Raw genomic sequence first — 230,686 nt, forward strand, 5'->3', positions numbered from 1 at the left:
GATGGACAGGCCGTAGGCGGCGCTTTCGAGATTCTGGTACGAGTCCTTGATGTCCTCGTCCATGTAGAACGCACCCAGCACGTACTCCAGTTTCGAGTTGAAGCCGTCGCCCACCAGGCGAAGCTCCTCGGTCAGGTTCTGGTAGTCGTCACCGGAATAGACATGGCCCTGGAGTATGGGAGTGGCGTCGGAATCCTGGAAGCTGTCGACCTGGAATTCGCGATATCCGGTAACGGACACCAGCGAGAGGTTATCGTTGAGTTCCCAGTTTACGGTAAAGGCATGGCCGGAGATATCGGCCTTGGTGAACGTATCAAATCCGTCGAAATAGCGATCCTTGGTGCCGTCCTGCACATAGGGCGCCAACTGTGGCGCCAATGGCCCGTAGTTGACCGTCGCACTCGGGTAGAAGCCTTCGTCGATGTCCGTCTTGTCATAGGCATAGAGAAAGTTGAGACTGTCGGTGGGCTCCCACATCAACTGCAGGAGGGCGGACTGGCGGTCCCTGTCACCGAGTGTCTTGTTGTTCTGCAGGCGGTTCTCCCAGAAGCCATCGCGTTTCATGGAACCCGCACTGGCCTTGAAAGCCAGTGTATCGCCAATCGGGATGTTGACTGAGCCCTTGAAGTCCTGCAGGTCGTAGTCGCCCAGGCTGGCGCTGACCTTGCCGGAGAACTCCTCGGTGTTCGGCTTCTTGGTAATGAAGTTAACCGCGCCGCCCACCGTGTTGCGGCCGTATAGCGTGCCTTGGGGGCCGCGCAGTATTTCCACCCGCTCCAGGTCCAGCACATCGAACACCGAACCGGCGCCCTTCGCGATCAGCACGCCATCCAGGTAGAGGGCTACCTTGGGCTCGAATGTGGAAAACGTCTCGGCGTTCTTGAATCCGCGGATAGAGATGGCGCCACCGGCCTTGCCCGGCATCTCGTGCATCATGACGTTGGGTGCCATCGCCGAAAGGTCGAGGTAGGTCTGGATACCCTGCTCCTCGATACTCCGGGTTGAAAATACCGACATGGAAATTTCAGTGTCCTGAAGGGACGCTTCGCGCCGCTCTGCCGTGACAATGACTTCCTCCAGCTGTGCTTTCGCCGCTGGCACGACAGTAACCGCTTGCGCCATGGCTATGGCAATAGCGCTATACATGCGAGTGTGGTTCATCGGGTACTACCTCTCTTATGGTTATGTACGGTGTTTTTTGCCCAAGAGAATTCAGGCTAAGTACAGACTACTGGACCACGTCCTCAACACGTGGCTTACTGCATAAAAAGGCTTGGACAAATTCATATTTTGAATATGACATTCCGTTGCCGGCGAAACTGCTCCGGCGAGGATTCAAGCTGGTTATATTATGTATGCTACATTGTGTAGCATAGATACAGGGATACATTCATGTCAAGCAGGGAAGACCCGCGTACCATTAGAAGCAGGATGGCGTTGCACAGCGCATTTCTCGACCTGCTGAAAAGTCATGCCTTGGAGGAAATCACCATTCGCCAGATTTGCAGTGTGGCGAAAGTGCACTACACGACATTCTTCCGGCACCATCCCTCAAAGGAGTCACTGCTCGAGGAGATTGCCGCAGAGCAGTCCGAGAAATTGGTGACGCTGTCCCTGCCAGTAGTCGAAACCGACGACCGGCACGCAGTACACCTCACACTGTGTAACTTCATCAACGAGAACAGAGCGCTCTGGTCCGCACTGCTGAACGGTGGTGCCGCCGGTACGGTCAAGGCAGAGTTATTGCGCCTTTGCATGCAGCCCGCTATCAAGCGAGTGCCGAAGAAGACCAAAATCCCGGTCGAGTTGATCGTGATAAGTACGGTCAGCGTCCAACTCGAGGCCTTGTCCTGGTGGTTGGCGCAACCAGCCGGGCAATTCAGCGTCAAGCAGTTGGCCGATATGCTGGACGAGCTGGTCTATACCTCGCTCAAGTGATCCGCGGGTGCGCTGTCCAACAGTTAAATTGATTCCAAGCCACAGCCATAGCCACTGAGGCCAGTGTGGTGGCCAGTTTCAGGCCAGGTCATTCACCATCTCTGGCCAGTACCCGCACCGGACCGATCAGGCCAGCGGGTCTCAGCGGGGCATCTGCCTCGTAGGTTGGAGTCACGGTAAACGCGATTTTCTCGGCTTCCGGCTGGGCGTCTCCGATCAGGCGGTTAACCCAGCGGTTCGCCACGCGAACTTTTAACTGGTTTTCGCCTATTTTCACAGTTGAACTGATGTCGATCCGGAAAGGCTTGTGCCACAAAGTTCCCACCTTTTGTCCATTGATCCAGACTTCAGCCAGGTCGCCAACATCTCCCAGATCAAGCAAGGTCGCAGAACCGGATGTGTACGTCGCCGGTAACTCAATTGCCGTCGTGTACGAAGCGACTCCGGAAAAATAACGGATGCCCGGCACCTCGTTTTCGTTGAGCGGGGACAGCGTATCCATTTCGGTGGAGGAAGGAGCGCCGCGACCCGGCTGGAACTGTATCGACCACGGTCCAGACACCGATAGCACAGGCTTGTAATCCGGCTCCGGGATTGTACGTGAGGCGTTCCTGGTGTCCTCAAGGAAGGTTACGAAGTAGGATTCCTCGGCGTCGAACTTGAGTGGAACGATCGTCTCCCCATCCCCGATTCGATATGAAGCGGGAGTAATCTCACCGCTGTCCGCACGCCAGATCTGTGCTGCCTTGCCCGTCACGCGAAAGTGTGCTTCAACGGATTCCGGGCGATTCTTGCGGTTGCTGACAAAATAGATGTCACCGTGCCCCAGTTTGCGATGAAGGAAAGGCAACTCGGTGTCGGCATCTCCACCGCTGAACTCTACATCGGGCCTAACACCGATGCTGGACAGGACGTCCTCGACATTTCCTTGTACAAAAACCCGTCCCTTGCCAACACGGGTGACCGCATCTCCGGGCCACAGGCGCGCAGCGAGTTTCTGGTACTCCGCCCGGTCGTCGGTCAGGTCGGGTGAAGCGACTGGCGCGTTGCCGACGATGGTCGCCCCCTCCTCCACCAGCTGGGACAAGCGGCGTAACACGGGCAGGGTCATGTGCTGGCTTGTACCACCGAGGTACAAGGCGGCGTAACTTGCCCCGGTGTCGGTCACCAGCCTGCCATCCCTGACCTCAAGCAGATTCAATAGCGCTGGGGGATTGATGAAGTCATAGCCATAGTGCTCCGGAACATCCTTGAGATAGCCATTCCAGACCAGTTCGCCCAGCGGTGCTTCCTCGCCGTAAAAGTAAGCCACATCCGCGACAAACCTCCCCTGCTGTAGCAGGAAGCTGCTGCGCGCGATGTAATCCATCCAGGGCCGGGCCATCTCGGCCCAGGCGATATGCCGGTTGAAGAACTGGCCGATATGTCTCAGTGACAGCCCGGGCTGTTTGTCGTCCAGCGGCTGGTGCACCGAGGAGTGAATAACCACCCGATTGATTCCCTGCAGGAACTCGAGGTCGACGACCCTGCGCAAGTCGGCGGGCACATGATCCCAGGGATGCCGCGTAGACGTCATGGACTCGGCGGCCGCGAGGTTCTGCCCATACAGGTGGGCAACGGATGCCGCACCCCGCATATCCGCAATGTACAAGGGCTTGGCGCCATCCTCGCGGTTATAGGACCATACTGCGGACATGGGGTAGTCCGTATACCGGCGCATGTCCATATCATCACCCAGCGACGGCCGCCACCCCTCCAGCGCTTCGCCATAAACCTTGAGTTCGTTCTCGTGGGCGACCTTGGCGATGGTGCCATAGTGCTCGGAGGCGTGCAGGTCGGCAATGGTGCGCCGGAAATCGTAGAGGAACCTGTCGCTCTGCTCGCGGGAGCCGATAACTTCGCCGGTCAGGGTAGGCAGCCAGGGCAGCGCGCTGTAGCCGCGCAGGCGCTGGAATTGATCGAGCATGGCCGGCGTCCAGTTGAACGCTCCAACCTCGGTGCTGTCAGTGAGGATAGCGCTGATTCCCCGCTTTCCTACCAGGTCGTCACCTACCGCATCGCGATAATTCTGCAGGTAAGTCTCCAGGTACCTGCGCACGGCGCCGGCGTCTAGCTTGTCGACTTCCAGCCCGGTGGCCTCGGGCACCGCGGGATGATTGGTCTTACCCAGCAGCGAGTACCCGAGGCGCAGGATCTTCCAGTGGCCGGCCGGGGGAGTCCAGTACAGTGAGCCATCGGGCTGCAACTGCGAAGTCAGATCTAACACCGCGTCCGGCTTCACCGGGAGGTCTGGAGCTGTCAGCGGGGTCAAAGCGGGCTGCAGTGCATAATAATCGGGGGCGACCGTAAATCCTGCCTTGGCTTCATACTGGTGTACGCGCACATCGGGCGAAAGATGCAGTTCGCTCAGCGCCATGGTCTTGCCGCCCTCCATGTAGGCGGCGATTGCATCCATATAGCGCGCATCGAAGCCCGGTGCCGAATCCCCGCTATTGCTCAATTCTCCCGCTACCTGCGTCAGTACGACACGGAATTTTTGCCCTGTCACTTCTTCAAAGGCGATCGTGGTAGGCACCGTGCTCAATTGAAAACTGCCAACAGTTTGCCAGGCACCCTCCCGGCCCAGCATCTCGAGTTCTGCGGTGTATTTGGGGCCGGAATAAATGTCCGCCTGGCCGGGAAGGAAAAGGGTCGCGGAGCGGAAGGTTTGCTCGCTGGCGAAATCGATGTCGAGTTGGGTGGGCGACTCTGCCGTTGGCTTGGGAATGTCGACGCCGTCGCGGAATTTGTTGTCGGTGAGTACGGACGAGTTCAGGCCAGTGCCATCGGCCAGGGCAATCGACACCTGCCCCGGAACTACGGGCTCCTGCGCCCGGTATGCGAGCACGGCGACATCCGCATAGAAAACCGGGTCGGCACTCTTGGGCGTGGGGTTCAGGTCCTTGGGGGGAGCCAGGTCCTGGTAGGGGCCTGTAGTGGTCGGGGGTTTTGCGAGCACGCTGTCAAACGCCTTGCCCCCCTCCACATACGTCTCGCTCCAGACTAGCTTTTTCATGCCGTCCCGGGGCTTTACCCAGGGACCGCCGGTCTCGCTCCAGCCTGGCGATGCGGCAATCCCGAACTCGAGGCCGAGTTGGTCGGCGAGTGAAACGCTGTAGCGATAAACTTCTTTCCATTCGCCTGACATATAGGGAATCGGCTTATCGACGATCGATGGTACTGCAAAGTTGACGTCGAAGTTGGTGAGGCCGCCGATGCCGGAGCGCTGCATCCACTCCAGGTCCTTGCGAATACCCTCAGCGGTGATGTTGCCATTCAACCAATGCCACCAGACGCGTGGGCGTGCAACATTGGGTGGTTCTTCGAACCCCTGCTCGAGCGTGAGCGCATCGCTTGCTGAAATCGCCGGCGCAGAAAACGTACCCGATCCACCGACCACCAGCGCCATGACCAGGAAAGTGATTCTCTTGAAGTTTGTATCGACCATACTCATCACCGGTAATCTGTACGTTTCAGGAGTTATTCGTTGCGGGGGATTCAGGTACTTGCAGCATTAACTGCCTTCCCCCATGCTAGTGCCGGCTTTTACAATGGCACCGCATGTGCGTTTTTGCTGTGCCGGGTGCTGTGGACTCACGTGTAATAATCGGGCGGCCCAATGGAAGAAATACTGCTGACTCATTCCCAACTTGCCGTGGCACTGGCAGGCTTTGCATGCGTCGTCGCCGCGTTTCAAAGGCCGCTGTCACCAGTGCAGCGTCATCGTTTCCTGACCATACTATTCGCATCGTTATTGCAGATCATGGGTTGCCTCGTGCCCGTCTGGCTACACGCCATTCGCGAAACGGGCCCGCTGTTCTGGAGCGTCGTCTCGGGAGTGCAACTCGGGTTTTCAGTGTTGTTATGGGCTGTACTTGTATACCCTCTCCGGAAACTTGGAAAGTCCGGCATTATCGCCCTGAATATGCCCGTCACGGTCACTGTTTACTTCCTGGCTGTCTCGACCATGGGTGTACTGGTCGTCAATACCTTCATGTCCTCGATTGCCGGGTTTGCCCTGTATTATTCCTCGCTCCTGGGTAGCCTGGCCCTGATCTTCCTGGTCTTCGCGGATGTCGCCACGCGCTCCGACTAGGTGAGCAAGCGCAACGGCTGTCGGTCAAAAGCCGCTTTGACTCGGCAGAAAAAGCGCACTGCCACCCATTCCGGGAGGCAGTGCGTTCAGGCTGAACGGGCGTGTAACCAACGTATGCTCAGAAGGTCTTGGTCAGCCCCAGTTTGTATACCCGCCCCAGCGTAAAACCCACATAGTTGAAGTTTTGCTGGCGACGGTATTCCGGCGGATCCTCATCAAAGACGTTGTCCACCACCAGGCGCAGCGACAAACCGCTGGTAAATCCTGATTCGGCGCTGAAATTGTATGAAGCGAAGAAGTTTGTCAGCAGAAAGCTGTCCTTGGAACTCTGGTTGACCGCTTCGGCCGGGTCAGCATCCGATTTGTCGGTATAGTTCAGCGTCAGCTTGGTGCGGATGTTATCCCTGGTCCAGCCGATGGAACCGGTCACCAGCAAGTCCGGATTGTACTTGAGCTGGTCTGATGAAAAGCCGTTTTTGGTGATATCGAACGATTCAGTGAAGGTACCCGATATTCCATAGGACATATCGCCAAATCCGGTCTCGTGATAATACTGGGCGCCGAAATCAAATCCTTTCAAGCGAGCGCTATCGGTGTTTGTCTGGCGCCGATCGACGATGACGCCCATGGTTGACGCGTCGAGATCGGTAAATTGATCGGCGTTTTCTACCTGGGAGATGAAGTAATCCAGTTCTTCCTGGGTCGGGCTGAAGATAATCTTGTCGGGGTTCTGCAGAACCGCCGTCGCGGAGGTGGGATCGACCGCACCCAGCAGATCAACGAAGTCGATATCGTAGTAGTTCAGGTTGAGTCGCAGGTTATCGACCGGGTACACGACGATGCCAGCCGCCCAGATTTCCGCCGATTGCGGTTTCAACTCGCCGCCAGCGCCCTCGAGGAGGAAAGAATCCACACGGGCGGGATCGGTCAGCTCGTTGTTGGGATCTGGTACGACGTTTGCCTGATTAGCATAAAAGCCGCCTGTCGCGGTGGCCAGACTGTCAAGCAGTGTCGGCGCATTGAATGATTGCCCCCATTTACCATAGATTTCTATCCAGGATGCAGGCCTCCATGAAGCACCGAGACTGGGGTTGGTAGTGCTACCGAAGTCGCTGTAGTCGTCATAGCGCGCGGACACTGACAGGTCCAGCGACTCGAGTACCGGGATCGACAATTCAGCGTAGGCAGAAGTCAGGTCCCGATTGGCGCTGTTCCAGCCGAGATCGTCAAGGCCACCAATCTCCGTGCTTCCGGTGTGCTTCTTGGCGTCATCCCGCATGTACTCCACACCCACCGCGGCGCGCATCGTACCGGCGGGAAGTTCTATCAACTCTCCGTCCGCGATGGTACGAAATAAAAACATTTCCTGTTCGGTCTCGTTGCCAAACTGCCAGTTCAGGATATCTGTCACAACCGCTGCATCCGCAGCTGCGACATTTAGAGGATCGAAAAGTCCCTCATCGACATAGGCAAGCATTTTCTGCCGATTCGAGTCCGGATTTACCACCTTGTTCTTTGAGAGTCCGTAATGCAGCGTGTTGCGCAACTGCCAACTGCTCTGCCCCAGCTTGATGATCAACTCAGGCGTAATACCCCAGGTCTCGATTTCGACTTCACGTTCACGTTGCTTGTAGGCGGCGTTGGGTGCGTAGGAAAAGCCGACTGCAGGTTGGTCGTACAAATCACCCGTTTGTGTGCCGACCACTCCCAGTTCGGTAGGTGTCGGTGAGTTTACCGAGTCGCCGAGGGGATAGCCTGCGTAGGTAGTCTTGCGATCCATGTAGTAGGCTTTCGCACTCAGCGTCATGTTGTCGCCGATGTCCTGGGAGACGGATCCGTACAGGTTATCCCGCTCCTGTTTCGGCAGTAACGACTCCGCGCCGTTGATGTCACAGGGGTCTCCCACCGGGAATACGCCAGTGCCCGGGGCCGCGGGATTGTCGGTCCAGATGTTGAGATCGTTACCGCCGACATTCCCTACCCAGAACCACCTTTTGACCGAGCCAGCAGGCTCCAGGCACTCGGTGCCACTGGGAGTCAAAACCGTACCGTCTTCGTTCCAGTTCCCGTAGGTCGCCCAGTCCCTGTCGCGGTTAAGGACTTCGCCACGGTCCGTGGTCGAGACGGAGATATAGCCATTGCCACCCTCCCAGGATGTACCCGCGATAAGGGCCGCCTGTCCGGCATCGTAGTCGTCGCCAATATCGTAACCGAGGTCGACCTTGACGCCGTCGTACTTGTCCAGTGTCACGAAGTTGATTACACCACCGACCGCGTCCGCGCCGTAAAGCGAGGAGCCGCCATCCGGCACGATATCGATGCGTTGAATGACGTTTGCGGGAATGACGTCTGCGTCCAGTGAGGATTCATTCACCCCCATGGGTGTCAGGCGATGGCTGTCGACCAGAACCAGCGTGGTCGAACCGGAGGCGGAGTTGATTCCCGGCAGGGCACGCAGGTTCGGCCGGTTCAGTGTGAGCCTGTCTGTCCCTCGCGGGTCCTGTTCCGGTCGCGCGTTGAAGAAGTTGGACACTTGCGGCACGGTAGCCAGCATCTCGTTGGTGGTCACCGCGCCAATTTCAGTGACCGCATCTTCGTCGATGCCTATCACCTGTGAGCCGGTCGGCTGGATGCCACGAATCAAGGTACCGGTAACGACGACTTCCTCGAGCATAAGGGTCTTCGAAGAATCCTGATCCTGGCCCAGCACTGAACCCGGTATCAGGGCCAGGGATGTCGTGCCGGCGGCCAGGTATTGTGTATATCTACGAACGGCTTCTCGCAAAGTATGAGTCATTATCGTTGTCCTTATGGTGTTTAAGGTTTTCTAGTCTTGAGATCAAGAATGCCGGTCTCCCTCTCAAGGGAAGACATTCGATAACCCGCTACTACATGCGCCCATGGCGTGCTGCCTTGCGCTGACGGCGGGGCTCGACTTGCTTCCGGAAATGGTCAGATCCACTGTTATTCGAATAGTCGATCGGCATGTTTGGACCAATTGGTTGGACCATATGGTCGGATAATAATTGCTGTCGCCAAACTTATCAATTCATATTTGAATCTGACCGCTTCTTCCGGGTCGTGCTTATTCGCTGCCCGCCTACGGGATGCCTGTTTGGATTTACCTGAACAACGGCCCGCTGCACACGCTGTACTCGAATCAGTCATTATGATTAACCTCTTGCCCCTTGGTCTGGAGCTTGATTACCCGCCTTGAAATCGCCGGAGCACAGTTCGCGGAGATGACCCGGCCCCAGTTCACTTACATCTGCCACGCCCAGAAGCGCGAGCCCCCGCTCGAGCTCGGATCGCAGTAGCTCGAGGGCCCTTTCCACTCCGGCCTGGCCGCCAGCCGCCAACCCATAGAGATAGGCCCGCCCGACCGAGCACGCATCGGCGCCGCGGCACAGCGCCTTGATGATATGGGTTCCGCGGCGAATACCGCCGTCCACAATCAGCTCCAGTCCGTCGCCGACTGCATTGCGCATGTCTTCCACGCAGTCGAACGGCGCCGGCGTCGAATCCAGCTGTCGCCCTCCATGGTTGGAAATCATCACGCCGGTCGCGCCAACATCCATGGCCCGCCTCGCATCCTGCGCCGATTGCAGCCCTTTGATCAGAAAGGGGCCATCCCACTGTTCCACCAGCCAGGCCACGTCGTCCCAGGTTACGCTGCGATCGAACTGGCTGTTGACGTAATCAATCAGTCCCATTGCACCGCCGCCGAGCGCATCCACCCGGTGTGCCACGTTGGCGAGGCGGAAGTCCGGATCGCGCAGCATGTTCAGCCACCAGTGGACACTGCGGGCATAGCTGAAGAAATTGGAGATACTGGTGATGCGCGGCGGCATGGTCATGCCGTTGACCAGGTCGCGCTCGCGGTTGCCCGCTACCATCGTATCCACGGTCAGGCACAGTGCGTGGTATCCGCTGGATTTACAGCGCTGCACGAATTCGCGCGTGAGTAACCGGTCCTTGAGGATGTATATCTGGAACATCTTGGGCCCCGCCGTCGCGGCCGCCACATCCTCGAGACTTGTGGTGGAGAGCGTCGACAGGCTGTAAAGCGTCCCGAACTTGTCCGCGGCGCGGCACGCGCCCAGTTCCTTCTCATGGTGGAACAGGCGCGACATTCCCGTGGGTGACAGGAAAAAAGGCAGGGCCAGTTCCCGTCCCATCACCGTCTTGCCCAACTTAACCTGCGAGATATCCCGCAAATAATTCGGCATCAACTCGCAATCGTCGAAGGCGTTGGTGTTGCGACGCAGCGTCCACTCGTCATCGGAGCCGCCGTCGATATAGTGGAACATCGGTGCGGGCAGCCTGGCCTTCGCCCGCCGCCGCAAATCCCCGATGTTGTAACACCCCTTCAGTGAAGGCATTTGTGCTCCTGTTTCAGTCAGGTACTTCAGTTCGCAAAGGAGAGGACACTCTCCCGCCAGAGCGCGCGATACTCCGCCAGGCCGTCGATCTGGACCGGTTCTATCCCCTGCATCGGTTCCAGCCGCGCGGGATGCTCCCAACGGGTGAGCATGGCGGTACCCTGGACAGTTCCCGTGAGGTCGGCCGAACACAGCAATTGCTGCGGTTCGCGCAGTTTGGCCAACAGGCCGCACAGTCCCGCGTTCTTCAGGAAGGCGCCGCCAATGACGATGTCGCCACTGGAACCCAGGAGTTCCAGCTGGTAATCCAGTACCAGCGCGCAATACAGGCTGGCGAGCGCCGCCGGCACAGTGTCCGGCGCCACGGCTCCCTGGATACGGCCGCGCCGCTGGCTGAAGGGACCGCTCCCGGCCTGCCAGGTCGGCAGGCACAGCAGGCCCGCGGCGATGATGGCCAGGATATCCGCGGTTGAGAATGGCGCGTCCGGGTCACCGCCGAGAAATTCGCAGATCGCCTGGTATTCACGGCCACCCATGAACCGGGAGCAGACAAACGGCCGACCGTAGACATCGACGTTTGCAAGCATGTCGCGCTCCGCGTCCAGCTTTTCCCGCCCCGCAGATGAGTCCATGACAATTGCCCAGGTACCCGTCGACACCACGCTGAAGGGGCGCTCCGGCATACCCCGGCGGTATCTAAGGTAACTGGCGTTGCTGTCGTGAACCCCGGCAATAACCGCGCAGTCCGGTGACAGGCCGGTTTGCGCCGCCACAGTGGCGGTTATCCGGCCGACGTTCTCCCACGCCGGTACCAGGCGGGGGAATTTTTGCGTCCAGCCGCGGGTGGTCACCAGCGAGGAGTACCCCTGTTCCCAGGGCGCCCAGAGGTCGGTATGACAGCCGAGTGAGCTGACCTCGCTCACCCGCTCGCCACACAGGCGCCACACCCAGTACTGTGGATACATCAATATGTCGGTTGCAGCGGCGAACTCCACCGGGAATCGCGCTTCCAGCCAGGCCAGTTGCCGGCCGAGGTTGAGACCGGCGGGCAGCTCCGGGGAGCCGGTTTCGGAAAAGTCGGGCCGCTCCTTCCGATAGGCCTCATCGATGCTTTCGATGCCGACAAATTCGTAATCCAGCACGGGGAGGATGAGACCATCCCCTCCCCGCTCCCGGTCCACCAGCGCAGCTGCCGCGCCATGGGTGGTCACCGCGATCGCAGTGATTGGAAATGTCCGGTTGAGCGATTCGAGGCTATCGAGCAGAAAGCGCCAGATAGCGTCGATCGCATAGTGCGGGTAGACACCTTCGGACTGCACCCTGTTGAGGGTCTCCCTTGAGGCGACCGAGTCGCCTGCGGCATCGATCACGTGAGCCTTGATATGGGTCTTGCCGATATCGAGAACAAAGCTGCAAGGGGACACAGGCCGACCTCACGCTGCAGCTTTGTCGCCGGACTCACTGCGGACGACCCACAGTATGGCGGCGGCAAAATAGACCAGAGTGGGCAGCCACAACCAGCGCCGGAACAGCTGCAGGTCGCCACCACCCAGGGCCCAGAGGGCCATCCCGATACAGGCGATCAGCGCAAGTAGCGCGAGGCCCCGGGACAGCCGGCGAAGTGGACCCGGCCGGTGCCGACCCGCTGCGCCCAACTCGCGAGCCTGTGCCAGGCAAGCCTGCTCCGCGGCCTGGCGCTCGGCTTCCGCCTGCGCGTCTCCCGATGCCTGCGGGTAGGCCTGGCGCGCCCCCATGGCGCCCGCCAGGACCAGGTAGGCCAGCGTCGCCGTGATCCACACGGGCACAAGCAGGAAGAACAGGTGCACGCCTGCCCGGTTCAGCCCGAAGGCCACCAGCAGTGCGATACCCCAGGACAGCACCGCCGGCAGGTTGGTGGACTGCCCCCGGTATTGCGACCAGTAACGGGTGTAGCCCAGGCGCGGGAAAAGCCAATGCTCGGCCACTATCACCGCCCCCACGGGCACCAGGATCAGACCCATCATGCCGACGAAATCCATCAGCCGGGAAAACACGAAGGGGAAACAGGCGATCACGGTGGTGACCGCCCCCACGACCGCTGTCACCACCTCGCGGTTCCAACTCGGTCGCAGCGACTGGAAGGCGAGACCGGCGCGGTAGATTGTCGGATTAGAGGTCGTCCAGCCGGCGATGATGACGGCCAGTATCCCGGCTGAACCCAGCGCCTCGTAGGCCACACCCCCGGCATCCAGTTCGGTAATGGATTTCCCCAGAACCAGCGCGGCCCCCGCACCCATGATCCCCGCACACACCCAGGCGAGGTAGTGGCCGATGAACATTCCGAACGCCGAGAAGTAACCGTATTCGTAGCGCCTTGCGTATCTCAGCACTGTCATGTCGGACAGGCCGCCGTGCATGGCGAGGTTACAAACCCAGGCGAAGGCAGCCACGTGCCAGGCGGAAAGCTCCGATTTGTCACCGCGCCAGATAAAGCGGTCCGCCACCTCGCCGAAGCCCGCATCGCCGCCGGCCGCAGCCTGCAGCAAGGGGTACATGGACAGCGCACCCGCAATGAACATCAGGATCATCCACGGCGCGCACACTTCGGCAAATTGCGCCACCCGCCGAAAGCCCTTGATGGCGATGGCGACGACCACGGCACCTACCGCCAGTGCCACCAGCACAAAGCGCCCGTCGGTGGGATACCAGTGCACCTGCGCCGGAATATCGAACAGGATGCGCACCGCCGAGGCGGATACGGTAATCATCGTACCGGCGAGGATGCAGAACAGGATGCCGTTGACCACGCTGTAAATGCGGATCGTGCCGGGACCGGCGATCCGCTTGAGATAGGCGTAAAGGGTCAGCCGCGTATCGACGGCTATCGGGGCGCACACGAAAGTCCAGGTCAATACCGCCAGCAGGTTGCCCCACAGCAGGCCCCAGAAAATGTCCGCAGTGCTAACCCCCCAGGTCACGAACATGGCACCGATGACGAACTCGGTACCGGCGACATGCTCACCGGCAAAACTCGCTGCGAAGTAGCGTGCTGGCTGGAGCTTGTCCGGCGTAACGGGGGAGGTTTCGAACTCGGTGATGTCGGACATCGGGGGCTCTCCGGCGCCTCGCATCGCGGACAGTGGTCGCAACGCTGATTATTTTTGTAGGTGATTTGGCTCGAATAGTAACCACAGCGATCAAATATCGCAACATCAACCATTAACAATCATTTGAATCTCGATAATCAGTCATTTACAATCATATGCGTTCACCCACCGGTGGCAAGCACGACTGGTTCATGCCCGGGCAACCAGACCCCAACGACCGGAATCACAGTGATAGAGAACCCGCCATGGCCCCTCGCCTGCCCAATCTCTGGGATGATAACCACGCCGCCCACCTCGACGCGCCGCAACTGCTGCAGTACCGGTCCAACCTGCTGGGTGCGGATTTGCGCATCACCAACTACGGCGGCGGCAACACATCCGCCAAGTTGCGGCAACCGGACCCGCTGACCGGCGAATCCCGGGAAGTACTGTGGGTGAAAGGCTCCGGCGGCGACCTGGGCTCGATCGGGCTTGATGGCTTCGCCACCCTCTACATGGACAAGCTGCGCCAACTGAAGCCCCTCTACCGTGGCCTGGCGCACGAAGACGAAATGGTGGCCTACCTGCCCCATTGCACCTTCAACCTCAACAGCCGGGCCGCCAGCATCGACACGCCCCTGCACGCCTACATCCCGCACGCGCACGTCGACCATATGCACCCGGATGCGGTGATCGCCATCGCCTGCACCAGCAACAGCAAGGCGCTCACGGCAGAGATATTCGGCGGCGAGCTGGGCTGGTTACCCTGGCAGCGCCCGGGCTACGACCTGGGACTGAAGCTTGAAGCCCTGTGCCTGGAACAACCCGACATCAAGGGTATCGTCCTCGAAGGACACGGTCTGTTCACTTGGGGCGAATCTGCGAAGGGCTGCTACCTGAACACGCTGGCGGTGATCCAGAGAGCCGCGGACTGGCTGCAACAACACAACCGAAAGCCCGCCTTTGGCGGACCTGCACGCAGTACCGTCCTGGACCAAACCGGGCGCGCCCGGGTAGCCGCCCACCTGATGCCCCTCATCCGCGGCCAGATCAGCGCCACCCAGCGCCAGGTCGGCCACTTCGACCAGAGCGCTGTCGTGATGGAATTCGTCAATGCACGGGACCTGGACCTATTGGCAGCGCTGGGTACATCCTGCCCGGACCATTTCCTGCGCACCAAGATCCGTCCACTGGTACTGGACTTCGATCCCGAAACCGATGACCTGGATGCCGAACTTGCGCGCTGCGCCGGGCGCCTGAAACCACAACTGGAGGATTACCGCGCACAGTACGCAGCCTACTATGAGCGCTGCAAACATCCCGACAGTCCCGCCATGCGCGACGCCAACCCGGTGGTCTACTTAGTGCCCGGTGTGGGCATGATCACGTTCGCCAGGGACAAGGCGACGGCGCGCATCGCCGGAGAGTTTTACACCAATGCGATCAACGTCATGCGCGAAGCCAACGGGGTCGACGAGTACGTGGGGCTGCCGGAGCAGGAGGCCTTCGACATCGAGTACTGGCAGCTGGAAGAAGCGAAGCTGCAGCGCATGCCCAGGCCAAAGTCACTGGCTGGAAGAGTCGCGTTCATCACCGGCGGCGCCGGTGGCATCGGTCGCGCCACCGCCGAGCGCCTGCTGCGGGAGGGCGCCTGCGTGATGCTGGCGGATATCGATGCCCAGGCACTGGAGACTGCGGGCAGCGAACTGGCTGAAAAGTACTCCAGCGACGTGATCGGTAAAGTCGTCTGCGACGTCACCGACGAGTCCGCCGTAGCGGCGGCCGCAGCCGCGACGTCCCTGAACTTCGGCGGGCTGGATATACTGGTATCCAATGCCGGCCTGGCCAGCGCCGCCCCGCTGGACGAAACATCCCTGGAACTCTGGAACAAAAACATGGGCGTACTCGCCACCGGCTATTTTCTCGTCAGCCGCGAGATGTTCAGGCTGATGAAGGCCCAGGACACCGGTGGCGCAGTGGTATTCGTCGCCAGCAAGAACGGCCTCGTGGCCTCGCCCAACGCCTCCGCCTATTGCACTGCCAAGGCCGCCGAAATCCAACTCGCCAGGGCGGTGGCGCTGGAGGGCGCACCACTGGGTATCCGGTGCAACGTGGTTAATCCGGACGCTGTGTTGCGCGGCTCACGCATCTGGTCCGGCAAGTGGCGGGAGGAACGCGCCGCAGCCTACAACATGCAGGAGGACGAACTGGAAGCGCACTACCGCGAACGCAGTTTGCTAAAACGCAATGTCTTCCCCGAGGATATCGCCGAGGCAGTGTACTTCCTCGCCGCGGACGTATCCGCCAAATCCACGGGTAACATTTTGAACGTGGATGCCGGGCATGCGCCGTCATTCACGCGCTAGGCGCCACATATCAAAAGCTATAACGATTTATTTTGCAGGTAACCGCCATGGCCGAACAGATCAGAATCAGTGACGAACAAGTCGCCGAGAACAACCAGCTGCACCTTCCCGGGCTGGAAGAAGACTACGCCGCGCTGGGCCGGACGCTGGCCCGGCAATCGATCGACATCGGGGAGATCACCGAACGCGCAAGGGCCTTCGAAATCGCCGTCCCCTCCTGGGGTGTGGGCACCGGGGGCACGCGTTTTGCCCGCTTCCCGGGTATCGGTGAGCCGCGCAACGTGTATGAAAAACTGCAGGACTGCGCGGTGATCCAGCAGCTGTCCCGCTGCACGCCGCGGGTATCGCCGCACTTCCCCTGGGACCGGGTGGACGACTTCACCGAACTGCGCGAGTACGCCGACGCGCTGGGCCTGGGCTGGGACTCCATCAACTCCAACACCTTCCAGGACCAGCCCGGGCAATCGCTCTCCTACAAGTTCGGCAGCCTCACCCATACGGATGCTGCAACCCGCGAGCAGGCAGTAAAGCACAACATCCAGTGCATCGAATGGGGCAGGCAGTTAGGCTCCGACTGCCTGACCGTATGGGTTGGCGACGGCGCCAATCACCCCGGCCAACAGCACTTCCAGCGCGCCTTCGAGCGCTACCTGGACAGTGGCCGCGCCATCTACGCTGCGCTGCCCGACGACTGGGAAATGCACATCGAGCACAAGATGTTCGAGCCGGCGTTCTACGCCACGGTCATCCAGGACTGGGGCAGCAACCTGCTCGCAGCCATGGAACTGGGCGAGAAAGCGAAGAGCCTAGTCGACCTTGGGCACCACGCGCCCAATACCAATATCGAGATGATCGTCTCGCGACTGATCCAGTTCAGGAAGCTCGGCGGGTTTCATTTCAACGACAGCAAGTACGGCGACGACGACCTCGACAGCGGGTCAATCCACCCCTATCAGCAGTTCCTGATCTTCAACGAGCTGGTCGACGCCCAGCATCGCCGGCAGGCCGGTTTCGGCCCGCGCTACCTGCTGGACCAGTCGCACAACGTCACCGACCCGGTGGAGAGCCTGGTCAATTCGGCCCTGGAGGTGCAGCGCTCCTACGTCAAGGCACTGCTGGTGAATCGTGAAGCCCTGGACCACCACCAGGAAAACAACGACGCCATCATGGCCAGCAACACCCTGAAGGCCGCGTTCAATACCGACGTGTCACCGATTCTGGCCATGGCGCGTTACCAGCAGCAGGGCGCCATCGATCCGATAGGCAGCTATCGCGCCGCTGGTTACCGCGCACGGGTAGCCAAATTGCGGCCGGCGAGCGGGCATAGCGGCAGCGGGATCGTATGAACCTGCCGCCGTCCGATTCCTCCACCGGTAAAATTCAGTCATAATCGATCGCCAGTGAGCGGATGCAGGCGAATGCCAACGTAAGGGATACAGGTGCTGGAGAAACAGCGACACCAGATGATTCTGGAAATTCTCGAAGAGCAGCAGTTTGCGAGCGTCAAATCACTCACCGAGCAACTGCACAGCTCTGAAGCGACCATCCGGCGCGATATCAGCAAGCTGGCGGAGCTGCAGCAACTGCGCAGGATTCGCGGCGGTGCCGAGGTGCTGGAATCCGGCGACCGCGAAGCACAACGCCCGAGCCTGAACAGTTCCGCCTTCCTGCTGGACCGGGAAAAGCACACCGCGACCAAGCGCGCCATCGCCGAACGCGCGGTGAGCCTGTGCGAGGAAGGCGACTCCATCATCATCAACGGTGGCAGTTCCACCTACATGATGGGCGAGTTTCTCAATCGCCGGCATCTCAAGATCCTCACCAACTCTTTCGTACTGGCGCAGGAGCTGGTCGCCAACAGCCACAACCAGGTCACCCTGCCGGGGGGCGAAATTTACCCGCGCCAGGGTATCGTTCTCAGCGCCTTCGACAATGACACCATCCAGTATTACCACGCCGGGAAGATGTTCATGGGTACCCCGGGTATCGGCGAATTCGGGGTCATGGAATCGGATCCCCTTCTGATCCGTTCCGAGCAGAAGCTGCAACGGCAATCCGATGAGCTGGTTATTCTGGCCGACAGTTCCAAACTGGGACGGCGCAGCAACCTGATCTTCACCCCCCTGGAAAACGTGGACGTACTGATCACGGATTCGCGTGCGCCGGAAAAAATGATCGCCCTTTTAGAGGGTGCGGGAATAGAAGTACTTATCGTCGAGTACGTTGAGTCCGACTGAAGCGACTGTAAGCAAAGGCATAAAGTTGACATGGCATGTAAACGATTGCATACTTTTTTGCAGATGACCTGCCAAATTATTGATGGCGGGCCCGTCGATAATAATTCCACGCGACAGCCATACTCACACTGTGCGCGGCACCCATGGACAACAGGCGAGCCAGCCTGACCGGAATCAATCATCAATTCGTAGCTACCCCATCGCGCCGGGAGTTCCCTATGCAAAGACGTGACCTGTTGAAATTTTCCGTAAGCCTGCTCGGAGCCGCGGCCGGCACATCGGTTTCCCGTGCACTGGCCGCTGGCGCTGACCTGCACCAGGGCACGGCAACCGCCGCTTTCAGTGCCGACCAGCGCAAGGCTGTAGAACTGCTCTCGGAAATGATTATCCCCACCACGGATACCCCCGGCGCCATCGCCGCGGGAGTACCCGATTTCATCACCAGCATCGTCGGCGACTGGTACAAGCCCAACGAGCGAGAAATATTCATGCAGGGGCTGGTCAGCCTGGATGGGTATTGCAGGGAGCACGGGGGGAAGCCTTTCAGCGAGTCCGCCGAGTCTACCCGTATCGACGCACTCAAGGCCGAGGAAGCTGCAGCCAAGGATTACGCCAGCCCCCAGCAGATGCGCATGAAAGTTCCCAAGGAAGACGAAAACGCGCCGTTTTTCAAGCGCCTGAAGGAACTCGTCGTGCTCGGCTACTACACCTCCGAGGTGGGCGCCACCGAGGAACTGAAATACCTCCCCATGCCGGGGTATTTCGACGGCAGCTACGACTTCAACAAGGTCGGCCGTGAATTTACCCACTGAAGCCTGACCGCAGACGCGAGAACATAATCATGCAAGAGACAACCCCGCAATTTGACGTCATCGTCATCGGATCCGGCGTCACTGGTGGCTGGGCCGCCAAGGAACTCACCGAGAAGGGCCTCAAGGTACTCATGCTGGACCGCGGCCGTATGATCGAACACGGCAAAGACTACACCGGCGAGCACATCGCGCCCTGGAAAATCCCCTACCGCGGCAAACCGCTGCGCGAACTGTACGAGAAGGATTATTCCGTTCAGAGTACGCTGTACGCGTTCAATGAACCCACCCGCCATTACTTCAACAACGACAGGGAAAACCCCTATGTCGAGGATCCGGAGCAGTTTCTCTGGTACCGGGCCGATGTGGTGGGCGGAAAATCCCTGCTCTGGGGGCGGCAAAGCTACCGCTACAGCGACCTCGATTTCGAGGCCAACCAGCGGGATGGCCACGGTATCGACTGGCCGATCCGCTACAAGGATATCGCCCCCTGGTACAGCTATGTTGAGCGGTTCGTCGGCATCAGCGGACAGGCCGAAGGCCTGCCCCAACTGCCGGACAGCGAGTTCCAGAAACCGATGGAAATGACTGCCCTCGAGAAACAAGTAAAGGGTAAGATCGCGGAAAACTACGACGATCGGATCATGACCATTGGCCGGGTTGCCGTCCTCACCGAACCGAAGGAAGGGCGCGCCCCCTGTCATTATTGCGGCCCCTGCGAGCGCGGCTGCTCCGTCGGCGCCTATTTCTCTACCCAGAGTTCCACCCTTCCCGCGGCGCGCAAGACCAACAACCTGACACTGAAGCCCGACAGCGTGGTAGCGGGGATCGATTACGACCCGGGTACCCGGCGCGCAACCGGTGTGCGGGTCATCGACGCCAATACGAGGGAAAAGTCCACCTACACCGCGAAAATGATCTTCTTGTGTGGCGGTACCGTGGCGAGCACCCAGATCATGCTCAACTCCCGCTCGGAGGCATTCCCGAATGGCCTGGCCAACTCCAGCGGTGTTTTAGGCCACTACCTGATGGACCACACCCTCGGTACGGCAGCCATGGGTTTCTTCCAGGGGCTGGAGGACAAGGTCACCTACGGCTGGCGTCCCAACGGTATCTACATACCCCGTTTCCGCAATGTCGGCGACCAGAATGAAGGTGTCGAGTTCCTGCGGGGCTACGGCTTCCAGGGTGGCTCGATGCGTTTTGGCTGGCAGGCGCAGGCCGGCCAGGTACCTGGATTCGGCGCGGAGTTCAAGCATGCACTGCGCAAGCCCGGCCCCTGGATGATGTACCTCAGCGGGTTTGGCGAGTGTCTGCCCTACCGCGACAACCGGATTACGCTGGACGGAAAAAAAACCGATCGCTTCGGTATTCCGCAAGTGCGCTTCGACTTCAAGTTCCGCGAGAACGAGGAGAAGATGCGCGAGGACATCGCCGCCCAGGGCGAGGAGATGCTTAAAAAGGCCGGCGCGGTGTACACCATGAGTTTCATCAACAACTCCGTCGGAGGGGAAGCCATCCACGAGATGGGTACCGCACGCATGGGCAACGACCCAAAGGAGTCGGTACTCAACCGCTGGAGCCAGTCACACGACGTACCCAACCTCTTCGTTACCGACGGCTCGGGCATGACTTCATCCTCCTGTGTAAACCCCTCGCTGACCTATATGGCGCTCACCGCCCGCGCGGCGGATTACGCGGTCACGCAACTTGGGGAAGGCGCGATCTGATTCGGGATTCCCGCCAACCCAGCCTGAAAGAACATTGATGACTTCTTCGAGCAGCCAGATACAGGACGACAAATGAAAAAGTGGCTACTGAGAATTTTGATGATCGTGCTCGCCCTCGCGGTATTGGTGGCGGCCTACGCGTACTACCAGATGCGCTCTCGAGGGTTCTGGCGGCTGCCCTCCTACGAAACCGTGCCACCGGAAATCCCACCGCTGGAAGGTAAGCCGGCGGTACTGGTGTTTTCCAAGACCGGCTCGTTTATTCACAAGGAAGCGATTCCCGCGGCGGAGGCCATGTTCCGCAAACTCGCGAAGAAAAACGGCTGGGCCCTGTTCATCACCGAGAACGGCGCCGTTTACAATCCACAGGACCTGGCCAAATTCGACGTGATCGTCTGGAATAACTCCACCGGGGACCTGCTCAATCAACAACAGCAGCAGGCTATGGTCGACTACCTGGAAAACGGCGGGGGCTGGGTTGGCATCCATGGCGCGGGCGACACTTCGTCCAGCTGGAAGTGGCAGAATGACGTGTTGATCGGGGCGCATTTCATCGGCCACCCAATGGATCCGCAATTCCAGGAGGCGCGGGTGGTGATCGAAGCGCAAGACGATCCGGTGATGAACCACCTCGGCAGCGAATGGTACCGCACCGACGAGTGGTACTCCTACGACGAGACCCCGCGCAAGCACGGTAAAACCATTCTCGCGACACTGGACGAGTCCACCTACTCCCCACTGTTCTTCGGCAAGGATGTCAGGATGGGCAAGGACCACCCCATCGTCTGGAAACAATGCATCGGCAGCGGACGCGCGCTGTATTCCGCCATGGGCCATACGGCGGAAAGCTACTCTGAACCGGGGCACGTCGAGATGCTCGAACAGGCCGTCCTGTGGGCTGCCGACCGGCAGAACGGAGGCTGCCCGGAACACTGACACCACTAACCCGAGGCCAGGCGACTGCAAGACCCCCGCGGCGTTCTGCAATATAATCCGCTGCTTGCCAACAGGAATACACCATGGTCTCTATCAAGGAAGTCGCCGAAATCGCCGGGGTTTCGGTCGCAACGGTCTCGAGGACGCTTTCCAGACCTGAAAAAGTCGCAGAATCCACCCGGGAAAAAGTGATGGCCGCAGTGGAACGCTGCGGCTATGTCACCAACGTGATGGCGAGCAATTTCCGCCGACGCAAGAGCCAGACGATCGTCGTGCTGGTGCCGGATATAGCGAACCTGTTCTATTCCAGTATCGTCCAGGAGATCGAGTTCGTGGCCCGCAAGCACGGGTACCAGATTCTCCTCGGGGAAACCCAGCAGGACCCGGAGATCGAGAGCGCCTACAGCGCTCTCGTGTCGCAACGGATGGCCGATGGGATCATTAGCCTCGGAATGAATATTCCATTCAGGGTTGATCCACGCCGCAAGTCCGCCGACCAGAAATGGCCACCGCTGGTCATGGTCGGTGAATATACCGGGAAAATCCCCCTGCCGAAGGTAGGGATCGACAATGTCCAGGCAGCCGCCGATGCGACCCGGCATCTCATCGACCTCGGTCACAGCCACATTGCATTTCTCGGCGGGCCAAAAGACTTCAGTCTGTGCAAGGAACGCCTGAAGGGTTTTCGACGTGAAATGCGCAGGGCCGGGCTGAGCGCGCCCTCCAGCCATATCCAGTACGGCGAGTTCAAGCTGGCGTCAGGCTACAGCGAGGCGAAAAGCGTGCTCCAGTGCAGCCCTCGGCCCACGGCACTTTTTTGCGCCAATGACGAGATCGCCATGGGCGCGATGAAGGCCCTGAGGGAAGCCGGACTGCGTGTGCCACGGGATATCTCGATCATCGGTTTTGATGACCTGGATATCGCCGGTTACTGCGCTACCCCACTCACCACCATCCTGCAGCCCCGACGGAAAATGGGCGGCAGTGCCATGGAACTGATGCTTGGACTGCTGGGCGGAGACACATCGGTCAACACGTCCATTACCCTGCCACACCAGCTAATCATCCGCGAGTCGACCGCTGCACCCAGGTAACTCCCGGCCCTGACATCCGTGCAGTGCGACACTCGCTTGCAGCAACCCCGAGCCGTTGCTAATCTTTGCAATCGTTTACATACACAACTAAAAAGATAAATGATATGTCTCCAGTAAATGAGTCACCCGCGCTGGGCGTGGGCGCGTTCCGCCGCGTATTGCAGTGGTCCCGACTAGCGTTTGCAGGCTGCCTCCTCACCTCGACACTGGCAGTGCAGGCCCAGCCCGCGACTTGTCCCGATGCGGTTCCAGATCCCCTGCCCCATGCGGAAGCCGCTATACCGCTGACAGAGAGTACCGGGCCAGCCAGCGAACTCTGGGAATGCATGGGAAGCAACCTCGTCGCCCGCAATGTCACGAATCCCACACTGACACCGGTTCTGCCCACACGCGGCGAAGAAACAGGAACAGCTGTCATTGTCGCGCCCGGCGGTGGCTTCGAGATGCTCTCCATGACCGAGGAGGGTTTTGCTGTTGCCGAGTGGCTCGCCAGCCGCGGGATCGCGGCCTTCGTACTCAAGTACAGGCTGAACCAGACCCCGGTAGCAGTCGAGGAGTGGCGCCGCTCCAGCGCCGAGAAGATGAAGGAGCTTGGTGAGGGGAAAGGCGATGCTCCACGCATACCCACACCGGTACAAGCCGTCGCCGACCTCGAGGCCGCGATTAGACTTGTACGGACACAGGCCGACACCTGGCACGTGGATCCCGCCCGCGTCGGCATACTCGGGTTCTCTGCCGGAGCGATGCTGGCCATCGACGCAGGCGACCAGGAGGACGCCGGTATACGACCGGACTTTATCGCCCCGATCTACCCACCGCTGTGGAGCCGTGACATCCCCGAATACGCGCCACCCACTTTTTTGGCCATCACCCTCGACGACAGGCTGTTCACTTCAGGTGGCAGGCCGCTGGATTACCTCAACGACCTGCAGGCCGCCGATCGGCCATTTGAGGCACACCTCTACCAGAGTGGCGGCCACGGGTTTGGCATGGAGGGCAACGGCGCCGCCTCGGCGCTCTGGGCAGACGAGTTCTACGCCTGGATGGAGGACCGCTCCCTGCTGGTTGCGGGTTCGGGATTCAATGTGAGCGCTACCCCAATCTCCGAGTTACTCGAAGACTCCCGCGCCCGGGCTGTCATGGATAAATTCCTACCCGGCTTCACGGAGAACCCGCAGACCCGCATGGCCGGTTCGATCAGCCTGCAAAAATTGCAGACTTACGCGCCCAATATGATCAATGAATCGAGCTTGCGGGATATCCAGGCAGAACTGGAAAAGCTGTAGATAGCTGATACGCGACCGTTCCCGTTACACATCTGTCGGGTGCACCGGCGCACCCGGCTCCCCGACCAGTTCCGGCCGGTATCCGCCCTTGCGGCGGTCGAACAGCCAGATCAGCCCGAATACCGGCAACAGCAACAGCGGCACAAATGCGACTGCCTGGAAGGATTCTATCGAGGCGTAACGAACCACCTCCTGCATCGCTTCTGGCGATAACGAGGCAAGATTGGCCGCACCGCCAGCGGCTTCCGCCCTGGCGTTATCAAAGATCGCCCCCATCTGCGGCAGGACAAACTGGATGGACATACCACCGGCGAAACCCATCAGCCCCATTGCCATGGCACCACCGCGGGGAAACCGTTCGGAGACGTTTGCCAGCATGGTGGGCCACATATAACACACGCCGATGCCCCACACGGTAGCCGCGGCAAATGCCAGCAGCGGGGAATCAGCGAGGCTGAGCAGGTACAGGCCCGCGCCGGCCGCCAGGCAGGAGACGAACATCAGCCCGATGGGGGAAATACGCGCCGCGATGGGGCCAGCGAAATGCCGCATCACGAACATGAGCGCGCTGACATAGACCAGCAGCAGGATGCCCTGCATGCCGACGATATTGGAAAGCGCGATGTTCACCCACTGGCCGGGCGCCAGCTCCGCCGCGGCGGTGAGGAACATGCAGGCCCAGAACACCCAGAACATGGGCCGCTTCAGCAACTCGCTGATCATCCCGCCATAACTCACACCCGCGGCAACACGCTCGGTTACCGGGAAAGCGGACCTGGCCACCATCCACGCAAGAACCAGCGACGGCAGCAGCAGCACGAACATATTCAACTTCCAGGAGAGCCCGACTGCCGAGATGCTTACCCCCAGCAAGCCGCCGACAACGATACCCGCGGGCCACCAGGCGTGCAGGATATTCAGGCGGTGGGTTTTTTCCTCGGGATAGAGCGAGGCGACCATGGGGTTGGATGCCGCTTCCACCGCACCCCAGCCCAGGCCGGTGAGCAACAGGCTCACCAGTACCACGTGAGGCACCGTATCGGTAACAGGCATGAATGCGGCGGCCAGCAGGCCCAGCGATCCCAGCACGTAGCCCAGCGCCGACAGCAACAGCATCCGCTTCATACCCACGAGATCCACCAGGGCGCTGCCAAACAACAGCGTCAGGGCAAATCCCGTAAAAGTGGCCCCGAGCGCTTCGCCGACCATGGCTGCGGAATTGGCAAGGTCGAGTTTGTCGTAGATCTCGTGCTGCAGGTCCGGTGCAATGTTCGCGCGCACCGCGAAGCCGAGACCAATCATGAAAATGGAGAGATTACCGATGTGATAGAGACGACGGCGGTCGATGTTATCAGCAGGCATGGTATGGACTCCGGTATTATCGTTATGCGATCCAGCTCAATTCAATAAGGCTTTCAGGAACCTGCAACCGTCGCTTGCCAGCGCGTCCTGGCTTTCGGCCAGTGGCCGCCAGATCGCCGCCGCATCGGCGATTTCCTCGCAGGCCGGGGTGAAAGACTCGATAATGCAATCCCCGCGATACCCGATATCGCGCAGTCCGCGCGCTACCGCATCCCAATGTACCTGTCCCTTTCCGGGCGTACCGCGATCGCTCTCGCTGCTGTCGACATAGACCAGGTCCTCGCCGGCCAGCACTATCGCTTCGTATACGTCCTTTTCCTCGATGTGCATGTGGAATGTATCCAGGTGAATGCGCACCGAGTCCAGGCCGACATCGCGGATCAACCGCTTCGCCTGCTCCGCCGTATTCACCAGGTCGGTCTCGAAGCGGTTGAGCGGCTCGATCGCCATGGTGACGCCATGGTCCGCTGCCATCCTGCCCGCCTCTGCCAGCCCTGCCACGGCCAACGCCCATTCCCGCTCGCGCTGAGCCTGGGGAATTTTCCGGCGTTTCCCCACCGCTGAATACGCGGGGCCCACCAGTGTGGTCACCCCCAGCTGCTCGCAGATCTGCAGGGTTTTGCGTATGTAATCCAGGCTCTCCTTGCGGTATACAGGATTTTCGTGGGTCAGGTCCCGCGTTGGCCCATAGGCCCCGGATACATACAGGCGCATCGGGTGCTCCTCGATCGCGCGACGCATCGCATCCACATCAATCAGTGCGGGATTCTCCACGGGCATGGTGAAGGCGTCGAAACCCATCGCGGCGGCACGACCCACCAGATGCACAGACTGTGCGTCGAAGGGTGAGGTCCAGACCCAGGCATTGACCCCCACGCCAATTGCCCGACCAGCGTCGTTCACCATGTCACTCCTTCTCCTCTGAGCCCGACTGTGCTCCCGCACTCGCGGCCACCACGGGGCAATCGCCCCGCTCGCCCGAGGCCCACAGAATCGCCTGGTATAGCATCTCTTTGTAATGCGGGTCGGCGTAGGTTTCCGGCCGGTGGCCAATCGCCGAGTAGAACGACCTGCCCTTACCCGGGCAGTGTGCCCATGCAATGGGGTGATCCCCCATGCGCAGATCCCTGCCGTGGAAGTCTCCCGGTGCGTAAGTCGATTCGTCGAGCGTGGCGATAATCGTCGCGCCTGTTTCCCTGGGGTTGGGCGCGAAGGAATACCACTCATCGTTCATGGTGAAACCGGCGGGCATACCGTCGCCGATACCGGTGGCATTTTTATGGATGTTGACCACAGCATCCTGGAAATGCGGATCCCGCGTATGGCCGATGAACCGGGCACCAATCAGTTCATCCGCATACCAGTCCCACAGGTAGTTCGGGTCGCCACCGGAACCGTGAATACCCAGGTAGCCGCCACCATTGATAATGTAATCGATGAATGCCTGCCGTTGGCCCAGGGTGAGCACGTCGCCGGAGATATTGTTCCAGACCACCAGGTCGAACTGCTTCAGCAAATCCGGTGTCATGACGGCCCCGTTCTCCGTCTGTACCAGCGCCCAGCCGTGTTCGTCGGCCATCGACTTGAGCACGGCAGACGCGGCTTCCACAGACGGCCCGTCGCGATAGCCGGTGATCTTTTCGAACAGGAGAATCGCGGGTTTACCCTGCGGAACCTGCAAATCGGGCGGGACTGAATCATAGCGCGCGCAGCGCGCGACACGGTCCGCTTCGGTTACCGGCAGTTGTGCGAGCTCCCTGTCGATAGTGGGCAATACATCATGGGACAGGCCAGCGAGCCCTGCCAGGCCCCTGAGATCGATGATTGCGCTGAACGACGGCGGCTTGCTACTGATGAAATCCCCGGGTGTTTTATCCAGGGCACCGTTCATGTGGCGATTGACGATAGCCACCGCCTGGGGATTCAGGAGAATATCCATCACAGGTGTTTCGATGGAGTATGGCTGGTCGCGGAGCGGGCAGTCGGTCATTGTCGGTGAATCCGCCATCACCGCGCCTGGAAACGTGGCAAGGCTGAGCGATACGAGGAAAGGTGCCATGGATGTTGCTGCGATTTTTTTATAGTCCATATCTCTACCTGCTTCAGGAAAGTGGTAATTGGATTCGAGTGGGTAGTCATGGCCATCACATCACGCTTTCGATCACTACCCTGCGTCGAGGCCAAGAATACGGCGATTGGCCGCCTCGTCCGGTCCAGCCCCTGCAAAATCGTCAAAGGCCTTGTCGGTCTTGCGAATCATGTGGCGATTAATAAATTCCACGCCCTCGCTTGCGCCATCCTCGGGATGTTTCAGGCAGCACTCCCACTCCAGGACTGCCCACCCGTCATAGTCGTACCTGGCGAACTGGCTGAAGACCGCCCGGAAGTCGACCTGACCGTCGCCCAGGGACCGGAATCGACCCGGCCTGTCCTGCCAGTCCTGGTAACCGCCGTAGACACCGCTACGACCGCTGGTGTTGAACTCGGCATCCTTCACGTGAAACATCTTTATGCGCTCGTGGTAGAAATCAATGAACTGGACGTAGTCCAGCTGCTGGAGCACGAAATGGCTGGGATCGTAGAGAATGCTGCAGCGTGGATGCCCGCCTGTTGCGTCGAGAAACCGCTCGAAGGTCACGCCATCGTGCAGGTCTTCGCCGGGATGGATCTCGTAGCACAGGTCGACGCCTGCGTCGTCAAAGGCATCCAGGATCGGTATCCAGCGCTTAGCCAGTTCCGCGAAGCCGGCCTCGACCAGGCCAGGGGGACGCTGGGGCCATGGATACGCCATGTGCCAGAGCAGGGCGCCGGAGAAAGTGGCGTGTGCCTTGAGGCCGAGATTCTCACTGGCCCTGGCTGCCAGCATGAGCTGCTCGACCGCCCACTGTTGCCGACCCTGTGGATTGCGCCGCAGCCCGGCAGGCGCGAAAGCGTCGAACAGGTCATCGTACGCGGGGTGTGCCGCGACCAGTTGCCCCTGCAAGTGGGTCGAGAGTTCGGTGATTTCCACGCCATTGCCGGCACATATGCCCTTGAGTTCATCGCAGTAATCGCGGCTTTGCGCGGCCGTCTCCAGGTCTATGAGACCGGATTCCCAAGTAGGAACCTGGACACCCCTGTAGCCGAGATCACCGGCCCAGCGGCTGATGTTGTCCAGCGTGTCAAAGGGAGCTTCCGCGCCAGCGAACTGGGCAAGGAATATCGCCGGCCCTTTCATCTGCGCCATAAATTGCGCTCCTGCGGTATCAATATCCTGGAAAACTGTGCCATTTCTGCTCGCTGTCGCTGGCGGCTACCGCCAGCTCGATAAAGGCCATACCCCGTACCGCATCCTCGATGCCGGGACAATCGGCGGACCTGTCATCGGGTGCGACCCCATCTTCGCGTGCCCGAACCTGTCCGGCGAAGGCCACGTAGATATTCGCGAACGCCTCGAGGTAACCCTCCGGATGCCCGCCGGGAGTGCGTGTATTGGACAGGGTTAGCGCGCTGAGGTACGGCGCTGCCGTGCGCAGCATTTCCGTTGGGCGATCGCTCCATCGCAGCCACAGGGTATTGGGTTCATGCTGCTGCCAGTCCAGCCCGCCCTTGTCACCGTAGACCCGCAGCCGAATAGCATTTTCCTCCCCGGTGCTGATCTGGCTCGCCATCAGCACACCTTTCGCGCCATTATCGAAGCGCAATAACATGGAGCCGTCGTCATCCAGCTTGCGCCCCGGCACGAAAGCAGTGAGATCGGCACACAGGCTACTGATTTTCAGACCCGTGACATACTCGGCGAGATTGGCCGCGTGCACACCGATATCGCCCATGCAGCAGCTGATGCCGGCTTGTGCGGGATCCAGACGCCAGGCCGCCTGCTTGTTATCGCCATCCTCCTCTGCTCGGGCCAGCCAGCCCTGGGGATACTCGACGACAACCTTGCGTACATTGCCCAGCTGCCCCGCTGCGATCCGCAGTCGCGCTTCCTTCACCATCGGGTAACCGGTGTAGGTGTAGGTGAGGCCGTAGAGCAATCCGGTCGAATTGACGATTTCGCGCAAACGCAGGGCTTCCTGCAGGGAGAGAGTTGCCGGCTTGTCGGAAAGCACGTGAAAACCGGCCCGCAGCGCGGCTTCTGCCACCGGAAAGTGCAAATGATTTGGGGTAACGATGGCGACAAAGTGCATTCGCTCGCCGGCGGGCAGCCGGGCCTCGGCCTGCATCATCTCGCGGTAATCGCTGTAAACCCGCCCGGGAGGCAGGTGCAACCCGGCGCCTGAGCGGCGGGACTTTTCCGCGTCGCTGCTGAAGGCGCCGCAAACCAGCTTGATCTGTCCGTCGAGACTTGCGGCAATGCGGTGAATGGCACCGATAAAGGCGCCCTCGCCTCCCCCGACCATTCCCATTCTTATTTCCGTCATACCTGCATGCTCCACTTGCCTGATGTGGTCCTCCCGTACAGCCTGGCACCCGGATTGCCGAGCCCACGGACCGGCCGGCACCCGGCAATCTCTCATATATACCCTGTAGATGCAATCGTTTACATACGGCACGCGAAACAATATTTGCGACCGTAGCGTGTGCTTTCATCGCGTCAAATCACGCTGACTGGATAAGTCCGATATATACGATACGACGGCTGCTGCTCATAGCCGAATGAACACTCACCAAACTGGCCGGACAGGCAGCCCTTGAATTCACCTTGGTGTGCGGGCGCATATCGGTAATGCCGCAATCGGTGTACGGTTGCGGCTTTTTGGGATGCGGGCGGCTACCAGCGCTCGCCTTCAGCATTGGCGACAAAGGGTCGCTCATAGGAGGGATCCTTGCCATCCCATCGTGCTTTGAGGAAGCCCTTCACCGCGTCGGCATGGACCCACTCGGCGCTGCCGTCGATCGTCATCTCGATAGTGCACTTGCGAGTATGCATGCGCCACTCGCCGTTGCGCCTTTCCAGCCTGTCGAGGTACCGGCCACAGGCCAGGGTGGTTTTGCCCCCGTCCTTCCAGAACAGGCCGCCAATCACATAGGACTCGCAGTGAGCCGTATCGCCGTCGATTTCACACAAGTGATTGGTGATGTTGTGGCTGGTCATCCTGAAACCACCGCGATGACCGGCGTTGGCCCGCTCCGCGTAATTCGGTACGGCGGTGATGATCGAACCGTGCTCGTCGATACCGTCTTCCCACCAGCAGCTATTGATTTGCGCGACATCTTGCCTGTCCCGGGCGCGGCTCTCGCGCTGGATACAATCGAGAATGTCCTGGCGGTCCTGAAGCCTCTGCACCTGTTCGCGCAGTTGTTTCAGTTCCTGTTCAATGCTCATTGTGTATTCCTCAGCGAATGATCCGGTCGTATTGCTCGAAGGGCCAGACGCCATGCAGTTCGCGGTAGGACACCGGCTGGCGGCCGCCCTCGTCCCTGATGCCGTATTTCGCAGCCATTTCAGCACCGATCAGCGCCTTGCCGCTGAGCGCCATGCGTTCGGGGTCCTCGTGGATTGCCCAGATGACGTGGCCGGTGAACTCGGGGGTTTCCATATTCTCGCGCAGGGCGTTGAAGCGCTCCGGGTCGACTTCCGCCAGCACCTGCACTCGTTCGGTGAGCACCGTACCCATCCAGATAGAGACTGTCGCCACATCGAATTCGCGGAAGTCCACCGCCATATCGGCGGCGAATTTATCAAGGCCCGCCTTGTGGACGCCGTAGACCGGGCCGAACACATAGTGGGTGGCCCCGGAGGCAGAGGTAAACGCGACAAGGCTGCCAGCGGTGTTTTTCAACAGCGGCGCGGCGTAGTAGCAAGCCGTGTAGGTACCGTAGATTCCGACATCCAGCATGTTGATCTGATCGAGTCGTTTCTCCCAGAAGGGCGCCGGGGTCATCATCTCATCGTGAACGGCAAAGGCGTTATTGACCAGGATATCCAGCCGCCCCTGCTCGTCTTCTACCTGTTTGAACAGCGCCATGATCTGCTCCGGGTCAGCGTGGTCCACACGCACGGGGATACCCTGCCCGCCAGCAGCAGTGACGGCGTCAGCAGTTTCATAAATGGTCCCGGGCAAGGGTGCGTCACCCGCTTTTTCGGAACGCCCTGTCACATACACGGTACAGCCATGGCTGCCGAGGGCGATGGCGATACCGCGCCCGGCGCCGCGACTGGCGCCGGTGACTACGGCCACCGGTTTGTCGTTACTCATAGTACTTGTCCTTTTCGTATTGTCTGCAAAGCCGGTGACCGCTCGCTGCGAACGTTTAGCTGTCCTGCTTCACGCACCAGGCAACAATCTTGTTTCCGGTCGGGTCGCGAAGGTAGGCGGCGTAGCTGCCGGAAATGGCGGGGCGTGAGCCAGGCGCACCTTCGTCGGTACCGCCCGCGGCTAAGCCTGCGGCATGAAATGCGTCCACCGCTGCGGGGTCGGGCGCCGCAAAGCCGACGGTGCCGCCGTTGGCATAGGTGGCCGGCTCACCGTTCAGGGGCCGGGTAATCATGAGGATGCCGGTCTGGGCGTAGTACACGAGGCGCGAGCCATCGGGGGTTTCTGACCCGGCGGCGTGCCCCAGCGGGGCGAGTGCGGCGTCGTAGAATTTTCGGGTGGCGGGAATGTCATCGCTTCCCAGCACGATATGACTGAACATGGTGTATACCCTCCTGTTATTGGTATCGAGGCCTTTCGAATCGGTGATGTCGAGAATAACACGGTTCAGTCGGGAGTTGCTAACAGTGCGACGAATGGCGCCTTCATCTAGTCCCCCCGATCCCGCACCGCGGTACATCCGTAACCGCAATCGCAATTTGATGCCTGTTGACAGAAGAATCCTGGCGGTGATATAAACTGAACACCTGTTCAAATTATACCACAACCCCATCCATACTGAGGAGCTTGTCGCCATGACGATGACTAGTCCCGCGACCGAACCCGGATTGCAGAGAACTGATTTAACCCCGCGTATTGCGAGCGAACTGCACGCGGACACCGACCTGTTGGTCAGCGGAGTGTATTCCCAGGAAATCCGCGCTCTGCTGGAAGAGCGGGGTGTGGTCGCCTTCCGAGAGCTGAACCTCAGTGACGAGCAGCAGATCGCCTTTACTCAGACGCTCGCCACCCAGACCCAGAGCTACGAGATCACCAAAATCACCATGGACCCCCTGGAAAACCCCAAGGCGGACTACATCAAGGGCGCGTTCTACTGGCATATCGACGGGACCATGTTGCGCACCCCGATATTCGCCTCGGTAATGAGTTCCCGTCGGCTTTCCGAGACCGGCGGCCAGACCGAATTTTCCAATACCTACGCCGCCTATGACGCTCTGTCCGACGAGGACAAGGCAGCGCTGGAGAACCTGCGGGTCGTTCACATGTTCGAGACTTCACAGCGCTACATCCGCCCGGAGCCGAGCTATGAGGAATTGCAGAAGTGGCAGGAGTTCCAGCCCAACACCCTGCCCCTGGTGTGGACACACCGCTCAGGGCGCAAGTCGTTGGTACTGGGCTCCACCGCCTCCCACGTCGAGGGCATGGACCTGCGTGAAGGATGGGCACTGCTGACCCGACTGCGCGACTGGGCAACCCGGCCGGAGTTCGTCTATCGCCACGAGTGGAAGCTCGGCGACCTGGTCATCTGGGACAATACCGGCACTATGCACCGCGCCCTGCCCTATGCCATGGACAGTGGCCGCCTGATGTACCGCACCCAGATCGCCGGCGACGAACCGTTCGCATAGGGACTGCGCCTGCAGCGCCCTGACGACATACCACGATGTCCACAGACGATGAAATCCATGCCCGGCAATCGGAGATCACCGGGCACCCCCCCCGTATAGCCGCACAGCACACCGACGATGTACTGGCTGCCGCGCGCGCGCAGTTGGCGAAGATCGCCGGCGTGGGCAGCGGCAAGCCGATGGACCTGGAACAGGTGCCGGTGCCCGAGATGCTGCTCACGGTGATGTGCCACCGAGAGCTGTTCGCGCGCCTGGCGGATGTGTCGGTCTTCCTGCTGCAGCAGCCGTCGCTGCCAAAGCGGGACCGCCAGCTGATGATCCTGCGGACCGCCTGGCTGCTGGGGATTCCCTACATATGGGGAGAGCACGTCAAGGTCTCCCGCAACCTCGGCCTCAGCAGCGAGGACATCGAGCAGGCCACTGTGGGCTCCGGGTCCGACCACTGGGACGCTCACGAGCGTGCGCTGTTGCGCGCCGTGGAAGAACTGCGGGCGAATGCGATGATCTCCGACGCCACCTGGGCCGTACTGGCCGAACGCTACGACGAACAGCAGCTGTTCGAGCTGCCGGTACTGGTGGGCCAGTTTTCTACCGTGGGCTATTTCCAGAATGCACTGCGGATACCGCTGAGCCGGGGCAACGCGGGACTCGCCGCGCGCTAGCGGAACCGCACGACCCGGCGCCCCCTATGCCGGGAGGCGGGCATCAGGGACAGCAGCCACCGTTGACCCCCAGTGTCTGCGCGGTAATATACCCTGCCTCCTCCGAGGCAAAAAACGCGCAGGCCGCCGCGACCTCCAGCGGTTCGCCAACCCTGGGTATCGGGTAGGAAGCGAGAATCTGTTCCGGCGGGGCGGCGAACAATTCCATATCGATCGCGCGCTGCGCCATCGGCGTCATGATGAATCCCGGCGAGACGGCGTTGACGGTAATGCCTTTGCAGCCCAGCTCCACCGCCAGCGAGCGCGTCATCGCCGTCACGCCGCCCTTGGTCGCGGTGTAGTGCGCCATGTTGGGCGCCCCGGTCTGCGCGCCCAGTGCCGTGATATTGACGATTCGGCCCCACCCGGCGGCCAGCATGTCCGGCAGCACTGCCTGCGTCACGATGTACACACCCTTCAAGTTGACCGCCATCAGCCGGTCCCACAGCGCATCGTCGATCTCGGCGAAGGGCGTGAAATCCTCGATGCCGGCGTTGTTGACCAGGATGGTGACCGGGCCGAGTTGCCCGCGTACCTGTGCCAGCGCGGTTTCCACCTGCGCGCGGTCGGACACGTCCGCCTGTACCGCCATGGCGACACCGCCGGCAGTCTCGATCTGCGCCGCTACCCGGGCAATGTTATCCCGACTGCGCCCCATCACCGCCACCCGGCGGCCCTGTTGCGCCAGTCGCAGGCAGGTCGCGGCGCCAATACCCTCGCCGCCACCGGTGACCAGCGCGACTCGCTGTTCCGCTCCGCTTTCCATACGCCATCCTCATTATTCTTGTCGCAGCGTTCGTCATGGTGTTAGCATCGAACGGACAAGTCAATCCGTTTCCCGCGGGCCATCGATTATAACGACCAATAATGACGAGGTGCGGCACATGGGCGTCGATGCAGAACTCATCGCGAAATTCGATCTCAGCGGCAAGGTGGCGGTAGTCACTGGCGCCGGTTCCGGGCTCGGCCAGGAGATGGCGCGGGTGCTGTCACTGGCGGGAGCCCGGCTGCTGCTTGCGGACGTCAACGACGACGGGCTGAAACACACTGCGGCGCTGCTCCAGGGGCACGGCGCCGACACCCTGCACAGGGTGGCGGACGTCACCGACCCCGGGGCCATGGACGCCCTCGCGCTATCTGCCGTCGAGCACTTCGGCGGGCTGGATATCTGGATCAACTCGGCGGGCCTGCCGCTGGTTGCACCGGTGCTCGATACTACAGCGGAAGCCGCCGCACCCGTTGTGGCAGTGAACATGATGGGTACGTTCTGGGGCTGCGCCGCAGCCGCCCGCCACATGCCCAGCGGCGGCAGTATCATCAACATCTCCTCCGGGGGCGGCGACCGGCCGGTGCCGTGCATGTCCATCTACTGCATGACCAAGGCTGCGGTCAACCAGCTCACCCTGGTCTGCGCGCAGGAATTCGGCAGCGCCGGCATCCGGGTCAACGCCATCGCCCCGGCCTGGAACGAAACCCCGATGGGCACCAGCCTGTTCCGCGACGAGCGGGGCGAAATCGACGAGGCACAGCGCGAGCGCGTGCGCGCGGAACAGGCCGCGGCGAACCCGCTGGGCCGCAACAGCACGGCGGAGGACATCGCCATGACCGCGCTTTACCTGGCCTCGGACGCCAGCGGCTTTGTCAACGGCCAGGTACTGCACGTGGACGGCGGCGCCCGCGGCTAGCCGGCGGCCCCCGGGCTAGGCCGTGCGCAGGCGCTCGCGCAGGGTACAGCGCTCGATCAGGCCGATCGTCTCCTCGCCATCCCAGGTGTAGCGCGCGACGCCCTGGTGCAACACCGAGTTCCCAGCCATCTCGAACAGGTGGTGATCGAAGGTCGAGAGCATGGTTTCACCGGCAATGGCGATCTCGCCCAGGGGCGTGTGCAGCACCAGCGAGGCATCCTCGCCTGCCAAGCCCAATTGCGTCATCCATGGAGCGGACAGGACCCGTGCCGGCGACAGGGCGCCCTCGCCGCCGTAGACAAAGCCTTCGTTGAAGGACTGGCTGCCGTCAGCGCCCGGCGCAAAAGCGATGGCGCCGAAGGCCCGGCCGGAAGGAAACAGGGCCGAGTGCTGGCAGTGGCCGGTAGCGGCTCCCATGTTGCGCACACCCTGGCGGCGAACCCGCATGCCGGTGCCGGCGATGGGATACTCCCGACCGGCTATCGACGCCCGGCCCTGCAGGCGGCACAACTGCTCGTAACGCAGCCCGCCCATCAGGGCACCGGCATCCGCCGACTTCATCTTGCGCGCGGCTTCGGCGGTCATGCCGCCCATCAGCCAGGGCGGCGCCGCCATCCGGGCCTCGACGTCGAAGGCCATGTCGACGGTCTCGCCATCGCGCAGGTCGCCCAGTTGTGCGGCAGATGTGGTCTGCAACGCCTGGCCAGCAAAACTGACACGCCAGCGACGCAACGGCTCCAGGCACTGGAAGCGCAGCGGTCCAGCACCGCGAATCGCGGCCAGCCCCCGCTCATCGAAGGGCGCATGGGCGGCCTCGCCGGACCAGACCCGCAGCGCCCGCCCGTCGGCGAGGGCCGCATTGATCTGTATCCGCGGGTGCTCCCAGTCCTCACCAACGGCGTCGATGGTAATGCGTGGAAAGGCTATCTCTCCGTCGTCGTTCATGATCCACAGCGATGCGGAGTCGCGAAACCCCGGGTGTTCCGGCGGGCCGGGCAGGAAGTAGTCGAGACCGGGATCCAGCCCGCCGCTGAGGTCGCCCCCCGGGGTGGTCATGCCGCGAGCTCCGGGCGAATACCAAAGCCGAACCCGAAACGCTCCACATAGGGCGCCAATACACGGTTGATGGCGTCACCCTCGATACCGTAGTCCCCGGGGGAGTGCCGGTGAACCCCGTGCTTGGTCTGCGGGTTGTGCTCCAGCCAGGCGCGGATGCCCGCTGCGTGCTGCGCGGACATTGCCAGGCCAAAATGGCCGTAGATGCGCTCTACGGTCGCTACCGGGTTGGCCATCAGGTCGTGGTAGGAGACGTCGATGAAGCGCGCATCACCCAGCTTGTCGCGGGCCCGCATGCCTTTGAGCAGCGTGGCGCACTGGTGCTCCACGGCAATGCGGCCGAAAGCCATGCGCTCCTCCCCCTGCGGCGCAGTGCCCGCGATTCCCTGCAGGATCGCCTGCACGCTAGTGAGCGAGGGCAATTGCTCGGAGAGGTCGCGGTGGGTCCACACCAGCATGGCGTCCGGGTACTGCACCACAAGTTCCTCCAGCCACAGCAGGTGATCCGAGCCTTTCAGCGCCCACCGCCTGCCGGTCGAACCCCACTGCAAGTGCTGGAGGAAATCATGGTGAAAACCCAACGCTGCCGAGTGGTCCGCCTCCAGCAGGTAGCGGCGGTAGGATTCGCTGCGGTAGAAGCAATACAACTGCTGCGAGGTAAAGGTCATGTTGAGGATATCGCTGCCGCACTCGGCCAGCGCACTCGCCCCCTCCTCGATCATGTAGGGATGCGTGACGAAGATATCCGGTATCGGGTCGAACAGCCCCATCAGGCGCTGCTGTGCGCGCTGCATGCGCTCTGCCGACGGGGCGCCGATGGCCGGGGGCGGGCTCGGCTCCAGGCAAACCCAGTGCTCGACGGCATTGTTCCAGGAATCCTGGTTGAGCAGCGTATGCAGCAGTGTCGACCCGGAGCGCGGCGGGCCGATGACTATGATCGGCGCGCGAATTTCCTGGGCGGCGATTTCGGGAAAGCGCTTGCGGTCCTCCACCAGTTGCAGGCGCAGGCTGAGCAGATGGACGAAGTAGTCTATCGCCGGGCCGCGGGCGTCCTCGCGCATCGCAGGCCAGCGCTCGGCCTGCACGGCCTCCATGTAGGCCCGCAATCCGGCATGCCTTGCCGGATCACCGAAATCGGACAGGCCCGTTCGCTCGCTCGCCATGTTCAGCAGGGAATCTACGCTGGGGCATGCAGTGAACATGATCAGGGCTCCCACCAGTTAAAATAGTTATATAGAGATGTTCGTCATATTATTAGCAGTAGAATTGCGATGCAACATTGACTGGCTAACTTGACGGGTATAACACATTGACGTATCCAGGCATACAGCGCTAATATCCTGACGAACAACCACATAAAACCAGCATCGCCCTCGGTGCCGACCGAACCCAGGAGCATCCTCCATGACCGACAAAACCCTCGACTGTTCTGATCTCGACAACTACATTGGCAAGCCGTTGACGCCGTTCACCCTGAAGGATCCCCTGCACAATATGGACTTCCGCCGCTGGGCGCAGGCCATGCACTACCCCAACCTGCTGCACTACGATGACGAGTTCGCCGCTCGCAGCCGCTACGGACGACTGGTGGCACCGCAATCCTTCACCATCGCCGCGGGGGAAGGTCACGGCGCCTGCCCTGCCGGAGTCGGCAACATCCCCGACTCCCACCTGATTTTCGGCGGCGACGAGTGGTGGTTCTACGGCCCGCGGCTGTTCGCCGGCGACCAGGTGATCCTGCAGAAAACACCGTTCGATTACGTGGTCAAGGAAACCGGCTTTGCCGGCCCCACCTGTTTCCAGCGCGGTGACAACGACTACTACAAGCAGGACGGCGCCCTGTTCGCCAGGCAGCGCTCCACCTCCATCCGCTACCGGCGGGACCTCGCCCTGGAGAAAGGATCCCTGACCCAGACCGATGATCCCGCGTGGACCGATGAGGAACTGGCCGATATCGAGACGCGCAAGCTCGAGTACATCAACATGATGCACGAGTTGGGTCATGGCCGCCGTTTCTGGGACGACTGCAATGTCGGCGACGCGTTGCCGGTCCGGGTATTCGGCCCCCACAGCGTCGCCAGCTTTGCCACCGAGTGGCGTTCCTACCTGATGACGGTCTGGGGCGCGGCGCACCGCAACCGGGACTGCGACCCCGGCGCACTGGGCTACGTCGGACCGATGGCCGGCTTCGAAATGGACCCGATAGAGGAGCGCATCAACCCGGAGAACACAGACGGTGCCTATATCGGCCCCTCCCGCGGCCACCTGTTCACCCGCTGGGCGCAGTACGTCGGCATGCCCCGGCCCTACGGCTACGGCGCCTCCATGGGCGCCTGGATCATAGATTACCTGGCCGGCTGGGCCGGGGAATGGGGCATGGTTGTACACTGCAACTCCCAGTACCGGGGCCCGGCGTTCTCGGGCGATATCACCCTGCAAACCGGCGAAATCGTCGACAAGCTCACGGATGAAGATGGACGTAGCCTGGTGCAGATAAAGACCAAAATGGCCAACCAGGACGGTACCGTGATGGCGATTGCGACGGCCGAGGTCGAGCTGCCGAAGCGCTAGCTTCCGCCCCCGTCCTTCCACTACAGCGAATCAAACTGACAGGCTTCCGAATGGACCAGAACGAACCCGATTTCTACAGCGACCCCGCCGTCATCCAGGACCCGAAAGCGTATTTCGACATGAAGCGCGCGCAGTCGCCGGTTGCCTGGGAACCCCACCACCACACGCTGATGGTCACCGGCTACGACGCCGTGCAGGAAGTACTGCGCAGTGGCGACGACACTTTCTCATCCGCGGCCTCCGTCGTCGGGCCGATCCCCGGCCTGCCGTTCACGCCACAGGGCGAAGACATCAACGACCAGATCGAGCAGCACCGCTACGAGATGCCCTGGGGGCAACACATCGTCTGCTTCGACGGGCAATATCACACCGACTACCGCGCGCTGATGGCGGGCATTCTCAACCCGCGGCGAATCAAGCAGAACGAGGAGTACCTCTACGGCCTGGCGGACCGCCTGCTCGACGGCCTGCTGGACAAGGGCAAGTGCAATATCGTGCCCGAGTTCGCCCACGCCGCCACCACCTATGCCATTTCCGACCTGATGGGGATTCCGGTACCGGACCGCGCAGAACTGCTGGAGTTGATCGGCGCGCCACCCAGCCAGCTCGAGGGCGACGCGGTACACAAGGTCGGCCCGGACCCGCTGGTGTTCCTCAAGCCACGTTTCGAGCAGTACTTGCGTGAGCGCCAGGAAAACCCGGGGTCCGACCTGATGACGGAGATGGCCACGGCGACCATGCGCGACGGCTCGCCGCCGGACTTCGACACGCTGGCCCGGCTCGCGTGTTTCCTCTTCGGCGCCGGGCAGGACACGACCTCGCGCCTGATCGCGATGGGAATCAAGGTCCTGGCCGAAGACCGGGAACTGCAGCAGCGTCTGCGCCGCGAGCCGGAACGTATCCCCCATTTCATCGAGGAAACCCTGCGCTACGACGCCCCAGTGAAGGTGGCCTATCGCCTTGCCCGCCGCCACACCAAAGTGGCCGGCGTGGACGTGCCAGCGGGCACTATCGTGACGGTCTGCATGACAGCGGCCAGCAACGACCCGGCGCACTTTGAAAATCCACGGGAGTTCAATATCGACCGGCCCAACGTGCGCGATCATATCGGCTTCAGCAAGGGCCGGCACACCTGTATAGGCGCACCCCTGGGACGCCTGGAGTCACGCATCGCCATCGAGCGCTTCCTCGCGCGCACCAGCGAGATCAGTATCGACGAAGAGCACCACGGCAGCGCGGGGAACCGCCACTACCGCTACGAGCCTACCTACACCTTCCGCAGCCTGGCGGACCTGTACGTGACATTCGTCCCGGCCTGACGGCCGCCCCGGCGCCGGACCAGCCGGGGGAGTGAAGGCGGGCCATCGGTCCGCCCTGCCGGGGCCGCACCAGCGCCATCCACCACGCTGGCCGACGGGACTCCCCACCACCCCACTGCATCAGTGAGCCACCCGCCTGCACTGCCCATCCCCCGGCCCGCGCACCTCCCACAACCGGGGTGCAGGCAGGTCGCCCGGCCCTGCGCGATCTTTCATCTGTTGCAGATGAACAATATATTTTTATATGTGCAATATTAGGTGGCTAACCTAAAATCGACCGAAACAGCGTTCCAGTACACCGGCCTGCACGCAGGCGTGGAAGCAACCTGCAGGTCCTGCAGCCTGGCGGCTCGGTCAGCGCGAAATCAGGCCGAGAGATCGCAGTCGGGCAGTGGAGCCGCCATCAACGGGGATATCGATACCGGTGATGAAGCTGGCGGCGCCTGAGGCAAGGAAGTCCACCACGTCGACGATTTCCAGCACACTGCCTTGACGTCCCAGGGGAACTTCCCTCGCGGCCTTTACGTCTCGGGTAACCAGGTGCTTGTTGCCCTGTCCGTCAAACAGCGGGGTTTTCGCACCGCTGGTGCGACCCATGCTGGTGTTGATCAGGCCGGGCGATACTGACACCGCGCGTATCTGTCGCGGCCCCCACTCAAGCGCGAGGCGCCTAGCAAGGCGGTTGATTCCCTGCTTGGCCATGAAATAGGCCTCAAGAAAATCCGGCTCCCGGCCAAAGGCCTCGGCCAGTTTATCAATGAATCCTGGCTGTAGCGGTGCGTCGAGCAGGGATTCAATGCGGGCATCTACCGGGCACTGGTAGCTGCCGGTCGATGAAATCAGCACGGCCACACCGCCAGGCTGCATCGCTGGCGAGACGGCATCGGCAACCCGGTGAGCACCCAGCAGATCGACTTCCATGACCCTGCGCCAGCCGATGGCAGCGCCGGCGACAGCCGCCACGTGAGCCAGTACTTCCACGCCGCCCACCCCGGACAGCTGCCCCGCCAGCTCCCGGACCGAAGCCGGGTCGGTAATATCGCACTCAGTGCCGGAAACGAGATACCCCTCGTCCGCCAGGCTAGCCACGCTGGCCTCGAGGCGCTGACTGTCGATGTCGGCGAGCAGCAGCGGTCTGCGCCTGCCGAGCACCCGCGCACAGCCCACGCCCATGTCGCCGCAGCCGATGACCAGGGCGACTGGCGCATTGGAATAGTATGGGGGCTGATGTGCTGTATCAGGCACCTGACGCGCGCTCAGCAGGTCTCCCCTGCATCCACCAGCAGGGTACTTCCGGTCATGAACATCGACATATCCGAGGCGCAGAACAGCACTGCGCGGGCGATGTCGTCAGGCACTCCGACGCGCCCGAGCATGGATGTCAGGGTGGCGGCGATTTCCGAGCGCACGCGCTCCGGCAAGGCATCGAGGGCCGCCATGTTGCCCTCGGTTTCACAGAATGTCGGCGCGACGCCGAGTACGCGTATGTCATGGGGCGCGAGCTCCATCGCCATCTGTTTGACCATGCCGCGCACGCCATGCTTGGAAGTGACGTAGGCGGAAACCCCCGGGGCCACGCCATTGAATCCCGCGGTGGATACGATATTGATAATAACACCGCCGTGGCCGGCGTCGATCATCCGCTGGGCGGCCTCTCGCGACCCCCTGTACACACCGCGCAGGTTCACGGCCATCACGTTGTCCCAAAGTTCGTCGCTCATGTCAAAGAGGCCGACGTTGGGGTAGAGACCGGCATTGTTGACCCATATGTCCAACCGACCGAGTTCGCTGACCGCCAGGACCGCCGCAGCTACGATAGAGTCGCTATCGGTCACGTCCAGTCGGGTGGCCACTACACGGGCGCCATACCGTGAGGCTATTTCCTCGGCAGCACGCTCAGCCTGCTCTATTTTAAGGTCCCCTATAAGAACACTTGCGCCGGCTTCGGCGAGTCGATTGGCTATCGCCCGGCCCAGCCCCTGTGCGGCGCCGGTGACCACGGCCACGCGATTTTCGAGGGATATCAGTTGTTGAAGCGAGTGACCGGAAACGTCAGCAATTGGCATTGCCACATACCTTTATTCGTTAGGTTATTGAATTTCGTCACATTATTAGCAGTAGCCGTCTCGGCTGTCAACGGAAGCGTATTTTCGCCCGGGGTACAATTGCATTTTCAATAGTTATTCGTCACTATGTTAGCAGAGTAGCGCCAATCTGGAGGCGCGGCGGCGAGCGTGTTGCGCCCGTTCCAGGTGGAAGCCGATGGCAGTGGACAAATAGCAATAAAATGACAGGGCCCTCACAATGACCACCCTTTCAGAATTCTCCGGCATCCCGCTGGCAGAAGAAACCGGCATAGGCTCCCTCACCCTGGGTGGCTTTGCGCGGGAAGTCAGCGGACGTTTCACGGAACACGAGGCCATTTGCTGGCGCAATCTCTCCGGAAAGATGTTCCGATATAGCTATCGGGAGTTCTACGCCGAATGCCGCAACATCGCCAGCGCCCTGCTCGCCCTCGGCGTGAGCCGGGGCACGCGGGTAGGCATACTCGCCAGCAATCGCCCGGAGTGGCTGTTCTGCGTATTCGGCGCATCCATGGCAGGCGCCACCACAGTTGCATTGAACACCTTTTCGCCGCAGCGGGAGTTGAAGCTACAACTGGAAATCGCGGATGTATCGATACTTTTGATGGAAGCCGGTGTCGGCTCGCGAAATTTCATCGAGGAAATTTCCGGCATTGTCCCCGGGCTGGGCGAGTACGCTCCCGGGGAACTGCTCACCCCTGAATTGCCATTCCTGCGCCGTGTGGTCTGTATCGACGCAACCGAAGGCGCGCCCGGAATCCAGTCCTGGGCTGACTTTCGCGCCGCCGGCGCTTCGATCAGCGACGCACTGCTCGACGCGGCCGACGATTGCGTCAGCCCCGCCGACGATGCGCTGATTTTCTTTTCGTCCGGCTCGACGGCCCAGCCCAAGGCCATCCGGCAGTCCCAGCGCGCGGCCTCCCTCCAGTGCTGGCGATGCGGCAAGATGTTCGACCTCGATACCGAATCGAGGGTGTGGAATGCCAATGGGTTTTTCTTCTCCGGCAACTTCGCCATGGCCTTCGGCACGTTGGCCCGCGGGGGCTGTATGGTCCTACTGCGTTATTTCGATCCGGACAGGGCACTGGAACTTATAGAACAGGAGCGCGTGACATGCGTGCTCGCCTGGCCGCACCAGGAAGCTCGCCTCAAGGAATGTCCCGACTGGGAAGCCCGCGACTTCTCCTCGGTCAAGCGCATGGTGGCGGACTCCGCATTCCACGACCACCCGACCGTCACCAGCCAGTGGAAGGGCATGAACGGTTACGGCAGTACCGAGACATTCACCTTCGTCGCCGCCGTTTCCGGCGAGGATTATAACGAGACGAACCAGGGTACAGTCTGGCCAGGTAACACGATTCGCATAGTCGACCCGGAGACCGGCGAGACACTGCCCATCGGCGAGACCGGCGAAATCGTCGTCAAGGGGCCTACCCTCATGCTCGGCTACCTGAAGTCGGTGTCCGAGGACTGCTTCGACAGGGAGGGCTTCTTCCACACCGCCGACGCCGGCTATTTCTCCGAAAGCGGTCACCTGTACTGGAAGGGCCGCCTCAGCGACATGATCAAGACCGGCGGTGCGAATGTCTCTCCCGCCGAGATCAACGAGATCCTCAACCAGCATCCGGCGGTCCAGTACTGCCACACGGTTGGCGTGCCCGACCCGACGTTCGGCGAACTGGTCGTCGCCTGCGTGCTCCTGCGGGAAGGCGCAGAGGTAGAGGTATCCGATATCCAGTCCTTCGCCAGGGAGCGCCTTGCCAGCTACAAGGTCCCGCGCAAGGTGCTGTTCTTCGACGAGTCCGAGATGCCGCTCACCGGCAGTAACAAGGTCAAGCTGGCGGATTTGCGGACGCTGGCAGCCAACAGGCTCGCCAACGGCTAACGACAAAACTACAACACAAGGGTCCAAAATAATGCAAAGAAAGGCCACTGAAAAAACCCGATTCCGGCAAAAAACATGCTGTATTACAGTGTTTCACCGCGCGCCGATAGCGTCCGCCATCGTGCTGGCGGCCCTACCGGCATCGTTCATCGCCCAAGCCCAGACAAATCAGGCGAACAGTATGCTCGAGGAGGTAGTGGTCACTGCCCAGCGCCGCTCCGAACTCGCCAGCGACGTGCCGATCACCATCACCACGGTGAATGAGGAGCAGCTGCGCAATGCCGGTATCGACTCGATGATGACCCTGCCGCAGGTCACTCCGGGGCTGCGACTGGACCAACAGGGTTCATACACGCAACCGACCATCCGCGGCATCGGTACCTCTGTGGTGCAAACTGGCTCCGGGAGCAGCGTGGGAATCTACGTGGACGGCTACTACATGCCGACGTCACTGGCCGCCGACCTGCAGTTCCTGAACGTGGAGAGCGTACAGGTCCTGAAGGGCCCGCAGGGCACACTGTTCGGCCGCAATACACCCGGTGGCGCCATCCTGATCTCCACCGCGGAGCCCAGCACCGAGACCCGCACTGTCCTCGAGGCCTCCTACGGGCGCTTCAATGACCAGAACTACCAGGGTTATTTCACCACTGCGCTGACCGACTCCATCGCCTTCAATATCGAGGGCCGGTTCAACAAGGGCGACGGCTTCGTCGACAATATCTACGATGGCAGTCTCGCCAGCGGCAGCGGCTTCGCACCGGGCGCCAAATCCAGCAAGCCGGGTGCGTATGAGAATTGGTCGGCCCGCGCCGGGCTGAAGGTGGATTTCACCGATCGGGTCTCCTTCCTGCTGCGCTACTCACACACGGAAAACGACGACCCGACGGCGATCGTTACCGGCGTGTACCGCGAGCCCGGCACCGGCACGATCTACAGCAGCGGCGATGCGATTCCCGGCACCGTATTCGGGCTGAAACGCGGGGACGTCGCCAATAACGCACTGACGGAATTCAACGTGGAATCCGACATCTACCAGCTGACCGGTGAATTCGACCTGGGATTCGCCGAGCTGACTTCGTACACCCAGTACCGAGAGGACGACATCGGCCAGTCGATCGATTCCGACGGTTCCTCCGCGGCGATCTTCGCTCTCGACCTGCCGGAAACCGACAAGGTCAGGTCCCAGGAATTCCTGCTCAACTCGGCGCACGACGGCGCGCTGCAGTACACCGCTGGCGTCTTCCTGTTCGAGCAGAAGATCAAGGCCGACGTACTCATCCCGTATGTCACCGGCTACGTTTTTCCCTACAGCGCGACAGGGGTCGAGGTGAGCACCTACGCGGCGTTTCTCGACGCAACCTACGAAGTGTTCGACAATCTGTTCCTGACCGGCGGCCTGCGCTACAGCAAGGACGAAGCGAAAAACCCCTACTACCAGACCTTACCTGGTGTGCCGGGCCAGTTTACCTACCAGCCTGAGTACGACGGCGACAAGGTCACTCCGCGCGTGGTAGTGCGTTACAAGCCGACGGATCAATCCAGCCTGTACGCCTCCTACACCGAGGGCTACAAGTCGGCCATCTTCGACCCACGGGCCACTTCCGGCAATGATTACCTCAAGCCCGAGGACGTGACCGCCTGGGAAATGGGTTACAAGTTTGCCGGCGATTCGATGTCGGCTTCCGTCGCGCCGTTCTACATCGAGTACAAGAACCTGCAAAACGCCTACTACAGGGTCGGCGAAACCATCCTGTCCAACGCTGCGCAATCCACCATCAAGGGCATAGAGGGCGACATCCGCTACCGCACGGACATCGGCCTGGAGTTGTCCGCGGCCGTGACCTACATGAAGGCGGAATACGACGAGTACGAGAACGCCGGTTATTTCCAACCGCTTATAAATAGCGCCGGACACTTCGAGGGCTTCGTACCCACCTCCGCCGACGTCAGCGGCTACCAGATGCAGCGCGCGCCGGACTGGACCGGCAACCTCGGCGCCAACTACAGCACCGACCTGATGGGCGGCGAACTCATGCTCGCGGGCAACCTCTACTACAGCTCGAAGTTCTACTTCGATCCGGCGCACCAGTTCGAGCAGGACGACTACCAGTTGCTGAACGCGCGGGTGCAGTGGACCGACCCGAGCGGCCGATACACGATCGCCATGTTCGGCGAGAACCTCACCGACGAGAAGTACTTCACCCAGGTCAACCCCTCGCCCTTCGGTGCGGTACAGATCTATGGCAAGCCGGTATCGGCGGGTGTCTCGCTGCGAGTGGAGCTGTAGCGCCTGCACCACGCAAATGTGACAAGGGAGAGAAATGACTGCCATCGAGAGTTTTGATTACGTTGTCGTCGGCGGCGGTTCCGCAGGCTGTGTCGTCGCCGCCCGACTCGCAGAGGAAGGCGATGGCAGCGTCCTGCTGCTGGAGAGCGGCCAGTCCGGGTACGAAAACCCGGAGGTCCTCTCCGCGGACGGTTTCAAGCTGGCCTTTGCCAACGACGCCACCATGTGGGACCGCATGTCGGCGCCGCAGGCGGACTGCGGCAATCGCAGGATCTACGCGGGCTCCGGCAAGGGCCTGGGCGGGTCGGGGTCAGTCAACGGCATGGTCTACACCCGCGGCGACAGGCTGGATTTCGAGCAGTGGCCCGCCAACTGGCAGTGGGATGATGTCGCGCCCTGCTTCGATGCGCTGGAGCAGCGGCTGGACATCCACCGTCGCGGTCCCAGTGAGTTCACCACCGCCGCTATCAGCGCCGCGCAAGGCGTTGGCTTCGCGCAGAAGGACGGCCTCAACGACGGCGACCTCTGTGGCTACATCGGCTACAACGATATGAACTACCGGGACCAGGAGCGCCGCAGTTCCTACACCGCCTACATCCACGGCCGCGAAGCCGAACTGCCAAGACTAACCATCCGCACACAGTGCGTCGCGCAGCGCATCCTGTTTGACCAGCAGCGCAAGGCCGTCGCCGTGGAGTACCTGCAGGACGGGGTCCTGCACACCGCAAACATCGGCAGGGAGATTGTCCTCACTGCCGGTGCCATCGAAACACCGAAACTGTTGATGGTGTCCGGGGTCGGCCCGCGCGGAGAACTGGCGAAATTCGGCATCCCGGTCGTGTATGAGTCTCCCGCTATCGGTGACAACCTCCAGGACCACCCGAGCGTGTGCGTGTTCTATAAAGGCAAGAAGCCAGTCGACTTCCACTATCCCCAGGTCTACGGCTTCCACAGGGTGAACCCGTCACTGGAGTTACCTGAGGGACAGGCAGACACCTGCTTTGTCCTGCTCTCGCTTGGCTCGGTACTCAAATACACCTTGCTGCGCATGGTCCCGATCATGGCGCTGCCCGGCAGCCTGTACCGCAGTCGGTGGCTCAAGGCAGCGCTGCGCGGCCTAGTCAGGCTGGTCTTCAAGCTGCCCGCGGCCAACCGCTACGCCAGCAAGGTGTATGGTCTGGTCGTGATTCTCGGCAAACCCGTCTCCCGCGGCGCCGTGCACCTGAGTTCGTCCGATCCCGCGGAGCCGGCAGTCCTCGACCTCGCCTACTACCGGGATTCCAGGGACATGGACACCATGATTGCCGGCGTCCAGCGCGTCACGCAGATGGCGGAACAGGCCGGCCTGCGCGCCTGGGGCAACGACCTGATGTCAAAAACCGCCGAGAGCACGGACAGGCACAGGGTCGAGAAGTGGATCAAGTCGGGTACCATCACCGTGTTTCATTTTTCCGGCACCTGCGCTATGGGTGAGAGTGACGGTTCACCGGTGGACACCCGGCTGCGCGTGCGCGGCCTCGGCAATGTCCGCGTGGCCGACGCCTCGACCATTCCCGTCGTCCCAGTCTCAGCCCTGAACGCGCCCAGCATGATGATCGGCTACCGCGCCGCCGGGTTCATTCTGGGCGAGCAGGCCACGTCCGGGGTGCAGCACAGCGAGTCCGCCATCCCCGATTCAGGCCGACAGGAGTTCACCGTATGAAAAATTCCGGCAGTATCGAAGAGCGGCTGGCAGTCCGAGAATTCTACGGCAGCTTCGCCCACGCCAGTTCGCTGGGGATGACCGCAGAATGGATGGGCCACTGGGCCGCTGACTGCACCTGGAAAACGCAGCACTTCACCCTTCAGGGCGAGGCGAAAGTGCGCGAACAATGGGACCAGCTCTGGGCGAATTTCGACAAGGTCGCCCTGCTCCACGAGATCTGCTCAGTCGAGGTCGACGGCGACAGGGCCACCGTGGTCTGTATCGCCCGGGAGATCATACAGCTGAGCGTCGGCGGGATTTACAAGCTGGCTGGCTGTTACCAGGACACGCTCGTCCGCGTCGGGGGCGACTGGCGCTTCGCCAGCCGTGAGTACCAGCCGCTGGTGGAAGAACCGCCGGCCGCCCCGGCAGGTCCTTCCGCGTAGGCGCCCTGCGCCCGCGCAGCTCTCCGGGTCACCGGTCCGGCGGGCGCGACTGGCGGGCCGGCCCGCTGCGCAAACGGCGAAACCACGCCAGCAGCCTGGCCAGGATCGACGGCCGGGTGACCGGCGTACCAGTGATCGCTTGCTCGATTTCGGCCTTCAGAGAATTGGCGAAGGACTTCGCCAGTTGCGGCAGCAGGGGCCGGCACATCGCCTCCCACATGGGCGCCATGTGCCCGCTTCCGGTCACTTCCACCTGCAGCGTGACCTGGGTTTCTCCCGGGGCGAGCGCGCCGGCGGAGTAACTCCCGCTACCGGCAACCGGCTCGGACTCAAGCTGGAAGGAGAATTCGACAAGACCCGGGCCGTGCCAGCGATCGACATGGACCAGCACGGCGACCGTCTTCACCAGGCCGCCGACACCGACCTTGATCAGCCACCGGGAGTTGTCGTCATCGACCACGATACACTCCCGGCAGCCGGGAAACAGTGCAGCCCACAGCTGTATGTCACTGACATACGACCAGACGTCGTCGATAGCGGCGCGGACGGGAAGCGTATGATCGGCAGCTATCACGATTGCGCTCCGCCGAGTTCCAGTCGCCGGGCTTCCCGGGCGAGCAGTTCGCTGGGCTTGCCCAGCGCGTGACGCGCCGCCAGCCAGCCGTAGGTCATGCCGCGGGCATTGGATATTCCGCTCTGCATCACCGCCCCCGTCTCCATGCGTGCAACGGAATTGCCGGCCGCGTAGAGGCCCGCTATGGGCTTGTCGTCCCACCCCATGACACGGCTGTCGGTGTCGGTCAGCAGGCCCGCCGAGGGGATCGCGGTGCCGCCGATGCGACGCAGTTCAATCGCGTAGAAAGGCGGTTTGACCAGCGGCCCGAGATTGGGATTGGGCGTGTTGTTCGGGTCGCCGCACATCCAGGCGCTCCAGGGATGGGTGCCCCGGCCGAAGTCGTCATCCACTCCCGCTGCCGCATAGTCATTGAACGTCGCAATCGTGTGCGCCAGCGCATCCGCGTCCACGCCGAGTTTCTGCGCCAGTTCGGCTACACTGTCTGCCACGCAGCCGAAGCCGGCGGGCCAGCGCTGGTCGGGCGTGATCGCGCCGATCGGGTACTTGTCCTTGGCCTGGCTGTCGAATACCAGCCAGCAGGGGAAATTGGGATGGGTTTGCGCGCTGCCGTCGATGGCGTCGACCCGGTAGTTGAACTGCCGGTAGAAGGCCTCGTTGCCGAAGCGCCGGCCCTGGCGGTTGACCACGAGTGTGTGCGGCAGCCCGAGCGGCAGCAGTGCATTGCGCCACAGCGGGCTGCCCTCCTCGTCCTCTTCACCCGGCACGACGAAGCCCAGGGTGGTGATATCGGGGACCGTCGCGATGCGAGCGCCGTGCGGACCTGCAAGGCGAAAATTGGACCCGTCGATTGAAGAGAACACCATCGAACCCAGGTCGAGCTTCTGTCCCAGGGTCCGGTTGTAATCCTGGCGTCTTTCGTAGCTACTGACAGCCACCACCACGCCGCGCCGGGCCCGAACGAAGAAGTCCCTGCCGTCGCGGCTCGCCCGCACCCCGACAATGCGTTCGCCGTCGGTGAGCAGTTCTTCCGCGCTGGTGTCGGTCAGGAGTTCGATGCCGCGATCGAGGGCGCCCTTGACGAAGTAGGCGGCCAGTCCCGGTCCCAGGCAGCGCTCGTCCCTGGCGAGTCGGTCTCCCATCAGGTTGAAATCCCAGTTGATCATGTTCGCGGCGCCGCCGCCGGCGGAGATGTCCGCGTGCGTCATTCCGTAGGGCATCTGCGGCGAGAGACGTGTCCTGTGCTGCCAGTCTCCCAGCGCCTGCGCCGCAAACGGCACAGGCTCGATCATGCGCCCGGCGGCCACAGCGTGTTCGCAGTGGCCGTAGTAATAGTCCGGGCAGTCGTCGATAACCCGCATGCGCAAGCCGATGGTCCGCTCGAAATAGCGCAGCGCTTCCCTGGCGTGGACGACCAGATTCAGGATCGAGAGGTCATTACCATAGCCCATGGACAGGCGTTCCAGGTAGCGAAAACCGGCCTCAACCGAATCGGGCATACCCAGCTCCGATGCGAGCTGGTTGGCGACCACCCAGACCTCGCCCATCGACAACGCGGTTACGCCGCCGACCATCGGCGATCGTTCCAGCACCACGGCAGTGCCGCCGAGTTCGCTGGCAGTGATCGCCGCCGAAAGGCCGCCGATACCCGAACCCAGCGAGACCACATCGACCTCGATATCCCAACTTTCCGGTAGATTTGCTTGCATGTTCCACGCCTCGTCGATTATTGCTTTTCGGCCTGCACCCACCGGTCCAGGGCCGTATGGAAATGGGATACACGCGGCTCCTGCCTCGTCAGAACCAGGTGTTGGAGACCCTCGTTGCGCAGCCCGCTCTGCTGTATGGCCATCTGCTGGAAATCCTGCTCGAGGGCGAGAAAATACGGGTAGTGCTCCCCTTCGACGACCACTTCCAGAGCTGCCCGGTTGCCGGCGCGCTCCGCCTGCGGCAGGCATTGCAGTGCCATCACCCGCCAGTAGCAACGGTTCGGGTCGCCGTCCGGATCCGGCTCGGCAATGATGATCGTCGCTTCACCGGCACAGACCTGGATAAAGACATTGGGGAAAAACAGCCAGAACTGGTAGTCGATCATCTGCCGGTCGGTCAATTGGCTGACATCCACGCCGTCCTCGGTAAGCGTGGCGCGCACCGCCTGTTGCAACAGCGACTTCACCGACACACCGGCGGGCAGACGGGGGATTCCCTGCCTGTCGCGATAGTTGTCGACCAGGGCGGAAAAGCGCGGCAGGGCTCTCGCCATACCGGGAAAATGGGACGTGGGGATGTTCAGGATCACCTCCACGGCCACGACCGTATCCAGGTTCTCGAAATCGGGCTGGCCGAACGGGGTGGTGGACACGCAGTGATCCGCGTAGTGCCGGTAGCGTTCCTTCTGCAAGTCGACGACGCCGATCAGCTCCTTGTGAACTCCCTGGGTGTGGTAGCCCTCGCCGAACGCATCCATTATTACCTTCCAGTTGCATTCGATGCGCTCGCGCACATTGATGCCGACCGGGATCATCTGGTCGAGGGGGTAGGCAGCCAGCGCGCCGGCCGCGTCCCCCAGGAAGGCCGACAGGGGCTCACACCCGGGGTCCGGATTGAGGAAGATAAACCCGGCGAAGGTCTCCACCGGGACTTCGACCAGCCCCAGGTCTTCACTGTGGCCGACGAAGTCCTCCACGCTGCCCTCGAAATCCGGTTTGGCCACCGCCAGTAGCTGGCCCTCCAGGCCGAAGCTCCAGTTGTGATACGGGCAGAGAAAGAGGCTCGAGTGTCCGCTGCCGGCGCAAAGCCGGTTGCCGCGGTGGCGGCAGGCATTCACGAAGCCCCGGACGCCGCCGTCGCGGCCGCGCACGAGCAGCCAGGATTGATCGAACAGGCGATACTCGGTCCAGTCGCCGGCAGCCGGGATTTCATCGGCGCGCCCCGCGATTTGCCACACTCGCATCCACAGGGACTGTCGCTCGCGCACCTGATACTGGGCGGACCTGTAGCGCTCGGTGGAGACTTCCCGCCTGAATCCGCCGAAATCCATCTGCGCGAGATACGGCTCCGTGTCCATCCAGCTACCGGCTTTTGGCTCAGACATATCCAGGTCCTCTATTTGATTATTTTGCCTGAAACTATCAACCTGACGAACATGCTAATAAAGTGACAAACATTTATCAAGGGTGATCGGTCGCGGAGCACAACATTCCGCCGCGGCAGAGAAGCTGCTAGCATCAACCCGGAAAGAAAAACGCAATAACGGGAAGTGATGAGCAAATCCGCAGCAACGCGACGCAAGGGACGGGCCGGCACATCTGTCTGGCATTCCATCCTGGACGGGGCCGAGAGCATTCTGCGCGACGAGGGCTACGCCGCGCTGTCATCGCGCAATGTCGCCGGGAAGGCCGGCGTCAAGCAGCAGCTGATCTACTACTACTTCCACACCATGGACGAGTTGATCGTCGCCCTGTTCCACCGCGCGGCCGACCGGGAAATCCAGGCACTCGACCAGGCGATCTCATCGGACAGGCCGCTGTCCGGGATGTGGGAAGCGTTCACGCACTCGCAGGACAACAAGCTCGTGTCGGAATTCACGGCGCTGGCAAACCGAAACCAGTACCTGAAGGCGGAAGTCATCGGGTTTATCGAGAAAATGCGGCTGAAACAGCGGCAGGCGCTCAAGCGCCTTCTGGGAGACCAGCCTATGCAGGTAGTCGAGCTGCCGCTCGACGCCCTGGTACTGGTTGCCGCGGGGCTGGGCCTGGTCATGACCCGGGACGCGGAACTCGGCATATCCCGGGGACACGCGGAAATCAACCGGGCGGCCAGGAAACTGATCGCGGCGAAGGAAGATACCGGCGGAGGATAGCCGTCCGCTGGCAGTTGCGATCTACAAGGTGGTGCGCAGCATTGCCGGGCGACCACCGGCGCAACCCGGCGGGGTCGCGCGGGGGCTCCCGGCAGCGCGGTCAGTCTCGAAAATGCGGCATGACTTCCCTGGCGAACAGGCGCAACTCGCGCATCTGCTGCTCGGGATCGGGCACACCTGTCGGCGTGATGAAGAAATACTCCGGATTGACCAGGTCGCGGATGCTCTCCATTTCCCGGCAGCAATCCTCAGGCGTACCCACGACCGCACGATGCGGCGCGAACTCCTCCAGCGTGACCTGCTTGCCGCCGAACATGACCTCTTTGGAGAGCTCGTCGCGGTCCGCGGTCGCGGACAGGTCATCGTAGCTCTGCCAGACCTTGATCACGTTGCTGAGGAACTCGGGATCGATGTCCTCCCGCTTCGGTACGACGTGCACGTCGCGCATCAGCGCCACCGTCGCGGGCCGGCCGTGCTCCGCGGCCAGCCCGCGGTAACGCTTGACCTTCTCCGCCAGTTCCAGCATGTGCTCGGAGAAACTGATCTCCCAGCCATCGCCGAGGCGCGCTGCGCGCAACATCGCTGGTTCACTGACCGCGCCAACCCACAGCGGCGTGTGGGTTCCCGGCAGCGGCGGCGGCGTGATCATCACATCGTCGTAATTGAAGAAGTTTCCGGAATAAGAGAAAGGCTGGCCGGTCAGGGCCAGGCGCAGGACCTCGAGGCATTCCTCGAAGCGCCGCGCACGAGTCTTGAAATTCCAGCCAACGTTCTCGAACTCGTCCGGCTTGTAGCCGATACCCGCCCCGAGGATGAACCGGTTGCCGGACATCTCCTGCAGCGTGTTGATTTCCTCGGCCACCTCCAGCGGATGGTGGGCGGGCAGCAGCATGATGTTGGTGGCGAACTTCATGCGCGTGGTGCGCGCCATCAGCGGCGCCAGCATGGCCAGGGGCGCCGAGGGTTCGGTCGCGGTGTCGCCACCGAAGGCGGTCTTGTCGGAGAAGCGGTGCTGGCCGCACCATGCGAGATCGTAGCCCAGCTCCTCCATCTCGCTGACGTAGCTGTAGAGCTTGTGATAAGGGTCGGAAGCGCTGCGATCAATCCACTTTCGATTGATGATAATGCCGAATTTCATAGTTTATTCACCTGCCGGATAACAGTGTTGCAACCTGTAACGTCCACCGCGGTCAAGCGTCGACGAAGGGGATGAGGTCGTCCTGGTAGTCGATGTCACCGAGGATGATATTGGTGTTCATCACCTCGCCGGCATTGCGCTCCCACAACTCGAGCTGGTCGTGCCAGGGGGAATCCGGGTGATCGTCCATCAGCGGGCCTACCTCGAAGCCGAGCTTTTCCAGCCGGGCCTTGTGCGCGTCGAGGTCCTTGACGCCGAACACCACCGAGGAGACGCCCTCGCCCTTGGCCTCCAGTTCGCTCCACAGCCAGGTGTTGAAGTCGGTGCGCTCGTGCATCGGGGCGACGACTTCCAGGCCCGCCTCCCAGCTGATACACATGGTGAATCCCATGTCCTTGCGCGAAAACCGTTTCAGCGTCGCGCCCGTGATCTGCTCCAAGCGGGCAACATTGGCATCCAGGTTATCCGGGTGCGACAGCCAGGCGACATGGTCGACATGGTTAATGAATTTCTTCATCGCGTTCTCCTTATCAGTGTGCAATGAACCTGTTTTATGGATCAGCCGACCGCACCACCGTTGACGCCCAGCAACTGGGCCGTCACGTAGGCGGCATCCTCGGAGGCAAAATACGCGCAGGCCGCAGCGATCTCCTCGGGCTTGCCCAGGCGCTGGATCGGGTAGGCGTTGTAGATCAGTGAAGGGTCAGCCAGGTCGCCGCTCTCTATCGCCCGCCGAGCCATCGGCGTGTCGATAAAGCCCGGCGAGACGGAATTGACGGTAATACCCTTTGGCCCGAATTCCGCGGCCATGGCGCGCGTCAAGGCGATTACGCCGCCCTTGCTGGCGTAATAGTGGCTCATGTAGCCCTCGACCAGCTGCGCGCCGTAGGCCGCGATGTTGATAATCCGCCCCCAGCCGGCCGCGTCCATGTCGGGAAGCACCGCCTGGGTCATGAAGAAAATACCCTTGAGGTTCACCGCGAACATCCGGTCGAGCTGCTCCTCGGTCAGCTCGGCAAAGAGGCTGAAACCCTCCAGTGCCGCGTTGTTCACCAGCACCTGGATGGGACCGAAAGCATTGCGCAGCGCATTCACGGCAATCTCTACCTGCGCCTTGTCCGCGATGTTCGCTTCCACAGCCATCGCCTTGCCGCCAGAGGCATTGATCTCCCCGGCGACTGCCCTGGCGCCCTCGAGATTGATATCGAGCACGCCGACGGCCATCCCGTCACGGGCGAACCGCCTGCAAGTGGACGCCCCCATACCGGAAGCACCCCCGGTAACCAGTGCCACGCGCTGTGCTGTATTACTCACTGCTTGACCTCGACAAATTTGCGACAGAAAAGGCAATGCCCGCCAGCACAGGCCGGCAGGCGCGACCCGACAGGCTAGAGCATGGTAGCCCCGCCCTCGGCACAGATGGTCTGGCCGGTAACGAAATTCGACTCGTCGCTGGCGAGGAAGATCGCGGTCGGGGCGATATCCTCCGGCGTGCCGAAGCGGCCCATGGCGACCTTGGCGAGTTCCTGATCGTAGGTGCCACTGTCCTCGAGGTACCACTTGGCCTTGGGCGACAGGGCCGCAGGCAGGATGGTGTTGACGCGGATATTGTCCCTGCCCCACTCGCGGGCACCCGTCTTGGTCAGGGCGCGAATCGCCTCCTTGCTGGCCGCGTACGCGAGGAAACCCGGTTCGCAGCGGATGCCGAAGCTGGAACCCATGTTGATGATCGAGCCGCCACCCTGCTTCACCATGTGCGGGTGGCAGAGCTGCATCAACTGCAGCGAACCGAAGAAGGCGGACTGGAAGTCGATCTTACAGTTCTCCTCCATGTTGGCCTCGATCAGCGGCAGGTAGTCGGTAAACGAGTGCGCGTTGTTGACCAGGATGTCGACGCGACCCCATTCCGAGATCGCCAGATCAACGGTCTTCTCCGAGTCCGCTTTCTCCCCGGCTACAGCCTGCAGCGGTATGGCCTCGCCACCGGCAGACTTGATCTTGCCGGCAATCTCCTCGACCTTGCTGAAGGTGCGGCCAGTCAGGATGACTTTGGCGCCTTCCGCGGCATAGCCTTGCGCGATCGCGGCTCCGATGCCTTGTCCGGCCCCGGTAATAATTGCGACCTTGCCCTCCAGGCGGTTATACGTTTTGCTCATGTTGCTTCTCCATTGTTTTATCGATAGAGGGTGTTCCGAACCTGGGGGCCTGGCCGGAATGCGTCAGCCCCGCGCCAGGATGTCCTCCGGCGTGCCTGTACCCATGTACTGCGCCAGAGTCCGGTGAAAGTGAATCACCGGCACCTCCTGGACGGGGCTGGGTCGCGGCCCCTTGAACCCGCGCGATTTGATGCCGTGCTGTACCTCGGGCATGTTCTGGAAATCCTGGCTGAGGATCTTGCGCCACTTTTCCTCGGTCGGGTCGGGCTCGTAGACCCACTCTGTGCGCGGCTCGGCACCTTCCGGGTAGCGCTCGATGATATACACCTCGAAAATACAGCTGTTCGGGTCGTAGCCGTTGGGCCTTGCGCGATAGCACAGCGCGTAGGTCATGCCGGGCAGGATGGCCGAGTTGGGGAACACGTGCCAGTCCAGCCCGCATTCGACGTAGTGCTCGGGAGTCATCTGCGGCCAATAGACCCCGCGTTCGGCGTCTGCCATGGCTGCTGTCTGCATGACGAATCCTGCCACCTCCTCGGGGGCGGCGCCCTCCGGAAGCTCTTCCTTCGCCCGTGCCGCCGCCTGCACCATCGTCTCGGTGGTAGTGCCGACCGTATCCCAGAGTTCCTGGAATAATTCGTACATTGCCGCCCGGGGGTCAATCTCACCGGCGTCACCGCGTGGTGTTCCTATACCGTGCCATGCGTGTTTGCCACCGGTGCGGCACCACCAGCGATTGGTACCCCACTGCCCCAACTGGGGATGAGTGGCATCGACGTGAAAGCTCTCGATAAAGGATTCCAGCGCGGTTTTCCAGTTACAGGGAAAGTACAACCACTGCCGCCAACGGTAGCGCATCTTGTCGAAGTCGAAGGCGTCAAGCATCGGCGAGACCGGGTTGAGGTACTCTCGCAGTGGCTCGCAATCCGGGTCCATATTGATCCACACCCAGCCGCCCCAAGTGTCGACCTGAACCCGCGGCAGGCGGGTATTCTCTGCGTCCAGTGCCTCACACCAGTCCTCGCGATCGAGGATGTAAGTGCTCTCCCCGTCAAGGTTCCAGCGCCAGCCGTGGAAACGGCAGAAGAACTGCTTGGTCCTGCCACAACCTTTGGTCAGCCGCCGGCCGCGGTGCTGGCAGACGTTGTAGAAGGCAGAGACGGTTTCCGGATCGCTGCGAACCACGATGATGGACTCGTCGAGAATATCGTAGGTTACATAGTCACCGACCTTGGGAATCTCTTCCTCGCGGCAGGCGATCTGCCATACCTTGCCCCACAGTTTCTCGTTCTCGGCGCGCGCATAGTCCTCGGAGACATAGGCCTCGACAGGTATACGCACAGGCACTTCTGCAACCGTTGGCTTGCCTGTAGTCATGATCTGGACCTCCTGTATATGCGCATCAGCCGATGGTAAACCGGGCCGGCTCCATCACCCTGCCAGGAGATTCGGAGCGCCCGCGGTAAAGGAAGGAGCGATGCTCGGTCAGTGTCTCGCCGTTCTTCAGGCTCTCGCCGCCGTCGATGGGTACGCAGTTGATGTAGAAATCGCACGCGTCGCTGCCGCCGAAGCGAACCTGGGTGATTGCCTCCCCGGGAGTTTCCACGGGATCCAGCAGCGCACCATCCGGGCTCACCCGGGTAAGTACCCCGTGCTGGAACCCGGTAATCCAGACATTGCCGTCGGCATCCAGCGCCATGCCATCGACGTCGTCGCGCTCGAAGAAGGGCCGCTTGTTAGTCAGGGTCAGGTCCTCGGTGACATCAAAGGCCCAGGTGCGATTAAAGGTATCGTTACAGTAGAACGTCTTGCGTGATGAATCGAACATGATGCCGTTGGTGAAACCGATGCCTTCCGCCAACAGAATCACTTCGCGATCGGCGGTCAGCCTGTAAAGATTGGTGGGACGGGGCGTTGCCCCCTCGATGACCATGTCGATGTCTACGGTACCGAAAAAGATTCCACCGCTCCCATCCGGAACCATCTCGTTGATGCCGTTGACAGGTGAGCCATTGATCTCGTTAATCAACCAGCCTGATTTTCCGCTGTCCGGATTGTTCCACATGATCCCGCCCTGACCTGAAGACAACACAGAACCGTCGTGATTCATCATCACACCGCCCGTCCACATCCGTCCGGGATTGAGCGTTTCGATACCGCCGTTTGGCCTGATGCCATACAGACCGCCGCCCACGACATCGCTGTACCAGACCATATCGCGCTGTTGATCAACGGCGAGACCTTCAAGATAGATGCCAGCTGCAAGCTGCTGGAATTGGCCAACTGCTAGTTGATGCATAGTGCCTCCGATGCTTCCGTCTACACGCAGCCCCCAGGGGGCTCGCTTGCGGAAGCGTTGATTAGAATTAGTCTCGAATCGGGGCTGAGACAGATGTTCGTCAGTTTGACAGCAAGGCTTGGAAACTGTCAAGCCTGAGCTTGCTGTCGAGTGCGCAGAGCTCGCGGTAACTGAGCCGCTTAGGACTCAATTAAACGCCTACCAACATGAGAAACTGTATATCGAGACGATGCATTTGCCAGAGATTCTGACAAACGCTCTGTCGATGAACTTCTGATAATCCTGGGTTAATGCCGGGTAGACGTGTGAAATCCGAGGAAGAGTACTAGCATGCAAATGCCGGGAGAAATCTACTCCAATATTATTGTCACTTTCCTGAAAGTGTGATCACCGGGACGATACCACCGTTCACGCATGGAGGCCCGCGATATAATATATGCGGAGTATGGGTCACCTCACACTTCGAGTGACTCGAAAAACTCCTTGATTGTCTTTTTGACTGCAGGATGGCCCTTGCTCACACCAATCGAGGACTCACGATTCAAGGCGAGAGCCAGACTTGTACCGATGAAGGCGATCACATCTGGAGGCAGCCCCTGGTCGAGTGAGCCATTTTTCACCATGGCCTTGCGCAGTGCCGAGACCTGGATCTTGCGAGACTCCTCTATAAACGTGATTACCTCACCACGAACGCCTTCATTGCGATTTGCCAACGCCATGAATTCGGAAATCAGGCGGGCATCGCTAGAGTTGACGCATATATCCCAGACCTCGTGCAAGGGGCGCTCGGATGCAAGTGCATCGCGCAAGCGAGCCAATTCGCGAATAGAGAGGCGTTTGAACGTTTCCACCTGCAGATCTTCCATAGTGCGAAAGTAATAGTAGACCAGCCTTTGCTTAACGCCTGAATATTCGGCAACCCGACGTGATGTCAGGGCTGCGTAACCCTCGTCCTTGAGAATTTCCTCAGCAGCATTGAGCATGCTCTCGCCCATTTCCGAATCAACAGACCCCATCCTTCTGGTGGACGTCATTCAATTTCCCCTGTTGTGACTTTCTACTTACTAAAATGGCTATACATCCATTGCCTGCTGACAGTGTACCGCCGAGCGCAGGTCAATAGCCAATCCAGGATCGGATCGTTCACGACTGGTGTCCGCTATTGGATTTACCACCCTTGCTAACAAAATGACGAAACATTATCATGCCATCAAATTACCGTCAGTAGACAGTCGCAAAACCTGTGATGCCGCCCAAAACTACCCGCCCGCCTGAACTCGCGACCGGGCCCTGAAAAGCGACCAGGAACGTTCCATGCTGGAAATGCTATTCGACACATTTATCTACACTGGCAACGCCATCGTTACCACCTGGATTCTGGTGTTTGTCGTCGCCATGACCATGCTCGGTCTTTCGCGGATCATTGCCGGTGTGCGGAAAATCCAGCAACGTCGATTCATGTGGCAAACCCTCCGCCATGAACTGAAGTGGTCTGCACTGAACCTGGCCTGCACCACTATTGTGCTCAGTCAAGTCTCTGGCTTGCTCGTCCGGGCCGGCTGGTTGGAGACCAACCCAGAGCCTGCAAGCTGGTACATTGTACTGGGTGAATTTTTACTGTATTTCTTTGTGTTCGACCTCTACTTCTACATTGCTCACCGTACCATGCACATCGAGCCGCTGTACTCCTGGACTCATCGCGTACACCACAAGTCCATTGCTCCCAATCCCCTAAGCTCCTCGTCGATGAATCCGCTGGAAGGTATTGCCGAAGGCCTGATTATTCCGATATTCCTCGCCTGCTTTACTGTTCATGAAACGACCATGGTATTTATTATCCCTTTTGCCACCCTGATGGGACTATATGTGCACTGTGGCTATGAATTCATGCCTGGCTGGTGGTATCGCAATCCAATGACGAGTTGGTTCATTACGCCAATGTTTCATGACCAGCACCACCAATACGTAAAGTTCAACTATGGTGGATTTACCACCATTTGGGATCGAATCCTCGGAACAACCCGCCCGCAATTCTTCGACGACTTCGACCACTTGAAGAACCGCGAGAGCCAGTTTCAAGACGGCACAAGTAACGCATATAACGCCTCCCAATAGGCCACATCCGAACGGATGGCGCCTAGACTACCAGGCAGGTACATCTTGGTACTGATAGCTACGGCGAAGGATCATCCAGGCTGGATTCAGCCGGGAGGCCTCAAGGAAGTTCGACCATACTGCACTAGATGTGGCACTCGGGCGATAAACACCCCTGGTGGTAGACGCAATTCATACTTGAGGTGTATTTACCGTGACCCTTAGTGGTCTGCATGGTTGGTTTAAGCCCTTGAAGGATTACAATACGAGTGAAGATCAGATAGTGGACATAGCCGTCTCTCTGCCAATTTTCTGGATTTGCCAAGCGAATTTGGTGGTAGCGGACTATCCCACTGAGCGTCCCCGACTATATGAAATCCATCATTCCTTGGCATTGGAGAGGATGCCGAGTGAATAAGACTTACTCGTAGCACGATACACAACCAAGCGAGTAAGGACAGTTTTATCAATACAATGTAACTCGGTGAAAGAACGACGGCCTCACGTCTAGTAGACATCGAGGCCTGGGGACTGAAAATCGCCCAGGTCTTTGATTTGCTTAATGGAACTATGAGGGATCGAACGGGCCGGCCCCCCGGCGCAGACATGGTCTGCGGTTCGCCCGGCGGCATAAAAAAACCCTCGATCCTATCGGACCGAGGGTTTTGTTTGGTGGAGCTATGCGGAATCGAACGGGCCGGCCCCCCGGCGCAGACATGGTCTGCGGTTCGCCTGGCGGCATAAAAAAACCCTCGATCCTTGCGGAACGAGGGTTTTTGATTGGTGGAGCTATGCGGGATCGAACCGCAGACCTCAACACTGCCAGTGTTGCGCTCTCCCAGCTGAGCTATAGCCCCAAAACTTTCTAAGCTGTTGATCTTGCGGAATTTTTCCAGCGCAATCTCAACGAAGAGGTGCGCATTTTAGTGAGCCGCCGATGCCCTGTCAAGGCATTGTCGCACGATTCCGCACCCCGAAGGGCTTGTCTGCGCCAACCTCCCGGGTATCATACCGCCTCCGCGTACTATCGCACAGAAAATCGCCCAGAGAATCGCCCATGAACATCGGTCCCGAATCAGTCGTCACCTTCCACTACACCCTGCGCAACGCCGCGGGCGAGGAACTCGAAACCTCCCGTGACGGCGAGCCCACCGCCTACCTGCACGCGGCGGACAACATCATTCCCGGGCTGGAAAAGGTCATGGAAGGCAAGGCCGCGGGCGACTCCTTCACCGCGGAACTCGCCGCTGCCGACGCCTACGGCGAGCGCGACCCCGAGCGCCAGCAGCGCGTGCCGGTAAAGCACCTGGTATTCAAGGGCAAACTGAAAGCGGGCATGAGTGTCGCGCTGAACACCAGCCAGGGACAGATGCCGGTCACCGTCATCAAGGCCGGTCGGCACAGCGCGGATATCGACACCAACCACCCGCTGGCGGGCGAGGACCTGAGCTTCGATATCGAGATCGTGGACGTGCGCGCTGCTACTCCGGAAGAACTCTCCCACGGCCACGCCCACGGTCCCGGCGGGCATCATCACCACTGAGCGGGCAACGCCGCAATCAGTTTGCGGCGTTCTTTTCCCCGTACTTGGGCAGGCGCAGGTCGAAAATAATGGCGCAGGCACGCAGGCAGAACGCGGCCAGGATCGCCACCGGTAATGCGTACAGAACCGTCGCAGGGTAACTGGCCAGCAGTGTATAGGATGCCGCACCCAGCAGGGCCGCGGTAACGTAGATTTCAGGCCCCAGCAGCACCGGCTCCTGGTTCAGCAGGGTATCGCGGATCATCGAGCCGAATGTCGCTGTCATCACCCCCATCACCACGCAGACGACCGGCGGCGCGCCGAGCGCCACCGCTTTCACTGCACCCAGCACGCTGAACAGGGCCATGCCGATGGCGTCGGCCCAGAGCAACAGCCGGTGCAGGGAACGGAACAGCGGCGCCAGGAACCAGGTGGCGACCGCGGCGCCGAAACAGATCCACAGGTAGGCCGTCTCGGCGATCCAGAACACGTTCTCCGTCCCCAGCAGCAGGTCCCGGGCGGTTCCCCCGCCGATACCGGTGATGGTACCGAAGAGGATGAAACTGAGGATGTCGTGGCGGCGCTCCGCGGCGGCGAGCGCGCCGCTGATGGCGAACACACCCGTGGCCACGAGGTCGATGAGGTGGATGACTTCCGGCATCGCAATCACGGGAGTGTTACTGGCGCGGCGTGATCAGAGCGCCGCGTATTCCTTTTCCAGCCGCTTGGCGGCCTTCTTGGAAACACCGCCCAGTACCTCGATGGCGTGGCGCAGGCGGGCGCGGCTCATATCCGGGCCGAGCAGTTCCATGGCGTCGACCACGGAAAAGGAGGCGCTGCTGCCGGAAATGGAGATGAACAGCGGCGCCAGGAAGTCCTTCACTTTCACGCCGGTGGCGTCGGCCAGCCCCTTGAGGTCGTTCCAGACGTTGTCGCGGCTCCAGTGGCGCTGGGCTTCCAGTTTCCACAGGGCGAACTGCATGCCCTTGACCAGTTCCTCGCGATCGCCCTTGATGCCGTCGAAGTCCGCCTCGGTGAGCGGCAGGGTGCCGGACACCAGGAAGGCCGCCAGCGGGGCAAAATCGCTGAGGACTTCCATGCGTTTTTGCGCGTGCGGCAGCACCTTCAGCAGGTTGTCGCGGTTCAGGGCCCAGTGCTGCAGGCGGTCGGCGAGCTGGTTTTCGTCGAGGTCCTCGCGAATCCACATACCGTTCAGCCAGCGCAGTTTCTCCACGTCGAAGATCGGCCCGCCGAGGGAAACCCGGCTGATATCGAACTCCGCCAGCATGTCTTCCAGGGAAAACTTTTCCCGCTCGTCGGGCATGGACCAGCCCATGCGGCCGAGGTAGTTGAGCAGCGCCTCGGGCAGGAAGCCCATACGCTGGTAGTAAAGGATGCTGGTGGGGTTCTTGCGCTTGCTGAGCTTGGACTTGTCCGGGTTGCGCAGCAGCGGCAGGTGGCACAGCTGCGGCATGTCCCAGCCGAAGTAGGCGTAGAGCAGCTTGTGCTTGGGCGCGGAGTTGATCCACTCCTCGCCGCGGATCACGTGGGTGATGCCCATCAGGTGGTCGTCGACCACGTTGGCCAGATGGTAGGTGGGCATGCCGTCGGATTTCAGCAGCACCTGGGCGTCCACCATGCCCCAGTCGAGTTCGATGGTACCGCGCAGCAGGTCGTCGATGGCGCAGGCGCCCTCCTCTTCAGGCACCACCATGCGGATCACATAGGGTTCGCCGGCGGCTTCGCGTTTGGCCACTTCTTCCGGCGGCAGTGCCAGGTCGGAGGCCTTCAGCGCCGCACTGCTGCCCGCCTCGCGCTTTGCCTCCCGCAGCTGTTCCAGTTCATCCGCAGTGCGGTAGCATACGAAGGCCTTGCCCGCCTCCACCAGCTGGCGCGCGTATTCGCCGTAGAGTTCCATGCGCTCGCTCTGGCGGTAGGGGCCGTGGGGGCCGCCCACGTCGGGGCCTTCGTCCCAGGTCAGGCCGAGCCAGCGCAGGGAATCGAGAATCGCCTGTTCGGACTCCGGCGAGCTGCGCACCTGGTCGGTATCCTCGACGCGCAGCAGGAACTCGCCGCCGTGGGCCTTGGCGAAGCAGTAGTTGAACAGCGCTATATAGGCCGTACCGACGTGGGGGTCGCCGGTGGGGGAAGGTGCTACGCGAGTGCGAACCGTGCTCATGGAATCTGTCCGGGACTGGGTTTTCAGGACCGGCGATTATACGGGCTGCGTGGCGCAAATCCCACCGCCAGCCGGGCGCTCAGGCAGGCAATTCAGGCAGCGGTCGCTGTCCCGCCGCGTTCTCCCAGCCGAAGGTACGGATCAGGCGGGTGAAGGTTGCATCCAGCCCCGCGGCCAGCCGCAACGGTTCCCCGCTGACCGGGTGCCGCAGGGACATACCGGTACAGGCCAGCAACAGGCGGTCGCTGAGGTACTGGTCGCGAAAAAAGCGGTTGTGCACACCCTTGCCGTACTTGGCGTCGCCGATGATCGGGTGGCCGATATGCTTCATGTGCCGGCGCAACTGGTGACGGCGGCCTTGCAGGGGTTGCAGGTGCACCAGCGAGTAGCGCGACTGGGGGTAGCGATCCACTGCGTGGGGCAGTTCCACCGTGGCGAGGCAGCGAAAACGGGTCTGCGCCTCCTGGGCCGGCCGCGGCTGGCTGCGCCGACGGTCGGCGATACTGTCCGGCTTGTCCTGGATGGCGTGGTCGATGACGCCAGCCTCGGGGCAGAAACCGCGCACCACCGCCAGGTAGTGTTTTTCCACGCTGTGCTCGACGAACTGGCGGGACAGGGCCGCGGCGGTCTCCGGGTCGAGGGCGAACAGCAGCACGCCGGAGGTCGGCTTGTCCAGGCGGTGAACCGGGTAGACCCGCCGGCCGACCTGGTCGCGCACCAGTTGCAGGGCGAAGCGGGTTTCGTGGCGGTCGATCGGGCTGCGGTGCACCAGCAGGCCGCTGGGCTTGTCCACGGCGACGAGGTAATCGTCCTGGTAGAGGACGGGCAGGACTTCCATGGCAATCAGTACTGCTCGAACAGGGTCTGCAGCGAGGCGGCGTCGCGCTCCTCCAGCAAGGCAAGTTGCAGCAGCACCCGCGCCTGTGGCGGTTTCAGTTCGCCGGCAGCGACCGTGCCCAGGGCATCGTCGTCGGTTTCCACGTTGCGACCGACGAAACCGCGGGTCACACGGGTCGAGCGCACCACCCGGACGCCGGCATCGACGGCCTGCTTCACCGCCGCCCTCACTTCCCGGTTCATGTTGCCGTTGCCGACACCGGCGATCACGATGCCCTGCGCGCCGCTGGCCACCGAAGCATTCACCAGCTCCGGCGATACCCCGGCATGCATGTACAGCACATCCACCCGCGGCAGGGCCGTCCGCCCTGCCACATCGAATGTGGATTCATAGGTATGGCGTTTGTAGGGATAGCGGAAATAACGGTTGTCGCCGTAGAGGCTGGTGCCGATCAGGCCGCGCTCCGGGGAGATAAAGGTCTGCACATCGGTGGTGCTGGTCTTGGTCATGCCGCGGGCGCCGTGAATGTCGTCGTTGATCACCACCAGCACACCGCGCCCCGCCGCTTCCGGGTCCGCGGCGACCGCGACCGCGTTGTAGATGTTCAGGGGGCCGTCGGCGGAGAGCGCCGTGGCCGGGCGCATTGCCGCGGTGAGCACCACGGGCTTTTTGCTATGCACGACGAGGTTGAGGAAATAGGCGGTCTCCTCGATGGTATCGGTGCCGTGGGTGATCACCACCCCGGCGACGTCCTCTTCGGCCAGCACTGCATTCACGCGCGCGGCGAGCTGCAACCAGATGGCATCGGACATGTCCTGGCTGCCGACATTGGCGACCTGCTCGCCGCGCACGCGGGCCAGTTCCGCCAGTTGCGGTACCGCGCCCACCAGGGTTTCGACGCCGACTTCACCGGCGTTGTAGCTGGCCCGAGTACCGGACTCGCCGCGGCCGGCAATGGTGCCGCCGGTGGCCAGGATGACAATATTCGGTTTCATGTTCGCATCGGCCGCTGACACGCCGCCGGTGACCAGCAACAGAGTGATGATGATCAGGCTGGCAAGGGCGCGCATCGTGCTCCACATTCAGGAAGTTGAGGTGCCCGCAGTATGGGTGAATTGCCGGCACTGCTCAAGCGAGCGGCATGTTACACAAGCTACAGAATTCGCCGGTTTCATGTGCGAGGCGCGTGTCTCACTGCGGGCAGACGGGGGATTCAACTAGTCCGCGAGATAATATTCCACCGTGGACACCACCCTCACCTTCTTGATGTGCGGGTTGTTGCGGTCCCGGTCGCTGATCGTGAACTGTCCCTGCGAGGCCTGGCGAATCTTGCCCAGGCGGCTGCCGGAATCCTCGGCAAATTTCTCCGCCACCGCCCGCGCATTGCGGGTAGCCTCCTCGACCATTTCAGGCTTGACGTCATTCAGGCGGGTGAACAGGTACTCGGTCTGCCCCATGTAGTTTTCCCCGCTGAAGGCGATGCCCTGTTTGCCGAGGTCGGACAGCGCGCCCATGACACCGCGCACCGTCTCGATATTTTGTGAATACACAGTGACCGACTGGTTGGCGACATAGCGGAATTCGGCGCCAGTGTTATTGCCGTACTGCTGGGCGGATTTGTCGGTGATGGCCGGGGCGGCCAGGGTGATTTCCTCCGGCGCGATGCCGTTGAGGATCAGGAAGGCGCGGATTTTCTCCGCGCTGTCGGCAATTGCCGTGTACAGTTCACCGAGGTCGTTGCCGGCGGCGGTAAACTGGATCGGCCAGATCACCACATCCGCGGGGTATTCGCGTTCGGACAAGCCCTTGACCGTCACGCTGCGCTCGAGCTGTTTGACCTGCAGCGCGGCATTGCCCCCCAGGTAACCCAGGGAGGCGAGTCCGGCGAGGATAAAGGCACCGAGGATCAGTGCGCTGGTGCTGCTGCGTTCGGGCATCGCGTGGTCTCCTGTCAGCGGCGCGGCACCTGCCGCGCCACTCGCTCAGGATAGCCGGATATTCGCCGGGGCGAAATCCGGCGGTCTAGCGCTGCTCCGCTGAGACCTCCACCACCAGGCCGTCCAGCGCCGGCGTGATTTCGACCTGGCAGGACAGGCGCAGGGTCTGCGCATTGTCATCGAGAAACTCCAGCATCGAGGCCTCTGGCTCGATCGGCGCCGGGGGCAGCTGCGGCTGCCCCGGATCGACGAACACCCGGCAGGTACCGCAGGCACAGTTGCCACCGCACTCGGCGATGATCCCGTTGACGCCGTTGAGTACCGCCGCTTCCATCAGCGAACCACCCGGCGCGACGTCGACGTCGCGCCGCGTACCGCCGGGTTCGATAAAGGTTACTTTCACCATTGCGCCAGTCTCTCCGCAATCAGGCCGGGGTGATTTTGAGGTGCAGTTCCTTCAGGCCACGCAGGGTGTAGGTCGGCTCGTAATCGAACTTGCGCTGTCCGGCGGGCCCGTGCTTTTCCTCGTCGATGGCGATATTGGCGATGCGGTCGAACAGCCGCTCGAGGCCGATCTTCGCCTCTGCCCGCGCCAGCGGCGAGCCCGCGCAGGCGTGCATGCCGCGACCGAAAGCCACGTGGTCCGAACCGTTCTTGCGGTCCAGCTTGACTTGCTGGGGATCCTCGAAAACCTCGGGGTCGCGGTTCATGGCCGAGAGGATCAGCAGCAGGGTTGCCCCGGCCTTGATCTCCACGCCGCCAATTTCGGTGGTCTTTTTCACCAGCCGGTACTCCAGCTTCACCGGGCTGTTGAGTCGCAGCATTTCCTCGACGAACGCAGGGATGAGCGAGCGGTCGTCGCGCAGGCGCTGCTGCAGTTCCTGGTCTTCCGCCAGCACGCGCAGGGCACTGGCCAGCAACAGCACCGTGGTGTGCTGACCGGCGCCGAACATGAAGGTAGCGGTTTTCACCACCTCGAGAATATCCGGGGTGCTGCCGTCCTTGTACTTGACCTGGGCCAGGCGGCTCAGCACATCGTCGCGGGGATTGGCGCGGCGATCCTCGATATAGCCCCAGAAATACAGGCCGATTTCCTCCAGCGGATCGTGGGGCGTGCCCTGGTTCCCGATCATGCCCGGCAGGTTGGAGCGCAGTATCCGGTATTTCGGGTGATCCTCTTCCGGCACACCCAGCAGGTCCGCGATCACCAGGGTGGCGAAGGGCTGGCCGAAATCCATGATTGCATCGAAGCTGTCCTTGTCGATGATCTCGTCGATCAGCCTGTCCGCGAGAGTACCCATGAAGGCGTGGTTCGCCTGCAGGCGCGCCGGGGTGATCATGCCCATCATCAGCGACTTGGTTTTAGCGTGCTGGGGCATGTCCTCGGTGATAATGATCCCTGCGTAGGGCAACTGCTCGCGCACCGCCTCCAGCTGTTCGCTGATATCGTCGCCCTCGGGCGTGAAAGGCAGCGGCGGAATCGGGCCGTTCACGGCGATCGCGGCGGAAAATACCTCGTGGTTGGAGAATACCGGCAAGCCATCCTGGAAGCCGGTCACCGCGTAGACATTGTGCTTCGGCAGGTAGACCGCCGGTCCCTGTGAACGCAGGTATTCAAAATAGGAATAGGGATCCTCGATGAGGGAGGTATCAGTGAACAAATCAACCTGATCGTAGTTTTGCATGGCCAGCCTTCATTAACGTTATCGCGGTATTCCATCACCGCAGGCAGACCCGCACCGCGACGGAGGTGCCTGCATAGCTTGTGATACGCCGTGTATCACATATTGTTATGAGACACCACGTATCATAGAATGTCAAGCACGCGGCGCGGAACCAGCTCACAGGATTGGCGCCATAACCAAACACCAGCAGCGGGAACCAGCCCCTTGAAAGCAACGCCGGGATTCACGGAAGAACTGCAAAGCACGGACAGCCGCGCGCTGCGCTCACGGGATGCACTGTGTAACGCCCTGCTGCGCCTGCTCGAGAGCCAGGCGCTCGACGAAATTTCGATTCGCCATATCGCCGCAGAAGCGGGCGTCGGGCATGCAACCTTTTACCGCCACTACAAAAGCAAGGAAGCGTTGCTGGATGACCTGGCGGCCGAGGAGATGGAGCGACTGGTGGGTCTGGCCCTGCCGGTGCTGGCCGAACAGGATGCCGCGGCCTCCTGCCTGACCCTGTGCACCTACGTGGAAAACCACCGCAGCCTGTGGTCCACACTATTGACCGGCGGTGCGGCGCTGGCGATGAAAGAGCAGCTGCTGGAAATTTCCCGCCAGCTGACCCGGGAGTTCGATCCCCCGGAGGAGCCGCTGCCCATCGACCTGCGAGTCACGCTCTCGGCGAGCGCGATTGTCGAGTTCCTCGCCTGGTGGCTGCGGCAAGCCGACCCGCGCCCGGTCGAAGAGGTGGCCCGCATGCTGCACCAGGGCGTGATCGGGCCGCAGTTGCAGGGTTTCGTGCCTCCCGCCTGAATTGGGCACCACGCCGCGCTTGCAAACCCGGGCAGCTTAACCAATCCTGTGAGAGTCTCTGGCAGGCATGAATCCGCTGACATTCGCGGAACCGGCGCCTGCGGAATCGCCAGTTTCACAGGAGAAGGCAGTGAGCAACTTTTCGAGCGAATGCGAGCAGGACTGCGAGACACAAGCCGGCTGCGACGCGGTTGAACTGATCATCCGGCCCCACGACAAGGACCTCGGCGGTTTCTCCGTACGCCGCGCGCTGCCGGTCCGGGAGCGCAGGATGGTGGGCCCATGGGTGTTCTTCGACCACATGGGGCCGGCCGTCTTCCCCGCGGGTGAAGGCATCAACGTGCGCCCCCACCCCCATATCGGCATCGCCACCGTGACCTACCTGTTCGAGGGCGAGATCCTGCACCGCGATTCCCTCGGCAGCTGCCAGCCGATCCGCCCGGGGGACATCAACCTGATGGTGACCGGGCGCGGCATTGTCCACTCCGAGCGCGAGCGCCCGGAGGTCACCGCACAGGAGCACACCCTGCACGGTCTGCAACTGTGGCTGGCCCTGCCCGAGGCCGATGAGGAAACTGAACCGGCCTTTTACCACTACCCCGCCGCGGATATACCCACAGTCGACATAGATGGCGTACCGGTGCGGGTGATGATCGGCAATGCCTACGGCCTGAGCTCCCCGGTGAAAACCTTCGCCGAGACCCTGTACCTCGAAGCCGACCTGCAACAGGGCCAGTCCCTGACCCTGCCAGACAGCGCAGAGCGCGCGGTCTACGTGGCCGACGGCGCGGTATCCGCCGGCGGCACACCGGTCGGCAAATACGCCATGGCGATATTCGCGGCGCAGCCCGGCGTGGTCATCACCGCACAGAGCGACAGCCGCATTGCAGTCATCGGCGGCGAAGCCTTCGGCAAACGTTTCATGGAATGGAACTTTGTCTCCAGCAGCAAGGAACGCCTGGAGCAGGCCAAGGCCGACTGGAAAGCGCGTCGCTTCCCACTGGTCCCCGGCGACGAAGACGAGTTCATTCCCCTGCCGGAATAACGACAGCCACCTATCGGACATCCAGCCGCCGAGGTATAGCGTATGCACAAACCCCTGCAGGGAAAGGTCGCCGTGGTTACCGGCGCGGGCCGCAACATGGGCCGCGAGGAAGCCCTGGCGCTGGCCCGCGCCGGCGCGCGAGTCGTGGTCAACAGCAAACACAGCGCCGATGAAACCGTCGCCGCCATCCGCGAAATCGGCGGCGAGGCGGTGCCCATGGTCGCCGATGCCAACTCCTGGGCGGCCGGCGAAGCAATTGTGCAAAGGGCGATCGACGCCTTCGGGCGCATCGACATCCTGGTCAACAACGCCGGGATTCACCGGCCCGCTTCCATCGAGCGCATGAGCGAGGAGGACTGGGACGCGGTCATCGCCGTCAACCTGAAATGCTACGCGGCGACCATCCGCTTCGCCGCGCCACATTTCATCGCCCAGGGCGGCGGCGTGATCGTGAATACCGGTTCGACCTCGGGGCTCGGCCACCTGAGCGTGGCCAATTATTCCGCGGCCAAGGAAGGCGTCCTCGGCCTCACCCGTACGGTGGCGCGGGACCTCGGCAAATACGGCGTGCGCTGCAACATGATCCGCCCGGTCAGCCTGGTCAGCGACCTTCTGCTGCCGGAACTGGTCGAAGTCTCGGCGGAGTCATCCCGCCGCGGTTTTCCCTCCAACGGTGTGCGGGAATTCAGCTTTCCCGAATCCTTTACCCCCGACGGACGCCAGGTGGCGGCGCTGGTACTGCTGCTGTGCCTGCCGCAAACCGCGCATGTCAGCGGCCAGGATTTTTTCATCATGGGCGAGGAAGTCGGCCACTACCCCGAGCCGGAGATGGACCGCCTGCTGGTACGGCGTGGCGGCTGGACCACGGAAGCCCTGCTCGAAGCGGAGAATCTCTCGCAGCTGGTGGGCGACATCCGCAATCGCTACGTACAGTAGCGGCAACTAGCCCGCGGGAATCGCCGCAAGCACCTCCAGGGTATTGTTGTCCAGCATCGCCGCGCTGAAGCGCGCCGTGTACGCAGTGTTGACCGCTTCGGTCTGGAAGTCGTTGGCGTTGACCAGGAAAATACAGTAGCCCAGCGCCAGGTAGGCCGCGTACTGGTGCATGGCCGCGTCGAGGCCGGGCGCTGCCACGCCGTGACGCGCCAGTTCCACCAGGTAGTGCTGCACCAGCGGCCGCTCCCAGCGCGCGCGGTCCGCCGTGTCCAGTGCACCCGCGACATGGTAGGCCACTTCGTACATGGCCGGGCTCTGGTGGGTCTGCGGGTCGAAGAAACCCGGGGTGCCGTCCGGGTCCACGTACAGGTTGCCCAGGTGGGTGTCGCCGTGGATCAGGCAGCGGGGCAAGGGCGCCGAAAAACTCACCAGTTTATCCAGGGTTTCGCGCATCCAGTGCATATCGTGAAAACACACCGAGACCGCCGCGCCGCGTGGGGATTCGATCCAGCCGCGCCAGATATCCTCGCGGAAGAACTGGCCCATGTAGGGCGCGAACGCGGCGATGACGTTGTGGGTATCGCCCCAGCGCCCGCCCGGTTCCAGCTCCGGACTACCCCAGGTCTGCGCGTGGAAGGCCGCCAGTGCGCTCAGCCGGCGCGCCACCTCGACAAAGCTCTGCGGCGTCTGCGGGTGGCAGAAGCGCACACCGCGGGCGACGAGGTCCTCTATGATGACGATGCCCTGCCGGCGCTGGGCGTCGTAGCCGGCAAAATAACACTCGGGGCTCTGTAGCGGATAGGCGGGAATCACCTCGCCGTAGGCCAGCGCCTCCACCTGGTGCATGTGGCACATCTCCCGGCTGTGCGGCTCGAAACCGCCCTTGAGAATGACGGTTGGGGGAATGCCCGCATCGCGACCGGCCTGGTCGGGCTCCAGGCGCAGGCGGATTTTTGTACAGGTCCCGCGAATCATGTCGACAATTTCCGCGCGCTCGATCGAGACACCGGGAAATTTCTGCCGGAAGGCGTGGGTCAGCCACTGTGGGGTGATTTCTTCGAGGGTGATCGGCAGCGGGCCAGTCGCCCGCGCTTGCATATCGCTGGTCATTGCTACCTGCCAGTGGTTTGTTGTTATCGGTATCGATCATACCAGCAGGCGGGGCAGCACGGGAATTTTCGAGTGAAAATTACAGCCATGTAACATCACCCGGCCCGCGCGATGTGTGGACTAACGCAGGTCGCCGTAAACCTCCTCACCCCAGCCGATCAGCTTGCCGTTGCGGAATACCAGCGGGGTGGTTTCATCGCGCGTGGTTTCCCCATCGGAGTTGGTGTGACGGGTGCGATAGAACAGCACCCGCACTTCATCGCCATTGTCTGTGAACGCTTCCGAGTCATCGGGCGTGCCCATCCTCTCGACCACCGCGTTGAAGGACATGCCCAGGTCCAGGCTGCTGATGGCATTGCGATTCTTGTCCTGGGTTTGTTTCCAGTCCTCGTCTCCGCTCACATCGCCACCGACATACACGCAGCCGGTGGCAGCGAGTGACAGCAACAGGATGGCGATTAATCCGGGCATTTTTTTCACGTTTTTTCCTCTTCAAAGAATTGGGTTGAAACCGGCGAGGCTGCTGAAAAGCTGCAGTTTCTGGCCTGAAACCATGGTCCAACGCGGCAAGCGCAGGTGTCAATTTTTCCCCCGCAGCTCGTCGCGCCGTGGCGACCATTGACCGAATCCTGGATGCAACAGCGGACTATTTGCTCGATTTTCCGCCGGCGGGCGGTTTCCCGCCCGCCAGACAGACCGCAGCGACGACTGGTATCCCGGGCCAAGAGCCAGCAAAATAGGCAGCTGTTTTCAACCAGCCGCCAGACCACCATGAATCCCGACTCCGGACAACCAGGTCCATCGACAAACTCGCTCAACAGGCGTTTCACCATTGCCCCCATGATGGACCGGAGTCAGCATTGGAATTTCAGTTGACGACCAAATAGTTACATCCCGGCCTGAGGTCTGAGTTGCCCGAGATAGGCCTCAAAATACAAGCTCCATTGTGGCACCGGGAGACGAGTTACCTGACTGACGAACTGTGACCAGGCTTTTGCGGATCTCGCCTTCACAGACACAGAAGTTTATCTTCGGATCGCCCGCCTCAAAGGTTTGCTCATAGCCGAACGCAGCCGTCACTACCTGGACTAGTTGCCTCCGAGAACTCCTTTTTTGCCGACATTCAGAATTCAGACCAAAACAAGCTTATCAACAGAACCCCAAATAACCGGATAAATATATTTTCTACCTAAATAATACCGCCAATGACCATTGTATATTGAATTTACGACAATAAATACATAATTTATGTGTTTTACCGGTATATTGAACAAAGGGAGGAGTCATGAAAGGTATAGGCCAACGTTTACAACTCGCCAGGAAGAAAAAGGGACTCACGCAGAAGGAACTTGCGTCGGCGATTGGCTGCTCACAGCAAACGATAGTAGACATTGAGTCACAAGATGACCCGAAGTCTCGATTCCTGCTTTCGATTATCAACGAACTCGGTGAGTCCATGGAGTGGATAACAAGTGGACTGGGATCTTCAGCAATTGGGGGCCATTCAACGGCACTGCCGCATCTCGATCTGGAATCAATTGCAGCCTGGTCTGCGTCACTGACAGCTGAAAGATCGGCCATAGACTATCTATTCTGGCCGCCCTTGCAGATGTCCCAGGAGGCCTTCACTGTCGGAGTAGATCGCATGATGGCTCGAGCGATGTGCAGCCACATGAAGGAAGGCGACGTGATTTTTATCGATCCAGAAGAGGAATCGCGTCCGGGAGACGTCGTGCTTGCCACCATGCCCGGATGGCCTAGAGCAGAACCCAGGATGCTCTCCGTTTTAGGTTCTGATCAATTTCTAGAGATTGACAGCTCGGACTTCGGCAGTAAGTTGACAAGCTGCGTCATTTACAATGATCGTGAGAAATTCCTCGCACACAAAGCCAAAAATCTACCAGCACTAATTATTGGCAAGGCCACCTTTATTGGGCGGCCCTTGTAAAGGTCTGCGCCGAATAACTTCATTCGCTCCAGGGGGCCACCTCCACTTGAGAAGGTGGGCAGGTTAAGTCCGCAGGCAGAAGCGGCCACCCTTCGACCTCTGAACCTGCCGGCCCGAGATTGATCAATCCGTCCCCTTTCGCCTATTAGCGGACATCAAAGTACCCACTGGAACAGGTAGTTTTCATTCCAAATCATTCCTCTTGCGCAAATGGCGGGCTGCCATTGGCTCCATAATATTGATCTGTCAGGACAGCACTCATCTCTGGACTTCGTCAGCGCACTTCCATCCCACAGCACGGCCTCCTGTACTACACTGCCCACTGGGGAAGGCTATCAATCTATCTTGAAGCATGGAGATCGGGATGAGTTCAACAAGGCATAGCGTCCGTAAATCCCTGATCCGCAGTGCGGTTACATTTTTCCTGTCTATTTCGGCAGGCGCCGTGACCGCACAGGAAACCTTGCCGTTTCCCACGCCATCGATGGGCGGGAAGGTCGGGCTGACCATGCAGGAGTCGGTTCACAAATGGCGCGTACAGCCGCGCCATATACCCGAGGATGCTCCTAATATCCTCATCGTCATGCTCGATGATGCGGGTTTCGGACAGCCGAGTACATTTGGCGGCGAGATCGAAACACCGACCCTGTCTCGATTGGCTGAGGAAGGGATTTCCTACAACGCCTTCCATACCGTGGCAATGTGCTCGCCCACACGGGCCGCTTTGATGACCGGCCGCAACCACAACCGGGTGGGTGCGGGCCAGATTGCCGAGTTTGCCAATGACTGGGATGGCTACACGGGAGAAATTCCAAAATCCTCGGCGACCATCGCTGAAGTGCTGGGCTATTACGGCTATGCCACCGCGGCGTTCGGCAAGGACCACAATACGCCGGTCGACCAGATCGCTAACGGCCCCTATGATCGTACCCCGTCGGGGCGCGGCTTCGATTATTTCTATGGATTTATTGCGGGCGAAACTTCCCAGTGGGAACCCACGTTGTGGGAGAACACCACGCGTATTTCACCGCCACATGTCGAGAATTACGAAGATTTCCACCTGACCGAAGCCATGGCGGACAAGGCGATCACCTGGATGCGGCGCCACCTCGCTATGAATCCGGATCGCCCGTTCCTGATGTGGTGGACGCCGGGCGCTGTCCACGGCCCCCATCACGTAGCCAAAAAATGGGCCGACAAGTACAAGGGCAAATTCAACGATGGCTGGGATGCCTATCATCACCGGGTATACGAGCGGCAGAAAGCGATGGGCTGGATTCCTGCCGATACCATCGAGGCGCCACGCCCGGAGGGCATGCCTGCGTGGAAGGACATTCCCCAGGCAGAACGCCCCTTCCAGGAGCGGTTGATGGAAGTGTATGCCGGCTTCCTGGAACATACGGATGTCCAGGTCGGCAAGCTTATCGACGAACTCGAGGCGCAGGGTATCCGCGACAATACCCTGGTCATCTATATCCTCTCGGACAACGGTGCCTCGGCCGAGGGCATGGAAGGCAGCGTGGCGGAACTGAATGCCCAGAATGGCATCCCGAGCACGGTTGCCGAGCACATTGCCGTGGCCCAGGAACTGGGCGGGCTTGATGTTATCGGCGGCCCGAAAACTGACAATATGTATCACTCCGCCTGGGCCTGGGCCGGCGACAGCCCTTTCCGCTATACCAAGTTGATAGCAGCCGATTGGGGCGGTACGCGTACGCCCATGGTCATATCCTGGCCGACGCGCATCAAGCCGGACGGGACTCCGCGGCCCCAATTCACCCATGTGAACGACGTGGTCCCCACCATTTACGAAATTCTCGGTATCACCCCGCCGAAAGTGGTCGACGGCTTCAAGCAGGACCCGATCGACGGGGTGAGCTTCGCCTATACCTTTGACTCGGCGACAGCTCCGGAGCGGAAGAAGACCCAGTACTTCGACATCATGGGCAGCCGCGGCATCTATCACGATGGTTGGATGGCCAGCACCTTCGGGCCGCGGACGCCCTGGGTGGCGCAAATGCCCGACCTGCTCAATTGGGATCCCATGCAGGACAAATGGCAGTTGTTTGATACCCGCAGTGACTTCTCGCTGATGAACGACCTTGCCGCGGAGAATCCCGGTAAGCTGGAAGAACTGAAAGCGCTGTTCATGCACGAAGCAAAGGACAACAAGGTCCTGCCCGTCGGTGGTGGCCTCTACACTTTGCTCAATCCCCAGGAGATGAAACGCAGCAACAATACCGAGTGGACCTTCTACGAAGGCATTACCCGGATACCGGAAAGCCAGGCGCCGAATGTACGGAACGGCAATATTCGGGCGGAAATCGAGGCCCAGGTGCCAGAATATGTCAATGGCGTGATCTTTGCCATGGGCGGGTATGCTGGCGGTGTAAGTCTTTACGCCGTAAACGGCGAGCTCTTCTACGAATACAGCGCGCTGTTACTTAAGCGCGACAAGATCAGGGTGGGGCCTCTGCCTGCAGGCGAGGTTACGATCGCCATGGAGATGAAGACGCCCCTCGAGCGTGCGGCACCTGCCGATCTAGAATTCTGGATTAACGGCAAAGCAGCGGCCACCGGCAAAGTGCAGCGCACTGTACCTGCTGGTTTCACAGCCTCCGAGACTTTCGACGTGGGCATGGACACCAGTTCGCCAGTTGCAGACGACTACTTTGACAAAGCACCCTTCGTTTTCGAAGGAGCGTTGAAACGCTTGCATTTTGCCAACCTGCAGGACAAGCGCCCCGCGGTTATGCTTTCGCCAGACGACGACTGATGGTGAATAAGGCGGGGCTTTCGCCATGTAGTTTCAATGCCCTGAAGGTTAAGACAATTCCCCGGGAACCAGCACCGATCACAATGGAGGAATCAGTGCATGTGGCATCTATCCACCAGGCAGCTGGCAGGTCTTGCCCTTCTGGCCGCGATAACACCAGCGCTGCATGCCGAGGATTGGACAGCTGTCACCGGCCGTCAGGCCCTGACCGACCTGGTCAGCGGCGCCACCGCGGAGATCGAGGTACAGCCGGGCCGCACGGTAACCGGTTACTACTCACCTGACGGTACCGCGCGTATCGAGGCCTGGGGTGAAGTATTTCGCCGGACCTGGCAGGTCGAGGGCGAGGATCGCGTCTGCTACACATCCGCTGAGAAGCAAACCAACTGTTTCACCTTTGAACAAGATCGGGATGATCCGCAGCACTACCGGGTGCGCAATGTGATTACCGGCGAATTCGCCCATTTCCACCTTGCTGGCGACAAACTGGCCAGCGGCAAGGAGGCGGCCCCGGGGGGGCTGGCCAGGCCATCCGCGGAAGAGATCGCCGCCGAGCTGTCCAATCCCAACACCGCCATGGGCACGATGAATTTCAACATCGATTACATTGCCTATGATGGCGACATTCCCGGTGCGGGGAGCCAGGAGGCCACCCGCCTGCTGTTCCAGCCCTCGCTGCCCTACCCCCTGGACGAGACCACGAACGTATTCATGCGGCCGGCGATCCCGGTGATCGTCAAGCAGGATGTACCGTCGGGCCCCGGCCGGTACGACGAGGTGACCTGGGAACTGGGCGACATCGGTTTCGACCTCTCGCTGGGCAAGACACTGCCCGGCGGCATCGTTCTGCTGGGCGGCCTGACGGGTACACTGCCGACGGCAACCGACGACAATGCCGGTCTCGACCAGTGGTTGCTGGGGCCGGAAGCCGCCGTCGCCATGGTGCGCCCCTGGGGCGTGCTGGGCGTGCTGGTCACGCAGCAATGGGATGTTGCCGGCGAGAACGATTACGACACCAATGTGACAGGCGGACAGTACTTCTACACTTTCAACCTCGGCAACGGCTGGCAGATCAACGGCTCGCCGACGTTTTCCTACAATCATGAAGCGCGTAACAGCGACAACAAGCTGACGTTCCCGCTGGCGATCGGCTTTTCCCGCACCCTGTTCCTCGGCGGGCGTCCGTGGAAGTTCGGCGTGCAGTACTGGCACTATCTGGAATCCCCGGACGACTTCGGGCCGGATTACCAACTCCGCTTCAACGTGTCCCCAGTCGTGGCGCTGCCATGGTAGCTGAGCTAGTCCGTATATCTACGGGCCGAATTGTCTTATTCGCTTTTCGATTTCTCTAGTTGTCGAGTTTCCATATCGCCGCGGAGAAACCGGAGGAGGTGCCGGAGAAAAACTGGCTACCTATCAAACGCAAGGATGAAGACCTCAGCGCCAGTCTGCTTGTCTATGTGCCGGATATCGAGATGATGAAGTCCTTGGCTCCACCTAAAGCCGAAAAGCTGAGTGAGTAGGATGCTCCGGTGAGTTCACAAGTTAAAGGACGGAATCACTTTGCAGAAGAGTTGGTAGGTTAGGTCCGCAACGAGGTGGAAGCGGGCCCTTTGTAGTTCATGGGCGCAGATCACTTGCATCGACCAATTGACCCGCACCTAATAGTGGACACGCTGTCGGCCGAAATTTGTGCCTAAGAGGCAGTCTCTCAACAAATCAGCTTTTCCACTGTCAATCGACAAACTCAAGATAATATCTATACTGGATGAAAGTATACTGCCGAGAAGGAGACGTCGGAATGACAATAAAAACCGGCAGGAATAACAGTGACGGTCTTGATGCGCATACGGGAGGCTCCGACCAAAACCGGCGGGAGTTCCTGACGGCGGCAACCTTGATTGCAGGCGGTGTGGGTGTATCTTCACTGGGGTTCCCGAACATTGCCCGTGCGGCATCATCAACCGTGGAAAACATTGAGCGATCTGGCATCGTGGAGAACATCGCCCGGGAGGAGGCGATGACCTTTGCTACGAACCGGTACATGGGCGCGCCGGTTGCCATGATCGAGGCACAAAATGGCGCCATCACCAATAAAGAGTTGCTAAGTCGAATTGGCGATTTCAATTGGGTCGAGCCAACTATTGAAAACCCGGTCGAGGGAATTTATGTGCTAGGCGGTTACAGCCTTGCACCGATGGCTTTTATCGAGACCGAAGATGGCCTTATTGCCTTTGACACGGGTGACACCAGGCACGACGCCGAACTCAATATTCAAGCCATCCGTACCGTCACTGACAAGCCTTTCAAGGCGATCATCTACGGGCATTCACATACCTGCTACGGGGCCGCGGTGCTGGCCGAGGGCAACAACGACGTCATGGTCATCGGCCATCCAGGCCTCAACGACGTGGTTAAGGAGAATGCTGGCGGTGCGCCGGCGTTCTATCCCGAGGTCGGCCCCTACCTGACGGCGCGCGCAGTCGTGCAGTTCAACGGCTACATGCCGAAAGAAGGTCCCGATGCATACGTGGTCCCGACCAATCTGTCCGAGATGGACACCTCGGCCTTCATTCCGGTCAACCGGCCGGTGCAGGACGGCGAGGAACTCACGGTCCTCGGAGTAAGGATGCAGTTCTTCACCAAGTATGGTTCGGACGATAAAGTCCATACTACGATCTGGCTGCCCGACCGCAAAATTCTCTTCACGACCATGCTGTGGAGTGCTCCGCCACAACTGTACTCGCTGCGTGGTGACGTGTTCCGGGACCCGCGAATCTGGATCGAAGGACTGAAGTTCAACCGGGACTTGAATGCCGATGTACTGATTTCCGCGGCCTGCAAGCCCGTCGTGGGGGCCGGGAAAATCCGCGAGACACTGGAGCAGTATCTGGATGGCGCGAGCTTTGTGCTCGATCAATCCCTGCGCGGCATCCTTGGGGGCCTGGGGCCGGACGACCTGCGTCACTTTGTCAAATTTCCGAAGTACCTCGATGAAGCTCCGATCAATCTGCAATCGTACGGCGAAATTTCCTCATACCCGCCAGCGATTTACTACCAGACAGTAGGTTGGTATGACAATGATGCGGCGAATCTGAAACCTCTCGCGCCAATCGATGAGGCGCAGCGACTGGTACCGCTGATGGGCGGCCGTGAAAAGGTGCTTGCAGCGGCACGAGCTGCGCTGGATAAAAAGGAATTTGCCTGGGCCGCGAAACTGGTGAATCAGCTTTACCTGATCAATGACCAGGACAAGGAAGCACGTCAACTCAAGGCGGAGTGTTTGCGCCAGATGGCTTACGTGTCGACAGGCGCCAATGATCGCGCGCACCTGATGTCACAGGCACTCTCCCTGGAGGGCAAGATTAGCGTTGCGCGTCTCATTCCACCGCCACCTGAAGCAATCGTCGCCGCACCAGCCATGTTTGTAGATTACTTCCGTGTGCGGATCGATCCGGAAAAAAGCGGCACGACCAATAAAGTAATCCGCTTCGAGTTCGCAGACGGGACCAGGGCCGGACTGCATGTGCGTCGAGCTGTTGCTGAGTTTGTGGCTGACCCGGATACGTATCAACACCGGGCTGAAATCACCCTGGTCATGAGTGGCGAGACCTGGAGCAGGCTCTATCTGAGCCTGGCAAAACCGGAAGAATTGATTGAGCAAGGCGAGGTGAAGGTCAGGGGGAATGCAACCGAAGCCGCACGCCTGCTCGATCTGTTTGACCGCTATAAACCCGAGAAGGCCGTCGTGGTTCCGCCAGCTCTATATGGCCGTGCCAGATGATTAATCGGTTCCAGGAGCAGCCAGGCCTTGCGGTTAGCGGTAGCTTTTCCCTGGTTAATCCATGTCTGCAATGAGGCGTAGGCGATGCACCAGATTATATCGGGCGTAGAATATTTGCAGAAGGTGGCTTGGGCCTGGAAGCGATCATTATCTGGCTATACTGATTCCGTTAGGAACTTTTTCCGACAACTGGCCCGGTCAGGCGCCCGGGATTGACGCAGGTCAATTCGAGCATTTGTGCTCTCCTTACAATACTGTTGCATTACTTTGAGCAGTTGAGGCCGCAGCTGTTACCGGCCACATAACATTCCCGTCACCCCATAAAGGAGCAAGGACGTTATGAGAGTCATCGAAACCACCACCATTCTTGTTATCACCCTGCTTGCATTGGGCTGCGCGACGCAAGAGCAGACCTCACAAGCGTCGGCGTTCTCCTATGAATCCGATCGCCTGGCCAGCGCACAACCATGGACGGCCAGAGACTTCCAGAACAACCCCAACGACTTCCAGTTTATGATCGTCGGCGACCGAACGGGGGGGGCCAATGTGCAAGGCACATTTCAAACGGCTTTGCCGCAAATCAACCTGCTACAACCAGAATTTGTCATCAATGTCGGAGACCTGATCGAAGGCTATAGCGATCAGCCTGCCGAATTGAACGCCGAGTGGAATGAAGTGGATTCAATGCTTGGTGAGCTCGATATGCGATTCTTTAAAACACCGGGCAACCACGACATCGCCAACACTACAGCCAAGGAGGTATGGCGGGAACGTTACGGAGCGACTTACTACTACTTCATTTACAAGGACGTGTTATTCATGGTGCTTGATACCGAGTACAACCGGCCTGCACCGCCGCCTGACATGAAGGAAAAACTCGAACTTTACAACAGGCTGCAGGTTGAAGACCCCGCCAAAGCTCAAGCCATGCTGGCGGAATTCATGTCCGATGAATCAGTCATAGCGGGTCTCAGCTCTCCGGTCGAGTTTGACGAACAGCAGCTCACCTGGATCAGGCAGGCGCTCGCGAAACATCCCGATGTTAAATGGACTTTCCTGTTCATGCATGAACCTTGCTGGGAAAATCCGTCGGCCAGCTTCCAGTCAATTCAGGCGATGCTCAAGGGAAGAAAGCACACCATGTTCGCGGGGCACCTGCATTACTATGATTACGACAACATTGATGGTGTTGAGTACATTACGATGGGACCCGTGGGTGCATCGTTCCATAAGGAGGGCCCCGGCAACGTCGATCACATCATGTGGGTGACCATGACCGATCATGGGCCGCAGATGGGCAATATAGCACTGAAGGGACTGTTCGATCGCAAAGGGTTGGATCCGAGCATGTTCGGGGCGTATGACCGAAAGGGACAATAGGCGGCGGCTCTGAACGCCCGGACGGATGAGGGGAGATAAAAGCCCAATCCGTTAAAACTGAATGCGTCATGAGGCTAAGTTAACAGCTTGGGATATATGTCCCCAATCCCGCTGAGAACATTTACAGGAAAAGCAAATGAAACGACTGGCACCACAAACCATTAAGACACTCGCGCTCCTTGCCTCGATGAGTATCGTAATGACTGCCGCTACCGCCAGCACCAGCGCATGTGCCGACGAACCGGTTACCGTCGATAACTTCGTGCGCGCCGAATCGGACCACATGTTCCGCAACAATATGAAAACGTTTCATACAAAAGTCGGGCAACTTTTCCATGTGCGTAAGCCCACGACACCGGACGAACAGCCGGTCATCCGCATGAATCAGGATACGCTCTACTCCGCAGTGGTCCTCGACCTTTCCCGCCCTGTAAAGATTAAGCTGCCGGAGATCGGCGGCCGTTATATGTCCATGCACGTGGTAAATCAGGACCATTACATGTTCGTCGAATCGGAGCCGGGAACCTATACGCTGACGGAAGACCAGGTAGGCACACGTTTCGCCTCCGTCACTTTCCGGACCTTCTACAATGCCGGAGACCCCGATGACCTCACCGATGCCCACGCCGCCCAGGACAAGATTGCGCTCAGCGGTGGTGGCGACGGTCCATTCGAAACGCCGGACTGGAATACCAGGGACCTGGCGGTTGCACGCAAGGCGCTGAACGATCTGGCGGTGCTCGGCTTTGACACGACTTACGCATTTGGGCGCAAAGAGGATGTCAGGCCGGTGGACTACCTGGTCGGCGCGGCGGCGGGCTGGGGCGGTTTACCGCGAACTGCCGCCTTCTACATTTTGGGCAGCGTTGACAAAAACGACGGCGCGATACCGTACGAGGTGACCGTGAAGGAGGTGCCGGTAGATGCATTCTGGTCCATCACGGCCTACAACGCCGACGGGTATCTCGAAGCGAACGACCTCGGCGTAAACAGTTACAATAATTTCTCGGCGAAGAAAAATGACGACGGGTCGTACACAATCCGCTTCGGCGGCTGCGACGACGACAAGGCGAACTGTATTCCAATCACTCCCGGCTGGAATTATGCCATCCGTATGTACAAACCTCGCGGGGAGATTCTCGATGGTAACTGGACCTTCCCGAAAATTCATCCGGCGGAATGAGAGAAAAGGATATCACCATAAAGCGCTTCGCAACCCCGAATCTCCGGCCAGGGAGATGTCAATCCCATCCAGGTAGCTGCGCGAGAGGAATACAGGCGAGGCGGACGGGCCACCCTCGACAACTCCGACGACTTCCGCTGTGAGGTAGAAGCGGTCAAAATTTTCGGCACTTTTATCTCCAAATTTTGACAACGCAGGCTTTCAACTGCATAACCACTTCCATTTTTCGTATTTGTTGAATGATTCAACATGCTCTAGATGAGCATAGCGCTGTAACGAACCCCAACTTTTGTGACCGGTTACTTTGCTCACTCGCGGGATATCCAATCCTTTTTCAAATAACCAACTTGTGGCTTCATGGCGCAGGTCATGTAGGCGTAAATCCTTTATTCCAAGGATTTTGCAAGTCCGAGCGAAGTTCGCACTGACAGATCTTTCGTCGTAAGGAAATATGCGAGACTCCCCCGCCTGTTGATGCTGCAGGTTCAAAATCGCGACTGCCTGATCCGTGAGAATCGTAACCACGTTATTTCCTCGCTTCTTACGAGGGTCTTTCATCTCGCGTACAATAACCGAATTATCTTCGACGTTATAATCCTGCCATGTGAGTCGACAGGTTTCCGCGATCCGCCGGGCACTGAATATTTGGAATAGTATCAAGTCTACCATCGGTATCGTTTGTCGACCGTCTCGTTGCGATACGAATTCCAGGATTTGTTCAAGCTCCTCAAGTTTTGGCCGACGCGTTCGTTTTTCTGATTTCCCGATAATATTGTGGGCCCTGAGCACCTTGTTCGCGGCATCGATGGCCTCTAGGGAGAACGGGAAGCCCCAGGCTCCTATCGCCACCTGTATTACTATACGCCACCAAATCAGGTCGTTTGCTGCTGGGGATGGTGCCACGCCCGTATTCCGCCGCATCTTGATGTGGGCAATAAAGTCTTTCGCCTTTAGCCGAACTACCGGTATGCCCGCGATGCTGTACCCCATCAGATGTCGCAGATCGGACGCCTTCGTTCTTCCCCAGCCACTTTCTTTTTCGAATTCGCAGATATAGCGCTCGGTGAGCTGGGCAAGAGTCACATTCGCCTGCTTGTGCGAGTACACCTTTCCATTCATTAAATCCAGCTCTCTTCTCCTGGCCCAAGCTTCTACATCTCGCTTCTTGTAGAGTTCGGTCTTGAACGCTTTAGTTTCTCGGTGCTGGACTCCGCTATGTGTGTACTTGATCGACACGATCCACGACGATGATCCGCTCTTGTTTTTGCGTAATGCGATAGAGGCCATACTTTTTCCGGTATAATGATGTGCTTAAACGGTATTTTTGAAATTTACCGGATACTAGATTGTTTAGCCAGTATTTTCCTGAAATATTCGGGCGGATTACCGTTGAAATAGGGCTAAAATACGCCCGAAACACATAAACAAGGGGCAATAACCGAGTCGATACAGCCAGAATACCGGTGTATCATATATTTTGCTAATTGGTTTTTATCAATGAATTCAAATACTTATGGATTCCATCGCTTTTGTATCGCTCCCATGATGGACTGGAGTGATCGCCACTGCCGCTACTTCTGGCGCCTGCTGACCCGCAACGCCCTGCTCTACACCGAGATGGTCACCACCGGCGCGCTGATCCACGGCGACCGCGAACGCTTCCTGCACTTCAACCCGGAAGAGCACCCGGTAGCGCTGCAACTGGGCGGCTCCAACCCTGCCGAACTGGCACAGTGCGCGCGCTGGGCACAGGAATGGGGCTACGACGAGGTCAACATCAACTGCGGCTGCCCCTCGGACCGGGTGCAGTCCGGCATGTTCGGCGCCTGCCTGATGGCGCAGCCGCAGCTGGTTGCGCAGTGTGTGCAGGCCATGCGTGCGGCCTGCGAAATCCCGGTGACCGTGAAGCACCGCATCGGCATCGACGACATGGAATCCTACGACGAACTCGCCGGCTTTGTCGGCACTGTCGCCGAGGCCGGCTGCGAGGTGTTTATCGTGCACGCGCGCAAGGCCTGGCTGCAGGGCCTTTCACCGAAGGAAAACCGCGAGATTCCGCCCCTCAACTACCCCTGGGTATACCGGTTGAAACAGGATTTTCCCGACCTGGAGATCGTGATCAACGGCGGCATCCAGACCCTCGACGAATGCGAGGAGCACCTGCGTCACGTCGACGGCGTCATGCTCGGGCGCGAGGCCTACCAGAATCCGTGGCTGCTCGCCGAAGTCGACGCCCGCCTGTTCGGCGGCGAGGCCCGGGTCGAGTCGCGCGAAGCGGTGATCGACGCCCTGCTGCCCTATGTGGAGCAACGGCTCGCCGAGGGCGCGCAACTCAACCACATCACCCGGCACATCCTCGGGCTGTTCCAGGGTGTTCCCGGGGCGCGCAAGTTCCGCCGTCACCTCAGCGAAAACGCCTACAAAAAGACCGCCGGTATCGACGTGCTGGTCGCCGCCAGGCAACAGCTGCTGAGCGCCGCATAAAAAAAGGGGCGCCGCATGGCGCCCCTTTTCCTGCAATTCGCCCGGACCTCAGGGCTTCTTGCGATTGGAGTGCGCCAGGCGCCACTCCGGCGGATACAACATGTCCACGTCCTTGACCACGTTGTTGAGGCCGCGTTCCTTGAACACTTCGTCGCCGAGCACCACGTCGTTCATGCCCTTGTCTTCCTTGACCGCGGGCAGCATGCCCTCGACCCAGGCACTGACCAGGCTGCCCATGTATTCACCCTTGTGCTGCTTGAATACTTCGAAGAAGGTCTTCTGCACCTGCACGGTGTCCACCGGACGCGAGGTTGCACAGGCCAGGGCGTACTTCATGGTTTCCTCTTCCAGCTTCTCGCGCGGCACCACGCTGTTGACGAAGCCGATGTCATACATTTCCTGCGCGGTGAAGGGCCGGCCGGTAAACATCATTTCCATGAACTTGCGCACCCCCATGGTTTCGCACCACTGCCAGATACGCGGCGCCCAGCCCACATAGCGGAACGAGGGGTGGCCGAACAGGGTATCGTCGGAGGAGACGATCAGGTCGACGTCCGCCGCCTGGTAGAAGTGCCAGCCGTAGCAGTAGCCCTTGGTTTCCAGGATGCTGATTTTCTTGAATTCCTGCAGCGAGCGGTTGCCCGCCGGCGCCTTGGCGTATTCGTCCACCAGGCTGTGGATGAAGCGGAAGGAGTTCTTCGGCGGGTATTTCACATCGGGATCATCGATACCGAATTCGGGCAGCAGGGATACATCGCCGGAAGACTCGGAGAGCATCTCCGCCTGCTCGGGGAGGTCGCCGCCGGCGCCAAAATTGTTGCCCTCGCCGCGAATCACCAGCACTTTCACATCATCATCCACGTTCGCCTTGTGGATGAACTCGCCGTAGAGCTGGCGCATACCGATGTTGGTGGCGTTCTGCTTGTCCGGGCGATTGAAGGTGATGGTGGCTATCTTGGTTTTCTTGTCCTTCTTGTACTGGATCCAGCCATTATCCAGTGCCTCTTTCTTCAGGGTGACGTGGTCTCTCAGTTCTACTGCCATCTGGGTTTCTCCCTCTGTTTATATTGGCTAACGGGATCGGGCTACCGCCCGTTGCGGGACAACCGAGTATGCCTCAACACCCTGGCCAAATCTTGACATTAGGTGTCAGTTGGCCGGCGCTGGCTGCAGCAACTGTCGAATGCCGCCTGCTCCCGGAGGAACTCGAAATTGTCCCAGACAACAATAGCCTGTTTATCGCGGCCCGCCAGGGATTGGACATCCGCGCGGATACCCGCGATCATGGTGCGCGCTCGAATTGGACGCTCCCCAACGAAGACGGACAGTGGTATGACCAGCAAACTCGAACAATTGAAATCGATGACCGAAGTGGTAGCGGATACCGGCGATATCGAGGCGATTCGCCGCTTCGCGCCCACCGACGCGACGACCAACCCCTCCCTGCTGCTGAAGGCCGCCGCCCTGCCCCACTACGCCGAGTTGCTCGACGGCGCCAAGCACTGGGCCGCCGCCCAGGGCGGCAGTGGCGCGCAACAGCTGGCGGATTGCTGCGACCGTTTTGCCGTGGATGTGGGCCGCGAGATTCTCGCCATTATCCCGGGGCGGATCTCCACCGAGGTGGACGCCCGGCTGTCCTTCGATACCGCGGCCACCCTCGACCGCGCCCGCCGCATCATCGGCCTCTACGAGGAGGCCGGCATCGGCCGCGAGCGCATCCTGATCAAGGTCGCCTCCACCTGGGAGGGCATTCGCGCCGCGGCCACGCTGGAGCGCGAGGGCATCAACTGCAACCTGACCCTGCTGTTCGGCTTCGCCCAGGCCGCCGCCAGCGCCGATGCCGGGGTCTTCCTCATCTCCCCCTTCGTCGGCCGGATCCTCGACTGGTACAAGGCGAACACGGAACTGGTGATCAACCAGCCCGCCGATGACCCCGGGGTACAGTCGGTGGCCCGCATCTACAATTACTACAAGCAGCACGGCTACCAAACGGTGGTCATGGGCGCCAGTTTCCGCAACACCGGGGAGATCGAGGCACTGGCGGGTTGCGACCGCCTGACCATCAGCCCCGCACTGCTGGAGGAACTGTCCACTGATAGCGCGGAGCTGCCGCGCCAGCTCTCCCCGGAGCAGGCGAGTTCAGAGATCGAAAAGCACAGCCCACTGGAAGCGGCGTTTCGCTATGACCTCAACGCCGATGCCATGGCCACGGAGAAGCTGGCGGAAGGGATTCGCAACTTCGTCGCCGACCAGGTCAAGCTGGAGCAACTGATCAGCAGCCGCTGACCAGAAAGGATCAGCCCTGTTCCAGGGCCACCATCAGGTCGCGGAAACGCGAGCGGTTGGCCTCGGACAGGTCCATCAGCACGCGGTGGGCTTCGATGATCTTGTCGCGCACCGCTTCCTCGCTGCCCCGCACCCGGGGTATCTCAGAGAGGTTTTCCGGGCTGTCGCAGGGTTCTTCGTGCAGTTCGAACAGGCTGAGGAAACCCATACTGCGGAGCAGGCGGTTGATGCCCGCGTCGTGGGAAAAGATCGCCGGCTGGAAACCGAAGCGGTCGCGGGCGGTGATGGCGAGCTTGGCGAGCAGGCCGAGGGTGGTGGAGTCGAGGCCCTCGGCGGCCTCCAGGTCCACCCACACACTGGCGAAGTCCGGGTCGTCGAACATGGCCTGGAAATAATCGTCGATGGTGTTGCACAGGGTCAGGCGGACATCGCCCTCAAGGCGTATGACGTAGGCGCCATTGTGACTGGCTGCAAGAAACCGCCCGTCCTGCATGTTCTCAGCCTCGCTTGCTGATAAACAGAGCTGCGATATCATCCGGTGCTGCTTCCAGTCGGTCAAGTCCCAGGCGGGTCACCACGTCTTCCGGTGACTGGACCCCATCCTCAAATTCGGCGAGAAACTGTCTCTCTTTCTCGATCAGGTTGCGCGGCGGCAGGATTTCCAGGATCCCGTCGGAAAACAGTGCCAGCAGGAAGGCATCGGGCAAATCGATTCTGGTCTGGTGGAAACTCGGCTCATCCATGATCCCCACGGCGGAGCCTTCACCCTGCAGGTAACGCGCGCCACCTGCCGATACCAGTACCGGCTGCGGCAGGTGACCTGCAGTACTGTAGCACAAGGTATTGGTGCTGGTATCCAGGACGCCGACAACCATGGTGGCGAATTTGCCCACCTGCAGTTCCTTGATCTCCCGGTTGGCGCGCTGCAGCATCGCCACCGGGTCCAGAATGGTGTCGTCCCTGCGCCGGAAAAAGTCCGAACGCTTGCGGGCGAAAAGGTTCTTCAGCAAAACGGTGGTAAAAGCCGAGGAACTGCCATGCCCGGAAACGTCGGCCATCACGAATGTCACACAGTGATCCCCGACGGTGAAATAATCGGTGAAATCGCCGCTCAGGTAGAGCGAGGGAATAACCCGGTGGCTGAAGCTGTAATCCCCGAGCACCAGTGGCGTTGCCGGCAGCATCCGCATTTGCACCTGCCGCCCCGCCTGCTGGTCCTGTTCCAGCACCTTGATGGTGCCGCGCAGTTCGATATTGGCCTGCTCCAGGTTCTGCTGGGAGACCTCCAGTTGGCGCAGCACTTCGCGCTGGCGAATGCAGCGCTGCAATGAGCGGTGCAGTGCCTCGGCGTCGTCGATGGGGTGAACGAAAAAATCGCTGGCGCCGAAGCGCAGCGCTTTCATCATGCGCTCCGCCTGGCCCTGCTCGCTGAACAGGATGACCGGGATCCTCGAATCGGACTCTTTCAGGGTGCGCCGGGACTCATCCCAGTCCAGCCCCTGCATATCCATATCGCAAAGGATCACGTCGATATCGGCACTGTTGGCACGCAGCAGCTGCTCGGCATCGACGATGTCCGTACTCACCCTGGCGCTGAACCCGACATCGTCAACCAGCGCGGCGAGCACCCTGGCCCGGGCGGTATCGTGATCGACGATCAGGACATTTCCGGCGGTTTTCATGTGCTGTACAACTCGGCCCGATTGCAGCCGACACTACGCCGATCACTGGCCGCAGGCAACGCCGGGGCAAACAGTTTGGGCAGGATTTCACATTTTTGCGCGCAGTACAGCGCCGCGGGCCCGACCCCGCCACCAAGGCCGCGACGCGGCGCATGCGCGGCACTGCTGCGGGGGCGAGGCGAACTAGAAATCTTCCCAGTTCTCGTCGCTCTCGCCATAGTCGGAAAAGTTGTCCTGTACCTTGCCGTCGTTGACGAAGGTCTCACGGCTTTGCAGGTAGGCATCACGCAGGAAAATGTAGCGATCACCGGTAATCAGTTCATCGGTATTGAGCAGGCGTGCGCGACCGTCCACCAGCTCCAGGCCCCACAGGGAGTTGCGCAGGCGCACGTTGTCGATGTACGCGGGCACTGAGGTATAGGTATCGAAAATGGTGCCGGCGCCACTGCGGAAAGTCCGCGGGCCGAACAGCGGAACCATCAGGAAGGGGCCGGAATCCACCCCCCAGATGGCCAGCGTGTGGCCGAAGTCCGTGCGGTAGGGGCTGATACCCAGCGGGGTGGCCACATCGAACAGGCCGGCGATTCCGAGCGTACTGTTGAGCACGAAGCGTCCGGTGCACTGGGCGGCATGGATGAAGCGCCCCTGCAGCACACTGTTGATCGCCGCGTTGACGTCGTACATATTGGCGAACATATTGCCCACGCCGCGCTGCGCCACGTCCGGCATCACCCAGTCATAGCCCTTGGCGACCGGGCGCAGAAACCAGGTATCCAGCGTGTCATTCAGGGCAAACATCTGCCGGTTGAATGACTCGAAGGGATCGACGTTTTTTTGTTCTGTCGCAACTACCGCAGGCACGCCTGGCTCTTCCGCAACGACTGGCGAAGCGGGCACGAGCAGGGCGAGCAGCAGGCAGATGATACGTCCGTGGGTCATCAATAACCGGGTCCCAATTTTTGGATGGCAAATGTTACGCTGCCGGTCTGACCGGGGCAAGCACTGGGCCTGGGCGGAAAATTACCGGTACTGCCACACTTGCAGGTGCCGCCTCTTTCAGTGCCGGACTCGCGGGCCGGCATTCTCCCCGCCCTCCGCCAGCGGCAGGATCACCTCGGCTCGCACCAGCATATCCAGCTGCTCGACTACCAGTTCGTGCACCTGCTCGACTTGCATACCGAGCTCCGCCGCCAGTTTTTCCACGATCACGACGGTGGCTTGGCTGTTGTCGCGCAACAGTTCCAGCAAGCGCGCAGTCGCCGCGGTCAGCGCCATGAAGCGGACTTCGTCGCCGCGGTTGCGGTAGACCGCCAGCCAGGTCGGCTGCGGCTCGCGGGGCTGATAATCGCGGCCGATGAGGTGGACCGGATACTGGTAGGCCAGTACCCAGGCCAGCGGCGACAGCTGCAGTACCTGACCGGTCAAGTCCCCTGGCGGATGCGCCGGCGGCAGGTCGAGGTCGAGGTCGAGGTCGGCGATATCCAGTGCCAGTTCGACCCATTCATAGTGGGCGAGTTCCACCATGAAAGGCGGATCACAATCCCGCGGGCGGTGCTCTTCGATGAGAAACTGCAGAAACTCCTGGCTGATCTCGGGAAACAGCGGCGAGCGGCAGCGGTGGGTATCCATGAAGGCCCGCACCAGCGAGTGCCAATCCTCCGGCAGGTACAGGCTGTGCAGGACGGGAAAGCCGCTGCGGATAAAATTCTCGATGTTGTTGTAGATCAGGTCCCGGTAGACCTGCAGCCGGCGCTCCTCGATACCGGCCGGTGCCGGATGCCGCTGCGGGTCGCGCAGGTGCGCGGCCATGGCCAGCTGTGCGTCCCGCAGGGTCGACATGTCAGTACGCCCCCAGGGCCGTGTGCGCAGTCCCTGCCCGGGACTGCAGGCGGCGGATTTCCGCCACTTCGTCGAGCAGCGACTGTAGCGGGGGGAAATTGAAATCCCGCTCCAGCAGGGTCGGCAGCGGCCCGAGGCGCTGGTAGGCCGCCTCCAGCAGTTGCCACACCGGATCGATCACATCGGCGCCGTGGGTATCCACCTTGAGATCCTCGGCCTCGTCGAAATGTCCCGCCACATGCAGGTAGCGCACCTTTTCGAGTGGCAGCTGGTCGAGAAAGGCCAGCGGCTCGTAGCGGTGATTGATACTGTTGACGTAGATGTTGTTGACGTCGAGCAACAACTCGCAGCCGCTTTCGGCGATCACCGCAGTGATGAATTCCGCTTCGCTCATGTCGCGGTGCGCCTGTGCATAGTAGGAGGCATTCTCCAGCACCAGCGGCGCGCCGATCACATCCTGTACCTGGCGTACCCGTCCGGCGACGTAATGCACGGCTTCTTCGGTAAAGGGGATTGGCAACAGGTCATAGAGATGGCCTTCCGCTGCACAATAGGTCAGGTGCTCGCTGTAGACTGGCACACGGCAGGTTGCCATGAAATCCCGCACCTGCCTGACCAGGTCGAGGTCCAGCGGGTCCGGCCCGCCGATATCCAGGGAAAGGCCGTGCAGTGCAATCGGGTATCGTTCAGCAAACTGGCGAAATTGCCGCCCCAGTCGACCGCCCATCGAGAGCCAGTTTTCCGGGGCGACTTCGAGAAAATCCAGGCTAGCAGGCGCCGCGGATTGCAGCGGCCCCATCAGGGCCCGGCGCAATCCCAGGCCCGCTCCCCGGAATTCCCCTGTAGCTTGCATCATGCGACGGGATCAGCTTTCCGCCTTGTCCTCGCCGCACTTGCCTTCGCCGCATTTGCCTTCAGCGGGCTTTTTCTCGCCGCAGTTGCCCTCAGCGGCTTTCTCTCCGCAGGAACCTTCTGCGGCTTTTTCACCACAGGAGCCTTCCGCGGCTTTTTCACCACAAGAACCCTCGGCGGACTTTTCACCGCAGGAGCCTTCAGCATGTTTGTCGTAGCTCGCGAGATCGTAACCACCGCTGAGCTGCTGCGCGCCAAAGGGGTTGGTTTCAGCACTCGCCAGCGGTGCTACGGCGCTTGCCAGGAATGCGGCGCCCAGCGCCAGGGTGAGCGGTTTTTTTACCTGAGCCATAGTGGTCTCCATCCAGTGTCCGATATTGGTTTGCTGCACCGGGTCCGAATCCATAGTGCAGGGCGTAGTATGGACCAGAAACCCGCGAGAGGTTTCACAGAAGTATCCCGAAGGGGAATTTCGCGGAAAATTGTTCACATTTGTTGTCGATGATCCCGGCTGTGCCAGCTAGCGGGGATTCTCCGCCAGCCACCGGACGACCGCGGCCCACTGTTCCTCCAGGCGCTTTTGCGACACCGCAGTCCGGGTGCCCAGTTGCTGGGCGAACAGCGAGACCCGCAGTTCCTCCAGCATCCAGCGGTAGTGGCAGGCGGCCGGGCATTCGACCAGCAGCCCGGGGCGCTGTGACTGCGCCTGCGCCAGCGGTTCCGCCAGGCCCCGCAGCAGCGCCAGTTGTTTCTGGTCCTTCGGGTATTGCCCCGACAGCCGCTGGGTCCGCTGCAACAGGGCTTTCATGTAGCGCGGGTACTGCTCGAGCCATTCCACGGGGGTGTCGCGCAGGTTGTCAGCTGACCACAGCGTCGCGATCTGCTCCTCCAGGTCCGCGCGGGTATCCTGCCACTGCCCCGGGGGGTAGCCGGCAATCAGGCGGCGCGCCTGGGACAGGGCTTCCAGCGCGGCGAGAAGATGACGCTCGAGGCGGTTAGCGCACTCGACGACCTGCCCCCTGCCCCGCTGCAACAGCGCCTCGAAATCGTCCTGGCTGTAGGGCAATTCGCCATCCAGCGCCATCGCCTCTGTATACGCGATATCGATCAGCGCCTCGACCAGGGCATCCCGGGATACGCCGGAACCGGCCAATGCCAGGTTGGACTGGTTGCCCCTGAACAGCTGCTTGCGCAGGTATTTCACGGTCTGGGCGCTGTGTTCCCGCAGCAGTTTCAGCACCCCCTGCCGGTGAGCCTTGCGCGCCTCCCCCGGGTAGTCCAGCAACTCGATGGCGACGCTGTCCCCACCCCTGTCCACCAATGCCGGATAGGCCAGGATTTCCACCCCTGCCTGCCTGAATCGCCACTGGCTGGGAACATCGCCAAAGTCCCAGCGGCGGATACCCGCGCGGGCCGGTGAGGCGGACTCTTCAACCCCCACGTTCTGCCGGCTGTCGCTGCGAAAGTGTTCCACCAGGCGGGCGAGATCCCGGCCCTGCTCCAGCAGGCGTCCGTCGGCGTCGACCACCCGCACATTCATGCGGTAAAAATCGTCGAGTTTTTCCGGCGCCCAGTCCGCCGGACGCAGTGTCACGCCACCCAGGCGCCCCAGCGACAGCGACAGCGCCTGCAACAGGTCGCTGTCATCGGGCTCCAGTTCCGCCAGCGCCCGGTCCACGTAATCCGGCACCGGTACCAGCTTCTTGCGCTTGTCCTTGGGCAGGGTCTTCACCAGCGCAATGCACTTCTCCCGCAACAGGCCCGGCACCAGCCAGTCGAAGCGAAAGCGCGGCACCCGGTTGAGCAGGCCCAGCGGGACGGTGACGGTGACTCCGTCGCCCTCCTTGCCCGGCTCGAAGCGATAGCTGAGCCGCAGTTCCAGGTCGCCGTGTACCAGCTTGTCGGGGAACTGGTCGCCAATGGCCCCCGGGTCGCGGGCGATAATATGCTCGCGCTGCAGGCGCAGGTGCTCCTCCGCACCCGGGGTCTTCTTCAGCCAGGACAGCAGGTTGCTGCTGGTATAACAGTCTTCCGGCAGGCGTTCGTCGTAGAACTCGAACAGGGCCTCCTCCTCGACGAGAATGTCGCGCCGACGCGCTTTCGACTCCAGTTCCTCTACCTCGCGCACCAGGCGCAGGTTGTGCTTGAGAAAGCCCGGCGGCCGCTGCCACTTGCCCGCCACCAGGCCCTCGCGGATCAGCAGTTCCCGCGCCACCGGCGGATCGATCGGCCCATAGTGCACCGAACGCTTGTCCGCCACGGTCAGCCCGTACAGGGACAGGCGCTCGTAGGCCATGACCCGGCCGCTGCGCATCTGCCAGCGCGGCTGGTAGTGGTGGTGCTTCAACAGCTCCGGATTGGCCGCGACGATCCACTCCGGCTCGATCGCGCCGACCGTGCGCGCGAACACCCGGGAGGTCTCGACGATCTCCGCCGCCACCAGCCATTTGGGTCGCTTGCGCGCCTGGGAGGAGCCGGGAAAAATCTGCAGCTTGCGATTGCGCGCGCCGAGGTAATCGCGGTCTTCCTGGTGCTGGGCGATGTTGCCGAGCAGGCCGACCAGCAGCGCCCGGTGCACTCCCGTGTAGTTTTCCTCCTCCGGCAGGCTCGCCGGCGCCCGCAGGCCCTGCTGCCGGCAGGCGATGCTGAGCTGGGTGTGGACGTCGCGCCACTCGCGCAGGCGCAGGAAATTCAGGAATTCCTTCTGGCACAGCTTGCGCAATTGGTTCTGGCTCAGCGCCTGGCGCTGTTCCTCGTAGTAGCGCCACAGGCCCAGCCAGGCCATGAAATCGGATTTGGGGTGGCGGAATCGCGCGTGGGCCTGGTCCGACTGCTGCTGCTTGTCGGCGGGGCGCTCGCGCGGGTCCTGCACCGCCAGGGCGCTGGCGATCACCAGGATTTCCGTCAGGCAGCTCTCCTGCTGCGCGGCCAGCACCATGCGCCCGAGGCGCGGGTCCACCGGCAGGCGGGCGAGGTTGCGGCCGACGGCAGTGAGCTTGCCCGCCGTGGAAACAGCGCCCAGTTCTTCCAGCAACTTGTAGCCATCGCGCACCAGGCGCGGGTCCGGCGGGTTGATGAAGGGAAACTCCACGACCTTGCCGAGGCCCAGGTTGAGCATCTGCAGGATTACCGCGGCGAGGTTGGTGCGCAGGATCTCCGGGTCGGTAAACTCCGGGCGCCGGTTGAAATCCTCCTCGCTGTAGAGGCGCAGGCAGACGCCGGGCGCGGTGCGCCCGCAGCGGCCCTGGCGCTGGTTGGCGCTGGCCTGGGAAATCGCCTCGATGGGCAGGCGCTGTACCTTGGTGCGATAGCTGTAGCGGCTGATACGGGCCTCGCCCGGATCGATCACGAAGCGGATGCCGGGCACGGTCAGCGAGGTTTCCGCCACGTTGGTCGCCAGCACCACGCGCAACCCGCGCTTGCCCGAGGTATCGAATACGCGGTTCTGCTCGGCCTGGGACAGGCGCGCGTAGAGCGGCAGGATATCCAGCTGGGTGCGCAGGCGCAGCAGTTTGGCCAGTTCGCGGATCTCCCGCTCTCCCGGCAGGAACACCAGCACGTCGCCGCGCGCGCCGTAGACGCCGCGGCCGATTTCCTCGACCAGGGCGGTGACCCGCTCCGCCGTATCGCGCTCTTCCTCCGGCTCCGCCCCGAGGTAGTGAGTCTCCACCGGGTAACTGCGCCCGGACACCTCGATCACCGGCGCATCGCCAAAGTGTCGGGAGAAACTGTCCACGTCGATGGTCGCCGAGGTAATAATGACCTTCAGGTCCGGACGCCGGGGCAACAGCCGCTTGAGGTAGCCGAGCAGGAAATCGATGTTCAGGCTGCGCTCGTGGGCCTCGTCGATAATCAGGGTGTCGTAGCGCCGCAGGTCGCGGTCGTGCTGGATTTCCGCCAGCAGGATACCGTCGGTCATCAGCTTCACCGCGGTGGCCTCGGACACCTGGTCGGTGAAGCGCACCTGGTAGCCGACCACAGCGCCGAGCGTGGTATCCAGTTCCTGGGCGATACGCTGGGCGACGCTGCGCGCTGCGAGCCGCCGCGGCTGGGTGTGGCCGATCAGGCCGTCGCGCCCCCGACCCAGTTCCAGGCAGATCTTCGGTAGCTGGGTGGTTTTACCGGAACCGGTTTCCCCGGCGACCACCACCACCTGGTGCTCGCTGATGGCTGTGGCGATTTCCTCGCGGCGCTGGGAGACCGGGAGTTCCTCGGGGAAACGGATGGCGGGAATAGATTTGGCAACAGCTTCTGGCATCGGTAATTCATTCAGTTGGCGGGGTTTGTTTCGCGACCCCAGCCCAATACGTTGCGCATGATGGACCAGCGCGGTTCGCGGGATTGCGTCCCGTCGCCCAGAATCCAGTGTTCATATTGGGTCCGCACCTGACCAGCTTCATCGGCGAACAGGACCCATTCGTTGACCACGTCGACCAGGGGCCCGGCGTCAAAGGCCATGGCGAAGCCGGTGGGGACGCGCACCGGGTTGGGTTGCGGCACGACAACCGTATAGTGAGGGTGTACCATAGTCCAGGCCGAGGCGTGTTCTGCCGGCAGGAGAAACCCGTCGAGTTCCGGCAGTTCTCCGCGGAAGAATGTGTCCCAGAACTCGACCGTGACAAACTCCACGTCACTGCCCTTGAAATAATACTCCATACTCGGCCGTATCTGGGCGGAATCCAGGGGTACGCCAATCTTCAAACCGCTGCTGTGGCGCAGGGCGTACAGGCTCTGGAAGCGGTCGCGCCGGTCGTCGCGCACGGCGAGGCCCATGGTCGCCGTGAAATATGGCCGGGACAGCCGCAGCAGGGAAAACCAGTAGGGTCGGAACCAGACCCCGGGCATGACGTCGACAAGCCCCGTTTCGAGCAGCTGTGGCAACTGGGGCCAGCCTATCGGCACGAATTCCGCGCGCACACCGAGGCTTTCGGCCAGGTCTTCCGAAAGCTCCACATCGAAGCCCACCAGGTCACCACTTTCGTTGATGAAACTCATCGGCAGGTTATTCGGGTCATAGCCGATGCGCAGGCTGCCGCGCTGGCGAATCCGCTGCAGCGGTGCCAACCCCGCGTACTCTGGCTCCAGATCCGGCATACTGTGATGGACCACGCTGTCCGGATGCAGGGTGGCGCGATGCATCCGCTTCAGCGACGCGTCAAGGTCGTAGTCCGTATTCACCACCGCCCCCAGCAAGAGGCGCAGGAACACCACCACGATCACAGTGCCCACCACCATCGCAAGGAATGCCCTGGCGATACGCCGGGGGTCGAATTTTGCGAAGCCGCAAATACCGGCGGCACCCAGCAGGCCGAATACCACCAGGTTCATGGCAGTGGCCAGCGAGTCGAACTTGCCGGTAAGCGCGGCCGTCGGCAGGTACAATTCGAACAGGTCGATAGGCAGGCCAAAGTAGTCCAGCAGGAAGGGTAGCGCGACCTGCGCCTTGGCGAAGTAACTCGGTATGCCGACCGCGATCAGGGAAGCGTACTCATCCGCCTCCAGCACCCGGCCGCTCAGCCAGGCACCACACGGAATGAACAGCAGGGTCAGCAGCTTGCCCGCATTGGGAAAGTTGAACATCACGGGAATGAGCACTTCCACTGCGGAATCACTGCGCTCGTCGTGCAACTGGTGGCGCTTTAACAGGGCTTTGCTGCGTTCGATCAGGATCGGCAAAACGATAAACGCGCTATTGGTCATGAACGCCGTGAGCAGGGCGTCACGCGCGATACCCACGACTTCGCGATAACTGAACGGGGTCACCGCAGTCACCAGCAGGGGCAGTATCCACAATGTCAACAACAGTGCAGCCGCGGCGAACAGGATGAAATAGGCCTCCAGCTTGGCCAGCATCGCCAGGTTCACCGTCCCGGCAGCAATTGCAACGATGGCGAAAACCCCGATCGGAGTCAGGTTAATAATAAATTCCGTGATGCGCACGATGGCGGCATTCCAGGTCCGCATCGGGGCGAGCAGGCTCTCCTTGTCCGGCAAAGCCATCAGGCCGATACCCAGCAGGCAACTGAAGACAACGACCGCCGGGACCACGTTGCGGGAAAGAGAGTCAAAGGGATTTGCAGTGAAATACAGGTCGGTGAGCGACAGGGGCTCCGCGGGATGCACCAGCGCCTCACTGAAAAATGCCGCGCTGAGCAGCTTTGGCAAGGCCAGGGGCAGCGACACCAGGACTGCAGCGGTGACAATCCAGACCACCACCAGGATACTGCCCCCGCTGCTGAATATGCGCTTCGCGTCAGCGAGGTTTATCTGGCCAAATGCAATGATCAGGGACGTCACCAGGTAGGGCAACACCGTCATTTGCAGCAGTCGGATATAGATATCCGCCACCGGTTGCAGGACTCGTACCGGCTCACCGACGAAAAGGCCCAGGGCGATCCCCAGAGCGAGTCCCAGCAGAATCTGGCTCGACAGGCTCATGCGGCACAGACGTGCCAGTGGATTGACCATACCCCTTCCCTTTTGCTGTATTTCCGTGCTCATCCGGCGTATGGCGGCCAACGCTCACCGTCAGTAGACTGGCCATCGCCCTGCGCATGTGCTCCGGCAGTCACCGACCCGCCACGGGTCGACCCGGGGCCCTGCACTTGTGCACAATACACTACCCGACTGGTAGCCGGCAGCCTGATAATTGACGATAGTGAATGCTTTCCCGACGCATCATTCCCGGCGTTTTTCCACCCGGGGAATCCTGGCCTGTCTCGGGCTCCTTGCGCTGCTGCTGGGTCTGGGCGGATGCGCCGGCATGCCGTCAGCTGACGATATCCGCAGTTCACCCGCCTGGCTGGAAAAAACTGACCGGGACGACCGTGCCGGTTTCAGGCAGGTATTCTGCACCCTGGCACGGCAAAAGCAACCGGCGGCAGACGGCGCCTCACCGCTGTGCGAGGAATACCTCTGGCTCCTGCAGGACGAAGTGACCACAGCTGCCGATCTCGTGCCGGCACAGCTGCCGGAGCGCCTGCGTGTTTTTGTCGTCGGCGGTGCGTTTTCGGACTGTTTCGGAGAGGCCTCAATCGCCTACCGCCGCGGGATCGATGCACTGCGCGACCGAGGACTGGACATTGCCACCATCCCGATCAGCAGCCGCTCCAGCAGCCAGATCAACTCCGGTATGATCGCCAGCGAACTGCAAACCCGCCACCTGGTGCCGGCGGACAGGGTAATCCTGATCGGCTACTCCAAGGGTGCCATCGACATCCTCCAATTCCTCAGTGACTACCCTGACCTGGGCACCCGGATAGACGCCGTCGTCAGTATCGCGGGGCCGGTGTGGGGAAGCCACGTGGCGGAGGTTGGCGCCTGGGCCTATGACAGCCTGCTGGCCCATGCCTTTGCCGGGCGCTGTGACCCCGGCGATGGCGGCGTGGTGGACAGCCTCCTGCCGGAAATCCGGCAAACAGCCATGGCGGAAAACCCGCCACCCGCACAGATTCGCTATTATTCACTCCTGGCATTCACCACCTATGAACACCTGGCACGCGGGTTGCGACTTGGCTGGCGTATACTTTCACCTGTCGACCGGCGCAATGACGGACAGGTTGCCCCCGCGGAGGGAACCCTGCCGGGCAGTACCCTGCTCGGCTATGCGAACGCGGATCATTGGGCGGTCGCCATAGACATAGAGGAAGAACTGGCTTTTATGGCCAAACGCCCTGAAATACGTCATTACCCGCGCGAGATCCTGATCGAAGCGATCATCCGTTACATCGGCGCGGACCTCGCGCGGAATCCGGCACCCACAACCACCCCGGCGATCAGTAGCAGGGGTAGAGTGACACCATGACCAGTACCCTGCGTACAACCACCATCTTCCTGCTTGCACTGCTATCCGCCTGTGCCGGCTACGCGCCAGCTCCCTTCGAGCGACTTGTCGCTCCGGCGAGAACCTACTCGCAGACACTCGACAACGTCTCGGTCTCCGCCTCGATTCTCACCGATGAAGAGGCCAGGACACGCTACGGGGTAGATCTGTCGGACGCGGGACTCCAGGCCATCTGGCTACGGATTGAAAATCGCTCTGCGCAGAGTTTCTGGTTGCTCGTGTCGGCGTCCGACGCCAATTATTTTCCCCCGGACGAGGCATCGGTGCTGTTCCAGTGGAAGCTCGACAACAAGGCAGACGCGCAAATCGTCGAGCGCTTCCGGGAGCTGGCGATAAACCTGAAAACCGCCAGCGGGGAAACCTCCGAGGGCTACCTGCTGGCGCCGCGTCAGGAAGGTGGCCGCTATCTCCCGGTGCTGTTGCTGGGCAAGAACAAGGTCCTGGAATACGGCTTCTCAATTCCCCTTCCCGATGGCGAGTATGATTTCGAACACCTTGGCACCAGTGAAACCTATACAGGCACCCCCATCGAGGATGTCGATATCGCAACCTTGCGGGCGCGCCTGCGAGACCTTCCATGCTGCACCAACGACGCCTCGGGGGAGCGCCAGGGTGACCCCGTCAATGTAGTCTTTATCGGCGACCAGGAGGACGTACTCTATTCCCTCCTGCGCAGTGGCTGGTCCTTCACCCAACGCATCGACGCCGACAGCGTGCGGCGCCTGGTCGGGGCGGCGATCTCCGGCGCGGAATACGCGGTGGCCCCCATCAGCCCCCTGTACATGTTTGGCAGGCAGCAGGATGTGGCCATGCAAAGAGCGCGCAGTAACGTGCTGCAACGCAACCATATCCGCCTCTGGCTGGCACCATTGCGTGTGCAGGGGCTGCCTGTCTGGGTGGGCCAGGTCAGCCGCGATATTTCGATCAAGTTAACGACCCTGAGTCCCAACCTCGCCACCCACGTCATAGCCCCCAATGTCGACGAAGCGCGGGAACACCTGCTGCAGAGCCTGATTGTGGCGGGAACGGTCAAGCGCTTCGCGTTTGTCTCCGGAGCACCGGTTGCTGGCGCCGACGAGCCCCGGCTCAACCTGACCAACGATCCCTATTTCAGTGACGGCATGCGGCTGATGGTGCAGGTTTCCAACAAGGAAACCATCCAGCCCCAGGCGGTGGAATTTATCGAATGGCAGGACAGCGTGGACCCGATACGCCATCTCAAGCCGCCATCTCCAGCGGGCAACCGGTCTGCGGCGATCACGGATAGCGCACATTGAGCCCCTCATCTATACTCCCCGCGGAGGCCCGGCGTGGCGCAGGCAAGACACCCGGGGACGCCGCCGGCCATCTCCGCAGAACCCCTGACGAGTCGACCTGATGGACCACTGGAGCCGACGCTTCACCCTGCCCGCACTTGCTCTCGCCATGTTTGCGGTTGCTTCCAGCGCCTCGGACAAGGTTGCCGGTGAGCGCCGGGAATATCACTCACCGGGCGGAATCACCGAAACCTGTATCGCCCTGGAGAAAATGCCCGGCGGCAACTACAGCGACGCCGACACCGCGCGGGAAAAGGCCCTCTGCGAACTGGATTTCTACGCTGCCGATGTAGCCCTCTGTCCCAAACTGCGCAGTACCAGCCCGGGAACCTTTGTCTACCGCATTGATACTGACCGCTACACTGGCCAACAGGCGGGCTTTGAACGGGATATCTGTCCGCGCGGCGAATTGCTGCCGGCGGAAGCCGAGGGATCACCAGCCAGTTTCAAGGTCACCATGAACGACCGCGAAACCAGCGCGACGTTCTCTACGGCCTCCCTGCTCTACTACCATTTTTCCCGCTACTTCGACACCAGCATCCGGGTCCCCGTCGCGGTTTACCGCAGCATGGACCGAGAAGCGCACGCGGCGCGGGTCAGTGCCCGCGGCCTGCAGGGTACTGCTGGCCAACGTTCGTTGAAAATGATCCACGCTGCCTGGCAAGTACTGGCCGATGCCGAGCAGCAGCCCGCCCATTACCCGGCGACCAGTGAACTGTTCACCAGCGACCTCAGCCAGATCTACGGCGTCATGTTGCGTATTCACGGCAAGCGCTTCGGCGCGGAGATCAATGGCACCCGCAAATCGGGCTGGGGGGTTGGCCAGAACAATGACTTCCAGCGCACCGCGCCATTCCTCGCCCTGCGCAGCGAACTGCCCCTGCCCCAGGCCATCGCGGCCGGTATCGAAGAGGCAGGCAAGGATCCGGACCTGCGCAAGGCGATGCCTGACACGCCGTCTACGGCACAAATGCATTACTGGATGCAGGGACTTACCGAGATTACCCTGCTCGATTTTATCTTCAGCCAGCAGGACCGCATCGGCAACATCGATTACGAGGATATCTGGCGCTGGGCGGACAGCGACGGTGTCCACAGCAGCGACAGTCGCCCGAGCGGCGACGCCGCCACCATGGCGCGGGCTTTCCGCCGGATCCGCCTCAACGACAACGATGCAGGCGGTCGCGCACGCTACGTCAACTACACGCGAAAAACCGGCATGCTGGAGAAGATCCGCCACTACAACGCCGGCACCTATCGGCGCCTGATGCAGTTGAACAGCGATTTCAGCAAGCGGGGAACACTGTTCAACTACCTGCGCGACAGCTACGGTCTTACCGATCGGCAACTGGAGAGCATCGTTACCAATACACGCGATGCGGCCGGCATCCTGCGCGCCAGTTGCGAGGCAGGCAAACTGCGCTTTGACCTTGACCCCGCAGCCAGCCTGGCCGGCCAGGCGCCGGGCGATGGAGGTATCGACTGTGCCGGTGATACCTGAGCCACGCCGTCCTCGACCACGCGTTGCTCGCCGGCAACGCTACGCCGCCGCGCTGCTGGGTATTCTTCTGTGTGCGGCGGCAAATGCTGCGCCGCTGCGGGTGATTACGATATCGGATCTCAACGGCGGTTACGGTAGCACGGACTATTCGAGCACCGTCGATGCAGCTGTCGATCGCATCCTTGCCCTGCATCCGGACCTCGTCATCAGTGCCGGCGACATGGTGGCGGGGCAACGCCGCCCACATCTCAGCCGGCCGGAAGTGGAAGCCATGTGGCGCGCGTTCCACCAGCACGTCAGCGAGCGGTTGGCCGCCGCCGGAATTCCTCTCGCAGTGACCCCCGGTAACCACGACGCGTCCGGCTACCACGGTTTCGAGATGGAGCGGGAAATCTTCGCCGCGCAATGGCAGCCGCGCAAACCGGCCCTGACCTTCGTCGATGACACTGCCTACCCCTGGAATTACGCATTCGCGCTGGGCGACACCCTGTTCATAGCGCTGGACGTGACCCGCGTGGGCGAGTTGGAGGCAGCCCGGAAAGAATGGTTGCAAACGCTGCTGGACCGGTACGGCGGGAGCTATCGCCACCGCGTGCTCTTCAGTCACCTGCCCCTCTGGCCGTTGGCGGTTGGCCGGGAAACCGAGTATTCGGGGGATGCGGAGCTGGAGACCATCCTGAGGGAAGAAAATGTCGACCTCTACATCAGCGGCCACCAGCACGCTTTCTATCCCGGATTCAAGGATGGTACGAATCTGCTGGGACTGGCCTGCCTGGGCTCCGCCCCGCGACGCCTGATCGGCACGACCACCACAGGTGCCCGCAGTATTTCACTGCTGGAATTCCGTGGTGACCACATCGGCTTGTCTGCCCTTGGCGCACCGGAATTTACCCGCAGTATTCCCTGGCAGAGCCTGCCGGCGCGCATTCATAGCAGCGCCGCTACGATTGAGCGCGCCGACCTGGTCCAACAGTTGCTGCGGGAACAACTGCCACCGCAACCGGGCGCTGCCAGCGTGCCGGGGCAGTGAGCATCCCGCCCCGGATGGAGCAGCCCAGTGCCCTGGTGCGCTTCCTAAACCTGTTCACCGAGGTGCGCCCGGGGGAAGCCGCTTCCTCAGTGCTGCTGGCGCTCAATGTCTACCTGATCCTGAGCGCCTACTATGTCCTCAAACCGGTACGCGAAGCCCTGATCCTGGCGGGTGGCGGCGCCGAGTTGAAAAGCTATGCCGCAGCCGGACAGGCGGTCCTGTTGCTGCTCATCCTGCCCATCTACAGCTGGCTCGCCAGCAACGTTTCCGGTCGCCTGCTGATCAACTCCGTGACCCTGTTTTTTGCCGCATGCCTGCTCACTTTCTATACGCTCGCCCAGTGGCAGGTGCCTCTCGGCGTGGTGTTTTTCCTCTGGGTGGGGATTTTCAACCTGATGGTACCGGCCCAGTTCTGGGCTTTCGCCAACGACATCTACGACCCCGACACCGGCAAACGGCTGTTTGTCATTGTCGCTTTTGGCGCCTCGCTGGGCGCAGTATCCGGCAGCTACCTGGACCGCTTGCTGCTGGGCCACGTCGGTGTCTACCAGCTGATGCTGGTTGCCGCCGGGATACTGGTCCTGAGCCTGCTGATCACCAACCTGGTCGCTGCCCGGGAAAAACTCTGGCAGCGGCCCGCGACAGTGTCGACGTCACGGCCCGGCGAGCCCGCTGTGGCGGAGGATTCCATTGGCCAGGGCGGCGCCTTCGCACTGGTCTTCCACAACCGCTACCTGTTGCTGATCGCTCTCCTGATGCTGGTCCTGAACTGGGTCAACACGACTGGGGAGTACATCCTCGGCCGCACCGTCCTGGAAACCGCCCTTGCAGCCTCCGCAGACGGGCAGGTTTCGACAGAACAGTTTATCGGCGAGTTCTATGCGTCGTTTTACACCGTGGTCAATATCGCCGGCCTGTTGCTGCAGCTTTTTGTGGTCTCCCGCGTGCTCAAATACCTGGGCGTTCGGGCAGCGATCATGTTGCTGCCACTGATCGCCCTGGGGGGCTATATCCTGGTCGCCATGTTCCCCTTGCTGAGCCTTGTACGCTGGGTAAAAACCGCTGAAAACGCCACCGATTATTCCGTGCAGAACACGGTGCGACAGATACTCTTCCTGCCCACCACGCGCGAGGAAAAATACAAGGCCAAGCAGGTCACGGACACCCTGTTCGTCCGCGCGGGGGACGTACTCTCTGCGCTGGTTGTCTACGTCGGCAGCAGCTGGCTCGCCTTGTCGATAGCCGGCTTCGCGCTGTTCAATACCATCCTGGTAGCATGCTGGCTGCTGCTCGCCTACAGTATCGGCAGCCACTATCGCCGACTGGCCCCCGCAACCGAAGACAAGGAATCCACTGCATGACCCAGCTGTGCAATTACACCTACGACGAAATCACCATCGGCCAACAGGCCCGCTATAAACGCGCGGTACGGGAACAGGATATCCAGCTGTTTGCCGCGGTCTCGGGGGACGTCAATCCGCTGCACCTGGACGCGGAATTCGCCGCCACCACCCGCTTTGGCGAGCGCATCGCCCACGGCATGCTGACGGCGGCGTTCATATCGGCGGCGCTGGCCATGGAGCTGCCGGGGCCGGGCACCATCTTCATGGAACAGTCCCTGCGCTTTCGCCTGCCGGTGAAGATCGGCGACGAAATAACCGTGGAACTGGAGGTCATCGAGAAAAACGACCGGCGCAAGTCGGTCGCCCTGGACTGCAGGGCGATCAACCAGCACGGCAAGGTCGTGGTCACCGGGACCGCGCTGGTGATCGCGCCGGACGAGAAACTGAGCCTGCCGCGCCCCGCCGAGCCGCGCGCGCGAATCGGGGACTGATCAGGCTGTAGCGTCGAGATCCGGTTGGGATTGCGCGAACTGGGTGTGGTCGAGGTAGGCCAGCTGCAACAGGACAGCCGGTGAACTGCTGTCGGTAATCGACGCCAGCACCATCACCGCGGGCGTACCGTCTTCCACCGTCACTCCGGTAATGCCGAAAATCGAGCGGTTGGGTTCATTCTGGGCGGTGAACACCGGGAAGTCCTTTTTCTCCTGCAGGGCCTGGGCGATATTACCCAGCACGGAGCGCAGGCTGGCGCGAAAGGCGCCGTAATTCAGCGTGCCGACAAACTCGCTGTGGTCCAGTGACAGGTCGAAGCGCACGGTGGAGCCATCGTCCATCTTCAGGTTGGTCAACGCCACCCGCTTGCCCTCGGCAAGCGCGCGGTACAGGTTCTTGGCGTCGGTACGCGGGGACTCTACGAACGCCCGGTGCAGGAGGTTGACGGCAATCGTCAGGAACTGGTCGCGGGTCAGTGTATGGGAGCTGGTCTGGGCCATTTTGTTCTCACTCGGGGAAACAGCCCGGCAAGTCTACTGGCAGGGGGGGTGTCAGGCAATCGCCATCCATCCAGCGGCGTGACTGGCCGCGGGCCGCCCTGCTATGCTCTGCGGCCGTTCCGCGATCAACCGCCTATCCCCTGTGAACCGCAACAACCAGTACTGGGGCCCCACCCCCGCCGCCGACCTGCGCTGGACCGAGCGCGGCGAGCCCTTTTCCCGGCGCTTCGAGGACATCTATTTCTCCAGCGAGGACGGCATCGCCGAAAGCCGCCACGTTTTCCTGGCCGGCAATGACCTGGCCCGGCGCCTGCAGGCGCCGCGGGACGGTCGCTTCTGCATCGGCGAAACCGGCTTCGGCACCGGCCTCAACTTCCTGCTCAGCTGGCAGGCCTGGCGGGCGCTGCCGGCCCCGCGGCCCCGCCTGCACTACATCGCCATCGAGAAGTTTCCGCTCGACCGCGAGGAACTGGCCCGGGCGCTGCTGCCCTGGGAGGAACTGCAGGCGCTGGCCGCACAGCTGCAGGCCCGCTGGCCGGGCCGCCTGCCGGGACAGCACCGCCTGGTGTTCGAAGGCGGGGCGCTGACCCTGGACCTGTGGTGGGAGGATATCGCGGCGGCGCTGCCGGATCTCGCCGCCCACGGCGCCTGCGTCGACGCCTGGTACCTCGACGGCTTCGCCCCGTCGCGCAACGACGCCATGTGGGCGCAAACGCTGTACCCGGCGCTTGCCGCACTCTCCCGCCCCGGGGCGACCTTCGCCACCTTTACCGCCGCGGGCCATGTCCGCCGGGGGCTCGCAGCGGTTGGCTTCGCCGCCCGCAAGGTACCGGGCTTTGGCCGCAAGCGGGAATCCCTGGCCGGCGAATTGCAGGCTTCCAGCGCAGCCCTGCCGGTGGATGACACCCCCTGGGACCTGCCAAGTGCAGCACCCCGGCCGCCGGCGAGCGCCATTGTCATCGGCGCCGGCCTGGCGGGCTGCGCCACCGCCCGGGCGCTGGCCTGCCGCGGTATCCGCGTGCAACTGCTGGAGCGCGGCGCCCTGGCCGGCGCGGCCTCCGGCAACGGCCAGGGCATTCTTTATACCCGCCTGTCGCGCCGCCATTCCACCCTGACGGATTTCGCCCTGCAGAGTTTTCGCCATGCGTCCGCCATCTACGCCGATCTGTTTGCCGCGGGCGCGCTGCGCCCGGGGCTCGATGGCGAGCTCTGCGGCATGTTCCACCTCGAAGCCGACCCGGCGGAACTGCAGGACCTGGCAGCGCGCCTGCAGGGTCTCGAGGACCTGGCCCGCCCGCTGGACATCGCGTCTGCCGGTGACCTGCTCGGGGCCGCGCCGGCCCAGCCCGGCTTCTGGTTCCCGGCCTCCGGCTGGCTCAACCCCCCGGCAGTTTGCCGCGCCTTCGCCAGCCACCCCCTGATCGAGATCCGGACGGACTGCGGCGCGCTCACGCTGGCGCGGGAGGCTGCGCATTGGGTGGCGCGCAACGCGCGCGGCGACCAGCTGGCCGCGGCTCCCGTCGCGGTGGTCTGCGGCGGTACCGACAGCCACCATCTGCAGCACCTGGACTGGCTGCCCCTGCGGCCGATCCGCGGCCAGACCACCGAGCTGCCGGCCTGGGAGGCCAGCCGGCAACTGCGCGCCGCGGTCTGTGACAAGGGTTATATCGCCCCGGCCCGCGACGGCATCCACACCATGGGCGCCAGTTTCGGGCCCGGAGACACTGCCCTGGACTTCCGCGCCCAGGAGCAAACCGACAACCTCGGCAAACTGGCCGCCGCGCTGCCCGGGTGGGGCGAGCACCTGGCAAGCCTCGACGCCGCCGCCCTGCCCGGCCGGGCGGGCCTGCGCTGCGCCAGTCCGGATTACCTGCCGCTGGCGGGACCGGTACCGGACCGGGACGCGTTCTTGCAGGCCTATGCGCCCCTGCGCCAGAATGCCCAGTTGGTGATCGACCAGCGAGGCGCGTTTGTGCCGGGACTCTACCTCAACACCGCCCACGGCTCCCGCGGCCTGTGTTCCGCGCCCCTGTGCGCGGAACTGGTGGCCAGCGCCATTGTCACAGAGGCGCCGCCCCTGTCGCGGGAACTGCTGCGCGCGCTGTCACCGGCCCGCTTCCTGCTCCGCGACCTCGCCCGCAACCGGATATGACCATGCCACGACGCTGTACCCTGCTGCTGTTTACCCTGGCCTTCAGCCTGCCGGCCCTCGCGGTCGAGCACTACGACTACCGGGTCCTGGAAAAAAAGGCCCAGGATCGCCGCCTGTTTGTCCAGGGACTGGAGATTCACGAGGGCAAGCTGTATGTCAGCAGCGGCAACTACGGCCAGTCCGCCCTGCTGCGCTACGACTTTGCCAGCATGCAGGCGGAAGTCGCCCGCAAACTGAACCCGCGCCTGTTCGGCGAAGGCCTCACCGTCCTCGGCGAGCACATCTACCAGCTCACCTGGCGCGAGCGCATGCTGCTGGTGTTCAACCGCGACGACCTGGAATCCCAGGAGTGGTTCCCGATAGCTGGCGAAGGCTGGGGCCTGACCAACGACGGCAAGCAGCTCATCTACAGCGACGGCAGCGACAAGCTCTTCTTCCTGGATCCCGACAGCCACCAGCTGTCGCGCACCCTGGCGGTGACCGAGGACGGCCGCCCGCTACGGCGGCTCAACGAACTGGAGTGGATCGACGGCGAGATCTGGGCCAACATCTGGGAGAGTGATCGCATCGTGATCATCAACCCGGCGGACGGCAAGGTCCGCGCCAGCATCAACCTCGCGGGACTGCTGCCGATGGTGGAGCGCCGCCCGGGCACCGACGTTCTCAACGGCATCGCCCGGGACCCCGCCGACGGCGCCATCTGGCTCACCGGCAAGCGCTGGCCCTGGCTCTACCGGATCGAACTGGTGCCCAGCGGCGGCGCGGACGAGGGGCAGCAAGCCGCCAGCAATTCGCGTTAGAATGACCGGCAACCAACTCCGATTCCAAGAGACCGCATGAACCAAGCACTGCCCAAGGCTCACCCTGCTTTCGAAGCCATCCGCCAGCAGGACATCCACTCCCTGAACCTGCGGGTGGAGGAGTACCGCCACCGCGCCACCGGTGCGGTGCACTACCACATGGCCGCGGACAACACGGAAAACGTGTTCCTGGTGGCGCTGCGCACGGTGCCCGAGGACTCCACCGGCGTCGCCCACATTCTCGAGCACACCGCGCTGTGCGGCAGCGAGCGCTACCCGGTGCGCGACCCCTTCTTCATGATGCTGCGGCGCTCCCTGAACACCTTCATGAACGCCTTCACCAGTTCCGACTGGACCGCCTACCCCTTTGCCAGCCAGAACCGCAAGGACTTCAGCAACCTGCTCGACGTCTACCTCGACGCGGTGTTTTTCTCCCGCCTCGACCCGCTGGACTTCGCCCAGGAGGGGCACCGGGTGGAATTCGCCGAAACCGGCAACCCGCAGAGCGAGCTGGTGTTCAAGGGCGTGGTATTCAATGAAATGAAAGGCGCGATGAGCTCCGTGCCGAGCTACCTGTGGCAGAAGCTCTGCGAGCACCTGTTCCCGACCAGCACCTACCACTACAACTCGGGGGGCGACCCGGAGCACATCCCGGATCTCAGCTACGCACAGCTGCAGGATTTCTACCACAGTCACTACCACCCTACCAACGCGATCTTCATGACCTACGGGGATATCGCCGCCGCCGAACACCAGCAGGTCTTCGAGGAGCGCGCCCTGCAGCATTTCCAGCGTCTTGACGAGCGCATCGAAGTGGCGGCGGAACAGCGCCTGCCGCAACCGCAGCATTTCGACGAGCACTACGCCTTCGACGAGGAGGGCGACACCGGGCAGCGCACCCACTTCATCATGGGCTGGATGCTCGGCGAAAGCGCGGACCTGGAACAGATGCTGGAAGCACAGCTGCTGGCCAGCGTGCTGCTGGAGAACAGCGCCTCCCCGTTGCAGCATGCACTGGAGACGACGCCGCTGGCGCAGTCGCCCTCCCCGCTCTGCGGGCTCGAGGATTCCATGCGCGAGCTGGTATTCGTCTGCGGCGTGGAAGGCACCGAAGCAGAGCACGCCGATGCCCTGGAAGCCATGGTGCTGAACGTCATCGAGGAGGTCGCCAACCAGGGCGTCGACCAGGAGCGCCTGCAGGCGGTCCTCCACCAGCTCGAGCTGCACCAGCGCGAAGTCAGCGGCGACGGCTACCCCTACGGCCTGCAATTGATCCTGCAGGCGCTGGGCTCGGCCACCCACTACAGCGACCCGATCGCGGTGCTCGATCTCGACCCGGTGATCGAGCGCCTGCGCGAGCACATCGCCGACCCGGATTACATCCGCAAGCTGGCCCGCAAACTGCTGCTGGACAACCCCCACCGCGTCACCCTGGTGGTGGAGCCGGACACCGGGCTGTCCGCCGAGCGGCGGCAGCGGGAACAGCAGCGCCTGCAGGCGATACGCGAGGCGATGGACGAGGAACAGCGCCAGGCCACCCTGAAACTGGCCGCGGACCTGGTGGCCCGCCAGCAGCAGGTGGACGACCCCGACATCCTGCCGCGGGTGGAACTGTCCGATGTGCCCGCGGGCTTCCCCGACATCGAATACAGCGAATCCAGCGACCAGGGCCTGGCCTGCACCCGCTACGGCCGCGGCACCAACGGCCTGGTCTACCAGCAGATGGTGGCGCCGCTGCCGGCGCTGGCCCTGGAGCAGCAACAGTTGCTGCCACTCTACACCCACTTCCTGACCGAACTCGGCGTGGGCGGCGACAGCTACCTCGATATCCAGCATCGCCAGTCCGCCACTGTCGGCTCGATCAGCGCATTCACCTCGATGCGCGGGCATATCGATGACGAACAGGCCATTACCGCCAACTTCGTACTGTCCTCCAAGGCCCTGGCCCACAACGCCGGGGCCCAGCTGGCGCTGATGACCGATACCCTGCGCCACGTCCGCTTCGACGAAGTCGGCCGCCTGCGCGAACTGGTCAGCCAGCAGCGGGCGCGGCGCGAACAGGCCGTCACCGGCCACGGCCACAGCCTTGCCATGTCCGCCGCCAGCGCCGGCATGAGCCCGCTGGCCCGGCTCAATCACCACCTCACCGGGCTGGCCGGCATTCGCGCGCTGCGCCGCCTCGACGAATCACTGCGTGACGCTACCGCTCTGGAAAGTTTCGCGGCGCAACTGGAGGCCATTCACCAGGCCGTAAAGGATATGCCCCGGCAACTGCTGACCGTGGCGGAGCCCGAACGGGTGGCGGAATTCTCGACGCTGGCGGCCAGCGCCTGGACCGGCGATGCCGGCCACACCCTGCCGCCCTTTGCGCTGGAGCCGGTGCGCGAGCGCCGCGGCGAGTTCTGGGTTGCCAACACCCAGGTCAACTTCTGTGCCCGCGCCTACCCCACCGTGCCGGTCAACCACCCGGACGCCGCCGCACTGACCGTACTCGGCGGTTTCCTGCGCAACGGCTTCCTGCACCGCGCCATCCGCGAGCAGGGCGGCGCCTACGGCGGCGGCGCCAGCCAGGATTCCGGTGTGGCGACCTTCCGCTTCTATTCCTACCGCGACCCGCGCCTGGCCGAAACCCTCGCCGATTTCGACGCCGCGGTGGCCTGGCTGCTGGACAACCCGCACGAACAGCGCGCCCTGGAGGAGAGCATCCTCGGGGTCATCGGCAGCCTCGACAAGCCCGGCTCCCCGGCCGGGGAGGCCAAGCAGCACTTCCACAACCGCCTGTTCGGCCGCGACCACCAGCAGCGGGAACTGTTCCGCCAGCGGGTGCTGGAGGTTGGCCTGGCGGACCTGCGGCGGGTGGCGGAAACCTACCTGCAGCCGGAGCTGGCGAGCACCGCGGTGGTTTCCAGCAGCGCGCGGCTCGACGAGACCGCGGCCCTGCGCGAGTCGCTGGGGCTGACGGTCGAGGAATTGCAGTCGAGGTAGGCGGCCTCCGTCACCGCGACCACTGGCCCTTCGATGCGGGGCAATACCGTCTCTGGCAACTCCGCCTGCCGCCACGGGAAAGCCCCGCGATTGACCCTGTCGACAAGCGCGTGATTTACTGGCTTCGACTCTTGTCCCCGCCCGTTCAGCTAACACGCGAATAACACTGCTGCGCCCGGCGCAGGGGACGCATACCTCGACAGGGATATTCATGTCCGCAACTCCCGCGCTGTCCGCTGGCGAAGAGTGGAAACGCTACTGGCTGCTGGTATTCGCCTGCTCGGTGGGCTTTTCCTTCCACTCCGTAGCCACCTACTCCATCGGCCTGTTCATGACCCCGCTGAGCGACGAGTTCGGCTGGAGCCGGGCGCAGATCTCCGCCGGCCTGAGCGTGGCTGCGCTGCTGGCGATTCCCCTCTCCCCCATCGTCGGCGCCATGATCGACCGCTGGGGCTCGCGGCGCCTGGCGATTCCGGGGCTGGTGCTGACCTCGGTCTCGATCGCCGCCTTCGGCCTCGCCAGCGGCTCGGTGACCCAGTGGCTGGGTTTGTGGACGGGCTACGCCATTCTCTCGCTGGGCATCAAGTCCACCATGTGGACCGCTGCCATCAGCAGCATGTTTTCCGCCAGCCGCGGCATGGCCCTCGCCGTCACCTTAAGCGGCACCGCGGTGGCGCAGATCCTGTCGCCACCGATCACCAACTGGCTGATCGACACGTACGGCTGGCGCCAGGCCTTTGCCTGGCTGGGCTTCGGCTGGGGACTGCCGGCGCTGGTCCTCTGCGTACTGTTTCTATTCGACGCCCACGACCGGCGCCGCGCCGCGGCAAAAACCGGTAATCCCGCGCCGGTGGGCGACCTCAGCGGGCTCAGCGTCGCGGAGGCGGTGCGCAGCCGGGCGCTGTGGCAGGTGGCCATTTCCACCCTGATCATCATGGTGCTCACCATCGGTTTCATCGTCCACCAGGTGCCCATCCTCACCGAGGCGGGCGTAAGCCGGGAGCGCGCCGCGTGGCTGGCCAGCCTCGCCGGCGTCGCCGGCATTACCGGCAAGCTGTTTACCGGCTACCTGCTGGATCGCTTCCGCGCCAACTGGATTGGCGGGATTACCATGGGCGTCACCGCGCTGGCCTTTATCCTGCTGCTGGAACCCTTCCGCTCGCCGACCGCCATCGTCATCGCCATGCTGGTGATCGGCTATTCCTCCGGCTGCAAACTGCAGATCTGCGCCTATCTCACCAGCCGCTACGGCGGCATGAAAAACTTCGGCAAGGTGTTCGGGGTGATGTCCAGCCTGATCGCCGTGGGTGCCGGCGTCGGCCCGGTCATGGCAGGCGCGATTCACGACATCGCGGGCAGTTACACGCCGATGGTGCTGGCAGGGATTCCCGCCAGCCTGGTCGCGGGCGTGCTGCTGCTCCTGCTGGGTCCCTACCCGGTGTGGAAAAGCGAGACGGCGACAGGCGCCCAACCTGGTAGCGCTGCTGGCCTGCAACGCACCTGATCGCGGCGACCAGCCGCCCCTAGACTTTTTCCAGCTCGGACTGCAGCAGTTCGTAGGTCGCCTCGCCGCTGTCGCCGAAGGGAATCACCGCGGCGTTGAAGTCTGTGACCCCGGCCTGGCGCAGCTGGTCGATATCGGCGCGCAGCGTGTCAGCATCGCCGACCAGCGCCAGTTCCGCCGGGCCCTCCACTCCCTCGCGATCGAGCATGGCGCGGTAGGACGGCAGCATGCCGTAGATCGCCAGGATCTCGCCGATATAGGCGCGGGCGCCCGCGACATCCCGGGTCATGCAGATCGGCATGCCGCAGACAATGCGCGGCGCGCCGTGGCCCGCGTCGCTCGCCGCGGCGGCAATTTCCGGCACGATATGCTCGGCGATGGTCCGCGGACCGGTCATCCAGGTGGTTGTGCCGTGGGTGAAGCGGCCGGCCAGGTTCAGCATCGCCGGCCCCAGCGCCGCCAGCAACAACGGCACCGGCTCCGCGCCGGGCACATCGAGGGTCAGCTTGCCGGTGATTTCGTCGCCCTCGAAATCGCTGGGTTCCCCGCGCAGCAGTGGCGCCAGCACCTCGAGATACTCGCGCATGTGGCGCGCCGGCCTTTCATAGGAATAGCCGTACATGTCCTCGATCACCAGGCGGTGGGACAGCCCTACGCCGAGGGTGAAGCGCCCGGCGCAGGCCGCCTGCGCGGTCAGTGCCTGCTGCGCCAGCGCGGCCGGGTGGCGGGGATAGCTCGGCACCACCGCGGTACCCAGCTCGATGTGGTCAGTTTCCCAGCCCGCCAGGGTACAGGCGCCAATCGCGTCCAGGCCAAAAATATTGGGTACCCAGAGGCTGTCGAAGCCACGGGATTCCATCTCCTGGGCAAATTTGACGATACCCTGGAGGTCCGATTTCTCGCCTGGCAATACGCCAGCAAAAATCCCGATTCGCATAGTGCTGTCCTGTCTGGTGGATTCAGTCGACGATAGCCGAGCCATCGTCCCTCACAGCATAGAACAAACAGTCGGCATGGGCGATTTGTGCGTTGGTGGTAATCATGAATAACTTCAGCGCCTGCGCCGGGTAGATCCTGCCATCCGCTATGCGCACGAGTCGCGACACGGCACAGCGCCCGCCCCCGTCCTGGGCGCGAAACAGGCGGGTGGCCTCGCCCTGGGCCCAGCCCAGCTGGGTTTCGGCGGTCACCGCACCAAAGTTGTGGTGCTCGATGTCCGGCAGCAGCGTGATGTCGTAGTTCTCGCTGGGGGTCTCCGCGTAGGTCAGCGTGACGTTGTCCTGCAATTCCAGGCGGATCGGGTCGCCCAGCAGTTCCAGCCCCCAGTCACTCCTGTCCGGGTGCAGGACATCGGCGGCCTCGAAATAGCGGCACAGGCCCTCGAAGGCGAGTTCGTGGGCCGCATCGTCCAGCCTGCCGCCCACCTCCACCGTCACCGTCGGGCAGTGGGCCTCGGTGAGTTCCATCAGCGAGCCGAGGTCGAGGTCGGAGACGATCATGCGGCGGGTGAACAGGGAAACCAGCGCCTCGTGGTTGCGGTCGCTGTAGCGGCACACCCCGAAGGAGGGACCGGAGCCGGAGGTGTTGTGGATATCGACCACCGCCTCCGGCCGGTGCAGGCGCAGGATCGTCAGGATTTCCTCCGCCAGCGCACCCTGGGCATCGTCGAAGGGGGGGCGAAAGCAGCGGTTGAGATCGCGGGCCCGGGGCAGCATGCGATGGCTGAACAGGGGTTCCTCGCGCGCCGCGGCCACCGAGGCGACGATACAGACCACGTTGACCGCCGGCCGCCGGCCGCTCTGCAGCCAGCGCCACAGCGCCTGGGTGCCCGAGGGTTCATTGCCGTGCAGCAGCGTCACCATGGCCCTGCAGCGGGTGCTGTCCCCGCCGCTCAGCAGCAGGCAGGCCGGGCCGCCGAGCCAGCGCAGGAAATCCTCCGTGCTCGCGCCGATGTCGGCGGGTTGCGGATCGCGGGAAAAATGAAAACGTTTCACAGGGGCCACCTCGCCACCGGCAGGTTCTCGGCGCTGAAACCGATAAAGCGTTCCAGCATGTTGTGCAGGGCACGCTCCAGCGGCTGCTGGCGCCGCAGTTTTTCCAGCATCGCCAGTTGCCAGCGGGCGCCGGTCTGCCCGTTGGCCAGCCGTGCCTCGATCACCTCGAGATAGTAATCGATCTCGCCGCTGTCGATCCCGATAGCGGCCAGACCGCGGGCAGCCACCGGCAGCAGCTCGGCGAGGATATCCCCGGCACTGCGCTCCTCGACCGTCCCGCGCAGGCCCCGGGGCCAGACCAGGTTCGCGGCCAGCCCGTGCTGCGCCGCGCGGTAGAAATTGTACTGGGCGTAGTGGAACGGAATGGCGGCGAGCAATTCATCGAGATGCGGGCGCAGGCCCTCGGCGAGGCCGACCAGCAGCGCCGCGTTGGCCGCCATGTCCACCGCGGTCGGGCCGGCTGGCAGGGCGCGCATCTCGATTCGCAGGTGACCGTCGCCGGCGTCGTCGTAGATCGGCCGGTTCCACAACCAGACCGTGCTCTGGTGCAGGCGCAGCTCGGCCAGCGAGGGCACCTCGCCCGCCGCCAGTTGCTCTTGCGGGCTGCGGGGAGCGCAAATCGGCAGTAGCGGCTCGTAGACGCGCACTACTTCACGAAACATCTCCAGCGCACCGCGCCGGACCCAGCCCAGGCCAAAGCCGACCCGCGGCGGCCGCGCGCAACCGTAGGGGTCGAGGTGGCGCGTATCGATCGACTGCTTGAACAGGGGCACCCGGGTTTCCTGCCACAGGCGATGGCCGAACAGGGTCGGGGAATTGCCGGCAATCGCCAGCGCCAGCGGCGTCGCCAGCTGCACCGCGTTGAAGGTGTCGGCGTAGGCATCGGGAGACACCCGGTAGTGCAACTGGAAGGAGGTGTTGGCCCCCTCCAGGGTAATGTCGGCCATCTCCAGTTGCAGCGGGTCCTCACCATCGATACGCACCCGGAAGTGGCCGCCGCGGCGCTGGATCAGCTGGCGGGTCAGCGCGTGATAGCGCCGGCGATCAGTAATGCAGGCGACGCCAAAATCGGTTTCGCGCAGGGTCGGCAGGATGCCGATCGCCACGATGCGCCCGTCCCAGCGGGCGGCGATGGGCTCCAGCTTTTTGAGCATGTTGACCATCGCCGTTTCGGCGGCAAGGAACGGCCGCGCGTCCAGAGCGCTGTGCGGGAGGTTGAATTCGAGGTTGTAGCGATTCAGTTCCAGTGTCAGGCGCGGGTCCTGCGCGGCGGCCAGGACCTCGGCATTGACCATCAGCGGGTTGCCCTGGCGGTCCACCAGGTACATCTCCAGCTCCGCCCCGAAGGAGCCCGGGCCGGTGCCAAAGCCGGGCGTTCGCAGCAGCTGGTCGAGGGTATCGAGGTTGTCCTCCAGCCGCGCGCGGTACTGGCGCACGTCGGCGTGGCTGAAGTCGACCTGTTCGATTTCGATTCCCATTGCCCCTCCCCTGCCGGCGGGCGTTGGCGGCTCACCTCATCGCGAGCGGTCCCGCTTACTCGATCGCAATCCTCAGCGATACATTGACATGATAGGCGTTTTCCCCGGCCGCGACCGGCATCGCCGCCTCGGCCATGGCCATGCGGGAACTTTCAAGCCGCGCCATCTTCGGCATCGGGGAGGAACTGTGCTCGGAAATCGAGAGGATATCCCCCAGCGTGACCCCGGCGGCCTTGGCCAGGGTGCGGGCCCTGCCCAGCGCGTCCTTCACCGCCAGGGCGCGCGCCGCGTCCAGGGCCACGGACGGATCCTCGTTGGTGAACTGCACGTTACCGCCCTCGTTGACCCCCAGGCTGACCGACTGGTCGATGATCGCGCCGAGTTCGTCGAGCTTGCGCACCCGCACCGTGAGCCCGTTGCGCACCGTGTAGCCCACCAGCTTCGGCGGGGTATCGTCGCGGGACTGCGGGTAGACATAGCGCGGCTGGATGGAAAAGTTCGCAGTCTGCAGGTCGCGCTCCTCGATGCCCGCCGCCCGCATCGCCTTGAGCACCTGGGCCAGGGCCTCGGAATTGGCGTCGAGCGCGGCGCGGGCGGTCTCCGCCTCCCGCACCACAGCGAGTTCGACAATCGCCATGTCCGGCGCCATTGCCGACTGGGCCTCGCCGCTGACGGAAATTTCCCGCAGTGGCGCCTCTGCTGCCTGCAGGGGCGCCAGCGGGAACAACAGCAGGGCACAGCATACCGCGAGTGAAACTGGGTTAGAGCGCATGGCTTGATCCTTCTCCATTGTTTGGCATTACTGACTGGCTATCCCCGCAATGGTTCCCGGTGCTAGAGGTGCGACGCGTGGAACGCGATGTGCTCGCCGATAAAGGTGGAGATGAAGAAATAGCTGTGGTCGTAGCCCGGTTGCGTGCGCAACACCAGCGGATAGCCGGCGGCATCCGCCGCCTCGCGCAGCAGCTCCGGACGCAATTGCTCTGCCAGGAAGCTGTCCGCCTCGCCCTGGTCGACCAGCAGGGGCAATTGCTCACCGGCCAGGCGGATGAGACAACTGGCATCGTAGGCCTCCCAGGCGTCCCGGTCATTGCCGAGATAATGGGAGAAGGCCTTGACTCCCCAGGGGCAGCGCATGGGCGCACAGATCGGCGCGAACGCCGACACCGAGCGGTATTGGCCCGGGTTGCGCAGGGCGATCACCAGCGCGCCGTGGCCGCCCATGGAGTGGCCGAAGATGGACGCCCGCGCCGGGTCCAGCGGCAGTCCGTCCAGCAGGCCGGGCAGCTCGTTCACCACGTAATCGTACATGCGGTAATGGGACGCCCAGGGCGCCTGCGTCGCGTTGACGTAGAATCCGGCACCCAGGCCGAAATCCCAGGCACTCTCGGGATCGTCCGGCACGCCCTCCCCGCGCGGACTGGTGTCCGGCGCGAGGATCGCCACGCCGTGGGCTGCGGCGTAGCGCTGCGCCCCGGCCTTGGTGACGAAGTTCTCGTCGCTGCAGGTGAGGCCGGAGAGCCAGTACAACAGCGGCACCGGCTCGCTCTCCGCCTGCGGCGGCAGGTACAGCGAGAAGTTCATGCTGCAGTCCAGTGCTTCGGAACGGTGGGTGTAGCGCTGTTGCAGGCCGCCAAAACAGCGGCTCTCGGCAATTTTCTCCAGGCCGGACATCAGTACAGCACCACCGAACGGATGCTCTCGCCGCTGTGCATCAGGTCGAACGCGGTGTTGATCTCCTCCAGCGGCATGGTGTGGGTGATCAGGTCGTCGATGTTGATCCTGCCGTCCATGTACCAGTCGACGATCTTCGGCACGTCGGTGCGACCGCGGGCGCCGCCGAAGGCGGAACCGCGCCAGCCGCGCCCGGTCACCAGCTGGAAGGGCCGGGTGGAAATCTCCTGCCCCGCCCCGGCCACGCCGATGATGCAGCTCTGGCCCCAGCCCTTGTGGCAGCACTCGAGCGCCTGGCGCATGACCTTGACGTTGCCGATACATTCGAAACTGTAGTCCACACCGCCGCCGGTAATTTCCACCAGGTGGCCGACCACGTCGTCGACCTCGCTGGGATTGACGAAATCGGTCATGCCGAACTGCCGCGCCAGCTCCGCCTTGGCCGGGTTGAGGTCGACACCGATGATGCGCGTGGCGCCCACCATCTTCGCGCCCTGGATCACGTTGAGGCCGATGCCGCCGAGGCCGAACACCGCCACGGTGGAGCCCGGCTCCACCTTCATGGTGAAGGCCACCGCGCCGATACCGGTGGTCACCCCGCAGCCGATGTAGCAGATCTTGTCGAAGGGCGCGTCTTCACGCACCTTGGCCAGCGCGATTTCCGGCAGCACGGTGTAGTTGGAAAAGGTGGAGCAGCCCATGTAGTGCAGGATCGGCTTGCCGTCCAGCGAGAAGCGGCTGCTGCCGTCGGGCATTACGCCCTGGCCCTGGGTGGTGCGGATGGCCTGGCACAGGTTGGTCTTCGGGTGCAGGCAGTATTCGCACTCCCGGCATTCGGGTGTGTACAGCGGAATCACGTGGTCGCCGGGCTTCAGGCTGGTCACCCCGGGGCCCACATCGACCACTACACCGGCGCCCTCGTGGCCGAGGATCGCCGGGAAGGCGCCTTCGGGGTCGTCGCCGGACAGGGTGAACGCGTCGGTATGACAGACGCCGGTGGCCTTGATCTCCACCAGCACTTCACCGGCGCGGGGACCTTCGAGATCGACTTCGACAATTTCCAGGGGCTTGCCAGCGGCGAAGGCAACGGCGGCTTTGGTTTTCATGAGGGGACTCCCAATCTGAGTAATTCGTAATTCCTGAATCTTGCTGCATAGCATGGCTGGGTGTGTGCCGGGAACTGCTTGTTGGGCTGGTGCATTCTTCAGGTGCTCCGCACAGGCCGTATATTACCTGGTGGAACACGCCAAACAGCGCACATGCCCGAAAAGAGGGGCAGGCTCTCCATGTGCAGGCTCGGTCGGCGACGTCCTGTCGCCTCACGGTTCCACCAGGTAATATACGGCCTGCACGCAGCTGTGCCACGCCCGGACCTTCATTGCACCTGGCTAGCAGCGCTTTCCCGACGCACTGCGTTTGCAGGTTTGAGTCCGTCCAAGACCTATTAACTAACAGCCAAATTCCAGTGCGCACAGTATAGAGGCTATACTGCTGCAATACCCGCCTTCCCCGGAAATTTAACCCCAGGAGCCACGCCCTATGAGCGAGCTGGTCAGCGTCACGATTGAAAACCACGTCGCCGAGGTCTGCCTCAATCGGCCGGAGAAAATGAACGCCCTGTCCTGGGCCATGTTCGAGGCCATTACTTCAGCCGGACGCGAGCTGGCTGGCAACCGGGACGTACGTGTGGTGGTCCTGCACGGCGCCGGGGACCACTTCTGCGCCGGCCTCGACCTGGAGAACTTCGCCGACTTCACTCCCGGCAAGGACTTTTTCGGTCCCGGCCGCGGCGGCGAGTGGCCCAATTACTACCAGGCCCCCGCCTGGGTCTGGCGCGAGTTGCCGGTGCCGGTGATCTGCGCCCTGCACGGCGTGGCTTATGGCGGCGGGCTGCAGATCGCCCTCGGGGCGGACATCCGCATCGCCCATCCCGCCTGCCGCCTGTCGGTGATGGAAATCAAGTGGGGCCTGATCCCGGACATGAGCGCCTCCCAGACCCTGCGCGACCTGGTGCGTGTCGACGTCGCCAAGGAACTCACCTTCAGCGGCAGGGTCGTAGAAGGAGCCGAGGCACTCGCCCTCGGGCTGGTAACCCAGCTGGCGGATGAACCGCTGGCAGCCGCGCGCGCCATGGCAACGGCCATCGCCGGGCGCAACCCCGACGCGGTGTCACTGGGAAAATACCTGCTCAATGAAACCCGCAGTGGCGACACCGGCGCCGGCCTGCAGGCGGAAGAAAACCTGCAGAAGCGCCTGCTGGGCAGTGCCAACCAGCTCGAAGCGGTGATGGCCAGCCTGGAGAAGCGCGCGGCGAATTTCGGCGAGCGCGGTTTCGGCAGTTTCAACGAACTCGACAACTGACAAGGAATCACATGAACGCTTATGTCCCGCCCCGGGTCTGGACCTGGGACAAGGAAAATGGTGGCACTTTCGCTACGATCAACCGGCCGACGGCCGGGGCGACACATGAAAAGGAGCTGCCCGTGGGCCAGCACCCGCTGCAGCTTTATTCGCTGGGAACGCCCAACGGCCAGAAAGTCACCATTATGCTGGAGGAATTGCTCGCCCTGGGATTCAGCGATGCGGAATACGACGCCTGGAAAATCAATATCGGCGACGGCGACCAGTTCAGCTCCGGATTCGTCAGTATCAATCCCAATTCGAAGATCCCCGCGCTGGTCGACCACAGTGGCACAACCCCCTTCCGCATTTTCGAATCCGGGGCGATCCTGATGCACCTGGCGGAAAAATTCGGTGTGTTCGTGCCCACCGCGCCCGCAGCCCGCGCCGAGTGCCTCTCCTGGCTGTTCTGGCAAATGGGCGCTGCCCCCTTCCTCGGTGGCGGCTTCGGCCACTTCTACGCCTATGCGCCGGAACCCATGGAATACCCGATCAACCGCTACGCCATGGAAGTCAAACGGCAGCTCGACGTGCTGGACCAGCGCTTGGCGGTCACCCCCTGGCTGGCCGGCGACGAATACTCGCTCGCGGATATCGCCACCTTCCCCTGGCACGGCAAGCTGGTGATCGGCAACGCCTATGACGCGCAGGAGTTTCTCGACGTGGAACGTTACACCCACGTGGCCCGCTGGGCGCGCGAGATCGACGCCCGGCCAGCAGTACAGCGCGGCCTGCGGGTGAATCGCGATCCCGGTGAAAGCGGCCTGGGTGTACCGGAGCGCCACAGCGCAGCGGATTTCGACTGAGCGAGGGCAACTTGCAAACGGGGCAACAGCCGGACGGTATCCGCACCCAGAAACGCATGGGAGTGGGTATGATGGTGATGGCCTGGGTGCTGGTACTGGGTTTCGGCGCCTGGTTTTTCTCTGGCCTGCTGGAACGCCAGTTCAATCCCAACACCAGCCTCGTCACCACCGAAAATGCCGGTGGCGTGCGCGAAGTCACCCTCAAGCGCAACAAGTACGGCCACTACGTGACCAGCGGTGCAATCAATGGCACGCCGGTCACTTTCATGCTGGATACCGGCGCGACCGGCGTCGCCATCCCGGTGGCGCTCGCCGAGCGCATGCGCCTGTCCCGCGGGCGCGCCTTCCAGAGCCAGACGGCCAACGGCACGACCCTGAGCTACGCCACACGTCTGGACTCCGTCGCGGTGGGCGGTATCGAACTGGCGGATGTACCGGCCTCGATTGTCACCGGCCTGGAGATGAACCAGGTCCTGCTGGGCATGACCTTTCTCAAGCACATCGAGTTCAGCCAGCGGGGGGATACCCTGACACTGCGGCAGTATCCCGACCAGGTTAACCTGTCCCGCAATTAGCGGGCGTCCACGTCAGGGGGCTTCGTATAGCAAACGGAAATGCCGCAGGGATCCGGTCTTTCAGGATTCCTGTCAGCACGGAAGTTATGGCTTCAATCCTGTTCGAGGTCCAGGATCACCTTGCCCCGCGCCCGGCGCTCCGCCAGGCAGTTGAAGGCGTCGACGTACTGTTCGAAGGGAAACACGTCGGTGACCACCGGGTTGAGTTTGCCTTCGGCAAACAGCTGCCAGAGCTCCTCCACGTTGCGCAGGTTGCGCTCCGGTTCCTCGCCGCTGAAGCGGCCGTAGAACACGCCGACAATGGAACAGCCCTTGAGCAGGGCCAGGTTGAGGGGAATTTTCGGGATCGGCCCGCTGGCGAATCCGATCACCAGGAAGCGTCCGTTCCAGGCCATGTTGCGCAGCGCCGCTTCCGAATAGTCGCCGCCCACCGGGTCGTAAACCACGTCTACCCCGCGGCCGCCGGTCATTTCCTTCAGGGTACTCTTGAGGTCGACCTCGCTGTAGTTGATGACCTCGTCGGCGCCGAGTTCGCGGCACAGGGCGAGTTTCTCGTCGCTGCTGGCGGCGGCGATCACGTGCGCTCCCAGCATTTTGCCGATTTCCACCGCGGTGGCGCCCACCCCGCCGGCGGCGCCGAGCACCAGCAGCGTTTCACCCGCCTTGAGGTCGGCGCGCTGTTTCAGCGCATGGTAGGAAGTGAAATAGGTCAGGCTGATACCGGCGGCCTGTACGAAGCTGAGCGCCTCGGGCATGGGGTAGACTTCCGCTTCGTTGACCACGCGCTCCGCGGCGAACGCGCCGTGGGTGCTGGCCGCGATCACCTTGTCGCCCACCTTGTAGCGGGTCACGCCCTCGCCCACCGCGCGCACCACGCCGGCACATTCCGCGCCCGGCACGAAGGGCATATCCGGCTGGGTCTGGTACTTGCCCTGGATCATCAGCAGGTCGGGAAAATTCAGGCCTGCGGCTTTCACCGCGACGCGCACCTCGCCGGGGCCGCAGTCGGGTAGATCCCAGTCATTCACCAGTTGCAGTGATTCGGCGGGGCCGTGTTCGCGGCATACTATGGCTTTCATCCCAATTTTCTCCTGTTATCGCTATTGGCTGGTGCGCACCTGGCGACGCCCCACTGGGGCCCGGGGCGCAGGCATTCCGTCGCGGGCAGCATACACCATTGGCGAAAATCACCGGCATTTATTATCTTTATGCTGTTGCATTCACCCTGTCACTGATGGAGAAAACCATGCCCATGCTCGAGAGAGTGCCCGATGTCACCTTCAAAACCCGCGTGCGCGACGAGTCCGTCGAAGGCCCCAATCCCTTCCGCTGGCAGGACCTGACCAGCGCGGAAATTTTCGGCGGCAAGAAAGTCGTGCTGTTTTCCCTGCCCGGCGCATTTACCCCGACCTGCTCTTCCAACCACCTGCCGCGCTACGAGGAACTCTACGAGGAGTTCAAGGCCCTGGGCGTGGACCAGATCATTTGCATCTCGGTGAATGACGCCTTCGTGATGTTCCAGTGGGGCAAGCAGATCGGCAACAGGAACGTCTTCCTGCTGCCCGACGGCAACGGCGAATTCACCCGCAAGATGGGCATGCTGGTGGACAAGTCCAACCTCGGCTTCGGCATGCGCAGCTGGCGTTATTCCATGCTGGTGGACGATGGCAAAATCGCAAAGGCGTTCGTCGAGCCGGACTTCGGCGACAACTGCCCCACCGATCCCTTCGAGGTTTCCGATGCGGACACCATGCTGGCCTACATGAAGGGCACGGAATCCAGCGGTGTCAGCGCGCCGGTGCGCGCCTTCGAGGGCTGATCGAACACCTACCTCCCGGCACCTTTCCCGGTATGGCGCCGGCCCGCAAGGGGCTGGCGCCAGAATCCCACCCGCCGCGGGTGCGGCACAGGCGCAGACTACTGATTTGCTGGCGCCAGCAATTCCAGGATTTTTTCATCCTCCGGCGAATGCCGCGACATATCCCGCCGCAGGGACTGGATGCAGACATGATCGGCACCCGCATCCCAGTGTTGCTGTATCCGCTCGCGGATGGTGTCCTCGTCGCCCCAGGCCACGATGGCGTCGACCAGCCGGTCCGAACCCCCGTTCTCCAGGTCTTCCGTGGAAAACCCCTGGCGCAGGTAACTGTTCTGGTAGTTCGGCAGGCTGAAGGACATCGCCAGGGCCTGCCGGGCAATGCCCCGGGCAATCTCCGGGTCAGCCTCCAGCACCACCATCTGCTCGGGGCACAGCAGTTTATCGGGCCCGAGGATCTCCCGGGCCAGGGCGGTATGCTCCGGTGTCACGTTGTAGGGATGCGCGCCATCGGCCTCGGTGGCGGCAAGCTTCAGCATCAGCGGGCCCAGGGCCCCGAGTACGGTTTTGGGCTCTTCCGCGGGGCGCGGCCCCAGGTACTGGGACGCCCGCATCCGCTGCAGGTAACTGCGCATGGCCGGCACCGGCCTGGCGTAGGCCTGGCCCATTGCGCCCTCGACAAAGTGCGAGTGGGAGACACCCAGCCCCAGCAGGAAGCGCCCTGCGGACTGTTCCGCCAGCGCATAGCGGGCGTTCTGCATGGCGAAGGGATCGCGTGCGTAGATACTGGCGATCCCGGTCGCCAGGTTCAGGGTCGTGGTATGTGCCAGCAACCAGGAGCAGGTCACCATCGGGTCCCGGGTCATTATCTCGGGCACCCACAGGGTCGAGTAACCCCAGGCCTCTACGCGTTTGGCAAAAGCTGCGCTGTCGGCGGCGGTCATGAAATTGGCCAGGCTCCAGACGCCGAGTTTTCCGGGGGTCATAATCAGTTCCAGTTCTCGGGAATTTTCAGCAGTGTAGGCAAAAACGGCGCCCGGGTATCAACCCCGGGCGCCGCCTGGCAGACTTGGCGCGCGCCCCCCCCGGTCAGGGACGCAGGACCCAGCCGCCATCGACGTTGATGACCTGCCCGGTAATCCAGTCGCCCGCCTGCGAACAGAGCAACAACAGCGTGCCCACCAGTTCCTGCGGCGCGCCGCGCACCCGCATGGCCACGCTGGCCTGCAGGAACTGGATGAAAGGAGAATCGTCCGGCGTCAGTGTCTTGCCGGCGTCACTGGTGGTGTTGCCGGGCGCAATGGCATTGACGTTGATGTTCTCCGGCCCCAGCTGCCGCGCCAGGGTGGTGGTCAGGCCGACCAGCGCCAGCTTGCTGATACCGTAGATGGACTGGGCCGGGAATGCACCTCCGGATGACTGGTTGACGATCTTGCCGCCGCCGCGCTCGCGCATCAGCGGCACGATCGCCTGCACGCAGTTGAGCGCTCCGGTGACGTTCACGTCCATGATCCGGTTCCATTCCTCGAGCGGGATATCCACCGCGCTGGCCGAGCCCAGTTCCACCATCAGGGCGGCGTTGTTGACCAGGATGTCGACACCGCCGAATTCCGCCTTCGCAACGGCCGCCATCGCCTGCACCGACTGCGGCCTGGTGATATCGACCTCGACACCCAGCGCCCTGCCGCCGGCGGCGACGATCTCCTCGGCCACGGCGGCGGCTCCGGCCGCATTGAGGTCCGCCACCACGACGGCAGCGCCAGCGGCGGCCAGGCCCATGGCATAGGCCCGACCGATGCTGTTACCGCGCCCGCCGGCACCGGTGACCACGGCCACCTTGTCATTCAGTTGAAACTGGTCCAGTGAAAAATCCATGCTGTATTCCTCCCGCGGATCGCGGTTTAAATGCCCGGGCGCGAGTTAGTCCGCCAGCGCCCTGTCGAGAAAGCTGTGCGCCGTGCGGCGCAAAATGTCGTAGTCTTCCTGCTCACCGATCGTCTCACCCAGCAGGCGGACATCCTTGGCCAGCAACCTGGCGCCGTGCTCGAAGGCGGAGGGCTGCGGCATGCGCGCGCAGACCTCGAAGCCAAAACTGCGGCCGCTGCTGACCCGCACCAGGTCCGCCAGTGCAGCGCGGTCGATGCCGAGCGCCGCCGCGGTTTCCAGCGCATGCCAGGCGTTGGCAACATTGGCCGCCATCAGCGTGTTGTTGACCAGCTTGGCGGTCTGCCCCGCGCCGACATCGCCCAGGTGCACGATGGTGCCCGCGAACGTCTCCAGTACCGGTCGCACTGCATCCACCGTGTTCTGCTCGCCACCGAGCATGACTGTCAACGTGCCATTGGCGGCACCCTCCCCGCCACCGCTGACCGGCGCATCGACCAGTGCAATGCCCTGCTCCGCCGCTGTGCGGGCGAGTGCCTTACACAGTTCAGGGTGTACCGTGGCGTGAATCACCAGCACCCCACCCGGCGACATGCGTGGCAACAACTGGTCGACCACCTGCCGCACACCCGCGTCGTCGACCACACAGATGGCGCAGTAATCCACCTGCTCACCCAGTTCACCCACGGAACTGGCGAAACTGGCTCCGCTGTCGCGAAAGGGCTCGAGTGTCTCTTCCCGCCGCGCCCACAGCACCACCTCCAGGCCCGCCTCGATCATCCGCCGTGCCATCGGCGCACCCTGGCTGCCAAGGCCGATAAAGCCGTATTTCTGCATGGAAACCCCCTTAGCCCGCAGTAATGCCCTTGTCGATGGTAATGCAGGCGCCGTGGTAACCGCGGCCCGCACCGGAAGCCAGCGTCAGCACCGCCTCCGCCACGTCTTCCACTTCCACCAGCCCGCGCAAGCCGCTGTAGCGCTTGATCAGTTCGTAATCCACGCCTTCAGGCATCGTCATGTTGTTGGCGATATTGGTCATCATGCCGCCCGGCGCCACCGCGTTGAAGCGGATCGTCTTGTGCACGTACTCCATCGCCAGCGCCCTGGTCAGCTGCAACAGGCCCGCCTTGCTGGCGCAGTAGGCGCCGGCATAGGCCTCGCCGACAAACGCCGCCGTCGACGTCACGTTCACCACCGCGCCGTTGCTTTCGAGCAGGTGCGGAATCGCCGCCTGTATCGCAAAAAACGGCCCGTTGAGGTTGATATCAATCACCCGCGTCCACTGCTCCGCCGGCATCTCGTGGGCGTTACACATGATGATGATCCCCGCGACGTTACACAGGGCATCCAGCCGCCCGTATGCCGCCACGGTGTTATCCACCGCGCTCACCACCTGCTCCCGCTGGGCCATGTCGACCACCTGGGTAAAGACCTTCACACCGAGTTCGCGGGCTTCTGCGGCGGTGATTTCAAGCCCTTCGGCGTTGATATCCACGATGCCGAGATCGGCACCGGCCGCGGCCAGTTTCAGTGCGGTTGCCTTACCGAGGCCGGATGCGGCGCCGGTGACAAGGGCGGCTTTGCCTTGCATGTTTTTCAAGTTGCTCATATTTTTTCCACTGTAACGGTAGTAGTTCCGAGTTTGGTCGCAGGAGCTGGGCCGGCCATAGCGCCTACTGGAACACGCCAAAAAGCGCACATCCATGTGCAAGCTCGGGTGGCGACATCCATGTCGCCACACGGTTCCAGTAGGCGCTATGGCCAACCCAACTCCTCTGGTTCAGTGGCACCCATGCGAATGGAATGCTCAGTCTTCGTAGGGTTTTCCCTCGGCAATCAACTTGCCCATTTCAAACACCGCGCCCTGGATCACCGAGGCCTTTGGCCAGCCGCCGTGGATGGCGTACTGCAGGACGTATTCGTGCATTTCTTCCATCGTCGCGTTACCACTGCGCATCGCCGCATAGGTGTGGGTGCGAATGGGAATGCGGGCGGATGATTCGGCCACGCCCACCAGGGTTATCCAGCGTCGGGAGCGCTGGTCGAGACCCGGGCGCGTCCACATTTCCCCGAAGACGAAGTTCAGGATCCCGCCTTCGAAATACGGGGTTACCGGCGGTGGCGGCGGGAAAATCATCACAGCGTCGAAATTCTCATGCCCTTCTTTGAGGCGCTGCTCGGGGTCCCATACTTCACCGCGAATGAGCGGGATTTCGGTATCCTCGATACCGAGCGCAGCTGCCGCGCGGGTCGCCGCCTCGTCGATGGCCGTGCCGCGGGACCAGCCGGCATAAACCGCGAGATGGAGCGCCGCTTCGCGTACCTCGGCGAGAGTGATTGCGCCGCTGGCGATGCCACCGCGGATATAACCTTCAACAATCGACTGGGCCCCGGTCTCGCAGGCCGCACCGGCGATGGAAATCCAGTAGCGGGAGCGGGTATCGAGGCCGGGGCGGTTCCAGACCTCGGCAAAAATGTAGTCGCGCCAGGAGGACTGCAGCAGAGTTGCCGGTTCCTGCGCGGGGGCGCCGAGGCGCTCGGCCTGGATCTGGCTGCCGCGCTCGCTGCGCTCCGTGGGGTCGAGTAGAGTCATCGCGTTTTCATCCTCTTGTTGTTATTGCAATCGCCGCTTCCGGCAGGGCATTTATTGCGGGGCTTTCAGGTTCATCCACACATTGCGGGTCTGCAGGAATTCCAGCAGGCCCTGTTCGCCGCCGAGCCGGCCAAAGCCGCTCTGTTTCATGCCGCCGAAGGGCGCGAAGGGCTGCATGCCCTCGCCGGAGGCGTTGACGTGAATCATGCCCGCCTGCATCTGGTTGGCGACACTGTGGGCCCGACGCAGGTCACGGGTATGAATGTAGGCGCCGAGGCCGTAATCGGTGCCGTTGGCCAGGGCGATCGCCTCTTCCTCGCTGTCGAAAGGCGTCACCGCCAATACGGGGCCAAACACTTCGTGCCGGGACAGTGAACTGGCCGGGTCGACATCGGCAATAATGGTGAGCGGCAGGTAGAATCCGTCGGCGTACTCACCGTCCAGGCGCTGGCCGCCGGTCAGTACCCGTGCGCCCTCCTCCCGCGCCTTGCCGACAATGCCGAGGATGCGCTGCACCGAGGCCTCGGAAATCACCGGCCCCATCACCGTACCCGGGTCCAGCGGGTCGCCCACCGGGATATGCCCGGCGATCTGCTGCATGACCGCGAGGTACTGGTCATAGATGGAACGCTGCACCAGCACGCGGGTGCCGTTGACGCAACCCTGTCCGCTGACGCTGATCGCGCCGCTCAGGCCCATTTGCCCGGCCTGCGCGAGGTCAGCATCCTCGAACACGATCACCGCGGACTTGCCGCCGAGTTCCAGGCAACAGGGTGTCAGGTTTTCCGCGGCGGACTGCAGGACCTTGCGCGCGGTGCCGCCGCTGCCGATAAATGCCACCTTGTCGACATCTGCGTGGCCGACAATCGCCGCCCCGACCTCGGGGCCGCCAGCGAGCATATTGACCACGCCGGGCGGGAAACCGGCTTCGAGGAACAGTTCGCCCATGCGCATGACCGAATACGGCGCCAGCTCGGGGGCCTTGATCACCACGCAGTTGCCGGCGGCCAGCACCGGCGCCAGCAGCATGGCGGCGGCGAAGACCGGGCCGTTCCAGGGAATCACCGCGCCGACTACGCCATAGGGTTCGTAGTCGACGTAATTGTGGGCCGGGTTGTTCCAGGCGCTGAGGGTCTGCCCGCGCAGCTTGTCCGCCCAGCCGGCGTAGTACTCGAAACGCTGGGCGGCCACCATCGGCGCGTAGCCGGCCATCATCACCGGCGACCCGTTGCCCAGGGTCTCCAGCGCGGCCAGCTCCTGCGCGTGCTGTTTCAACACAGCGGCGTAGCGCAGCAGCAGGTCCCGGCGCGCGTCGCCGTTCATGGCCCGCCAGGCGGGCTGGGCCGCGCGGGCCGCGGCAACTGCAGCATCGACATCGGCAGCGCCGGCCCCGGCAACTTCGCCGGTGGGCTGGCCATTGGCCGGGTACAGGTGGCAGAACATCGCTCCCGACCCGCTTTGCCTGGGCTCGTCGCCCACGATTACCGGGTGGCGGGGCAAAACGGAACGGTCTGGCAATTCAAAACCCATGGTAGAGACTCCTCGGCTTGCGGGGCAGACAGGCGCGACACCATGAGGCGCCTTGATTCACTGTCATCAACACATAATTATATGCATATTATTAATCTATATATCATTAATAATGCGTTATAATCGGCAATGATCAGTATTTATATATATTTAATTAGCGAGGTCAAGTCTCGATCGCGGCCCCTAATCGAACCCAGGAACAGTCAATGAGCAACGCCGGGAATCGCAAGCAGCCTCTGGTACAGGAAACGGCAAATCGCCTGCGCGAGTTGAGCCTCGCCAGCGAGCCGGGTGCCCGGCTGGGCTCCCTGGCCGAGATGGCCGGGCAGTTCGATGTGGGCATCGTGACGGTGCAGCAGGCCGCACGCATCCTGGAGCACGAGGGCCTGCTCAAAGTGAAGCGCGGCCCCGGCGGCGGCTATTCCGCCGCCCGCCCGGACGACGCCGCGCTGGAGCGGGCCTTCGCCACCTACATGCGGGTCCACGACATCAACCACCGCGAGGCCTTCGAACTGGCAGTCATGCTGGACTGCGAGATCATCCAGACCGCGGCCCGGGAAATCGATGAATCCGCTCTCCCGCAGATTCACAGCCTGCTGGCCCGACTGGACACCTGCGCAGACATCGAGGACTGCGTCGATTTCGAGATCCGCTTCCGCGAAACCCTGCTGGGGCTGTTCGAACAACCGCTGCTGGAGCTGCTGGCCAAGGTGGCCATGCAGATGTACCGGGAGGAAGGCCAGTCACCGATGTTCGAGGGCGACTTCGATTTCGAGGGCTGGCGCATCGGCCGCCGGCGCATCCTCGAGGCGATCCTCGCGCGCGACGGGGAACTGGCGGGCTTTGAAGCCCAGCGCTACCGGCAGATGGCGCAGGGCTGGCTGAAGGGCTGAGTCTGCGCGCATTGCCCGCGACAAGGGCACCGCTCCCTACACGCAGGCGGGCAAAGCTGATAGTGTTAGCGGCTTGTTTTCCCGACCCGACAACGCCGCGATTTTGAACCAGAAAGCCGTCACCCCCGACACTTCCGGGCACACGCCCATGATGGTGCAGTACCTGGCCATCAAGGCCCAGCACCCCCACGACCTCGTGTTCTACCGCATGGGGGACTTCTACGAGGTGTTCTACGAGGACGCGAAGCGCGCGGCGGATGTGCTGGACATCACCCTGACCGCCCGGGGCAAATCCAACGGCGAGCCGATCCCCATGGCCGGCGTGCCCTACCACGCGGCGGAGGGCTACCTGGCGCGACTGGTGAAGGCCGGCATATCCGTGGCCATCGCCGAACAGATCGGCGACCCGGCCACCAGTAAGGGGCCGGTGGAGCGCAAGGTGGTGCGGGTGGTCACGCCGGGTACCCTGTCCGACGAGGCCCTGCTCGACGAGCGCTCGGACAGCCTGCTGCTGGCGGTCAACCAGCGTGGCGAGCGCTTCGGCCTCGCCTACCTCGACCTGGCCAGTGGCCGCTTCCGGGTGCAGGAGTTGGCCGGCGAGGAAGCGCTGGCCGGCGAACTGCAGCGCCTCGACCCGGCGGAAACCCTGTACCGCGACAGCATCGGCCTGCCGCTGGTGTCCGGGCGCCGCGGCGCCCGGGCGCAGGCGGAATGGGAGTTCGACACCGAGGCTGCCCAGCGCGCCCTCAATACCCAGTTCCAGACCCACGACCTCGCCGGCTTCGGCTGCGACGGACTCGACCTCGCTATCGGCGCCGCCGGCTGCCTGCTGCAGTACGTGAAAGACACCCAGCGCAGCAGCCTGCCGCACATTCGCGGCCTCAGCCACGAGCGCCGCGAGGACAGCGTCATCCTCGACGCCGCGACCCGGCGCAACCTGGAGATCGACCTCAACCTCGGCGGCGGCGAGAGCAACACCCTCTACGCGGTGCTCGACGAAACCGTCACGGCCATGGGCGGTCGCCTGCTGCGGCGCTGGCTGCACCGGCCGCTGACTGACGTCGACGTTCTAAAGGCCCGGCTCGATGCCCTCGACGCACTGTGCGCAAACTACCAGTTCGAACCGGTGCGCGGTGCCCTGAAACCCATCGGCGACATGGAGCGTATCCTCGCCCGGGTGGCCCTGCGCTCGGCGCGCCCGCGGGACCTGACCCGCCTGCGCGCCTCGCTGGCGGCCCTGCCTGAGCTGCGCCGCCAACTGGCCGGCGCGCGCAGCGAATTGCTCGATGGGCTCTCCCGACAGGCCGGGGAGTTCCCGGAACTGGTCGAGCTGCTGGACAAGGCCATCATCGACAACCCGCCGGTGGTGATCCGCGACGGCGGCGTGATTGCCCAGGGCTACGACGCCGAACTGGACGAGCTGCGCGCAATCAGTACCGGCGCCGCCGACGTCCTCGTGGATATCGAAAAACGGGAGCGGGAAGCCACCGGCATCTCCAGCCTGAAGGTGGGCTACAACCGGGTTCACGGCTACTACATCGAAATCAGCAAGGGCCAGTCGGACCGCGCCCCGGCGGAATACATGCGCCGGCAGACCCTGAAGAACGCCGAGCGCTTCATCACCCCGGAACTGAAGACCTTCGAGGACAAGGCGCTGTCCAGCAAGAGCCGCGCCCTCACCCGGGAAAAGGCCCTCTACGAGGCGTTGATCGAACGTCTCAACGAGGACCTCGCGCCCCTGCAGGATTGTGCCGCAGCAGTATCCGAACTGGACGTCCTGGCCTGCCTGGCCGAGCGCGCCATGAGCCTGCGCCTGTGCCGGCCGCAGTTCGTCGACGAGCCCGTGTTCGAAATCAGCGAGGGCCGTCACCTGGTGGTCGAACAGGTGCTGGAGGAGCCTTTCATCGCCAACGACACCCTGCTTGACGATTCGCGCCGGATGCTGCTGATCACCGGCCCCAACATGGGCGGTAAATCGACCTACATGCGGCAGAACGCGGTGATCGCCCTGCTCGCCCACATCGGCAGCTTCGTACCGGCAAGCGCGGCCCGCATGGCGCCCCTGGACCGCATCTTCACCCGCATCGGCTCCTCTGACGACCTCGCCTCGGGCCGTTCGACTTTCATGGTGGAGATGACCGAGACCGCCAACATCCTGCACAACGCCACGCCACGCTCGCTGGTGCTGATGGACGAGGTCGGCCGCGGCACCAGCACCTTCGACGGCCTCTCTCTGGCCTGGGCGGCGGCGGTGGAACTGGCCCGCGAGGTCCGTGCCTTCACCCTCTTCGCCACCCACTATTTCGAACTCACCGCGCTGCCCGAATCCTGCCCGGGCATGGTCAACGTGCACCTGGACGCCACCGAGCACCAGGACCACGTGGTGTTCCTGCACCACATCCAGGAGGGCCCGGCCAACCGCAGTTTCGGCCTGCAGGTGGCGAAGCTGGCGGGAATTCCGCCGCGGGTGCTTGAAGCTGCCGCTGCCCGGCTGAAAGAACTGGAGGCCGGTGGTTCCGGCGCCCCTGTTGCGGTTGCGGTAACACCGCCCCCCTCTCCCCAGGCCGACCTGTTCAGCGCCCCGGCGCCGCATCCCGCCACTGAGGCGCTGCAGGAACTGGATATCGACGATCTCAGTCCGCGGCAGGCGCTCGAGGCGCTGTATCGCCTGAAGGAATTGCTGTAACGATCCGGGTACAGTTTGCCTCACGCGAGATTTACGGTGGGGCACTTCGAACGCCGAGCGCGATCCGGAACTTCCCCACTGGAACACGCCAAAAAGCGCACGTCCGTGTGCAGGCTCGGGTGGCGACGTCCTGTCGCCACACGGTTCCGGTGGGGAAGTTCCGGCTCACACTCTCCCTGTGGAGCAAGATTTGGAACAGATGCTCCGAATCGTTCAGCCGTCCCGGGAAGTGCCAGTTAGCCTGACCGGTAATAAGAGCCAAAAGAACCAGAGGCAGGAACGGGAATCATGCTCCGAAGGTAGAGTGTGGGGCAGACATTGCCTGCTGGAACCGTGTGGCGACATGGATGTCGCTACCCGAGCCTGCACAGGGATGTGCGCTTTTTGGCGTGTTCCAGCAGGCAATGTCTGTCCCGCGCTCGGCGCAAGAACACCTGAAGTCCCGCCCCGAAAACCATTCGACAAGCAGGGTAATAGCGCCCTTCAAATTGTCCGACCTAAAAGGTAAACTAGCGCCCGCCGAGACCGGGCGGCCTGTTCTTCCCCGGTGCATTGAAGTGAAATACCCCGAGAGGCATCCAGGACCATGACCTTTGTAGTTGGCGAAGACTGTATCAAGTGCAAACACACGGACTGCGTGGAAGTTTGTCCCGTGGACTGTTTCTACGAAGGCCCGAACTTCCTCGTGATTCATCCCGACGAGTGCATCGACTGCGCCCTGTGCGAGCCGGAATGCCCTGTCGACGCCATCTTCTCCGAGGACGAGCTGCCGGAAGACCAGCAGGTATTCCTGGAGCTGAACGCCGAACTGGCGGAAATCTGGCCGAACATTACCGAGATGAAGGAAGCCCTGCCGGACGCCGAGGAATGGGCCGGCAAGCCGGGCAAGCTCGAACTGCTGGAACGCTGAGACCCGCGCGTTCCGCACCAGCGGTTTGCAGGAAAAAGCCCCGCCATGGCGGGGCTTTTTTATGGCTAGAATAACGACAGGTCGCACGGCCGGTGCGTACCAGGGAGACAACTGGCGGGATGGTGGATAGCACATCGCATCCGGGAGATAGCGCCCAATCCGGGACAGGGACCGGCATTCTTTTGCTGGCGGCGGGCTTTGGCCGCCGCTTTGGCAGCGACAAGCGCTCGACCCTGCTCGCCGACGGCGAGAGCCTCCTGGTCGCCAGTACCCGCCGCGCACTGGCCAGCGGGCTGGCGGTGCGGGTCTGCCTGCGCCCGGAAGACCACGCACTGGCGCAGGCTCTGCAGTCGCTCGGCGCTGCGGTCATCCACTGCCCGCGCGCCGGGGCCGGTATGGGAGCGACGCTGGCCGATGGCATTGCCCGGTGCGGTGACTGGGACGGGGTGCTGGTGGCGCTGGGCGACATGCCCTGGGTAGCGCCGGAGAGTTTCCGCGCGGTGGCCCGGGGGCTGGAAAAGGCGCGCCTGTGTCGCCCCAGTTACCGCGGCGAGAGCGGACATCCGGTGGGTTTTCGCAGGGACTTGTTCGGCGAACTGCGCCGCCTTGAGGGCGACCAGGGCGCGCGTGAGATTGTGCGACGTCATCGCGCACAACTGCGCGACCTGCCGCTTGAAGATCCGGGCATCCTGCGCGACATCGACAGGCCTGCCGACCTCGACTCGGGCACACCGACTCCCCTATAGTGCAGGCTGCAACACCCGCATTTTTGAACAGAACGAACCGAGAACAATGAACCAGGATTCCAACCCCGAAAAATTCAGCCTCGACTGGCGTATCGCCCTGGGCTTCGGCCTCTCCCTGCTGTGGGTCACCGGGGGCATGCTGTATCTCTCGTTCATTGTCGGGCTCGACAATTTTATCCACCTTCCCACAGCGGATATCGGCAGTTTTCTCGAGGGCGCTTTCGCCCCCCTCGCCTTTCTCTGGCTGGTCATCGGCCATTTCATGCAGCAGAAAGAGATCTCCGCCAACACCAAGGCCATCGGCATCCAGGAACGCAGCGCGCGGCGGCTGGAAATGCACGCCCAGCGCGATTCCTTCTTCAAGCTACAGCTACTGGTGGAAGAACAGCTCGGCGCGATCGCTGCGTTCCTCTTTATGACGGTCGCCGGCCCCGACGGCAGCGGCGCAATAAGTGCTGAAGACTTTGCCCGGGAGCGGGCCGGTGCCGCGGATATGGACTCAAACTGGTTCGTGCGCAAGCTGGTCGCGCTGGCGGTGGAAAACCGCCAGGACCCGGAGGCCATGCACAACATTTTCTTCGGTACTGAACTGAGGGTAAAACACTCGGAGAATTTCGTCCGCACGTTCCGCAAATTGCTGCAGGCGGCGGAGGCGGTCGACACTGACGACATGGTGCGCGACGCCCTGCTTAACGGCTCCCCCTCAGGGATTCTCTACCGGATCATCCTGATGACTGAGGGTGAGGAATTGATCGACACTCTGCTGGGCATGTCCAACGAGCCCGGCAGCGGGCGACCGATGCGCCCTGGCAGTTCCGTTTGATCACCGCTAGCCGCAGTTCCCTGCCCGGGTTGCGGGCGCCCCTGCGACAGTAAGCGCAGGGAAACCCCCGCGGCTCACTCAGGCAATCACTCCGGCCTCTCGCAGTTCGGCCTGCGCCTCCTCGGACAGCCCGAGCATCGCTCCGAGCACCTCCTCGTTGTGGCTGCCGATGGCGCCACCGGGCCATTCGGTGCGTCCCGGCGTCCCCGCCAGCTTCGGCAGGATCGCCGGAATCTTCAACGGTGCGCCGTCGATCTCCACCTGTTCGAACATCCCCCGGGCGATGAAGTGCTCGTCGGCCATCATGTCGGCGACCGAGTTGATCGGACCCACCGGCACCCGCACCTCCTCGAGAATGTCGATGACCTGCTGCGACGAGAGCCCGGCGCACCAGTGCGCCAGCGCCGCGTCGATTTCCGCCTCGTGGCGCACCCGGCCGGCGTTGTCCGCCATCTCCGGGTTTTGCGCCATGTCGGAACGGCCCGCCGCGGTCATCAGGCGCTTGAAGATGGAATCGCCGTTGCCGCCGATTACCACGTACTTGCCATCCCGGCAGGGGTAGGTGTTGGTGGGGACGATACCGGTCACCGTGGTGCCGGAGGGCTGGCGAATCACGCCGGCGCCATCGTATTCCGGAACGATGGCCTCCATCAGGTTGAAAATGGATTCGTAGAGGGCGACATCCACTACCTGCCCCTCACCGCCGGCGCGGCCGCGCTGGATCAGGGCCATGGTAATCCCCAGCGCCGCGTGGATCGCCGCAAGGGTATCGCCCATGGAGATATTGGTGCGCACCGGCGCCTTGCCCGGTTCGCCGTTGATGTAGCGGAAACCGGCAAAACCCTCGGTCACCGAGGCGTAGCCCGGCTTGCTGGCGTAGGGACCGTCCTGGCCGTAACCGGAAATGCGCGCGTAAACCAGCCCCGGATTCTCCTGCTTGAGATCCTCCGGTCCCATGCCCCAGCTTTCCATCAGGCCCGGGCGGAAATTTTCCACCACCACGTCCGCGCCACGCAGCAGTTCCCGGGCCAGCGCCCTGCCCCGCTCGTGTTTCAGGTCCAGGGTCACGCTTTTCTTGTTGCGCCCGAGGCTGCGGTACCAGAGGGAGGTGCCGTCGCGGACTTCGCGCCAACCGCGGATCGGGTCGCCGCCCGGCGGCTCGACCTTGATGACCTCCGCGCCGAAGTAGGCGAGGATGGTTCCGGTAAAGGGACCCGCCAGCAACTGGCCGAGTTCGATGACACGGATGCCGTCCAGGGGGCGCTGTGGTGATTGGGCTGTCATTGAAGATGCTCCGCAGTTTGATGCGAAGCGGCATTAGAACAAAAAATGCCGGGCGTTGCCGGTATTTTTCCGCCTGCCGGGAAGGAGCCCGCACTGTGCGTTGCGACGCAACACCATGAAGGTGGCCCCGGGCTTCCATGCGGGCACAAAAAAAGGCGCGTTAACCGCGCCTTTCAGGGTTCGATACCAGTTCAGGTAAACAGGGATTCGCTGTTGAGCCCGTGGGTTTCCATGATGCCGCGCAGGCGCTTCAGCGCCTCGACCTGGATCTGCCGCACGCGCTCGCGGGTGAGGCCGATCTCGCGACCCACTTCCTCCAGGGTGCTGCTCTCGTGCCCGCGCAGCCCGAAGCGGCGCACCACGACCTCGCGCTGCTTCTCGCTGAGTTCGTCGAGCCAGGCCGCAATGCTTTCCTTGATGTCGGAATCCTGCAGCAGTTCGGAGGGATCGTTCTCGGCGTGGTCGGCAATGGTATCGACCACCACCTTGTCGGAATCCGGCCCCACCGGCACATCCACGGAGCTCACCCGTTCGTTGAGGCCGAGCAGGCGCTTGACGTCCGCCGCGGGCTTGTCGAGCATCTCGGCAATTTCCTCCGCGGTGGGTTCGTGGTCGAGCTTCTGGGTCAGCTCCCGCGCGGCGCGCAGGTAGACGTTGAGTTCCTTGACCACGTGGATCGGCAGGCGGATGGTCCGCGTCTGGTTCATGATCGCCCGCTCGATGGTCTGGCGAATCCACCAGGTCGCGTAGGTGGAGAAGCGGAAACCGCGCTCGGGGTCGAATTTTTCCACCGCGCGGATCAGGCCCAGGTTGCCCTCTTCGATCAGGTCCAGGAGCGTGAGGCCGCGGTTGATATAGCGGCGGGAGATCTTGACCACCAGCCGCAGGTTGCTCTCGATCATGCGCCGGCGCCCTTCCTCGACACCCTTGCGGGCGAGGCGGGCATAGTGCTTTTCTTCGTCGGGAGTGAGCAGCGGCGAATAGCCGATCTCGTTCAGGTAGAGCTGGGTGACGTCCAGCGACTTCTCGACCCGGCTGGCGGTGCGCGCCTTGGCCTCGTCGAACATTTCGTCCTCGTCGAGGACTGCGGCGTCGTCATCCCCGTCGTCGAAGTCATCCGGCTCGTCAGAGATGGCGACCATCGCAGCACGACTGGCGTTGTCGTCGTCGGCATCTGTGCCGGCGGAAGAAACCTCACGTTTCATCGCAACCCCTTTATCAAGAACCTTCCGTGAATTCCCTTTCCGGCACCTCGTTTGCTCCAGACTCATGGCCATCCCTCGTCCTGTTCTGGTTATTGAGAGCCCAAATACCGCCGGGTCGAACAGGCTACCCCAAGCGAAAGGATAAAAACAAGCTCCTTTGCAAAAGATTGCAATAGCTAGCTTATCATCCCTGGCTGGGCCACCGTGCACTCGCTGCCACCGCTGGCAGACACTGGAGGGCGATTATGCGCCGGCTCCGCAGGCCTGGGTATTACCATTCATTACCGACGGGATCTGGAACCGATTGATACCGTAAATCACCGCCTGGGCAGCACCCCTGTGGGGTCGATCGGCTTGCCGTCGCGGCGTATTTCGAAGTGCAGTTTTACCCGGTCGGTGCCGCTGCTGCCCTTGCGGGCCAGCGACTGGCCGCTACTGACATTCTGCCCTTCCTTCACCAGCAGCACCTCGTTGTGCCCGTAGGCGCTGAGGTAGTGCTCGTTGTGCTTGACGATGATCAACTCGCCGAGCCCCACGATCCCGGTGCCGGCATAGACCACCTGGCCGGGGGCCACCGCTACCACCGCATCGCCACGCGCCCCCCCGATATCGATACCCTTGTGCACGGTTGCCGAGTAACCGCGGATGACCGGCCCGGAGGTCGGCCAGCGCCAGCCCTTGACGGGACCGAGCGCCGGGGAGGGTTGTGCCACAGTTTTAGCAGGTGCCGGTGACGGTTTGGTGACAGTGCTCGCGGGCGGCCGCGAAGTGCTGGCCGGGGGGGCCGCCGACGGCGTGGCCGCCGGGCGCGCCGCGCTGCTCGACTGCGCCGTGCGGGCTGGCAGATCAGCCTGTTCCAGCACCAGGCGCTGGCCGGGATAGATGGTATAGGGAGCCGCAATGCCGTTGGCCGCCGCCAGGCGCCGGTAATCCAGCCCGTAGCGAAAGGCGATGGAATACAGGGTGTCCCCGCGTTGCACGCTGTAGGTCTTGTGCGAACTGTGGGTCGCCACGCTGGGATTCGGGCCGCGGGCGTTGCGGTCTTCCACCGGCGCGGGGGCATTGCTGCCGCAGCCGGAAAGCTGCAGCAGCGCGAGCGCGAGGCCCAGCGCCTGTGCCAGTGTTGTTCCCCGTCCCTGCGCGCGCGAGGACATCGATAGCCTCAGCCCGTCGGGGCGCCCTGTTGCATGCGCCCCCACTGGTTGTCGATCAACCAGACCAGCGCGAAACCCGCCAGCATCAACAGGGAGCACAAGAGAATCTGGGGTTCGCTGCCGGTGATGGCCTCGAATTGCCCGGGGGAGACCGGCCACTGGTGCGCCGGCTTCGGTGTGCCATCGCTCGACGCCACCCACTGCAGTACCTGCTTCCAGGGCCACACCACCAGCAGCGAACCGAACAGGAAACCGGTCAGCAAGGCCATGGTGCCGGCGTGGTAGCGGTGCAGCAGCCAGTAAAGGAAACGCGAGAAACACAGCAGGCCGCTGGCGGCGCCACAGGCGAACACCCCGATAAAGACGATATCCAGCCCCTTGAGCGCGGCCAGCACGGTGCCGTACATCCCCAGCAGCACCAGGATGAAACTGCCGGAGATACCCGGCAGGATCATGGCGCAGATGGCGATGAAGCCGGAGACAAACACGCCGGGCAGGCCGATATGCAGGTTGACGGTCGGGCTCAGGGCGATGGTGGCGGCGATCGCGATGCCGCCGGCCAGGCTGCCGAGGCGCTGCGGGTTCCAGTGGTCTACCTGTTTCAGCAGCACCAGGGCCGAGGCGAGAATCAGCCCGAAGAAAAACGCCCACAGCGGTACCGGGTGATGCTCCAGCACCCAGCCGAGGATCCGCGCCAGGGTCAGCACACTGGTGCCGATACCCGCCAGCAGGCAGAGCAGGAAGCCGCCGTTGACATGGTTGAAGGCGGCGCGGATATCGAGGCGCAGCAGCAGTTTCACGAAGGTGAGATCGAAGGCGCGGATACTGCCGAGCAGGGTATCGTAGATGCCGGTAATGAACGCCATGGTGCCGCCGGAAACCCCGGGCACGATATCCGCGGCGCCCATCAGCAGGCCACGCAGGAAAATGCCGAGTCGGTTCCTGTTGTCGGATGTAGTCATCGGTCAGCGCACCGTGCCCGGCCGCAGGGGCACGAAGCGCACCGCTTCGACCACCCGGGTTTCAAAGCCCTCGTGGGTCCGGTCGACCACGTGCAGGTGCTGGACATCGCCCCCCACGGGGATCACCAGGCGCCCGCCGGGTGCCAGTTGCTCCAGCAACTGTTCCGGGATGTATTCGGGCGCGGCGGCGGCGAGGATACCGTCGAAGGGCCCGCGCTCGGGCCAGCCGAGGCTGCCGTCCGCGTGGTTGACGTGCACGTTGCGCAGCTTGAGCTGGCGCATCCGCTGGCGCGCCTTCTGCAGCAGCGGCTTGATCCGCTCGACGCTGTAGACCTCGGGCACCAGCTGGGCGAGGATCGCGGTCTGGTAACCGGAACCGGTGCCGATTTCCAGCACCCGCCGGGGGGTCCCGCGCTCCAGCAGCAGTTCGGTCATGCGGGCGACGATATAGGGTTGCGAGAGGGTCTGCTGGTAGCCGATCGGCAGGGCGACATCCTCGTAGGCGCGATGGGCCATCGCCTCGTCCAGGAACAGGTGGCGCGGCGTGGTACGGATAACATCCAGTACCCGATGATCACGTATGCCCTGGTCTGACAGCCGCTGGATCAGGCGCTCCCTGGTCCGCTGCGACGTCATACCAATGCCGTTGAGGTCCACCCCGCTTACTCCCCGTACCACCTGGATTGTTCCACCCCTTATTCTCTTTCGTTCCCGCTGGCGACCGTCTCGGCGAACCCGGCGATCAGCGCCGTGGCGAATCCCCCAGCGCCGAGTTCGAAGGTCAACAGCAGGCTGTCATCTTCACAAAACTGCCAGCAAAAGTCATCAGCCATCAGCCGCGACGCGCGCCAGTCCAGTTGCAGGCCCTTCTGCTCCAGGAAACCGCAAACCGCCGATTCCCCGGCCAGCTGCTCGCGGTAGCCCGCGGCGGCCTGCGCCAGGGCGTCGCGCCCCTTGCCCCACAGGGGCAGGGCCGGGTGCAGGTCCGCCTCGGCGCAGCGCCGCTCGAGTTCCGCATCGGGCTGGCCGACTGCAAACAGGCTGTGGCTGCCCGCCAGCATGCAGACATCACCGGCGCACAGCCGGTTCCAGTTGCCCGCCGCCACGCGCGTCGCCAGCAACTGGTTGAACAGCAGGGAGCGCAGGCACGACAGGTAGATGCTCTGCCGGTTGCGCGAGATCCTGCCGCCGCGCTGCATCCAGCTGCGCGCCTGGGACAGGGTCGCGCCGTCGCGGCCGAAGCGCTGGGCGCCAAAGTAATTGGGAACCCCCTGCGCGCGAATGTCGGCCAGTCGCTGTTCGATTGCGGCCCGCTCGCCCTGCAGCTGACGCAGGCGGATCGCGAAGCGGTTGGCGCGGTGCACGCCCCGGCGCAATTTGCGCCGGTGGCGGGTGGCTTCCAGCACCCGCACCTGCCCCCCTGCCTCCAGGCCGCGCCAGTCGGGTTCGGGCTTGCCGGCCAGGCCCACGCTGAACCACTGCCGGGTCACCGCGTTGCGGTCTTTCATGCCGCTGAAGCTGATATCGCGGGGATGGACGCCACTGAGCGTGGACAGCTGCTCCGCCAGCTCGGGCGTGGTGAGTTCGCGCTTTTCCAGGTAGAGAAAGGCGTGCTCCCCCTGCCCCTCCGGCTCGAAGCCGAGCTGCTCCTCCACCCGGAAATCCTCGGGAACAGTGCGCAGCACGGCGTGTGCGACCGGCGCTCCAGACGCCGTGGGCCAGTTCGGGATCATTCGCTGCCGGCACCCAGCAGGACCACCGCGTGGGCGGCGATGCCCTCCTCCCGCCCGGCGAAACCGAGGCCCTCGGTCGTGGTGGCCTTGACGTTGACCCGGTCGGCGGGCACCTGCATGTCGGCGGCGAGGTTGGCGCACATCGCGGCGATGTGCGGCGCCATTTTCGGTGCCTGCGCCACCAGGGTCATGTCCGCATTGACCACCGCGAAGCCCGCCGCGCCAACCAGTTGTATCACCTGCCGCAACAGCGCGCGGCTGTCGGCGCCGGCATAGGCGGCGTCGCTGTCGGGAAAATGGCGGCCGATATCGCCGGCGCCGATGGCCCCCAGCAGCGCGTCGCAGAGCGCATGCACCAGCACATCGCCATCGGAATGGGCGAGCAGGCCGCGGCGGTGGGGAATCCGGACTCCGCCAATGACAATCCCGTCGCCCTCGCCGAAGCGGTGCACATCGTAGCCGTGGCCGATTCGCATGTTCACGCCTGCTCCTCTTTCCAGGCCAGGTACCAGGCGGCCAGCGCCAGGTCATCCGGCGCTGTCACCTTGAAGTTTGCCGGCGAACCGGGAACCAGTTGAACGGGGTAACCGGCCAGTTCCATCGCCGAGGCTTCATCGGTCACCGGCAGGCCAGCGGCCAGCGCGGCGGCCAGCGCGGCGCGCAATTCACCGAGGCGAAACATCTGCGGGGTCTGCGCCCGCCACAGCCGGCTGCGGTCGAGGGTGGCGGCAACCCGGCCATCCTCCCCGGCCTGCTTCACCGTGTCGACAATGGGTTCGGCGAGGATGCCGCCGACGCCGGACGCCAGCACCGTGTCGAGCAGGCGCTGCAGGTCCTGCGCCGGCAGTCCCGGGCGCGCGGCGTCGTGCACCAGCACCCAGTCGTCAACACCACCCGGAACCGCGTTGAGCGCGGCGAGCACGGAATCCGCACGCTCGGCGCCACCGACGACGCGCTGCACGCCCGGCTCGCCAAACAGCGGCAGGGTATCGGCGAAATTGTCGTCGGGGTGCAAGGCGATGGTCACCGAAGCGATGCGCGCATCGCGCAGCAGGGCGCGCACGCTGTGCTCGAGCAGGGTGATGTCGTCAAAGCGCAGGTACTGCTTGGGAATATCGCTGCCCATACGCGCACCGATACCGGCGGCGGGCACTACGGCGTGGCAGATGCCGCTCATTGCTTGCCGTCACCGGCAGCGCTGTCCGCGGCGGCGTCATCCACCTGGTAGAAGACCTCGCCCTCGCGCACCAGGTTGAGCTGTTCCCGGGCGCGCTGCTCGACCGCCTCGTTGCCGCTCTTGAGGTTGAGCACCTCGCGTTCGAGGACCTCGTTGCGGGCGCGCAGTTGGTCGTTTTCCCGATTGAACTCGGTCACCTGTTTTTCCAGGCGATGTATTTCAGCGAGGCTGCCCTCGGCGATCCACAAGCGGTATTGCAATACCAGCAGGAGGAATACGAGAACCGCGAGCAGCCAGCGCATAGCGTGCCGGAATCAGCGCTTGAACTCGGCCATACCGCGATAGGGAGCGCGTCCGCCCAGTTCCGCCTCGATACGCAGCAGGCGGTTGTACTTCGCCACCCGGTCGGAACGGCACAGGGAGCCGGTCTTGATCTGGCCGGCCGCGGTGGCCACGGCGAGATCGGCGATGGTGGCATCCTCGGTCTCGCCGGAGCGGTGGGAGATGACTGCGGTGTAACCGGCCGCCTTGGCCATGGCGATGGCGTCGAGGGTTTCGCTGAGGCTGCCGATCTGGTTGAACTTGATCAGGATGGAGTTGCCCACGCCGCGTTCGATGCCCTGCTTGAGGATTTTAGTGTTGGTCACGAACAGGTCGTCGCCCACCAGTTGGACCTTGCTGCCGATCTTGTCGGTGAGCAGTTTCCAGCCGTCCCAGTCGGACTCGTCGAGGCCGTCCTCGATGGAGATGATCGGGTGGGCGTCGGCCAGCGCTGCGAGATAGTCGCAGAACTCGGCGCTGGAGAACTTCTTGCCCTCGCCGGCGAGGTCGTAGACGCCGTCCTTGTAGAACTCGGAAGCCGCGCAATCCAGCGCCAGGGTGATGTCGCTGCCCAGCTTGTAGCCGGCCTTGCCCACCGCCTCGGCGATGGCTTCCAGCGCTGCTTCGTTGGAGGGCAGGTTGGGGGCGAAGCCGCCCTCGTCGCCCACCGCGGTGTTGAGGCCGCGGGCAGAGAGCACCTTCTTCAGGTTGTGGAATATCTCCGCGCCGGCGCGCAGGGCCTCGGCGAAGGTCGGCGCCGCCACCGGCTGCACCATGAACTCCTGGATGTCGACGTTGTTGTCGGCGTGCTCGCCGCCATTGAGGATGTTCATCATCGGTACCGGCATGCTGTACCCGGTGCTGCCGTTGATTTCCGCGATGTGCTGGTACAGGGGAATGCCCTTGCCCGCTGCCGCCGCCTTGGCCGCGGCCAGGGAGGCCGCGAGGATCGCGTTGGCGCCGAACTGCGCCTTGTTCTCGGTGCCGTCGGCGTCGATCATCAGCTGGTCGAGTTCACGCTGGGCAGCGGCGTCCTGGCCCAGCAGCAGGTCGCGGATCGGGCCGTTCACGTTGGCCACCGCCTTGAGTACGCCCTTGCCCAGGTAGCGGCTGCTATCGCCATCGCGCAGTTCCAGCGCTTCCCGGGAGCCTGTGGAGGCGCCGGAGGGCGCACAGGCTGCGCCAACGTGGCCGCTCTCCAGGGTCACTTCCGCCATCACCGTGGGGTTGCCGCGGGAATCCATGACCTCGAAGGCCTGCACGTTTGCGATCTTGCTCATAGGGGTACTCCGTGTACGTGTAAATGTTCTAGTCGATTATCAGTGGCGGCAGGGATTTCACCAGGTCATCCACCGCCTTGACCTGGGCCAGGAAGGGTTCGAGTTTGTCCAGCGGCAGCGCGCTGGGACCGTCGCAGAGCGCCTTGTCGGGCTCCGGATGGGATTCCAGGAACAGGCCCGCCAGGCCGGTGGCCATGCCCGCGCGGGCCAGGTCCACCACCTGGCTGCGGCGACCGCCGGAGGCGGCGCCACCCGGGTCGCGGCACTGCAGGGCGTGGGTGACGTCGAAAATCAGCGGCGCATCGCCGCAGGTTTTCTTCATCACGCCGAAACCGAGCATGTCCACCACCAGGTTGTCGTAACCAAAATTGCTGCCGCGCTCGCAGATCAGGATGCGGTCGTTGCCGCACTCGGCGAACTTTTCCGCCACGTTGGCCATCTGCGAGGGGCTGAGGAACTGGGGCTTCTTGACGTTGATCACCGCGCCGGTGGCGGCCATCGCGGCGACCAGGTCGGTCTGCCGGGCGAGGAAGGCGGGCAACTGGATAATGTCACAGACTTCCGCCGCCGGCGCCGCCTCCTCCGGGCTGTGCACATCGGTGATCACCGGCAGGCCGAACGTCGCTTTCACCTCGGCGAGGATCGACAGGCCCTCTTCCAGGCCGGGGCCGCGGAAGGAGTGGATCGAGGAGCGGTTGGCCTTGTCGTAGGAGCCCTTGAACACCAGGGGAATGCCCAGGCGCTGGCAGACCGCGGCGTAGTGCTCCGCCACCCGCAGGGTGAATTCCCGGTTCTCCAGGACATTGACGCCGCCCAGCAGGACAAAGGGTGCGCGATTGTCGATGCGGATATCACCGACGGAGACAGTCTGGTCAGTCACGGTCTTTCCTCCACGAGCCTTCCGGGGATACTGCGCGGACCCTACTTGGCACTGGCATGATCAATGGCGGCGCGGATGTAGCTGGTGAACAGCGGGTGCCCGCCGCGCGGCCGCGAGGTGAATTCCGGGTGGAACTGGCAGGCCACGAACCAGGGGTGGTCTTTAAGCTCGACCATTTCCACCAGCGAGTGGTCGGCGGACCAGCCGACGAACTGCATGCCCTCGGCGGAAAGCCTGTCGAGGTAATTGTTGTTCACTTCATAGCGGTGGCGGTGGCGCTCGGTGATGACATCGGCGCCGTAGATTTCGCGCACCTTGCTGCCCGCCTCCAGGTGACAGGGCTGCGCGCCCAGGCGCATGGTGCCGCCGAGGTCGGAGCTTGCGTCGCGCTGCACGGTGGAGCCGTCGGCATTCTGCCACTCGGTAATGAGGCCGATGATCGGGTGCGGTGTCGCCGGGTTCATCTCGGTAGAGTGCGCGCCTTCCAGTTTGCAGACGTCCCGCGCGAACTCCACCAGCGCCAGGTGCATGCCGAGGCAGATACCCAGATAGGGAACCTTGTTCTCGCGGGCGTAACGCACCGCGGTGATCTTGCCCTCGATGCCGCGGTCGCCGAAGCCGCCCGGCACCAGGATGGCGTCCGCGCCTTCCAGCACACCGGTACCCTGGGTCTCGATGTCCTCCGCGTCGATGTAGTCCACGCGCACCCTGGTGCGGGTCTGCAGACCCGCGTGCAGCAGCGCCTCGTTGAGTGACTTGTACGCGTCGAGCAGGTCCATGTACTTGCCGACCATCGCGATCCGCACTTCGCCGGCGGAGGGGTCGAACTCGCGGTCAAGTACTTCGTCCCACTCGCTGAGGTCAGCGGCCGGGCACTGCAGGCCAAAGCGCTCGGTGACGAAATCATCGAGGCCAAAGCTGTTGAGAATACCGGGGATGCGGTAGATGGAGTCGGCATCGATCAGCGGAATGACCGCGCGCTCTTCCACGTTGGTGAACAGGGAGATTTTCTTGCGCGCGCCCTCGTCGATTTCCACCGAGCAGCGGCATAGCAGCACGTCGGGCTGCAGGCCGAGGGCGCGCAGTTCCTTCACCGAGTGCTGGGTCGGCTTGGTCTTGATCTCGCCGGCGGTGGGGATATAGGGCACCAGGGTCAGGTGCATCAGCAGGGCGCGGCTCGGGCCGACTTCCACGCGCAGCTGGCGGGCCGCCTCGAGGAAAGGCAGGCCCTCGATGTCGCCCACGGTACCGCCGATCTCGACCACCGCGACGTCGGCATCGCCGGCGCCGAGGATGATCCGGCGCTTGATCTCGTCGGTGATATGGGGAATCACCTGCACCGTGCCGCCGAGGTAGTCCCCGCGGCGCTCCTTGCGCAGCACCGCGGCGTAGACCCGGCCGGTGGTGAAGTTGTTGCTGCGCCGCATGTTGGCGTGGGTGAAGCGCTCGTAGTGGCCGAGGTCGAGGTCGGTTTCGGCACCGTCCTCGGTGACGAAGACTTCACCGTGCTGGAACGGGCTCATGGTGCCCGGGTCCACATTGATATAGGGGTCGAGTTTCAGCAGGGTGACTTTCAGCCCACGGGCTTCGAGGACCGCAGCGAGCGAAGCCGCAGCAATACCTTTGCCCAACGAGGAAACCACACCACCAGTAACGAAGACGTAACGCGTCATGAAAAGCCTTTAAATACGCATATTCGAGGATACGCAGCGCTTTCACAACGCCCAGCCGGTCGCCGTGAATGTCCTGCAAAATGATGGGACGCCAGAGTACCAGAAAGGTGTCCCGGGCTCAATCGGCAGGCTGTTGGATGGCCGGATTCCAGTACAATTCCCATCTTGCTTCCAGCGCTTCCCCGGTGGCCCCGGAGCGGGAACTGTGGCAGCTGCCCAGCCCCCCCACCGCGAGCAGTTCATCACCAAGATAGACCAGTGGCAGGCGCGACCGCCACCAGGGGGGTACCCCGGCCTCCTGGGCCAGCTGTTTCAGGCTGGCGCCCGCAGATCGCCCAAGGGGGCGGCAGCGCTCGCCGCCGCGGCGCCAGCGCAGGTCCACGGACTCGCCCGGTCGCAGGCAAAATCCGGCGGCGCAGGGGCGCAGCGCCAGTTCTCCGACCCCGCCCACGGTGACCGCCCCCGCGCCGGGAACCAGGGTCAGACCATCGGGCAGCGCCCCCTCCTCCGGCAACAGGTAAATGCTGCCGCGGTAGCGCTGCAGGCGGTAGTCGCCCGCATCCAGCAAGGGGTTCGCCTCGGCGGAGGACTCGCGCAACTGGCGCAGGAATTCCGCCAGCAGCGACTGGTCGGGGGCGGCGCAACCGAGACCGCGCAGCCATTCCCGCAGCAGTGCGGCGGCCGTCGCCGGGTCCTGGTCGAGCAGTTCGGTGAGTTCGATGCCGGGGTCGCCCAGCGCACTGGCCACCTCCAGCACCGGCGGCAGGCCCTGCAACAGGCGGCTGCGCGCCTCGGCCATGTGGGTCGCTGCCCGCGCCACCGCCTGCCGGTAGGCGGGCCAGCGCTCGCCGAACCGGGGCAGCACCTCACGGCGCAGGAAATTGCGGTCCAGCGCCGGATCAGCGTTGCTGGGGTCGTCGACCCAGGGCAACTGGTGGCGGCGCGCGTAATCCTCCAGCTGTTCGCGACTGCAGGCCAGCAGCGGCCGGACCAGGCTGCCCTTGCCCAGTGCGCGTTGCGCGGGCATGGCGGACAGGCCCTCGATCCCGGCGCCGCGCAGCAGGCGCAGGAAGAAGGTTTCCACCTGGTCATCGAGATGGTGCGCGGTAAACAGGACCTCCCCCGGGCCGAGCTGCCCGGCCAGCAGGGCGTAGCGGGCCTCCCGGGCCGCCGCTTCCAGGCCCTTCCCGCGCAGGGTCACCGTGGCTTCCAGTACCCGCAGGGGGACGCCCAGCCCCTGGCAAAAGACGCGACAGTGTTCGGCCCAGTCGGCGGCGGCGTCCTGGAGCTGGTGATTGATATGCAGGGCGCAAAGTTCCGGCATGGCTTCCCTGCCCGTTTGCCAGCGACTGAGCAGGTGCAGCAGCACCGTGGAGTCGAGCCCGCCACTGAAGGCGACGAACCAGCGCGGCGCCGCGCTGGCCGCAGCCAGCGCGCTTTCCAGGTGAACGAATTCGCGAGGGAGAGTCACGGCCGGTAGCGGCCCGGCGCTAGTTGCCGTAGGCGGTGATGCGCTGGTAGCGCTTCTCGATCAGCTCTTCGAGAGGCAGGCGGGAGAGGCGCTCGACCTGTTCCACGAGGTGATCGCGGATGCGCCGCGCCATCATGTCGACATCCCGGTGCGCCCCGCCCAGGGGTTCGGGAATGGTGGCGTCGACAATGCCCAGTTCCTCGAGCTTTTTCGAGGTGACACCCATGGCCTCCGCCGCCTCCGGCGCGTGGGCGGAATCCTTCCAGATAATGTTGGCGCAGCCCTCGGGGGAGATCACGAAGTAGGTGGAGTACTGCAGCATGGCGATATGGTCGCCGACACCGATGCCCAGCGCGCCGCCGGAACTGCCCTCGCCGATCACCACGCAGACGATCGGCGTTGCCAGCCGTGACATCACCGCCAGGTTGTGGGCAATGGATTCACTGATGCCGCGCTCCTCGGAATCGATGCCGGGATAGGCTCCGGGGGTGTCGATGAGGGTGACTACCGGCATCCGGTAGCGCTCGGCGAGCTCCATCAGGCGCAGGGCCTTGCGGTAGCCCTCGGGCTTGGGCATACCGAAATTGCGATAGACCTTGTCCTTTACCGCCCTGCCCTTTTCCTGGCCGATCACCATGACCGGCTTGCCGTCGAGGCGGGCGACACCGCCGACAATGGCCTTGTCGTCGCCGAAGCGGCGATCGCCGTGCAGTTCATCGAACTCGGTGAAAATGCGCGGGATGTAATCCAGGGTGTAGGGACGCAGGGGGTGACGCGCGACCTTGACGATATCCCAGGCGCTGAGGTTGGCGAAGATTTTCTCGGTCAGCCGCGCGCTCTTCTGGCGCAGGGTCTGGACTTCTTCGCCAATATTGAGCTCGTTGTCCGAACCGACAAGCTGCAACTCCTCGATCTTGACTTCCAGTTCCGCAATTGGCTGTTCGAAATCCAGGTAATTGGGGTTCATTGGCTCGGGGACCCTGTTGGCGATGGTGGCGTTCAGTGTAACCAATTCCACCCGGGCCACCAATGGCGACGCCGGGGAATGTGCATACTACCCCTGATAGGTAGCCTGCGGGGGATTGCACCGCAGTGTTTTAGGTGTCAACATTCGCCTTGCATGGCATGCCCGTACAGGCCGCCCGACCGGCAAGGCGGAATTCGGCTGGCATGTCGCAATTTGATCTATGCTAGACCTGTAATCATAAAAATTGTGTGACCCCGGCGGTTGCGGGGATTACGCTGGAGGAAGAAGTGCTGTGAAAAAACACGCTTTGTTACTTAAGCCCGTAGCCGCATCCGCCCTCGCCCTGATTGCCCATCCGGCGGCTGCGATCAGCTTCGATCTCGGTCCCTTCGAAGGCAACTTCACATCCACCCTTTCGGTCGGCGCGAGCTGGCGCCTGGAAGATCCTGACAAGCGGGTGATCACCCCGGGCAACACCGACGGCGACGGCCGCGCCGCATCCAGTACTGCGGACGACGGCAATCTCAACTACGACAAGGGCGACATGTATTCGCTGCTGTTCAAGGGCGTGCACGACCTCGACCTGAACGCCGGCAGCTACGGCTTCTTCACCCGCTTCAAGTACTGGTACGACTATGTGCTGGCGGAAGAAAGCGTGCCCCACGGCAGCGCCGCCAACAACTACATCGCCGACCAGGAACTGGAGACCGGCAGCTTCGAGGACCTGGCGCAGGAATCCGGTTTCGAGTTCCTCGACTACTACGCCTACCTGAACGTGGACCTCGGCGACATGCCGCTGGAACTGCGCGGCGGCAACATGGTGCTGTCCTGGGGCGAAAGCCTGTTCATCCAGAACGGCATCAACAGCATCAACCCCTTCGACGTCACCGCATTGCGCTCCCCCGGCTCGGAAATCAAGGAGGCGCTGTTGCCGGTGGGTATGGTCTACGGCAACCTCGGCCTCACCTACGACCTGAGTGTCGAGGCGTTCTACCAGTACGAGTGGCAGCGCACCGTAATCGATGAATGCGGCACCTACTGGAGCTCCACCGACCCCTACGGCGGCGGCTGCAACTACCTGACCGCGGCATCCACAAGTTCCGACCGCGAACAGTACGAGGAGGGCCTGATCATCCCCCGCGCCGGCGACGACGAGGCCTCGGACAGCGGCCAGTGGGGTATCGCCCTGCGCTATTTCGTCGACTCCCTGAATTCGACGGAGTTCGGCCTCTACTACACCCGGCTGCACAACCGCACCCCGATCTTCAGCGGCATCAACCCGACGCAGAATTTCGGCCAGCCATTCATCCTCGGCACCGATCCTTACTACTTCTTCGAATTTCCCGAGGATATCGACCTCTACGGCCTGACCTTCTCCACCAGCATCGCCGACTGGTCGATCACCGGCGAAGCCAGCTACCGGCCGAAGTACCCGCTGCAGATCAACACCGTCGACCTGCTGCAGGCCCTGGCGCTGGGCAGCTGGGGCGAATGGTCGCGGATGCTGCCGCGGGCCGAAACCGCGGGCGCCGGCGGCATTGTCCACGGTTACGACGAGGTGGATTACTCCCAGCTGCAATTCGGCTTCATCCGCTTCTTCGACCAGGTGCTGGGCTCGGAGCGGCTCACTTTCGCCGCCGAAATCGGTGGCACCTGGATCGGCGGCATGGACGAGGACATCAACTACGGCCGCTCCTCTGCCTACGGTATCGGTGATTTCGATCCCTTCGTCAGCGCGCGGTTCAACGTGCCGGTGAGCTGCAACTCCCACCCGGTGCTGGAGCGGGTCGCCGGGCTCAAGCCCAACGGTAACGCCAGTTACTGTGACGACGACGGTTTCACCGACGATTTCTCCTGGGGTTACCGGGTGCGCGCGGGCCTGGATTATCCCGGCGTCTTTGCTGGCATCAACCTGACCCCGACGCTGGCCTGGTCCCAGGATGTGCACGGCACCTCACCCTCGCCGAACTTTATCGAGGGCCGCAAGGCACTCAGCCTCGGCGTGCGTGGCGACTATCTCAATACCTATCGAGCGGAACTTTCCTGGACCACTTTCTTCGGTGGTGAATACAACGAACAGGAAGACCGCGACTTTATTTCCGCCAGTTTTTCCATCGCATTTTGATACCCCGTATTTTCAGGAGTCCCCCGATGCAGACCTCCATAAAAACCCTGATCACGGCCGGCCTGCTCGGCCTGGCGCTGACCGCGCAGGCCAAGATTACGCCGGAACAGGCCGCCCGCCTCGGCGGCGACGAGCTGACCCCGATCGGCGCCGAGCGCGCCGGCAATGCCGATGGCACCATTCCCGCGTGGACCGGCGGCCTGCCGGCAGTGCCCGCCGGCTACAAGCCCGGCGACCGCCTGGTCAATCCCTACGCCGACGAAAAGCCGCTGTTCGAAATCACTGCCCAGAATTACCAGCAGTATGAACAGGGCCTGAGCGTCGGCCAGATCGCCCTGCTCAAGCGCTATCCGGACACCTACCGCATGCCCGTGTACACCACCCATCGCAGCGCCAAATTGCCGGAGAGCGAATACGCGGCGATCAAGGAGTGGTCCACCCAGACCGACACTGTCTCCGACGGCAACGGGCTGGTGAACTACCGCGCCTCGGTGCCCTTCCCGATTCCCGCCAACGGCATCGAGGTGATCTGGAACCACGTCACCCGCTACCGCACGGCGCTCGGTTTCAAGCGCCGCTACACCCAGATCCCGGTGCAGGCCAACGGCGCCTTCTCCCCGGTGCTGTTCGAGGAATCCGCGATCTACGCCGCGCGCATGCCGGACAACCCCTACCCCAACCGGCTGTTCGTGTTCCTGCAGCGGGTGCTCGCCCCGGCGCGCCTGGAGGGCGACGTCCTGCTGGTGCACGAGAACATCGACCAGGTGAAGGAGCCGCGCTCCGCCTGGGTCTACAACGCCGGCCAGCGACGGGTGCGGCGCGCGCCCAACGTCTCCTATGACGGCCCCGGCACCGCGGCCGACGGCCTGCGCACCTCCGACGACCTCGACATGTACAACGGCGCGCCGGACCGCTACGACTGGAACCTGGTCGGCAAGCGCGAGATGTACATCCCCTATAACAGCTACAAACTGCGCGACGGCACGCTGAAGTACGCCGATATCATCCTGCCCGGCCACATGAAGCCGGACTACCTGCGCTTCGAGCTGCACCGGGTGTGGGTGGTGGAAGCGACGCTGAAACCCGGCGCGCGGCACATTTACGCCAAGCGGGTTTTCTACATCGACGAGGACACCTGGCAGATCGCCGCCGAGGATATCTACGACGGCCGCGGCGAACTCTGGCGGGTGCGCGACAACCACGAGATGATGCACTACCAGGTGTCCATCCCCTGGACCGCGGCGGAGACCTCCCACGACCTGAACTCCGGTCGCTACCTGGTCACCGGCCTCGATAACGAGGAGAGCGGCTACCAGTACGACTTCGATTTCCAGGCGGACTTCGAGGACTTCACCCCCGCGGCCCTGCGCCGCGCCGGTCGCCGCTAGGGTCAGGCTATCGTGCCATTGCGACTGCTCGCGGCGCTGCTGACCGCCCTCGCGCTGGCTCCCTTCGGGAGCGCCAGCGCCGATACCATCGACTTCGCGTTCCAGCCCGCCATCCGGCAGGCCGAACCCACCCGCCTGCCGCTGATGGATATTACCCGTGCCGGCTCGCGCATCGTGGTGGCCGGCGAGCGCGGTGTTATCGCCTACAGTGACGACGAGGGCGCGACCTGGACCCAGGCCGAGGTCCCCGTCAGCACCACGCTGACTGCCGTGGATTTTGCCGACGCACAGCAGGGCTGGGCCACCGGCCACGGCGGGGTCATCCTGCACAGCGGTGACGCCGGCGCCACCTGGTCGCTGCAGTTCGACGGCAACCAGGCCAACCAGCAGTTCCTCGCCTACACCCGGCAGCGCGTTGCTGAACTGGAGACTGCCGTCGATGAGGCCGAGGACCCCGAGCTGGCTGATGAGTTGTCCATCGCCCTCGAGGACGCCGAGTTCGCCGTCGAGGACGCCGAAGCCGCCACCGGTACCGGACCGGTGGATCCCTTCCTCGACATCCTCATGCTGGATTCCCGGCGCGGTTTTGCGGTCGGCGCCTACGGCATGCTCTACGCCACGCTGGACGGCGGCGAGCATTGGCAACTGGCAGTCCGCGGGATCGACAACCCCGACCGCTACCACTACTACTCGCTGGCCGTGGACGCGGCCGGGGCCCTGTACCTCGCCGGGGAGGCCGGACTGCTCTACCACTCCAGTGATAACGGCGCGACCTGGCAGCGCAGCGAGGACCTTTATGACGGCAGCCTGTTCGGCGCCCTGGCGCCGGACGCCAGCGCGCTGGTCTTCGGCCTGCGCGGCCACGTGTTCCGCAGTGAGGACCGCGGCGCCAGCTGGCAGTCTATCGACACCGGCGTCGAATACGGGCTGTACGGCGGCGCGCAACTCGACGACGGCCGGCTGCTGATCGTCGGCGCCGGCGGCCAGCTACTGCTCAGCGATGACGGCGGTCGCAGTTTCAGCGCCAGCAACCATCCCTCGCGGACCAGCTTTGCCGGCGGCCTCGCCGACGGGCGCGGTGGCCTGCTGCTGGTGGGCATGGACGGCCTGATCCGAATTGAAGCGGAATCCAATCCCGATGACTGACCACCTGCACCTGCCCCTGACCCCGGAAGACGGTCGCCTGCGCCCGGCCATCGCCGCGCTGCTGTTCCGCGCCCGGCGCACGCTGATGACGCTGTTCGCCATCGCCAGCGTGTTTTTCCTCTGGCAGATGAGCCAGCTGCGCCCGGATGCCAGTTTCGAGAAAATGATTCCGGTCTCCCACCCCTACATCGCCAATTACCTGGAGAGCAGGGACGACCTCAGCGGCCTCGGTAACGTCATCCGCGTGATCGTGGAAACCCGCGAGGGCGATATTTTCACCGCCGAGTACCAGGAGCTGCTGAAACAGGTCACCGACGAGGTGTTCTACCTGCCGGGCGTGGACCGCGCCGGCCTGCAGTCCCTGTGGACCCCCAACGTGCGCTGGCAGGAGGTGACAGAGGAAGGCTTTGTCGGCGGCACGGTCATCCCCGACGACTACGACGGCGGCCAGCACGCGCTGGAGGAACTGCGCGCCAATACGCTGAAATCCGGGCAGATCGGCCGCCTCGTCGCCAACGACTTCAAGTCGGCCATGGTGGTGGCGCCGCTGACCGAGGTGGACCCGGCCACCGGTGAACGCCTCGACTACCAAGCGCTGTCGCAAAACCTCGAGCAACTGCTGCGCGACAAGTACCAGAACGACAACATCCGCATCCACATCACCGGCTTCGCCAAGCTGGTGGGCGACCTGATCGACGGCGCCACCCTGGTCGCCCTGTTCTTCCTGGTCGCTTTCGTGATTACCGGGCTGACCCTGTTCGCCTACTCCCGCTGCCTGCGCCTGACCTTCGCCTCCCTGCTCTGCTCGACAGTCGCGGTGATCTGGCAGCTGGGCCTGCTGAAACTGATGGGCAAGGGCCTCGACCCCTACTCCATGCTGGTGCCCTTCCTGGTCTTCGCCATCGGCATCAGCCACTCGGTGCAGATCACCAACCTGTTCGCCCACACAACCTACAGCGGGCTGCCGCGGCGCGAAGCAGCGCGCATGACTTTTATCCGCCTGTCCAAGCCGGGCTTTATCGCCCTGCTCAGCGACGGCGTCGGCTTCCTGACCCTGGCGGTGATCAATATCCCGGTGATCCGCGATCTCGCGCTGATCGCCAGCACCGGCGTCGCTGTCCTGATCCTGACCAACCTCGTACTGCTGCCGCTGGTGCTGTCCTCCACCGGTATCTCCAAGCGCTGCCTGGAACACCGGGTGGTCAAGGACCAGAGCCATTTCGGCCACTGGCAGTGGCTGTCCAACGTGGCCACCGCAAAGCCGGCACGGATTATCCTCTCCGTCGCCCTCGTGCTGTTCGTGATCGGCTTCTATTTTGGCAAGCACCAGAAGATCGGCGACCTCGATCCCGGTGCGCCGGAACTGCGCCCGGATTCGCGCTACAACCTGGACACCGCCTACCTGGCGGACCACTACTCCACCAGCACCGACGTCTTCGTGGTGATGGCCCACACCGCGCCGCAGCAGTGCGCCAGCTACGAGTTCATCTCCGCGGTGAACTACTTCGAGGGCTACATGCGCACCGTTCCCGGGGTGCAGTCCGCCCTCTCCCTGGTGGATGTATCCAAGCTGGTGATCATGGGCATGAACGAGGGCAACCCCCTGTGGCACGACATCAGCCGCAACCAGTTCATCCTCAACAACTCGCTGTCGCGGGCGCCCAGCGAACTGCGCAACACCGACTGCTCGATGGCGCCGGTGATCCTGTTCCTCGACGACCACAAGGCGGACACCCTGCAGGGCGTGGTCGCGGCGGTCGAAAGGTTCAAGGCCGATTACCCGACCGACGCCATGGAACTGCGCCTGGCCGCCGGTAACGCCGGGGTCGAGGCCGCCACCAACATCGTGATCGAGAAAGCGGAGAACCTGATGCTGCTGTGGGTCTACGGCGTGGTCATCGCCCTGTGCCTGCTGAATTTCCGCTCAGTACGTATCACCGCCTGCATCATCCTGCCGCTGGCGCTGACCTCTGTCCTCGGGCAGGCGCTGATGGCCTGGCTAGGTATCGGGGTAAAAGTGGCCACCCTGCCCGTTATCGCCCTCGGCATCGGCATTGGTGTAGACTACGGCATCTACATCTACACCACCCTGCAGCAACGCCTGCAAGAGGGGCTGGGGCTGCAGCAAGCCTACTTTGAAGCACTCAAGTCCACGGGGACCGCGGTGGCCTATACCGGCCTCACGCTCGCCGTCGGTGTCGGCACCTGGATTTACTCACCGATTAAATTCCAGGCCGACATGGGCCTGATGCTGACCTTCATGTTCTTCTGGAACATGCTCGGCGCGCTGGTCCTGCTGCCCGCACTTGCCTGGCTGTTGAACAAGGGGATTACAAAACAACAGGCATAAGGGGTCGTGGTAACTATATGCAGGAATACAAGAACAAGCCCGTATTGGTAACCGGAGCAAGCGGATTCGTCGGCAGCCATATCGTCCGGCAGCTCGTTGAACAGGGCCGGCAGGTCCGCGTCATGGTACGCAAATCCAGCAAGCAGGACGCCTTCAAGGACCTGCCCGTCGAGGTCCACTACGGCGACATCCTCGAACCCGATACCCTGCGCGCGGCGATGGCCGGCTGCGGCAGCGTGTTCTACAGCGCGTTGGACCCGCGCTTCTGGCTGAGCGATACCAGCATCCTCTACCGCAACAACCGCGATGGCCTGATCAACGCCATGGACGTGGCGCTGGAACTGGGCATCGAGCGCTTCGTGTTTACCAGCACCATGGGCACCCTGGGCCAGAACCCCAACGGCCCGGTCACCGAGGACATTCCCTTCAACTGGCTGGACAAGGCCTCGCCCTACATCCGCGCGCGCAAGGAGGCGGAGGACCGCCTGCTGGAATACTGCCGCGACAAGGGCCTGCCCGGTGTCGCCCTGTGTATCGCCAACACCTACGGACCGCAGGACTTCGGCCCTACCCCCCACGGCCACAGCCTGTGGGAGATGGCCACCGGCAAATCCAGACAGGTCATGGACACCAAAGCGCCGGTGATCGACATTCGCGACGCAGCGCGCGCCTGCCTGCTGGCGGAGGACAAGGGCCGTTTTGGCGAGCGCTACATCATCGCCAATGAATATGTCAGCAACGAGAAACTCTACGGCCTCGCTGCCGCCGAGGGTGGACAACCGGCGCCGAAACTGATGTCGCCGAAAATCGCCATGCTGGTGGTCAGTATCGTCGAACCGTTTCTCAAGCTGTCGGGCAAGAAGGATTACCTGATGCGCAAGGACGCGGTGTACCTGGGTGGCGCCTTCGGGGCAATGGACCACAGCAAGGCGACCCGGGAACTGGGCTGGGAGCCGCGGTACTCGATTGAGGAAACCGTGCACGACGCCATCGCCTGGTACCGCGAGAACGCCGCCTGAAGCGATTCCGGGGCAGGCATTGAATCAGTGCGTTGTACGCCCTGGCGAGGGCGTCAGGTAGCGAGGTTATTTCGCGCAGCCTGCCGCCGTCGCGTCGCGGCAAGCCCCAGCAGTGCGGAACCGAACAGCCATGCGGCGGCAGGCACTGGCACCGCGAAGTCGGCCGTCATTGTGCTGACGGATCCCAGATTGGAAAATGTCCCTGCGACCTCGTACCCGAGCATCCGGGTACCTGCGCTGTTCAACGAAACCACCGCAGACACCTGGTCGAAGTCAAACAGGCCAGAGACCAGAAAGACGTCACAGGCGGACGGGGTGATATTGGCTTCGCAGGACAGGCGTTCAAGGCTGGCCGAAGCAGTGGGGCCAAAGGTATTCACCCGCAGGACTTCCGTGGTAATCCACTCGTGCCGTTCCCCCGACGACGCCCACTCGCCGCTACCGGCCATCGTGAAGGGGATCGTCAGTACGCCGGTCACCGTATCGAAAGTCACCGCGCCGTAATCGACGTCGGTGTAGCCATACTCCCATATATTCTGCAGGATACCGTTGGACGTCTCACGCGTAACGCTGTACTGGGATTCCGGGGATAGAACGACGTTGATGAGGGCGGCATTTGCCAGGGCTGCCTGGAAAAACAAAATAGCGCCCACGAGCGCGGCTGTTAAACGCGTATTCATAGCAAACTCCATTTGCCGGATTTCATTCTTATTTGCTGTAGCAGACCACCGGACGCACGACGGCGGAAATCTGTACTGGCATTGGTAACAGACTAAGGCATGAAGACGCGGGATGCGCGAAAAAGTGCCGTCACTATTGTTTACAGGCACTGTCCTGGCGCGGGTGCAGGCGTATGAAGGGCACGACGACCAGCAGCGTGGCCACCGCCAGCCCCGCGAATGTCCAGAAAATCCCCATGTAGCTGCCCGTCAGGTCGAAGATCAGGCCGAACAGCGGCGGCGTCGACAGCAGCGCAAGGAGAATCACCCCGGTCAGCAGCCCCATGGCGCGCCCCACCACCTGCTGGCCGAAGACCCGGGGCGCCAGGTAGCTCTCCATCGGCACCATCAGCCCGCCGAACAGGCCGGTCAGTGCGACGCCGAGCGCGATGGCCAGGTAGCCGAGGTTCGCCTGGGTCAGGCAGGCCATGCCGAGGCCGAAGCCGCCCAGCGCGAAGGCCATCAGGATGCGCGGGCCCAGCCGGTCGGAGAGCAGGGCAAAATTCAGTTTGGCGAAAAAGCTGCAGCCCGCATACAGCGATACCAGCGCCGCAGCCTTGCTGACATCAATGCCGTTATCCATGACCAGCGGCGCGAGGTTGGTGATCATGCCCTTCATACCCGAGGTCACCACCGCAACCGTTACTGCGATCATCCAGAACGCCGGATCGCGCAGAATGCTGAGCGCGGAGAACGAACTGGCCGTCCTCTCCGCCTGCGCCAGCGCGGGAGCATCCGCAGCACCGTCGGGATTGAGCCCCCGATCGGCGGGATGGTTGACCGCCAGCAGCGCCGCGGGGACCGTCCAGGCAATCAGGACCAGGCCCAGCAAGCGCAGCGCCTCGCGCCACTGGTAGGCGTCCAGCAGCCCCTGGATCAGGAAGGGCCAGAGGAAACCACCGGCGGAAATGCCGGCGATGGCGATGCCGATCGCCCTGCCCCGCCGCTGCGAGAACCAGCGCGAGAGCAACACCGTCGCCGCCAGCGGCCCGATCATCACGTTGGCCGGCGCGATCAGCAGACCGAACACTACCAGTACCTGGTTGAAAGACGTGGTCAGTGATATTGCGATATAACCCGCGCCGAGACAGAGCCCGCCGACGACCATGATGGCTCGCAGGGAGTAGCGGTCCATCAATCCGCCGAGGAAGGGTGACAGAATTGCACAGGCGCCGGAGAGCACCGTCATCGCCAGCATCAATACCGTACGGCTGGGCTGGTATTCCTGCGCAAGGGGCACCGCGACAATGGAATAGGTCATAGCGATCATGCCGGTTGCCGCCAGCAACATAAAGGCGACGCCGACCTGGCGCCAACCGACGGCGAAGGAATTGGTCATGGTGACTCTCTGGAGTGATGCGGGGTTATTGTTGTGACGGGACCCTGACGTGGAAGCACGGGGCACCGCAATTCCCTCTCAAAGTACAACGGATTGCGTCGCGCAGGCAAATGTATCTCCTGCTGGCGGTCCTTGCTGATAGGAGTCTGGAGGCACCAATACCGGGATGCCGCTCTCAGGCTATTGATACCTGGCAAGAGCCTCCCGGCGTTGCGCCGCCAGCACGCCCAGGAGCGCCGATCCAGGCACGCGATAAATCAGGCAGCTTCAGAACGGGTTAAGCGTATACCCTTCCTGCTGTAGTAAGGCATGCGCCGTCATCGCCGACAGTCCGATCGTCACGCCGGGCAGCAGGTCTTCCTTCACAACGTCGCGCATCGCTGCTGTCTGGCCACAAAGTTCGATTCTCGTTCCCGCCGCCACCAGTTCTGCAATCAGCGTGGCATTGGGATTGGTGCTACCACGCGCCTTATTCGTCAGCAAATCCTTCCATGCGCCTCCGTGAACGACAACGGCAAGTGAAATGTTCTCGACCGGCACACCGGCAGCTTCATGCATATTCAAAAACCGCGCCGCACTTACCAGCTTTCGATTGATGTCGTCTTCAGGTCCCGCCTCGGCGACATCGAAAGCCACCTTGAATCGGGTTTCCGCAGGCAGCTTGGTACCCGGTACTGGGGCATATGAACCGTAGTCGGGCACAACCGCGCCGGGTTTGAACGCATCGGGCCCGGCCAATGCGGGCATGGCGAGGACGAATATCACAGCGACGCAGGTTTTGAAGCGGATCATTAAGTGTGTCTCCTTTTGATGAATGCGGACATATCAGGTTTCAGAATAGTCAAAAGGGACTATGGCCGCTTCCACCTCAAAGCGGTCCTTTAGCTCCGGTCCAATATTCATGACTCTGGCTCAGCAGGTTGGCCAAATGTCGGGTCGCCAGCAGCGCGACACCCGTATCGCTGGTCGTCGGTGGCAGGACTGGGGCGGAGGCTAACGTGCTCGCGTCCTTCACAGGCAGCACGCGCCCTTCATGGACAGTTCCCCAAACTGAAACATCCTTTATCTTCAACGGATCGATGGTGACGGGGTTGTCACTGAGGATCGTGAAATTGGCGAGCTTGCCGGGCACAATGCTGCCGACGTCCTTCTCCATCCGGAGCGAGTAGGCAGCATCCAGCGTGACCGCCTTCAGCGCGCTGAGTTGGCTGATTCGCTGCCCGGGACCGCGCAGGTTGCCGTCATTGGTGATGCGGTTGACAGCGGACCACATCAGAAACAGCGGCTGGCCGGGGGCCATCGGCATGTCAGAGTGTAGCGAAAACGAAATTCCGGCCTTCTCCACATCCGCCATTCTCGCCATGTTGTCGGCTCGTTCCGGGTCCATACCGTTGGAGCGGTAATTGTCGGCGAGTGCAACCGGATAATAAGGGTTTGCGCTGACGATCGCGCCCAAGCGTTTGATGCGCGCCACCTGCTCCTCTGTGGAAACCGCAAAGTGAATGATCACAGTGCGGTGATCCGGCCGTGGGTGGCGGCGCATATTGATTTCAAGCTGATCGAGCACCATGTCGAGCCCGGCGTCGCCGTTGACGTGGACGTGCAGCTGGTAGCCGAGGTCCCAATAGACGCGAAAGGACTGTGCAAAGAACTCGGGCTCCATGATCCACTCGCCCTTGTGCCCGTCGGTATAGCCATCATTCAGCTGCATCAACTGCGAGAAAATCGCGCCGTCCGCGAACAACTTCACCTGCCTGGGCAGATAAGCGGTCATGCCCTCACCCCAGGCCAGGAGCTCCTCCGTATCCCCGGCAACCCGTTCATCCGGATATTTCTCCTCGTCCGCATATTTTGCAGTGATTGATTTGCCGTCAGCGATGAAATAGAAGCGAAAAGGCGAGGATAGATCGCTCAGTACCGCGTTCTGCGCATCCTGCAGTTTCCTGGATAGGAGGCCGCCGGGTTCACAGCCAAGTGTCACGCCATTGGTATGGTAATAGAGCTTGACCAACTCCAGACCTTTCTGCAGCCGTTCGGGAGAGGCGAGCGCCGGAGCAAGCTGCGGCAGGATGGCGAAGAAGCCCTGCTCCCAGTAGTGAGCGTTGTGGAAGTCCGACTGCCTTTTCGCACTGTCGGGCAGCTCGTCGAACCATTCCTTCGTCACCGCGTATTTCTTTTCGGCAGCGGAATTAAGGAAAAACTCATGGGCCGAACGGTGCCAGACGATGATCGGCCGCGTCGTGCTGATCGCATCGAGGTCGGCTTTCCTGAGTTCACCATGGAAGTAATGGTGATAGCCCCATGACACAAGCGGTTCGTCGGGGTCCGCCAGCGCTGCTTCAGCACTGGCAAGACGCTCGAGGTACTCGGACCGATTCTTCGCGGCTTTCGATGTCCCTGTAGGGAGTACCCAATCCTCGATCGAGATGATCTCGCTTGTCATGGTTAGCGCCGCCAGTAACGGGTGATCGTGCTGGGCAATGAAGCCGGGCACGATGACCTTGTCGGCGAACAGGGTGTTCACCGTATACGGCTGCTTGCCTGCCGCCGCCCTGAGCTGGTCGAGAGACCCGACAGCGAGGATACGGTCGCCCAGTACTGCCGCAGCTCCTGCTGTTGGCCTCTGTGGATCGAGGGTTACGATCTCCTTTGCCGGGTAGATAACGATTTCGGGCAGGGTTTCCAACGTATCCGCAATATCCTGCAATGTGGACGTCTGGGCGAGGGTAATTGACGGAGCGCAGCCGAGAAGGAAGAAAATCAACAAGCCTAATCGCACTTCCGATCCTCCATATTTTGAATTTCTGGAAAGTTACACGCACCGGCGCTGTTTGCTGGGTACAAGTTCTTTGACTTGATAGCCACGAACATTACGGCGTGTACCAAATCGGACTGCTGTATGCGCGATCAGTGACTTCCATCGCCGTGCCCTCGGGCATTGCGATGTCGAAGTATTTGGCGTCGTACGCAGTCCAGCGAGGGGTTGGAATCTCTATTACGCGAACGTAGTAGAAAGCTCGCAGGTTCGGGTCGAAGTCGGGATCTTTCCAATACCCGGCAAGGACGGCGGAGCCGATATCGTTGGTGTAAGTGGCGTTGGGCACGTCAACGGTGTTGCCCACAGGCTCCCTGCAGCGTCCGTCGTCACCGATCGTGCGATCGCCCGACACGGCTACATCGTAGACCTGCTCTCGGGTTCTGCCGTTCGAGTCGAGCCAGCCCTTGATGATCTGGATGCGGTCGAGGTTAGCGCCGTCGGGATCTCGCAGGGCTCGCACCATGAAGGTGGGTGACGAGCCATCGGGTCCGGGCAGGAGATCTCCGCCCATCGGCACCCCACGTGAATACCCCTGGCTCGCGAAGTCGGGCCGGTTGACCTCCTGTTCTTCGAAGTCCCAGCCCGCGAAGACGCGAACCCGCATCCGGGAGCCGGAAGTGGCAAACACCTCACGCCGTGCAAAGGCGTCCCAGATCGCTTCGCGAGTATTCTCGGTCGCCCACACCGCTGCGAGACCGGAGGCGCCGAGGTCCACATCGCGTATGGACAGCGAAGAATCCACCGAACTCTCGATGAAGTAACCATCGCGGCGGTGCGGGGAGGGCTCGACGAAGTGTATTTTGCCGAACCAGTTTTCCTCGCGCGTAGACGGGATGGCGTTGTGGCTGTCGGTCGAGCCGATCATGCCGAACTTGAACGGGTTCACCCCGATCCGGGCGTTTTCAGCGAGACCGAGTTTGAGGGCCTCTCGGGCGTACTCGGTCTTCAGCATCTCCGGTGTCTTGGCTACAGTGCCGGTGAGGTTTCCCGCATCAATCAGCTCAAAATCCGCGAACTCGTCGTCTGGCGAGAGGACCGGGTGAGCCTCCCCGGTTCCCTTGGGCTGGGTTACCTCTACGACGCGTTCAAAGTGCTGGCGCCGCTCGGCGTATTTCCTGTCGAAGCGCTTTTTGTCGAAGGTTCTGAGCATGAACATCATGCCGTTCGAAAGGTTGCCGTTGTGGGGAATGGCGAAAACCCTCCCTCCAGTCTCTTCTTCGTAAGCCGTAAGGTATTCCCAGAGATCCTCCGGGTCGTCGCTGTCAAAGGCCGAGAATGGCTCTACCTGCCGGGCACGCTCTCCGCCATCGCGGAAGATTACATTGCGGTGGAGATTGTTGCTGCCGGGCCCTGAGGTCCACTCGTAGCCGATGAAGGTGGTGAATACGCCGGGGTCATTGAACTTCTCAGCGTTCTCGATGACGCGCTCCCAGACCCGGGAACGCATCTCGGCGCTGTCGATGGGGTCTTCCCCCTTGGCGTTAAATGCGCTCCACTCGTAAGCCGCCTTGATACCTTCGCCCGCCTGGAAATACTCGAGCCACTTCCTGCCGTTCTCGCTTGCCTTCAGGATAGGGTCGCCGCGATCGAGGTAGTCATAGATACCCATGTTCTCGGCGTGGTCGGCAACGACCACGAAGTCGAGTGGTCGAACCAGTTTGAAAGGGAGGCCGGTCTGGCTCGTCACCGCCTCACCCCGGGAGACGCGGTACGCCAGTTCCGGGCCCAGGGTGGCTCCCGCCAGCCCGGCGTCCGCGGACCATGAGGTGTGCAGATGGGTGTCCCCGAAATACACGTTCTGGGGGAAGTGCTGGTCGACATACGGAGAATAATTGTTCTCCCGTTTCGCATAGTCGCTCTCGTGCAAAGTAAATTCCTGCGCGCTCGATGCAACAGCGAAGGAGGCCGTGCATACTGAGAGGAAGAGGCGGGTCGCTGTGGGAAGTGAAATGGCCCCATTCAATGCTTTCATTATGATTTCCTATTTTGCCTGGCGCTTGGGGAGCTAACAGTTAGTTATAGACAATCCTGCTGCATAACACTGAACCTGCTTAGTCTAGAACACGGGGAAAAAGCTGCACAGGAATCCATCCTTTCGGGATGTCATCATCAGGCGAGCAGAACACTTCCCAGTACAGGCAAACAAAGGATGTAACAATCTGGGTCGCCCAGCACATCTATTTCAGTCAAGACCCAGCGTCCGCTCCTAGGCGAAAGCGGTCCCTAGGCGCGGATTGACGTGTTACCTGTCAAAACTTCCGCTTCCACCTCATCGCGGAAGCAAGTTGGTGCGACAAACCATCTTCGAGGGTGGTTGCATTGTGTTAAGTAGCGGTCAATCGAATACCAAAAACTGAAGCTCCAGTCAGGGTACATTGCCACCATCTACACAACGAAATCTGATCTCACAGGAGAAGCGATCGATTTTGATGGGAATGAACAACCTCCTTTCTTGCCAGTTTTCAGTGAAGATAACCTTCAGCGGTTCGTTGCGCCGTGAGCATGCGTCGGTTGCGGTCAAACGTGCGACCCTCTCTGCTTCCTCTGGACTGTTAGCAATGACCCACACGAAGAAGAGACCACGATCAAACCAGAATCCATTCTCATAATTCCCGCGAACCTCAGTATTTGGCGTCGGACCCTCATCGGCCTGGGAATCTGCACTATTCCCCAGTACTTCATTTCCCGCTTCCGATTCCGGTGGCGAAGACCCCATGGATGCACAAGAACTTAGCGACAATAAATATAGAATTGGCAAGATTGCCCTGCCGAAAAAGAAAAGTCTTTCGGTCAGCATTGCTGCACCTCATGGAGGTTTCTCAACAGAGTGTAGCCGACAAGTCTTGTACTAGGCGCAAGCATGTACTGAGCACATCTACCAATACGGTAGCTATAAGAGAATTCTCTCTTCGAGAAGTACCCTCTTTCGTTCTGCCGGATGGAACCCAATCATTTTGATGCTCCGGTAATCAAGACAACTTTCGCGCTCAACCCCTGGGGAGGCAGGTAACGCAGGCAACAGGGGCCAATTTGGAGCGTTAGCGGAAAAGTGATCCCTGCCTGGTTGCGCTTGTTATGTTGAATGAACATGTCCTATTTGAGTTTCTGGTAGATACGTGGATCAATCGCCGCAGCACTAAACATACCACCGGCAAGTGCTCCAGCTATACCGGGGCTCATTACGTCCTGACCTGTCAGGAATAAACCGGGAAGGGGGGTGCGGGCGTTTAGTGCATCCGATAACAATCGACGCGGAGTTGTTTCGACACCATAAAACCCACCCTTGTTGTGCCCGGTGAAAAAAGCTGTTGCAAGTGGTGTGCCGAGTTCATGGAAAGCGATATACGGAGACAAGTCCGGGAACTTGTCCTTAAAAAATTTCAGCAGCCTGGACTCGACACTCTGCTTGAATGCTGACCATTCATCGGGATGTTCATCCGAACCACCATCGGCAAATTTGGCCACCGAAGACCAATCAGCCAAAAGCATCACATCGCCAGTCTGTTTATTCGTTGGCCCCGGATTATGTACCGGATTCTTAAGGGAAGAAAACGACACAAACACCATGGAAAATGGCTCATTGTCACCCCCCGCCCAGATGCCATCATTGGTATCCCAGCTTTCGTAAAACCAGTGGTTTGCACGCGTCGCCCCATGTTTGGCGATGTCTCCCTCAAAGCCCAGATAAAGGTCGAAGTGACAGACTGATGGTTTGAAACTGGCAATCTCTTCAATCCAGGGCTGTTGGCGAATTTCCTCCGGCAGCAAGCGCCCCACGGTTTCACCGGCGCCGATCGCCGAGACGATGGTCGGAGCATTAAATTCTTCACCGGATTGGGTGCGTACGCCCACGGCTTTGCCATTTTCCAGCAATATCTCTCTGACAGGCGTGCCAGCACGAACACTTCCCCCCGCCATTTCGATGACAGGCACCAGTCCTTTTGCAATGGAAGCGGCACCTCCGACCGGATAGGCAGCGCCTTCAAGATAGTGACCCATGACCATGCCATGAAAGGCGAAACTAGCTTCGTTCGGTTTGCCGCCATAAGTACCCCACTGCGCGGACAACACAGAGGCAAGTTTCGGATTACTGATGAGTTCATCGATCACCTCCCCCGTGGTGCGACAGGCCCAGCGCTGGATCTTGCTTTTATTCCACCAGCGATGGGCCGAACGAAATGGTTCAGGCAGCGATCGCTCGGTACCCACCATGTATGCAGCTTCCTCCGCCGACTGCAATGCTTCGAAGTAGGCATCGATTTCGGCCGCATTGCCGGGAAACTGATCTTTTAGCTCCATCTTGTAGGCTTCAGCAGGTCGCCCAACAGAAATATCCAAACCCTCTGGGAAGTGCAGCACATCGTAGAGTGTGCCGATTGAGTGAAACTTGATGGTACCGCCACTAAGCCAGTCCAGAATCCGGCCCGCGAACTGGTCATGGCCGAATAACCCGCAATAATGCAGCCCGACATCCCAGCAAAACCCATTGCGCGAAAAGGAGTGTGTAAGTCCACCGATTACCTGCGCCTGCTCCAGCAGCAGAACTTTGTGATCCATACGAGAAAGTGCCGTGGCCGTCGTCATGCCTCCTATGCCAGAGCCAATGACAATGACATCGAATTCGGTTGCTGATGGCTTGGTTGCCACTTGATAGCCCTCCTTTTTCATCGTTATGGCTGTCGTGACCAGCTAAAGGGGGATTGCCAATCGATTTCAGGTCAGCTGTTCTCTCCTGCCAAAAGCAGACCATTGCAATTTATCATCGGACTAAAATCGACACATGAGAACTTGCCACATGACTATTAATTATAGGGAATCGGTCTATATAACACCGATTCCTGGTATGTAGATAGCGTGGAAGAAACTGCAAAGAATTCAACCTCCTGTCGAATGAGCATCCTTACATAACGGGAAGGCTTTCCCTTATATTGAAAAACAATAGATTTAACAACCTGGGCCGCCCAGCCCGATATTTCCGACTAGCAGCGAGGTCCGTAAATAGGCGAAAGCAGCGACCTCCGCTTCCACCTCTTTCCTGTCGTCTAACTTAAACCGTGTTGGACGGGGAGAGGTGATGGTTGGCTGTCAGGTCTTTCCAGCAACTCAGCCTCCGTTGCTCCGGCCCGATAGCGCGCCAGTAACTCATCGGGATCATAGCCCACCCCAATTGGATTGGCGGCGAAGACTTCACTTCGCATAAACTCATTGGCCGCTTCGGTATTACAGCTTTCAACCTGGAATTCGTGTCGGTTGCCGTCCGGGTCCTGGTAGTACATCGACAGGGTAAAGCCGTGGTGAACAGGCCAATAAGGTGTAATTCCAGCCGCCTTGAGGCGTTCGTAATTTTCCAATAGTTCGGCCGCTGACGCGAACGTGAAAGCCACATGGTTAACGCCAATCTCGCCGCTATCCATAGCCGAAACAGTTGGTTTTAGTACGTCAAGATTGGCGAAAGCAAAGCGATGGTGTTCTTCGTCGAAGGTCATAAATGCCAGGGCAGCATCCTTGTGCACTATCCAGGCTCCAAACACTTCCCCGTACCAGGCAATCATTTCCTCGTAGCGACGAGTCATGAACACAACGTGGGCAAGACGCGGTTTTGGCATTGTGATCTCCTGGTGTGTTATCGGACGAGTATAGACCCGAGGCCGCGATTAGGCGAAAGCGGCCAGGACCGCGCCACCTCGATGCGGCCAACCCCAGCCCATATTTGCCAGAGAGCCTTCGACTGAGACAAGCACCCGGATCAGTAAAATTTTGGGCCACTTCAGGCAATTGCTTTCGGTGCAAATTCCATGAACATGCTTTGTGTGGCACCCTTGGCATAGCACTTGCAGGTTCGCTTTATTTAAAAAACCTCTGCCGAGGTGGCCCGATATGCCCAACTACAATGAAGTATTCGCCGAGAGCTTTGCTCGCGTCCTCAGCGATGGCGCCTACAACCCGGAATTCATCCGTACTTTTTACGACATCTTTCTCCAGGCGTCTCCCGCTGTGGCACAAAAATTCGGGCAAACCGACATGAGTGCCCAGCGAACCATGCTGCATGACTCGCTGCTGATGATGATGGATTTCAACAAAACCAGAGTACCGACCCCACCCCTTGTGCGGTTGGCCGAAATTCACAGTCGTCGGGGCCACGACGTCTCGCTGGAATTTTACGACCTGTGGCTGGACAGCCTGGTTACCGCTTTGAGCCGCCATGACCCGGGCTTCAATAGTGAAGTGGACCTGGCCTGGCGCATCACTCTTGCTCCGGGTATCTGCTTTATGAGATTCGCTTATTAAGACTGCGGAAAAGGGATTAAGGGGTCAGAGTCCTTTTCCCGCGCGACTTTCGCTATCACCTCGAAGCGGATCGGGCTAACGGTCCACAGCTGCAACGGCGGCCTGTTGGCCCTCGGCATTGCGGATCGACCGTTCGTAGATTTCAGATTGCCGGTCCAATTCACTGCAAATCAATTGAAGATATGACTCACCGCTATTGCGATCAATTCGACGCTGGTTCCATTCACTGGCCTGCAGACCCACGAAAATCTCCAGAACTACAATAAAAAGTCGAGCGCGATAGCAGTCCAGTTTTGGCCTTACAGGCAGATTGAGATACGACGCGTAAACATTCCGCCCCATGTAACTGCGCTCCCGATATTTCCGACGAACTTTTTGATCGTTGTGAGCGTACCCTAAAAAGGGTGGGCGGCCTGATTCAGCGAAGCAATGACAGGACCCTCACAGTTCGGCTTTCAGGCGATGGTAGCCTTTGGAGCCGGTGATTTCTGGGTGTTCGCCGCTCACTTTCCGCTTCCACCTCAAAACAGACATTACTGCACCCCCAGACAGATATCAGCTCTAGGCCCCCTGCAGACGATGGCCTACCATTGCTCAGTTGGGGAATGCAGCTAGCAGACGGTCGATCTCAGCGATCACCACTTCGCTCGTTTTGTCGATATACCGTGCATGAGCGAGTATTTCATGCTCCATTATCACTGAGATAACGATCGCGTTTTCCACGCTTGGGTCTGCCAGCACGTTTTCGAATCCATCATGGCGCCCGCTCGTATCCAGTTGGTAAGGCGTGTCGCGAAGCAAGCGTTCAGCCGAGGTAATCAACGAGTGTCTTTCTGTGAATAGTGGCAGGACGACCTCACTGCCAAAGCGCGAGCGGTCGCCTGCCACTTGGCGAAAGCCGCTGGAGACTAGGTTCAACCTCTCGAGACCATGTCGCAGCGATTCGAAGCGTTCTTCGACAATGCCGTCAGAGCCCAGCAAGCGATTGACGCTGCCACTACGGATAAGCAGACCGTAGTCGCCCGTCAACGCCAAGGCACGTACAAATGCTTCGAGCTGTTCGTCGGATGACGCCGATTTCTCGCCATGGATTACCCGCTGGAAGGCGGTGAGTAGAGATAAATTATGTTCCAAGCGTTCGATAAAGGAGGTCACTCGCTCCCGATTTTCGAGGAGCTCGGCTTGCAGCAGAGCGAGTTCGCGATGAAACACCTGTTCGGCGACGCGTCCCTGATTCCAGTTGTCCACCTGCAAGGCGACGAGTACGCCAGCAATCACTAGGACGAATTCCACCGCGAAGGTGGTCCAGTCCTGTCGGCGCAGGGAGCTAGCGAGACGAGCGAGAATCACCGCGCCCCACTCCGGCGGCTGCGCATCGTCGTCTCGACAAGCATAAGCCGGCAAGGCACAGCCCCAATGTTCGGATAGGAAAGACGAAGCCTATACTTAAAACGCATACGCAGCCTCCGGTTATCCAAATCAGGAATCACAGCCATCCAGGGCTAAAGCCCTGTCGGTTAAAACCGATTGACCAGGCTGGACACTGACTTTTGATTCAATCGACACGTTTACTCTCCTAATGGCGGTGGGTAAAGGAGACAGGTTAGCCTTCAATAATCTGGCCGTAACGGAAATTCTGCAAGTGCTGTTTCAGGTCCTTAGTAGACATCCATGAATACTCGGGTCATTGACCGCTATTAGGCGAGAGCGGCCAAAACAGGATTTGCCGGAGGCAGGACCAGTCCCCTCCCGACCCAGTCAGCGATGAGATCCAAATCCCCAAGCAGTTGGTCTACAATCGATCAATAAAAACAACTTTGTGAGCGATTTCCATGGTGCCACCTCGCGTCGTCACAGGCCTCGTCGCCCTACTGTTCATTACGACACCGGCTTATGGGGAAGAGCCAACCACCCTGGGCTACATCGAAAGTATCAGCCCGCCAGCACGGATGCAGGGAGTTGGTAACAGTCATCTGGAGATATCCACGAAAAAAAAGAAAGCCCAGTTATATTTTGACCAGGGCGTCTCGCTCTTGCATGACTTCTGGTGGTTCGAGGCCTATCGGGCCTTCCTGTACGCCTCTGAACTGGACCCTGAAGCTGCCATGCCCTACTGGGGCATGTACCTGGCCAGCGAAAACATGGCCAACCTTACCAAAGACCAGCGGACCGAAGTCCTGGACAAGGCGGTCGAGTCCATGAAGTCCCTGAGGGATAGTGCCTCTGTCCGCGAACAGTACTACCTGGACGCGATCATCGCGCTGCACGAGAACGAGGATGATCAGGGTATCGCGAATCACAACAGGATCATGCTTGCCCTGCTGAACGAATACCCGGATGACATCGAAGCGCGCCTGTTTCTCTGGACGCGACTGAAAGGCGGCTTTGACGCCGAGGGCAAGCCGAAGGATGAGCAGCTTTACGCCCAGTTACTGCTGGAGAGCGAGTTCGCCGAACACGGTGACCACCAGGGCCTGCTGCACTACTGGATTCACAACCAGGAACCGGGAGCGCATCCCGCTTCAGCGCTGGATGCTGCGGAAAAGCTTGCCGAACTCGCCCCCAACTCCGGCCACATCGTGCACATGCCGGGCCATATCCATTACCTGATGGGCAATTACACACAGGCTCATGTACAGTTCAGGAAGGCCGAGGAAGCGGACGCCCGCTACATGGAAACCTACGATATCGAGGCCATCTTCACCTGGAACTACCTGCACAATTACAGTTTCATGATGAGCAACCTGGCCGAGGCGGGACGCTACACCGAAGGCCTGCAGTACTCCGCGAAACTTGCGAGCCTGACCGAGGCATCTTCCTTCAAACACCTGCCAGGCTTCGAAATGCTGCTCGGCAGAGCCATCATGGAACAGGCGTATATGGCTATGCGGCTGGAACAGTTCGAACTCGCTGCAGTACTTCTCAGCGACCCCCGCTGGGATAGCTGGGAGAAAAGCAACGGCCTGGCGGCCATGCAGGCGGCCTATCATGCCTACAGTGCCGGTATGGCGGCCGTCCAGAAAGAGGACCTGGAATCAGCCGAGCGCTATTCACGCAAGCTGGATTCCATCCTCTGGCGAGCCGAGCGCGATGAGGCCAAACTCCGGTATCGCAAAAAACCACTTGAGATAGCCGCCCTCGAACTACAGGGCATGGTCGCGTCAGCCAGTGGCGATATGCAACAGGGAATCGAACTACTGGAACGCGCGGTCGCCCTGGAGGCTGAAATCGAGTACGGCGAACCGCGTAGTAATATCCACCCGGCTGCGGAATCACTGGCAGTGGTGAGGATGGAGGACGGCGATTTCAAGGGCGCGCGAGAGGCCTACGAATCAGTACTCAAGCAGCGGCCCAACGCCGGAATGCCACTCTACGGAATCGCACGCAGCTATGCGCTCGAGGGTGACAGGAAAAGTGCGCGCAAAGCGTATGAGGCATTTCTGGCTGCATGGCCACTGGCTGACCAGAACCTGGTACAAATGACCACGGCGAGTGATTGGCTGGGACAACATTGACACCCGCCAGACCCCAGCATTGCGGAGCACGCTGAGGACTGTTAGCTTTCCGCGGAGGGATGCAAGAGACGTTAACCGGTGTTCCATTCACTGAAGTCAATGATCAAGGACAACCCGCAAGTGACCAAACCACTGGCACTTATGGTTGGTATTTTCCTGGTTGTTTACTTCATACCAGCCGGAAATACGCGTTTCGACAATGCGATACTGGAGGCGGTGCGGCTCACCCACTGGTACGCCCAGGAACACGTGATTCTCTGCCTGTTGCCGGCATTCCTGATCGCCGGCGCCATGGCCGTCTACATCAGCCAGGGTTCGGTAATGCGTCACCTGGGACCACAGGCCCCGAAGCCTCTGGCGCTGGGCGTGGCCTCGGTGTCAGGCACCTTGCTGGCGGTGTGCTCTTGTACCGTACTGCCTCTGTTCGGCGGCATCTACAAGCGCGGTGCCGGACTGGGCGCGGCAATTGCGTTTCTGTACTCAGGTCCAGCCATCAATATCATGGCCATCGTCGTCACCGCCAAAGTCCTGGGGGCGGAAATGGGCATCGCCCGCGCGATTGGCGCCATCCTGTTTTCGCTGGTAATCGGGCTGATCATGCATCTGGTCTACCGCAAGGAGGAGGCAGACCGGGCGGCTGGCAACGGCCGGGGATTTAGCGCCGAAGACCGTGACAGGCCCGCGGGCCTGCTGGTGGCTTTCTTCGGCCTGATGATCGGCATCCTGGTATTCGCCAACTGGGCTGCTGCTGAAACCTCCTGGTGGATGGCGATCTATCACTGGAAGTGGATGATTACCGCCGCACTGGCGGTTGCCCTGGGATTGTTGCTCATCTGGCGCTGGCAGTGGCCGCCGCTTCACCTGGCCGCGCTTGGCGCTGTACTGGTCGTCGCTGCGCTACTGCTTCCCGGTCACCCTGAACTGCCCTTTGCACTCGGCTGCGCCGGCCTGATGCTGATTGCCGTGAACCGCGAGCAGGATCGGGAATGGGCGGCGCAAAGCTGGGATTTCGCCAAACAGATTCTGCCGCTGCTGCTTGCCGGCGTGTTTTTTGCCGGCCTGGCCCTGGGTCGCCCCGGTCACGAGGGATTGATTCCCTCGCAGTGGGTCTCGGCGGCGGTGGGGGACGATTCGTTCATTTCCACGGTGCTGGCCTCCGTACTCGGCGCGCTGATGTATTTCTCAACCCTCACCGAAGTGCCAATTGTCGATGCCCTGATGGGGGCCGGCATGGGCAAAGGCCCGGCATTGGCCTTGTTGCTTGCCGGCCCTGCCCTGTCCCTGCCCAATATGCTGGTGATTCGCACGATTCTCGGCACCGAAAAGACCCTGGTGTACTGCTGTTTGGTCGTGGTGATGGCCACCATCAGCGGCTACGTTTATGGCAACTGGTATTGATAAGTTCACCAATGCAATGAGGGAGCCGTCATGAAATTTACTATCTACGGCAGCGGTTGCGCCAAATGCAAGCAACTCACCGCTAACGCCGAATCCGCTGCCCAAGCGCTGGGTAAAACCTATGAGGTTGAAAAAGTAACCGACACCAACGCCATCATCGATGCCGGCATCATGCGTACTCCGGCGCTGGCGGTCGACGGCGATATCATCATCGAGGGCAAGGTGTTGAATCCGGACACGATCAGGGAACTGCTGGATGACGGGAGTTAGGTGGCAATTGGGGCGTGGCCCTGAAGCACATGATCAGGCGTAAAGGTGGCCTTGCTGCGCGCACCTTACAGGGAATGAATGCGAAGCGTCAGTCAGGGTCCACCCTGTGGCCGGCAGCGCATATTACTGCACTCAATTGCCAATGACCGCCAGGGTCGCAAAAGCGAGGTAGCCAATAGTAAACACGGGCCAAAATACCGCATAAAACTTGTGGTAGACCGTGTTCGACCAGAATATTGCAAGCACTGCAAGACTCATTTGCACCGCAACCAGGAACCAATACACCTGCGGAAGGGCTCTCACCCCCTCTTCGGCCTTCAGCACCGTCTCAGGGACATCGAGGCACCAAGCAAAAAGGAACACCGAGAAGAACCAGATACGCGTTTCCCTGAAATGAACCTTGAAGTCAAAGTCCGTGGGCATATCCCAGGGAAACAGCAATGACGCGGCAAGGAATAGCGTTATCGCGTAGAGCAGCAGCAAAAGGAATTCGAAGAAAGACCAGTCAACCTGCTTGCTCCACCAGAACATCCCCCACCAGATGATCACAATGTAGATGAGGACATTGATTGACCAGAGTGTGTGCACCCAGTTCAATCCCAGAGACTTGCGATAGTGAATGGTTTTGCTCAACCCCGCCAGAATGTGGGTAACACCCAGCCCCATAATGACAGACAAAAAAACGCTGAGGTATTCAAACAGGGTCATCGGCCCACCCGGAAAGCGCGATTTATCCGCCTTTAGCGCGTTGGTTTTTTACTTGTTCAGTGAGCATGCGCACAACAGTGAATCTTCACGTCGCTCACCCAAGCAAACATCCGGAGAGTGTAAACCAATCAACCGCCTTTGGGCGATATCAGGCAGGCCCGCCTCCACCTCGCGGCGGTCGTAGAAATCTCCGGGGAAACGCTGTTCAGGCAGCCCGAAAGCGCCACTAACTGCCGCCCGCCATCAGCCAGGTTCGCGCCTTTTCGTCCGGCACAAGTTCAGCAAGACGGGTATTGAAAAGCTCGACCTCGGCTTGCGAGAGTTGGCCTTCCCACTTACCAGAACTGGCAGAATCGAAAAATCCATCGTCGGATTTCCAGTAGCCGGTACCGGCCACGGGCGCATAGTCGATAGCTCTGGCCTTCATGGCCCCGAATGCCGTGGCTGCTGCGACCTGTTCAATCAGGTCCACGTCGGCCTCGATGCCCGCTGCCCTGGCCAGACCTTGTACGGTGCGACGGCCGTCGCGCAACATGTCCGAATAATGCAATACGTTGAGGTGCGGATAGCGTCCGGAAAGGACCGTTTGGGAATAGTGGAGGGTCAGGGACGCCAAGGTGTCGTTATCAAAATCGTCCGGATCCGCTGGTCCGTTGATAAACTGACGGATAGAGTCCGGGATGGGTAAGCTCATCGGATGATCCGGCACCGCCACGCGTTTGTTGGCCACGTGTTTGCGAAGGGAAAAGAAGACATCCAGTGGGTGTCGATAGACAGCGATTACTGTTACACCGTCCCAGATCGGAAACCCGTCTGCCGGCGTATGCGTCTTCACCACCCGCCGCCCCTTTTGTGCAGCCAGTCTTGCGGCAACTTCATCGGCGGGAACGCCAAGGTCCGCGTCGACCCAGGGAGACAGTACCGGCACCTTCTCCGGCAGGTTCGAACTGCCGTTGACAAGCATCGCCAGCATGGCCTGAGTCCAGGTTGTTCCACATTTGGGCGGCGTGCACACAAGGATGTCACCCTTTCTCGGACTCCACGTCACCCAACGCAACGGGTCGGTGGTCGATCCGCGATATACCCGAACAGCGGGTGCTAGAACTGGAGCAGGGACATCCATAGGTCGACCGTCTCACTGCGTGGCGCTTCAGTTTAGACTAAAAGCCCGCTCGTAGGCGATTGCGGCCCTGGCCGCTTCCACCTCAAAGCTGACTCCTCTCTGAGCATCATTATCTGCTATATGTCACTGGTTAGCCGGGGAATTGAAGAGAAAGCACAACATATGGTTTACATGCACCGTTGCGCCCATTACCTTGAGCAAAAGACTGTCTCCGACCGACATGGAGGTCCACATGGCGCTCAAAACAGCTGCGTTACTTTTATTATAACTTTGTTCCATTTCTGCTTATGCAGAAACTACAGTCCCCAACATTTTTAGCAATGGAACAATAGCCGATGCGGATGAAGTGAATGAGAACATCCAGGCTTTAGGTCAGGCAATAGACAATATACCAGCTGGGCCTCCGGACCTGATGGACCCACTGGGCCTGCTGGGCCTGAGGGGCCTCCATCTGAGCATTCTGGAACCGGGAATTACTCCACAGCGGTAGGGCACGATGCTTCCGCATCTGGGGAGATGTCCACTGCGCTACAGGGACTTGCATATGGCGGATCCGCCACTGCTGTGGGGTACGCCAGCCGAGCTTCTGATGCTGGTTCGGCATTCGGTGTCAACGCTCGGGCAACCGCATTGCGCTCAACGGCACTGGGCGTAACTACTTCAGCCGACTTCGAAAATAGTACGGCCGTAGGCTTCGGTGCGAGAACAACTGCCGCCAATATGGTGCGTATCGGCAATACAGGTGTCACGAAAGTTGAGGGGCAGGTTGCGTTCAGTTCATCTTCAGACCGCCGCCTAAAGCAAGATGTTAAACCTAGTCAACTTGGGCTTGAGTTCATAAATGACCTGACGCCTGTTCAGTACCGCCGGATAAATGACCCGAATAGTGGCACGGAATTTGGCCTGATAGCTCAGGATCTGCAAGCTGCGCTTGAAAGGAACGAAGCAACCGATTCATCGATGGTATCAGTGTCAGAGAATGACGGCATGATGAGTGTTCGTTATAACGACTTAATCGCGCCTATGATCGCCGCAATACAGGAGTTATCTGAGCAAAATCGCGAGCTCCGTCAACGCCTACAAGTGCTAGAGTCCGGTCAGAAATGATAACCAAATTTGGCATATCAATCGGCCTGATGGCCACGTCGTCCTCCGCAGCAGCAGGCAACTGGGGAGACTCCTGGGGTGCGATGACATGGGGCGCCACGGCAGCATCAAACACTGTTACCGTGCCCGTTGATAGCATCTGGATGCTCGTCGCAGCATTGCTCACCATAGTCCTAATTGGTGCAGTGAGATCGCGAAAGAAGTAGCCCTGTTGAAGGCTTATCTTGTCCCCGCTCATAGGGGAGTTTTTTATATGGGCGGTTAGCGACGTATAGAGTCAGCTACAAGGCGAAAGCAGCCAAGCTCCCCAGCGGTTATGGAAATCTATCTAATGGTTTGGCCTTCTTCCAGGAGTAACGTTTCGAGATCATTGACTACCGTGTCCGCGTGGAGAAAGCCTGCGCTGTAAATATTGCGAATGCTTTTGCCTCGATCGATCAGGTAAACGCGAAGTATATGAGACATGCTGCCCGCGTAATTTCCTTCCTTATCGTAAACCTTTTGCCGAGACTGGCCGTATCCCTGCAGGATAGGCATTAATTCGACCTCGGAGTGCGTGGTAAGGAACCGCCAATCGAAATCTTTACGCTTGAAATGGTGAGAATACTTCTGCATAGCTTCAGGGGTGTCCAACGTCGGATCGAAGCTGAGACTGATGAGACGCACCTGATCACGAAGTTGTGTATCAACTACCAACCGTTCCTGCACCTGCTTCATCACGTAGCTGGCCAATGGGCAGCCATTTATATCGGGACAGTGCGTGTAGATGAATCCCAGGAGTATCAGCTTTCCGTCGAGCACATCGTACAGTCGCTGGGATCGGTCCCTGAGATCGAGTACTACCCCGTCGGCTGCCTTACCCAACGGCGGGAGGGAGTAGGTGCCGGGCGTCGGTGGTGTAAACGCAAGTTTTCCGTAGCCCGGCGCCAATACCGACGGCTCGCCACTGGCGTATGAACTGAAGAGGGGCAAGAAGCAGTAGAAGACTGCTGCCGCCCAGTATTTCATCGCGCAGCGACATCCGGCGCTTCATACAATGAATAAGCGCCGAAACGCATCTGGTGTGGTGCGCCCAGCTTCCGGTCGAAGAAATCGATGGCGAGTTTCTGCTCCAGTGTGTTGCCATTCCAGTCATAGACTTTCAGATACTGGAGGTCGGGACCAGCAGGTTCTGTCTTGTCCCAGTTCGCCAGTAGCGACGAGGTATAGTAAACCCGCTTGCCATCCCAGCTCTGGCTCACCATGTTGACCTGTGAACCGATTTTTTTCTCATAGATCTGTTTTGCACTGTGTGGATCGCTAATGTCGAAGAGACGTGTCATTCCATCATTCCACGTATTGACCCACAGTCGCGTATCGTCGTTGGCAATGGAAATATCAACCGGTAACGGAATTTTCGCGGGATCACCGATATCGCCCACCGCCTCGGCCTGCCACTGCCCGTCACCGTCCAGATAGACAAGCCAGATCTTTGAGGTGAGCGCAGTAGAGGTGAAGCAGTAGTCGTGATCTGCGTTCCATGCGCAACGAATTTCCAGTGGTGCACCGGGAACGTCGAGCACCTTGCGTGGCTGGCGCGCGTGCATATCCCATATCACCATGGTATTGCCAAAGGCCTTCATCGCCTCCTCGTCCGCCATCATCGTGCCCAGGTTCATCATGTAGTTATTCCAGCCGGTGAAGGAGGATGTCAGCATGAGGTTCTTGCGCGGCAGCACACGGACGTCGTAACCGTAGCCGTCGGCGAATTGACCAGACTTCACCGCTCCCTGGAGGTTTTCGTCTGTGGGCATCCAGTAGGTGGCGACATAATCGCCGGCATTGGTGTACTCGACCAGCGCCGTTCGACCGCCGTGGTCGCGATTATTCGACAGGCCTGTCAGGATCATGCGACCCGGTAGAGCGTAATTGGTATGCGGTCCCACCACGCCACCGCTCTTGCCGACGAAATCAGAAATGGTCTTATGAAGCCGCGGGTTGGCTGGGTCTGTGTGGATATCGAATATAAAGATCTTGCTGGTATCCAGCCCAGATGCCCAAAGGTAGCGCCGGTCATCCGTGAGCCCGGTGTGATGGGCTTCGTTGCGTCCTCCAACCGACAGGCTGGCGAGGACCTCGCCATAACTCTCGGACTCAGGATTAACATCGACAGTGACCAGCTTGTCCTGTTCATCGCCAATTCCCGGAACCCCCAGGGTCCAGACATAGACGAAGTCTTCCTGCCCTTCGATTTTGGCCATATAGGGCGACATGCAGGTTTCATCGGCCAGGAGCCAGGGAGACAGTACAGTGGCGAGGGTGAACCAGAAAAACAATAGCAGGGTTCTCATTGAAACCTCCTATAATAATTCTTGTTATGTTGGACAAAGCATAGACAAGTTCGCCGTGTTGGCAAGTCGTGCCGGCTTTTGTATCGCGCTTGGTTTAGCGGTGGGTGCCGGCGCGCAAAATTTCGAAAACTCGCGGGAAATTGAGGCCATCGACGGACAAAGAATCGATTTGTCAACCAACATAGCCGAACCACCCCTGGGTCTTCCACTCCAAACCCTGCCCCAGCGCAACCCGGCCACTCCGCTCAGAATAGACCTCGGCCGCAAATTGTTCTATGACCGCCGGCTGTCCTTTAATCGCACTCTGTCCTGCGCGATGTGTCATGTACCCGAACAGGGCTTTACCCAGTACGAAGTCAGGACCCCCGTAGGCATCGAGGGTCGCTTCGTCAGGCGCAACGCACCCTCCCTACTCAATGTTGGCTATCAAATATCCATCTTTCACGACGGTCGTGAATCCACGATAGAGAATCAGGTGTGGCAGCCATTACTGAACTTCAATGAGATGGCCAACCCGAGTATTGGCTTTGTATTGGCATCCCTACGGGAGGCTGAGGATTACGAGGGGCTATTCGAGGCGGCCTTCGAACAGGGTCTCACCGTGGAGACTGTCGGCATGGCCCTTGCGAGTTACCAGCGCGGGCTGGTGTCAGCCGATTCCCCGTTCGACCGCTGGTACTTTGGCGGAAACGAAGCGGCTTTGGATGCATCAGCCATTCGCGGTTGGCGCCTGTTTCAGGAACTGACCTGTGTCAGTTGCCACACCGTGGAGAAGGACTACGCACTATTCAGCAACGGAAAATTTTACGATACGGGTATCGGTTATGCACGCAGTATGGGAATCGGCAAGGACGCGATCTCGATCCGGCTTGCACCGGGGGTCGAAGTGACGCCCACCGTAGACTTCCACCGCCCCCGGGCTAGCGACCTCGGGCGCTATGAGGTTACTGGAAAAACCGCGGACCGCTGGCGCTTCCGGGTACCGACTCTGCGCAACGTGGCTATCACCGCTCCGTACATGCATGACGGTTCATTGCCTGATCTGGAAGCGGTGATTGACCACTACAACGCCGGTGGGGTGCCTCACGAAAGCCAGGATCCGCGCATTCATCCACTGAACCTGGACGATGCAGCCAAGGCGGATCTGCTCGCGTTCCTCAAAAGCCTTACGGGCAGTAATGTGGCAGCGCTGGTGGCTGACGGTCGAAGTCAACAGATTGGTGATGGGCAGTAAGCATGGCAATTGGAGCGCGGCTCGAGAGAATTCTTACTGGAGTAGTCGCACAGCTCGGCTCTGAAGTGCGTATTCGTCTAATTGCGAAACAGGCGAAAGAGGCCTCCAGAGGTACTGATCGAAACTTGATCGGGGTAACTGCTTCGACCTCAAAGCAAACGTTTTCACTGATCACATTTGCTGGCCCGGAAGGAGTCGCTGCCACGTCTCTCCAGACGTCATGTTGTCAACTGGCGTCTAGAACTGTCCACCTGTTGACGCCCAGGACCGTCCAGTCTGTTTCGCCGGTTTTCTCCGCTGCCGCCTGAGTCCCTGATTCTCCTGGAAGCGATGGGAGTCGTTACCGGTCTCGGCATAGACCTGGGGCTTTGCCCCGAAGTGGTCGAATTGCACGACGGCTACCCCGTCGTGCTGGTCGGCGAGGTGCCGCCGGAATGCCGCCCCGAATCCACTGGAGAGTGGATTTTCAATCCCAGGACGGCTCGCCGCTGGGGGTATCGAAGACCGTGCCCTTTGGCTCGAATACAGTCCCGGTATCGCGCACCTCACAGGGAATCGTGACCGTTGCAGCGCGATCGATGATTCGATCCTCGTCGGCACGAAAGAGCGCATCGATTTCAGGCTGCAGCATGATCCGGTAGATTTCCTCGAGTGATGCCTCGTCAGGCAGAATCCACTCGGATATGAGATCCCACTCCCATTCCCGAGGCCCGTAACCGCTGTTCGGCTCGCGTGAATCGCCGCCAGTGTATACCTGGGTGAAGTAATTACGTTGATAGGATGTAAAAAGGTGTCCGCAGAACTTTATCGCCATCGCTGCGTGCGAGTGCTCGAAGTGATCCCGGAACTGCTCGTGGGTCAGGTGTGATTTTCGCTTAATGAAGTGGAGTACCTTGTACATGTGTTTCTCCATTGTTTTGTGCGCAATTCAGGGCGAGCGGCTACGTATCGCCGGAGCCGCCCAAACCCGCTAACGCCGTGTCGTGTTACTTGTCAGTTGCATTGGTCACAAATCAGCCCCGGTCAACCGGCGTATCGAAAAAAGTCCGCTGCCTGCTGCTCCGTTCTTGAACTGCAATGCTTTATCAGGGTGAAGTGTCTTCAAATTTGTGCCGGGATATGGGAACTATTTTACGGTTATCAAATGAAATGTTACCAGGCAGATGGAATCGTATTTGTGCATTCATAATCCCCGCAACGTCCATGTATGAAATCACTTTGCGGACGGTTGATTTTTTGGCATTGACTGGAGACGTGAGAGCGCACTCTATCAAGCAAGCGAGGAAGAAGGGAGAGCCATGATTTTAAAACGCAACCTGATTGTTTTCCCCGGGAAATACCTTCGGAGAAAAGTAGGGACCCGTTAGTCGCCAATGTATGCAGTTCGAATTCACGGCAAACTTCTCTGCCCTCGCTTTATTAACTGCATGTCAAGGGTTTAAGTCACCTCTAGCCAATATCCAGAGATGCGACGTAGTGACTGCATATAGGCGAAAGCGGACCTCTGCAATTGCACCGCCTGCAATCACTTGCAAGGTAGCGCCACGTCATCGGCCGAAGTGTATTACGTAAGGCGCTCGTTCAGTTTCTTTTGCATGTTGACCCCCGTCACCTCGAAGCCAAGCCTTTTGTACAAAGCGATAGCTCCTTCGTTGAACGCAAAAACATGTAGGCCAATGCTCTCCAGCCCCAACGCTGCCAAGTGCTCTTGAATAGAGATGAAAGCATCGGTTGCGTAGCCTTGCCGGCGGAATTCCGGTTTGATTTCCACGTCATAGACAAAGGCGCTGCGTTGTCCGTGATTGTCCTGAATGGCGCACCAGATATAGCCGACAGCGGCACCATCCGGCGACGCGAGGATTTCAAAGAGATAGTTATCTGGCGTATCGATGCCCTGTGGCAGTAAATCCCTTAACTCTGATATTGCCCTGTCGTGTGCGCCTTCCGGTAACCACCTGCCGGACTTGATGTTGTCATCCGCGTAGGCCGTAGCCGAGGACAGCAGGAAGAGGTTGAATTCCTCCTCCCGCATGGGCACAAGTACCGTCAAAACATTCTCCCCTGGGCGACGCTGTAGCAATTTTCAAAAATCTCGAGCAATTTATAAAAACCCATTAGCGCTTCCCTTCAATCCGTCAATTTCTGTTTTTCAGCCCGATATATTGAAACCGTACGAAACTCCGCCGACTCATCCAGGTCCGGCAAGGTGCAACTCTCACGCCTGTCGATTAATTGGTAGGGCGGAAAATCAAAATCCTTCACCCGCGAATCCGCCACCAGCACCGCGGGTGACCGCTGCACAAATTCCGCCAGCCAGGGCAGGTTTTCCCGGTCGTAGAGCACATCGGCAACGGTGATCAGGTCCACTGCTCCCGTCACCGCATGGTAGTCATCGCTGAGTGTCAGGCTGACCCCGTTCAACTGTGCGTTGATGGCAGTCGCCTCCAGCGCGAGGGGATCGATGTCGCAGGCGATGACTTCCGCCGCGCCGGCAAGCGCTGCGGCAATGGCGACCACGCCGGAGCCGCAACCGAAGTCGAGCACCCGCCTGTCTGCTACCAGGGCCGGGTTTTCGAAAATGAATTCCGCGAGCACCTGCCCGGAGGCCCAGCAGAATACCCAGTACAGCGGGTCGTCCATGATGCGGGCCATCGCCTGTGCATCCAGCGCCTGGCGCGGATAATCGGTAGCCAGCAACAGCAGGCGAAGATCGGGCAGCACGGGGAGCGCCTGAACCTGCAATTCGCCGCCCGGAATGGTTTGCGCAATGCGCGCCGCCAGCCGTTCAGCCTGGTCGGCGCAGGGGAGCGGTGATTCAGGCCTCAGCCGCCATGCCTCCCTCGACTCCCTTGGGATTGGGGCCGAAACGGTTGCTGCCCGGTGTGCCGTCGAGCACGTAGAACACCAACAGTACGATGCCGCCGATCAGGGGGATGAATCCCACGAGAATCCACCAGCCGCTGCGATCGGTATCGTGCAGCCGCCGGATGGCCACGCCCAGGGCGGGCAGGAAAATCGCCAGGCAGTAGATACCGCTCAGGATACCGACGCCCACTTCCGGGTCATAGGTGCCGAAGAGGCTGTCGACAAAGGAAAGCACCAACAGTGCGATGATGTTGAACAGCACAAAAAACCAGTATTCCTTGCGGCGTGCCCGGCCATCGAATACCGCGTATTTTTTCAGAACATCCAGGTACCAGTTCATAGATTTGTCCCCTGCAGGCTGCTGTTATTGAAATGAACCGCTCACTCCTCACTGTAGCCAGCGGTTCACCGCCGTCAAGTTTTTGCCCCGTCGGCCTGCACCGTCAATGCACCGCGGCGTCCATCAGTCACGCACTGCCGCACGCTGTATCCGCTGGTGCAGGTAGGAAATGCCGAGCAGCGCAATACCCAGGCCCATGAACGAGGCGATGCGCAGCAGGCCCTCCAGGTCGTTCATATCCACCAGGAACAACTTGCCGATCACCAGCGCCAGCAACAACATGCCTGCCCGGTACACCGTTTGCCCCAGGCGCCAGGCGCCGCCGAGAATCGTCACGATCGACATCGCCAGCCAGACAATCGAATAGGTATACAGTTCGGCATCCGAAGCACCGCCGTGCAGGCTCACGCTACCCTGGAAAAGGTGGCGTATCTGGATCGAGGCGTAGGCGAACAGCGCCAACCCGCAAAATCCGAAGGCCATGTTGCGGTACCGGCGGTCATGGAAGCAGCCGTAGAGCAATCCCAGCAGGACCGGTACACCGAAGGCGAGTTGGCTCAGGTTGGCTATCGGGGTAGCACCGATGGCATTCACCACCCACGCCTTGCTGGCCAGCGTCGACATCAGAATCACCAGGTAGCAGAGTAGCGCGAGGCAGGCCAGCACCACGGAAAAACGCTGGTAGAGGAAGGCGAGGCTCTGGCTGACCAGGCTGCGCCGGTAGTACACCAGCCCGACCAGCCCGAACAGCGGCATGTAGATCGCCACTTCGAGAAACTCCAGCTGGTGACTGAAAATAGCGCCGTCGTACAGCCAGTAGCGCAACTCCGTCCACAGGGTGAGCACGAACAGGTGCAGCGCGGCGCCCTCCGTCCAGCGCGAAAGCATGGGCGTGGCTTGCAGCATCCGCGAGGCGAGCACCGCGCACAGCGTCGCGCCGCCGTAGGTCCACAGGGACCAGTGCCCGGCCTCCGGGTAGGTCGCCAGCCAGGGGTTCAGGGTCAGGCGTACGATAACCACGCTGACGATCAGCTTGAGCAGCCAACCGAGCCCGGTTACCGCGAAGCGCTGCATGATCCAGGCGAGCGATACCATCTGCAGCGCAATCGCCAGGGTCAGTTGTGCCTGTTCCAGTACCGCTATGGCCGCCAGCGAGAAGGCGAAGTGCCCGCCGAACAACAACCAGATCACCAGTTGCTCGATATCACTGCGCTTCAGCACGGCGCCAGCGAGCGCGAGGTAGACCAGCGCGACAGTCAGCGCGCACAGGCCCCATTGCAGGGAGACCTGCATCCTCGATGTCAGCAGGTAGCCCAGGGCCAGCAGTAACAGCGGCGCCAGCGCAGCCAGTGAGCTCCAGATGCCCGGGAAGCGGTTGACCCGCAGGTTGCGCAGCGCGAGGACCGTATAGAGCGCCGCAGTCGCTGCGAGGTAGACCAGGAACTGGCGGTTTTCCGGCACGGGGAACTGCAACAGGTCGCCATCCCCCAGCCGGGTCAGCACCCAGGTGGCACAGGTCGCCAACAGCAGCAGCCAGGGAATCGCGTTCAGGTTCTCCCGGTTGCGGGCGGCGACCAGCGCCACCAGTGGCAGCGGGCTCCAGATCCAGAAGGCCTGGGCGAGGCCGGGGGATTCGAGAACCGACAGGCACTGGGCCAGGCCCAGCAGCCCGAAGGTCAGCGGGTAGTAGCGCTCCAGCGGCGGTTCCAGCGTTTTGAACATGGCGCGGTGAAAGCGCAGCGACGGCAACTCCACCCGCTGGCGCAGCAACCAGTCCAGGTAGGGCAGGCAGAGCATCAGGTATGCCACCGCCGCCAGGTAGTAGCCGCGCAGGTAGTCCGCATCGGCACTGCCCAGGCTGATCATCCACCAGCCGACGGCGCCCGCCACGAAGGCCCACCACAGCCACGGCCGGAACACGTAGCGCATCAGCAGCAGCGCGCTGGCGCTGATGATCAGGGCGTATACCAGCGCCACCAGGATGCGCCCCTCGCCGCTGGAGACCAGCACCGGCACCAGGTAGGCGCCGACGATCCCGATGGCGGCGAGGAATGGGCCCTGCAGCCGCGCCAGCCACATGGTGAGAATGGCCACCAGGGCCAGCAACACGAAGGTGGTCCCCGGGCTGAGCAGGTCGTACAGGCGCATGGAGGCCAGCAGCACCGCGAACAGCGTGATGCTGCCGCCGCCGGCCAGCGCGGCAAAGGCGGGATGGGACTCCCCGGTTTTGCGCCGAAACAATTCCGCTGCGACATGCAGGCCCGCGCCACAGAGCAGGCCTAGTGCCACCCGGGTACGCTGGCCGAGCATACCCTGCTCGACGGCGTACCTGGCCAGGAAGATGCCCGCCAGGGCGACACACAGGCCGCCGAGCCAGATCATCCAGTACTGCTGCAGGTGTATGCGGAGCCGGTGCCCGAAACCGGGGGAGCTCTTGCGCTGTTTGAAGGCTGATTGCGCAGGACCGGGGCTGCCCGCAACCTCGCCCGCTGCCGTCGCAGGCGCAGTCGCTGCACGCGACGGTGGCCTGCCTGTGGAACCCGCCTCCAGCGGTGATGGCCGTGCTGGCGGCACGCTCCTGGCCGCCGCAGTCAACGCGTCAGCATCACCGGCGCCCGGCGTCGCCGGCTGCCGGCCCGGGACGGAGGACGTTGTAGAGTCGCGGGCAGCGAGCCGCCGTTCGAGCGACTCCACCCTGGCGGTCAGCTTGCGGATCTGGCTGATCAGCGAGATCGCCAGCAGGCACCCCACCACCAGCGCGGAGAAGGTCATCAGCCCCAGTTGCTGCATCATGTACGGCGCACTCCTTCCCCGGCGGCCATTCGCCGCGGCCCCTGTAGAATATTATTGTCGCAGCCGCCATTGTCCGCGTTCGCAGCGTTTGCTTCACCCATTGATTGCGACATGTACGCAGAAAATTCCCCGCCGCAATCACACCGCGCAGGCGACCTCCTATACAATGCGCGACATGAGCGAACAGCCCCCCTACCTAGTCCCGCACAGCCAGGAAGCCACCAGGATTCTCTACCGCGACCCGCACCTGTTGCTGGTGCGCAAACCGCACCTCCTGCTGTCCATTCCGGGCCGCCACCCCCTGAACAAGGATAGCCTGATCTCGCGCCTGCAGCAGGACTACCCCACCGCCAGTATCGTCCACCGGCTGGACCTCGATACCTCCGGCATCATGGTCATTCCCCTGGACAAACCCACCCACGCGGAGATCAGCCGCCAGTTCCAGCGGCGGGAAGTGGAAAAAACCTACGAGGCGGTGGTCTGGGGCATCGTTGAAAACGACAGTGGCGAGATCGAACTGCCGATCCGCTGCGACTGGGAAAACCGGCCCCTGCAGATGATCGACCACGAGCGCGGCAAGCACGCCCTCACCCGCTACGAGGTGATGACGCGCTACCCGGACCGCACCCGGGTGCGCCTGAAACCGGTGACCGGCCGCTCACACCAGTTGCGGATTCACATGCGCGAGCTGGGCCACCCCATTCTCGGCTGCGACATGTACGCCCACGAAGAGGCGCTGGGGATGGCGGACCGGCTGCTGCTGCACGCCACCCACATCGGCTTCAGGCATCCGGCGAGCGGCGAGTGGCTCAGCGGCGAGTCAGCGCCGGACTTCTAGGCAAACAAACAAAAACGCCGGCACAGGGCCGGCGTTCTCAAAACCGCTTGCGCGCTATCAGGCGATCGCTTCCTCGCCGACCAGGGTCACCCGGTGCATCAGGCGGCCGCCGTCCGGCGTGTAGGGTGCGGCACGGTGCAGGGACACGGTGTTGTCCCAGATCAGCAGGTCGCCCAGTTCCCACTCGTGGCTGTAGACATACTGGTCCTGGGTGCAGTGGGCGTCCAGTTTCTCCAGCAGCGCGCGACCCTCGTCCAGGTCCATACCCTCGATGTAATCGGCGGAGACGCCGCACAGCAGGGACTTGCGGCCGGACTTGTGGGTCCACACCAGCGGGTGCACCTTGGGCGGGTACTTGTCCCAGTCGGCTTTCTGCTCTTCGCTGGCGTCCGGGTAGGTACGGCGCTGGGAAGCGGCCATGGTGTGCACCACGCGCAGGCCCTCGAGGCGCTTCTGTTCGTCTTCCGGCAGGTCCTGGAAGGCCTTGTAGGTGTTGGACACCTCGGTGTTGCCCTCTTTGGCGGCGGGCAGCTGGCGGGCGGTGAGGATGGAGCCGCGGGACGGCACATCATCCATGGCGCCGTCGATATGCCACAGCAGCGATCCCTTGAGGTACTCAGCGGCGGTCGGGTTGGTCTTGGGGTCCAGGGAGATCTTGAAGATTTCCTGGCCACCCAGGGCCATCAACTCCCCCAGGGAGCGGCAGAACTGCAGCTGCGCTTCATCGTCGAAGTTGGCACCGCGGATAATCAGTACGCCGCGATCCTCCAGCAGATCACGAATCTGCCCGGCGTATTCGCCGCTCATGAATTCTTCGCGGGTCGCCTGCAACTCGGCACCCACATTGGGCTTCAGTTCTACAACATTAAAGGCCACTGCCTGTCCTCCAGACTTGGTTTGGGGGCGCTATGGTAAACCAGAAACCGCCGGGGTTGAAGCATTTAGGCAACAGCGTTGTTCATAACCAGCTTTGGTCGGGAGCAGGCCCCACGGACCATAAATGCGCGCGGGACGGTTGCTCAGAACTGGTTGAGTATGTAGCCCACCACCATCACCTGGGGCACCGTGATCAGCGGCAGGAACAGGGCGATCTTCCAGGACTTCGCCGTCTCGCGGATGGTCATGACCTCGGTGTAATCCGTGGCCACCCCGGCCATGAGGAAGGCGAAGGCGTTGCCCGGCGCCGCGGCGCGGTTCAGCAGGTCCGCGGCGATCGGCGTGGAGCCCTCCGAACACACCTCGATAATGGTGGTGGCCAACAGGGTCAGGACCAGGCCGGTGAAACTGGCGCCGAACCAGGTGGCGAAATCCTCCATCGGCACGAAGGCGCGAATCGCCCCGGCGATCACCAGGCCGAAGAAGGTCCAGCGAATCACCGGGCGGGAGCCGGCAAACCCATCGCGGATGATGCCGCCGAGGCCGCTGAAGGAAAACTTCGCGGACTGCCGCACTTCGTTCCAGACTTCGCCCACCGGCCGGCCCTCGCCTGCCTCCAGGCGATAGGGACTTTCCGGCAACGTACCGCGGCGGACCAGGCTGTCGAAGATAAGGCCGGTGACAATGCCAATCACCGCGGAAATCAGGATGAACAGCAGCGTCCACCAGATTCCAATCAGGCCGAACAGGATCAGGGTCAGCGAGAAGGAGTTCCAGGGGCTGGCCAGCAGGAAGGCCATCACCTGCCCGACGCTGGCGCCGCGCTCGTAGAGCTTCATGCCCACGGCGAGAATACCGTGGCTGCACAGGTCGAGCAGTACCCCCGCGGCGGTGGCGCGCAGCATGCCGTTTAAGCCTGCGTGGCGCCCCAGCAGGCCCATCACCAGGTCCCGCGGCACCTTCGCCAGCAGGCCGACGAAGAAAATACCCACCAGCAGGCCCCACCACATCCGGTTGAACAGTTCGTAGATACCGCCGGCGAACATGCCGATCGCCGTTGTGTGGTCGTGGGACACAAAGGCGCCGTAGAGGTAGGCCGCCGCGGTAATGCCGAGGAAGGTCCACAGGAAATAGTCGCGATTTTGCGGGGTATCGCAGCAGGCATCCGCCGCGGGCTGCAGTTCGGCATGGCAGCCGGGGGCCGTCGCGGTGGCAGCCGCAGCGTGACAACTCGCGGCAGGGATGGTGGCCGCCTCCGCGTGGCAACTGGCCGGCCGCGGTGTGGGTTCGCAGCAATGTTTGTCGTGGCTCATGCCCTGCCTCCGCCTGTCGCCAGGTCATCGAGAATCGCGCATTCCGGGCCTTCATCGCCCCGACAGCGTTCGGCCATGGCTTCCAGGGTCGCTTTCATGGCGACCAGTTCATCGATCCGCCGCTGCAGGTCGGCGCTTTTTTCCAGCACCAGCTGCCGCGCGTGGCGGCTCTGGCGGGAATGGTCGCGGTGCAGGCCCAACAGCTGGCGGCATTCGTCGAGGTCAAAACCGACGTTGCGGGCCCGGGACAGGAACTGCATTTCCTCCACCTGTGCGGCGCTGTACTGGCGGTAGCCGTTATCGGCGCGGCGGGCGGGCTCGATCAGGCCGATCTCTTCGTAATAGCGGATGGTCTTGCTGCTGAGCCCGCTGCGGCGGGCGGCTTCGGAGATGTTCATTCGGACCTCCTTTGGTGAGCATGCCTTCAATCTAAACCTTCCTGCAACTGGAAGGTCAAGAGATGTGTGGAAACCGGATTTGCAGGCGCTGTTCGAATGACGCTGTCTAATGACAATGCCCAAGCTGGGAGGTTCGATCACGCACCTGTCATGGATGTTGCCCGCTGGAACACGCCAAAAAACGCACATCCCTGTGCAGGCTCGGTCGGCGACGTCCTGTCGCCTCACGGTTCCAGCGGGCAACATCCATGACAGGCGCTCGTTCCTAGCGCTGTTCCTTTGGCGGCACTACGCCAGGACGTCCCCCCTCGGGGTTATCACGATTACACCGGATTTCTTGACATACTTTGGCAATCACATGATTTGAGCCTCACGACTGGAGCCCCCCAATGTCCGCCGTCATCTATCCCACCACCAACCTCACGGCTACCGAGCAACTGAACATCGCCCGCGGCGAAGGCATCTACGTCTACGACCAGCAGGGCAAGCGCTACCTGGAGGGGATGGCGGGGCTGTGGTGCACCGGGCTCGGTTACGGCAACCGCGAACTGATCGACGCGATCAGCGGGGCGCTGGAGACGCTGTCCTTCAGCCACACCTTCGGCGGCAAGACGCACCAGCCGGTGATTGACCTGGCCGACAAGCTGGCGGCGATGGTGCCCACGCCGGATGCGAAGGTGTTTTTCGGCAACTCCGGTTCCGATGCCAACGACACGCACATCAAGCTGCTGCACTACTACTTCGATATCATCGGCAAGCCGGAGAAGCGCAAGATCATCACCCGCGAGCGCGCCTACCACGGGGTGACCGTCGCCGCGGGCGCCCTGACCAGCCTGCCCGCCAACCTCGCCCACTTCGATGCGCCGCTGGAGGCGCTGGGCATCCTGCGCACGGATCACCCGCACTACTATCGCGGCGCGCTGCCCGGCGAGAGCGAGGCGGAGTTTGTGGAGCGGATTACCGGCAACCTGGAACGGCTGATCGTGGCCGAAGGACCAGAGACCATCGCGGCGTTTATCGCCGAGCCGATCACCGGCGCCAGCGGGGTGATCGTGCCGCCGGCGGGTTACTACGAGAAGGTGCAGGCCATCCTCAAGCGCTACGACATCCTGTTCTGGGCGGACGAGGTGATCACCGGTTTCGGGCGCACCGGCCACCTGTTCGGCTGCGACACCATGAATATCCAGCAGCCGGACATGATGACCTTCGCCAAGCAGTTGTCCTCGGCCTACTACCCGATCAGCGCGTCCATTATCCGCGGCGATCTCTATGAACCGATGGTCGAGGCCAGCGCACAGGTCGGCGTGTTCGGCCACGGCTACACCTACTCCGGGCACCCCGTGGCCTGCGCCGCGGCGCTGAAAACCCTGGAAATCTACGAGCGCGAGGGCATCTACCAGCACGCCGCCGAGACCGGCGCCTACCTGCAACAGCGACTGGCGGAGTTCGCGGATATCGAAGCGGTGGGCGAAGTGCGCGGCGCCGGCCTGATCGGCGCGCTGGAACTGGTGGAGGACCGGGCCAGTAAGGCCCCGGCGGCCGACCTGGCGAAACGCACCGCCCAGGCCTGCCAGGACAACGGCCTGATCGTGCGCAACGTGGCGGGCAACGCGCTGGCGCTGTGCCCGCCGCTGGTCATCACCCGGGACCAGGTGGACGAGATGATCGGCACCCTGCGCGCTTCCCTCGAACAGTCGCTGTAAGGCGTGCTACTCGCGGTGGATGCTGAGCCGCCCCCAGGTCTGGCGGGTGGCCATCACTTCCAGTGAATTGATGTTCATGTGGTGCGGCAGGGTCGCCAGCCACCAGCAGGTGTTGGCGATATCCTCCGGCTGGATCGGCTCCGCGCCGGCGTAGGTGGCGTCATAGGCTTCCCGGTTACCGCCGGTGCGCACCAGGGTGAACTCGCTTTCCGACAACCCCGGCGCCAGGTTGGAGACCCGCACGCCGGTGCCCTCGAGGTCACAGCGCAGGGCGTAGGAAAACTGCTCGACAAAGGCCTTGGTGCCGCAATAGGTATTGCCGCCCGGGTAGGGCCAGTGCCCCGCCACCGAACCAATATTGATGATCGTGGCGCCCTTCCCCGTACGGATAATGTTCGGCAACAGCGAATGGGTGACCGTGGTCAGCCCCTTCACGTTGGTGTCGATCATTCGGTGCCAGTTCTCCAGGTCGCAATCCTGTGCCGGCTCCGTTCCCAGCGCCAGCCCGGCGTTGTTGATCAGCGTGTAAACCTCACTGAACGGCGGCTCCAGCGCCGCGACGGCCGCCTTCACCGCATCGGTGTCGGTGACATCCAGCACCAGCGGCAGCACCTGGCACTGGCCCTTGAGTTCATCCGCCAGCGCCCTGAGACGATCTTCCCGGCGGCCGGTGATGACGAGGTTCCAGCCTTCGCTGCCGAAGCGGCGGGCGCAGGCCAGGCCGAAGCCGGAGGTGGCGCCGGTGATGAAGAGGGTTTGGGACATGGGTAAATCCTTATCTCAACTGTCGCGTTGCGGAAACAAGAGTATTCAAAAGCCATACACCGGGCGCAAAGATGCAACCACTATAAATCTCGAACCAGCCGGTTCAACCTGACTTTAAAATTCTTTGCTTTGTGCAGGGATAGTAATCCAAAAAAACCTGTAACTCACCCGGGCGAATGATCCACTCCCGCTGCAGCAGAACCAGTCCGTACGCTCCTCCGGTGCGATTGAACCATTCGAGCGAAGGGCAAAAATTTACACTTTGACTGGCATCGCCAAAGGAGTAAACTTCCCCCAGCATCAAGAGAGGGCATCCGCCCCGCCAACCTGCCAACCTGGGCAAGGTGGTCGACTCCAAGGAGTGATGTGGCCGCAAGGCAACCAACCAGGTTCCCCCGCCCCACTCTCCCAATCTCACTCTCGATGCCAACGACACCCGGCGAACCACCGAGGAGAGTAGCCATGTACCCAAAACCGAACTTGCCCATCACGGCGCATATTCCCCATGCGGGCACCATCATTCCCGCGACGGCCCAGCGCCAGTTCACCTGTTCTGAGGCCGAGTTGTGGCGGGAAATGCTGGCCGTCACCGACTGGTACGCAGACGACCTGTTTGCCCTCCCCGGCATCGCGATGACGCAGACCCCGATCAGCCGGGTGGCGCTGGATGTGGAGCGCTTCGAGGATGACGCACTGGAAGAAAAGGCCGCGTTCGGCCAGGGGTTGATCTATACCCACAGCACACAGGGCGTGCGCCTGCGCCGCGACCTGTCCGCGGTCGAGCGCACCCTGATGGTCGAGAACTACTACCGGCCCTGGCACCTGCACCTGGAGGCGCAGCTGGAACAGCAGGTCGAGCAGTGGGGCTACAGCCTGCTGCTGGACTGTCACAGTTTCGCCGACAAACCCTTTGCCTTCGAGGACGAAGGCAAACGGGAACGCCCCGATTTCTGCCTCGGCACCTGCGCCAACACGCCCGCGTGGCTGCTGGAGCACTGCCGGCAATTCATCGAGGGCCTGGGATATTGCGTCGAGGTAAATTACCCCTATGCGGGCTGCCTGGTGCCGGAGCGCTTCGCGGGGGATACACGGGTCCCGGCGATCATGATCGAGATCAACCGGCGGCTGTACATCAAGGATACCGCCGAACTCGATCCCCGCCTGCAGCCCCTGCCGGTCAGGAAAGCGGGCTACGGCAACTGGAAACAGCGGATTCAGCGCCTGATGGGCGAGCTCGGCGCGTTAAGCGCAAGCCATTTGGCGCCACATTACCGGCACAGCGCCGCCGGCTGACAGCCCACCACCCAACCCGGCTGTCGAACCCCTGGCGAACGATCTACACTGCTGGTGTGGCGGCTAAAACTCACAGACTGCCCGGGCTGCTCCGGGCCATGACGGTGGCGCTGATGTCCCTATCCAACACGGGCTGGTCGGAAATCCCTCCCGAGCGACAGGCCATGCTGCAGGCGATCCGGGATTCGGTGGCGGACTCCGCCGGCTATACCGGCCGCAGCACATTGAGCGACAGGGTCATGGACGCCATGGCCGCCGTGCCCCGGGAGGAATTCGTCCTGCCGGCTTATCGCGACAGCGCCTACCAGAATACCGCCCTGCCCATCGCCGCCGGCCAGACTATCTCCCAACCACTTATCGTGGCCCTGATGACGGAGTTGCTGGAGCCCGAACCCGGCGACGTCATACTTGAGGTCGGCACCGGTTCGGGCTACCAGGCCGCCGTGCTTTCACTCCTGGTGGCGCAGGTGTACGGCGTCGAGATCATCGCCTCTCTCGCCGACAGCGCAACGGCGGTGCTGGAGCGCCTGGGTTATACCAACGTCACCGTGCGGGCCGGGGACGGCTACGCGGGCTGGCCGGAACACGCCCCCTTCGACGGAATTATCGTGACTGCCGCCGCGGAACACCTGCCTCCCCCCCTCCTGCGCCAACTGAAGCCCGGCGGCAAGCTGGTGATCCCGGTCGGCGCCCGGCACGGCTACCAGGAACTGCTGGTGGTCGAAGTGGACGCGGCGGGGGAAGTCGCCCGCCAGTCGGTGCTGCCGGTCGCCTTTGTACCGCTCACCAGAACGCCTGAAGCCCCCCCCACCAACTAATCAAGCAACTGACAAGGACTCACGATGAAACTCGCGATTCTTTCCTGCAGCCCAAATAACTACAGCACCAGCCGGTTGAAGGAGGCGGCGGAGCAGCGCGACCACGAGGTCAATGTGCTCAATACCCTGAAATTTGCCATCGACCTCGAGCGCGGTGCACCGGACCTCTACTACCGCCAGAAGCACCTCAGCCACTACGACGCGGTGCTGCCGCGGATTGGCGCCTCCATCACCTACTACGGCACCGCGGTGGTCCGCCAGTTCCAGGAGATGGACGTGTTCTGCGCCAACACCGCACACGGCATCAACAATTCCCGGGACAAGCTGCGCAGCCTGCAGATTCTCAGCCGCCACGGGGTCGGGATTCCCCGCACCACCTTCGTGCGCGACAAGAAGGACGTCCTGCCGGCCATCGAACGGGTGGGCGGCGCGCCGGTGATCATCAAGCTGATCGAGGGCACCCAGGGTATCGGCGTGCTGCTGGCGGAATCGGTAAAAGCCGCGGAATCGATCATCGAGCTGCTGCAGAGCCAGAAACAGAACGTGCTGATCCAGAAGTTCGTCGCCGAGAGCAAGGGCAAGGACATCCGCGCCTTCGTGGTCGGCGATCGCGTGGTCGCCGCGATGCGCCGGGTCGCCCAGGGCCAGGAGTTTCGCAGCAACGTCCATCGCGGCGGCATCGCCGAACCGGTGGAACTCGATGAGGCCTACGCGGAAACCGCGGTGCGCTGCACCCAGATCATGGGGCTGCGGGTCGCCGGCGTCGACATGCTGGAAAGCGCAACCGGCCCCCAGGTGATGGAGGTGAATTCCTCGCCGGGGCTGGAGGGTATCGAGACTGCCACCGGCCTCGACGTCGCCGGCGCGGTGATCGATTATATCGCCGCCCAGGTGGATTTCCCCGAAATCGACGTGCGCCAGCGCCTGACCGTCAGCAAGGGCTACGGCGTGAGCGAGATCTACGTTCCCGAGGGCTCGCGGTTTATCGGCCAGAAAATCCTCGAGACCGGTTTGCTGGAACGGGACATCAACGTCCTCACCCTGTACCGGGGCAGCAAAGTCATCCCCAACCCGCGCCGCGACCGGGAGCTGGAGTCCGGCGACAAGCTGCTGTGTTTCGGCAAGCTCGAGGCGATGCGGGACATGGTTCCCGCACGCACCCGCCGGCGGCGCGAACCCTCGGTGGAACAGCTGGACAACTGAGGCGCGAGCAGCAGCCGGCACACATCCCCCCGCCTCACTGGTTAGCGCACACATAAGCGGCTAACCTTCAGTGTTTCGGGGGGGAATCGCATGACCATCAGGCTCGAGCTCGCCGCCAGTGCCGGCACCCGCTACGCCACTGGTGCGATGATGTATTTCGCCCAGGGCATTCCCGCCGGCCTGCTGGCCATCGCGCTGCCGGCGTGGCTGGCCAGCCGCGATGTGGGCGCCGGCGCGATCGCCTCCTATCTCGCCGTCATCACCCTGCCCTGGGCTTTCAAGCTGCTCTCCGGTCCCCTGATGGACCGATTCCAGTTTCTCGCCATGGGGCGCCGCCGCCCCTGGGTCCTCGGTGCACAGCTGGGCCTCACCCTGTCGCTGTTGTCACTCGCGCTGGTGCCAGACCCCACCCAGTCCATGGGCATGCTGATGCTGTTCGGCACCCTGGTGAACGTCTTCGCGGCAACCCAGGACGTGGCGGTCGACGGCATGGCCATCGATCTCACGCCGGTTCAGGAACAGGGTCGGCTGAACGCCTTCATGGCCTTCGGCAAGGCCGTCGGCTGGGGTGCATCCTCGGCGGTGTGCGGCCTGCTGCTGGTAAATTTCGGGTTCGCGGTCACCGGGCTGGTAATGGCGCTGGTCTCCGCGCTGGTGCTGTGCCTCTTCCTCCGGGTGCGCGAACACGAGGGCGAACGCCTGCTGCCCTGGAGCGAGGGTGCGGCAGTCGCCGAGGCCCGGCCACCGGAGGCGCTTGGCAAACAGCTGGGGGCACTCAACCGCGAGCTCTGGGGCAAGGCCAGCATCGTCCTGATGCTGATCATGGTCTGTGACGGGCTGGTATCCGGCTACGGTCACGCCCTGATGCCGATCGCGGCGGTGAAACTCTTCGGCTTCAGCACGCCGCAGTGGTCTCAGCTGGTGGCGATGATGGGCCTGATCGGCGCCGCGGCGGCGCTGGCGCTGGGGCCGTTTATCGATCGCTTCGGCGCCCGGACCATGTTGTTGCTGACCAGTGCCATGGTGGGACTGCACGCCTTCCTGCTCGCCCTCACCCAGCACCTGTGGCAGGACACACTCTACGTGCGCGTGATGCTTTCCGTATGGATACTACTTGGGCCGATGACCATGGTCTGCATGATCGCGCTGGCCATGGCGCTGTGCGCCGGCAGCGGGTCTGCCACCCGCTTTGCTGTCTACATGTCCATCGCCAATCTCGGCAGCTCCGCCGGGGCCAAGGCCTACGGACTGGTCGCCGAGGGCATCAGCTACACGGAGTCCTACCTGTTGCTGGGCTGCCTCGTGCTGCTCATGCTCGCGGTGCTGGCACTGTACCGGCAGCATCCAGCGGACGGGAAGACCCGCGCGGGTCGTCCCGCCCCGCGTTACACCACCGGCATCGGCGCCGGCGAGGCCGGTATGTTCTGGTCCGGCGCCATGCGCTGCCCGAAGTGCCGTGCGGACATGGAAATGACGTCTTACGATGGCGTGGAGATCGATCGCTGCGCGAGCTGCAGCGGCCTGTGGTTCGACCCCGGCGAACTGGAAAAGCTGCGCAGCCGGGAGGCCGCCGCGGAACTCGATACCGGCGCGCGCAGGACCGGCAAGCGCCATGACAGCATCAACAGGTACAACTGCCCGCGCTGCGGCGGCAAGATGATGCAGATGCTCAATGTCGATTCCGGACAGGTCTGGTATGAGTCATGCGTCAGCTGCCACGGTTCCTACCTGGATGCGGGGGAGCTCACAGCGCTCAACCGGGAAGATCTCTCTGCGCTGCTGCAACGCTTACGCCCAGGGAAGAAAGCGACGACGGCGCGCAGTTGAAACCCTCGGCAGGGTTTAATCAGAAGCAGACCAACTCCGAAAAGAGCCACTCGACACAGTCGTCGTACTGATCGATGTTGGTAACCGGTTCCGCGACTTCGAAGGTGCCGTCGGCATCCACGTCGAGGGCGCAAAACGAACGGGCGGAACCCGGGTCAGCGTAATCGAAGTCCTGGGGATGGTCGTAGTCATAGGCCACCGCGAGCCACCAGGGCGTTGGCCCCGGATTGAAAGCCAGGGTACTGCTACCGACATACCCGACCTGGTTCCCGTCGGAGATTGGCTGGCAAAACGCCTCGTTATTCGCAATGACCGACGCCTGCGACTGCCATCCGCCAATACAGGCGCAATCCAGGCCGCCGACCGGCGGTCCGGGCGGCGCCTCGATGGGCGCATCGATATAGACCGAGAGGCGCTCGCTGCCATCCAGCACCAGGTTGTAGCTTCCCTGCCACTGCACCGCGTCGTAGACCGCGGTGGCGAAGGGGATCTCCATCTGGCCCGAGGCCACCGGCGCCGCGGGAATCACCGCCACCCCGCCGAGGGTGACCGTGGTCGCCAGGTCGAGGTCGACCCCGGTTACGACAATTTTTTCCTGCGCGCGGTCCACGTGGATACTGTAAATATCCTGCGCCGCCACCTGCGATGTGGCGAACAGCAGTCCGGCACCCGCGAGAGCGCGCGAGAGAGTGGCGATCATGTCACACCCGGAAAAGGGTGTGTGTGCCTGGCATCGTGAGTCCATTGCTGATGACCTCCCCTCAGGGGGACAGTACCGTTTCCGTGGTTGCGCACACATTGGTCTGCAGGGCGACCGCACATTCGGCCTGCTGCGCCGCGTTGATGCGGACATTGACCAGGTCCTGCTGGTAGGGATCGGTCTCGCTGACCTCTACCAGGCGACACACCGATTGCAGCGGATCACCTGCGTAATACGCGGCGCCAATCGGGAACTGGGGATAAACCGACGAATCGAGGGGATCGGTGAGGACCGTACCCGCCAGGTCGGCAACGCCGGTGGCGCTGACCTCATAGCAGGTGGTCGCAGCCGCGCCCCACAGCCCGACGAGTTCCGCCGCCCAGTCCACCGCGCAGGGACAGCCGGTAGCGGCGGGATCGACCACAGCGGAGACGAAGTAGATGGAAATCGCATCGCTACCGTCGATTTGCAGGGCATAGCTGCCAGTCCCGGCGACTGCCGCGGCTATGTCGGCATCGAACAACAGCTCGACTTGCGTCGGCGAACTGGCGCCGGGCGTCAGTGGAACGCTGCCGCCCAGGGTGAAATCGGTCACCGTATCGAGATCCGCGCCGCGCACGATAATTTTTTCGTTCGCCCAGTCGACCGTGACGCTGTCCACCACTGTCGACGCGGCCGCCGCCGGTGCCGGCTCTGTGCCGGGGCAACCCGGATCGTTCTTGTTGGGACCTTTGCAGGGCGCTGCGGAAAACGTGGGGGATGACAACAGCGAAACCGCGACGCCGAAAAGAACAACACCACTACTTATTCTGAAAGCCATACACACTCCCTGTAGGCTGATTCTTCCTGAAACCTTTGCGCCTACATGTATTGCTTGATTGAACCAGTACCTTAGTTCACACCACGGGAGTGTCCAGAACTATCTGTACTTTTCGTGAACCAGGTCGCACTCCCGCTTTGCGCTCGCGGCTGCACACGCCGCCGCGAAATCCGCGGGTAATGCCACTGCAGCGCGGTATCCGCGGGAGTACGGGGGCCCGGGTGCCCTCGGATCAGTCGAGCTCACGCATCCGGATAAACGCCACACAGGCGCCCGCCGCAAACGCCGGAATCGCGAAGTAGAAAAACAGTGAGGGCATGGAGAAACCCGCCGCGATCATCACTCCGGCCAGCGAGGGGCTGAGCACCGCCCCAGCCCTGCCGAGCCCGGCGGCCCAGCCCAGTCCCGTGCCGCGCACCTGCACCGGGTAGACAATCATGGCCACGTTGTAGAGGTTGCCGAACGCGCCGAACATGGCGCTGCCGGTAACCAGCAGCATCAGCCAGATCAGGTAGAACGGCATACTGGCGATGGACTCGTGGATGCCGCTGAGTACGGCCATGCAGCCACCGCCGACAATAAATGCAGCGAGCAAAACCCGCTTCAGGGGCCACCAGGTAGCCAGCCAGCCGATCAGGATATTGCCGAATATCGCCCCGGCGGGCAGCGCCGTGGTGCCCTGGATAGCCGCCTGCTGGGACAACCCCGCGCCGATCAGCACCTTCGGCATCCAGCTGCTGATGAAGTACACCGTGAGGAAAGAAAGGAAAAACGCGCTCCACAGCAGCCAGGTGGTTGCTCCGCGCCCGTGGGTGAGAAGCGACTTTACCGTGGCGGATTCGGTTTTCTGCGCGTCGGGCAGCACCGGCAATTCGGTGACCTGGCCCTGGCCGATGTAGGCCAGGGTGCGGTTCACCTTTTCCAGCACGGCCTCGCGGTGCCGGCGCATGACAAAGGCCAGCGACTCCGGCACCAGGAACTGTACCAGCAGCGCGGTGACTACAGTCAGCGCGCCGGTGTAGAGAAAAATCGGCCGCCAGCCCTGCTCGGCAATCACTTCGGCGACAATCAGCCCGCCGGCGAAGCCGCCGAAATTGGCGGCGGCCAGCAATACCGCGATCACCAGTGTGCGGTAGCGCAGGGGACTGAATTCGCCGACCAGGGCCGGCAGGGTCGCGACCAGCGCGCCGAGGGCGAGGCCTGCCACCACGCGCCAGATAACCAGTTCGCTGACCGAGCCGCTGAAGGCCACGGCCAGCGTTCCCAGGCCTGCAACCAGCAGGGCCGCGCTGACCACGATGCGCCGGCCGAGCCGGTCCGAGACGCCGCCGAGGAACATGGCGCCAAAGGCCATGCCGAATACCCCGGCGCTGAACACCACACCGAGTTCGCCCGGGCTCACCGCGAGGTCCTGGCTGATGGCCGGCGCGGTATAGGAAATAATGACGATATCGAAGCCCTCGATCATGCTCGCCAGCATGCACAGGAACAGTATCAGCCACTGCATGGGCGAGATACGTGTCGGATGGAGCAGGTCGTTGTTGGCAGTGGTGCCGGTCATCGGATTCCCCTTGTTATTGTATTTCGCCGCGCACAAGGCCGGCCCCTGAATGCAACTCCAGGGTGCAGTCGATGGCGCGGAGAGACAGGCCGGTGGCGCAGCGGGCAATATGGCGGCTGCCGCCGGGCAGGACGTATTGTAACCCCAGGCATGCCGAAGCCAACAAACCCGACGCGCCCTGCCCCGTGCAGCCGGAGGATTTGTCGTGCGCCTGCCCGGACAGCAATCGGGTTCGTCCGGGATGCCGGCTAGCGCAGCCTGCTGCTGACCTGTGCCGCGTTCAGTGAAACCCCTGCCAGCGTGCCCTTCACAACCGTTCGCCGAGAAAGTCGATCAGCGCCCTCACCTTGGGCGCGATATGCCGCCGCGTGGGGTAGACCGCATACACCCCCAGTTCACTCGCACTGTATTCCGGCAGTACTTCAACCAGCGTGCCCCGGGCAACATCGTCGCCGACCAGGAAATCCGGCTGCATCACTATCCCCTGCCCGGACACGGCTACCGCCCGACAGGTATCGCCGTTATTGCTGCGAATACAGGGTGAGACGCGCACACTGACTGTCCCCTCCGGCCCCTGCAGGTGCCACTCGTCCCCCCCCGACCAGTAGCTGTAGGCGATGATCGCGTGGTTCCTGAGCTGCTCGGGATGATCCGGCGTCCCATGCCGGTCGAGGTAGTCGGGCGAGGCGCACATGACCAGGCGCGCCACCGCCAGTTTGCGCGCGACCAGGCTGGAGCTGCTCAGGGTGCCGATGCGCACGGCCAGGTCAATGCCCTCCTCGACCAGGTCGGCAACCCGGTCTGCGAGGGTGATGTCCAGGTCCACCTGGGGATGGCGCTCGCGAAACTCTCCCCACAGGGGCGCCAGCTTGCGCATGCCATAGGACACCGGGACGTTCACCCGCAACAGGCCGCGGGCGGTGTCGCTGGCGGAAGAGGCCTCCGCTTCCGCCTCCTCGAGGTCCGCGAGCAGTTCGCGGCAGCGCAGCAGGAAGACTTCGCCCTCTGCGGTCAGCGACAGGCGCCGGGTGGTGCGGTGCAACAGGCGCACCCCGAGGCGGGTTTCCAGTTCGTTGACGTGGCGGGAAACTGCAGCCTTGGACAGGTCGAGATGATCCGCCGCGCCGACAAAGCTCCCGGCATCAACCACCGCGATAAAGGTCTGCATTTCCAGGAATGGGTTCATTGTTCCAAATTATGAAACAGTTAATCACTTAAAGCCATGTTTATGCCGAATAAAACCACTTATAAACTGCAAGGCAAGTCACCGTTGTGACCCGACAACACACGACACAAGGAGATTCACCATGAGCACACTGACCCACTCAAACACATTCTCCACTGCCTCGACCCAGGGAGCACACACCTTGAACACGCGCCTGGCCAATGCCCTGCTGGCGACCCGTGCCGGCTGGAGCGCTACCACCCTGCGCATCCCTGCCGGCATCACTTTCGCCGCCCACGGCGCGCAGAAGCTGTTCGGCTGGTTCGGCGGCTACGGGCTGGAAGGCACCGGCCAGTGGATGGCTTCGATTGGCCTGGAGCCGGGCTACCTGATGGCCCTGGCAGCCGGCAGTGCCGAGTTCTTCGGCGGCATCGCTTTGCTCCTCGGCCTGCTGGTGCGCCCCGCGGCCGCCGTGCTGGCGATTACCATGCTGGTGGCTATCCTCAGCGTACACATTGGCAACGGCCTGTTCATGAGCAACAACGGCTACGAGTTCGGCCTCGCCCTGCTGGCCATCTCTGTCTCGCTGGCTTTCAGCGGCGCCGGACGGCTCTCCCTTGACCGGTTGCTGTCCAGCCAGCGCGCCTGAGCGGCGACGCACTTACCGGGCCTGCACTTCCGCACCAGCGTAAGCGCAGGCCCGGCTCCAACACGACCAGCCCAGGTAGACCGATACCATGAACGATACACTGTCCCCCGCACCTGCCTGCACCCAGCCGACACTGTTCATTCCCCATGGCGCGGGCCCCTGCTTTTTCATGCAGTGGAACCCGCCCGCCACCTGGGACGGCATGGCGGGCTTTCTGCGCGGGCTCGCCGCCGCCCTGCCCAGCCGCCCCAGGGCCATCCTGATGGTCTCCGCACACTGGCTGGCCGCGGAGTTCAGGATCAGTGCCGGCCAGCAGCCCGGGCTGATCTACGATTACTACGGTTTCCCGGAACACACCTACCAGCTGGCCTACCCCGCCCCGGGCGAACCCGCGCTGGCCGGCCGGGTTGCACAGGCACTGGCGGAAGCCGGTTTTGACACCAGCCTGGACCACGAGAGGGGATTCGATCACGGCATGTTCATCCCCCTGAAGCTGATGTTTCCCGACGCCGATATCCCGGTCGTGCAGCTGTCGCTGCGCCAGGACCTGGACCCCGCCGCACACCTTGTCGTGGGCGCGGCCCTGGCCCCCCTGCGCGATGCCGGCGTGCTTATCGTGGGCAGCGGGATGAGCTTCCACAACATGCGCGGCTACGGCGACCCGCGTTTTACCACGCCTTCACTGGTCTTCGACGAGTGGCTGACGGGAGCGGTGGAAGCGGCGCCCGCGGAGCGCGATCGGGCCCTCGCCGCCTGGGCGCGGGCGCCCCACGCACACGCCTGCCATCCGGCGGGCGCAGAGGAACACCTGATCCCCCTGCTGGTGGCCGCCGGCGCCGCGGCCCGGGACAGCGGTCGCAAGATCTACTCGGACAAGGTACTCGAAGTGCAGTTGTCGGCCTTCCGCTTCGGCTAACGGCGCGATCCTGCAAGCGTTGATGAGGGTGTGGCGGATTCAGCGGCGGCGCGCTACATTGATGCAGCGTACTGCCGAGACCCGCGCCCGTGAAGCACCGCCTGGCCTGTCGTTTCCTGTTCCTGTTGCTGACCCCGCTGTTACAGGCGGCGGTGGTCCTGCAGTACCACCATATCAGCGACGACACCCCGGCCAGCACCAGCACCTCGCCTGCGCGCTTTGCCATGCACCTCGACTACCTGCAGGATGCGCAATTCAACATCGTGCCGCTGCAGGAACTGGTGGACGCCCTGCGCGCGGGACAACCGCTGCCCGACCGGACGGCGGCAATCACCTTCGATGACGGCTATATCTCCATCTACGACACCGCGTGGCCGCTGCTGCGGGCCAGGGGCTGGCCGTTTACCGTATTCGTCAACACCGAACCCCACGACCAGAACCGTCCCCTCTACATGAGCTGGGAACAGCTCCGCGAACTGAAGGCGGCGGGCGCAACCATCGCCAACCACGGCGTCAGCCACCCGCACCTGCTGGAACGCCAGTCCGGGGAGGACCAGGCCGCCTGGCTGGATCGCATCGGCGGCGAAATCACCGTCGCGCAGCAGCGTATCACCGCGGAAACCGGCGACAGCCCCAGATTGTTTGCCTATCCCTACGGCGAATATGACAAGGACGTGCTGGAGCTTGTCGCCTCGCTGGGCTACGCGGGTTTTGGTCAGCAGTCCGGCCCCCTGGCAGTGTTCAGCGACCTGCGTGTCCTGCCCCGGTTCCCCTTCGGCGGCTCCTTCGGCGACCGCCAGGATTTCGCGACCAAGGTAAACAGCCTGCCCATGCCCCTGGCGCCCGGCACGGAGCCTGTCCTTTTCCGCAACCCGGAGGGGCCGGCGCTCGACGACATCGTCCTCGACGGCGATACTACCCGCCCGGTACTGCTGCTGCAGTTTGCACGGGCAGCGGATGCCGCGCGGGTCAACTGCTTTGTCTCCGGCCAGGGCGCAACACCGGTACAGGTGGAAAAAGAACGCGTTCTCGTACAAGCTGTGCATCCCCTGCCACCTGGCCGGGCACGTTATAACTGTACCGCGGTCAGCGGGCAAAACGGCCGCTTCTACTGGTACTCACAACCCTGGATCATCGATTAAGCACAGGACACCATGAACCTGATACGCATGCAAAAACCGGCTTTTTTCCTTACCACGGCAATCTCCATACTGCTGCTGTCGGCCTGTTCCAGGGAACCGGAACCCACCGCGAACAACACGCTGGAAGAGCCCGCCCAACAACAGGCGCAAGCGGCAACCACTGCGCCGGCGCAAATCCCGGAAGTCGTTGTACTGTACGGCCAGAAAGAGCTGGTTCCCTGGCTGGAGGCGGAAAACTGGTGGGGCGAGATCGACCCCGAACAGCCGCTGACCGTGCCTCACATCATCATCACCGCCATCCACCCGTCCTGGAGCGAGTTTTCCGCAACGCTGCCAGTTCCGGTGAAGAAACAGCTGTTCTTCCGCCTGATGCTGCCACTGGTGATGCACGCCAACCACATGGCCACGACCTTCCGCGAGGGACTGCTGCAGGCGAAGAAAGAGTATGAGGCCGATGGCAGCCTGTCTGCCGAGAGCCTGGCGCTGATCCAGCGCCTCGCTCCCCTGCTCCCCGGCATGGATATCGAAAGTGCCCAGGCCCTGCAGGCGGATCACGATAAAATGGAAGAGTTCCTGGACGCCCTGCTCTACCGGATGGATACGGTGCCGGCAGGTCTCGCGCTGGGCCAGGCCGCCTACGAAAGCGGCTACGGCACATCCCGTTTCGCCACCCAGGGCAACTCCCTGTTCGGCCAGTGGACCTACAAGGGCGAGGGGATCAAACCGCGTGAGCAGCGTACCGCAAGCAAGGGCGACTACCAGATCAAGGCCTTCGAATGGCCCTTCGACAGCGTGCGCGGGTATTTCATCAACCTGATGACGCACCCCGCCTACGAGGACTTCCGCAAGCTGCGCGCGGAAATGCGCGCCGCCGGCGAGCCCTTCGACTCAATGAAACTCGCCGACGGCCTGCTGCGCTATTCCGAACGCGGCGCCGAGTACGTCGAGTCGCTCAAGGGCATCATGCGGGTGAACAAGCTGTACGTTGCCGACAAGGCCGTGTTCCGCGACGAACCGCTGCGCTTCCTGCTCAGCGAGCAAAGCCCGGAAGATGTGGAAAAAACCCGGCAGCGGCTCGCCGAGGCTGAAGCCAGCGGCGAACTGGCCGTGATCCTGGAGCGTATGCGACTGGAATAAGGCGCGTTTGCCCCGCTGGACGGCGTAGCAATCGCGCCAGGGCTTCAGGCGGCGCCCCATTCCCGGGCGAGCTTGCGCGCCTCTTCCAGCAACAGGTCGCGGCGCCGCTCCGGGCCCAGGTCGCTATTTTTCAGCTGGAAAGTAGCGACCAGCACCGAGGGTGCGCCGAGCACCTCATCGGGGCCACTGATGCCCGGCAGCATCAGCAGCGTGGTGCGATCCCGGTCCTGTATAACATAACTGACCAGTCCCGGGTCCGCCAGTTTCTCGCTGGCCGGTACACCCCCGGTGGCGAACATTACATTGAAATCCAGTTGCTCCTGCGGCAACACGGCCACATCGAACATTTCCTGCATCATGAACTTGAAGGTGAAATTGACCTTGTGTCCACCTGGGCCGTTGCCCGAATATTCACAGGCACTGGAAAACGTGGGCAGGTGTTCGGTGGCGGCTGTCGACTTCACCTCCTGGCCGAGCAGGTTTCTGGCGAGCAACTCCGTCAGTGCTGCGCAGGAGTCGGGCACTGTTTCCATGCGCGGGGCACTGCCGGCGCGCGCGGCTGTAAACACCAGGAATAAAATACCGGCTATCGCCAGGCTTCGCAGTAAAATGCTGGGGCGGTAAATTCTGCTTCCGGGCAATAGGGTCATGGGTACTTTCCTGTGCGCGAGGGTTCCCGGGAAAGTGTAGTGCACGAACCGCAGACCACGCCATGCCCGGCTAATCCCGGCGATGGGGCCCCGCTAAGGTTCAGTACCGCCCCAGGTCACGCGCGACCACCACCGATCCGGCAAACTGCGCTTTCAGGCCCTGAGTGTAGGCGTAATCCAGACCTGAAACACGCAGTCCAGGACACATTAACACGGCTTAATTTTGTAGGGCTTCCGCAAAGCCTGTAGTATCCGGGAACTGAATAACCATAAGTTTTTGTATTCCCGCTTGAGGTGTTAATGGAAATCCCGCTCCCCGACCCCCGGGTTCCGGACGTCAGCACGGCTGATCTCGGTCGCCGAGGAACTGCTCGATGAACTGCTGCCGCGCGGCGAAATGGACCTGATGCACGACTTCGCCCGCAAATACCCGATGCGCGTCACCAACCGCCTGCTGGAGGAGGTCGCGGTAAGCGGCATCGTCATCCGTGGTCCGGACAGCCTGAAAATGGCCTGGGACACGCCGAGTTGCAGCGAATGACCAGTCGCTCTGGCGGGTCCTTTCACGGCTGGAAAATTCTCTACCTGACCTCACTGGGTCAGATGGTGTCCTCCAGTTTCACCATCTCGCTGATCGGGATTTTTATTGAACCCCTGGCGCAGGCCTTCTCCGCCACGCCCGGGCAACTCGGCTGGGCACCCGCCATCTTCATCCTGATGGGTTCCATCCTCAGCCCGCTGGTCGGTTATTTCATCGACCGGGGCCACGTCCGCGTCATCATGACCATGGGCTCTATCCTCTTCGCCCTGGGGTTTTTCGCCCTGTCCCAGGCGACGACACTGTTCCAGGCTGCGCTGGCCTGTTCCCTGCTGCTGGGCTGCGGTTCGTCGATGATCGGCTTTGTCGCGGCCAACGCCCTGCTGGTGCAATGGTTCAACCGGCGGCGCGGTTTCGCCATCGGCGTCTCTGCCGCGGGCATGTCCCTCGGCGGTTTCCTGGTTCCCCCGATTGCCGCCGAACTGTTGACCCACTTCGACTGGCGGATAACCATGTTCCTGCTGGGTTCCTTTGTCACCCTCACGCTGGTGCCCTCCGTCTGGTTTATCGCCCGCAGCAAACCCGCGGACCTGGGCCAGTATCCCGACGGTATCGCACCTGCCGACGCTGCCGCGTCCGCGCAGGCAGGTGCACAGGAGGATGCTGTCGCCCTGGGTTTCAATGACCTGTTGCGTCGCCGCGACTTCTGGATCATCGCGCTGGCCATGGCGACGGTTAACTTCTCATCGATCATGCTGATCACCTACCTGGTTCCCTTTGCCAGGGAGACCGGCATGTCCGTGCCTTCCAGTGCCCTACTGCTGTCCTATTACTCCGGTGCCGCCTTTGTCGGCAAATTCCTCGCCGGCTGGCTCAACGACAGGTTCAGTCCGCGCCGGGTGTTCTCTGCAATTTGTATTGTGATGGCCCTGGGCGTCTACCTGCAGCTCAACTTCCCGGCTTACCTGCCCCTGGTCGTTGCCCTGACCGGGCTTGCCGTGGGCGGGATCATGCCGGTGTGGGCGACCCTGATCGGCGAAGCCTTCGGGCCGGGTGCCTTCGGCAAGGCCCAGGGGGGCATGGCCCTGATCCTGATGGTCTTCAATGTAATTCCCGGGCCACTGGGCGGCCACCTGTACGACAGCACCGGTACCTACGTAAGTGGATTCGAACTCATAATCTGGGTATTGATAGGCGGCTTTGCAATTTCCTGCCTGTTGCCAAAAGCGAAATCCCTGACCACATAATAAAGCGGAGAAACGCAGAGATGGCCGATACAGCACCAGGCGATACAGCGGACCCCAGCGCGCAGGAACGGGAGAATGTGGCGGTCATCGACCGCTTCCCCAGTTGAGTCACCCGGCGCACTGCCAGCGGCTGCAAGGCCGTCCGCCGGGGCAAGCTGCTTACTGCAGGGGAACCGGCAATACGGCGTCGCCCGCGGAGAGCCCCGATACCACTTCCAGCATGCCCTCGCCGGAGGGTCGGCCGAGGCGCACGAAGCGGCGCACCGCCTTGTCCTGCTCCGCCACCCAGACTACGTCGAGCTGTCCGACGCGGGCGACCCGGTCAGCGGGAATCAGCAGGCGTTCCCGTTCACCCGCCGGTACCCGGACCCGCGCATACATCCCGGGCATCAGCGATTTTTCCGAAGGCAGCAGGGCCTTGACCAGGAAACTGCGCGAGCCGGGATCGGCCGCGGGCACGATTTCCTCGATCCTTGCCGTGTAGGTCCGGCCCAGCGAGGGAATTTCAACCTCCAGTTCCGTACCGGTCTGCAGCGACAGCGCCAGTTGCTCCCGGACGCGCGCCTCGACCCGCAGCGAAAAGGGATTGTAGAGGGAGAGCAGCTTGGCCCCGGGGGACGCGGTATCCCCGGGTTCCGCGAAGCGGTCCACCACCCGCCCGGCAATGGGCGAGCGAATTTCACTGAAGGCAACCGCCGCCTCGGACTCCTCCAGGGCCTGCCGCGCGGAGGAGAGCTCCGCCTCCAGCGAAGCGGCGTCGGCACGCGCCGCGTCGCGATCGGCGATCGCGATCAGGCCGCGCTGGTGTAATTCCTCTGCGCGCCGCAGGTTCTCGCGCGCCTCGGTGAGGCGTGCCTCCACGGCTCGGATGCGATCCCGCGCCTGCTGCGCGCGCGCCAGCAGGTCCTTTTTCTCCAGGGTCAGGAGCAACTGCCCTTCCTCCACCTGGTCACCCGCGCGCACCTCGACGCTGGTGATGCGGGCCAGCAGCCGGGAGGAGATCAGCGTGGTCTCCTTGGCTTCCACCGACGCGGGCACCGGCTCACTGTAGGCGGCGATTTCACTGACAACGGGAAACGCCCCCTCCATCGACACGTCGGCCGGGGGCGCCAGGGCCGGCTCGATCCGCTCGCTGAAGGTACCGGCCATCCACGCCACCACCAGGACCAGGCCAACCAGGGCAAGCAGCGGCAACATCAATTTTTTCATTACTTGGACTCCTCCGGCGGCAGCCCGGGGTTCTCTGCCAGCTTGTCCTGTGCGCCGTATACCAGCAGGTAAACGACGGGAACCACCACCAGGGTAAACGCGGTTGAGGCGACAATACCGAAAATAATAGCCAGCGCGAGCCCGGAAAATACCGGGTCGAGAATAATCACCAGGTTGCCGAGCAGCGTGGTGCCCGCCGTCAGCAGCACCGGGCGCATGCGCACCGACCCCGCCTGCAGCACCGCGTCGCGGATAGTCGCGCCGGCCGCCCGCGCCTGGGTGATGAATTCGACCAGGATCAGCGAATTGCGCACCACGATCCCCGCGAGCGCGATCATGCCGATCATCGCCGTCGCGGTGAACAGCACCGGGTCCGGCGCCCCTGCGACGACGCGCTCACCGACCTGGTTCGTCATCCAGAAGCCGGGCATGATGCCGATGACGGTCAGCGGGATCGCCAGCATGATGATCAGCGACAGCGAGGTGGAACCGGTCTGCACCCGCAACAGGAAAAATATCGCGGCCAGGGCGAAGGCGTAGCCCAGGCCCATGTCGCGGAACACGTCCACGGTGATCCGCCACTCGCCCTCCCCGGTCCACGACAGCTCGGTGCCCGCGGGCATGCGCCAGCCATCGCCCGCACCGCTGCCGAGGAATGTCCGGTTCTTCCAGTGCCCCCCCTCCCCTGCGGCCGCACCGCGGTCCGCATGCACGTCGGCAATCACCTCCGCGGGCGTGCGGCCATTGAGTTCCGCGGTTACGTAAACCACCGGGCGCAGGTCCTTGCGGTGAATGGCCTGGTCCGCCAGGCCGGTTGCGAATTCGCCCAGCTCGCCAATCGCCACCAGCGGCTGCGGCGCGACATCCAGGCCCTGCGCGGTGCTGGTTTTCGCCACGCCCTGGCGCCCGCGCACCAGCAGTCGGTCAAAATCGCTTTGCGCCACGCGCTGGGTCGGCTGCAGGCGCAGTTCGATCGGCAGGGGGCGGGATTCGCGCTCCAGTTGCAGGTAGCCGGCGATATAGCCCGCGTTGGCCATGGCCAGGGTCTGCGCGATGTCGTCGGTGGACACCCCGGACAGCGCCGCCTTCTGGCGATCGGTGACAAAGCGCAATCGCTGCCGGTCGGCCTCGATGGTGGAATCGATCTCCACCACGTGGGCCTCCCGGGCAAGCCGCGCCATCAACTGCCGGGCGGCGTCCTTCTGGGCTGCATAGGGCGTAAGCGGTTCGCCGTAGATCTCCGCGACCAGGGTGCTCATCACCGGCGGGCCCGGAGGCACCTCGACCACCTTGATGCTCACGCCATCGCGACTGTAGGGCGCCAGCAACTGGCGCAGGCGCAATACCAGCGCGTGGGACTGGTGGCTGCGCTCGCTCTTGTCCGCCAGGGTCAGGCGCAGTTCGCCGAACTGCGGTCCCTCGCGCATGTAGTAGCGGCGCACCAGGCCGTTGAAGTCGATGGGTGACGCGGTTCCGACGAAGGCGGCGATCGCCCGCACTTCCGGCACGCGGTGCAGTTCCGCCGCGATGTCACGCACCACGGCGCTGGTGCGCTCGAGACTCGCGCTCTCGGGCATATCCACCAGCACCTGCACCTCGTTCTTGTTGTCGAAGGGCAGCAGTTTGAGCGGCACCATGCGCAGCACAGGCAGCATGGCGGTGGCAACGAACAGCAGGCCCACTACCCAGAGCAGGAGCTTGCCCCGCCCGCGGTGGTCCAGCAGGGGGGCCATCAGTTTCTGGTAGAGGTCCGCCCCCGGCCGCGGCGCCTCATCATCGGTGAGCGGTTCGGTGAGGAGCCGGCTGGCCAGCCAGGGCGTCACCAGGAAGGCGACCAGCGTACTGGTAATGACGCTCACCGGGACGTTGAAGGCCATCGGCGCCATGTAGGGCCCCATCATCCCGCTGATGAAGGCCAGCGGCAGGAAAGCCACCACGATGGTCAGGGTCGACATGACCAGCGGAATGCGAATCTCCGCGATCGCCCCTACCACCCGCTGCTGCAGCGACAGGCTCTTGCGCGCCATGAAGCGGCTGATGTTGTCCACGCCGGTAATCGGGTCATCTACCAGCAGGCCCAGCGACAGGATCAGGGCAAACAGGGTGACCCGGTTGATGGTGTAGCCCAGCGCCATATCCAGCGCCAGGGTAATGCCGTAGCAGATGGGCACGGCGAGGCCGACCACCACCGCCGGTCGCCAACCGAGGAACACCCCGACGAAAACCACCACGGTGAAAATGGCAAAGCCCAGGCTGCTGGCGAGGTTGTTCACTTTCTCGTTGGCGGTCTGGCCATAGTCGCGCAGGACTTCCACCTGTATTTCCGGCGGCAACAGCTGCGCCTTCAGTTCCTCGACCATCCGGTGTACGTCGCGCGCCACGCTGACAGCGTTGCTGCCGCGCTGCTTGGCGACCGAGATCGCAAACATCGGCCGGTCGCTCATCTCGCCCTGTGGATGGTCCGCCGTAAAATCGATCCAGGTGTAGCTGTCGGCCTCCTCGGGCCCGTCCACGATCGCCGCGACATCACTGAGGTATACCGGCACACCGTCGATCACGTTGACGACGAGACTGTTCAATTCCCATGTGGAGCGCAGTACGTCGCCGCCCTCGAGCGCGATCGAATCATTGTGCAGCGCCCAGCCCCCTGCCTCATGCAGGACATTGGACACCGCCAGCGCGCCGACGATGTCCTGGGCGGTGGTCTGCCGCGCGCCCAGGCTCTCCGGGTCGAGCAGGATGCGCAGGGTGCGCGGCCTGCCGCCGACCACGTTGACCTGGCTGGTGCTCGGAATGCCCTGCAGGAAGGTGGAGAGTTCATCGGCGATGCGGCGCAACTCGTAATCGCTGTAGCGCTGCGCATCCTCGCTCCACAGGCCGAGCATGACGATGGGTACGTCGTCCACTTCCACCGGGCGCACCACCCAGCCGGCGACCACTGGTGGCACCTGGTCGGCGTTGGAGTAAAGCTTGTTGTAGGTATTGAGTATCGAGTCCTCGCGGTCTTCACCCACGTAGAAGCGCAGGGTAGCGGAGGCCCTCCCGGTCATGGATGTCGAGTAGACGTGTTCCACCCCCGGGATTTGCGCCAGCAGTTTCTCCAGCGGAATGGTGACCTGCCGCTCCACCTGCTGCGCGCTGAGACCGGGAGCCTGCACCAGTACGTCGACCATCGGCACGACAATCTGCGGCTCTTCCTCGCGCGGTGTGTAAAGCAGGGACAGGATGCCGGCGAGAACGCCGACAACGAAAATGAGTTTCGGTAAGCCGCCGCCCAGCGCATAGCCGACCAGGCGATCCAGGGGATGCGTCATAGGGTCGATCGGTTAACGCGGCGAAGGCTCAGGAGAACGCGCAGCCGGGCTGCCTGCCGAACTTGCGCAGGATCATGGCCAGGGGGCAGAAACCGGTGAAGGCAGCCTGCAGCATGTTGGCGCCGACAAAGGCGGTCACCCAGAGCCAGTACACGGAATGCACCTGGCTGAGCAGCAGGCTCAGCAGGATAAACGTTCCGGCAAACGCAAACACCAGCCTGTCGATATTCATGATCGCTCGCTCTCCGCAAACCGATGGCAACTGCATCCGTGGACGATTGGGGCCAGACAGTCCCTTGCAACCCTGGCGACCAGTATAGCCCCGGGCACGCTGGATTGAACAACCCGCCTGAAACAATTCCAGCGCCTGCCCGCCTGTACCACAGTTGTCCGCCCCCTCTACGGCCACACCAGCCGCGCCTCCCATGCCGGTTCTTTCCCGGTAACCAACTGCTATAGTTGATGGCCAGGGACAACCATCCGGGGCACCTGTTTTCAATTATGCAAAGAGCCGGCCCATACCCGCTGTTACCGGGCGTCGCGTGAACCAAAGACGCTGGCCGGTCATCGTCGACGTCGTACAGGGAGCCAGCGGCCTGTTCCTGGTGCTGTTCATGTGGGCGCACATGTTCCTGGTCTCCAGCATCCTGGTCAGCAAGGACGCCATGTACCGGGTGGCCCGCCTGTTCGAGGGCGAGCCACTGTTTGGCCAATCCTACCCCGGTCTGGTCAGCGCTTTCGCCATCCTGGTCTTCAGCATCATCGCCATCCACGCCCTGCTTGCCCTGCGCCGCTTTCCCCACAGCGCCAGCCAGTACCACAGCATTCACAGCCACATTGGCCGCCTGCGCCACGGCGACACCACCCTCTGGTACGTGCAGGTGGTGACCGGTTTCGCGCTGATGTTCCTGGCGCCGGTGCATCTCTACCAGCTGGCGATGCATCCCGCCGACATCGGTCCCTACGCCTCATCGGACCGGGTGTGGACCGGCATGCTGTGGCCGCTGTACCTGGTCATGCTGTTCGCCGTCGAATTGCACGCCGGTATCGGCATCTACCGCCTGGTGATCAAGTGGGGGCTGTTCCTGGGCGACAATCCCAAACGCAACCGGCGGCGCCTGCAGCGCATCAAGTGGGCGCTCACCGCATTTTTCCTGGTGCTGGGACTGGCCACCCTGGCCGCCTACATGAAAATCGGCGCGGCGCACGCGGAGCGCGCCGGGGAACGCTACGTGCCGGGTTGGCAGGAGGGCAATACCGTCCATGAGTGACTTCGAACCATCCACGACCGCCAGGTGTGCGCGATGCAGACGATCTATACCGACGCCCTGGTAATCGGCGGCGGTCTCGCCGGCCTGCGCGCCGCGATCGGCGTGCGCCGCCGCGGCTTCGAGGCCATCGTCCTCAGCCTGGTGCCGCCCAAGCGCTCCCACTCGGCTGCGGCCCAGGGCGGCATGCAGGCCAGTCTGGGCAATACCCACAAGGGCTGGGGCGACAACGAGGATGTGCACTTCGCGGACACGGTAAAGGGCAGCGACTGGGGCTGCGACCAGGCGGTCGCGCGGATGTTCGTCCATACCGCGCCGAAGGCGGTCCGCGAACTCGCCGCCTGGGGCGTACCCTGGGGCCGGGTGGAGCGCGGCGGCCACGAACACGTGATCAACGGCAAGCGGGTGGTGGTGGAAGAACGGGAAGACGCCCACGGCCTGATCGCCGCGCGCAACTTTGGCGGCACCCAGAAGTGGCGGACCTGTTTCGTCTCCGACGGCACCGGCCACTCCATGCTGTACACCATGAGCAACCAGGCGATCGCGGAAAACATCCCGGTGCACGAGCGCATGGAGGCCATCTCGCTGATCCACGACGGCGAGCGCTGCCACGGCGCCGTGGTGCGCAACCTGGTCACCGGGGAACTGCTGACCTATGTCGCCCGGGTAACCTGTATCGCCACCGGCGGCTACGGCAGGCTCTACCGCGCGACGACCAACGCGGTGATCAACGAAGGGATGGGGACGGCCATCGCGCTGGAGACCGGTGTCGCGGCGCTCGGCAACATGGAAGCGGTGCAATTCCACCCCACCGGGATTTTCCCCGCGGGGATTCTCGTCACCGAAGGCTGCCGCGGCGACGGCGGCCTGCTGCTCGATCGCGACGAACACCGTTTCATGCCGGACTACGAACCGGAAAAACAGGAGCTCGCCTCGCGCGACGTGGTCTCCCGCTGGATGGAACACCACATCCACGCGGGCCGGGGCGTGCAGAGCCGCTTCGGCGAGCACCTGTGGCTGGACATCCGCCTGCTCGGCAAGAAACATATCGAGGGCAAACTGCGGGAAGTGAAGGAGATCTGCGAGTACTTCCTCGGCATCGACCCGGTCACCTCCCTGATACCGGTACGCCCCTGCCAGCACTACTCGATGGGCGGCGTGCGCACCGGGCACACCGGGGAATCGCCACAGCTGAAGGGCCTGTTCGCCGCCGGCGAAGCTGCCTGCTGGGATATCCACGGCTTCAACCGCCTCGGCGGCAACTCGGTGGCGGAGACCGTGGTAGCCGGGATGATCGTCGGGGAATACATGGCGGACGCCGTCGCGGACAGCGCCGCCATCGATGTCTCCACCGCGCTGCTGCGGGACGCACAGGACACCCAGGCCCGGCGCCTCGCCGCCTATGGCAACAGCGGCGGCAGCGAGAACCCCTTTGCCATCCGGCGCGAGATGCAGGAACTGATGAGCCGCAATGTCGGCATCTTCCGCAACGGCGAGCGGCTGCAGCAGGCGGTGGACGGCCTGATCGCGCTGCGCCAGCGCGCGCGCAACATCCGCGTGAACAGCGCGCTGCGCGGCAACAACCCGGAACTGGTCGCGGCCTACCGGGTGAACAGCATGCTGCGCCTGAGCCTGTGCATCGCCCGCGGTGCCCTGGCGCGCGAAGAGAGTCGCGGCGCCCATTTCCGCGAGGATTTCCAGCTGCGCGACGACCGCAACTGGCTGTGCCGCACGCTGGCGACCTGGAACATGCGGGACGACGACGGTCCCCGGCTCGACTACGAACCACTGGATATCGCGAGGATGGAACTGCCCCCGGGCTGGCGCGGCTATGGCGCGAAGGAGCGCATCGAACACCCGGATAGCGCAGCGCGCCAGGCCGAGGTCGATGCGGTCAACGCGCGCCATGAAAACGGCGACCGCTTCGCCCGCCAGCGCGCGTTGATGCCCTTTACCGACCTGCTGCCGGAAACCCTGCGCGGGCGCAACGCGCGGCTCGGCGAGGACGAGGCAGGCCGACCCACCACCAGCACAGGGGCTTCCACTTGAATCGCATCCCGCTGAAAAACCTCGACGGACCCGGCGGCGGCACCCTGCGCCGCCTCGGCGTGCGCATCCTGCGCCACAACCCGCAGGACCCCGCGTCGCAGCCGGCGCTGCAGCGCTTCGAGATCGAAGAGGCGGAATCGATGACCCTGTTCATCCTGCTCAACGAAATCCGCGAGAACCTCGACCCCAGCCTGCAGTTCGATTTCGTCTGCCGCGCCGGCATCTGCGGCAGCTGCGGCATGCTGGTCAACGGCCGGCCGCAGCTCGCCTGCCGTACGCTGACCAGCCAGTTGCCAGCGGAGATCACCCTGGCGCCCCTGCCCGGCTTCGAGCTGATCGGCGACCTGTCGGTGGACACCGGCAAGTGGATGCGGCAGATGAGCGAGCGCCTGGAAACCTGGATTCACAGCCAGGAAGCGGAGCGCGACTTCTGCGCCATGGAAGAACCCATGGAAGCGGCGGTGGCGGACAAAATCTACGAACTGGAGCGCTGCATCGAGTGCGGCTGCTGTATCGCCGCCTGCGGCACCGCGCAGATGCATCCCGAGTTTGTCGGCGCGGTGGGCATCAACCAGCTGGCCCGCTTCCACATCGACCCGCGGGATGATCGCGACGACGCGGCCTACTACGAAGTCCTGGGCAGCGAGGACGGGGTGTTCGGCTGCATGACCCTGCTCGGCTGTGAGGACATGTGCCCCAAGGAACTGCCGCTGGCCCAGCAGATTGCCTACATGCGCAGGAAAATGGCCCGGGCGCCGTAAACCGTATCATTCATGTGAATAGTCCGCCCTGCCAATAATCCCCTATTGCAACAGCGGCAGCAGTGCCTGGCTGAGCACCGGCGCCATGTCGATGGCGTTGCTGGCGTGGCTGATACAGTCGGTACTCCAGACTTCCCCCACCCCCGCCGCGCGCAGCACCTCCAGTGCATCGCCGGCGAACAGGGCGTGGGTAACGGCGACATCCACCGACGCCGCCCCTGCCTGCAACAGCAGTTCACAGGCCCGGGCCAGGGTGCGCCCCGAGCTGGCCACGTCGTCCATCAATACGACCTGGCGCCCGGCGACCGCGATATCCGGCAGCGCGATCTCGACCTGCTTGTCCCCGTGGCGCTGTTTGCTGCAGACGCCGTAATCGCAGCCGAGCTGGCTCGCCGCCATCTCCACCCACTGCCGGGATTCCGCATCCGGCCCGATCAACAGGGGCTCGTCGCGCCGGCGCCCGATCAGTTCCGCCAGCCGCGGCGCGCCGTGCAACGCGATGGCGTGCTCCCCGGGAATCGCCTCGCTCAGTTCGCGGATACGGTGCAGGTGCGGATCGACCGTGATCACACCGTCGAACAGCTCGGCGAGGAAAGCCCCGATCACTTTCTGGCTGACGATCTCGCCGGGATGGAAGGCGATGTCCTGGCGCATATAGGCCAGGTAGGGCGCGACCAGCAGGAGGCTGGACACTCCCAACTGGCGGGCGTGACGGGCGATCAGCAGCAGCTCGATCAACTTGTCGTTGGGGCGATCGAGGCTGCGGTAGACCACCAGTGTTTGCGGCAGCGCATCGCCCTCGGCAAACGGCAGGGCCAGTCGCAACTCCTGGTCGGGGAAGCGATGGACCTGGTAGGCCGCGCAGGCCAGGCCGCTGGCACGCGCCAGGCGCTCGGCGGCCGGCGCTTCATCCTCGCTGTAGACCAGCAGTGCCATCCTCAGAACTCCACGAACACCTGGGCCACCTGCTCCGCCGCGCCGATGGTGTAACCGCTGGACTTGTCGCAGGCCTGGCGGGCGAAGGCCATCTCCGTGGGATAGGCAGCGTACACCCGGTACAGCGTATCGCCAGCCGCGACCGTGTCGCCCAGTTTCACCAGCAGGTCGACGCCGGCCCCCGGTGCCTTGGGCGCCCCGGCAAAGCGGGCGATACGCGCCACCTGCTGGTTGTCGATACCCACCACCGTCCCGGCTTGCGCCGCCTGCACCTCGAAGCTCAGCGGCGACAGGTTGGGCTTCTCCGGGTCGAAATTCTTTGATCCCTGCGCTTCGATGATTGCGCGCATTTTCTGCAAAGCGCGGCCGGAATCGAGAATATCCCGGGCGATGGCAAAACCGTCACCGCCGCGCACATCCGGGTCGAACTCCAGCATGCGCCCGGCCAGGCGCAGGGCTTTCTGGCGCAGGTCCGCAGGCGCCTGCGGATGGTTTTCCAGCACCCGCATCACATCCCGCGCCTCCAGCACCGGGCCGATGCCACTGCCGATCGGCTGGCGGCCATCGGTGATGACCACGTCGATCACCAGCCCCATGCGCCCGGCGACAAATTCAAACAGCTTGCGCAGGCGCTGCGCCTCCGGCATGGAGCGGACCTTGGCGGTCGGGCCGATGGGAATATCCAGCAGCAGGTGGCTGGAGCCGGCGGAAATTTTCTTCGACAGGATCGAGGCGACCATCTGTCCCGGGGAATCGATGGACAGCGGCCGCTCCACGGAGATCAGGACATCGTCGGCCGGGGAAAGATCACTGGTACCGCCCCAGGCCAGGCAGCCGCGATGCCGGTGTACGATCTCCTTGAGCTGTTCGAAGGGCATTTCCACCGCGGCCAGCACCTCCATGGTGTCGGCCGTGCCCGCCGGGGAAGTAATGGCGCGGGAAGAGGTTTTCGGGCACAGCATGTGATGGGCAGCGACAATCGGCACCACCAGCATGGATGTACGGTTGCCCGGGATACCGCCGATACAGTGCTTGTCCACCACCGGGTGCTCGTGCCAGTCCAGGCGTCGGCCGACATTGCTCATGGCATCGGTGAGGTAGAACACCTCCTCCCGGTCCAGCTCGCCCTGGTTGCAGGCCACCACGAAGGCGGTCAGCTCGATCTTCGAGTAGCGGTGGTTGGCGATGTCCTCGACGATGCCGGCAAAGTCCTCGTGGTTGAGGCGCTCGCCGTCGATCTTGCGGTGCAGGGCCGGGATCGAGCGCGGCGGTTCCGCCTGTGACACCGTCACCGCGTGCCCGTCGGCCACCCCCAATTGCACGAAGGCATCCTCCGACAGACCCAGTTGCTGGCAGGCGACGATGGCGGCATCGTCCACCACGTTAAGACTGGCGAGAATACATTTGCCGTTGGCGCGCACCTCCACCTTGGAGAGCGCCTGGAAACCCTCGGCGCGGTAGATCTCGCAATCGCGGTGCAAATAAGCCACGTTTTCGCGGTAGGTATCGATACCCACCCGGCGCAGGGTCAGTGGCAGCGTCGCCTTGTCGGTTGCGGCGGGCTCCGGCTTGTTCTGCTTTTTCATCCAGCGACTCACAGTGTATACATAACAACAGTATAAACTGCCTTGGCGCCAGTTCAGAGCGGTCGGCTGCGGCGACCGGGCAGCGGGCCGGAACCGTCCGCCAGGCACTATACTGGGCGGACCCGACGAACCGACAGGCACCCGGCAAATTCACCTGTGTACTCTGACCGACAGAACTGTGCAATGACCCTGGCGAGCTCCGCCAGCATCCCCACCGGAAGCGGGTGGCGCAGCAGGCTCGGGTGCCTGGCCGTGACAGCCTGCCTGCTGGCAATCGCAATCGTGCCGGTGGCCCGGGCCGATACTGCGGCAGAAATCCGCCGCGCCCTCACCGCTCCCGCGCAGGAAGCCTGGCCCGGTTCGGCAAGCAGGGCGGCGACCGGCGCCGTAGAGGCGTTCTACCAGCGGCGGGGTTACCTGCCCGCCTGGCAGGGCACCAGCGGCGAGATGACTGCGCAGGCGCTGGCACTGCGCGAGGCCATCGCTGCCAGCAGCGCCCACGGCCTCGATCCGCGTAATTACCACCTGACCGGGATTGACCGGCTGTGGCCAGCGCAGCAGGACAGCGACCAGGCGCGCCTCGACCTGCTGCTCACCGACGCCCTGGCGCAGCTGGCACTCGACCTCTACCAGGGCCGTACCGACCCGGCGAGCGTGGACCCGGAATGGCACATTCCGGTGTCACAGCTGGATATCGCCCCCATTCTCGACAGCGCACCGTCCAGTCCCGATCTGGCCGCACTGCTGCAGCGCCTGGCCCCGCCCGGTGCAGTGTACGCACAGCTGCAGGCAGCCCTGTTGCACTACCGCGAACTGGCACGGCAGGGCGATTGGCCCACCCTGCCCCCGGGCCCCACCCTGCGCCCGGGAGACCGCGACCAGCGAATCCTGGCCCTGCGGGAGCGCCTGCGAGCCGAGGGCTATGCCAGCGAGCGGGCAGTCGGCGACCCCCAGGCTTATGACACGCCCCTGGAGCAGGCTGTACTGCGCTTCCAGCGCCTGCATACCCTGGTCGCCGATGGTCTGGTCGGCAAACGCACGACAGCTGCGCTGAACGTGCCCCTGGCAGGGCGTATCGGCGAGATCCAGCTGAATCTCGAACGCTGGCGCTGGCTGCCGCGCCAGTGGCCGCAGCGCTATGTGCTGATCAACACCGCGGCCTTCGAACTGCAGGCGGTGCGCGATGGCGAGCGGGAGCTGGATATGCGGGTCATTGTCGGGCGCCCGCAGCGTTCCACGCCGGCAATGGTCAGCGCGATCAGGGGGATCACCGTGAATCCCTACTGGAACGTGCCGGAAAGTATTGCCCGCAAGGACCTGGTGCCGGCCCAGATTCGCAATCCCGATTACCTGGCCTCGCGCCAGATCCGGATATTCGCGAACTGGTCCCCGGGTGCCGCCGAACTCGACCCCGCACAGGTGGACTGGGAAGCCCTGCGCAACCGGCACTTCCCCTACTACCTGCGCCAGGAACCGGGGCCGAAAAATGCCCTCGGACGCATCAAGTTCCTGTCCGACAACGACTTTTCGATCTACCTGCACGATACGCCGGACCGCCAGCTGTTCCAGCGCGAAGTGCGCACCTTCAGCTCCGGCTGTATTCGGGTACAGACCGCACAGGACCTCGCCTTGTGGCTGTTCGCGAACATCGAGGGCTGGAGCGATCACTACCTGCAGTCCCTGGTCGACAGCGGAATAAACCGCAATATCCTCCTGCCGCAACCGGTGCCGCTCTACCTCCTCTACCTAACCACCTGGATTGACAGCGCCAGCGGGGAGCTGCACTTCGCCGAGGACATCTACGCCCGCGACCGCCCGCTGGCGGCCCGCCTCGCCGCCCCCGCGGCGGACCCCGATTGCGGCGCAACGGAGGGTGGTGAGGGCTGATTCACCCGCGGCGCGACACGTAGTACCATGGGCCACTACCGCGAATCGCAGCCGGCCGGGTTGTGGTTTTCCCGAATCACCTGGTGCCCGAGGACTGCGCCGATGAAACGACACCTGAACCGCCGGCATTTCCTGCGCGGACTCACAGCGGGAGCGGCCCTTGCCAGCACCGGCCTCCCCACCCTTGCCAGGGCCGCTGCGGCTTCCGGCCAGCGACTGGTCGCCATGCACAACCTGCACACCGGCGAATCCCTGGAGGCCGCGTACTGGGCGGATGGCGCCCTGCGCCCGGAGGTACTGGTGCAGGTCAACCAGTTCCTGCGCGATCACCGCACCGGGGATGTCCACAGCATCGATACCGACCTGCTGGACCAGATGTACCAGCTGCAGCGCGCCAGCGGGGTCGAGCGCCCCTTCGAGATCATTTCCGGCTACCGTTCACCCGCCACCAACGCCAGCCTGCACAACGCCAGTAGCGGCGTCGCCGTCAAGAGCCTGCACATGCAGGGCAAGGCCATCGACATCCGCCTGCCCGGGGTGCGCCTGGCGCAACTGCGGGACAGCGCCCTGTCGCTGCAGGCCGGCGGCGTGGGCTACTACGCCCAGTCCGATTTCATCCATATCGATACGGGGCGGGTCCGGCGCTGGTAACGGCGGCGCCCTGCCCCGTCCGGCCACCCCGATGCAACACGCCAGACTTCTTTCCCTCCTGATCGCCGCACTGGTGGCCCCGGCAGCCAGTGTGGCTGGCGAGAATCCCGAGAGCGAGGCGCGCGCACTGGCGGCGGAGTTTGTCGCGACCCTGAAACCGCAGCTCAAGGGGGCCCTGCAGTCGGCCGGGCCGGCCGGCGCCATCGCTGTCTGCGCGGACATCGCGCCGCAAATCGCCGACGCCCTGAGCGCCTCTTCCGGCTGGCAGGTCCGGCGGGTCAGCCTGCAGGTGCGCAACGCCAGCCGCGCCTCGCCCGATCCCTGGGAACGCCAGGTGCTGGAGGATTTCGGACGCCGCCAGGCGCAGGGCGAAACGGCAGACACCCTCTACCTGGGTGAGGAGACCGGCGGCCACTACCGCTACATGCAGGCCCAGCTGGTGGAACCCCTGTGCCTGGTCTGCCACGGCGCGGAACTGAGCCAGCCGGTGCGGCAGGCCCTCCACGAGTACTATCCGGACGATACCGCCACCGGCTACAGCCTGGGCGAGGTGCGCGGGGCGATCAGCCTGAGCCGTCCGCTGGCTACCCCGCCCTAGCGCCAGCGCCCCGACCCGCAGGGACTGGCCGAACTCCTCGCGAGGCCCTAGCGCCGCACACTCTTGCGCAGGTATTCCGGCGTGAAATAGCTCTTGTCCCGGTAGGGCATGGTGTAGTCGACCTCGTCGCGCTCCAGGGTGACCCAGCGCGCCATGTAATGGCCGGAAGGCAGGTCGTGGAACATCACCGTGTGTTTGACGTAGCACTGGACGTCGTACTGGTATTCCGAGGTGAAGAAGCCGACCCGCCAGAGATTGCCGCGGCTGTCGAAATTCTCCGACAGGACAAAGTTCCAGCTGTCCTCGTCGATGTACCAGCGGCGCTTGCTGTAGGCGTGGCGCTTGCCCGGGGCCAGGTTGCCCTCCACCACCCAGACCCGGTGCAGTTCGTAACGCAGGTAATCCGGGTTGGCGTGGTTGATGGTCAGGCGGCTGTCGAGGTCGCCCGTCGAGGGGTCGTTGAAGGCGTAGTCGTGGTAGGGAATGTAGATTTCCCGCTTGCCCACCAGGGTGTAGGTAAAGCGGTCCAGCGCGCCGTTGAAACCCTCGTGGTCATCGATGGTCTGCAAGCCGCCGGGGCCATCGGGGTTGTCGTAGCCAATGGCCGGCGCCTTGCGCACGCGGCGCGTATCCGGCCGGTACTGCCAGGCGTTGCGCGAACTGTTCTTGTAGTCGATGGGTTCCTGCGCCACGGTCACCTCGCCCTTCTGCCGCGGCGGCGCCAGCCGTGCACCGTAGGCGAAGGAGATATATTCACCCACCACCTCCTCGGTAGTGGGAATGGGGTTGTCCGGGTTATTGAAGGGGATGGACTGGACGTAGTCGTTGGCCTCGTGGGCGCGCTCGCCGTTGGAGAACACACCCCAACCCTCGGAAACGCCGCCCATGGTGGCATGACAGTAATTGGTGCGGGTATTCCACAGGATTTCTTCCGGCCCGGCGGGGATCGGGAAGGCGATGCCCCCGGTGTAATGCCTGATCGCCTCGGCGTCGCTGCTGAGTTCCGTGTGCCGGGCGTTCCACGCGGCCTTTTCAACCATGCGCGGCTGGAAGGCAAAGTCCCGGTGCGAGGGATAGATATCCATGCGGAAGGTGGGATAGCGCTCGAACATGGCGATCTGTCCATCCGAGAGGTGCTCGCGGTACTGCGAGTAATTCTCCGGAGTGATCGAGAACAGCGGTTGCTCGCCGGCATAGGGATTCGGGGGTTTGGACCCCGGCCCCTGGTATTCCAGCCCGGGAGGTACACCCAGCCACTGTCCCGTCCAGGGGGGAATGCTGCCATCGGCGTTGCCGGCGGCCTCGGCGCCGAAGGGCGTCAGGTCCCCGCCCAACCGCTGCGCCTCCTCCTCGGACACCCCGGCCTGCAGCAGTGCCGGGGCCAGCAGCAAAGCGAGTGCGGCGGCGAGTTTGCAGAATCTGTAGCGCATGGCGCGTTCCTCTGGTCAGAATTTGTACTTCACGCTCAGCGCCAGGTTGTCGCGGTCGCTGAGCACGGGTTCGTCGCGATCATCGTTGCCGAAATAGAACGAGTACTTGGCCGCGAACTCCCAGTTGGTGAGATAGACGGCATTGAAGCCGAGCGAGGCCCACTTCTGCCCCTCGATCAGGTTGTTCTTGAGCGCAGCGGAGCCATAACCGTCGACGTCCTGGCGGAAACTCAGGGTCACATCCACATCCATGCCCGGCAGCACGGAGAAGTATTTGAGGATCGCCAGCGCCTGGTAGCCCCAGGCGTCGTCGGTGGCGATGTAGGGCGTGCCGGTCTTGTCCCCCTCGCCCACGCTGTTGTCCTGGTAGAGCAGTTCCGCGGTCAGGGCGATCTGCCGGGAGAGCCAGGGAAACGCGGTGTAGACGTCGGTCATGCCCACCACCAGCTGCCGGTAGGTGGCCCGGCTCACGTCGGCCGCGACCAGCTGCCGGCGCTCATTGAGGTACCGGGTCTGGTCGATGAAGGGCGCGTTGTCCGAGTAGGCGAAATCCGCGTACACCAGCGCTTCGCCAAGATTGGTGGCGACGCTGAACTGCCAGAACTCGATGTCCTTGAGGTAGACCTCGCGGGTGTAACTGCCATTGAGCGGATCGAAGACGATCTGGCTGCCGGGCGCGTTGGCGTGATTGTTGTTGTAGCTGAGGGTGAAGTTGGTGCCGCCCTCGGTCAGGTAGCGCAGGGCGGCTCCCCACTGGCCGCCATTGCCGGGCTTGTCCGCGCTGCGCACCTCTCCCGCGCCCGCGCTGCCGAGGAGAATACGCTGCGCGCCCGGGCCGGTGAAGTCGGAAGTACTGAGGAAACTGCCCACCCCGGGCTGGGTGGTCTTGGCCCACTTCAGCTTGTAGTAGGCCTCGGCGCTGAGACCGTCGGTGAGGTCGTATTTCAGGTCCACCGCAGGGGTAGGCAGGAAGATCTCCTTGGCCTCCACCCCCGGCGACAGCGCGACGCCGCCGTCGATGGGGTTCTGCATGGTGTTCACGCCCTGGTAAATCGTCGCCTCGCCCCAGGCGATGAGCTGGCTGCCGACCCGCAGGCTGCCCAGCCGCTCGCCGAGTTCGAACTGGTAGTTGACGAAGGCCTCCAGCAGGCGCAGGCGCTGGCCATGCTCGTCGAGGGTGCCCTTCGGGTAGTCTCCGAGTTGCACCTGCCCGCCGTTGGGTATCGCGCCGTTATAGGTCGCATAGTGCCGCGCTGACATATCGGAGTTTTTATTTTCGTAGACGTAGTCGTACAGGCCGTCGCTGCGCAGGAAGAACGACAGGTCGCCGTACACGGCACCCAGTTCCAGGATAAAGCTGCCCTTGGCGGAGACCAGCCCCGGGTCGAAGTTGTTGTTGCCGTCGTCGAGGTTGCGGTAGGGATCGAGGGGATCGTCCAGCGCCTGCTTGTCGCGGGACTCGGTGCGCCACTGCATGGCGGCGGTGAGGGAGGTATCGACGTTGAACAGCCAGTCGCCGTAGTCGTAGGACAGCGCCAGCGCCGCGCCTGGCTGTGCGGCGCAGGCAACGACGGCCAGCGCCAGTGCGATACGACTTCCGGGATTATTCATGTTCGCGCTCCCCCGACGCCGCTGGTGCGGGCTTGATCAGGAAATGGGCCAGTGCCGGCAACAGCCACAGGGCCCCGACCATGTTCCAGAGGAACATGAACGTCAAGAGGATGCCCATGTCGGCCTGGAACTTGATGGGAGAAAAGATCCACGGAACCACGCCCACGCCCAGCGCCAGCCCGGTGAACGCAACCGCCCTGCCGGTGGTGGAAAGGGCCTGGTAATAGGCCTCCTGCATCGGCAGGCCACGCCGCAGGTAGCCGGTGAGGCGGTTGTAGATGTAGATACCGTAGTCCACCCCGACACCGACACCGAGCGCCACCACGGGCAGGGTCGCCACCTTGATACCGATGCCCAGCCAGGCCATCAGCGCCTGGCACAGCGCCGAGGTCAGGCCCAGTGGGACGATAATGCAGATGGAAGCGACAATGCTGCGGAAGCTCAGGAACACCAGCGCCGCCACCACGCCGTAGACCAGCACCAGGATTTCCTTCTGGGCCAGGCCGATCTCCTGGTTGGTAGCGGCCTCGATGCCCGCGTTGCCGGCGGCCAGCTTGAAGTGGACCTGGTCGGTCCCGTATTCCCCGGCGAAGGCGTGCACCGCATCGACCACCCGCTGCAGGGTATCGGCCTTGTGGTCCTCGAGGAACAGCACCACCAGGGCCAGGCTGCAATCCCGGTTCATCAGCGCGGAGGGGACATTGGCAACGCCGCCGTCGAGGGCACGCTGGCGGCGCGACAGTGTCTGCCAGCGCGGGTTGCCCTCGTTGAGCGCCATGGCGGTGAGCCGGACCACGTCCGCCATGGACACCGCGGACTGTACGCCGGGCACGTTTTCCATGAACCAGTCGAACCGGTCGATCAGCCGGAGGTTTTCGTAGAGGCCGCAGCCCTGCACCGGCGTCTCCACCATGACCACCAGGATGTCCGTGCTCACCGCGTAGTTGCTGGTGATGAAGGCGCTATCCAGGTTGTAGCGCGAGTCCGGCCGCAATTCCGGGGCGCCCGCGTCCAGGTCGCCGACTTTCATGTTCAGGCCGCCGACGACGCCCACCGCAAAGCCCAGCGCGGCCAGCAGCAGCGAGACCAGCGCCACCTTGCGCGTCGCGCACCGCGACAGCAGCGACCACAGGGCGTTACGGCGCCCGGGATCAACCCGCATCCGGCGAATGCCCCGGTCGCCAATACCGATAAAGGACATCAGCACCGGCAACAGCAGCAGGTTGGAGCAGATGATACACGCCACGCCGATACTGGCGGCGATACCCAGTTCGCGGATGACGCCGATATCGATCACCAGCAGGGTGATAAAACCGATGCCATCGGAAATCAGCGCGGTCATGCCCGCCAGGTAGAGGCTGCGAAAGGCCAGGCGACAGCTGCGCAGCCGGTCGCTGTCGCCCTGCAACTGCAGGGCGATGCCGTTGATCATCTGGACCCCGTGGCTGACGCCGATGGCGAGCACCAGGAAGGGCACGAGGATGGAATAGGCATTGAGCCCGAAGCCGAACAGGTGCAGCAGCCCGAGTTGCCAGACCACGGCCAGGATGGAGCACAGCAGCGGGGCTGCGGTGGCGCGCAGGTCGCGGGTGTAGATGTAGAGCAGCACGCAGGTGATCGACAGCGTCACCACGGCGAACAGGAATATCGCCCCGATGCCCTCCAGCAAATCGCCGATCAGCTTGGGGAAGCCGATGATGTGGATGCTGATGTTACCGTTCTCGAACTTTTCGCGCACCCGCTGCTCCAGGTCGCGGGAAAACTCGAGATAGTTCAGCTGCTCGCCAGTGGCCGGGTCGACGTCATAGATCGGCACCTCGATGATGCTGGACTTGAAGTCGTCCGCCACCAGTCGACCGATGACGCCGGAGCGCTGCAGGTTTACCCGCAACGCCTCCAGTGACGCCGGGGAGCCGTCGTAATCCGGCGGAATCACCGAGCCCATCTCGAAGCCGTCCTCGGTGACCAGGGTCCAGCGGACGTCGGGGCTCCACAGGCTTTTCAGGCCGTTGCGGTCGACCCCCGGGATATAGAAAATCTCGTCGGCGATCTGGCCCAGGGTCGAGAGATAGGCGTCGTTGAAGATGTCGCCGTGTTTCACCGCGACCGACACTTCCAGGCTGGCGCCCGCGGCGCGCAGGTCCTGCATGTGGCTGTTCATGTTCTGGATGAACGGGTGCCCCTGGGGCAGCATCTTGGCGAAACTCGCGTCCGGCTGCAGGCGGCTGGCCTGCCAGCCGAGCAACACTGTCACGACCGCGAACAGCACCAGCAGGATCTTGCGGTGACCGAATACCAGGCGCTCGGGCACGTTGCCGTCCTGCAGTGCGGGGTACTGGAAGCCTGCTCGCGCCATCGATCGCCTACCTCTGCCCGGGTGCCGCCGCGGGCAGCGTGACACTGCCGCCCTCGCCGGTCGCCGCGAAGCGCCCCGCGCCGAGCGCAGTCACTCCGGTCAGCCTGCGCCGGTCGGGTGTGGCCAGTACGCGGAAGTGATCGCCGTCGTCATCACTGGCAATGGCGCTGCCGTTGTCACCCACGAACACCAGGGTGCCCGCGCTGCTGCAGGTGGCCCCGAACAGGCTGTCGCGAGCCGGCGTGTCGAGCGCCTCCCAGTTTTTCCCGCGATCACGCGAGCGATAGACCGTACCCTGGATGCCGTAGGCAAACACGCTCTGGCTGGCCGGATTGACCAGCACACCGAAGAAGCTGCCATCGTAGCCGGTCTCCCCCGCCTGCCAGGTCTCGCCGCTGTTGCTGGAACGAAACACCGTGCCCCACTCCGAGGCCAGGTAGAGGTTGCCTTCGCCATCACCCACCACACCGTTGAAATGCAGCTCGTCGGGGTTGTTTACCTTCCAGCTCCAGTCATCCCAGTGGCGGCCACCATTGGAGGTGCGCAGCAGGGTGCCGAATGCGCCCGCGGCCCAGCCCTGGTCCGCGCCGGAGAACCACACCGACATCAATGGCGGCGGGTAGACCGGGTCGGCCATGGCCTGGCGGGCCACTTCGAGGGCGTGCTCCGCCGCCTGCAACGGGTCGTCGCTGCTTTCACTGCCCACTTCGCCTGTGCCATCCGCCTGGCCGCGCAGAGCTGCTACCTCGCCGCGGGCGCGCGCCAGCCGCTCTTCGTTGATTTGCGCCTGCGCGCTCAGCCCCTCGCGTTGCATCTCCCAGTGCACGCCGCCATCCGCGGTCGACAGGATATTGCCGTCATGGCCGACCGCCCATCCGCGCTGGTCGTCGATGAAGAACACCCGGGTAAGCATGACCGAGGTGGGGACCCGGGACTGCACCCAGCTTTGCCCCTGGTCTTCGGAGTACAGGATGTGGCCCCGTTCACCGACCTCGACCAGGCGCGCGCCGGCCGAGGCGATATCCAGAAGCAGTGAGTGAGGCGCCCCGGGCAGCATCAGGGCGA

Annotated in this window: 195 protein-coding genes, 1 tRNA gene, 2 pseudogenes and 1 riboswitch (2 of these 199 only partly in view); of the genes and pseudogenes, 84 read left to right on the top strand and 114 right to left on the bottom strand. The window is 62.3% G+C overall.

Features of this window, described 5'->3' with window-relative positions; all coding sequences use genetic code 11:
- Positions 1-1,161, bottom strand: the 5' portion of a protein-coding gene (locus tag ACNKU3_RS07440; protein WP_418258788.1) for a TonB-dependent receptor. 1,008 nt of this gene lie to the left of the window's left edge; the window shows 1,161 of its 2,169 coding nt (coding positions 1-1,161); its start codon is at positions 1,159-1,161; the stop codon falls past the left edge of the window.
- 231 nt (positions 1,162-1,392) lie between these two features.
- On the opposite strand from ACNKU3_RS07440, the gene ACNKU3_RS07445 reads away from it, so the two are divergent.
- A complete protein-coding gene (locus ACNKU3_RS07445) occupies positions 1,393-1,938 on the top strand; it encodes a TetR/AcrR family transcriptional regulator (RefSeq protein ID WP_418258789.1) in 546 nt (181 codons plus the stop codon).
- Positions 1,939-2,026: 88 nt separating this feature from the next.
- Here ACNKU3_RS07445 and ACNKU3_RS07450 read toward each other — a convergent pair whose 3' ends face one another.
- Complete coding sequence (locus ACNKU3_RS07450; RefSeq protein ID WP_418258790.1) at positions 2,027-5,425, bottom strand: glycosyl hydrolase; 3,399 nt, start codon at positions 5,423-5,425, stop codon at positions 2,027-2,029.
- A gap of 171 nt (positions 5,426-5,596) precedes the next feature.
- Here ACNKU3_RS07450 and ACNKU3_RS07455 point away from each other — a divergent pair, with 171 nt between their 5' ends.
- Positions 5,597-6,073, top strand: coding sequence for a hypothetical protein (locus tag ACNKU3_RS07455; RefSeq protein WP_418258791.1), 477 nt, complete (start codon positions 5,597-5,599; stop codon positions 6,071-6,073).
- Between the two features lie 118 nt (positions 6,074-6,191).
- Here the strand turns inward: ACNKU3_RS07455 and ACNKU3_RS07460 are convergent, their stop codons facing one another.
- The 4 genes from ACNKU3_RS07460 to ACNKU3_RS07475 form a co-directional block, all read right to left on the bottom strand.
- Positions 6,192-8,870: a TonB-dependent receptor domain-containing protein gene (locus tag ACNKU3_RS07460; protein WP_418258792.1), complete on the bottom strand. Its 2,679-nt coding sequence runs from the start codon at positions 8,868-8,870 to the stop codon at positions 6,192-6,194.
- A 376-nt stretch (positions 8,871-9,246) separates the two neighbouring features.
- Entirely contained in the window at positions 9,247-10,455 is a 1,209-nt protein-coding gene (locus tag ACNKU3_RS07465; protein ID WP_418258793.1) for an alpha-hydroxy acid oxidase, read from the bottom strand.
- Positions 10,456-10,481: 26 nt separating this feature from the next.
- Complete coding sequence (locus ACNKU3_RS07470) at positions 10,482-11,879, bottom strand: FGGY-family carbohydrate kinase (RefSeq protein ID WP_418258794.1); 1,398 nt, start codon at positions 11,877-11,879, stop codon at positions 10,482-10,484.
- Positions 11,880-11,888: 9 nt separating this feature from the next.
- Positions 11,889-13,541, bottom strand: a complete 1,653-nt coding sequence (locus ACNKU3_RS07475) for a hypothetical protein (protein WP_418258795.1) — start codon at positions 13,539-13,541, stop codon at positions 11,889-11,891.
- Positions 13,542-13,786: 245 nt separating this feature from the next.
- Between ACNKU3_RS07475 and ACNKU3_RS07480 the strand changes: the two genes are divergently transcribed.
- The 8 genes from ACNKU3_RS07480 to ACNKU3_RS07515 all read left to right on the top strand — a co-directional run bounded on the left by ACNKU3_RS07480 (position 13,787) and on the right by ACNKU3_RS07515 (position 23,978).
- A complete protein-coding gene (locus ACNKU3_RS07480) occupies positions 13,787-15,886 on the top strand; it encodes a bifunctional rhamnulose-1-phosphate aldolase/short-chain dehydrogenase (RefSeq protein ID WP_418258796.1) in 2,100 nt (699 codons plus the stop codon).
- 47 nt (positions 15,887-15,933) lie between these two features.
- A complete protein-coding gene (rhaI, locus tag ACNKU3_RS07485) occupies positions 15,934-17,232 on the top strand; it encodes an L-rhamnose catabolism isomerase (protein ID WP_418258797.1) in 1,299 nt (432 codons plus the stop codon).
- Between the two features lie 117 nt (positions 17,233-17,349).
- Positions 17,350-18,123 carry a DeoR/GlpR family DNA-binding transcription regulator gene (locus ACNKU3_RS07490; RefSeq protein WP_418258798.1) on the top strand — a complete coding sequence of 258 codons (774 nt, stop codon included), beginning with the start codon at positions 17,350-17,352 and terminating at the stop codon, positions 18,121-18,123.
- Between the two features lie 218 nt (positions 18,124-18,341).
- Positions 18,342-18,935, top strand: a complete 594-nt coding sequence (locus ACNKU3_RS07495) for a gluconate 2-dehydrogenase subunit 3 family protein (RefSeq protein ID WP_418258799.1) — start codon at positions 18,342-18,344, stop codon at positions 18,933-18,935.
- A gap of 29 nt (positions 18,936-18,964) precedes the next feature.
- Entirely contained in the window at positions 18,965-20,662 is a 1,698-nt protein-coding gene (locus tag ACNKU3_RS07500; protein ID WP_418258800.1) for an FAD-dependent oxidoreductase, read from the top strand.
- Between the two features lie 72 nt (positions 20,663-20,734).
- Positions 20,735-21,598, top strand: coding sequence for a ThuA domain-containing protein (locus ACNKU3_RS07505; protein WP_418258801.1), 864 nt, complete (start codon positions 20,735-20,737; stop codon positions 21,596-21,598).
- Positions 21,599-21,681: 83 nt separating this feature from the next.
- Positions 21,682-22,692: a LacI family DNA-binding transcriptional regulator gene (locus ACNKU3_RS07510; protein ID WP_418258802.1), complete on the top strand. Its 1,011-nt coding sequence runs from the start codon at positions 21,682-21,684 to the stop codon at positions 22,690-22,692.
- 326 nt (positions 22,693-23,018) lie between these two features.
- Complete coding sequence (locus ACNKU3_RS07515; protein ID WP_418258803.1) at positions 23,019-23,978, top strand: alpha/beta hydrolase; 960 nt, start codon at positions 23,019-23,021, stop codon at positions 23,976-23,978.
- A 24-nt stretch (positions 23,979-24,002) separates the two neighbouring features.
- On the opposite strand, the gene ACNKU3_RS07520 is transcribed toward ACNKU3_RS07515, so the two are convergent.
- The 8 genes from ACNKU3_RS07520 to ACNKU3_RS07555 form a co-directional block, all read right to left on the bottom strand.
- On the bottom strand, positions 24,003-25,340 hold the full coding sequence (locus ACNKU3_RS07520) for an MFS transporter (RefSeq protein WP_418258804.1): 1,338 nt from the start codon (positions 25,338-25,340) through the stop codon (positions 24,003-24,005).
- 36 nt (positions 25,341-25,376) lie between these two features.
- Complete coding sequence (locus tag ACNKU3_RS07525) at positions 25,377-26,246, bottom strand: sugar phosphate isomerase/epimerase family protein (protein ID WP_418258805.1); 870 nt, start codon at positions 26,244-26,246, stop codon at positions 25,377-25,379.
- Between the two features lies 1 nt (position 26,247).
- The gene (locus tag ACNKU3_RS07530) at positions 26,248-27,429 is read right to left on the bottom strand and encodes a ThuA domain-containing protein (RefSeq protein ID WP_418258806.1); all 1,182 of its coding nucleotides are present in this window, start codon (positions 27,427-27,429) and stop codon (positions 26,248-26,250) included.
- A gap of 75 nt (positions 27,430-27,504) precedes the next feature.
- Positions 27,505-28,566: a sugar phosphate isomerase/epimerase family protein gene (locus tag ACNKU3_RS07535; protein WP_418258807.1), complete on the bottom strand. Its 1,062-nt coding sequence runs from the start codon at positions 28,564-28,566 to the stop codon at positions 27,505-27,507.
- A gap of 19 nt (positions 28,567-28,585) precedes the next feature.
- Entirely contained in the window at positions 28,586-29,743 is a 1,158-nt protein-coding gene (locus ACNKU3_RS07540) for a Gfo/Idh/MocA family protein (RefSeq protein ID WP_418258808.1), read from the bottom strand.
- A gap of 350 nt (positions 29,744-30,093) precedes the next feature.
- Positions 30,094-30,648 (bottom strand): nuclear transport factor 2 family protein, encoded by a 555-nt coding sequence (locus tag ACNKU3_RS07545; RefSeq protein ID WP_418258809.1) that lies wholly within the window; start codon positions 30,646-30,648, stop codon positions 30,094-30,096.
- A gap of 10 nt (positions 30,649-30,658) precedes the next feature.
- Positions 30,659-31,522 carry an SDR family NAD(P)-dependent oxidoreductase gene (locus tag ACNKU3_RS07550; RefSeq protein ID WP_418258810.1) on the bottom strand — a complete coding sequence of 288 codons (864 nt, stop codon included), beginning with the start codon at positions 31,520-31,522 and terminating at the stop codon, positions 30,659-30,661.
- Between the two features lie 55 nt (positions 31,523-31,577).
- The gene (locus tag ACNKU3_RS07555) at positions 31,578-31,961 is read right to left on the bottom strand and encodes a VOC family protein (RefSeq protein ID WP_418258811.1); all 384 of its coding nucleotides are present in this window, start codon (positions 31,959-31,961) and stop codon (positions 31,578-31,580) included.
- Between the two features lie 253 nt (positions 31,962-32,214).
- On the opposite strand from ACNKU3_RS07555, the gene ACNKU3_RS07560 reads away from it, so the two are divergent.
- Positions 32,215-33,048, top strand: a complete 834-nt coding sequence (locus ACNKU3_RS07560) for a TauD/TfdA dioxygenase family protein (protein ID WP_418258812.1) — start codon at positions 32,215-32,217, stop codon at positions 33,046-33,048.
- A gap of 35 nt (positions 33,049-33,083) precedes the next feature.
- Positions 33,084-33,710, top strand: coding sequence for a carboxymuconolactone decarboxylase family protein (locus tag ACNKU3_RS07565; RefSeq protein ID WP_418258813.1), 627 nt, complete (start codon positions 33,084-33,086; stop codon positions 33,708-33,710).
- A gap of 43 nt (positions 33,711-33,753) precedes the next feature.
- Here ACNKU3_RS07565 and ACNKU3_RS07570 read toward each other — a convergent pair whose 3' ends face one another.
- A complete protein-coding gene (locus ACNKU3_RS07570; protein WP_418258814.1) occupies positions 33,754-34,515 on the bottom strand; it encodes an SDR family NAD(P)-dependent oxidoreductase in 762 nt (253 codons plus the stop codon).
- A 118-nt stretch (positions 34,516-34,633) separates the two neighbouring features.
- Here ACNKU3_RS07570 and ACNKU3_RS07575 point away from each other — a divergent pair, with 118 nt between their 5' ends.
- Positions 34,634-35,434, top strand: coding sequence for an SDR family NAD(P)-dependent oxidoreductase (locus tag ACNKU3_RS07575; RefSeq protein ID WP_418258815.1), 801 nt, complete (start codon positions 34,634-34,636; stop codon positions 35,432-35,434).
- A 15-nt stretch (positions 35,435-35,449) separates the two neighbouring features.
- Here ACNKU3_RS07575 and ACNKU3_RS07580 read toward each other — a convergent pair whose 3' ends face one another.
- Both ACNKU3_RS07580 and ACNKU3_RS07585 read right to left on the bottom strand, forming a co-directional pair.
- Complete coding sequence (locus ACNKU3_RS07580; RefSeq protein WP_418258816.1) at positions 35,450-36,490, bottom strand: hypothetical protein; 1,041 nt, start codon at positions 36,488-36,490, stop codon at positions 35,450-35,452.
- Positions 36,487-37,692 carry a sulfotransferase family protein gene (locus ACNKU3_RS07585; RefSeq protein WP_418258817.1) on the bottom strand — a complete coding sequence of 402 codons (1,206 nt, stop codon included), beginning with the start codon at positions 37,690-37,692 and terminating at the stop codon, positions 36,487-36,489. The genes ACNKU3_RS07580 and ACNKU3_RS07585 overlap by 4 nt, the downstream gene beginning before the upstream one ends.
- A gap of 202 nt (positions 37,693-37,894) precedes the next feature.
- Here ACNKU3_RS07585 and ACNKU3_RS07590 point away from each other — a divergent pair, with 202 nt between their 5' ends.
- Both ACNKU3_RS07590 and ACNKU3_RS07595 read left to right on the top strand, forming a co-directional pair.
- Positions 37,895-39,061: an FAS1-like dehydratase domain-containing protein gene (locus tag ACNKU3_RS07590; protein WP_418258818.1), complete on the top strand. Its 1,167-nt coding sequence runs from the start codon at positions 37,895-37,897 to the stop codon at positions 39,059-39,061.
- Between the two features lie 50 nt (positions 39,062-39,111).
- Positions 39,112-40,380 carry a cytochrome P450 gene (locus ACNKU3_RS07595; protein ID WP_418258819.1) on the top strand — a complete coding sequence of 423 codons (1,269 nt, stop codon included), beginning with the start codon at positions 39,112-39,114 and terminating at the stop codon, positions 40,378-40,380.
- 354 nt (positions 40,381-40,734) lie between these two features.
- Here the strand turns inward: ACNKU3_RS07595 and ACNKU3_RS07600 are convergent, their stop codons facing one another.
- Positions 40,735-41,625, bottom strand: coding sequence for an SDR family NAD(P)-dependent oxidoreductase (locus ACNKU3_RS07600; protein WP_418258820.1), 891 nt, complete (start codon positions 41,623-41,625; stop codon positions 40,735-40,737).
- 11 nt (positions 41,626-41,636) lie between these two features.
- Positions 41,637-42,446, bottom strand: a complete 810-nt coding sequence (locus ACNKU3_RS07605) for an SDR family NAD(P)-dependent oxidoreductase (RefSeq protein WP_418258821.1) — start codon at positions 42,444-42,446, stop codon at positions 41,637-41,639.
- A 238-nt stretch (positions 42,447-42,684) separates the two neighbouring features.
- On the opposite strand from ACNKU3_RS07605, the gene ACNKU3_RS07610 reads away from it, so the two are divergent.
- The 4 genes from ACNKU3_RS07610 to ACNKU3_RS07625 all read left to right on the top strand — a co-directional run bounded on the left by ACNKU3_RS07610 (position 42,685) and on the right by ACNKU3_RS07625 (position 48,766).
- On the top strand, positions 42,685-44,349 hold the full coding sequence (locus tag ACNKU3_RS07610; protein WP_418258822.1) for a class I adenylate-forming enzyme family protein: 1,665 nt from the start codon (positions 42,685-42,687) through the stop codon (positions 44,347-44,349).
- Between the two features lie 181 nt (positions 44,350-44,530).
- Positions 44,531-46,636: a TonB-dependent receptor gene (locus ACNKU3_RS07615; RefSeq protein WP_418258823.1), complete on the top strand. Its 2,106-nt coding sequence runs from the start codon at positions 44,531-44,533 to the stop codon at positions 46,634-46,636.
- A 34-nt stretch (positions 46,637-46,670) separates the two neighbouring features.
- On the top strand, positions 46,671-48,338 hold the full coding sequence (locus ACNKU3_RS07620) for a GMC family oxidoreductase (RefSeq protein ID WP_418258824.1): 1,668 nt from the start codon (positions 46,671-46,673) through the stop codon (positions 48,336-48,338).
- Positions 48,335-48,766 carry a nuclear transport factor 2 family protein gene (locus tag ACNKU3_RS07625; protein ID WP_418258825.1) on the top strand — a complete coding sequence of 144 codons (432 nt, stop codon included), beginning with the start codon at positions 48,335-48,337 and terminating at the stop codon, positions 48,764-48,766. Before ACNKU3_RS07620 ends, ACNKU3_RS07625 begins: the two co-directional genes overlap by 4 nt.
- Before the next feature lie 28 nt (positions 48,767-48,794).
- Here ACNKU3_RS07625 and ACNKU3_RS07630 read toward each other — a convergent pair whose 3' ends face one another.
- The 3 genes from ACNKU3_RS07630 to ACNKU3_RS07640 are packed head-to-tail and all read right to left on the bottom strand — an operon-like array spanning position 48,795 to position 52,434.
- On the bottom strand, positions 48,795-49,340 hold the full coding sequence (locus ACNKU3_RS07630; RefSeq protein ID WP_418258826.1) for a CoxG family protein: 546 nt from the start codon (positions 49,338-49,340) through the stop codon (positions 48,795-48,797).
- Positions 49,337-51,049, bottom strand: a complete 1,713-nt coding sequence (locus ACNKU3_RS07635; protein WP_418258827.1) for an FAD-dependent oxidoreductase — start codon at positions 51,047-51,049, stop codon at positions 49,337-49,339. The genes ACNKU3_RS07630 and ACNKU3_RS07635 overlap by 4 nt, the downstream gene beginning before the upstream one ends.
- A 17-nt stretch (positions 51,050-51,066) precedes the next feature.
- Positions 51,067-52,434, bottom strand: a complete 1,368-nt coding sequence (locus tag ACNKU3_RS07640; RefSeq protein ID WP_418258828.1) for an aromatic ring-hydroxylating oxygenase subunit alpha — start codon at positions 52,432-52,434, stop codon at positions 51,067-51,069.
- Between the two features lie 168 nt (positions 52,435-52,602).
- Here ACNKU3_RS07640 and ACNKU3_RS07645 point away from each other — a divergent pair, with 168 nt between their 5' ends.
- Positions 52,603-53,202, top strand: a complete 600-nt coding sequence (locus ACNKU3_RS07645) for a TetR/AcrR family transcriptional regulator (RefSeq protein WP_418258829.1) — start codon at positions 52,603-52,605, stop codon at positions 53,200-53,202.
- A gap of 100 nt (positions 53,203-53,302) precedes the next feature.
- Here the strand turns inward: ACNKU3_RS07645 and ACNKU3_RS07650 are convergent, their stop codons facing one another.
- The 7 genes from ACNKU3_RS07650 to ACNKU3_RS07680 form a co-directional block, all read right to left on the bottom strand.
- Positions 53,303-54,340 (bottom strand): LLM class flavin-dependent oxidoreductase, encoded by a 1,038-nt coding sequence (locus tag ACNKU3_RS07650; RefSeq protein ID WP_418258830.1) that lies wholly within the window; start codon positions 54,338-54,340, stop codon positions 53,303-53,305.
- A 52-nt stretch (positions 54,341-54,392) separates the two neighbouring features.
- The gene (locus ACNKU3_RS07655; protein ID WP_418258831.1) at positions 54,393-54,857 is read right to left on the bottom strand and encodes a VOC family protein; all 465 of its coding nucleotides are present in this window, start codon (positions 54,855-54,857) and stop codon (positions 54,393-54,395) included.
- A 41-nt stretch (positions 54,858-54,898) separates the two neighbouring features.
- Positions 54,899-55,654 (bottom strand): SDR family NAD(P)-dependent oxidoreductase, encoded by a 756-nt coding sequence (locus ACNKU3_RS07660; protein ID WP_418258832.1) that lies wholly within the window; start codon positions 55,652-55,654, stop codon positions 54,899-54,901.
- Positions 55,655-55,728: 74 nt separating this feature from the next.
- On the bottom strand, positions 55,729-56,496 hold the full coding sequence (locus ACNKU3_RS07665) for an SDR family NAD(P)-dependent oxidoreductase (protein WP_418258833.1): 768 nt from the start codon (positions 56,494-56,496) through the stop codon (positions 55,729-55,731).
- Positions 56,497-56,559: 63 nt separating this feature from the next.
- Positions 56,560-57,873 carry an aromatic ring-hydroxylating oxygenase subunit alpha gene (locus ACNKU3_RS07670; RefSeq protein WP_418258834.1) on the bottom strand — a complete coding sequence of 438 codons (1,314 nt, stop codon included), beginning with the start codon at positions 57,871-57,873 and terminating at the stop codon, positions 56,560-56,562.
- 25 nt (positions 57,874-57,898) lie between these two features.
- Entirely contained in the window at positions 57,899-58,795 is an 897-nt protein-coding gene (locus tag ACNKU3_RS07675) for an SMP-30/gluconolactonase/LRE family protein (protein ID WP_418258835.1), read from the bottom strand.
- Between the two features lie 455 nt (positions 58,796-59,250).
- On the bottom strand, positions 59,251-59,829 hold the full coding sequence (locus tag ACNKU3_RS07680; protein WP_418258836.1) for a TetR/AcrR family transcriptional regulator: 579 nt from the start codon (positions 59,827-59,829) through the stop codon (positions 59,251-59,253).
- Positions 59,830-60,109: 280 nt separating this feature from the next.
- Here ACNKU3_RS07680 and ACNKU3_RS07685 point away from each other — a divergent pair, with 280 nt between their 5' ends.
- Positions 60,110-60,910, top strand: coding sequence for a sterol desaturase family protein (locus ACNKU3_RS07685; RefSeq protein ID WP_418258837.1), 801 nt, complete (start codon positions 60,110-60,112; stop codon positions 60,908-60,910).
- A gap of 760 nt (positions 60,911-61,670) precedes the next feature.
- Here the strand turns inward: ACNKU3_RS07685 and ACNKU3_RS07690 are convergent.
- A tRNA-Ala gene (locus ACNKU3_RS07690) sits at positions 61,671-61,746 on the bottom strand.
- Positions 61,747-61,946: 200 nt separating this feature from the next.
- Between ACNKU3_RS07690 and ACNKU3_RS07695 the strand changes: the two genes are divergently transcribed.
- Positions 61,947-62,432: an FKBP-type peptidyl-prolyl cis-trans isomerase gene (locus tag ACNKU3_RS07695; RefSeq protein WP_418258838.1), complete on the top strand. Its 486-nt coding sequence runs from the start codon at positions 61,947-61,949 to the stop codon at positions 62,430-62,432.
- A gap of 16 nt (positions 62,433-62,448) precedes the next feature.
- Here ACNKU3_RS07695 and ACNKU3_RS07700 read toward each other — a convergent pair whose 3' ends face one another.
- From ACNKU3_RS07700 to ACNKU3_RS07730, 7 genes are all read right to left on the bottom strand, one after another.
- Complete coding sequence (locus tag ACNKU3_RS07700) at positions 62,449-63,072, bottom strand: trimeric intracellular cation channel family protein (RefSeq protein ID WP_418259031.1); 624 nt, start codon at positions 63,070-63,072, stop codon at positions 62,449-62,451.
- Positions 63,073-63,105: 33 nt separating this feature from the next.
- Entirely contained in the window at positions 63,106-64,590 is a 1,485-nt protein-coding gene (gltX, locus tag ACNKU3_RS07705; RefSeq protein ID WP_418258839.1) for a glutamate--tRNA ligase, read from the bottom strand.
- Between the two features lie 79 nt (positions 64,591-64,669).
- The gene (locus ACNKU3_RS07710; protein ID WP_418258840.1) at positions 64,670-65,428 is read right to left on the bottom strand and encodes a tRNA pseudouridine(65) synthase TruC; all 759 of its coding nucleotides are present in this window, start codon (positions 65,426-65,428) and stop codon (positions 64,670-64,672) included.
- Positions 65,429-65,433: 5 nt separating this feature from the next.
- Complete coding sequence (locus ACNKU3_RS07715; RefSeq protein ID WP_418258841.1) at positions 65,434-66,498, bottom strand: type II asparaginase; 1,065 nt, start codon at positions 66,496-66,498, stop codon at positions 65,434-65,436.
- Positions 66,499-66,645: 147 nt separating this feature from the next.
- Complete coding sequence (locus ACNKU3_RS07720) at positions 66,646-67,365, bottom strand: SIMPL domain-containing protein (protein WP_418258842.1); 720 nt, start codon at positions 67,363-67,365, stop codon at positions 66,646-66,648.
- A gap of 85 nt (positions 67,366-67,450) precedes the next feature.
- A complete protein-coding gene (locus tag ACNKU3_RS07725; protein ID WP_418258843.1) occupies positions 67,451-67,771 on the bottom strand; it encodes a 2Fe-2S iron-sulfur cluster-binding protein in 321 nt (106 codons plus the stop codon).
- Positions 67,772-67,790: 19 nt separating this feature from the next.
- A complete protein-coding gene (locus ACNKU3_RS07730; protein ID WP_418258844.1) occupies positions 67,791-69,050 on the bottom strand; it encodes a cytochrome P450 in 1,260 nt (419 codons plus the stop codon).
- 204 nt (positions 69,051-69,254) lie between these two features.
- Here ACNKU3_RS07730 and ACNKU3_RS07735 point away from each other — a divergent pair, with 204 nt between their 5' ends.
- The 3 genes from ACNKU3_RS07735 (at position 69,255) to ACNKU3_RS07745 (ending at position 71,826) form a co-directional block, all read left to right on the top strand.
- Positions 69,255-69,845 (top strand): TetR/AcrR family transcriptional regulator, encoded by a 591-nt coding sequence (locus ACNKU3_RS07735; protein WP_418258845.1) that lies wholly within the window; start codon positions 69,255-69,257, stop codon positions 69,843-69,845.
- A gap of 130 nt (positions 69,846-69,975) precedes the next feature.
- Positions 69,976-70,890, top strand: coding sequence for a pirin family protein (locus tag ACNKU3_RS07740; RefSeq protein WP_418258846.1), 915 nt, complete (start codon positions 69,976-69,978; stop codon positions 70,888-70,890).
- A 42-nt stretch (positions 70,891-70,932) separates the two neighbouring features.
- Entirely contained in the window at positions 70,933-71,826 is an 894-nt protein-coding gene (locus ACNKU3_RS07745; RefSeq protein WP_418258847.1) for an SDR family NAD(P)-dependent oxidoreductase, read from the top strand.
- A 6-nt stretch (positions 71,827-71,832) separates the two neighbouring features.
- On the opposite strand, the gene ACNKU3_RS07750 is transcribed toward ACNKU3_RS07745, so the two are convergent.
- Together ACNKU3_RS07750 and ACNKU3_RS07755 are read right to left on the bottom strand one after the other, a co-directional pair.
- Complete coding sequence (locus ACNKU3_RS07750; protein ID WP_418258848.1) at positions 71,833-72,936, bottom strand: phosphotransferase; 1,104 nt, start codon at positions 72,934-72,936, stop codon at positions 71,833-71,835.
- A 120-nt stretch (positions 72,937-73,056) separates the two neighbouring features.
- A complete protein-coding gene (locus tag ACNKU3_RS07755) occupies positions 73,057-73,407 on the bottom strand; it encodes a DUF3192 domain-containing protein (protein WP_418259032.1) in 351 nt (116 codons plus the stop codon).
- An 814-nt stretch (positions 73,408-74,221) separates the two neighbouring features.
- On the opposite strand from ACNKU3_RS07755, the gene ACNKU3_RS07760 reads away from it, so the two are divergent.
- The 7 genes from ACNKU3_RS07760 (at position 74,222) to ACNKU3_RS07790 (ending at position 84,007) form a co-directional block, all read left to right on the top strand.
- Entirely contained in the window at positions 74,222-74,884 is a 663-nt protein-coding gene (locus tag ACNKU3_RS07760; protein ID WP_418258849.1) for a helix-turn-helix domain-containing protein, read from the top strand.
- A gap of 364 nt (positions 74,885-75,248) precedes the next feature.
- Positions 75,249-77,660: an arylsulfatase gene (locus tag ACNKU3_RS07765; protein ID WP_418258850.1), complete on the top strand. Its 2,412-nt coding sequence runs from the start codon at positions 75,249-75,251 to the stop codon at positions 77,658-77,660.
- 99 nt (positions 77,661-77,759) lie between these two features.
- A complete protein-coding gene (locus ACNKU3_RS07770) occupies positions 77,760-78,953 on the top strand; it encodes a hypothetical protein (RefSeq protein ID WP_418258851.1) in 1,194 nt (397 codons plus the stop codon).
- 98 nt (positions 78,954-79,051) lie between these two features.
- Complete coding sequence (locus ACNKU3_RS07775; RefSeq protein ID WP_418258852.1) at positions 79,052-79,183, top strand: hypothetical protein; 132 nt, start codon at positions 79,052-79,054, stop codon at positions 79,181-79,183.
- Between the two features lie 278 nt (positions 79,184-79,461).
- Entirely contained in the window at positions 79,462-81,444 is a 1,983-nt protein-coding gene (locus ACNKU3_RS07780) for an alkyl sulfatase dimerization domain-containing protein (RefSeq protein WP_418258853.1), read from the top strand.
- 339 nt (positions 81,445-81,783) lie between these two features.
- Positions 81,784-82,824 (top strand): metallophosphoesterase family protein, encoded by a 1,041-nt coding sequence (locus tag ACNKU3_RS07785; RefSeq protein ID WP_418258854.1) that lies wholly within the window; start codon positions 81,784-81,786, stop codon positions 82,822-82,824.
- Positions 82,825-82,960: 136 nt separating this feature from the next.
- A complete protein-coding gene (locus ACNKU3_RS07790) occupies positions 82,961-84,007 on the top strand; it encodes a DUF1214 domain-containing protein (protein ID WP_418258855.1) in 1,047 nt (348 codons plus the stop codon).
- Between the two features lie 201 nt (positions 84,008-84,208).
- Here ACNKU3_RS07790 and ACNKU3_RS07795 read toward each other — a convergent pair whose 3' ends face one another.
- Positions 84,209-85,294 (bottom strand): tyrosine-type recombinase/integrase, encoded by a 1,086-nt coding sequence (locus ACNKU3_RS07795; protein WP_418258856.1) that lies wholly within the window; start codon positions 85,292-85,294, stop codon positions 84,209-84,211.
- A gap of 258 nt (positions 85,295-85,552) precedes the next feature.
- Here ACNKU3_RS07795 and dusA point away from each other — a divergent pair, with 258 nt between their 5' ends.
- The gene (dusA, locus tag ACNKU3_RS07800) at positions 85,553-86,491 is read left to right on the top strand and encodes a tRNA dihydrouridine(20/20a) synthase DusA (RefSeq protein ID WP_418259033.1); all 939 of its coding nucleotides are present in this window, start codon (positions 85,553-85,555) and stop codon (positions 86,489-86,491) included.
- Between the two features lie 48 nt (positions 86,492-86,539).
- Here the strand turns inward: dusA and ACNKU3_RS07805 are convergent, their stop codons facing one another.
- Positions 86,540-87,535, bottom strand: coding sequence for an enoyl-CoA hydratase/isomerase family protein (locus ACNKU3_RS07805; RefSeq protein ID WP_418258857.1), 996 nt, complete (start codon positions 87,533-87,535; stop codon positions 86,540-86,542).
- 288 nt (positions 87,536-87,823) lie between these two features.
- On the opposite strand from ACNKU3_RS07805, the gene tal reads away from it, so the two are divergent.
- Positions 87,824-88,777: a transaldolase gene (gene tal / locus ACNKU3_RS07810; protein ID WP_418258858.1), complete on the top strand. Its 954-nt coding sequence runs from the start codon at positions 87,824-87,826 to the stop codon at positions 88,775-88,777.
- A 10-nt stretch (positions 88,778-88,787) separates the two neighbouring features.
- On the opposite strand, the gene ACNKU3_RS07815 is transcribed toward tal, so the two are convergent.
- The 8 genes from ACNKU3_RS07815 to ACNKU3_RS07850 all read right to left on the bottom strand — a co-directional run bounded on the left by ACNKU3_RS07815 (position 88,788) and on the right by ACNKU3_RS07850 (position 99,618).
- A complete protein-coding gene (locus ACNKU3_RS07815) occupies positions 88,788-89,270 on the bottom strand; it encodes an STAS domain-containing protein (RefSeq protein WP_418258859.1) in 483 nt (160 codons plus the stop codon).
- A gap of 4 nt (positions 89,271-89,274) precedes the next feature.
- A complete protein-coding gene (locus tag ACNKU3_RS07820) occupies positions 89,275-90,459 on the bottom strand; it encodes a PP2C family protein-serine/threonine phosphatase (RefSeq protein ID WP_418258860.1) in 1,185 nt (394 codons plus the stop codon).
- 183 nt (positions 90,460-90,642) lie between these two features.
- Positions 90,643-91,398 carry a VacJ family lipoprotein gene (locus ACNKU3_RS07825; RefSeq protein WP_418258861.1) on the bottom strand — a complete coding sequence of 252 codons (756 nt, stop codon included), beginning with the start codon at positions 91,396-91,398 and terminating at the stop codon, positions 90,643-90,645.
- A gap of 117 nt (positions 91,399-91,515) precedes the next feature.
- Positions 91,516-92,298 carry a DNA-binding domain-containing protein gene (locus ACNKU3_RS07830; RefSeq protein WP_418258862.1) on the bottom strand — a complete coding sequence of 261 codons (783 nt, stop codon included), beginning with the start codon at positions 92,296-92,298 and terminating at the stop codon, positions 91,516-91,518.
- Position 92,299: 1 nt separating this feature from the next.
- The gene (locus ACNKU3_RS07835; protein ID WP_418258863.1) at positions 92,300-93,154 is read right to left on the bottom strand and encodes a DUF692 domain-containing protein; all 855 of its coding nucleotides are present in this window, start codon (positions 93,152-93,154) and stop codon (positions 92,300-92,302) included.
- A 9-nt stretch (positions 93,155-93,163) separates the two neighbouring features.
- Positions 93,164-93,502: a hypothetical protein gene (locus ACNKU3_RS07840; protein ID WP_418258864.1), complete on the bottom strand. Its 339-nt coding sequence runs from the start codon at positions 93,500-93,502 to the stop codon at positions 93,164-93,166.
- Positions 93,503-93,670: 168 nt separating this feature from the next.
- On the bottom strand, positions 93,671-97,408 hold the full coding sequence (gene hrpA / locus ACNKU3_RS07845; RefSeq protein ID WP_418258865.1) for an ATP-dependent RNA helicase HrpA: 3,738 nt from the start codon (positions 97,406-97,408) through the stop codon (positions 93,671-93,673).
- An 11-nt stretch (positions 97,409-97,419) separates the two neighbouring features.
- A complete protein-coding gene (locus ACNKU3_RS07850; RefSeq protein WP_418258866.1) occupies positions 97,420-99,618 on the bottom strand; it encodes a cation:dicarboxylate symporter family transporter in 2,199 nt (732 codons plus the stop codon).
- 295 nt (positions 99,619-99,913) lie between these two features.
- Between ACNKU3_RS07850 and ACNKU3_RS07855 the strand changes: the two genes are divergently transcribed.
- The 6 genes from ACNKU3_RS07855 (at position 99,914) to ACNKU3_RS07880 (ending at position 106,674) form a co-directional block, all read left to right on the top strand.
- A complete protein-coding gene (locus ACNKU3_RS07855) occupies positions 99,914-100,954 on the top strand; it encodes a hypothetical protein (protein ID WP_418258867.1) in 1,041 nt (346 codons plus the stop codon).
- Complete coding sequence (locus ACNKU3_RS07860; protein WP_418258868.1) at positions 100,951-102,270, top strand: LssY C-terminal domain-containing protein; 1,320 nt, start codon at positions 100,951-100,953, stop codon at positions 102,268-102,270. The genes ACNKU3_RS07855 and ACNKU3_RS07860 overlap by 4 nt, the downstream gene beginning before the upstream one ends.
- A 100-nt stretch (positions 102,271-102,370) precedes the next feature.
- Entirely contained in the window at positions 102,371-103,810 is a 1,440-nt protein-coding gene (locus ACNKU3_RS07865; protein ID WP_418258869.1) for a hypothetical protein, read from the top strand.
- A gap of 100 nt (positions 103,811-103,910) precedes the next feature.
- Entirely contained in the window at positions 103,911-104,840 is a 930-nt protein-coding gene (locus tag ACNKU3_RS07870) for a metallophosphoesterase family protein (RefSeq protein ID WP_418258870.1), read from the top strand.
- Positions 104,837-106,201 (top strand): NTP/NDP exchange transporter, encoded by a 1,365-nt coding sequence (locus tag ACNKU3_RS07875; protein ID WP_418258871.1) that lies wholly within the window; start codon positions 104,837-104,839, stop codon positions 106,199-106,201. The genes ACNKU3_RS07870 and ACNKU3_RS07875 overlap by 4 nt, the downstream gene beginning before the upstream one ends.
- Positions 106,198-106,674, top strand: coding sequence for a MaoC family dehydratase (locus ACNKU3_RS07880; protein ID WP_418258872.1), 477 nt, complete (start codon positions 106,198-106,200; stop codon positions 106,672-106,674). The genes ACNKU3_RS07875 and ACNKU3_RS07880 overlap by 4 nt, the downstream gene beginning before the upstream one ends.
- Here the strand turns inward: ACNKU3_RS07880 and ACNKU3_RS07885 are convergent, their stop codons facing one another.
- Positions 106,675-107,175: a hypothetical protein gene (locus ACNKU3_RS07885; RefSeq protein ID WP_418258873.1), complete on the bottom strand. Its 501-nt coding sequence runs from the start codon at positions 107,173-107,175 to the stop codon at positions 106,675-106,677.
- A gap of 142 nt (positions 107,176-107,317) precedes the next feature.
- Here ACNKU3_RS07885 and mnmC point away from each other — a divergent pair, with 142 nt between their 5' ends.
- The 4 genes from mnmC (at position 107,318) to ACNKU3_RS07905 (ending at position 114,616) form a co-directional block, all read left to right on the top strand.
- Positions 107,318-109,327, top strand: a complete 2,010-nt coding sequence (gene mnmC, locus ACNKU3_RS07890) for a bifunctional tRNA (5-methylaminomethyl-2-thiouridine)(34)-methyltransferase MnmD/FAD-dependent 5-carboxymethylaminomethyl-2-thiouridine(34) oxidoreductase MnmC (protein ID WP_418258874.1) — start codon at positions 107,318-107,320, stop codon at positions 109,325-109,327.
- A 2-nt stretch (positions 109,328-109,329) separates the two neighbouring features.
- Positions 109,330-110,127, top strand: coding sequence for a glutaminyl-peptide cyclotransferase (locus ACNKU3_RS07895; protein WP_418258875.1), 798 nt, complete (start codon positions 109,330-109,332; stop codon positions 110,125-110,127).
- 36 nt (positions 110,128-110,163) lie between these two features.
- Positions 110,164-113,112 carry an insulinase family protein gene (locus ACNKU3_RS07900; RefSeq protein WP_418258876.1) on the top strand — a complete coding sequence of 983 codons (2,949 nt, stop codon included), beginning with the start codon at positions 110,164-110,166 and terminating at the stop codon, positions 113,110-113,112.
- Positions 113,113-113,323: 211 nt separating this feature from the next.
- On the top strand, positions 113,324-114,616 hold the full coding sequence (locus ACNKU3_RS07905; RefSeq protein WP_418258877.1) for an MFS transporter: 1,293 nt from the start codon (positions 113,324-113,326) through the stop codon (positions 114,614-114,616).
- 19 nt (positions 114,617-114,635) lie between these two features.
- Here the strand turns inward: ACNKU3_RS07905 and ACNKU3_RS07910 are convergent, their stop codons facing one another.
- The 6 genes from ACNKU3_RS07910 to ACNKU3_RS07935 all read right to left on the bottom strand — a co-directional run bounded on the left by ACNKU3_RS07910 (position 114,636) and on the right by ACNKU3_RS07935 (position 120,868).
- A complete protein-coding gene (locus ACNKU3_RS07910; RefSeq protein ID WP_418258878.1) occupies positions 114,636-115,553 on the bottom strand; it encodes a TIGR03564 family F420-dependent LLM class oxidoreductase in 918 nt (305 codons plus the stop codon).
- A gap of 22 nt (positions 115,554-115,575) precedes the next feature.
- The gene (locus ACNKU3_RS07915; RefSeq protein WP_418258879.1) at positions 115,576-116,610 is read right to left on the bottom strand and encodes a succinylglutamate desuccinylase; all 1,035 of its coding nucleotides are present in this window, start codon (positions 116,608-116,610) and stop codon (positions 115,576-115,578) included.
- Positions 116,607-118,088: a glutamate--cysteine ligase gene (locus tag ACNKU3_RS07920; RefSeq protein ID WP_418258880.1), complete on the bottom strand. Its 1,482-nt coding sequence runs from the start codon at positions 118,086-118,088 to the stop codon at positions 116,607-116,609. Before ACNKU3_RS07920 ends, ACNKU3_RS07915 begins: the two co-directional genes overlap by 4 nt.
- A gap of 55 nt (positions 118,089-118,143) precedes the next feature.
- Entirely contained in the window at positions 118,144-118,860 is a 717-nt protein-coding gene (locus ACNKU3_RS07925) for an SIMPL domain-containing protein (RefSeq protein ID WP_418258881.1), read from the bottom strand.
- 62 nt (positions 118,861-118,922) lie between these two features.
- Complete coding sequence (gene fghA, locus ACNKU3_RS07930) at positions 118,923-119,753, bottom strand: S-formylglutathione hydrolase (protein WP_418259034.1); 831 nt, start codon at positions 119,751-119,753, stop codon at positions 118,923-118,925.
- Between the two features lie 8 nt (positions 119,754-119,761).
- Positions 119,762-120,868: an S-(hydroxymethyl)glutathione dehydrogenase/class III alcohol dehydrogenase gene (locus ACNKU3_RS07935; protein ID WP_418258882.1), complete on the bottom strand. Its 1,107-nt coding sequence runs from the start codon at positions 120,866-120,868 to the stop codon at positions 119,762-119,764.
- A gap of 433 nt (positions 120,869-121,301) precedes the next feature.
- Between ACNKU3_RS07935 and ACNKU3_RS07940 the strand changes: the two genes are divergently transcribed.
- The 3 genes from ACNKU3_RS07940 to ACNKU3_RS07950 are packed head-to-tail and all read left to right on the top strand — an operon-like array spanning position 121,302 to position 123,543.
- Positions 121,302-122,123, top strand: coding sequence for a crotonase/enoyl-CoA hydratase family protein (locus tag ACNKU3_RS07940; protein ID WP_418258883.1), 822 nt, complete (start codon positions 121,302-121,304; stop codon positions 122,121-122,123).
- Between the two features lie 11 nt (positions 122,124-122,134).
- The gene (yghU, locus tag ACNKU3_RS07945) at positions 122,135-122,968 is read left to right on the top strand and encodes a glutathione-dependent disulfide-bond oxidoreductase (RefSeq protein WP_418258884.1); all 834 of its coding nucleotides are present in this window, start codon (positions 122,135-122,137) and stop codon (positions 122,966-122,968) included.
- Between the two features lie 11 nt (positions 122,969-122,979).
- Positions 122,980-123,543 carry a retropepsin-like aspartic protease family protein gene (locus ACNKU3_RS07950; protein ID WP_418258885.1) on the top strand — a complete coding sequence of 188 codons (564 nt, stop codon included), beginning with the start codon at positions 122,980-122,982 and terminating at the stop codon, positions 123,541-123,543.
- A 92-nt stretch (positions 123,544-123,635) separates the two neighbouring features.
- Here ACNKU3_RS07950 and ACNKU3_RS07955 read toward each other — a convergent pair whose 3' ends face one another.
- Positions 123,636-124,622 carry an NADPH:quinone oxidoreductase family protein gene (locus tag ACNKU3_RS07955; RefSeq protein WP_418258886.1) on the bottom strand — a complete coding sequence of 329 codons (987 nt, stop codon included), beginning with the start codon at positions 124,620-124,622 and terminating at the stop codon, positions 123,636-123,638.
- 173 nt (positions 124,623-124,795) lie between these two features.
- Between ACNKU3_RS07955 and ACNKU3_RS07960 the strand changes: the two genes are divergently transcribed.
- On the top strand, positions 124,796-125,362 hold the full coding sequence (locus ACNKU3_RS07960; protein WP_418259035.1) for a peroxiredoxin: 567 nt from the start codon (positions 124,796-124,798) through the stop codon (positions 125,360-125,362).
- A 98-nt stretch (positions 125,363-125,460) separates the two neighbouring features.
- On the opposite strand, the gene ACNKU3_RS07965 is transcribed toward ACNKU3_RS07960, so the two are convergent.
- From ACNKU3_RS07965 to ACNKU3_RS07990, 6 genes are all read right to left on the bottom strand, one after another.
- Positions 125,461-126,345: a TIGR03620 family F420-dependent LLM class oxidoreductase gene (locus ACNKU3_RS07965; RefSeq protein ID WP_418258887.1), complete on the bottom strand. Its 885-nt coding sequence runs from the start codon at positions 126,343-126,345 to the stop codon at positions 125,461-125,463.
- Positions 126,346-126,448: 103 nt separating this feature from the next.
- Positions 126,449-127,234, bottom strand: a complete 786-nt coding sequence (locus ACNKU3_RS07970) for an SDR family oxidoreductase (RefSeq protein ID WP_418258888.1) — start codon at positions 127,232-127,234, stop codon at positions 126,449-126,451.
- Between the two features lie 45 nt (positions 127,235-127,279).
- Positions 127,280-128,080 (bottom strand): NAD(P)-dependent oxidoreductase, encoded by an 801-nt coding sequence (locus ACNKU3_RS07975; RefSeq protein WP_418258889.1) that lies wholly within the window; start codon positions 128,078-128,080, stop codon positions 127,280-127,282.
- A 10-nt stretch (positions 128,081-128,090) separates the two neighbouring features.
- Positions 128,091-128,852 (bottom strand): SDR family NAD(P)-dependent oxidoreductase, encoded by a 762-nt coding sequence (locus tag ACNKU3_RS07980; protein ID WP_418258890.1) that lies wholly within the window; start codon positions 128,850-128,852, stop codon positions 128,091-128,093.
- Positions 128,853-129,050: 198 nt separating this feature from the next.
- Positions 129,051-129,836 (bottom strand): carboxymuconolactone decarboxylase family protein, encoded by a 786-nt coding sequence (locus ACNKU3_RS07985; protein WP_418258891.1) that lies wholly within the window; start codon positions 129,834-129,836, stop codon positions 129,051-129,053.
- 51 nt (positions 129,837-129,887) lie between these two features.
- Positions 129,888-131,366, bottom strand: coding sequence for an aldehyde dehydrogenase family protein (locus ACNKU3_RS07990; protein WP_418258892.1), 1,479 nt, complete (start codon positions 131,364-131,366; stop codon positions 129,888-129,890).
- Positions 131,367-131,572: 206 nt separating this feature from the next.
- On the opposite strand from ACNKU3_RS07990, the gene ACNKU3_RS07995 reads away from it, so the two are divergent.
- The 5 genes from ACNKU3_RS07995 to ACNKU3_RS08015 all read left to right on the top strand — a co-directional run bounded on the left by ACNKU3_RS07995 (position 131,573) and on the right by ACNKU3_RS08015 (position 137,424).
- On the top strand, positions 131,573-132,259 hold the full coding sequence (locus tag ACNKU3_RS07995; RefSeq protein ID WP_418258893.1) for a FadR/GntR family transcriptional regulator: 687 nt from the start codon (positions 131,573-131,575) through the stop codon (positions 132,257-132,259).
- Positions 132,260-132,407: 148 nt separating this feature from the next.
- Positions 132,408-134,945, top strand: a complete 2,538-nt coding sequence (mutS, locus tag ACNKU3_RS08000) for a DNA mismatch repair protein MutS (RefSeq protein ID WP_418259036.1) — start codon at positions 132,408-132,410, stop codon at positions 134,943-134,945.
- 586 nt (positions 134,946-135,531) lie between these two features.
- Positions 135,532-135,855 (top strand): ferredoxin FdxA, encoded by a 324-nt coding sequence (fdxA, locus tag ACNKU3_RS08005; protein ID WP_418258894.1) that lies wholly within the window; start codon positions 135,532-135,534, stop codon positions 135,853-135,855.
- A 119-nt stretch (positions 135,856-135,974) separates the two neighbouring features.
- Positions 135,975-136,601 carry a nucleotidyltransferase family protein gene (locus ACNKU3_RS08010; protein WP_418258895.1) on the top strand — a complete coding sequence of 209 codons (627 nt, stop codon included), beginning with the start codon at positions 135,975-135,977 and terminating at the stop codon, positions 136,599-136,601.
- A gap of 46 nt (positions 136,602-136,647) precedes the next feature.
- Complete coding sequence (locus ACNKU3_RS08015; protein WP_418258896.1) at positions 136,648-137,424, top strand: hypothetical protein; 777 nt, start codon at positions 136,648-136,650, stop codon at positions 137,422-137,424.
- A gap of 78 nt (positions 137,425-137,502) precedes the next feature.
- On the opposite strand, the gene ACNKU3_RS08020 is transcribed toward ACNKU3_RS08015, so the two are convergent.
- The 14 genes from ACNKU3_RS08020 to ACNKU3_RS08085 form a co-directional block, all read right to left on the bottom strand.
- Entirely contained in the window at positions 137,503-138,708 is a 1,206-nt protein-coding gene (locus tag ACNKU3_RS08020) for a CaiB/BaiF CoA transferase family protein (RefSeq protein WP_418258897.1), read from the bottom strand.
- 191 nt (positions 138,709-138,899) lie between these two features.
- Positions 138,900-139,913, bottom strand: coding sequence for an RNA polymerase sigma factor RpoS (rpoS, locus tag ACNKU3_RS08025; RefSeq protein WP_418258898.1), 1,014 nt, complete (start codon positions 139,911-139,913; stop codon positions 138,900-138,902).
- Positions 139,914-140,230: 317 nt separating this feature from the next.
- Positions 140,231-141,067, bottom strand: coding sequence for a peptidoglycan DD-metalloendopeptidase family protein (locus ACNKU3_RS08030; RefSeq protein WP_418258899.1), 837 nt, complete (start codon positions 141,065-141,067; stop codon positions 140,231-140,233).
- 8 nt (positions 141,068-141,075) lie between these two features.
- Positions 141,076-142,029: a DUF368 domain-containing protein gene (locus ACNKU3_RS08035; RefSeq protein ID WP_418258900.1), complete on the bottom strand. Its 954-nt coding sequence runs from the start codon at positions 142,027-142,029 to the stop codon at positions 141,076-141,078.
- 3 nt (positions 142,030-142,032) lie between these two features.
- Positions 142,033-142,665 (bottom strand): protein-L-isoaspartate(D-aspartate) O-methyltransferase, encoded by a 633-nt coding sequence (locus ACNKU3_RS08040; RefSeq protein ID WP_418259037.1) that lies wholly within the window; start codon positions 142,663-142,665, stop codon positions 142,033-142,035.
- Positions 142,666-142,724: 59 nt separating this feature from the next.
- Positions 142,725-143,762 carry a tRNA pseudouridine(13) synthase TruD gene (gene truD / locus ACNKU3_RS08045; RefSeq protein WP_418258901.1) on the bottom strand — a complete coding sequence of 346 codons (1,038 nt, stop codon included), beginning with the start codon at positions 143,760-143,762 and terminating at the stop codon, positions 142,725-142,727.
- Complete coding sequence (ispF, locus tag ACNKU3_RS08050; RefSeq protein WP_418259038.1) at positions 143,759-144,238, bottom strand: 2-C-methyl-D-erythritol 2,4-cyclodiphosphate synthase; 480 nt, start codon at positions 144,236-144,238, stop codon at positions 143,759-143,761. Before ispF ends, truD begins: the two co-directional genes overlap by 4 nt.
- A 2-nt stretch (positions 144,239-144,240) precedes the next feature.
- Positions 144,241-144,939: a 2-C-methyl-D-erythritol 4-phosphate cytidylyltransferase gene (gene ispD, locus ACNKU3_RS08055; protein WP_418258902.1), complete on the bottom strand. Its 699-nt coding sequence runs from the start codon at positions 144,937-144,939 to the stop codon at positions 144,241-144,243.
- The gene (ftsB, locus tag ACNKU3_RS08060; RefSeq protein ID WP_418258903.1) at positions 144,936-145,241 is read right to left on the bottom strand and encodes a cell division protein FtsB; all 306 of its coding nucleotides are present in this window, start codon (positions 145,239-145,241) and stop codon (positions 144,936-144,938) included. Before ftsB ends, ispD begins: the two co-directional genes overlap by 4 nt.
- Before the next feature lie 12 nt (positions 145,242-145,253).
- Positions 145,254-146,540: a phosphopyruvate hydratase gene (eno, locus tag ACNKU3_RS08065; protein ID WP_418258904.1), complete on the bottom strand. Its 1,287-nt coding sequence runs from the start codon at positions 146,538-146,540 to the stop codon at positions 145,254-145,256.
- Between the two features lie 28 nt (positions 146,541-146,568).
- Positions 146,569-147,420, bottom strand: a complete 852-nt coding sequence (gene kdsA / locus ACNKU3_RS08070) for a 3-deoxy-8-phosphooctulonate synthase (protein ID WP_418258905.1) — start codon at positions 147,418-147,420, stop codon at positions 146,569-146,571.
- Positions 147,421-147,461: 41 nt separating this feature from the next.
- The gene (locus ACNKU3_RS08075; protein ID WP_418258906.1) at positions 147,462-149,093 is read right to left on the bottom strand and encodes a CTP synthase; all 1,632 of its coding nucleotides are present in this window, start codon (positions 149,091-149,093) and stop codon (positions 147,462-147,464) included.
- A gap of 118 nt (positions 149,094-149,211) precedes the next feature.
- Positions 149,212-150,564 carry a tRNA lysidine(34) synthetase TilS gene (gene tilS / locus ACNKU3_RS08080; protein WP_418258907.1) on the bottom strand — a complete coding sequence of 451 codons (1,353 nt, stop codon included), beginning with the start codon at positions 150,562-150,564 and terminating at the stop codon, positions 149,212-149,214.
- Between the two features lie 19 nt (positions 150,565-150,583).
- On the bottom strand, positions 150,584-151,531 hold the full coding sequence (locus tag ACNKU3_RS08085; protein WP_418259039.1) for an acetyl-CoA carboxylase carboxyltransferase subunit alpha: 948 nt from the start codon (positions 151,529-151,531) through the stop codon (positions 150,584-150,586).
- Between the two features lie 292 nt (positions 151,532-151,823).
- Here ACNKU3_RS08085 and ACNKU3_RS08090 point away from each other — a divergent pair, with 292 nt between their 5' ends.
- Genes ACNKU3_RS08090 through ACNKU3_RS08110 form a run of 5 tightly spaced genes read left to right on the top strand, consistent with a single transcriptional unit; the run spans position 151,824 to position 159,559 of the window.
- Positions 151,824-153,656, top strand: a complete 1,833-nt coding sequence (locus ACNKU3_RS08090; protein WP_418258908.1) for a DUF1302 domain-containing protein — start codon at positions 151,824-151,826, stop codon at positions 153,654-153,656.
- 26 nt (positions 153,657-153,682) lie between these two features.
- Complete coding sequence (locus tag ACNKU3_RS08095) at positions 153,683-155,044, top strand: DUF1329 domain-containing protein (RefSeq protein WP_418258909.1); 1,362 nt, start codon at positions 153,683-153,685, stop codon at positions 155,042-155,044.
- A 12-nt stretch (positions 155,045-155,056) separates the two neighbouring features.
- The gene (locus ACNKU3_RS08100; protein ID WP_418258910.1) at positions 155,057-156,190 is read left to right on the top strand and encodes a WD40/YVTN/BNR-like repeat-containing protein; all 1,134 of its coding nucleotides are present in this window, start codon (positions 155,057-155,059) and stop codon (positions 156,188-156,190) included.
- Positions 156,183-158,540 carry an efflux RND transporter permease subunit gene (locus tag ACNKU3_RS08105; protein ID WP_418258911.1) on the top strand — a complete coding sequence of 786 codons (2,358 nt, stop codon included), beginning with the start codon at positions 156,183-156,185 and terminating at the stop codon, positions 158,538-158,540. The genes ACNKU3_RS08100 and ACNKU3_RS08105 overlap by 8 nt, the downstream gene beginning before the upstream one ends.
- Before the next feature lie 17 nt (positions 158,541-158,557).
- A complete protein-coding gene (locus tag ACNKU3_RS08110) occupies positions 158,558-159,559 on the top strand; it encodes an NAD-dependent epimerase/dehydratase family protein (RefSeq protein ID WP_418258912.1) in 1,002 nt (333 codons plus the stop codon).
- Between the two features lie 53 nt (positions 159,560-159,612).
- Here ACNKU3_RS08110 and ACNKU3_RS08115 read toward each other — a convergent pair whose 3' ends face one another.
- The 8 genes from ACNKU3_RS08115 to ACNKU3_RS08150 all read right to left on the bottom strand — a co-directional run bounded on the left by ACNKU3_RS08115 (position 159,613) and on the right by ACNKU3_RS08150 (position 170,041).
- Positions 159,613-160,239, bottom strand: coding sequence for a VPLPA-CTERM sorting domain-containing protein (locus tag ACNKU3_RS08115; protein WP_418258913.1), 627 nt, complete (start codon positions 160,237-160,239; stop codon positions 159,613-159,615).
- Positions 160,240-160,372: 133 nt separating this feature from the next.
- Entirely contained in the window at positions 160,373-161,617 is a 1,245-nt protein-coding gene (locus ACNKU3_RS08120; protein WP_418258914.1) for an MFS transporter, read from the bottom strand.
- Between the two features lie 267 nt (positions 161,618-161,884).
- Positions 161,885-162,409 carry a DsrE family protein gene (locus tag ACNKU3_RS08125; RefSeq protein ID WP_418258915.1) on the bottom strand — a complete coding sequence of 175 codons (525 nt, stop codon included), beginning with the start codon at positions 162,407-162,409 and terminating at the stop codon, positions 161,885-161,887.
- 76 nt (positions 162,410-162,485) lie between these two features.
- Positions 162,486-164,384 (bottom strand): amidohydrolase, encoded by a 1,899-nt coding sequence (locus tag ACNKU3_RS08130; protein ID WP_418258916.1) that lies wholly within the window; start codon positions 164,382-164,384, stop codon positions 162,486-162,488.
- A gap of 103 nt (positions 164,385-164,487) precedes the next feature.
- The gene (locus ACNKU3_RS08135; protein WP_418258917.1) at positions 164,488-166,407 is read right to left on the bottom strand and encodes a DUF3604 domain-containing protein; all 1,920 of its coding nucleotides are present in this window, start codon (positions 166,405-166,407) and stop codon (positions 164,488-164,490) included.
- 393 nt (positions 166,408-166,800) lie between these two features.
- Positions 166,801-167,232 carry a hypothetical protein gene (locus ACNKU3_RS08140; RefSeq protein WP_418258918.1) on the bottom strand — a complete coding sequence of 144 codons (432 nt, stop codon included), beginning with the start codon at positions 167,230-167,232 and terminating at the stop codon, positions 166,801-166,803.
- A gap of 296 nt (positions 167,233-167,528) precedes the next feature.
- Entirely contained in the window at positions 167,529-169,082 is a 1,554-nt protein-coding gene (locus tag ACNKU3_RS08145) for a phytoene desaturase family protein (RefSeq protein WP_418258919.1), read from the bottom strand.
- Positions 169,083-169,477: 395 nt separating this feature from the next.
- Positions 169,478-170,041: a VOC family protein gene (locus ACNKU3_RS08150; protein WP_418258920.1), complete on the bottom strand. Its 564-nt coding sequence runs from the start codon at positions 170,039-170,041 to the stop codon at positions 169,478-169,480.
- A gap of 271 nt (positions 170,042-170,312) precedes the next feature.
- On the opposite strand from ACNKU3_RS08150, the gene ACNKU3_RS08155 reads away from it, so the two are divergent.
- Positions 170,313-170,723, top strand: a complete 411-nt coding sequence (locus tag ACNKU3_RS08155; RefSeq protein WP_418258921.1) for a globin — start codon at positions 170,313-170,315, stop codon at positions 170,721-170,723.
- 75 nt (positions 170,724-170,798) lie between these two features.
- Here ACNKU3_RS08155 and ACNKU3_RS08160 read toward each other — a convergent pair whose 3' ends face one another.
- Both ACNKU3_RS08160 and ACNKU3_RS08165 read right to left on the bottom strand, forming a co-directional pair.
- Positions 170,799-170,966, bottom strand: a complete 168-nt coding sequence (locus tag ACNKU3_RS08160; RefSeq protein ID WP_418258922.1) for a hypothetical protein — start codon at positions 170,964-170,966, stop codon at positions 170,799-170,801.
- A gap of 351 nt (positions 170,967-171,317) precedes the next feature.
- Positions 171,318-172,073: a hypothetical protein gene (locus tag ACNKU3_RS08165; RefSeq protein ID WP_418258923.1), complete on the bottom strand. Its 756-nt coding sequence runs from the start codon at positions 172,071-172,073 to the stop codon at positions 171,318-171,320.
- Positions 172,074-172,756: 683 nt separating this feature from the next.
- Here ACNKU3_RS08165 and ACNKU3_RS08170 point away from each other — a divergent pair.
- From ACNKU3_RS08170 to ACNKU3_RS08180, 3 genes are all read left to right on the top strand, one after another.
- A complete protein-coding gene (locus ACNKU3_RS08170) occupies positions 172,757-174,238 on the top strand; it encodes a tetratricopeptide repeat protein (RefSeq protein ID WP_418258924.1) in 1,482 nt (493 codons plus the stop codon).
- 120 nt (positions 174,239-174,358) lie between these two features.
- A complete protein-coding gene (locus ACNKU3_RS08175; RefSeq protein WP_418258925.1) occupies positions 174,359-175,636 on the top strand; it encodes a permease in 1,278 nt (425 codons plus the stop codon).
- A 30-nt stretch (positions 175,637-175,666) separates the two neighbouring features.
- Positions 175,667-175,906: a thioredoxin family protein gene (locus ACNKU3_RS08180; RefSeq protein WP_418258926.1), complete on the top strand. Its 240-nt coding sequence runs from the start codon at positions 175,667-175,669 to the stop codon at positions 175,904-175,906.
- 132 nt (positions 175,907-176,038) lie between these two features.
- Here ACNKU3_RS08180 and ACNKU3_RS08185 read toward each other — a convergent pair whose 3' ends face one another.
- Together ACNKU3_RS08185 and ACNKU3_RS08190 are read right to left on the bottom strand one after the other, a co-directional pair.
- Positions 176,039-176,614: a hypothetical protein gene (locus ACNKU3_RS08185; RefSeq protein ID WP_418258927.1), complete on the bottom strand. Its 576-nt coding sequence runs from the start codon at positions 176,612-176,614 to the stop codon at positions 176,039-176,041.
- A 226-nt stretch (positions 176,615-176,840) separates the two neighbouring features.
- On the bottom strand, positions 176,841-177,737 hold the full coding sequence (locus tag ACNKU3_RS08190) for a sulfotransferase domain-containing protein (RefSeq protein ID WP_418258928.1): 897 nt from the start codon (positions 177,735-177,737) through the stop codon (positions 176,841-176,843).
- A 471-nt stretch (positions 177,738-178,208) separates the two neighbouring features.
- Between ACNKU3_RS08190 and ACNKU3_RS08195 the strand changes: the two are divergent.
- Both ACNKU3_RS08195 and ACNKU3_RS08200 read left to right on the top strand, forming a co-directional pair.
- Positions 178,209-178,262 (top strand): annotated as a pseudogene (locus tag ACNKU3_RS08195) (hypothetical protein); the annotation flags it as partial.
- Complete coding sequence (locus ACNKU3_RS08200; RefSeq protein WP_418259040.1) at positions 178,254-178,844, top strand: tail fiber domain-containing protein; 591 nt, start codon at positions 178,254-178,256, stop codon at positions 178,842-178,844. The pseudogene ACNKU3_RS08195 and the gene ACNKU3_RS08200, both read left to right, overlap by 9 nt.
- Positions 178,845-179,168: 324 nt before the next feature.
- Here the strand turns inward: ACNKU3_RS08200 and ACNKU3_RS08205 are convergent, their stop codons facing one another.
- Positions 179,169-179,852, bottom strand: coding sequence for an SCO family protein (locus ACNKU3_RS08205; protein ID WP_418258929.1), 684 nt, complete (start codon positions 179,850-179,852; stop codon positions 179,169-179,171).
- Positions 179,849-181,174 (bottom strand): selenium-binding protein SBP56-related protein, encoded by a 1,326-nt coding sequence (locus tag ACNKU3_RS08210; protein WP_418258930.1) that lies wholly within the window; start codon positions 181,172-181,174, stop codon positions 179,849-179,851. Before ACNKU3_RS08210 ends, ACNKU3_RS08205 begins: the two co-directional genes overlap by 4 nt.
- Here ACNKU3_RS08210 and ACNKU3_RS08215 point away from each other — a divergent pair.
- Complete coding sequence (locus ACNKU3_RS08215) at positions 181,134-182,408, top strand: cytochrome-c peroxidase (protein WP_418258931.1); 1,275 nt, start codon at positions 181,134-181,136, stop codon at positions 182,406-182,408. The two genes, ACNKU3_RS08210 and ACNKU3_RS08215, sit on opposite strands and share 41 nt — an antisense overlap.
- Positions 182,409-182,874: 466 nt before the next feature.
- Here ACNKU3_RS08215 and ACNKU3_RS08220 read toward each other — a convergent pair whose 3' ends face one another.
- The 5 genes from ACNKU3_RS08220 to ACNKU3_RS08240 all read right to left on the bottom strand — a co-directional run bounded on the left by ACNKU3_RS08220 (position 182,875) and on the right by ACNKU3_RS08240 (position 188,406).
- Positions 182,875-183,309, bottom strand: coding sequence for an EthD domain-containing protein (locus tag ACNKU3_RS08220; RefSeq protein ID WP_418258932.1), 435 nt, complete (start codon positions 183,307-183,309; stop codon positions 182,875-182,877).
- A gap of 663 nt (positions 183,310-183,972) precedes the next feature.
- Positions 183,973-184,458, bottom strand: coding sequence for a GNAT family N-acetyltransferase (locus tag ACNKU3_RS08225; RefSeq protein ID WP_418258933.1), 486 nt, complete (start codon positions 184,456-184,458; stop codon positions 183,973-183,975).
- A gap of 77 nt (positions 184,459-184,535) precedes the next feature.
- Complete coding sequence (locus ACNKU3_RS08230) at positions 184,536-185,129, bottom strand: class I SAM-dependent methyltransferase (protein ID WP_418258934.1); 594 nt, start codon at positions 185,127-185,129, stop codon at positions 184,536-184,538.
- 94 nt (positions 185,130-185,223) lie between these two features.
- Positions 185,224-185,613: a DUF805 domain-containing protein gene (locus ACNKU3_RS08235; RefSeq protein ID WP_418258935.1), complete on the bottom strand. Its 390-nt coding sequence runs from the start codon at positions 185,611-185,613 to the stop codon at positions 185,224-185,226.
- A gap of 123 nt (positions 185,614-185,736) precedes the next feature.
- Positions 185,737-188,406 (bottom strand): DUF2339 domain-containing protein, encoded by a 2,670-nt coding sequence (locus ACNKU3_RS08240; RefSeq protein ID WP_418258936.1) that lies wholly within the window; start codon positions 188,404-188,406, stop codon positions 185,737-185,739.
- A gap of 175 nt (positions 188,407-188,581) precedes the next feature.
- On the opposite strand from ACNKU3_RS08240, the gene ACNKU3_RS08245 reads away from it, so the two are divergent.
- Entirely contained in the window at positions 188,582-189,244 is a 663-nt protein-coding gene (locus ACNKU3_RS08245) for a pseudouridine synthase (RefSeq protein WP_418258937.1), read from the top strand.
- Positions 189,245-189,301: 57 nt separating this feature from the next.
- On the opposite strand, the gene ACNKU3_RS08250 is transcribed toward ACNKU3_RS08245, so the two are convergent.
- From ACNKU3_RS08250 to cueR, 3 genes are all read right to left on the bottom strand, one after another.
- On the bottom strand, positions 189,302-190,120 hold the full coding sequence (locus ACNKU3_RS08250; protein WP_418258938.1) for a TauD/TfdA dioxygenase family protein: 819 nt from the start codon (positions 190,118-190,120) through the stop codon (positions 189,302-189,304).
- A gap of 143 nt (positions 190,121-190,263) precedes the next feature.
- Positions 190,264-191,433: a permease gene (locus ACNKU3_RS08255; protein ID WP_418258939.1), complete on the bottom strand. Its 1,170-nt coding sequence runs from the start codon at positions 191,431-191,433 to the stop codon at positions 190,264-190,266.
- Positions 191,430-191,831 carry a Cu(I)-responsive transcriptional regulator gene (gene cueR, locus ACNKU3_RS08260; protein ID WP_418258940.1) on the bottom strand — a complete coding sequence of 134 codons (402 nt, stop codon included), beginning with the start codon at positions 191,829-191,831 and terminating at the stop codon, positions 191,430-191,432. Before cueR ends, ACNKU3_RS08255 begins: the two co-directional genes overlap by 4 nt.
- Before the next feature lie 389 nt (positions 191,832-192,220).
- Between cueR and ACNKU3_RS08265 the strand changes: the two genes are divergently transcribed.
- Positions 192,221-193,534, top strand: coding sequence for an aminotransferase (locus ACNKU3_RS08265; protein ID WP_418258941.1), 1,314 nt, complete (start codon positions 192,221-192,223; stop codon positions 193,532-193,534).
- 6 nt (positions 193,535-193,540) lie between these two features.
- On the opposite strand, the gene ACNKU3_RS08270 is transcribed toward ACNKU3_RS08265, so the two are convergent.
- On the bottom strand, positions 193,541-194,299 hold the full coding sequence (locus ACNKU3_RS08270; RefSeq protein ID WP_418258942.1) for an SDR family NAD(P)-dependent oxidoreductase: 759 nt from the start codon (positions 194,297-194,299) through the stop codon (positions 193,541-193,543).
- Positions 194,300-194,591: 292 nt separating this feature from the next.
- Positions 194,592-194,694: riboswitch (SAM-I-IV-variant riboswitch) on the top strand.
- Positions 194,695-194,761: 67 nt separating this feature from the next.
- Here ACNKU3_RS08270 and ACNKU3_RS08275 point away from each other — a divergent pair.
- The 5 genes and pseudogenes from ACNKU3_RS08275 to ACNKU3_RS08295 all read left to right on the top strand — a co-directional run bounded on the left by ACNKU3_RS08275 (position 194,762) and on the right by ACNKU3_RS08295 (position 199,440).
- Positions 194,762-195,592, top strand: a complete 831-nt coding sequence (locus tag ACNKU3_RS08275) for an N-formylglutamate amidohydrolase (protein WP_418258943.1) — start codon at positions 194,762-194,764, stop codon at positions 195,590-195,592.
- A gap of 113 nt (positions 195,593-195,705) precedes the next feature.
- Positions 195,706-196,410, top strand: coding sequence for a protein-L-isoaspartate(D-aspartate) O-methyltransferase (locus ACNKU3_RS08280; protein ID WP_418258944.1), 705 nt, complete (start codon positions 195,706-195,708; stop codon positions 196,408-196,410).
- Positions 196,411-196,434: 24 nt separating this feature from the next.
- Positions 196,435-197,358 (top strand): annotated as a pseudogene (gene rimK, locus ACNKU3_RS08285) (30S ribosomal protein S6--L-glutamate ligase); the annotation flags it as partial.
- Complete coding sequence (locus tag ACNKU3_RS08290; RefSeq protein ID WP_418259041.1) at positions 197,359-197,613, top strand: cation:proton antiporter regulatory subunit; 255 nt, start codon at positions 197,359-197,361, stop codon at positions 197,611-197,613.
- Between the two features lie 90 nt (positions 197,614-197,703).
- The gene (locus tag ACNKU3_RS08295) at positions 197,704-199,440 is read left to right on the top strand and encodes an MFS transporter (protein ID WP_418258945.1); all 1,737 of its coding nucleotides are present in this window, start codon (positions 197,704-197,706) and stop codon (positions 199,438-199,440) included.
- A 19-nt stretch (positions 199,441-199,459) separates the two neighbouring features.
- Here the strand turns inward: ACNKU3_RS08295 and ACNKU3_RS08300 are convergent, their stop codons facing one another.
- The 4 genes from ACNKU3_RS08300 to ACNKU3_RS08315 all read right to left on the bottom strand — a co-directional run bounded on the left by ACNKU3_RS08300 (position 199,460) and on the right by ACNKU3_RS08315 (position 203,707).
- Positions 199,460-200,185 carry a hypothetical protein gene (locus ACNKU3_RS08300; RefSeq protein ID WP_418258946.1) on the bottom strand — a complete coding sequence of 242 codons (726 nt, stop codon included), beginning with the start codon at positions 200,183-200,185 and terminating at the stop codon, positions 199,460-199,462.
- A 16-nt stretch (positions 200,186-200,201) separates the two neighbouring features.
- Positions 200,202-200,960, bottom strand: coding sequence for a hypothetical protein (locus tag ACNKU3_RS08305; RefSeq protein ID WP_418258947.1), 759 nt, complete (start codon positions 200,958-200,960; stop codon positions 200,202-200,204).
- A gap of 232 nt (positions 200,961-201,192) precedes the next feature.
- A complete protein-coding gene (locus ACNKU3_RS08310; RefSeq protein ID WP_418258948.1) occupies positions 201,193-202,521 on the bottom strand; it encodes an MFS transporter in 1,329 nt (442 codons plus the stop codon).
- Between the two features lie 307 nt (positions 202,522-202,828).
- Positions 202,829-203,707, bottom strand: coding sequence for a LysR family transcriptional regulator (locus tag ACNKU3_RS08315; protein ID WP_418258949.1), 879 nt, complete (start codon positions 203,705-203,707; stop codon positions 202,829-202,831).
- 181 nt (positions 203,708-203,888) lie between these two features.
- Here ACNKU3_RS08315 and ACNKU3_RS08320 point away from each other — a divergent pair, with 181 nt between their 5' ends.
- From ACNKU3_RS08320 to ACNKU3_RS08335, 4 genes are all read left to right on the top strand, one after another.
- Entirely contained in the window at positions 203,889-204,335 is a 447-nt protein-coding gene (locus ACNKU3_RS08320) for a DoxX family protein (RefSeq protein ID WP_418259042.1), read from the top strand.
- Positions 204,336-204,423: 88 nt separating this feature from the next.
- Positions 204,424-205,251, top strand: coding sequence for a DODA-type extradiol aromatic ring-opening family dioxygenase (locus ACNKU3_RS08325; RefSeq protein WP_418258950.1), 828 nt, complete (start codon positions 204,424-204,426; stop codon positions 205,249-205,251).
- Between the two features lie 89 nt (positions 205,252-205,340).
- Positions 205,341-206,393 carry a polysaccharide deacetylase family protein gene (locus tag ACNKU3_RS08330; protein ID WP_418258951.1) on the top strand — a complete coding sequence of 351 codons (1,053 nt, stop codon included), beginning with the start codon at positions 205,341-205,343 and terminating at the stop codon, positions 206,391-206,393.
- 12 nt (positions 206,394-206,405) lie between these two features.
- Entirely contained in the window at positions 206,406-207,530 is a 1,125-nt protein-coding gene (locus tag ACNKU3_RS08335; protein WP_418258952.1) for a glucosaminidase domain-containing protein, read from the top strand.
- 44 nt (positions 207,531-207,574) lie between these two features.
- Here the strand turns inward: ACNKU3_RS08335 and ACNKU3_RS08340 are convergent, their stop codons facing one another.
- Positions 207,575-208,063 (bottom strand): hypothetical protein, encoded by a 489-nt coding sequence (locus ACNKU3_RS08340; RefSeq protein ID WP_418258953.1) that lies wholly within the window; start codon positions 208,061-208,063, stop codon positions 207,575-207,577.
- Between the two features lie 523 nt (positions 208,064-208,586).
- On the opposite strand from ACNKU3_RS08340, the gene ACNKU3_RS08345 reads away from it, so the two are divergent.
- Both ACNKU3_RS08345 and ACNKU3_RS08350 read left to right on the top strand, forming a co-directional pair.
- On the top strand, positions 208,587-208,721 hold the full coding sequence (locus ACNKU3_RS08345) for a hypothetical protein (protein ID WP_418258954.1): 135 nt from the start codon (positions 208,587-208,589) through the stop codon (positions 208,719-208,721).
- On the top strand, positions 208,718-209,965 hold the full coding sequence (locus tag ACNKU3_RS08350) for an MFS transporter (RefSeq protein ID WP_418258955.1): 1,248 nt from the start codon (positions 208,718-208,720) through the stop codon (positions 209,963-209,965). Before ACNKU3_RS08345 ends, ACNKU3_RS08350 begins: the two co-directional genes overlap by 4 nt.
- A 159-nt stretch (positions 209,966-210,124) precedes the next feature.
- Here the strand turns inward: ACNKU3_RS08350 and ACNKU3_RS08355 are convergent, their stop codons facing one another.
- Genes ACNKU3_RS08355 through ACNKU3_RS08365 form a run of 3 tightly spaced genes read right to left on the bottom strand, consistent with a single transcriptional unit; the run spans position 210,125 to position 214,720 of the window.
- Positions 210,125-211,174 (bottom strand): efflux RND transporter periplasmic adaptor subunit, encoded by a 1,050-nt coding sequence (locus tag ACNKU3_RS08355; protein WP_418258956.1) that lies wholly within the window; start codon positions 211,172-211,174, stop codon positions 210,125-210,127.
- A complete protein-coding gene (locus ACNKU3_RS08360; RefSeq protein ID WP_418258957.1) occupies positions 211,174-214,488 on the bottom strand; it encodes an efflux RND transporter permease subunit in 3,315 nt (1,104 codons plus the stop codon). The genes ACNKU3_RS08355 and ACNKU3_RS08360 overlap by 1 nt, the downstream gene beginning before the upstream one ends.
- 28 nt (positions 214,489-214,516) lie before the next feature.
- Positions 214,517-214,720: a DUF2892 domain-containing protein gene (locus ACNKU3_RS08365; RefSeq protein WP_418258958.1), complete on the bottom strand. Its 204-nt coding sequence runs from the start codon at positions 214,718-214,720 to the stop codon at positions 214,517-214,519.
- Between the two features lie 310 nt (positions 214,721-215,030).
- On the opposite strand from ACNKU3_RS08365, the gene ACNKU3_RS08370 reads away from it, so the two are divergent.
- From ACNKU3_RS08370 to ACNKU3_RS08380, 3 genes are read left to right on the top strand one after another with little or no spacing between them, the layout of a single operon-like run.
- On the top strand, positions 215,031-215,759 hold the full coding sequence (locus ACNKU3_RS08370) for a fumarate reductase cytochrome b subunit (protein WP_418258959.1): 729 nt from the start codon (positions 215,031-215,033) through the stop codon (positions 215,757-215,759).
- Between the two features lie 33 nt (positions 215,760-215,792).
- Entirely contained in the window at positions 215,793-217,805 is a 2,013-nt protein-coding gene (locus tag ACNKU3_RS08375) for a fumarate reductase flavoprotein subunit (RefSeq protein WP_418258960.1), read from the top strand.
- Positions 217,802-218,566 carry a fumarate reductase iron-sulfur subunit gene (locus ACNKU3_RS08380; protein ID WP_418258961.1) on the top strand — a complete coding sequence of 255 codons (765 nt, stop codon included), beginning with the start codon at positions 217,802-217,804 and terminating at the stop codon, positions 218,564-218,566. The genes ACNKU3_RS08375 and ACNKU3_RS08380 overlap by 4 nt, the downstream gene beginning before the upstream one ends.
- A 42-nt stretch (positions 218,567-218,608) precedes the next feature.
- Here ACNKU3_RS08380 and ACNKU3_RS08385 read toward each other — a convergent pair whose 3' ends face one another.
- Both ACNKU3_RS08385 and ACNKU3_RS08390 read right to left on the bottom strand, forming a co-directional pair.
- Positions 218,609-219,502 carry a ribose-phosphate diphosphokinase gene (locus ACNKU3_RS08385; protein WP_418258962.1) on the bottom strand — a complete coding sequence of 298 codons (894 nt, stop codon included), beginning with the start codon at positions 219,500-219,502 and terminating at the stop codon, positions 218,609-218,611.
- 2 nt (positions 219,503-219,504) lie between these two features.
- Entirely contained in the window at positions 219,505-221,088 is a 1,584-nt protein-coding gene (locus tag ACNKU3_RS08390; protein ID WP_418258963.1) for a thymidine phosphorylase family protein, read from the bottom strand.
- Positions 221,089-221,340: 252 nt separating this feature from the next.
- Here ACNKU3_RS08390 and ACNKU3_RS08395 point away from each other — a divergent pair, with 252 nt between their 5' ends.
- The 3 genes from ACNKU3_RS08395 (at position 221,341) to ACNKU3_RS08405 (ending at position 224,224) form a co-directional block, all read left to right on the top strand.
- On the top strand, positions 221,341-222,975 hold the full coding sequence (locus ACNKU3_RS08395) for a L,D-transpeptidase family protein (RefSeq protein ID WP_418258964.1): 1,635 nt from the start codon (positions 221,341-221,343) through the stop codon (positions 222,973-222,975).
- Between the two features lie 102 nt (positions 222,976-223,077).
- The gene (locus ACNKU3_RS08400; RefSeq protein ID WP_418258965.1) at positions 223,078-223,626 is read left to right on the top strand and encodes a DUF882 domain-containing protein; all 549 of its coding nucleotides are present in this window, start codon (positions 223,078-223,080) and stop codon (positions 223,624-223,626) included.
- 31 nt (positions 223,627-223,657) lie between these two features.
- Positions 223,658-224,224, top strand: a complete 567-nt coding sequence (locus tag ACNKU3_RS08405; RefSeq protein WP_418258966.1) for a Tll0287-like domain-containing protein — start codon at positions 223,658-223,660, stop codon at positions 224,222-224,224.
- Positions 224,225-224,271: 47 nt separating this feature from the next.
- On the opposite strand, the gene ACNKU3_RS08410 is transcribed toward ACNKU3_RS08405, so the two are convergent.
- The 4 genes in view from ACNKU3_RS08410 to ACNKU3_RS08425 are tightly spaced (at most 15 nt apart) and all read right to left on the bottom strand, a layout consistent with a single transcriptional unit that may run on beyond the window.
- On the bottom strand, positions 224,272-225,654 hold the full coding sequence (locus tag ACNKU3_RS08410; protein ID WP_418258967.1) for a DUF1329 domain-containing protein: 1,383 nt from the start codon (positions 225,652-225,654) through the stop codon (positions 224,272-224,274).
- A gap of 15 nt (positions 225,655-225,669) precedes the next feature.
- Positions 225,670-227,265 (bottom strand): DUF1302 domain-containing protein, encoded by a 1,596-nt coding sequence (locus tag ACNKU3_RS08415; protein WP_418258968.1) that lies wholly within the window; start codon positions 227,263-227,265, stop codon positions 225,670-225,672.
- A complete protein-coding gene (locus ACNKU3_RS08420) occupies positions 227,258-229,621 on the bottom strand; it encodes an efflux RND transporter permease subunit (RefSeq protein ID WP_418258969.1) in 2,364 nt (787 codons plus the stop codon). Before ACNKU3_RS08420 ends, ACNKU3_RS08415 begins: the two co-directional genes overlap by 8 nt.
- A gap of 7 nt (positions 229,622-229,628) precedes the next feature.
- Positions 229,629-230,686, bottom strand: partial view of a YCF48-related protein gene (locus tag ACNKU3_RS08425; RefSeq protein ID WP_418258970.1) — the 3' portion only. It continues 97 nt past the right edge of the window; 1,058 of the gene's 1,155 nt are visible here — the last part of the coding sequence; the start codon falls outside the window, past its right edge; it ends in the stop codon at positions 229,629-229,631.

The organism is Haliea sp. E17 (genome assembly GCF_048323675.1).
Lineage (GTDB): Bacteria > Pseudomonadota > Gammaproteobacteria > Pseudomonadales > Halieaceae > Mangrovimicrobium.

What these genes read in the sequence shown, in the direction of transcription:
- ACNKU3_RS07480 (WP_418258796.1), top strand. Translation starts at nt 13,787, where the DNA reads ATGGCCCCTCGCCTGCCCAATCTCTGGGATGATAACCACGCCGCCCAC.
- ACNKU3_RS07830 (WP_418258862.1), bottom strand. Translation starts at nt 92,298, where the DNA reads ATGTCGACCCTGCGGGACGCACAGCTGGCCATGGCCGCGCACCTGCGC.
- ACNKU3_RS08295 (WP_418258945.1), top strand. Translation starts at nt 197,704, where the DNA reads ATGACCATCAGGCTCGAGCTCGCCGCCAGTGCCGGCACCCGCTACGCC.
- ACNKU3_RS07785 (WP_418258854.1), top strand. Translation starts at nt 81,784, where the DNA reads ATGAGAGTCATCGAAACCACCACCATTCTTGTTATCACCCTGCTTGCA.
- ACNKU3_RS07625 (WP_418258825.1), top strand. Translation starts at nt 48,335, where the DNA reads ATGAAAAATTCCGGCAGTATCGAAGAGCGGCTGGCAGTCCGAGAATTC.
- ACNKU3_RS07585 (WP_418258817.1), bottom strand. Translation starts at nt 37,692, where the DNA reads ATGTTCACTGCATGCCCCAGCGTAGATTCCCTGCTGAACATGGCGAGC.
- ACNKU3_RS08235 (WP_418258935.1), bottom strand. Translation starts at nt 185,613, where the DNA reads ATGAACTGGTACCTGGATGTTCTGAAAAAATACGCGGTATTCGATGGC.
- ACNKU3_RS08010 (WP_418258895.1), top strand. Translation starts at nt 135,975, where the DNA reads ATGGTGGATAGCACATCGCATCCGGGAGATAGCGCCCAATCCGGGACA.
- ACNKU3_RS08075 (WP_418258906.1), bottom strand. Translation starts at nt 149,093, where the DNA reads ATGACGCGTTACGTCTTCGTTACTGGTGGTGTGGTTTCCTCGTTGGGC.
- ACNKU3_RS07635 (WP_418258827.1), bottom strand. Translation starts at nt 51,049, where the DNA reads ATGCAAGCAAATCTACCGGAAAGTTGGGATATCGAGGTCGATGTGGTC.
- ACNKU3_RS07860 (WP_418258868.1), top strand. Translation starts at nt 100,951, where the DNA reads ATGACCAGTACCCTGCGTACAACCACCATCTTCCTGCTTGCACTGCTA.
- ACNKU3_RS07555 (WP_418258811.1), bottom strand. Translation starts at nt 31,961, where the DNA reads ATGTTCAGTCATATCGTGCTGGGAAGCGATGACATTCCCGCCACCCGA.
- ACNKU3_RS07995 (WP_418258893.1), top strand. Translation starts at nt 131,573, where the DNA reads ATGAGCAACGCCGGGAATCGCAAGCAGCCTCTGGTACAGGAAACGGCA.
- ACNKU3_RS07525 (WP_418258805.1), bottom strand. Translation starts at nt 26,246, where the DNA reads ATGGTGAACGACGCTGGTCGGGCAATTGGCGTGGGGGTCAATGCCTGG.
- ACNKU3_RS07865 (WP_418258869.1), top strand. Translation starts at nt 102,371, where the DNA reads ATGGACCACTGGAGCCGACGCTTCACCCTGCCCGCACTTGCTCTCGCC.
- ACNKU3_RS07465 (WP_418258793.1), bottom strand. Translation starts at nt 10,455, where the DNA reads ATGCCTTCACTGAAGGGGTGTTACAACATCGGGGATTTGCGGCGGCGG.
- ACNKU3_RS08210 (WP_418258930.1), bottom strand. Translation starts at nt 181,174, where the DNA reads ATGAGAACCCTGCTATTGTTTTTCTGGTTCACCCTCGCCACTGTACTG.
- ACNKU3_RS07920 (WP_418258880.1), bottom strand. Translation starts at nt 118,088, where the DNA reads ATGGGAATCGAAATCGAACAGGTCGACTTCAGCCACGCCGACGTGCGC.
- ACNKU3_RS07540 (WP_418258808.1), bottom strand. Translation starts at nt 29,743, where the DNA reads ATGACGGAAATAAGAATGGGAATGGTCGGGGGAGGCGAGGGCGCCTTT.
- ACNKU3_RS07815 (WP_418258859.1), bottom strand. Translation starts at nt 89,270, where the DNA reads ATGCAGGACGGGCGGTTTCTTGCAGCCAGTCACAATGGCGCCTACGTC.
- ACNKU3_RS07955 (WP_418258886.1), bottom strand. Translation starts at nt 124,622, where the DNA reads ATGAAAGCCATAGTATGCCGCGAACACGGCCCCGCCGAATCACTGCAA.
- ispF (WP_418259038.1), bottom strand. Translation starts at nt 144,238, where the DNA reads ATGCGAATCGGCCACGGCTACGATGTGCACCGCTTCGGCGAGGGCGAC.
- fdxA (WP_418258894.1), top strand. Translation starts at nt 135,532, where the DNA reads ATGACCTTTGTAGTTGGCGAAGACTGTATCAAGTGCAAACACACGGAC.
- ACNKU3_RS07925 (WP_418258881.1), bottom strand. Translation starts at nt 118,860, where the DNA reads ATGCGCTCTAACCCAGTTTCACTCGCGGTATGCTGTGCCCTGCTGTTG.
- ACNKU3_RS07595 (WP_418258819.1), top strand. Translation starts at nt 39,112, where the DNA reads ATGGACCAGAACGAACCCGATTTCTACAGCGACCCCGCCGTCATCCAG.
- ACNKU3_RS08275 (WP_418258943.1), top strand. Translation starts at nt 194,762, where the DNA reads ATGTACCCAAAACCGAACTTGCCCATCACGGCGCATATTCCCCATGCG.
- ACNKU3_RS07900 (WP_418258876.1), top strand. Translation starts at nt 110,164, where the DNA reads ATGAACCAAGCACTGCCCAAGGCTCACCCTGCTTTCGAAGCCATCCGC.
- ACNKU3_RS07885 (WP_418258873.1), bottom strand. Translation starts at nt 107,175, where the DNA reads ATGGCCCAGACCAGCTCCCATACACTGACCCGCGACCAGTTCCTGACG.
- ACNKU3_RS07980 (WP_418258890.1), bottom strand. Translation starts at nt 128,852, where the DNA reads ATGAGCAACTTGAAAAACATGCAAGGCAAAGCCGCCCTTGTCACCGGC.
- yghU (WP_418258884.1), top strand. Translation starts at nt 122,135, where the DNA reads ATGAACGCTTATGTCCCGCCCCGGGTCTGGACCTGGGACAAGGAAAAT.
- ACNKU3_RS07820 (WP_418258860.1), bottom strand. Translation starts at nt 90,459, where the DNA reads ATGAAAACCGCCGGAAATGTCCTGATCGTCGATCACGATACCGCCCGG.
- truD (WP_418258901.1), bottom strand. Translation starts at nt 143,762, where the DNA reads ATGATCCCGAACTGGCCCACGGCGTCTGGAGCGCCGGTCGCACACGCC.
- ACNKU3_RS07750 (WP_418258848.1), bottom strand. Translation starts at nt 72,936, where the DNA reads ATGACCAGCGATATGCAAGCGCGGGCGACTGGCCCGCTGCCGATCACC.
- gltX (WP_418258839.1), bottom strand. Translation starts at nt 64,590, where the DNA reads ATGAGCACGGTTCGCACTCGCGTAGCACCTTCCCCCACCGGCGACCCC.
- ACNKU3_RS07895 (WP_418258875.1), top strand. Translation starts at nt 109,330, where the DNA reads ATGCCACGACGCTGTACCCTGCTGCTGTTTACCCTGGCCTTCAGCCTG.
- ACNKU3_RS08180 (WP_418258926.1), top strand. Translation starts at nt 175,667, where the DNA reads ATGAAATTTACTATCTACGGCAGCGGTTGCGCCAAATGCAAGCAACTC.
- ACNKU3_RS08185 (WP_418258927.1), bottom strand. Translation starts at nt 176,614, where the DNA reads ATGACCCTGTTTGAATACCTCAGCGTTTTTTTGTCTGTCATTATGGGG.
- ACNKU3_RS07500 (WP_418258800.1), top strand. Translation starts at nt 18,965, where the DNA reads ATGCAAGAGACAACCCCGCAATTTGACGTCATCGTCATCGGATCCGGC.
- ACNKU3_RS08410 (WP_418258967.1), bottom strand. Translation starts at nt 225,654, where the DNA reads ATGCGCTACAGATTCTGCAAACTCGCCGCCGCACTCGCTTTGCTGCTG.
- ACNKU3_RS08335 (WP_418258952.1), top strand. Translation starts at nt 206,406, where the DNA reads ATGAACCTGATACGCATGCAAAAACCGGCTTTTTTCCTTACCACGGCA.
- ACNKU3_RS07455 (WP_418258791.1), top strand. Translation starts at nt 5,597, where the DNA reads ATGGAAGAAATACTGCTGACTCATTCCCAACTTGCCGTGGCACTGGCA.
- ACNKU3_RS07590 (WP_418258818.1), top strand. Translation starts at nt 37,895, where the DNA reads ATGACCGACAAAACCCTCGACTGTTCTGATCTCGACAACTACATTGGC.
- ACNKU3_RS08095 (WP_418258909.1), top strand. Translation starts at nt 153,683, where the DNA reads ATGCAGACCTCCATAAAAACCCTGATCACGGCCGGCCTGCTCGGCCTG.
- ACNKU3_RS07475 (WP_418258795.1), bottom strand. Translation starts at nt 13,541, where the DNA reads ATGTCCGACATCACCGAGTTCGAAACCTCCCCCGTTACGCCGGACAAG.
- ACNKU3_RS08405 (WP_418258966.1), top strand. Translation starts at nt 223,658, where the DNA reads ATGCAACACGCCAGACTTCTTTCCCTCCTGATCGCCGCACTGGTGGCC.
- ACNKU3_RS07790 (WP_418258855.1), top strand. Translation starts at nt 82,961, where the DNA reads ATGAAACGACTGGCACCACAAACCATTAAGACACTCGCGCTCCTTGCC.
- ACNKU3_RS07745 (WP_418258847.1), top strand. Translation starts at nt 70,933, where the DNA reads ATGCACAAACCCCTGCAGGGAAAGGTCGCCGTGGTTACCGGCGCGGGC.
- ACNKU3_RS08375 (WP_418258960.1), top strand. Translation starts at nt 215,793, where the DNA reads ATGCAGACGATCTATACCGACGCCCTGGTAATCGGCGGCGGTCTCGCC.
- ACNKU3_RS08205 (WP_418258929.1), bottom strand. Translation starts at nt 179,852, where the DNA reads ATGAAATACTGGGCGGCAGCAGTCTTCTACTGCTTCTTGCCCCTCTTC.
- ACNKU3_RS07755 (WP_418259032.1), bottom strand. Translation starts at nt 73,407, where the DNA reads ATGCCCGGATTAATCGCCATCCTGTTGCTGTCACTCGCTGCCACCGGC.
- ACNKU3_RS07985 (WP_418258891.1), bottom strand. Translation starts at nt 129,836, where the DNA reads ATGACTCTACTCGACCCCACGGAGCGCAGCGAGCGCGGCAGCCAGATC.
- ACNKU3_RS08015 (WP_418258896.1), top strand. Translation starts at nt 136,648, where the DNA reads ATGAACCAGGATTCCAACCCCGAAAAATTCAGCCTCGACTGGCGTATC.
- ACNKU3_RS07840 (WP_418258864.1), bottom strand. Translation starts at nt 93,502, where the DNA reads ATGGCTCAGGTAAAAAAACCGCTCACCCTGGCGCTGGGCGCCGCATTC.
- ACNKU3_RS07560 (WP_418258812.1), top strand. Translation starts at nt 32,215, where the DNA reads ATGACGATGACTAGTCCCGCGACCGAACCCGGATTGCAGAGAACTGAT.
- ACNKU3_RS08400 (WP_418258965.1), top strand. Translation starts at nt 223,078, where the DNA reads ATGAAACGACACCTGAACCGCCGGCATTTCCTGCGCGGACTCACAGCG.
- ACNKU3_RS08105 (WP_418258911.1), top strand. Translation starts at nt 156,183, where the DNA reads ATGACTGACCACCTGCACCTGCCCCTGACCCCGGAAGACGGTCGCCTG.
- ACNKU3_RS08030 (WP_418258899.1), bottom strand. Translation starts at nt 141,067, where the DNA reads ATGTCCTCGCGCGCGCAGGGACGGGGAACAACACTGGCACAGGCGCTG.
- ACNKU3_RS07530 (WP_418258806.1), bottom strand. Translation starts at nt 27,429, where the DNA reads ATGGACTATAAAAAAATCGCAGCAACATCCATGGCACCTTTCCTCGTA.
- ACNKU3_RS07520 (WP_418258804.1), bottom strand. Translation starts at nt 25,340, where the DNA reads ATGCCTGCTGATAACATCGACCGCCGTCGTCTCTATCACATCGGTAAT.
- ACNKU3_RS07580 (WP_418258816.1), bottom strand. Translation starts at nt 36,490, where the DNA reads ATGACCACCCCGGGGGGCGACCTCAGCGGCGGGCTGGATCCCGGTCTC.
- ACNKU3_RS07835 (WP_418258863.1), bottom strand. Translation starts at nt 93,154, where the DNA reads ATGATGCAAGCTACAGGGGAATTCCGGGGAGCGGGCCTGGGATTGCGC.
- ACNKU3_RS07910 (WP_418258878.1), bottom strand. Translation starts at nt 115,553, where the DNA reads ATGCGAATCGGGATTTTTGCTGGCGTATTGCCAGGCGAGAAATCGGAC.
- ACNKU3_RS08220 (WP_418258932.1), bottom strand. Translation starts at nt 183,309, where the DNA reads ATGTACAAGGTACTCCACTTCATTAAGCGAAAATCACACCTGACCCAC.
- ACNKU3_RS08350 (WP_418258955.1), top strand. Translation starts at nt 208,718, where the DNA reads ATGACCAGTCGCTCTGGCGGGTCCTTTCACGGCTGGAAAATTCTCTAC.
- ACNKU3_RS07725 (WP_418258843.1), bottom strand. Translation starts at nt 67,771, where the DNA reads ATGGTGAAAGTAACCTTTATCGAACCCGGCGGTACGCGGCGCGACGTC.
- dusA (WP_418259033.1), top strand. Translation starts at nt 85,553, where the DNA reads ATGGACTGGAGTGATCGCCACTGCCGCTACTTCTGGCGCCTGCTGACC.
- ACNKU3_RS08390 (WP_418258963.1), bottom strand. Translation starts at nt 221,088, where the DNA reads ATGAAAAAGCAGAACAAGCCGGAGCCCGCCGCAACCGACAAGGCGACG.
- ACNKU3_RS08270 (WP_418258942.1), bottom strand. Translation starts at nt 194,299, where the DNA reads ATGTCCCAAACCCTCTTCATCACCGGCGCCACCTCCGGCTTCGGCCTG.
- ACNKU3_RS08385 (WP_418258962.1), bottom strand. Translation starts at nt 219,502, where the DNA reads ATGGCACTGCTGGTCTACAGCGAGGATGAAGCGCCGGCCGCCGAGCGC.
- ACNKU3_RS07760 (WP_418258849.1), top strand. Translation starts at nt 74,222, where the DNA reads ATGAAAGGTATAGGCCAACGTTTACAACTCGCCAGGAAGAAAAAGGGA.
- ACNKU3_RS07675 (WP_418258835.1), bottom strand. Translation starts at nt 58,795, where the DNA reads ATGCATCAACTAGCAGTTGGCCAATTCCAGCAGCTTGCAGCTGGCATC.
- ACNKU3_RS07490 (WP_418258798.1), top strand. Translation starts at nt 17,350, where the DNA reads ATGATTCTGGAAATTCTCGAAGAGCAGCAGTTTGCGAGCGTCAAATCA.
- ACNKU3_RS08365 (WP_418258958.1), bottom strand. Translation starts at nt 214,720, where the DNA reads ATGAATATCGACAGGCTGGTGTTTGCGTTTGCCGGAACGTTTATCCTG.
- ACNKU3_RS07765 (WP_418258850.1), top strand. Translation starts at nt 75,249, where the DNA reads ATGAGTTCAACAAGGCATAGCGTCCGTAAATCCCTGATCCGCAGTGCG.
- ACNKU3_RS08315 (WP_418258949.1), bottom strand. Translation starts at nt 203,707, where the DNA reads ATGAACCCATTCCTGGAAATGCAGACCTTTATCGCGGTGGTTGATGCC.
- ACNKU3_RS07565 (WP_418258813.1), top strand. Translation starts at nt 33,084, where the DNA reads ATGTCCACAGACGATGAAATCCATGCCCGGCAATCGGAGATCACCGGG.
- ACNKU3_RS07605 (WP_418258821.1), bottom strand. Translation starts at nt 42,446, where the DNA reads ATGCCAATTGCTGACGTTTCCGGTCACTCGCTTCAACAACTGATATCC.
- ACNKU3_RS07795 (WP_418258856.1), bottom strand. Translation starts at nt 85,294, where the DNA reads ATGGCCTCTATCGCATTACGCAAAAACAAGAGCGGATCATCGTCGTGG.
- ACNKU3_RS08020 (WP_418258897.1), bottom strand. Translation starts at nt 138,708, where the DNA reads ATGACAGCCCAATCACCACAGCGCCCCCTGGACGGCATCCGTGTCATC.
- ACNKU3_RS07880 (WP_418258872.1), top strand. Translation starts at nt 106,198, where the DNA reads ATGACCCAGCTGTGCAATTACACCTACGACGAAATCACCATCGGCCAA.
- ACNKU3_RS07965 (WP_418258887.1), bottom strand. Translation starts at nt 126,345, where the DNA reads ATGACCCCCGGAAAACTCGGCGTCTGGAGCCTGGCCAATTTCATGACC.
- ACNKU3_RS07685 (WP_418258837.1), top strand. Translation starts at nt 60,110, where the DNA reads ATGCTGGAAATGCTATTCGACACATTTATCTACACTGGCAACGCCATC.
- ispD (WP_418258902.1), bottom strand. Translation starts at nt 144,939, where the DNA reads ATGAGCGGCATCTGCCACGCCGTAGTGCCCGCCGCCGGTATCGGTGCG.
- ACNKU3_RS07610 (WP_418258822.1), top strand. Translation starts at nt 42,685, where the DNA reads ATGACCACCCTTTCAGAATTCTCCGGCATCCCGCTGGCAGAAGAAACC.
- ACNKU3_RS07960 (WP_418259035.1), top strand. Translation starts at nt 124,796, where the DNA reads ATGCTCGAGAGAGTGCCCGATGTCACCTTCAAAACCCGCGTGCGCGAC.
- ACNKU3_RS08245 (WP_418258937.1), top strand. Translation starts at nt 188,582, where the DNA reads ATGAGCGAACAGCCCCCCTACCTAGTCCCGCACAGCCAGGAAGCCACC.
- ACNKU3_RS07940 (WP_418258883.1), top strand. Translation starts at nt 121,302, where the DNA reads ATGAGCGAGCTGGTCAGCGTCACGATTGAAAACCACGTCGCCGAGGTC.
- ACNKU3_RS07445 (WP_418258789.1), top strand. Translation starts at nt 1,393, where the DNA reads ATGTCAAGCAGGGAAGACCCGCGTACCATTAGAAGCAGGATGGCGTTG.
- ACNKU3_RS07935 (WP_418258882.1), bottom strand. Translation starts at nt 120,868, where the DNA reads ATGAAAACCAAAGCCGCCGTTGCCTTCGCCGCTGGCAAGCCCCTGGAA.
- ACNKU3_RS07680 (WP_418258836.1), bottom strand. Translation starts at nt 59,829, where the DNA reads ATGACGTCCACCAGAAGGATGGGGTCTGTTGATTCGGAAATGGGCGAG.
- rhaI (WP_418258797.1), top strand. Translation starts at nt 15,934, where the DNA reads ATGGCCGAACAGATCAGAATCAGTGACGAACAAGTCGCCGAGAACAAC.
- ACNKU3_RS07505 (WP_418258801.1), top strand. Translation starts at nt 20,735, where the DNA reads ATGAAAAAGTGGCTACTGAGAATTTTGATGATCGTGCTCGCCCTCGCG.
- ACNKU3_RS07905 (WP_418258877.1), top strand. Translation starts at nt 113,324, where the DNA reads ATGTCCGCAACTCCCGCGCTGTCCGCTGGCGAAGAGTGGAAACGCTAC.
- ACNKU3_RS07780 (WP_418258853.1), top strand. Translation starts at nt 79,462, where the DNA reads ATGACAATAAAAACCGGCAGGAATAACAGTGACGGTCTTGATGCGCAT.
- ACNKU3_RS08150 (WP_418258920.1), bottom strand. Translation starts at nt 170,041, where the DNA reads ATGCCAAAACCGCGTCTTGCCCACGTTGTGTTCATGACTCGTCGCTAC.
- ACNKU3_RS07535 (WP_418258807.1), bottom strand. Translation starts at nt 28,566, where the DNA reads ATGGCGCAGATGAAAGGGCCGGCGATATTCCTTGCCCAGTTCGCTGGC.
- ACNKU3_RS08125 (WP_418258915.1), bottom strand. Translation starts at nt 162,409, where the DNA reads ATGATCCGCTTCAAAACCTGCGTCGCTGTGATATTCGTCCTCGCCATG.
- ACNKU3_RS07620 (WP_418258824.1), top strand. Translation starts at nt 46,671, where the DNA reads ATGACTGCCATCGAGAGTTTTGATTACGTTGTCGTCGGCGGCGGTTCC.
- ACNKU3_RS07700 (WP_418259031.1), bottom strand. Translation starts at nt 63,072, where the DNA reads ATGCCGGAAGTCATCCACCTCATCGACCTCGTGGCCACGGGTGTGTTC.
- ACNKU3_RS07650 (WP_418258830.1), bottom strand. Translation starts at nt 54,340, where the DNA reads ATGAAATTCGGCATTATCATCAATCGAAAGTGGATTGATCGCAGCGCT.
- ACNKU3_RS08420 (WP_418258969.1), bottom strand. Translation starts at nt 229,621, where the DNA reads ATGGCGCGAGCAGGCTTCCAGTACCCCGCACTGCAGGACGGCAACGTG.
- ACNKU3_RS08155 (WP_418258921.1), top strand. Translation starts at nt 170,313, where the DNA reads ATGCCCAACTACAATGAAGTATTCGCCGAGAGCTTTGCTCGCGTCCTC.
- ACNKU3_RS07990 (WP_418258892.1), bottom strand. Translation starts at nt 131,366, where the DNA reads ATGGGTTTTGAATTGCCAGACCGTTCCGTTTTGCCCCGCCACCCGGTA.
- ACNKU3_RS08305 (WP_418258947.1), bottom strand. Translation starts at nt 200,960, where the DNA reads ATGGCTTTCAGAATAAGTAGTGGTGTTGTTCTTTTCGGCGTCGCGGTT.
- cueR (WP_418258940.1), bottom strand. Translation starts at nt 191,831, where the DNA reads ATGAACATCTCCGAAGCCGCCCGCCGCAGCGGGCTCAGCAGCAAGACC.
- mutS (WP_418259036.1), top strand. Translation starts at nt 132,408, where the DNA reads ATGATGGTGCAGTACCTGGCCATCAAGGCCCAGCACCCCCACGACCTC.
- ACNKU3_RS07615 (WP_418258823.1), top strand. Translation starts at nt 44,531, where the DNA reads ATGCTCGAGGAGGTAGTGGTCACTGCCCAGCGCCGCTCCGAACTCGCC.
- ACNKU3_RS08200 (WP_418259040.1), top strand. Translation starts at nt 178,254, where the DNA reads ATGTCCACTGCGCTACAGGGACTTGCATATGGCGGATCCGCCACTGCT.
- ACNKU3_RS08035 (WP_418258900.1), bottom strand. Translation starts at nt 142,029, where the DNA reads ATGACTACATCCGACAACAGGAACCGACTCGGCATTTTCCTGCGTGGC.
- ACNKU3_RS08255 (WP_418258939.1), bottom strand. Translation starts at nt 191,433, where the DNA reads ATGAGCCACGACAAACATTGCTGCGAACCCACACCGCGGCCGGCCAGT.
- ACNKU3_RS07710 (WP_418258840.1), bottom strand. Translation starts at nt 65,428, where the DNA reads ATGGAAGTCCTGCCCGTCCTCTACCAGGACGATTACCTCGTCGCCGTG.
- ACNKU3_RS08135 (WP_418258917.1), bottom strand. Translation starts at nt 166,407, where the DNA reads ATGAAAGCATTGAATGGGGCCATTTCACTTCCCACAGCGACCCGCCTC.
- ACNKU3_RS08280 (WP_418258944.1), top strand. Translation starts at nt 195,706, where the DNA reads ATGTCCCTATCCAACACGGGCTGGTCGGAAATCCCTCCCGAGCGACAG.
- ACNKU3_RS07855 (WP_418258867.1), top strand. Translation starts at nt 99,914, where the DNA reads ATGCCGTCAGCTGACGATATCCGCAGTTCACCCGCCTGGCTGGAAAAA.
- ACNKU3_RS07645 (WP_418258829.1), top strand. Translation starts at nt 52,603, where the DNA reads ATGAGCAAATCCGCAGCAACGCGACGCAAGGGACGGGCCGGCACATCT.
- ACNKU3_RS07665 (WP_418258833.1), bottom strand. Translation starts at nt 56,496, where the DNA reads ATGAGCAAAACGTATAACCGCCTGGAGGGCAAGGTCGCAATTATTACC.
- ACNKU3_RS08355 (WP_418258956.1), bottom strand. Translation starts at nt 211,174, where the DNA reads ATGAAAAAATTGATGTTGCCGCTGCTTGCCCTGGTTGGCCTGGTCCTG.
- ACNKU3_RS07640 (WP_418258828.1), bottom strand. Translation starts at nt 52,434, where the DNA reads ATGTCTGAGCCAAAAGCCGGTAGCTGGATGGACACGGAGCCGTATCTC.
- ACNKU3_RS07730 (WP_418258844.1), bottom strand. Translation starts at nt 69,050, where the DNA reads ATGCAAAACTACGATCAGGTTGATTTGTTCACTGATACCTCCCTCATC.
- ACNKU3_RS08115 (WP_418258913.1), bottom strand. Translation starts at nt 160,239, where the DNA reads ATGAATACGCGTTTAACAGCCGCGCTCGTGGGCGCTATTTTGTTTTTC.
- ACNKU3_RS07720 (WP_418258842.1), bottom strand. Translation starts at nt 67,365, where the DNA reads ATGCCCGAACGCAGCAGCACCAGCGCACTGATCCTCGGTGCCTTTATC.
- hrpA (WP_418258865.1), bottom strand. Translation starts at nt 97,408, where the DNA reads ATGCCAGAAGCTGTTGCCAAATCTATTCCCGCCATCCGTTTCCCCGAG.
- eno (WP_418258904.1), bottom strand. Translation starts at nt 146,540, where the DNA reads ATGAGCAAGATCGCAAACGTGCAGGCCTTCGAGGTCATGGATTCCCGC.
- ACNKU3_RS07825 (WP_418258861.1), bottom strand. Translation starts at nt 91,398, where the DNA reads ATGACCCACGGACGTATCATCTGCCTGCTGCTCGCCCTGCTCGTGCCC.
- ACNKU3_RS08240 (WP_418258936.1), bottom strand. Translation starts at nt 188,406, where the DNA reads ATGATGCAGCAACTGGGGCTGATGACCTTCTCCGCGCTGGTGGTGGGG.
- ACNKU3_RS08040 (WP_418259037.1), bottom strand. Translation starts at nt 142,665, where the DNA reads ATGACGTCGCAGCGGACCAGGGAGCGCCTGATCCAGCGGCTGTCAGAC.
- ACNKU3_RS07515 (WP_418258803.1), top strand. Translation starts at nt 23,019, where the DNA reads ATGGGAAGCAACCTCGTCGCCCGCAATGTCACGAATCCCACACTGACA.
- ACNKU3_RS08345 (WP_418258954.1), top strand. Translation starts at nt 208,587, where the DNA reads ATGCACGACTTCGCCCGCAAATACCCGATGCGCGTCACCAACCGCCTG.
- ACNKU3_RS07970 (WP_418258888.1), bottom strand. Translation starts at nt 127,234, where the DNA reads ATGGATTTTTCACTGGACCAGTTTCAACTGAATGACAAGGTGGCCGTG.
- ACNKU3_RS07495 (WP_418258799.1), top strand. Translation starts at nt 18,342, where the DNA reads ATGCAAAGACGTGACCTGTTGAAATTTTCCGTAAGCCTGCTCGGAGCC.
- rpoS (WP_418258898.1), bottom strand. Translation starts at nt 139,913, where the DNA reads ATGAAACGTGAGGTTTCTTCCGCCGGCACAGATGCCGACGACGACAAC.
- ACNKU3_RS07850 (WP_418258866.1), bottom strand. Translation starts at nt 99,618, where the DNA reads ATGGTCAATCCACTGGCACGTCTGTGCCGCATGAGCCTGTCGAGCCAG.
- ACNKU3_RS07655 (WP_418258831.1), bottom strand. Translation starts at nt 54,857, where the DNA reads ATGAAGAAATTCATTAACCATGTCGACCATGTCGCCTGGCTGTCGCAC.
- ACNKU3_RS08265 (WP_418258941.1), top strand. Translation starts at nt 192,221, where the DNA reads ATGTCCGCCGTCATCTATCCCACCACCAACCTCACGGCTACCGAGCAA.
- ACNKU3_RS08085 (WP_418259039.1), bottom strand. Translation starts at nt 151,531, where the DNA reads ATGAACCCCAATTACCTGGATTTCGAACAGCCAATTGCGGAACTGGAA.
- ACNKU3_RS08310 (WP_418258948.1), bottom strand. Translation starts at nt 202,521, where the DNA reads ATGACCGGCACCACTGCCAACAACGACCTGCTCCATCCGACACGTATC.
- ACNKU3_RS07460 (WP_418258792.1), bottom strand. Translation starts at nt 8,870, where the DNA reads ATGACTCATACTTTGCGAGAAGCCGTTCGTAGATATACACAATACCTG.
- ACNKU3_RS07695 (WP_418258838.1), top strand. Translation starts at nt 61,947, where the DNA reads ATGAACATCGGTCCCGAATCAGTCGTCACCTTCCACTACACCCTGCGC.
- ACNKU3_RS08325 (WP_418258950.1), top strand. Translation starts at nt 204,424, where the DNA reads ATGAACGATACACTGTCCCCCGCACCTGCCTGCACCCAGCCGACACTG.
- tal (WP_418258858.1), top strand. Translation starts at nt 87,824, where the DNA reads ATGACCAGCAAACTCGAACAATTGAAATCGATGACCGAAGTGGTAGCG.
- ACNKU3_RS07575 (WP_418258815.1), top strand. Translation starts at nt 34,634, where the DNA reads ATGGGCGTCGATGCAGAACTCATCGCGAAATTCGATCTCAGCGGCAAG.
- ACNKU3_RS08110 (WP_418258912.1), top strand. Translation starts at nt 158,558, where the DNA reads ATGCAGGAATACAAGAACAAGCCCGTATTGGTAACCGGAGCAAGCGGA.
- ACNKU3_RS08120 (WP_418258914.1), bottom strand. Translation starts at nt 161,617, where the DNA reads ATGACCAATTCCTTCGCCGTCGGTTGGCGCCAGGTCGGCGTCGCCTTT.
- ACNKU3_RS08140 (WP_418258918.1), bottom strand. Translation starts at nt 167,232, where the DNA reads ATGCTGACCGAAAGACTTTTCTTTTTCGGCAGGGCAATCTTGCCAATT.
- ftsB (WP_418258903.1), bottom strand. Translation starts at nt 145,241, where the DNA reads ATGCGCTGGCTGCTCGCGGTTCTCGTATTCCTCCTGCTGGTATTGCAA.
- ACNKU3_RS08360 (WP_418258957.1), bottom strand. Translation starts at nt 214,488, where the DNA reads ATGACGCATCCCCTGGATCGCCTGGTCGGCTATGCGCTGGGCGGCGGC.
- ACNKU3_RS08190 (WP_418258928.1), bottom strand. Translation starts at nt 177,737, where the DNA reads ATGGATGTCCCTGCTCCAGTTCTAGCACCCGCTGTTCGGGTATATCGC.
- ACNKU3_RS07805 (WP_418258857.1), bottom strand. Translation starts at nt 87,535, where the DNA reads ATGGCAGTAGAACTGAGAGACCACGTCACCCTGAAGAAAGAGGCACTG.
- ACNKU3_RS07770 (WP_418258851.1), top strand. Translation starts at nt 77,760, where the DNA reads ATGTGGCATCTATCCACCAGGCAGCTGGCAGGTCTTGCCCTTCTGGCC.
- ACNKU3_RS08415 (WP_418258968.1), bottom strand. Translation starts at nt 227,265, where the DNA reads ATGAATAATCCCGGAAGTCGTATCGCACTGGCGCTGGCCGTCGTTGCC.
- ACNKU3_RS07975 (WP_418258889.1), bottom strand. Translation starts at nt 128,080, where the DNA reads ATGCAGAAATACGGCTTTATCGGCCTTGGCAGCCAGGGTGCGCCGATG.
- ACNKU3_RS07450 (WP_418258790.1), bottom strand. Translation starts at nt 5,425, where the DNA reads ATGGTCGATACAAACTTCAAGAGAATCACTTTCCTGGTCATGGCGCTG.
- ACNKU3_RS07715 (WP_418258841.1), bottom strand. Translation starts at nt 66,498, where the DNA reads ATGCGCGCCCTTGCCAGCCTGATCATCATCACTCTGTTGCTGGTCACC.
- ACNKU3_RS07510 (WP_418258802.1), top strand. Translation starts at nt 21,682, where the DNA reads ATGGTCTCTATCAAGGAAGTCGCCGAAATCGCCGGGGTTTCGGTCGCA.
- ACNKU3_RS08340 (WP_418258953.1), bottom strand. Translation starts at nt 208,063, where the DNA reads ATGGAAACAGTGCCCGACTCCTGCGCAGCACTGACGGAGTTGCTCGCC.
- ACNKU3_RS07670 (WP_418258834.1), bottom strand. Translation starts at nt 57,873, where the DNA reads ATGACTACAGGCAAGCCAACGGTTGCAGAAGTGCCTGTGCGTATACCT.
- ACNKU3_RS07550 (WP_418258810.1), bottom strand. Translation starts at nt 31,522, where the DNA reads ATGAGTAACGACAAACCGGTGGCCGTAGTCACCGGCGCCAGTCGCGGC.
- ACNKU3_RS07570 (WP_418258814.1), bottom strand. Translation starts at nt 34,515, where the DNA reads ATGGAAAGCGGAGCGGAACAGCGAGTCGCGCTGGTCACCGGTGGCGGC.
- ACNKU3_RS07545 (WP_418258809.1), bottom strand. Translation starts at nt 30,648, where the DNA reads ATGAGCATTGAACAGGAACTGAAACAACTGCGCGAACAGGTGCAGAGG.
- ACNKU3_RS08300 (WP_418258946.1), bottom strand. Translation starts at nt 200,185, where the DNA reads ATGGACTCACGATGCCAGGCACACACACCCTTTTCCGGGTGTGACATG.